This window comes from Microbispora catharanthi, assembly GCF_006334915.2.
Taxonomy (GTDB): Bacteria; Actinomycetota; Actinomycetes; order Streptosporangiales; family Streptosporangiaceae; genus Microbispora; species Microbispora catharanthi.
Genome location: NZ_VDMA02000008.1, coordinates 169,725 through 368,425 on the forward strand (window position 1 = coordinate 169,725; position 198,701 = coordinate 368,425).

Annotated in this window: 193 protein-coding genes, 3 tRNA genes and 1 other RNA gene (1 of these 197 only partly in view); 113 read left to right on the forward strand and 84 right to left on the reverse strand. The window is 71.3% G+C overall.

Features of this window, described 5'->3' with window-relative positions; all coding sequences use genetic code 11:
- The 7 genes from rpsF to FH610_RS17330 form a co-directional block, all read left to right on the forward strand.
- On the forward strand, positions 1 to 130 hold the final stretch of the coding sequence (gene rpsF, locus FH610_RS17300; protein WP_030508619.1) for a 30S ribosomal protein S6. 161 nt of this gene lie to the left of the window's left edge; only the last 130 of its 291 coding nucleotides appear in the window; its start codon lies off the left edge, out of view; its stop codon occupies positions 128 to 130.
- A 102-nt stretch (positions 131 to 232) separates the two neighbouring features.
- Positions 233 to 778 carry a single-stranded DNA-binding protein gene (locus FH610_RS17305; RefSeq protein ID WP_139575487.1) on the forward strand — a complete coding sequence of 182 codons (546 nt, stop codon included), beginning with the start codon at positions 233 to 235 and terminating at the stop codon, positions 776 to 778.
- Between the two features lie 86 nt (positions 779 to 864).
- Positions 865 to 1,101, forward strand: a complete 237-nt coding sequence (gene rpsR / locus FH610_RS17310; protein WP_030508621.1) for a 30S ribosomal protein S18 — start codon at positions 865 to 867, stop codon at positions 1,099 to 1,101.
- Between the two features lie 19 nt (positions 1,102 to 1,120).
- On the forward strand, positions 1,121 to 1,567 hold the full coding sequence (rplI, locus tag FH610_RS17315) for a 50S ribosomal protein L9 (RefSeq protein ID WP_139575488.1): 447 nt from the start codon (positions 1,121 to 1,123) through the stop codon (positions 1,565 to 1,567).
- Between the two features lie 180 nt (positions 1,568 to 1,747).
- Positions 1,748 to 2,626, forward strand: coding sequence for an ABC transporter substrate-binding protein (locus tag FH610_RS17320; RefSeq protein WP_139575489.1), 879 nt, complete (start codon positions 1,748 to 1,750; stop codon positions 2,624 to 2,626).
- Entirely contained in the window at positions 2,623 to 3,525 is a 903-nt protein-coding gene (locus tag FH610_RS17325; RefSeq protein WP_240809023.1) for an amino acid ABC transporter permease, read from the forward strand. Before FH610_RS17320 ends, FH610_RS17325 begins: the two co-directional genes overlap by 4 nt.
- Complete coding sequence (locus FH610_RS17330) at positions 3,522 to 4,265, forward strand: amino acid ABC transporter ATP-binding protein (RefSeq protein WP_139575490.1); 744 nt, start codon at positions 3,522 to 3,524, stop codon at positions 4,263 to 4,265. Before FH610_RS17325 ends, FH610_RS17330 begins: the two co-directional genes overlap by 4 nt.
- Position 4,266: 1 nt before the next feature.
- Here the strand turns inward: FH610_RS17330 and FH610_RS17335 are convergent, their stop codons facing one another.
- On the reverse strand, positions 4,267 to 5,595 hold the full coding sequence (locus FH610_RS17335; RefSeq protein WP_139575491.1) for an MATE family efflux transporter: 1,329 nt from the start codon (positions 5,593 to 5,595) through the stop codon (positions 4,267 to 4,269).
- A 336-nt stretch (positions 5,596 to 5,931) separates the two neighbouring features.
- Here FH610_RS17335 and dnaB point away from each other — a divergent pair, with 336 nt between their 5' ends.
- A complete protein-coding gene (gene dnaB, locus FH610_RS17340; RefSeq protein WP_139575704.1) occupies positions 5,932 to 7,254 on the forward strand; it encodes a replicative DNA helicase in 1,323 nt (440 codons plus the stop codon).
- A 12-nt stretch (positions 7,255 to 7,266) separates the two neighbouring features.
- Here the strand turns inward: dnaB and FH610_RS17345 are convergent, their stop codons facing one another.
- Positions 7,267 to 7,692: an ester cyclase gene (locus tag FH610_RS17345; RefSeq protein WP_139575492.1), complete on the reverse strand. Its 426-nt coding sequence runs from the start codon at positions 7,690 to 7,692 to the stop codon at positions 7,267 to 7,269.
- Positions 7,693 to 7,768: 76 nt separating this feature from the next.
- Between FH610_RS17345 and FH610_RS17350 the strand changes: the two genes are divergently transcribed.
- A complete protein-coding gene (locus tag FH610_RS17350; RefSeq protein WP_167538733.1) occupies positions 7,769 to 8,398 on the forward strand; it encodes a TetR/AcrR family transcriptional regulator C-terminal domain-containing protein in 630 nt (209 codons plus the stop codon).
- Positions 8,399 to 8,427: 29 nt separating this feature from the next.
- Here FH610_RS17350 and FH610_RS17355 read toward each other — a convergent pair whose 3' ends face one another.
- The 3 genes from FH610_RS17355 to FH610_RS17365 all read right to left on the reverse strand — a co-directional run bounded on the left by FH610_RS17355 (position 8,428) and on the right by FH610_RS17365 (position 12,228).
- Positions 8,428 to 9,999 carry a TULIP family P47-like protein gene (locus FH610_RS17355; RefSeq protein ID WP_139575493.1) on the reverse strand — a complete coding sequence of 524 codons (1,572 nt, stop codon included), beginning with the start codon at positions 9,997 to 9,999 and terminating at the stop codon, positions 8,428 to 8,430.
- A gap of 38 nt (positions 10,000 to 10,037) precedes the next feature.
- On the reverse strand, positions 10,038 to 11,333 hold the full coding sequence (locus FH610_RS17360; protein WP_139575494.1) for a TULIP family P47-like protein: 1,296 nt from the start codon (positions 11,331 to 11,333) through the stop codon (positions 10,038 to 10,040).
- Positions 11,334 to 11,655: 322 nt separating this feature from the next.
- Positions 11,656 to 12,228: a PadR family transcriptional regulator gene (locus FH610_RS17365; RefSeq protein ID WP_139575495.1), complete on the reverse strand. Its 573-nt coding sequence runs from the start codon at positions 12,226 to 12,228 to the stop codon at positions 11,656 to 11,658.
- A gap of 94 nt (positions 12,229 to 12,322) precedes the next feature.
- Here FH610_RS17365 and FH610_RS17370 point away from each other — a divergent pair, with 94 nt between their 5' ends.
- Together FH610_RS17370 and FH610_RS17375 are read left to right on the forward strand one after the other, a co-directional pair.
- Positions 12,323 to 12,880 (forward strand): hypothetical protein, encoded by a 558-nt coding sequence (locus tag FH610_RS17370; protein ID WP_139575496.1) that lies wholly within the window; start codon positions 12,323 to 12,325, stop codon positions 12,878 to 12,880.
- Positions 12,881 to 12,894: 14 nt separating this feature from the next.
- Positions 12,895 to 14,214 (forward strand): carotenoid oxygenase family protein, encoded by a 1,320-nt coding sequence (locus FH610_RS17375; RefSeq protein WP_205825840.1) that lies wholly within the window; start codon positions 12,895 to 12,897, stop codon positions 14,212 to 14,214.
- Positions 14,215 to 14,316: 102 nt separating this feature from the next.
- Here the strand turns inward: FH610_RS17375 and FH610_RS17380 are convergent, their stop codons facing one another.
- Positions 14,317 to 14,700, reverse strand: coding sequence for a nuclear transport factor 2 family protein (locus tag FH610_RS17380; protein WP_139575497.1), 384 nt, complete (start codon positions 14,698 to 14,700; stop codon positions 14,317 to 14,319).
- A gap of 56 nt (positions 14,701 to 14,756) precedes the next feature.
- Between FH610_RS17380 and FH610_RS17385 the strand changes: the two genes are divergently transcribed.
- Positions 14,757 to 15,314 carry a TetR/AcrR family transcriptional regulator gene (locus FH610_RS17385; protein ID WP_161628023.1) on the forward strand — a complete coding sequence of 186 codons (558 nt, stop codon included), beginning with the start codon at positions 14,757 to 14,759 and terminating at the stop codon, positions 15,312 to 15,314.
- A 65-nt stretch (positions 15,315 to 15,379) separates the two neighbouring features.
- Here the strand turns inward: FH610_RS17385 and FH610_RS17390 are convergent, their stop codons facing one another.
- The gene (locus FH610_RS17390; RefSeq protein ID WP_139575499.1) at positions 15,380 to 16,114 is read right to left on the reverse strand and encodes a metallophosphoesterase; all 735 of its coding nucleotides are present in this window, start codon (positions 16,112 to 16,114) and stop codon (positions 15,380 to 15,382) included.
- Between the two features lie 78 nt (positions 16,115 to 16,192).
- On the opposite strand from FH610_RS17390, the gene FH610_RS45225 reads away from it, so the two are divergent.
- The gene (locus tag FH610_RS45225; protein ID WP_276607681.1) at positions 16,193 to 16,321 is read left to right on the forward strand and encodes a hypothetical protein; all 129 of its coding nucleotides are present in this window, start codon (positions 16,193 to 16,195) and stop codon (positions 16,319 to 16,321) included.
- Here the strand turns inward: FH610_RS45225 and FH610_RS17395 are convergent.
- The 4 genes from FH610_RS17395 to FH610_RS17410 form a co-directional block, all read right to left on the reverse strand.
- Positions 16,305 to 16,757 (reverse strand): SRPBCC family protein, encoded by a 453-nt coding sequence (locus FH610_RS17395; RefSeq protein WP_139575500.1) that lies wholly within the window; start codon positions 16,755 to 16,757, stop codon positions 16,305 to 16,307. The two genes, FH610_RS45225 and FH610_RS17395, sit on opposite strands and share 17 nt — an antisense overlap.
- 68 nt (positions 16,758 to 16,825) lie before the next feature.
- Positions 16,826 to 17,617 carry a helix-turn-helix domain-containing protein gene (locus FH610_RS17400; protein WP_240809024.1) on the reverse strand — a complete coding sequence of 264 codons (792 nt, stop codon included), beginning with the start codon at positions 17,615 to 17,617 and terminating at the stop codon, positions 16,826 to 16,828.
- Positions 17,618 to 17,695: 78 nt separating this feature from the next.
- On the reverse strand, positions 17,696 to 18,445 hold the full coding sequence (locus FH610_RS17405; protein WP_139575502.1) for an ABC transporter permease: 750 nt from the start codon (positions 18,443 to 18,445) through the stop codon (positions 17,696 to 17,698).
- Entirely contained in the window at positions 18,442 to 19,305 is an 864-nt protein-coding gene (locus tag FH610_RS17410) for an ABC transporter ATP-binding protein (protein ID WP_139575503.1), read from the reverse strand. The genes FH610_RS17405 and FH610_RS17410 overlap by 4 nt, the downstream gene beginning before the upstream one ends.
- A 132-nt stretch (positions 19,306 to 19,437) precedes the next feature.
- Between FH610_RS17410 and FH610_RS17415 the strand changes: the two genes are divergently transcribed.
- From FH610_RS17415 to dnaN, 3 genes are all read left to right on the forward strand, one after another.
- On the forward strand, positions 19,438 to 20,937 hold the full coding sequence (locus FH610_RS17415; RefSeq protein WP_139575504.1) for a sensor histidine kinase: 1,500 nt from the start codon (positions 19,438 to 19,440) through the stop codon (positions 20,935 to 20,937).
- On the forward strand, positions 20,928 to 21,575 hold the full coding sequence (locus FH610_RS17420; protein ID WP_139575505.1) for a response regulator transcription factor: 648 nt from the start codon (positions 20,928 to 20,930) through the stop codon (positions 21,573 to 21,575). The genes FH610_RS17415 and FH610_RS17420 overlap by 10 nt, the downstream gene beginning before the upstream one ends.
- An 87-nt stretch (positions 21,576 to 21,662) precedes the next feature.
- Positions 21,663 to 22,754 carry a DNA polymerase III subunit beta gene (gene dnaN / locus FH610_RS17425; protein ID WP_139575506.1) on the forward strand — a complete coding sequence of 364 codons (1,092 nt, stop codon included), beginning with the start codon at positions 21,663 to 21,665 and terminating at the stop codon, positions 22,752 to 22,754.
- 101 nt (positions 22,755 to 22,855) lie between these two features.
- Here dnaN and FH610_RS17430 read toward each other — a convergent pair whose 3' ends face one another.
- The 6 genes from FH610_RS17430 to upp all read right to left on the reverse strand — a co-directional run bounded on the left by FH610_RS17430 (position 22,856) and on the right by upp (position 26,913).
- Positions 22,856 to 23,545 (reverse strand): FadR/GntR family transcriptional regulator, encoded by a 690-nt coding sequence (locus FH610_RS17430; protein WP_139575507.1) that lies wholly within the window; start codon positions 23,543 to 23,545, stop codon positions 22,856 to 22,858.
- Positions 23,546 to 23,643: 98 nt separating this feature from the next.
- Positions 23,644 to 24,921: a helix-turn-helix domain-containing protein gene (locus FH610_RS17435; RefSeq protein ID WP_240809025.1), complete on the reverse strand. Its 1,278-nt coding sequence runs from the start codon at positions 24,919 to 24,921 to the stop codon at positions 23,644 to 23,646.
- 183 nt (positions 24,922 to 25,104) lie between these two features.
- Positions 25,105 to 25,635 carry a PH domain-containing protein gene (locus FH610_RS17440; RefSeq protein WP_139575509.1) on the reverse strand — a complete coding sequence of 177 codons (531 nt, stop codon included), beginning with the start codon at positions 25,633 to 25,635 and terminating at the stop codon, positions 25,105 to 25,107.
- The gene (locus FH610_RS42880; protein WP_161628024.1) at positions 25,632 to 25,808 is read right to left on the reverse strand and encodes a hypothetical protein; all 177 of its coding nucleotides are present in this window, start codon (positions 25,806 to 25,808) and stop codon (positions 25,632 to 25,634) included. Before FH610_RS42880 ends, FH610_RS17440 begins: the two co-directional genes overlap by 4 nt.
- 74 nt (positions 25,809 to 25,882) lie before the next feature.
- On the reverse strand, positions 25,883 to 26,101 hold the full coding sequence (locus FH610_RS17445; RefSeq protein WP_079314255.1) for a hypothetical protein: 219 nt from the start codon (positions 26,099 to 26,101) through the stop codon (positions 25,883 to 25,885).
- 173 nt (positions 26,102 to 26,274) lie between these two features.
- Complete coding sequence (upp, locus tag FH610_RS17450) at positions 26,275 to 26,913, reverse strand: uracil phosphoribosyltransferase (RefSeq protein WP_139575510.1); 639 nt, start codon at positions 26,911 to 26,913, stop codon at positions 26,275 to 26,277.
- 138 nt (positions 26,914 to 27,051) lie between these two features.
- Between upp and FH610_RS17455 the strand changes: the two genes are divergently transcribed.
- The 4 genes from FH610_RS17455 (at position 27,052) to FH610_RS17470 (ending at position 28,687) form a co-directional block, all read left to right on the forward strand.
- Positions 27,052 to 27,540, forward strand: coding sequence for a tRNA adenosine deaminase-associated protein (locus FH610_RS17455; protein WP_030508646.1), 489 nt, complete (start codon positions 27,052 to 27,054; stop codon positions 27,538 to 27,540).
- A 15-nt stretch (positions 27,541 to 27,555) separates the two neighbouring features.
- Positions 27,556 to 28,038: a tRNA adenosine deaminase-associated protein gene (locus FH610_RS17460; protein ID WP_139575511.1), complete on the forward strand. Its 483-nt coding sequence runs from the start codon at positions 27,556 to 27,558 to the stop codon at positions 28,036 to 28,038.
- Positions 28,039 to 28,070: 32 nt separating this feature from the next.
- The gene (locus FH610_RS17465) at positions 28,071 to 28,541 is read left to right on the forward strand and encodes a nucleoside deaminase (RefSeq protein ID WP_139575707.1); all 471 of its coding nucleotides are present in this window, start codon (positions 28,071 to 28,073) and stop codon (positions 28,539 to 28,541) included.
- Positions 28,542 to 28,602: 61 nt separating this feature from the next.
- Positions 28,603 to 28,687 (forward strand) — tRNA-Ser (locus FH610_RS17470).
- Between the two features lie 182 nt (positions 28,688 to 28,869).
- Here FH610_RS17470 and FH610_RS17475 read toward each other — a convergent pair.
- Together FH610_RS17475 and ypfJ are read right to left on the reverse strand one after the other, a co-directional pair.
- Positions 28,870 to 29,166: a type II toxin-antitoxin system VapB family antitoxin gene (locus tag FH610_RS17475; RefSeq protein ID WP_079320148.1), complete on the reverse strand. Its 297-nt coding sequence runs from the start codon at positions 29,164 to 29,166 to the stop codon at positions 28,870 to 28,872.
- Positions 29,167 to 29,222: 56 nt separating this feature from the next.
- Complete coding sequence (ypfJ, locus tag FH610_RS17480; protein WP_139575512.1) at positions 29,223 to 30,083, reverse strand: KPN_02809 family neutral zinc metallopeptidase; 861 nt, start codon at positions 30,081 to 30,083, stop codon at positions 29,223 to 29,225.
- 135 nt (positions 30,084 to 30,218) lie between these two features.
- Between ypfJ and FH610_RS17485 the strand changes: the two genes are divergently transcribed.
- Positions 30,219 to 31,757, forward strand: coding sequence for a dolichyl-phosphate-mannose--protein mannosyltransferase (locus FH610_RS17485; RefSeq protein ID WP_338104552.1), 1,539 nt, complete (start codon positions 30,219 to 30,221; stop codon positions 31,755 to 31,757).
- 8 nt (positions 31,758 to 31,765) lie between these two features.
- On the opposite strand, the gene FH610_RS17490 is transcribed toward FH610_RS17485, so the two are convergent.
- A complete protein-coding gene (locus tag FH610_RS17490) occupies positions 31,766 to 32,623 on the reverse strand; it encodes an MBL fold metallo-hydrolase (protein ID WP_139575513.1) in 858 nt (285 codons plus the stop codon).
- Between the two features lie 83 nt (positions 32,624 to 32,706).
- Positions 32,707 to 33,555 (reverse strand): LysR family transcriptional regulator, encoded by an 849-nt coding sequence (locus FH610_RS17495; protein WP_139575514.1) that lies wholly within the window; start codon positions 33,553 to 33,555, stop codon positions 32,707 to 32,709.
- A 105-nt stretch (positions 33,556 to 33,660) separates the two neighbouring features.
- On the opposite strand from FH610_RS17495, the gene FH610_RS17500 reads away from it, so the two are divergent.
- Positions 33,661 to 34,386 carry an SDR family oxidoreductase gene (locus tag FH610_RS17500; protein ID WP_139575515.1) on the forward strand — a complete coding sequence of 242 codons (726 nt, stop codon included), beginning with the start codon at positions 33,661 to 33,663 and terminating at the stop codon, positions 34,384 to 34,386.
- Between the two features lie 118 nt (positions 34,387 to 34,504).
- Here FH610_RS17500 and FH610_RS17505 read toward each other — a convergent pair.
- Positions 34,505 to 34,590 (reverse strand) — tRNA-Ser (locus FH610_RS17505).
- 86 nt (positions 34,591 to 34,676) lie between these two features.
- Between FH610_RS17505 and ffs the strand changes: the two genes are divergently transcribed.
- The 7 genes from ffs to FH610_RS17540 all read left to right on the forward strand — a co-directional run bounded on the left by ffs (position 34,677) and on the right by FH610_RS17540 (position 41,156).
- An RNA gene (ffs, locus tag FH610_RS17510) (signal recognition particle sRNA small type) lies at positions 34,677 to 34,772 on the forward strand.
- 42 nt (positions 34,773 to 34,814) lie between these two features.
- Positions 34,815 to 37,064, forward strand: coding sequence for a DNA polymerase III subunit gamma and tau (locus tag FH610_RS17515; protein ID WP_139575516.1), 2,250 nt, complete (start codon positions 34,815 to 34,817; stop codon positions 37,062 to 37,064).
- A 177-nt stretch (positions 37,065 to 37,241) separates the two neighbouring features.
- On the forward strand, positions 37,242 to 37,592 hold the full coding sequence (locus FH610_RS17520; protein WP_139575517.1) for a YbaB/EbfC family nucleoid-associated protein: 351 nt from the start codon (positions 37,242 to 37,244) through the stop codon (positions 37,590 to 37,592).
- A 3-nt stretch (positions 37,593 to 37,595) separates the two neighbouring features.
- Entirely contained in the window at positions 37,596 to 38,195 is a 600-nt protein-coding gene (gene recR / locus FH610_RS17525; protein ID WP_076439806.1) for a recombination mediator RecR, read from the forward strand.
- Positions 38,188 to 38,718, forward strand: coding sequence for a DUF5063 domain-containing protein (locus tag FH610_RS17530; protein ID WP_079320095.1), 531 nt, complete (start codon positions 38,188 to 38,190; stop codon positions 38,716 to 38,718). Before recR ends, FH610_RS17530 begins: the two co-directional genes overlap by 8 nt.
- Positions 38,719 to 38,817: 99 nt before the next feature.
- A complete protein-coding gene (locus FH610_RS17535) occupies positions 38,818 to 40,092 on the forward strand; it encodes an aspartate kinase (RefSeq protein ID WP_030508661.1) in 1,275 nt (424 codons plus the stop codon).
- Positions 40,089 to 41,156: an aspartate-semialdehyde dehydrogenase gene (locus FH610_RS17540; RefSeq protein ID WP_139575518.1), complete on the forward strand. Its 1,068-nt coding sequence runs from the start codon at positions 40,089 to 40,091 to the stop codon at positions 41,154 to 41,156. The genes FH610_RS17535 and FH610_RS17540 overlap by 4 nt, the downstream gene beginning before the upstream one ends.
- Positions 41,157 to 41,159: 3 nt before the next feature.
- Here the strand turns inward: FH610_RS17540 and FH610_RS17545 are convergent, their stop codons facing one another.
- Positions 41,160 to 41,774 (reverse strand): hypothetical protein, encoded by a 615-nt coding sequence (locus tag FH610_RS17545; protein WP_139575519.1) that lies wholly within the window; start codon positions 41,772 to 41,774, stop codon positions 41,160 to 41,162.
- Positions 41,775 to 41,938: 164 nt separating this feature from the next.
- On the opposite strand from FH610_RS17545, the gene FH610_RS17550 reads away from it, so the two are divergent.
- From FH610_RS17550 to FH610_RS17560, 3 genes are all read left to right on the forward strand, one after another.
- Entirely contained in the window at positions 41,939 to 42,586 is a 648-nt protein-coding gene (locus FH610_RS17550) for a TetR/AcrR family transcriptional regulator (protein WP_240809026.1), read from the forward strand.
- A gap of 75 nt (positions 42,587 to 42,661) precedes the next feature.
- Positions 42,662 to 43,603 (forward strand): LLM class F420-dependent oxidoreductase, encoded by a 942-nt coding sequence (locus FH610_RS17555; protein WP_205825861.1) that lies wholly within the window; start codon positions 42,662 to 42,664, stop codon positions 43,601 to 43,603.
- Between the two features lie 96 nt (positions 43,604 to 43,699).
- Complete coding sequence (locus FH610_RS17560) at positions 43,700 to 44,050, forward strand: YkvA family protein (RefSeq protein WP_139575522.1); 351 nt, start codon at positions 43,700 to 43,702, stop codon at positions 44,048 to 44,050.
- On the opposite strand, the gene FH610_RS17565 is transcribed toward FH610_RS17560, so the two are convergent.
- The 3 genes from FH610_RS17565 to FH610_RS17575 all read right to left on the reverse strand — a co-directional run bounded on the left by FH610_RS17565 (position 44,047) and on the right by FH610_RS17575 (position 46,615).
- Positions 44,047 to 45,243 carry an amidohydrolase family protein gene (locus tag FH610_RS17565; RefSeq protein WP_139575523.1) on the reverse strand — a complete coding sequence of 399 codons (1,197 nt, stop codon included), beginning with the start codon at positions 45,241 to 45,243 and terminating at the stop codon, positions 44,047 to 44,049. The two genes, FH610_RS17560 and FH610_RS17565, sit on opposite strands and share 4 nt — an antisense overlap.
- Positions 45,244 to 45,312: 69 nt before the next feature.
- Positions 45,313 to 46,098 (reverse strand): SURF1 family cytochrome oxidase biogenesis protein, encoded by a 786-nt coding sequence (locus FH610_RS17570; RefSeq protein ID WP_139575524.1) that lies wholly within the window; start codon positions 46,096 to 46,098, stop codon positions 45,313 to 45,315.
- A gap of 49 nt (positions 46,099 to 46,147) precedes the next feature.
- Positions 46,148 to 46,615 carry a winged helix-turn-helix transcriptional regulator gene (locus FH610_RS17575; RefSeq protein ID WP_205825841.1) on the reverse strand — a complete coding sequence of 156 codons (468 nt, stop codon included), beginning with the start codon at positions 46,613 to 46,615 and terminating at the stop codon, positions 46,148 to 46,150.
- A 94-nt stretch (positions 46,616 to 46,709) separates the two neighbouring features.
- Here FH610_RS17575 and FH610_RS17580 point away from each other — a divergent pair, with 94 nt between their 5' ends.
- Genes FH610_RS17580 through FH610_RS17590 form a run of 3 tightly spaced genes read left to right on the forward strand, consistent with a single transcriptional unit; the run spans position 46,710 to position 49,290 of the window.
- Positions 46,710 to 47,213, forward strand: a complete 504-nt coding sequence (locus tag FH610_RS17580; protein ID WP_240809027.1) for a GNAT family N-acetyltransferase — start codon at positions 46,710 to 46,712, stop codon at positions 47,211 to 47,213.
- On the forward strand, positions 47,210 to 47,800 hold the full coding sequence (locus FH610_RS17585) for a TetR/AcrR family transcriptional regulator (RefSeq protein WP_139575526.1): 591 nt from the start codon (positions 47,210 to 47,212) through the stop codon (positions 47,798 to 47,800). The genes FH610_RS17580 and FH610_RS17585 overlap by 4 nt, the downstream gene beginning before the upstream one ends.
- A gap of 11 nt (positions 47,801 to 47,811) precedes the next feature.
- The gene (locus tag FH610_RS17590) at positions 47,812 to 49,290 is read left to right on the forward strand and encodes a DUF7059 domain-containing protein (protein WP_420813721.1); all 1,479 of its coding nucleotides are present in this window, start codon (positions 47,812 to 47,814) and stop codon (positions 49,288 to 49,290) included.
- Between the two features lie 256 nt (positions 49,291 to 49,546).
- Here FH610_RS17590 and FH610_RS17595 read toward each other — a convergent pair whose 3' ends face one another.
- Positions 49,547 to 52,558 carry an AfsR/SARP family transcriptional regulator gene (locus FH610_RS17595; RefSeq protein ID WP_139575527.1) on the reverse strand — a complete coding sequence of 1,004 codons (3,012 nt, stop codon included), beginning with the start codon at positions 52,556 to 52,558 and terminating at the stop codon, positions 49,547 to 49,549.
- A gap of 226 nt (positions 52,559 to 52,784) precedes the next feature.
- Between FH610_RS17595 and FH610_RS17600 the strand changes: the two genes are divergently transcribed.
- Positions 52,785 to 53,318, forward strand: a complete 534-nt coding sequence (locus FH610_RS17600; RefSeq protein WP_139575528.1) for a hypothetical protein — start codon at positions 52,785 to 52,787, stop codon at positions 53,316 to 53,318.
- A gap of 77 nt (positions 53,319 to 53,395) precedes the next feature.
- Here the strand turns inward: FH610_RS17600 and FH610_RS17605 are convergent, their stop codons facing one another.
- A complete protein-coding gene (locus FH610_RS17605) occupies positions 53,396 to 54,052 on the reverse strand; it encodes a GNAT family N-acetyltransferase (RefSeq protein ID WP_139575529.1) in 657 nt (218 codons plus the stop codon).
- Between the two features lie 182 nt (positions 54,053 to 54,234).
- Positions 54,235 to 55,800, reverse strand: a complete 1,566-nt coding sequence (locus tag FH610_RS17610; protein WP_139575530.1) for an FAD-dependent oxidoreductase — start codon at positions 55,798 to 55,800, stop codon at positions 54,235 to 54,237.
- A gap of 72 nt (positions 55,801 to 55,872) precedes the next feature.
- Here FH610_RS17610 and FH610_RS17615 point away from each other — a divergent pair, with 72 nt between their 5' ends.
- The gene (locus tag FH610_RS17615; protein ID WP_139575531.1) at positions 55,873 to 56,511 is read left to right on the forward strand and encodes a TetR/AcrR family transcriptional regulator; all 639 of its coding nucleotides are present in this window, start codon (positions 55,873 to 55,875) and stop codon (positions 56,509 to 56,511) included.
- Positions 56,512 to 56,776: 265 nt separating this feature from the next.
- Here the strand turns inward: FH610_RS17615 and FH610_RS44485 are convergent, their stop codons facing one another.
- A complete protein-coding gene (locus tag FH610_RS44485) occupies positions 56,777 to 57,112 on the reverse strand; it encodes a hypothetical protein (protein WP_240809048.1) in 336 nt (111 codons plus the stop codon).
- On the opposite strand from FH610_RS44485, the gene FH610_RS17620 reads away from it, so the two are divergent.
- The 3 genes from FH610_RS17620 (at position 57,074) to FH610_RS17630 (ending at position 60,701) form a co-directional block, all read left to right on the forward strand.
- Positions 57,074 to 58,810, forward strand: coding sequence for an HNH endonuclease signature motif containing protein (locus FH610_RS17620; RefSeq protein ID WP_420813722.1), 1,737 nt, complete (start codon positions 57,074 to 57,076; stop codon positions 58,808 to 58,810). The two genes, FH610_RS44485 and FH610_RS17620, sit on opposite strands and share 39 nt — an antisense overlap.
- 117 nt (positions 58,811 to 58,927) lie before the next feature.
- A complete protein-coding gene (locus FH610_RS17625; RefSeq protein WP_139575533.1) occupies positions 58,928 to 59,686 on the forward strand; it encodes a glucose 1-dehydrogenase in 759 nt (252 codons plus the stop codon).
- A 16-nt stretch (positions 59,687 to 59,702) separates the two neighbouring features.
- Positions 59,703 to 60,701, forward strand: a complete 999-nt coding sequence (locus tag FH610_RS17630; protein WP_139575534.1) for an LLM class flavin-dependent oxidoreductase — start codon at positions 59,703 to 59,705, stop codon at positions 60,699 to 60,701.
- A gap of 48 nt (positions 60,702 to 60,749) precedes the next feature.
- Here the strand turns inward: FH610_RS17630 and FH610_RS17635 are convergent, their stop codons facing one another.
- From FH610_RS17635 to FH610_RS17670, 8 genes are all read right to left on the reverse strand, one after another.
- The gene (locus FH610_RS17635) at positions 60,750 to 61,136 is read right to left on the reverse strand and encodes an SCO5389 family protein (protein WP_079320359.1); all 387 of its coding nucleotides are present in this window, start codon (positions 61,134 to 61,136) and stop codon (positions 60,750 to 60,752) included.
- Between the two features lie 96 nt (positions 61,137 to 61,232).
- Positions 61,233 to 62,189: an ATP-binding protein gene (locus FH610_RS17640; RefSeq protein WP_139575535.1), complete on the reverse strand. Its 957-nt coding sequence runs from the start codon at positions 62,187 to 62,189 to the stop codon at positions 61,233 to 61,235.
- A gap of 83 nt (positions 62,190 to 62,272) precedes the next feature.
- Positions 62,273 to 63,823, reverse strand: coding sequence for a serine/threonine-protein kinase (locus FH610_RS17645; protein ID WP_139575536.1), 1,551 nt, complete (start codon positions 63,821 to 63,823; stop codon positions 62,273 to 62,275).
- A 63-nt stretch (positions 63,824 to 63,886) separates the two neighbouring features.
- Positions 63,887 to 64,279, reverse strand: a complete 393-nt coding sequence (locus FH610_RS17650; protein WP_139575537.1) for an RrF2 family transcriptional regulator — start codon at positions 64,277 to 64,279, stop codon at positions 63,887 to 63,889.
- A 30-nt stretch (positions 64,280 to 64,309) separates the two neighbouring features.
- Positions 64,310 to 65,272, reverse strand: coding sequence for a sulfate/molybdate ABC transporter ATP-binding protein (locus FH610_RS17655; protein ID WP_139575538.1), 963 nt, complete (start codon positions 65,270 to 65,272; stop codon positions 64,310 to 64,312).
- Entirely contained in the window at positions 65,262 to 66,059 is a 798-nt protein-coding gene (locus FH610_RS17660; RefSeq protein ID WP_139575539.1) for a sulfate ABC transporter permease, read from the reverse strand. Before FH610_RS17660 ends, FH610_RS17655 begins: the two co-directional genes overlap by 11 nt.
- Positions 66,052 to 66,876: a sulfate ABC transporter permease subunit CysT gene (cysT, locus tag FH610_RS17665; protein ID WP_139575540.1), complete on the reverse strand. Its 825-nt coding sequence runs from the start codon at positions 66,874 to 66,876 to the stop codon at positions 66,052 to 66,054. The genes FH610_RS17660 and cysT overlap by 8 nt, the downstream gene beginning before the upstream one ends.
- A complete protein-coding gene (locus FH610_RS17670; protein ID WP_167538734.1) occupies positions 66,873 to 67,904 on the reverse strand; it encodes a sulfate ABC transporter substrate-binding protein in 1,032 nt (343 codons plus the stop codon). The genes cysT and FH610_RS17670 overlap by 4 nt, the downstream gene beginning before the upstream one ends.
- A gap of 226 nt (positions 67,905 to 68,130) precedes the next feature.
- Between FH610_RS17670 and FH610_RS17675 the strand changes: the two genes are divergently transcribed.
- Complete coding sequence (locus FH610_RS17675) at positions 68,131 to 69,129, forward strand: hypothetical protein (RefSeq protein ID WP_139575541.1); 999 nt, start codon at positions 68,131 to 68,133, stop codon at positions 69,127 to 69,129.
- Positions 69,130 to 69,139: 10 nt separating this feature from the next.
- Here FH610_RS17675 and FH610_RS17680 read toward each other — a convergent pair whose 3' ends face one another.
- Positions 69,140 to 70,555 (reverse strand): LCP family protein, encoded by a 1,416-nt coding sequence (locus tag FH610_RS17680; protein ID WP_139575542.1) that lies wholly within the window; start codon positions 70,553 to 70,555, stop codon positions 69,140 to 69,142.
- A gap of 233 nt (positions 70,556 to 70,788) precedes the next feature.
- Between FH610_RS17680 and FH610_RS17685 the strand changes: the two genes are divergently transcribed.
- A complete protein-coding gene (locus tag FH610_RS17685; protein WP_139575543.1) occupies positions 70,789 to 71,289 on the forward strand; it encodes a hypothetical protein in 501 nt (166 codons plus the stop codon).
- Between the two features lie 4 nt (positions 71,290 to 71,293).
- Here FH610_RS17685 and FH610_RS17690 read toward each other — a convergent pair whose 3' ends face one another.
- Positions 71,294 to 72,307, reverse strand: coding sequence for a LacI family DNA-binding transcriptional regulator (locus tag FH610_RS17690; protein ID WP_139575544.1), 1,014 nt, complete (start codon positions 72,305 to 72,307; stop codon positions 71,294 to 71,296).
- Between the two features lie 253 nt (positions 72,308 to 72,560).
- Here FH610_RS17690 and FH610_RS17695 point away from each other — a divergent pair, with 253 nt between their 5' ends.
- From FH610_RS17695 to FH610_RS17735, 9 genes are all read left to right on the forward strand, one after another.
- Positions 72,561 to 74,300: an ABC transporter substrate-binding protein gene (locus FH610_RS17695; RefSeq protein ID WP_240809029.1), complete on the forward strand. Its 1,740-nt coding sequence runs from the start codon at positions 72,561 to 72,563 to the stop codon at positions 74,298 to 74,300.
- Positions 74,301 to 74,368: 68 nt separating this feature from the next.
- Positions 74,369 to 75,361, forward strand: coding sequence for an ABC transporter permease (locus FH610_RS17700; protein ID WP_139575546.1), 993 nt, complete (start codon positions 74,369 to 74,371; stop codon positions 75,359 to 75,361).
- A complete protein-coding gene (locus tag FH610_RS17705; RefSeq protein WP_139575547.1) occupies positions 75,358 to 76,218 on the forward strand; it encodes an ABC transporter permease in 861 nt (286 codons plus the stop codon). Before FH610_RS17700 ends, FH610_RS17705 begins: the two co-directional genes overlap by 4 nt.
- 1 nt (position 76,219) lies before the next feature.
- A complete protein-coding gene (locus FH610_RS17710) occupies positions 76,220 to 77,164 on the forward strand; it encodes an ABC transporter ATP-binding protein (RefSeq protein ID WP_139575548.1) in 945 nt (314 codons plus the stop codon).
- Positions 77,165 to 78,094: an ABC transporter ATP-binding protein gene (locus FH610_RS17715; RefSeq protein WP_139575549.1), complete on the forward strand. Its 930-nt coding sequence runs from the start codon at positions 77,165 to 77,167 to the stop codon at positions 78,092 to 78,094.
- On the forward strand, positions 78,091 to 80,487 hold the full coding sequence (locus FH610_RS17720) for a glycoside hydrolase family 2 protein (RefSeq protein ID WP_139575550.1): 2,397 nt from the start codon (positions 78,091 to 78,093) through the stop codon (positions 80,485 to 80,487). The genes FH610_RS17715 and FH610_RS17720 overlap by 4 nt, the downstream gene beginning before the upstream one ends.
- Before the next feature lie 52 nt (positions 80,488 to 80,539).
- The gene (manA, locus tag FH610_RS17725) at positions 80,540 to 81,646 is read left to right on the forward strand and encodes a mannose-6-phosphate isomerase, class I (protein WP_139575551.1); all 1,107 of its coding nucleotides are present in this window, start codon (positions 80,540 to 80,542) and stop codon (positions 81,644 to 81,646) included.
- A 97-nt stretch (positions 81,647 to 81,743) separates the two neighbouring features.
- Positions 81,744 to 82,799, forward strand: coding sequence for a polysaccharide deacetylase family protein (locus FH610_RS17730; RefSeq protein WP_139575552.1), 1,056 nt, complete (start codon positions 81,744 to 81,746; stop codon positions 82,797 to 82,799).
- Between the two features lie 39 nt (positions 82,800 to 82,838).
- Entirely contained in the window at positions 82,839 to 83,624 is a 786-nt protein-coding gene (locus tag FH610_RS17735) for a CPBP family intramembrane glutamic endopeptidase (RefSeq protein ID WP_139575553.1), read from the forward strand.
- Positions 83,625 to 84,213: 589 nt separating this feature from the next.
- Here the strand turns inward: FH610_RS17735 and FH610_RS17740 are convergent.
- Entirely contained in the window at positions 84,214 to 84,930 is a 717-nt protein-coding gene (locus tag FH610_RS17740) for a maleylpyruvate isomerase family mycothiol-dependent enzyme (RefSeq protein ID WP_139575554.1), read from the reverse strand.
- A gap of 236 nt (positions 84,931 to 85,166) precedes the next feature.
- Here FH610_RS17740 and FH610_RS17745 point away from each other — a divergent pair, with 236 nt between their 5' ends.
- A complete protein-coding gene (locus FH610_RS17745) occupies positions 85,167 to 86,102 on the forward strand; it encodes a hypothetical protein (RefSeq protein WP_139575555.1) in 936 nt (311 codons plus the stop codon).
- 4 nt (positions 86,103 to 86,106) lie between these two features.
- Here FH610_RS17745 and FH610_RS17750 read toward each other — a convergent pair whose 3' ends face one another.
- Together FH610_RS17750 and FH610_RS17755 are read right to left on the reverse strand one after the other, a co-directional pair.
- On the reverse strand, positions 86,107 to 86,889 hold the full coding sequence (locus FH610_RS17750; protein ID WP_139575556.1) for an ABC transporter permease: 783 nt from the start codon (positions 86,887 to 86,889) through the stop codon (positions 86,107 to 86,109).
- The gene (locus FH610_RS17755) at positions 86,886 to 87,782 is read right to left on the reverse strand and encodes an ABC transporter ATP-binding protein (protein WP_139575557.1); all 897 of its coding nucleotides are present in this window, start codon (positions 87,780 to 87,782) and stop codon (positions 86,886 to 86,888) included. Before FH610_RS17755 ends, FH610_RS17750 begins: the two co-directional genes overlap by 4 nt.
- 131 nt (positions 87,783 to 87,913) lie before the next feature.
- Here FH610_RS17755 and FH610_RS17760 point away from each other — a divergent pair, with 131 nt between their 5' ends.
- From FH610_RS17760 to FH610_RS17770, 3 genes are read left to right on the forward strand one after another with little or no spacing between them, the layout of a single operon-like run.
- A complete protein-coding gene (locus FH610_RS17760) occupies positions 87,914 to 89,098 on the forward strand; it encodes a sensor histidine kinase (protein WP_139575558.1) in 1,185 nt (394 codons plus the stop codon).
- A complete protein-coding gene (locus FH610_RS17765; RefSeq protein WP_139575559.1) occupies positions 89,095 to 89,793 on the forward strand; it encodes a response regulator in 699 nt (232 codons plus the stop codon). Before FH610_RS17760 ends, FH610_RS17765 begins: the two co-directional genes overlap by 4 nt.
- A 13-nt stretch (positions 89,794 to 89,806) precedes the next feature.
- Positions 89,807 to 91,234, forward strand: coding sequence for a dihydrolipoyl dehydrogenase family protein (locus FH610_RS17770; RefSeq protein ID WP_240809030.1), 1,428 nt, complete (start codon positions 89,807 to 89,809; stop codon positions 91,232 to 91,234).
- 9 nt (positions 91,235 to 91,243) lie between these two features.
- On the opposite strand, the gene FH610_RS17775 is transcribed toward FH610_RS17770, so the two are convergent.
- Positions 91,244 to 91,870, reverse strand: a complete 627-nt coding sequence (locus tag FH610_RS17775; RefSeq protein WP_139575561.1) for a nucleoside/nucleotide kinase family protein — start codon at positions 91,868 to 91,870, stop codon at positions 91,244 to 91,246.
- A 130-nt stretch (positions 91,871 to 92,000) separates the two neighbouring features.
- Between FH610_RS17775 and FH610_RS17780 the strand changes: the two genes are divergently transcribed.
- On the forward strand, positions 92,001 to 93,389 hold the full coding sequence (locus FH610_RS17780) for a cytochrome ubiquinol oxidase subunit I (protein ID WP_139575562.1): 1,389 nt from the start codon (positions 92,001 to 92,003) through the stop codon (positions 93,387 to 93,389).
- An 11-nt stretch (positions 93,390 to 93,400) separates the two neighbouring features.
- The gene (gene cydB, locus FH610_RS17785) at positions 93,401 to 94,375 is read left to right on the forward strand and encodes a cytochrome d ubiquinol oxidase subunit II (protein ID WP_139575563.1); all 975 of its coding nucleotides are present in this window, start codon (positions 93,401 to 93,403) and stop codon (positions 94,373 to 94,375) included.
- Between the two features lie 54 nt (positions 94,376 to 94,429).
- On the opposite strand, the gene FH610_RS17790 is transcribed toward cydB, so the two are convergent.
- From FH610_RS17790 to mads6, 3 genes are all read right to left on the reverse strand, one after another.
- Entirely contained in the window at positions 94,430 to 94,837 is a 408-nt protein-coding gene (locus tag FH610_RS17790) for a pyridoxamine 5'-phosphate oxidase family protein (RefSeq protein ID WP_139575564.1), read from the reverse strand.
- Positions 94,838 to 94,913: 76 nt separating this feature from the next.
- Positions 94,914 to 95,555, reverse strand: a complete 642-nt coding sequence (locus FH610_RS17795) for a response regulator transcription factor (RefSeq protein ID WP_139575565.1) — start codon at positions 95,553 to 95,555, stop codon at positions 94,914 to 94,916.
- Between the two features lie 67 nt (positions 95,556 to 95,622).
- Entirely contained in the window at positions 95,623 to 97,026 is a 1,404-nt protein-coding gene (gene mads6 / locus FH610_RS17800) for a methylation-associated defense system protein kinase MAD6 (protein WP_139575566.1), read from the reverse strand.
- Positions 97,027 to 97,247: 221 nt separating this feature from the next.
- Between mads6 and FH610_RS17805 the strand changes: the two genes are divergently transcribed.
- Both FH610_RS17805 and FH610_RS17810 read left to right on the forward strand, forming a co-directional pair.
- Positions 97,248 to 98,294, forward strand: coding sequence for an NAD-dependent epimerase/dehydratase family protein (locus FH610_RS17805; protein WP_139575567.1), 1,047 nt, complete (start codon positions 97,248 to 97,250; stop codon positions 98,292 to 98,294).
- 30 nt (positions 98,295 to 98,324) lie between these two features.
- On the forward strand, positions 98,325 to 98,573 hold the full coding sequence (locus tag FH610_RS17810; RefSeq protein WP_139575568.1) for a hypothetical protein: 249 nt from the start codon (positions 98,325 to 98,327) through the stop codon (positions 98,571 to 98,573).
- 904 nt (positions 98,574 to 99,477) lie between these two features.
- On the opposite strand, the gene FH610_RS17815 is transcribed toward FH610_RS17810, so the two are convergent.
- Together FH610_RS17815 and FH610_RS17820 are read right to left on the reverse strand one after the other, a co-directional pair.
- Positions 99,478 to 99,915: an ATP-binding protein gene (locus FH610_RS17815; protein WP_139575569.1), complete on the reverse strand. Its 438-nt coding sequence runs from the start codon at positions 99,913 to 99,915 to the stop codon at positions 99,478 to 99,480.
- 72 nt (positions 99,916 to 99,987) lie between these two features.
- The gene (locus tag FH610_RS17820; protein WP_139575570.1) at positions 99,988 to 100,362 is read right to left on the reverse strand and encodes an STAS domain-containing protein; all 375 of its coding nucleotides are present in this window, start codon (positions 100,360 to 100,362) and stop codon (positions 99,988 to 99,990) included.
- A 273-nt stretch (positions 100,363 to 100,635) separates the two neighbouring features.
- Between FH610_RS17820 and FH610_RS17825 the strand changes: the two genes are divergently transcribed.
- A complete protein-coding gene (locus FH610_RS17825) occupies positions 100,636 to 101,865 on the forward strand; it encodes a carboxylate-amine ligase (RefSeq protein WP_167538735.1) in 1,230 nt (409 codons plus the stop codon).
- A gap of 74 nt (positions 101,866 to 101,939) precedes the next feature.
- Here the strand turns inward: FH610_RS17825 and FH610_RS17830 are convergent, their stop codons facing one another.
- Positions 101,940 to 103,388, reverse strand: a complete 1,449-nt coding sequence (locus tag FH610_RS17830) for an aminotransferase class I/II-fold pyridoxal phosphate-dependent enzyme (RefSeq protein ID WP_139575571.1) — start codon at positions 103,386 to 103,388, stop codon at positions 101,940 to 101,942.
- A 167-nt stretch (positions 103,389 to 103,555) separates the two neighbouring features.
- Positions 103,556 to 103,954 carry an STAS domain-containing protein gene (locus FH610_RS17835; protein WP_205825842.1) on the reverse strand — a complete coding sequence of 133 codons (399 nt, stop codon included), beginning with the start codon at positions 103,952 to 103,954 and terminating at the stop codon, positions 103,556 to 103,558.
- 530 nt (positions 103,955 to 104,484) lie between these two features.
- On the opposite strand from FH610_RS17835, the gene FH610_RS17840 reads away from it, so the two are divergent.
- On the forward strand, positions 104,485 to 104,814 hold the full coding sequence (locus FH610_RS17840; protein ID WP_139575572.1) for a hypothetical protein: 330 nt from the start codon (positions 104,485 to 104,487) through the stop codon (positions 104,812 to 104,814).
- Between the two features lie 13 nt (positions 104,815 to 104,827).
- Here FH610_RS17840 and FH610_RS17845 read toward each other — a convergent pair whose 3' ends face one another.
- From FH610_RS17845 to FH610_RS17860, 4 genes are all read right to left on the reverse strand, one after another.
- Positions 104,828 to 106,744, reverse strand: coding sequence for a beta-galactosidase (locus FH610_RS17845; RefSeq protein ID WP_139575573.1), 1,917 nt, complete (start codon positions 106,742 to 106,744; stop codon positions 104,828 to 104,830).
- Between the two features lie 98 nt (positions 106,745 to 106,842).
- Positions 106,843 to 107,754, reverse strand: coding sequence for a carbohydrate ABC transporter permease (locus tag FH610_RS17850; protein ID WP_139575574.1), 912 nt, complete (start codon positions 107,752 to 107,754; stop codon positions 106,843 to 106,845).
- On the reverse strand, positions 107,751 to 108,758 hold the full coding sequence (locus FH610_RS17855) for an ABC transporter permease (RefSeq protein ID WP_240809031.1): 1,008 nt from the start codon (positions 108,756 to 108,758) through the stop codon (positions 107,751 to 107,753). Before FH610_RS17855 ends, FH610_RS17850 begins: the two co-directional genes overlap by 4 nt.
- On the reverse strand, positions 108,755 to 110,419 hold the full coding sequence (locus tag FH610_RS17860; RefSeq protein WP_139575575.1) for an extracellular solute-binding protein: 1,665 nt from the start codon (positions 110,417 to 110,419) through the stop codon (positions 108,755 to 108,757). Before FH610_RS17860 ends, FH610_RS17855 begins: the two co-directional genes overlap by 4 nt.
- Before the next feature lie 241 nt (positions 110,420 to 110,660).
- On the opposite strand from FH610_RS17860, the gene FH610_RS17865 reads away from it, so the two are divergent.
- The 12 genes from FH610_RS17865 (at position 110,661) to FH610_RS17920 (ending at position 122,147) form a co-directional block, all read left to right on the forward strand.
- Positions 110,661 to 111,734 (forward strand): sensor histidine kinase, encoded by a 1,074-nt coding sequence (locus tag FH610_RS17865; RefSeq protein ID WP_240809032.1) that lies wholly within the window; start codon positions 110,661 to 110,663, stop codon positions 111,732 to 111,734.
- An 11-nt stretch (positions 111,735 to 111,745) separates the two neighbouring features.
- Positions 111,746 to 112,393, forward strand: coding sequence for a response regulator (locus tag FH610_RS17870; RefSeq protein ID WP_276607688.1), 648 nt, complete (start codon positions 111,746 to 111,748; stop codon positions 112,391 to 112,393).
- A 113-nt stretch (positions 112,394 to 112,506) separates the two neighbouring features.
- On the forward strand, positions 112,507 to 113,691 hold the full coding sequence (locus FH610_RS17875; RefSeq protein WP_139575577.1) for a serine hydrolase domain-containing protein: 1,185 nt from the start codon (positions 112,507 to 112,509) through the stop codon (positions 113,689 to 113,691).
- 32 nt (positions 113,692 to 113,723) lie between these two features.
- Positions 113,724 to 114,230 (forward strand): NUDIX hydrolase, encoded by a 507-nt coding sequence (locus FH610_RS17880; RefSeq protein WP_205825843.1) that lies wholly within the window; start codon positions 113,724 to 113,726, stop codon positions 114,228 to 114,230.
- A gap of 305 nt (positions 114,231 to 114,535) precedes the next feature.
- Positions 114,536 to 115,246: a hypothetical protein gene (locus FH610_RS17885; protein WP_240809033.1), complete on the forward strand. Its 711-nt coding sequence runs from the start codon at positions 114,536 to 114,538 to the stop codon at positions 115,244 to 115,246.
- Entirely contained in the window at positions 115,243 to 116,016 is a 774-nt protein-coding gene (locus tag FH610_RS17890) for a glycosyltransferase family 2 protein (RefSeq protein WP_139575578.1), read from the forward strand. The genes FH610_RS17885 and FH610_RS17890 overlap by 4 nt, the downstream gene beginning before the upstream one ends.
- Entirely contained in the window at positions 116,013 to 117,239 is a 1,227-nt protein-coding gene (locus FH610_RS17895; RefSeq protein WP_139575579.1) for a 2-phospho-L-lactate transferase CofD family protein, read from the forward strand. The genes FH610_RS17890 and FH610_RS17895 overlap by 4 nt, the downstream gene beginning before the upstream one ends.
- Entirely contained in the window at positions 117,236 to 117,898 is a 663-nt protein-coding gene (locus tag FH610_RS17900; protein WP_139575580.1) for an HAD family hydrolase, read from the forward strand. The genes FH610_RS17895 and FH610_RS17900 overlap by 4 nt, the downstream gene beginning before the upstream one ends.
- The gene (locus tag FH610_RS17905; protein ID WP_240809034.1) at positions 117,888 to 118,643 is read left to right on the forward strand and encodes an NTP transferase domain-containing protein; all 756 of its coding nucleotides are present in this window, start codon (positions 117,888 to 117,890) and stop codon (positions 118,641 to 118,643) included. Before FH610_RS17900 ends, FH610_RS17905 begins: the two co-directional genes overlap by 11 nt.
- Positions 118,631 to 119,893, forward strand: coding sequence for a lipopolysaccharide biosynthesis protein (locus tag FH610_RS17910; RefSeq protein ID WP_205825844.1), 1,263 nt, complete (start codon positions 118,631 to 118,633; stop codon positions 119,891 to 119,893). The genes FH610_RS17905 and FH610_RS17910 overlap by 13 nt, the downstream gene beginning before the upstream one ends.
- Positions 119,890 to 121,146, forward strand: a complete 1,257-nt coding sequence (locus FH610_RS17915; protein WP_139575581.1) for a glycosyltransferase family 4 protein — start codon at positions 119,890 to 119,892, stop codon at positions 121,144 to 121,146. The genes FH610_RS17910 and FH610_RS17915 overlap by 4 nt, the downstream gene beginning before the upstream one ends.
- Entirely contained in the window at positions 121,143 to 122,147 is a 1,005-nt protein-coding gene (locus FH610_RS17920) for a glycosyltransferase family 2 protein (protein WP_139575582.1), read from the forward strand. The genes FH610_RS17915 and FH610_RS17920 overlap by 4 nt, the downstream gene beginning before the upstream one ends.
- 28 nt (positions 122,148 to 122,175) lie before the next feature.
- Here the strand turns inward: FH610_RS17920 and FH610_RS17925 are convergent, their stop codons facing one another.
- Positions 122,176 to 122,982, reverse strand: a complete 807-nt coding sequence (locus FH610_RS17925) for a hypothetical protein (RefSeq protein ID WP_205825845.1) — start codon at positions 122,980 to 122,982, stop codon at positions 122,176 to 122,178.
- A 115-nt stretch (positions 122,983 to 123,097) separates the two neighbouring features.
- On the opposite strand from FH610_RS17925, the gene FH610_RS17930 reads away from it, so the two are divergent.
- From FH610_RS17930 to FH610_RS17945, 4 genes are all read left to right on the forward strand, one after another.
- Positions 123,098 to 125,404, forward strand: coding sequence for a polysaccharide lyase 8 family protein (locus FH610_RS17930; RefSeq protein WP_205825846.1), 2,307 nt, complete (start codon positions 123,098 to 123,100; stop codon positions 125,402 to 125,404).
- Positions 125,405 to 125,428: 24 nt separating this feature from the next.
- The gene (locus tag FH610_RS17935) at positions 125,429 to 126,418 is read left to right on the forward strand and encodes a small ribosomal subunit Rsm22 family protein (RefSeq protein WP_240809035.1); all 990 of its coding nucleotides are present in this window, start codon (positions 125,429 to 125,431) and stop codon (positions 126,416 to 126,418) included.
- Between the two features lie 146 nt (positions 126,419 to 126,564).
- The gene (locus FH610_RS17940; protein ID WP_139575585.1) at positions 126,565 to 127,821 is read left to right on the forward strand and encodes a PP2C family protein-serine/threonine phosphatase; all 1,257 of its coding nucleotides are present in this window, start codon (positions 126,565 to 126,567) and stop codon (positions 127,819 to 127,821) included.
- Positions 127,811 to 128,170, forward strand: coding sequence for an STAS domain-containing protein (locus tag FH610_RS17945; RefSeq protein WP_240809036.1), 360 nt, complete (start codon positions 127,811 to 127,813; stop codon positions 128,168 to 128,170). The genes FH610_RS17940 and FH610_RS17945 overlap by 11 nt, the downstream gene beginning before the upstream one ends.
- Positions 128,171 to 128,190: 20 nt before the next feature.
- On the opposite strand, the gene FH610_RS17950 is transcribed toward FH610_RS17945, so the two are convergent.
- Both FH610_RS17950 and FH610_RS17955 read right to left on the reverse strand, forming a co-directional pair.
- On the reverse strand, positions 128,191 to 128,514 hold the full coding sequence (locus FH610_RS17950) for a hypothetical protein (RefSeq protein ID WP_139575586.1): 324 nt from the start codon (positions 128,512 to 128,514) through the stop codon (positions 128,191 to 128,193).
- 115 nt (positions 128,515 to 128,629) lie between these two features.
- The gene (locus FH610_RS17955; RefSeq protein ID WP_139575587.1) at positions 128,630 to 129,040 is read right to left on the reverse strand and encodes a hypothetical protein; all 411 of its coding nucleotides are present in this window, start codon (positions 129,038 to 129,040) and stop codon (positions 128,630 to 128,632) included.
- Positions 129,041 to 129,268: 228 nt separating this feature from the next.
- Between FH610_RS17955 and FH610_RS17960 the strand changes: the two genes are divergently transcribed.
- On the forward strand, positions 129,269 to 130,108 hold the full coding sequence (locus tag FH610_RS17960) for an SMP-30/gluconolactonase/LRE family protein (RefSeq protein ID WP_139575588.1): 840 nt from the start codon (positions 129,269 to 129,271) through the stop codon (positions 130,106 to 130,108).
- Here the strand turns inward: FH610_RS17960 and FH610_RS17965 are convergent.
- The 3 genes from FH610_RS17965 to FH610_RS17975 form a co-directional block, all read right to left on the reverse strand.
- Complete coding sequence (locus FH610_RS17965) at positions 130,080 to 130,532, reverse strand: hypothetical protein (RefSeq protein WP_139575589.1); 453 nt, start codon at positions 130,530 to 130,532, stop codon at positions 130,080 to 130,082. The two genes, FH610_RS17960 and FH610_RS17965, sit on opposite strands and share 29 nt — an antisense overlap.
- 7 nt (positions 130,533 to 130,539) lie before the next feature.
- Positions 130,540 to 130,908 (reverse strand): hypothetical protein, encoded by a 369-nt coding sequence (locus FH610_RS17970; RefSeq protein WP_139575590.1) that lies wholly within the window; start codon positions 130,906 to 130,908, stop codon positions 130,540 to 130,542.
- Between the two features lie 116 nt (positions 130,909 to 131,024).
- On the reverse strand, positions 131,025 to 133,331 hold the full coding sequence (locus FH610_RS17975) for a glycoside hydrolase family 43 protein (protein WP_205825847.1): 2,307 nt from the start codon (positions 133,329 to 133,331) through the stop codon (positions 131,025 to 131,027).
- A 221-nt stretch (positions 133,332 to 133,552) separates the two neighbouring features.
- On the opposite strand from FH610_RS17975, the gene FH610_RS17980 reads away from it, so the two are divergent.
- The 7 genes from FH610_RS17980 to FH610_RS18010 are packed head-to-tail and all read left to right on the forward strand — an operon-like array spanning position 133,553 to position 141,121.
- A complete protein-coding gene (locus FH610_RS17980; protein WP_205825848.1) occupies positions 133,553 to 134,728 on the forward strand; it encodes an ROK family transcriptional regulator in 1,176 nt (391 codons plus the stop codon).
- The gene (locus FH610_RS17985; protein ID WP_205825849.1) at positions 134,728 to 135,528 is read left to right on the forward strand and encodes an ABC transporter permease; all 801 of its coding nucleotides are present in this window, start codon (positions 134,728 to 134,730) and stop codon (positions 135,526 to 135,528) included. The genes FH610_RS17980 and FH610_RS17985 overlap by 1 nt, the downstream gene beginning before the upstream one ends.
- Positions 135,525 to 136,310 (forward strand): ABC transporter ATP-binding protein, encoded by a 786-nt coding sequence (locus tag FH610_RS17990; protein WP_139575592.1) that lies wholly within the window; start codon positions 135,525 to 135,527, stop codon positions 136,308 to 136,310. The genes FH610_RS17985 and FH610_RS17990 overlap by 4 nt, the downstream gene beginning before the upstream one ends.
- Positions 136,307 to 137,305, forward strand: coding sequence for an aliphatic sulfonate ABC transporter substrate-binding protein (locus tag FH610_RS17995; RefSeq protein WP_139575593.1), 999 nt, complete (start codon positions 136,307 to 136,309; stop codon positions 137,303 to 137,305). The genes FH610_RS17990 and FH610_RS17995 overlap by 4 nt, the downstream gene beginning before the upstream one ends.
- The gene (locus tag FH610_RS18000; protein ID WP_276607683.1) at positions 137,302 to 138,771 is read left to right on the forward strand and encodes a sulfatase family protein; all 1,470 of its coding nucleotides are present in this window, start codon (positions 137,302 to 137,304) and stop codon (positions 138,769 to 138,771) included. Before FH610_RS17995 ends, FH610_RS18000 begins: the two co-directional genes overlap by 4 nt.
- Positions 138,768 to 140,201, forward strand: a complete 1,434-nt coding sequence (locus FH610_RS18005) for a sulfatase family protein (protein ID WP_205825850.1) — start codon at positions 138,768 to 138,770, stop codon at positions 140,199 to 140,201. The genes FH610_RS18000 and FH610_RS18005 overlap by 4 nt, the downstream gene beginning before the upstream one ends.
- Positions 140,202 to 140,203: 2 nt before the next feature.
- Positions 140,204 to 141,121 carry a formylglycine-generating enzyme family protein gene (locus tag FH610_RS18010; RefSeq protein ID WP_139575595.1) on the forward strand — a complete coding sequence of 306 codons (918 nt, stop codon included), beginning with the start codon at positions 140,204 to 140,206 and terminating at the stop codon, positions 141,119 to 141,121.
- Positions 141,122 to 141,135: 14 nt separating this feature from the next.
- On the opposite strand, the gene FH610_RS18015 is transcribed toward FH610_RS18010, so the two are convergent.
- Complete coding sequence (locus FH610_RS18015; RefSeq protein ID WP_139575596.1) at positions 141,136 to 142,692, reverse strand: SMI1/KNR4 family protein; 1,557 nt, start codon at positions 142,690 to 142,692, stop codon at positions 141,136 to 141,138.
- A 278-nt stretch (positions 142,693 to 142,970) separates the two neighbouring features.
- Here FH610_RS18015 and FH610_RS18020 point away from each other — a divergent pair, with 278 nt between their 5' ends.
- Entirely contained in the window at positions 142,971 to 143,189 is a 219-nt protein-coding gene (locus FH610_RS18020) for a hypothetical protein (RefSeq protein WP_139575597.1), read from the forward strand.
- A 48-nt stretch (positions 143,190 to 143,237) separates the two neighbouring features.
- Here FH610_RS18020 and FH610_RS45230 read toward each other — a convergent pair whose 3' ends face one another.
- Entirely contained in the window at positions 143,238 to 144,950 is a 1,713-nt protein-coding gene (locus tag FH610_RS45230) for a fibronectin type III domain-containing protein (RefSeq protein ID WP_139575600.1), read from the reverse strand.
- A gap of 227 nt (positions 144,951 to 145,177) precedes the next feature.
- On the opposite strand from FH610_RS45230, the gene FH610_RS18030 reads away from it, so the two are divergent.
- Positions 145,178 to 146,647 carry an AAA family ATPase gene (locus tag FH610_RS18030; protein WP_139575606.1) on the forward strand — a complete coding sequence of 490 codons (1,470 nt, stop codon included), beginning with the start codon at positions 145,178 to 145,180 and terminating at the stop codon, positions 146,645 to 146,647.
- 10 nt (positions 146,648 to 146,657) lie between these two features.
- Here FH610_RS18030 and FH610_RS18035 read toward each other — a convergent pair whose 3' ends face one another.
- Genes FH610_RS18035 through FH610_RS18045 form a run of 3 tightly spaced genes read right to left on the reverse strand, consistent with a single transcriptional unit; the run spans position 146,658 to position 149,853 of the window.
- Positions 146,658 to 147,563, reverse strand: coding sequence for a carbohydrate ABC transporter permease (locus FH610_RS18035; protein ID WP_420813718.1), 906 nt, complete (start codon positions 147,561 to 147,563; stop codon positions 146,658 to 146,660).
- Positions 147,564 to 147,565: 2 nt separating this feature from the next.
- A complete protein-coding gene (locus FH610_RS18040; RefSeq protein ID WP_139575724.1) occupies positions 147,566 to 148,486 on the reverse strand; it encodes a carbohydrate ABC transporter permease in 921 nt (306 codons plus the stop codon).
- 2 nt (positions 148,487 to 148,488) lie between these two features.
- On the reverse strand, positions 148,489 to 149,853 hold the full coding sequence (locus tag FH610_RS18045) for an extracellular solute-binding protein (protein ID WP_240809037.1): 1,365 nt from the start codon (positions 149,851 to 149,853) through the stop codon (positions 148,489 to 148,491).
- Positions 149,854 to 150,192: 339 nt separating this feature from the next.
- Between FH610_RS18045 and FH610_RS18050 the strand changes: the two genes are divergently transcribed.
- The 4 genes from FH610_RS18050 (at position 150,193) to FH610_RS18065 (ending at position 155,146) form a co-directional block, all read left to right on the forward strand.
- Positions 150,193 to 152,628: a glycoside hydrolase family 3 N-terminal domain-containing protein gene (locus tag FH610_RS18050; protein WP_139575611.1), complete on the forward strand. Its 2,436-nt coding sequence runs from the start codon at positions 150,193 to 150,195 to the stop codon at positions 152,626 to 152,628.
- Positions 152,612 to 153,634: a LacI family DNA-binding transcriptional regulator gene (locus tag FH610_RS18055; RefSeq protein WP_139575616.1), complete on the forward strand. Its 1,023-nt coding sequence runs from the start codon at positions 152,612 to 152,614 to the stop codon at positions 153,632 to 153,634. The genes FH610_RS18050 and FH610_RS18055 overlap by 17 nt, the downstream gene beginning before the upstream one ends.
- Positions 153,635 to 153,735: 101 nt before the next feature.
- A complete protein-coding gene (locus FH610_RS18060) occupies positions 153,736 to 154,053 on the forward strand; it encodes a hypothetical protein (RefSeq protein ID WP_139575621.1) in 318 nt (105 codons plus the stop codon).
- 112 nt (positions 154,054 to 154,165) lie between these two features.
- A complete protein-coding gene (locus FH610_RS18065) occupies positions 154,166 to 155,146 on the forward strand; it encodes an AraC family transcriptional regulator (protein ID WP_139575624.1) in 981 nt (326 codons plus the stop codon).
- An 18-nt stretch (positions 155,147 to 155,164) separates the two neighbouring features.
- Here the strand turns inward: FH610_RS18065 and FH610_RS18070 are convergent, their stop codons facing one another.
- Complete coding sequence (locus tag FH610_RS18070; protein ID WP_205825851.1) at positions 155,165 to 155,626, reverse strand: ATP-binding protein; 462 nt, start codon at positions 155,624 to 155,626, stop codon at positions 155,165 to 155,167.
- A 358-nt stretch (positions 155,627 to 155,984) separates the two neighbouring features.
- On the opposite strand from FH610_RS18070, the gene FH610_RS18075 reads away from it, so the two are divergent.
- Entirely contained in the window at positions 155,985 to 159,266 is a 3,282-nt protein-coding gene (locus tag FH610_RS18075) for an ATP-binding protein (RefSeq protein WP_139575629.1), read from the forward strand.
- Here the strand turns inward: FH610_RS18075 and FH610_RS18080 are convergent, their stop codons facing one another.
- The 4 genes from FH610_RS18080 to FH610_RS18095 all read right to left on the reverse strand — a co-directional run bounded on the left by FH610_RS18080 (position 159,267) and on the right by FH610_RS18095 (position 162,132).
- On the reverse strand, positions 159,267 to 160,277 hold the full coding sequence (locus tag FH610_RS18080; protein ID WP_139575634.1) for a pyridoxamine 5'-phosphate oxidase family protein: 1,011 nt from the start codon (positions 160,275 to 160,277) through the stop codon (positions 159,267 to 159,269). It abuts the gene before it with no gap.
- Positions 160,278 to 160,377: 100 nt separating this feature from the next.
- On the reverse strand, positions 160,378 to 160,776 hold the full coding sequence (locus tag FH610_RS18085; protein ID WP_139575639.1) for a MerR family transcriptional regulator: 399 nt from the start codon (positions 160,774 to 160,776) through the stop codon (positions 160,378 to 160,380).
- 393 nt (positions 160,777 to 161,169) lie between these two features.
- A complete protein-coding gene (locus tag FH610_RS18090; RefSeq protein WP_139575644.1) occupies positions 161,170 to 161,397 on the reverse strand; it encodes a hypothetical protein in 228 nt (75 codons plus the stop codon).
- A gap of 264 nt (positions 161,398 to 161,661) precedes the next feature.
- Entirely contained in the window at positions 161,662 to 162,132 is a 471-nt protein-coding gene (locus tag FH610_RS18095) for a MarR family winged helix-turn-helix transcriptional regulator (protein WP_139575650.1), read from the reverse strand.
- Between the two features lie 54 nt (positions 162,133 to 162,186).
- Between FH610_RS18095 and FH610_RS18100 the strand changes: the two genes are divergently transcribed.
- The gene (locus FH610_RS18100) at positions 162,187 to 162,552 is read left to right on the forward strand and encodes a VOC family protein (protein WP_139575658.1); all 366 of its coding nucleotides are present in this window, start codon (positions 162,187 to 162,189) and stop codon (positions 162,550 to 162,552) included.
- 132 nt (positions 162,553 to 162,684) lie between these two features.
- Here FH610_RS18100 and FH610_RS18105 read toward each other — a convergent pair whose 3' ends face one another.
- Together FH610_RS18105 and FH610_RS18110 are read right to left on the reverse strand one after the other, a co-directional pair.
- Entirely contained in the window at positions 162,685 to 163,098 is a 414-nt protein-coding gene (locus FH610_RS18105; RefSeq protein ID WP_139575659.1) for a hypothetical protein, read from the reverse strand.
- 34 nt (positions 163,099 to 163,132) lie between these two features.
- On the reverse strand, positions 163,133 to 163,822 hold the full coding sequence (locus tag FH610_RS18110) for a TetR/AcrR family transcriptional regulator (RefSeq protein WP_161628025.1): 690 nt from the start codon (positions 163,820 to 163,822) through the stop codon (positions 163,133 to 163,135).
- A gap of 167 nt (positions 163,823 to 163,989) precedes the next feature.
- Here FH610_RS18110 and FH610_RS18115 point away from each other — a divergent pair, with 167 nt between their 5' ends.
- The gene (locus tag FH610_RS18115; RefSeq protein ID WP_139575661.1) at positions 163,990 to 164,484 is read left to right on the forward strand and encodes a DUF1707 domain-containing protein; all 495 of its coding nucleotides are present in this window, start codon (positions 163,990 to 163,992) and stop codon (positions 164,482 to 164,484) included.
- 32 nt (positions 164,485 to 164,516) lie between these two features.
- On the forward strand, positions 164,517 to 165,158 hold the full coding sequence (locus FH610_RS18120) for a TetR/AcrR family transcriptional regulator (RefSeq protein ID WP_139575662.1): 642 nt from the start codon (positions 164,517 to 164,519) through the stop codon (positions 165,156 to 165,158).
- A gap of 3 nt (positions 165,159 to 165,161) precedes the next feature.
- On the opposite strand, the gene FH610_RS18125 is transcribed toward FH610_RS18120, so the two are convergent.
- The 5 genes from FH610_RS18125 to FH610_RS18145 form a co-directional block, all read right to left on the reverse strand.
- A complete protein-coding gene (locus tag FH610_RS18125) occupies positions 165,162 to 165,740 on the reverse strand; it encodes a flippase-like domain-containing protein (protein WP_139575663.1) in 579 nt (192 codons plus the stop codon).
- A 114-nt stretch (positions 165,741 to 165,854) separates the two neighbouring features.
- Positions 165,855 to 166,610, reverse strand: coding sequence for an amino acid ABC transporter ATP-binding protein (locus FH610_RS18130; protein ID WP_139575727.1), 756 nt, complete (start codon positions 166,608 to 166,610; stop codon positions 165,855 to 165,857).
- A 56-nt stretch (positions 166,611 to 166,666) separates the two neighbouring features.
- Positions 166,667 to 167,575, reverse strand: a complete 909-nt coding sequence (locus FH610_RS18135; RefSeq protein WP_139575664.1) for an amino acid ABC transporter permease — start codon at positions 167,573 to 167,575, stop codon at positions 166,667 to 166,669.
- Position 167,576: 1 nt separating this feature from the next.
- A complete protein-coding gene (locus FH610_RS18140) occupies positions 167,577 to 168,539 on the reverse strand; it encodes an ABC transporter substrate-binding protein (protein WP_139575665.1) in 963 nt (320 codons plus the stop codon).
- Positions 168,540 to 168,553: 14 nt separating this feature from the next.
- Positions 168,554 to 170,122, reverse strand: a complete 1,569-nt coding sequence (locus FH610_RS18145; RefSeq protein ID WP_139575666.1) for an amidohydrolase — start codon at positions 170,120 to 170,122, stop codon at positions 168,554 to 168,556.
- A 112-nt stretch (positions 170,123 to 170,234) separates the two neighbouring features.
- Here FH610_RS18145 and FH610_RS18150 point away from each other — a divergent pair, with 112 nt between their 5' ends.
- Entirely contained in the window at positions 170,235 to 171,110 is an 876-nt protein-coding gene (locus FH610_RS18150; RefSeq protein WP_139575667.1) for a LysR family transcriptional regulator, read from the forward strand.
- Positions 171,111 to 171,253: 143 nt separating this feature from the next.
- Positions 171,254 to 172,477: an amidase gene (locus FH610_RS18155; RefSeq protein ID WP_139575668.1), complete on the forward strand. Its 1,224-nt coding sequence runs from the start codon at positions 171,254 to 171,256 to the stop codon at positions 172,475 to 172,477.
- Positions 172,478 to 172,481: 4 nt separating this feature from the next.
- On the opposite strand, the gene FH610_RS18160 is transcribed toward FH610_RS18155, so the two are convergent.
- A complete protein-coding gene (locus tag FH610_RS18160; RefSeq protein ID WP_139575669.1) occupies positions 172,482 to 173,522 on the reverse strand; it encodes an Lrp/AsnC family transcriptional regulator in 1,041 nt (346 codons plus the stop codon).
- A gap of 210 nt (positions 173,523 to 173,732) precedes the next feature.
- Between FH610_RS18160 and cuyB the strand changes: the two genes are divergently transcribed.
- The 4 genes from cuyB to FH610_RS18175 all read left to right on the forward strand — a co-directional run bounded on the left by cuyB (position 173,733) and on the right by FH610_RS18175 (position 176,535).
- Positions 173,733 to 174,425 (forward strand): cysteate racemase, encoded by a 693-nt coding sequence (cuyB, locus tag FH610_RS18165; RefSeq protein ID WP_205825852.1) that lies wholly within the window; start codon positions 173,733 to 173,735, stop codon positions 174,423 to 174,425.
- 20 nt (positions 174,426 to 174,445) lie between these two features.
- A complete protein-coding gene (locus tag FH610_RS45235; RefSeq protein ID WP_276607685.1) occupies positions 174,446 to 174,577 on the forward strand; it encodes a hypothetical protein in 132 nt (43 codons plus the stop codon).
- 420 nt (positions 174,578 to 174,997) lie between these two features.
- Complete coding sequence (locus tag FH610_RS18170; protein ID WP_139575670.1) at positions 174,998 to 175,687, forward strand: hypothetical protein; 690 nt, start codon at positions 174,998 to 175,000, stop codon at positions 175,685 to 175,687.
- A 437-nt stretch (positions 175,688 to 176,124) separates the two neighbouring features.
- Positions 176,125 to 176,535 carry a hypothetical protein gene (locus tag FH610_RS18175; RefSeq protein ID WP_139575671.1) on the forward strand — a complete coding sequence of 137 codons (411 nt, stop codon included), beginning with the start codon at positions 176,125 to 176,127 and terminating at the stop codon, positions 176,533 to 176,535.
- A gap of 74 nt (positions 176,536 to 176,609) precedes the next feature.
- On the opposite strand, the gene FH610_RS18180 is transcribed toward FH610_RS18175, so the two are convergent.
- Both FH610_RS18180 and FH610_RS18185 read right to left on the reverse strand, forming a co-directional pair.
- Positions 176,610 to 177,059, reverse strand: a complete 450-nt coding sequence (locus FH610_RS18180; RefSeq protein WP_338104554.1) for a Scr1 family TA system antitoxin-like transcriptional regulator — start codon at positions 177,057 to 177,059, stop codon at positions 176,610 to 176,612.
- Positions 177,014 to 177,102, reverse strand: a tRNA-Leu gene (locus FH610_RS18185). The genes FH610_RS18180 and FH610_RS18185 overlap by 46 nt, the downstream gene beginning before the upstream one ends.
- Positions 177,103 to 177,312: 210 nt before the next feature.
- On the opposite strand from FH610_RS18185, the gene FH610_RS18190 reads away from it, so the two are divergent.
- From FH610_RS18190 to FH610_RS44495, 3 genes are all read left to right on the forward strand, one after another.
- Positions 177,313 to 178,608, forward strand: a complete 1,296-nt coding sequence (locus tag FH610_RS18190) for a M20/M25/M40 family metallo-hydrolase (RefSeq protein ID WP_139575673.1) — start codon at positions 177,313 to 177,315, stop codon at positions 178,606 to 178,608.
- Between the two features lie 110 nt (positions 178,609 to 178,718).
- The gene (locus tag FH610_RS18195) at positions 178,719 to 179,345 is read left to right on the forward strand and encodes a hypothetical protein (RefSeq protein ID WP_139575674.1); all 627 of its coding nucleotides are present in this window, start codon (positions 178,719 to 178,721) and stop codon (positions 179,343 to 179,345) included.
- A gap of 204 nt (positions 179,346 to 179,549) precedes the next feature.
- On the forward strand, positions 179,550 to 181,640 hold the full coding sequence (locus FH610_RS44495) for a chaplin family protein (RefSeq protein ID WP_139575675.1): 2,091 nt from the start codon (positions 179,550 to 179,552) through the stop codon (positions 181,638 to 181,640).
- A gap of 335 nt (positions 181,641 to 181,975) precedes the next feature.
- Here FH610_RS44495 and FH610_RS18205 read toward each other — a convergent pair whose 3' ends face one another.
- The gene (locus tag FH610_RS18205) at positions 181,976 to 182,167 is read right to left on the reverse strand and encodes a DUF5703 family protein (protein ID WP_220499497.1); all 192 of its coding nucleotides are present in this window, start codon (positions 182,165 to 182,167) and stop codon (positions 181,976 to 181,978) included.
- Between the two features lie 262 nt (positions 182,168 to 182,429).
- Here FH610_RS18205 and topA point away from each other — a divergent pair, with 262 nt between their 5' ends.
- From topA to FH610_RS18240, 7 genes are all read left to right on the forward strand, one after another.
- A complete protein-coding gene (topA, locus tag FH610_RS18210; RefSeq protein WP_240809038.1) occupies positions 182,430 to 185,105 on the forward strand; it encodes a type I DNA topoisomerase in 2,676 nt (891 codons plus the stop codon).
- 270 nt (positions 185,106 to 185,375) lie between these two features.
- Positions 185,376 to 186,698, forward strand: coding sequence for a metallophosphoesterase (locus FH610_RS18215; protein ID WP_240809039.1), 1,323 nt, complete (start codon positions 185,376 to 185,378; stop codon positions 186,696 to 186,698).
- A gap of 155 nt (positions 186,699 to 186,853) precedes the next feature.
- The gene (gene tmk / locus FH610_RS18220; protein ID WP_139575677.1) at positions 186,854 to 188,917 is read left to right on the forward strand and encodes a dTMP kinase; all 2,064 of its coding nucleotides are present in this window, start codon (positions 186,854 to 186,856) and stop codon (positions 188,915 to 188,917) included.
- A gap of 6 nt (positions 188,918 to 188,923) precedes the next feature.
- Positions 188,924 to 190,096, forward strand: coding sequence for a DNA polymerase III subunit delta' (locus FH610_RS18225; protein WP_139575678.1), 1,173 nt, complete (start codon positions 188,924 to 188,926; stop codon positions 190,094 to 190,096).
- 85 nt (positions 190,097 to 190,181) lie between these two features.
- The gene (locus tag FH610_RS18230; protein WP_240809040.1) at positions 190,182 to 190,694 is read left to right on the forward strand and encodes a SigE family RNA polymerase sigma factor; all 513 of its coding nucleotides are present in this window, start codon (positions 190,182 to 190,184) and stop codon (positions 190,692 to 190,694) included.
- On the forward strand, positions 190,691 to 192,250 hold the full coding sequence (locus FH610_RS18235) for a hypothetical protein (protein WP_139575680.1): 1,560 nt from the start codon (positions 190,691 to 190,693) through the stop codon (positions 192,248 to 192,250). The genes FH610_RS18230 and FH610_RS18235 overlap by 4 nt, the downstream gene beginning before the upstream one ends.
- A 146-nt stretch (positions 192,251 to 192,396) precedes the next feature.
- Positions 192,397 to 193,248 (forward strand): PSP1 domain-containing protein, encoded by an 852-nt coding sequence (locus FH610_RS18240; protein WP_139575730.1) that lies wholly within the window; start codon positions 192,397 to 192,399, stop codon positions 193,246 to 193,248.
- Between the two features lie 131 nt (positions 193,249 to 193,379).
- Here FH610_RS18240 and FH610_RS18245 read toward each other — a convergent pair whose 3' ends face one another.
- Entirely contained in the window at positions 193,380 to 194,525 is a 1,146-nt protein-coding gene (locus FH610_RS18245; protein ID WP_139575681.1) for an FAD-dependent oxidoreductase, read from the reverse strand.
- An 86-nt stretch (positions 194,526 to 194,611) separates the two neighbouring features.
- Here FH610_RS18245 and FH610_RS18250 point away from each other — a divergent pair, with 86 nt between their 5' ends.
- Both FH610_RS18250 and FH610_RS18255 read left to right on the forward strand, forming a co-directional pair.
- Complete coding sequence (locus FH610_RS18250) at positions 194,612 to 195,151, forward strand: TetR/AcrR family transcriptional regulator (RefSeq protein ID WP_139575682.1); 540 nt, start codon at positions 194,612 to 194,614, stop codon at positions 195,149 to 195,151.
- 200 nt (positions 195,152 to 195,351) lie between these two features.
- The gene (locus FH610_RS18255; RefSeq protein ID WP_139575683.1) at positions 195,352 to 197,523 is read left to right on the forward strand and encodes a helicase-associated domain-containing protein; all 2,172 of its coding nucleotides are present in this window, start codon (positions 195,352 to 195,354) and stop codon (positions 197,521 to 197,523) included.
- Between the two features lie 195 nt (positions 197,524 to 197,718).
- Here FH610_RS18255 and FH610_RS44500 read toward each other — a convergent pair.
- Positions 197,719 to 198,701, reverse strand: a 983-nt coding sequence (locus FH610_RS44500; RefSeq protein ID WP_240809041.1) for a lectin, incomplete at its 5' end; no start/stop codon positions are given.

Here is a 198,701-nt window from a genome sequence, read left to right on the forward strand (position 1 = left end):
GAAGTCCGAGGGCATCTACGCCGTGGTCGACCTGACCGCCGAGCCCGCCACCGTGAAGGAGCTGGACCGTCAGCTCAACCTGAACGAGGGCATCCTCCGCACCAAGGTCATCCGCCCCGAGCTCCACTGAGCTCCACAGGTAGAACCCGAAGCCCCGGCGATTTGTCGGGGCCGGGCCGTACTCTGAGCCCTTGACGGCTCAGCTGACGGGATAGGAAGGCGAAAGCGACCGATGGCAGCAGGCGACACACAGATCACGATCGTCGGCAATCTTGTTGACGACCCGGAGCTGCGCTTCACCCCGACGGGGCAGGCCGTGGCCCGGTTCCGCATCGCGTCCACTCCGCGGTTCCTCGACAAGCAGACCAACGAGTGGAAGGACGGCGAGGGCCTGTTCCTCACCTGCAACGTCTGGCGGCAGGCGGCGGAGAACGTCGCCGAGAGCCTCCAGCGCGGCATGCGGGTCATCGTGCAGGGACGGCTGCGCCAACGGTCGTACGAGACCAAGGAAGGCGAGAAGCGCACGGTCTACGAGGTCGAGGTCGACGAGGTCGGCCCCTCGCTGCGCAACGCCACGGCGAAGGTCAACAAGACCTCCCGCCAGGGCGGTGGCGGTGGCGGCGGCTTCGGAGGCGGCCCGGCCAACGACCCGTGGGCGACCGCGGCGCCCGCCCCGCAGGGGGGCTACGGCTCCGGCGGCGGTGGCGGCGGCTTCGGCGGCCCGCAGGGCGGCGGCGGCGGCTTCGGCGGCGACTTCAGCGACGAACCGCCCTTCTAGGTCACCGGGCCCTTCCGGTCCCACCACCGTAAACACAACCGAGCGACCATTCCCGCGACATGCGGGGCTCTGAGAGGAGCACCACGATGGCGAAGCCGGCAATCCGCAAGCCTAAAAAGAAGGTTTGCCTTTTCTGCCACGACAAGATCTCCTACGTCGACTACAAGGACACGGGGCTGCTGCGGAAGTTCATCTCCGACCGCGGCAAGATCCGTGCCCGCCGGGTGACGGGCAACTGCACCCAGCACCAGCGCGACGTGGCGACCGCTATCAAGAACGCCCGTGAGATGGCCCTGCTGCCGTACACGAGCACCGCGCGCTGAGAAAGGAGACTCAGGACAAATGAAGCTCATCCTCACCACTGAGGTCTCCGGCCTCGGCGCTCCCGGCGACATCGTCGAGGTCAAGGACGGCTACGGCCGCAACTACCTCATTCCGCGTGGCTTCGCCATCCGCTGGACCCGTGGCGCCGAGTCGCAGATCGCCTCGCTGAAGAAGGCGCGTGCCGCCCGCGAGATCCGCGACCTGGGCTCCGCCAAGGAGGTCGCCGGCCAGCTCGGCGCCCTCAAGGTGCGGCTCAAGACCCGCGCGGGCGACTCGGGCCGGCTGTTCGGCTCGGTCACGACCGGCGACATCGCCGACGCTGTCAAGGCCGCCGGCGGTCCGCAGCTCGACCGCCGCCGCATCGAGATCGGCAACGCGATCAAGAGCGTCGGCACTCACAAGGTGAGCGTCCGGCTGCACCCGGAGGTCGCCGCCACCCTCGATGTCGAGGTGGTAGCGGGCTGACACCCGCCGCAGTTCCGTCGAGGGCCCTTCTCCGTCCGCCGGAGAGGGGCCCTTCGCGGTTCTCCGGGTCGCCCGGCGACGAGGCGATTCCCCTCAGGTAAACGCGGGTTATACGAAACGCTAGTATCTTGCCGTCCGATTTAGCGGATTTCGTGGAAAGACCCTCTGATGGAGGCTGCGATGCGCCGTCCCTCACTCCTGCTGGCGTCCGGCGCCCTCGTGCTGGCGGCCGCCGCCTGCGCTCCGGCGGACGACACCTCCACCACCGCGAGCGCCGCGAGCCCGGCCGGCTCCGCCGCCGCGAACGCCTGCGCGAAGGAGAGCCTGAAGCTCACCACCTCCGGCAAGCTCACGATCGGCACCGACAAGCCGGCGTACGAGCCGTGGTTCAAGGACGACGATCCCTCCAACGGCGAGGGCTTCGAGAGCGCGGTCGCCTACGCGGTGGCGCAGAAGATGGGCTTCACCAAGGAGGAGGTCGCCTGGACGGTGGTGCCGTTCGACTCGTCGTACGCGCCCGGGCCGAAGCAGTTCGACTTCGACGTCAACCAGATCTCCATCACGCCGGGACGGGCCAAGGCCGTCGACTTCAGCCAGGGCTACTACACCGTCAAGCAGGGTGTGGTGGCGCTGGACGGCACGAAGTTCGCCTCCGCCACGACCCTCGCCGAGCTGAAGGACGCCAAGATCGGCGTGCAGGCCGGCACCACCGCGTTGCAGGCGGTGCAGTCGGTCATCCAGCCCACACACGACCCGAGCGTGTTCAACCAGCAGGTCGACGCGATCAACGCGATGAAGAACAAGCAGATCGACGCCATCGTCGTCGACCTGCCGACGGCCTTCTACGTGACCGCCGCCCAGGTGAAGGGCTCGAAGATCGTCGGCCAGTTCGCCGCGAACAGCGGCGAGCCCGAGGAGTTCGGCCTGCTGTTCCAGAAGGGCAGCCCGCTGGTGAGCTGCGTCGACAAGGCGCTCGGCGAGGTCAAGTCGTCCGGTGAGCTGGCCCAGATCGAGAGCCAGTGGCTGACGGCCGCCGCGGGCGCCCCGGAGCTGAAGTGACCGAAGGAGAGGCCGCCGCGCCGCCGGGGATGCCGGAGGGCGCGGGATCGCCCGTCTGGGTGAAGAGCGAGCGGCAGCTCCGCCGGGAGGCGGAGCTGCGTGGCCGGGCGCGGCGGTCGACGTCCGTCGCCACCGCGTCCACGATCGTCGTGGTGGTCGCGCTGGTCGTCGTGATCACCACGTCGCCCGGCTGGCCGCGGGTGCAGGAGACCTTCTTCAGCCCCGAGGCGTTCGTCAAGGCGATGCCCGACGTGCTGCGCGGGTTCCTGCTCAACATCCAGATCTTCCTCATCGCCGAGGTGTTCATCCTGGTGCTGGGGCTCCTCGTCGCGCTGGTGCGCGGCCTGCGCTCGCCGGTGTTCTTCCCGCTGCGTGCGCTGGCCGTGCTCTACACCGACGTCTTCCGCGGCATCCCGACCATCCTGCTCATCTACCTGGTCGGGTTCGGCATTCCCGCGCTCCAGTTGCAGGGCGCGCCGAGCGACCCGGTGACGCTCGGCATCATCGCGCTCGTGCTGTCCTACGGGGCGTACGTCGCCGAGGTGTTCCGGGCGGGGATCGAGTCGGTGCACCCGAGCCAGCGGGCGGCGGCGCGGTCGCTGGCCCTGAGCCACGGTCAGACCATGCGTTATGTGGTGCTGCCGCAGGCCGTCCGGCGAGTGGTCCCGCCGCTGCTCAACGATTTCACCTCGCTGCAGAAGGACACCGCGCTGGTCACCGTGCTCGGTCCGCTGGAGGCGCTGCGGCAAGCCTCGATCCATGCTCAATACGACTTCAACTACACGCCTTATGTGGCCGCCGCGCTGCTGTTCATCGCGCTGACCGTGCCGATGGCGCGGTTCACCGACCATCTCGCCGCGCGGGCCGCCCGGCGCCGTACGGGAGGCGGCACGGCATGAGCCTGCTCAAGGTCGAGGGCGTCTGGAAGCACTATCACGGGCTGAGCGTGCTGCGCGGGATCGACCTGGAGGTCGCCCCGCACGAGGTCGTCTGCCTGATCGGCGCGTCCGGCTCGGGCAAGTCGACACTGCTGCGCTGCGTCAACCTGCTGGAGACGATCGACGACGGCGCGATCCACCTGGACGGCGCCGAGATCACCGACGTGCGGGCCGACGCCGACGACGTGCGCCGCCGCATCGGCATGGTGTTCCAGGCCTACAACCTGTTCCCGCACATGACCGTGCTCGAGAACATCACGCTCGCGCCGTGCAAGGTGCACGGCGTGCGGCCGGAGGAGGCGGAGAAACAGGCCAGGGAGCTGCTCGACCGGTTCGGGCTGGCCGACAAGGCGGGGGAGTACCCCGACCGGCTGTCCGGCGGCCAGCAGCAGCGCGTCGCCGTCATCCGCGCGGTCGCGACCAACCCCCGCCTGCTCCTGCTCGACGAGGTCACCTCCGCGCTCGACCCCACGCTGGTCACCGAGGTGCTCGGCGTGATCCGGGAGCTCAAGGAGACCGGGATGACGATGATCCTGGCCACTCACGAGATGGGCTTCGCCCGCGACATCGCCGACACCGTGTGTTTCCTGGAGGGCGGCGTGCTGCTGGAGAGCGGCCCGCCCGAGCAGATCTTCAGCGCGCCCGAGCATCCCCGCACCCGGGCGTTCCTCCAGCGCGTGCTGGAGGCCCGCCGCATGTGAGTCAGGCGGCTCTCCCCGAGGCGCCCGTGACCATCCAGGCGGTGCCGTACGCGCGGAGGGCGAGCGTGACGAGCCGGGCGGCCATCCAGACGCCGAGCGCGAGCCACAGGGCGACCAGGGTGCCCGCGACGGCGGCGAACGGCAGGTAGGCCAGCGTCGTCCACAGGCCCGCCCAGGCGAGATAACGCTGGTCGCCGGCCCCGATGAGCACCCCGTCGAGCACGAACACGACGCCCGCGACCGGCTGCAGGAGCGCGACCGGCCACAGCACGGCGAGCAGTTCGGCGGCCACCGCGCCCCGCGCGTCGAACAGGGCAGGCACGAGCGGGCGCGCCAGCAGGACGGCCGCACAGAACACGACGCCGCACCCGACGCCCCACATCACCATGCGCCCGGTGGCCGCCCGGGTGCCCGCGGTGTCGCCCGCGCCCAGCGCGCGACCCGTGATGGCCTGCCCCGCGATCGCGATGGCGTCGAGGGCGAAGGCGAGGAACGTCCAGATCCGGGCGGCGATCGTGTGCGCGCCGATCTGGTCGTCGCCCATCCGCGTGGCGATCGAGGTGGCGACGAGGAGCACGGCCTGCAGGCATGCCGTACGGACGACCAGCGCGAACCCTGCGGTGCCGGCGGCCCGCACCCCGGCGAGGTCGGGCAGCAGCGAGGCGCCGTGCGCGCGGGCGGTCCGCACGACCAGCGCGAGGTAGGCCGCGGCGGCCAGGGACTGCGCGGCGACCGTGCCCCAGGCCGATCCGGCGATGCCCCAGCCGAGGCCGAGCACGAACCAGATGTTGAGCAGCGCGTTCAGCGCGAACGACGCGACCGACACGGCCAGCGGCGTGCGGGTGTCCTGCAGCCCGCGCAGGACGCCGGTGCCGGCGAGGACCAGCAGCATGCCGGGGGTGCCCAGGAGGCTGATGCGCAGATAGGTGACGGCCTGCGCGGCGAGCTGGCCCGTCGCTCCGAACAGGTGTACGATAAAAGGCGCAAGAGGCCAGCACGCCACACTGACGGCCAGGCCGATGATCGCGGCCAGCCACAGGCCGTCCATCCCCTGGCGCATCGCCTGCCTGACGTCCCCCGCCCCCAGCCTCCGCGCGACCGCGGCCGTGGTGGCGTACGCGAGGAACACGCACAGCCCGACGAGGGCCGACAGGGCCGCGCTGGCCACGCCGAGAGCGCCGAGCGCAGGATCGGGGAGGTGGCCGACGATGACGGAGTCGGTGAGCAGGAAGAGCGGCTCGGCCACCAGTGCTCCGAACGCCGGGATCGCGAGTCTGAGGATCTCCCTGTCGTGGGCACGGCCGTGTCCCGTTCCGGAGGTAAGTGGCATAAGCCTATTTTGCGGCTTACGGAGCCATGCTCGATCGGTATCGAGAATCTCCGGTGACTTTCTTTCCTCCACAGGCCGTGGATATCGAAATCCCAGGTGGGAGCGGCCTTCGCCGATGTGGTCACATCGCTGTCCACAGGGTCGTCCCCAGGGTTTTCACATGTCAGGGGAGCGGACTGCACACGTTGTCCACAGGGTTGTCCACTGGTCAAGTTGCCGCCCGGCCCTGGGGTTCGGGAGACTTGCGCACCGGGTTGGGGATGCTGTGACCGCTGGGCAGGGGGTGTGAGGGTGAGCGTGCTCGACTTCCCGGGGGGACCGGGAGGCTCCGATTCGATGTTCGAGCGGACGCCGCCGCACAACATCGAGGCCGAGCAGTCGGTGCTGGGCGGCATGCTGCTGTCCAAGGACGCCATCGCCGACGTCATCGAGGTGCTGCGGGCCGACGACTTCTACCGGCCGGCCCACCAGATCGTCTTCGAGGTGATCACCGACCTGTACGGCCGGGGCGAGCCCGCCGACTCGGTGACCGTCTTCGACGAGTTGCAAAAGCGTGGCGAGGTCGCCCGGGTCGGTGGCGGCGCCTACCTGCACACGCTGACCGCGATCGTGCCCACCGCCGCGAACGCCGGCTACTACGCGAAGATCGTCCGCGAGCAGGCAGTCCTGCGCCGCCTCATCGAGGCCGGCACCCGCATCGTCTCCTACGGGTACGGCGGCCAGGGCGAGGAGGTCGACGACCTGGTCGACCGCGCGCAGGCCGAGATCTACAAGGTCACCGAGCGCCGCACGTCCGAGGACTACCTCCCGCTGTCGGAGATCATGCCGTCGGCGCTGGACGAGATCGAGGCCATCGGCAGCCGCGGCGGCCAGATGGTCGGCGTCCCGACCGGCTTCCAGGACCTCGACGCCCTGACCAACGGCCTCCACCCCGGCCAGATGATCGTCGTCGCCGCCCGCCCCGCAATCGGAAAAAGCACCCTAGGTCTGGATTTCGCCCGATCTGCGGCGATCAAGCATGGGATGACCACAGTCGTCTTCTCGCTGGAAATGTCGCGCAACGAGATCACCATGCGTCTGCTCTCGGCGGAGGCGCGGGTGGCGCTGCACACGATGCGCTCGGGCATGATGAGCGACGACGACTGGACGCGGATGGCCCGCCGGATGGGCGAGGTCGCCGAGGCGCCGCTGTTCATCGACGACTCTCCGAACATGTCGATGATGGAGATCCGGGCCAAGTGCCGCCGCCTCAAGCAGCGTCACGACCTGCGCTTCGTGATCGTCGACTATCTCCAGCTCATGAGCTCGCCCAAGAAGACCGAGAGCCGCCAGCAGGAGGTCTCGGAGCTGTCCCGGGCCCTGAAGCTGCTGGCCAAGGAGCTCGAGGTGCCGGTCATCGCGATCTCCCAGCTCAACCGTGGTCCCGAGCAGCGTACGGACAAGCGTCCACAAGTGTCAGACCTACGTGAGTCAGGCTCCATCGAGCAGGACGCCGACATGGTCATCCTGCTCCACCGGGAGGACGCGTACGAGCGGGAGTCGCCGCGCGCGGGCGAGGCGGACCTGATCGTGGCCAAGCACCGAAACGGCCCCACGGCCACGGTCACGGTGGCCTTCCAGGGCCACTACAGCCGCTTCGTGGACATGGCCACTCACTGACGCTCCGATAGGTCAGTCGACCTCGGGCCAGTCCCAGCCGAGCTGGAGGAACAGGCCCAGGCGGTCGCTCACCGCGCGCATCTCGGAGATCTTCCCCTCGCGCAGGGTGAGAATGAAGATCGCCTCGACGGTGAACGAACGGTGGGTGGGCTCCGGCATCCGGGGGTGAGAGCCGGAGTTCACCCCCGACATCGTCAGCCGCACGGCCACCCGGTCGCCCTCGCCGATCACCTCCTCGACCTCCAGGTGAAACGGGTCGAACGCGTCGAGCTGCTGGGCGATCGCGTCGAACGCCGCGCCCGGCTCGTCGGGCTCCCCGTGGATCACCTTGTTGTGGTCGATCACGTCGTCGGTCATATAGCGGCGCAGGTCGCCCAGCCTCCGGTCGTTGACGGCGTCGAACAGCTCCTGGACGACGGTCTTCTCAGTGGTGCTCATGATTGCGTCCCCTTCGTTTCTTACGATGTAAGAGGACGGTATTCTTACGGCGTAAGAGACGTCAAGCGGAGGACCGATGCCGAGAGTGGGACTGTCGCGGGAGAAGGTGCTCGCCGCCGCGCTGGCCCTGGTCGACAGGGAGGGCATCGCGGCGCTGTCGATGCGCAGGCTCGGCGCCGAGCTGGGCGTGGAGGCGATGACGCTCTACTACTACGTGCCGAACAAGGACGCCGTCCTGGACGGGCTGATCGACATGGCGGTCTCGCGGGTCACGGTGGAGCCGGTGGGCCCATGGCGGGAGTGGCTGCGCGCCTTCGCGGTCGCGATCCGGCGGGAGCTGCTCGCGCACCCCGCCCTGCTGCCTCTGGTCGCCACCCGGCCGGTGCTCGCACCCGGCGGCCTGGCGACCGTGGAGCGGATGGCGGCCGCCCTGCGGGCCGAGGGGTTCGGTGCGCTGGAAGGGCTCCAGCTCGTCAACGCGGTGGCCACGTTCGTCGTCGGGCACACGCTCGCCGAGGCCGGACGTACGCCTGGGCACGACGAGCCGGACGTAACCGGCGTGATGGAGAGCCTGGACCCGGGGGAGCACCCCGTCCTGGTCGAGGCGCTGCGCGCCGGGCTCGGCACCCCCGAGGACCATCAGGAGCGCTTCGACCGCGCGCTCGACGCCCTGCTCCACGGCCTGGCGCCCCGCGGAAAGAGCTAGGCGGGGCGCCCGCTTCGTCCCGGCGGTGGTCAGGCGTCGGGGAACCCGGGGTTGATGCTCAGTTGCAGCGCACCGTTGAGGCCGACGGCGGTGAGCGCGAACTCCTTCTTCGCGTTGGGCCAGCGGAACGGGCGGGTGGCGCTCTCCACGAGCGGGTCGATGGGGGGCAGCGCGTCCGGCACGTCACCGGCGATCCACTCCGGGATCTTCTCCAGGACTCCGGCGATGGTCCCGATGAGCCCCGCCGCGACGATCGCGATGACCACCCGGATCACGATCCGTCGGCCGGCGGTCGCCACGTTGGAGACGACGGCGCTCACGACGGCGAGGATCAGGTCGGCGGCGATCTCCGTTCCCTCCACCCAGGGCGCCACGGTGGACCAGCCGTTCTTCTTCGGCTCCCGCGTCTCCACGAACGTGAGGGACTGGGTGCCGTCCGCCTTCGTGCCCAGCTTCAGCGTCGCGTAGTGGGTGATCTCGGCGTAGGCGTCGATGCCTGGGGAGATGTTCGTGTGCACGTACGCGTAGATCTCGATCTCGGTTCCGGACACCGTGACCTGGAAGGTCGTCATCTCCGGGTGATAGTCGACGAGCCCGACCCGCACCGGATCCAGCTTGACGGTATCGGTGGCCTCGATCTGGGTGTTGTGGTTGGTCACCTGGAACGTCTTCGGCGAGGCATTGGGGAAGTGGGATTGGACCCCGGGAAGGACCATCTTCTCCAGGAAGCGCTCCGCCGAGATGCTGAGGCCGGCCCGCGCGCCCTCGGGAAGCGCACCGGACTCGAGACCTTCGACCTTCCCGGCGACGTCGCGGCCGTCCGTCATGCAGAGCACGCCCAGCAGCGCGTCGTCAGGGGTGGGGCCGGCGGCGTACGCGTACCCGGTGTAGGTGGGGGTCAGCCACGAGAAGTCGCCCTCGCCCTCGACCTTGCCGATGTCGACGGTGGCGAACACGTGCTTGAACTCCGCGATGTTGTCCTTGCACCAGACCGCGAGGACGTCCTTGAGCGCGCGGTCCAGGTTCTCGTCGGGTGCCGGGGAGGAGTAGGTCACCGAGGACACCTCGACGACGGGGCTGTCCGGGCCCTGGTCGGTCGTGCGGACGACGAGGTCCTTGGAGCCGGGACCCTGCGTACCGGGATCGGGCAGGTAGATCAGATGGACGAGCACGTAGGCGACACCGCCCTTGACCACGTGGTCCTTTCCGTTCACGGTCACCGTGGCGGTGAACGGCAGGTGCATGCGCAGGTCCGTTCCTGATCCGCCGCCGACGGCTACGGACCAGGTGCCGAAGGTGCCGGTCGCGTCGATCTGGGGGCCGAAGTCCGAGGCCTCGACCCGCGCCCGCCAGGTGGTGGGCGAGACCGCGTTCGCCGCGATGGCGCGGTTGACGTCGCTGATCCGGACGGCGAAGACCGTGTCCCAGCCGCCCGTGCTGAACGTCACCCCCGAAGTGGCAGGGGCGGCCGACGCGAGCCGGGCCTGTCCCTGCTCCTCGCGTGCCTTGCTGAGCTCGGCGTCGGTCAGCTGGAGGTGGAGCAGGCTGCTCTTGTCGAAGTCGAGGGAGCTGAGGGAGCCGAGGGGTAGCTGCATTGTCATGGCATCTCCTGGGATGCTCGATGATCGCGCGCCGGCCGTCAGGCCAGGCGGCCGCTGAGGAGAAAACAGCCGTCGAGCGCCGCGCGCTCGACGGCGACGGTGCGGGCTCCGCGCCACTGCACCGACCTGCTGGTCCACCGGTCGAGCCCGGTCGGTCCCTCCTGGGAGCCGAGCCGTCCGGCCAGGTCCTTGCTGATGATCGTGACGATCAGCTGGGTGACGCCCTCGACCACCGGCCCGCCGAGGATGTACCAGAAGGGAACGTCTGCCTGATAGCCGCTGCGCGGCTCGTGGTCGGAGACGAACGAGATACGGGCGGAGGCGGGGTCGAAGACCATGCGGGACTGGCTCGTCACCCAGTAGGTCATCGAGATACCGGCCTTGAGATCGCAGTCGCCCTCGACCCGGATGGCCAGCTCACCCCCGACGACCCCGACCGTCAGCGACGTGACGCGCGGTGTGTACCAGATCGCCCCTTCATGCAGGGACCTGGTGGAAAAGGCGGACGTGTTGCGTACGGCCCGGAGGGCGGGATCGTAGGCGAGGTCCGCGACAGAGGCGTCGCCGCCGAACACCCCGGGCAGGCCGGGCCGGACCATCTCGGTCAGGAACAGCTCCGGGGACACGGCGAACGTCACCTCCCCGCCGCCGGTGGTCAGCTCCGGGTCGACGATCCTGGGCAGCCCGGAGACGTCACGGCCGTCGGTGACGCTGAGCACCGCGATGTGCCCGGGGTCGTCCGGCGCGAGGCTACGCGAGTAGCAGAACGCCGAACGGACCGGGTTCAGCCGGCCGCCCTGGCCCGGTGCGACCAGGTTGACCTGGGCGAGCGCGTACGACAGCGCGGTGGCGTGCTCGACCAGGTGCTCGGCGACGGCGCCCACGACGATGTCCCGCCCGGTCTCCCCGAGCCGGTCGAGGACCTTCTCCGGGCCGGTGAGCGCCACAGGGGTGACCACGCCGGGCACGGGCACGTCGCCCGGGCGGCCCGCCCTGGTCAGGTCGAACACGAGGTCCCTGGGCCGTCCCACGTCACCCGGCAGGAGGTGGAGGGAGACCGCCACCACCGCGGTGGCGCCGGTGAGGTCGAGCACGGCGCCGGACCCTCCCGCGACGTCTCCCGAGACGATCGGCAGGGCCAGCCGCAGCAGGTCTCCCGGGTCGCCGGGCAGGACGCGCCATGCCCCCAGACGCGCGGAGCCCTTGAACGGCGTGCCGAAGTTCTCTCCCCCGAAGGAGAATTCGTCGGCCGGCGTCCGCGGCCGGACGGCGAGCATCCGATTCACGGACTCCACCGACAGCGTGGTCACCGTGTCCCAGCCGTGCAGATCCATGGGTCGTCCCCGTCCGCCACTGTCATCCCCGTGCCACCTTGCGGCGTCCCGCGTGCTGCGGGACGCCGCGGCCGGGTCACGGGCTCCGCACCGGCCCCCGCCGGCGCCCCCCGGAGCCGTGTCCCCACTTCCCCCGCACCGCGCCCCGATCGCGGCATGGCAGGAGCATGACCCGGCCGGATCGCCATCCGATGTATGCCGAGTTGTCGTGCTCGTCAGGAGCGTGGGCAAGGGTCCCGGTATAGACACGTCGGGCAGGCGGGTCCGCCACTCGGTCGCGGACGGCTCGGGTCGTCAGATGCCGCCGGGCCCCGGGGAGGTGTCACTCCGCCACGGCCTGCCCGGCCTTCTCGTGCTCCAGCGCCTTCTCCTGTTCCAGTGCCGCCACCCGCCCGGCGGCCCACTCGGCCCAGTCGCGCTGCGCGGCGGTCAGGCGCAGGCCCCACTCCAGCGCGATGTCGCCGTACAGCCGCAGCGCGTCGTCGCCCTGGCCGATGACGAACTCGCGGATGCCGAGGAGCTGGTCGTGCTCGTGGACGGCGCGCTCGGCGAGCCGCTCCAGGTAGCCGCGGGCGGCGCCGGTGCCGACCTGGTCGAGGAAGAAGACCCGCAGCAGCATGTCGCTGCGCCGGGTCATGGTGGGCGGCACCTCGACCAGCCAGTGGCGCAGCTCGGCCCGGCCCTCCTCGGTGATCTCGTATTCCTTCCGCCCGCGCGGGCCCTCCGCCGCGACCCGCACCAGCCCTTCCTTGGCCAGCCGGCCGAGCTCGGCGTAGAGCTGGCTCTGGGTCGCGGGCCAGACGTTCTCCAGCGAAAGCTCGAAGGTTTTCAGCAGGTCGTAGCCGCTGGCGGGCCCGGCCGACAGAAGGCCGAGCATGGCATGACGAAGGCTCATGGGTCCGATCGTACATTCCTGTGTTGACATGTCGCTAGCGGAGGTTCTACTTTCGACCTGTCACTAATGGAACGTCGAACCTAAGGAACCCCCCGTGCTCCGTTACGTCCTCACCTTCCTCCCCTGGATCGCCTTCGCCGTCCTCAGCACGAACGGTGAGGCCAGATTCGGAGCCGCGGCCGCGCTCCTCGTCTCGATCGTGCTGCTCGCCGTCGACCGCAGGGCGGGGCGTGGCTGGGACGAGATGGTCATCGAGCTCAGCTCGGGGGTGTTCTTCGCCGGTCTGACGCTCGCCGCGTTCACGGTCACGCCGGCGCCCTTCGGCGAGTACGGCCCGGCCGTCTCGGTGGCCTGGCTGGCGCTCACCGCCTGGGGGTCGCTGGCCATCCGCAAGCCGTTCACGCTGGGCATCGCCCGCCGGACGACCGCTCCCGAGGTGCACGCGACCCCGCTGTTCTACCGCGTCAACGCCGTCATCACCGCCGTGTGGGCGGTGGGCTTCACCCTCAACGCCGTCGGCCTCGCCCTGCTGCTCGCCTTCGCCCCGCACGCCACCGCCGCGATCATCGCGGTGAAGGTCTGCGGCTTCGCGCTCCCGGCCCTGTTCACCATCCGCTACCCCCAGATCGTCCGCGCGCGCTACGCCGCCTGAAGGGAATCACCGACATGACCGCCTCCTATCTGACCGGCCGCCTCGCCCCCGTGCCCGACGAGATCGACGCGATCGACCTGCCGATCGAGGGCACGCTCCCGCCCGAGCTGACCGGCCGCTACTTCCGCAACGGACCCAACCCCCGCCCCGGGGAGGACCCCGGGCACTGGTTCGTCGGTCACGGGATGCTCCACGGCGTCCGGCTGCGCGACGGACGGGCCGAGTGGTACCGCAACCGCTGGGTCCGCACCACCCGCCTCGCCGGCGCGCCGTACGTGCACGAGCGCGGCGTCGACCTCGCGGCCGTCCCCGCCAACACCCACGTGATCCGGCACGCCGACAAGATCCTCGCGCTCGTGGAGAACGGCCTGCCGTACGAGATGACGCCGGAGCTCGACACGGTCGGCCCCTGTGACTTCGGCGGGCGGCTGGCCACGGCGATGACCGCGCACCCGAAGGAGGACCCGATCACCGGGGAGCTGCACTTCTTCGGGTACGGCTGGGCCAAGCCCTACCTCACCTACCACCGCCTGTCCGCCGCCGGCGAGCTGGTGGAGAGCAGGCCGGTGGACGTGCCCGGGCCCACCATGGCCCACGACTTCGCGATCACGAAGCACCACGTGGTGTGGCTCGACCTGCCGGTCGTCTTCGACTTCGGCCTGGTGGGCCGCGGCATGCCCTACCGGTGGGACGACGCGTACGGCGCGCGGCTGGGCGTGATGAGCCGCGGGACCGGCGACGTGCGGTGGTTCGAGATCGACCCCTGCTACGTCTTCCATGTGGGCAACGCGAGCGAGGACGAGCACGGGCGCCTCGTCGTCGACGCGGTGCGCTACTCTCCGGGGGCGTTCTGCGGCTTCTGGCCGACCATCGGCGGCGCGGTCAACCCGGCCGCCCACACCGGGGGCGCGGCCCTGCACCGCTGGACGCTCGACCCCGCCACCGGCGTCGCCAAGGACGAGCCGCTCGACGACCTGGATGTCGAGTTCCCGACGATCAACGAGACGCGCACCGGCCTGACCAGCCGTTACATCTACGCGGTCAGCAAGGGCGCGATCGTGAAGTACGACACCGCGAACGGCACGAGCCGGGCGCACCAGACGGGCGAACGCTCGCCGGGCGAGGCCGTGTTCGTCCCCGCCTCGGGCGCCAAGGCCGAGGACGAGGGCTGGCTGCTGTCGATCGCGGGCACCGAGCACGGCGCCGAGCTGCTCGTGCTCGACGCGTCGGACCTGGCCCAGGTGGCGTCCGTACGGCTGCCGCGCCGGGTGCCGGCCGGATTCCACGGCTCGTGGATTCCCGACGAGGTCCCCGGCGACATCCTCCGCGCGTGAGCCGTACGGACGCGCGCTGGGGTCAGACCCGGTGACCCGGACGGCGTCGTGACACCTCGGGCCTTGATCCCGAGGCCGAGCCGCTCGTGGACGGAGGGAGTGCTAGGCGGTGCGACCGAGCTGGTGGATGCGTCGCACCCGGCCGTCGTCGGCGACGTCGCCGATCAGGATCCAGTCGATCACCACGTGCCCGCGCTTGCGGTGCTCCGTTATGAGGCAGCAGCGTGCGGCGAACTCATGGCCGTTGACGAAGAGGTCGTCGATTCGCATCTCGATGGAGGTGACGTTCTTGCGTGCCGGGGCCGCGTGGCCGACCAGTTGGTCGCGGGTGAGCGTTGTGCCGTCGGTTACCCAGACCGCGTCGGCGGTCATGGTGCGGTCCACGATCCGCTCCGGGTCTTCGTCGGAAAGGGCCATGTCGCGGGTGTAGTCGATCAGAAGACGGCGTGCTGCCTGCTCAGTTATCTCTGACATGGTTGTCAGCATTAGCGTTACCGTTATGATTGTCAACCGTGTCAGATATAAGGCGGCGGCGTCAGCGGGTGGAGGTCGCCCGCAACCGTGACGCGCTGGTGTCGGCGGCAATCCGGGTTCTCGCCCAGCACCCGGAGGCGAGCATGGCGGAGATCGCGTCCATGGCCGGTGTGACGCGGCAGACCGCGTATGTGCACTTCGGGACCCGCGAGGCGCTCCTTGCGGCCGTGCGTGACGAGCTGAGCCGCCGTGCGTTCGCCGTGCTGGACGCCGCTGATCTCGAGGCAGGTACCGCCACCGAAGCTCTCGGCCGTTTTCTCACCGCAGCCGGAACACTGCTGACCGAGCAGGCGGCAGTCGGTCATGGGGATGCCACCCAGGAGGAAGACGAGTCGCATCACCTGCTGGTCGAGGAGAGCTTGGAGAGCCTGATCCGTCGCGGCCGCGACAGCGGCGAGTTCGCGACCGATCTGGAGACCGGCTGGTTGGTCACGGCGACGATCGCGCTCGGCCACGCCGCCGACCGTCACATCCGCGCCGGCCGCTTGGACGCACGCGCGGCGGCCCGGCATTTCCGGGCCTCGGTGATGCGCTTGTGCGGCGCCGACGATCCTGACCCCACGTAACCGCCTGGGCCACGCGCAGCAGGGCCATGATTTGTCAGACACGACCTAACGCCGGGGGCACCTAGCTAGGGCACGGGGCGATAGTGGGTGGTGACCCGGCCGTCGTCGAGCACGTGCAGGGCGATGGCCGGCGGCAGGTCGTAGTCGACCGGGGGGTGCGCCGAGGTCTCGGACGGCAGCAGCGCGGTGCTGACCACTCCCGGCGCGACCAGCAGCGGCAGCCCGGCGAACGTCGTCGCCGCCCCCGTGTGGGCGTGCCCGGCCAGCACCGCGATGGCGTGGGGGTGACGGCCCAGGACCTCCGCCAGCCCCTCCGGCCGCCCGAGCCGGATGCCGTCCACGTACGGGATGCCGAGCGCGACGGGCGGGTGGTGCATGCCGACGAAGGCGGGGACGCCGGGCGTGGCGGCGAGCACGGAGTCGAGCCAGGCCAGGGTGTCGTCGTCCAGCGCGCCCTCGGGCCGGCCGGGGATGCTGGAGTCGCACAGCGCGATCGTCGCGTGGTCGAGGTTGAGCGCCTGGTTGACCGGGTGGTCGCCGTCCTGCTCCAGTAGGACCTTGCGGAGGTTGCCGCGCGCGTCGTGGTTGCCCGGGCACAGCACGAGCGGCACGTCGTCGCCGGCGATCAGCTCGCGGACGGTCTCGTACTCCTCCATCGCGCCGTGGTCCGCCAGGTCGCCGGTGAGCACGATCGCGTCGGGCCGCCGCGCCCGTGCGTAGGTGAGCGCGCGGGCGGCGCGCGAGGTGTTCCGCTCGCTTCCGTCGATGTGGATGTCGCTGACGTGTGCCAGCACGAGCATGTGATACCTCCGGGCGGATGGTGGGAGCTCCAGCTTCTCACGCGCGCGAGCGGCGGTCAGGACGGCGAACACCGCGGTGTGACGCGTATCTCATCGAGACCGGTCACCGCCGAGGCCGCGCCGGCCCGTGAGCTCGCCACCCTCGACCCGGCGCTCGCGACCGCGACGCACGCCGAGTCGCTGGAGTCGTTCACGAACCGCGCGTAGACCGCCCGGACAGCCGTTCGGCGAGGATGCGGGCCCTGGCGAGCTGCACCTTCCGCGCCTGGCCCGCCGCGAATCCCATCACGAGCCACGGTGCGCTCAGGTCCAGCCGGTCGTCTACCCGCGTGCCGCCGGCCTCGGGGGACAGGTCGAAGCGGTAGCCCATCCGAACGCCGCCGGGGCTGCGCACCTGTCCCCGTACGGACAGTCCCTCGGTCAGCAGCGTGACGGCGATGGGGTTGTCGTACTTCAGGCCGACGAAGCGGAACCGCTCGATGGAGGTGTAACGCACCACCCCCGGCTCGGAGCGGTCGACGTCCCGCACGGCGACCACGAGCGGTGACAGGCCGATGTAACTCTCCGGCGTCGTGAGGTGCTCGAACACCTTCTCCGGCGCGGCGTCCACGTGGAACGTGTTGGTCAGCACCCGTGCGGGCACCCGGCCTCCCCTGATCGTGCTTAAAGGGGATTGTGGCAGGACCGGATCGCCGCACGGACGCCGGATGATCACGATGAGGTGTCGCGCAGGAAGGCTGCCGTCGCGGGATCGGCCGGATAGAACGACTCGATGGCCAGCTCGGAGACCGTGATGTCGAGCGGGGTGCCGAAGGTCGCCACGATGCTGAAGAACGACAGCTCCCGCCCGGCCCGCCGCACCCGGAGCGGCACGAGGATGTCCCCGGGGCCGGGCAGCTCCACCTCGGGTTCCGGCTGGTCACAGGGGTAGTCGCGCAGCTCGGCGTACAGCTCGGTGAGCTGTGGGTCGGCGGTGAGCGTGATCTGCCGGCGCAGCCGGCCGAGCAGGTGCGCACGCCACTCGCCCAGGTTCAGGATGTGCGGAGCGAGCCCTTCAGGGTGCAGGCTCGCCCGCAACACGTTGCTCAGCAGGTCGGGGTCCACGCCTTCGGCCAGCAGCGCGATGCCCTCGTTGGCGTCGACGAGGTTCCAGACGCGGTCCACCACCACGGCCGGGTAGGGGTCGTGGGCCGACAGCAGCCGCCGGATCGCCTCGCACACCGCCGCCATCCCCGGCGAGTCGAGCGGCGACTCGGTGTAGACGGGGGCGTACCCCGCGGCCAGCAGCAGGTGGTTGCGCTCGCGGAGGGGCAGGTCGAGGTGCTCGGAGAGGTGGAGCACCATGTCCCGGCTCGGCGTGGCCCGGCCGGTCTCCAGGAAGCTGATGTGCCGGGTGGAGATCTCGGCGCGGTTGGACAGTTCGAGCTGGCTCATCCGCCGGTGCTCGCGCCACTGGCGCAGGAGCTCCCCGAACGGCCGCTGATAGAGCGTTGCGACGGTCACGTTCTGGACGCTATCCGGTCGCCGATCGGCCCGGCGATTACCCCTGAGGTAGGCGCCGGACCGCCCGGGCGGCATCGGCTACTCCCAGCGGAACAGCCGGGCCGCGGCGAGACCGGCGGCCAGCGCCCAGCCCGCCAGTACGGCGAGGTGGAGCGGCTGGGGCGCGTGCCCTCCCAGGGCGTCCATCAGCCCCTGCCCGAAGGCGCCTGTGGGCGTGAAGTCGCTGATCCGGCGCAGGATTTCGGGCATGAGCGGCCGGGGCAGCCACATCCCGGCGAGGAACAGCAGGGGGAACATGAGAGCCGAGCCCACTCCCTGGACGACGCGGGCGTTCGGCGCCACGGCGGCCAGCAACAGGCCGATGGCGAGCATGGTGAGCGAACCGAGGACGAAGACCACGGCGAACGTCCAGGGCGAGCCGGGCAACGGCACCCCGAGGACCAGGCGACCCAGCACCAGCGTCAGCGTGGTGGCGACCACGGACACGACCACGTTGATCACCAGTTGGGCCGCCAGCAGCGCGCCCGGCCGCACCGGCGTGGTGGACAGCCGCCGCAGCACGCCGCGTTCCCGGTAGATCACCAGGCTGCCCGGCAGCACGCTGAGCCCGAGCGTCACGACCGACAGCAGCACCATCATCGCCGTGAAGGGCGCGTCCACGAACCGCTGCCCGCCCAGCGACGGATCCGCGTCGCGGAAGCCGGGGATCGTCGTGCCGAGCCCCAGCAGCAATCCCACCGGCAGCACGATCGCGAAGAACACCGCCATCGGCTCGCGGAGGAAGAGCCGGGCCTCCACGGCCGCGAGTTTTCCGAAGGCTTTCGTCATGACTCCTCCTTGCCGGTGAGAACGAGGAACGCGTCGTCGAGGGTGGTGCGCTCCATGCGCAGGCCACGCGTACGCGACGGGGGCAGCACGGCGGCGACGGCGCTCAGCAGGTCGCCGGTGCCGGTGACGGTGACTTCCCCGCCGTCCCTGGTGACGGACGCCACCTCGGGCAGCGCCCGCAGACCGTCGACGGGATCGTCGGTGTGGAAGATCAGGCGCTGCTCGCCGCCGGCGCGGGCGACCAGCCCGGCGGGGGTGTCCACCGCCCGCACACGCCCCCGGGAGATGACCGCGACCCGGTCGCACAGGCGCTCCACCTCCTCCATGAAGTGGGTCACCAGCAGCACGGTCACGCCGCGTTCCCTGATCCGTGAGACCAGGTCCCACGTGTCGCGGCGGGCCTGCGGATCGAGGCCGGTGGTGAGCTCATCGAGTATCGCGACGCGCGGGCTTCCGACCAGCGCGAGCGCGACTGACAGCCGCTGGCGCTGACCGCCCGACAGCTTGCCGAAGGGCGCGCGGAGGTCGAGCCCGGCCTCCACGGCCAGGGCCCGCCAGTCGGCCGGACGGGAGTAGAACGAGGCGTAGAGCGCCAGCGCCTCTCCAACTCGGATCTTGTCGGGCAGCGAGCACTCCTGGAGCTGCACGCCGACCTGTTCCTTCAGGTCCGCGTCCACGGTGACCGTGCCCGCGGTGGGGGTGCGCAGCCCGGCGACGCACTCGACCGTCGTCGTCTTGCCCGCCCCGTTGCGGCCCACGATGCCGAAGACCTCGCCCTCCTCCACGGAGAACGACACGTCCTCGACCGCCACCTTCTCTCCGTACGCCTTGCGTAGGTGATCCACGGTGATGATTGCCATGGCCAAGACGCTAGGAATCGGGCGGTCCGCGGAGAATGCGGCTGCGGACCCGATGGGGGTGCACTTTCCTCCACCCCCATCGGGCGGATCGGGCCACTGTGCCGGCCCCGTGTCGCCCTCCAGACTGGACCCATGACCTCAGCTCGCCCGACGTTCACCGCCCTGGCCCGGAGCGCCGCCCTCGCCGGCCTCGCCCTGCTGGGCCTGGCCGCCGGCCTGGTGATGCTCGCGGCGGTGCTGCTCACCTTCCTGGTCGGCCTGGTGCCCGTCTTCCCCTCGGCCGTACGGCTCGCGCGGGCCGTGACCCGGCTGCAACGCGGGCTGACCGCCCGATGGTCGGGCATACCGGTGGACGAGCCGTACCGGCCCGCGCCGCCTCCGCCGGTGCCCCAGTCCGACGGGTGGTACCGCGACGGCCGCACGCTGTACAAGCGGCCGACGATCCCGGCCTTCAACCAGCGGTGGAACTGGATGACGAAGGACCCGGCCACCTGGCGCGACCTCGCCTACCTGCTCGCCGCGCCGCTGACGAACGGGCTCGTGGTCGCCGCGCCGCTGCTCGCGACCGCGTACGGCGTCGCGTGGGCGGCCGGAGGCACCCCGGTGATGGGAGCGGTCTGGATCCTGCTCGCGGTGATCGGCGTGCGCTGGTACGCGCCGTGGGCCGTGCGCCTCCACGGTCAGGTCGCCGCCGTGCTGCTGGGCCCCACCGAGAAGGCCAGGCTGGCCCGGCGGGTCAGCCGCCTGGACGCCGCCCGCACCGAGGCGGTCGACTCGCAGGCGGCGGAGCTGCGCCGGATCGAGCGCGATCTGCACGACGGCGCCCAGGCCCGCCTGGTGGCGATCGGCATGACGATCGGCGCGGCCGAGCAACTGCTGGAAAACGACCCGCAGGCCGCCCGGGCGCTGCTCGGCAAGGCGAGAGAGGCCTCGGCGACCGCGTTGCAGGAGATCCGGCGGCTGGTGCGCGGCATCCATCCCCCGGTGCTGGCCGAGCGCGGCCTCGGCGACGCCGTACGCGCCCTCGCCCTGGACAGCCCGCTGCGCACCCACGTCACGGTCGACCTGCCCGAGCGCGCCACCGCCCCCCTGGAGTCCGCGGCCTACTTCGCGGTCAGCGAGCTGCTGGCCAACGCGGCCCGGCACGGTGACGCGACCGAGGCGTGGGTGGACGTGAGCACGCAGGGTCCGGCGCTGCGCGTGACGGTGACCGACGACGGTCACGGCGGCGCGGACCCCGAGCAGGGCACCGGTCTGCGCGGCATCGAGCGCAGGCTCGGGGCGTTCGACGGCGTCCTCGCGGTGAACAGCCCGGTGGGCGGCCCGACCACGGCCGTCATCGAACTGCCCCGGGCGTTTGGGGTGCGGCCGGCGCCGATGACCCCGTGGCGTTACTTCGGCCGCCTCTGCTGGGGACTGTGGCCGATCGCGCTGTTCCCACAGGGGCTGGTCGCGATGGTGCTCAAGTTGGTGGGGTCGCCGGTGAAGTCCTGGTTCCTCGGCCTGTACGTGCCCGGGCCCTTCCAGTGGCCGGTCATCGTGGGCATGATGCTGCTCGGCGGCGGCCTGCTGGCCGTCGCGCTGGCGACGACGGTGCGGACCAGGGAAGCGGAGGGCGGCGCGTGCGGGTAGTGCTGGCGGAGGACCTGCACCTGCTGCGGGAGGGCCTGGTCGCCCTCCTGCGCGCGCACGGCTTCGAGGTGGTCGCGGCGGTCGAGTCCGGCCCGGAACTGCTCGCCGCCCTGGTCGGCGAACGTCCCGACGTGGCCGTCGTGGACGTGCGGCTCCCGCCGACCTTCACCGACGAGGGGCTGCAGGCCGCCCTGGCCGCGCGGCGGCAGGCGCCCGGCCTGCCGGTCCTCGTGCTCTCCCAGCACGTCGAGCAGCTGTACGCCAGGGAGTTGCTGGCCGACGGGTCCGGCGGCGTGGGCTATCTGCTGAAGGACCGGGTGTTCAACGGCGAGCAGTTCGTGGACGCCGTACGCCGGGTCGCGGCCGGCGGGACGGCCATGGACCCCGAGGTGATCGCCCGGCTCCTGGCGAGCAACGCGCGCAACGAACCGCTCGGCCGCCTCACCCCACGGGAGCGCGAGGTGCTGGAACTGATGGCCGAGGGCAGGTCGAACGCCGCGATCGGGCAGCGGCTGTTCCTCAGCGACAGCGCGGTGGGCAAGCACACGGCGAGCATCTTCACCAAGCTCGGCCTGGCGCCCTCCGACGACGACAACCGGCGCGTCCTCGCCGTGCTCGCCTTCCTCAACAGCAAGTAGGGCAGGGAAGGCCACGTAGGGCCGGCCGGGAATGTCGGTGCCGGGCGCTACTTTTGGAGCGAGTCGTGGCACAGGCAGGAGGTCGGGATGAAATTCCAGGTTAACCGCGACGTTCTGGCCGACGCGGTGGCGTGGGCGGCCCGGGTGCTGCCCGCCCGGCCCGCCGTGCCCGTTCTCGCGGGCCTGCTGTTGGAGGCGGGAGACGACCTGCGGGTGTCCGCCTTCGACTACGACGTCTCGGCCCGCGCCGACGTCGAGGCCGACGTCGCCGAGCCGGGGCGGGTGCTGATCCCCGGGAAGGTCCTGGCCGAGATCACCCGGAGCCTGCCCGCCCGGCCCGTCGAGATCGTCAAAAGCGGCTCGGAGGCGGTGCTCACCTGCGGCAGCACGGAGTTCGGGCTGATCACGATGCCGGACGAGGACTTCCCCGCGATGCCGCAGATGCCGCCGAAGGTCGGCGCCGTGGGCGGGGGCGCCTTCGCCACCGCGGTCGGGCAGGTGGCCGCGGCCGCGAGCCGCGACGACACGCTCCCCATGCTGACGGGCATCCGCGTGGACATCGAGGGCGTGCGGATGTCGATGGCCGCCACCGACCGCTACCGCATCGCCGCCGCCGAGTTCCTGTGGCATCCCGAGCGGCAGGACGTGGGGCACGGCGTGGTCGTGCCGGCGCGGGTGCTGGTCGAGGTGGCCCGATCGCTGCGCGGCGGCGAGGTGGCGATCGGCCTGGGCGACAACGTGGCGGGTTTCGAGAGTCAGGGACGCACGACGACCGTGCGGCTGCTGGACGACCAGTTCATCGACTACCGGTCCCGGCTGACCGCGCAGTGGACGATCCACGCGGACGTGGAGGTGGGACCGTTCGTGGAGGCCGTCAAGCGCGTCGTGCTGGTCGCCGAGCGCAACGCCGCGGTCCGGCTGTCGTTCTCCCAGGGACAGGTGCTGATCCAGGCCGGGGGCGCTGACATCGGCAGGGGCGCGGAGGTCGTCGACGCCGAGCTGGAGGGGCCGGACATCCAGATCGCCTTCCAGCCCCACTACCTGCTCGACGGGCTGGCAGGGGTCGAGACCGGGCGGGCGCGCATCCACATGGACTCGCCGACCCGTCCCGCGCTGATCACCGACGAGGGCGAGGACCCCGGCTTCCGCTACCTCGTCATGTCCCTGCGGCTCGGCTGAGCCGTCCTCCCTGACTGTGCTCGCCTGACTGTGCTCGCCTGATGGGCCCCGCGGGTGCCGTTCGCACGGACCCGCCGGGCGGTGGGGTTGAGAAGCAGGGCTCAGGAGGTGAGGGTGGCGGAGTCGGTGAGGGCGATGAGGATGTGCTCCATGCACGCGTGACCGGCCCGCTCGGCCGCGGTGGCGTCGCCGGCGGCGATCGCGCGCACGATCGCGTCGTGGGGGATGTAGTTCTGCTCCAGGGAGCCGCCGGCCGCCGCGATGCTCGCCCGCAGCGCCGCGGAGAAGTCGACATAGAGGTCGATCAGCACCCTGTTGTGCGTGGCCTCGACGACCGCCACGTGGAAGGCGAGGTCGGCCTCGACGAACGCCTCGGGGTCGCCGTCCGACCATGCCTTCTCGCGCGCGGCCAGCGCGGCCTCGATCGACGCGACGTCCTCGTCGGTCCGCCGTGTCGCCGCGAGACGGGCCGCCTCGACCTCCAGGGCGCGCCGGACCTCCAGGATCTCCAGCTGCTCGGCCGCGCGCAGCCGCCTGGCCATCGCACCCGACAGCTCGCTGGTGGCCCGCACGTACGTGCCGTCGCCCTGGCGACACTCCAGCAGCCCGGCGTGGGTCAGCGCGCGGACCGCCTCACGGACCGTGTTCCTGCCGACTCCGAGGTGCTCGGCGAGCACCGTCTCGGTAGGAATCTTGGCATTCATCTGCCAGGAGCCGGAGGTGATCTGCTCCTTGAGCTGGTCGATCACCTGGTCCACGAGAGACGCCCGCTGCGCCGTCCGCAGGCTCACGTCAGCCTCCTTTGGGTTGCCAATCATCCGATGATGGAATGAGTGGTAGACCCTCATTATTCCAGAGGCCTCCAGAACAAGTCCGGAGCCCCAGGAGGCTATCGAGCGAGCACCGTCGTGGTCATGGAGCCCGGTATGTTCACGCGGATTCCGACCGCTTCCAGGGCTCTACGATATGCCCCTGACTGCCGGTCGAGGGCACCGGCCTGGCCCCACAGGTCGCCGAGCATGCGCCAGGCCCGGGCGGTCTCCCGGTCGGGCGCCTCGCCGTCCAGCAGGTCGTGCGCCCGGTCGAGCGTGACAGCCGGATCTTCGGACCGTGCCAACGCGATCTCGGCCAGGACCATGTTCGCGGTCGCCGCGGTGGTCCCCTTGGCGCTGTCCAATAGATCCAGTGCCTGACCGGCGAGTTCGGCTGCGGATTCCGCGTCTCCGGTCCGGAACCGTACGAAACTCAGCACCACGAGGCTCCGCGCGTGCTCCTGCCGCTCGGCCGGGAACCGCGCGAAGACGTCCGCCGCGGACTTCGCGAGATCGTTGGCTCGGTCCAAATCGGCGCCTTCGGGATTCGCCGCGGTGATGCGAGCCCAGTGCATCGCGATACGGGCGCGGCGCACGGCGATCCGGGCCGGACGGCCCGCCGCGAGGGCGTCCTCGGCGAGCTGCACGGCCAGCGCCGAGTCCTCGCCTTCGGCCGCCGTGACGCTGGCCTGCCACAGCGCGAGGATCTCCGCGCTGCGGTCGCTCGCGCGCGCCGGGCCCGCGGTCGACAGCACCCGCTCGACGTACGGCAGGCCGGTCTCGGCCTCCACCAGCGCGAGCGCCAGCTCGACGGCCAGCTGGCCCTCGATCATGCCGAGCCGGTCGATCTGGCCGAGCGCGTGGGCGCCGAGGTCGCGTGCCCGCAGCCGGTCGCCGGCCCGCTGGTAGCAGCGGCACAGCGCGACCGTCAGCGGCAGGTCGGCGAGGCGCTCGGGATGCGCGGAGGCCTCGCGGCGCAGCCGCTCGTACGCCTCGACGGCCCGGCCGACGCGACCCTGGGCCTCCAGCGCCCGCGCCACACCGAGGCGCGCGTGTGCGGCCAGCATCGCGTTGTCCTCACCCGCCGCCTTGACGATCTCGCCGAAGCGGTCGGCCGCCACGGCGGGATCGCCGTGATACAGCTCGAGCTCGGCATGTCGCAAGCCGAGCTCGGTGTCGATGCGCTGCCGGGGTTCTATCCCGTGGAGCAGGAACTCGGTGGTGCAACCGAGCCGCTCTGCGAGCAGCCGGGCGACGACCGGTGTAGGCGTCCGCTTTCCGGACTCAATGAGTGAGACGTAACTGTCGGACAGGTCGGGTCCGGCCAACTGGGCCTGTGACATGCGCCTGCTCAACCGCAATCCGCGGACGCGGTCGCCGATGGTTCCCTGACTCGGCATCTGGTCTCTCAGGGCGGGGGAAGGGTCAATAGTGTCGCCATAATGGCACGAAGCGACCGAATCGTGTAACCCTCCGTCAAGAATCACGACGATGAAGGTTCGATCACGGTGTCGAGATATCGGACGGGGGACCGGCGGTCAGTCGTCGTCCCCGTCCTTGCTGGGGAAGATCATCTGGCAGACCTCGAGGTACAAGGTCTCCGGATAGGGGATGTGGGGGACGGTACGCAGGGCCTGATCCTGGCCGGCCGACTCCATCACGAACTCGCCATAGCCGAGCATGCGGCCGAGGAGCGAGCGTTGGAAGCTCATGTCGGTGACCTTGCTCAGGGGCATCATCGCGACCTTGCGCGTGATGAGGCCGGTGGTGAGAAGCATGCGCTGGGAGGTGACGACGAAGTAGTCGACCGACCACTCCGCGACCTTCCAGACGAATCGAACCAGTAGGAGGAGCCAGGCCCACCAGACGAGGGCGAGGGCCTGGCTCGCACCGTTGTCGCTCAGGAACTTGCTGAGGATTCCGGCGAGGATGAGCCCACCGAAGATCTCGGCGACCGGGCGCAGGAGGACGGCGGGGTGGCGCCGGACCATGATGACTTGGTGTTCGTGGGGGAGGAGGTAACGGTTGACCGACGACGGGGCCGAGTCCCCGTGGGTCACAAGTCTCATGTCAGGGTGGCGAAGAACTGCGCCATCGAGTCGGCCGCGCTGACGATTCCGGTAAAGGCCCCGTGGACCGTGTGGGCCGCGTCAGTCGGTCTCGTGAGCAGGTAGAAGCCCGCCGACACGATGAGCGTCCACTTGATGACTTTCTTCGCCTGCAACGCCGTCACCACTCCCATGACCAATACATTACCCAGACGCCCCGTTTGGTAAAGCGGCTAACCGCCAACGGGTTTCGTGATCGTGACGACGGTCAGCCCCGCTCCGCCGCGGCGGTCGCCAGGACCCGCAGATGCTTGCGGGCGATGCGCTCGACCAGTGCGGGGTGCGCGTGTCCGGTGACCTCGATGGCGCCGTGGTGGGCGGCCTGAACGCACCGGGTCACCGTCGCGGGAGGATGCACCCCCGCGAACTCGTCCCTGAGCAGGGCCTCGAGCTGTTCGTAGTGCTCGCCGGCCGGATGCTGGATCATCGCTCTCCCTGGTGGCGCGCCGCTCGCGAGAGCGCGAGGTGACGTCGTCATCACAGTGAGTACCCTACTGGCCGCACAGTGTAACCAGGGGCGGGATGCGGGACGGACCGCAGGAGAGGAAGGGAAATCAGACCCCTCGGGAAATCAGACCCCGGGGAATCGGGCGAGGGCGATCAGACGACGCCGTAAAGGCGGTCGCCGGCGTCGCCGAGGCCGGGCACGATGTAGCCGTTCTCGTTCAGCCGTTCGTCGAGGGCGGCCGTCACCACCCGGATCGGCCGGTCGCCGCTGCGGAACGCCTCGTCCAGGTATGCGATGCCCTCGGGCGCGGCCAGCAGGCAGATCGCGGTGACGTCCCGGGCGCCGCGGTCGAACAGGAAGTGGATCGCCGCGGCGAGGGTTCCGCCAGTGGCGAGCATCGGGTCGAGCACGTAGCACTGGCGGCCGGACAGGTCCTCCGGCAGCCGCGTGGCGTAGGTCTGGGCCTTGAGCGTCGACTCGTCGCGGATCATTCCGAGGAAGCCCACCTCGGCGGTCGGCAGGAGCCGGGTCATCCCGTCGAGCATCCCCAGCCCCGCGCGCAGGATCGGCACCACGAGCGGCACGGGGCGCGCCAGCCGTACGCCGTGGGCGGGGGCGAGCGGCGTGTCGACCGTCACGTCGGTGACCCGGACGTCCCTGGTGGCCTCGTAGGCGAGCAGCGTGACCAGCTCGTCGGCCAGGCGGCGGAACGTCGGCGAGTCGGTCCGCACGTCGCGGAGAGTGGTGAGCTTGTGGGCGACGAGCGGGTGGTCGACGACGAGGGTCTCCATGGGAAGAGAAGTTACCGTCTCCTGGGCAAACCCTCGACGTCGGCTGAGTCTTTGATCACGATTTGGAGTGAGCACCGTACGGTACGACTCCGATTCTGCGACCATTGCCTGCGTGAAGACCGTGCGGTGGGGAAGACGATGACAGACGTGGACACTCTTGACTTCGCCATCGTCGTCTATCGCGAGGAGGACCGCTGGGAGGCGGAGATGCTCCCGGTGGCGCTGACCTCCGATCTGGACGGACTCATTCACGCCCTCCGCCAGACCCCCAGCATGGGAACCACGATTGGCATGGTCGCCGTAGGGGATGACTTCTTCGTGGCGTTACGGGTCTTCGGCGAGCAGGTGGACGTCTTCCTCTCGGACATCACGGCCGCCTGGGAGTGGCCGCTGGCGCAGCAGGTCCTCGAATACCTCGACGTGCCCGTGCCCGAGGAGGAGGAGCTCGACAGCGTGCTTCCCGCCGGGGACCTGTCCATCTTCGCCGACCTGGGGCTCGACGAGATGGAGCTGGGCGCGCTGTCCGGCGACCTCGATCTGCTGCCCGACGAGGTCCTGTCCAGCATCGCCGCACGGCTGGGTTTCTCCCAGCCATTCGAACGCGCCGTCGACGCCGCCATCGGCTGACCTGGGGAGACGGCAATGCCCTCCAGATCCAACCTTTTCTCCGCCGGTTTCGCCCGCATCGACGGCCACTGGGCCGGCGCCGAGGTCGATCTCGGCGAGGCCGAGATCGCCGACGACCTGAGCGACGCCCTGCAGGAGGCCCTCGGGCTCAGCGGCGACGAGCTCGCGCTGCTGTGCGTGGAGGTCGAGGACGAGTGGTTCGCGATCATCCGCTATGAGGACGATCTCGACCCCCGCGTGTTCATCTCCGACGCGCACGCCGTGCAGAACGACCCCCTGGGCGAGATCTTCGCCGAGCTGGCCGGCGTCGTGGTGGACAAGGACGCGCCCGACCTCGGCATCCGTCCGGTCGGCGACCTGGAGCTGCTCGGCGACTTCTCGCTGAGCGCGGAGGAGCTCGTGGAGCTCAGCATGGAGGAGGGTGTGCTGCCCGCCGACATCCTCTCTCTCATCGCCGAACGGCTCGGCTTCGCCGACGAGCTCGACCGCCTGCGGTGACCGGCTCGCCGCCGGACACGTACGAGGCCGCCATGCGGCTGGCGCTGGCGGAGGCCGTACGGGCGGGCGGGCGCGGCGAGGTGCCGGTCGGCGCCGTCGTGCTCGGCCCGCCCCGATCCGGAGTGTCGCCGCCCGGCTCGCCAGGGCCGGGAAGGGTGCTGGCGGCGGCGGGCAACGACCGCGAGGCGAGCGCCGACCCCACCGCCCACGCCGAGGTGCTCGCCCTGCGCGCCGCGGCGGCGCGGATCGGCGACTGGCGGCTGACGGGCTGCACGCTCGTCGTCACGCTGGAACCCTGCACGATGTGCGCCGGCGCCGCGGTCCTCTCCCGGGTGGACCGCGTCGTGTACGGCGCGGTGGACGAGAAGGCCGGGGCCGCCGGATCGCTGTGGGACGTCCTGCGGGACCGTCGGCTCAACCACCGGCCCGAGGTGGTCATGGGCGTGCTGGCCGGTGAGTGCGCGGCCGTGCTGACCGAGTTCTTCTCGGGCCGCCGCGCCTGACTCGGCGGGCGGAAGGAAACGGATGCACGCGCAGTGGTGTTCGTCCGGTAAGCTGCTGCGCGGTGGAGTCGCCTAGTGGCCGAGGGCGCACGCCTCGAAAGCGTGTGTAGGGCAACCTACCGTGGGTTCAAATCCCACCTCCACCGCTCGACGAAAGAGCCGCCGATCCTGATCACAGGGTCGGCGGCTCTTTCGCGTCCACAGGCACCGGCCCGGCACGGCCGGTCGGAGCGCGTTCGTCACCCGGGTCCCGGCCCGCCGCCGCACGCCCGCCGCCACCCGGATGCCGGCCGGCCCGGCATAGGCGGCGAGCAGCGCCGGAGAGCGTCTAGTCCTGCAGCTCCAGCACGCGGGCGTGCAGCACCGAACGCTGGTGGAGGGCGGCGCGCAGGGCACGATGCAGGCCGTCCTCCAGGTACAGCTCGCCCTTCCACTGCACCACGTGCGGGAACAGGTCGCCGTAGAAGGTCGAGTCCTTGGCGAGCAACGAGTGCAGGTCCAGCACCGCCTTCGTGGTGATCAGCGTGTCGAGCCGGACCTGCCGGGGCGGGATCTGCGCCCACTCGCGGGACGACAGTCCGTGCTCGGGATAGGGCCGTCCGTCACCGACCAACTTAAAGATCACGGTATGTAGTTTAGGAGACGACGCAAAGCTTCGCGCCCGAGGCTCTGCCGGGGGTCTCAGACGCTCCCTGAGAAGGTGTCGCAGCGTGCCGGGTCGCCCGACGAGTAGCCGTTCGTGAACCACTTCTGCCGCTGGGCGGAGGTGCCGTGGGTGAACGCGTCCGGGTTGACCCTGCCCTGGGCCTGCTCCTGGATGTGGTCGTCGCCGACCGCGGCGGCGGCGTCGAGCGCCTCCTGGATGTCGGCGTCGGTGAACGGCTTGGCGTAGAAGCCGGTGTCCACCGCGTTCTTGGCCCACACGCCCGCATAGCAGTCGGCCTGGAGTTCGAGCCGCACCGAGCCGCTCTCCGCGCCCTGGTCCTGGCCGACGCGGTTCATGGTGCCGAGCAGGTCCTGCGCGTGGTGGCCGTACTCGTGGGCGATCACGTACGCCTGGGCGAACGGGCCGCCCTTGGCCCCGAACCGCGACTGCAGCTCGTCGAAGAACGACAGGTCCAGGTAGACGTGCTTGTCATTGGGGCAGTAGAAGGGGCCGACGGAGGAGTCCGCGGCGCCGCAGCCGGTCTGCACCCCGCCGGAGAACAGCGTGGTCTTCGCGCCGGTGTACCCCTGGATCTGCTCGCCCCAGTACTTCTGGATGCTGTTGACGACGCCCACGACCCGGCACTTCTCCGACTGGTCGGCGTCGGCGCCGGTCTTGCACTGCGCGCTCAGGTCGCTGGTCGGCTGCAGGCCGGCGGGCTCGTCGCCGCCGCCCGTGATGTTGCCGGGATTGACACCGAAGATCAGGGCCACGATGAGGGCGATGATGCCGGCGGCTCCGCCGCCGATGGCCAGACCTCCGCCGCGGAACCCGCCCCCACCGCCGACGTCCTCGACCTGCGAGGTGTCGAGTTGCGCTCGGTCATCGAAATCCATCTGCGACGCTCCCGATGGCGTTGCCGGTTGCTTGCCGGGGCTACTGCCCCGGGTGGCGGTGATCATGCCTGACGGTCTGCCATGCCGGATCCGTCTTGCTCTGATCTTCGTGTTTTGCCGGGTTAGGATCACCGCGTGCCCCTGACCGCCTTACCCCGGCTGGTGCCGCCGATGCCGGGCGGGCGGGGGTGGCTCGGCCCGCTGGCCGTGGCCGCTCTCGGGGGGTTCCTCCGGTTCTACCGTCTCGATGTCCCGCACGCGCTCGTCTTCGACGAGCTCTACTACGCCAAGGACGCCTACTCGCTGATCACGTTCGGCGTCGAGCGGCAGTTCGCCGACGGCGCCGACCAGGTGTTCGTACGCGGCGGCACGGACGTGTTCAAGGCGTGCGGGACGTTCGAGGAGTGCGCCGCCTACGTCGCCCACCCCCCGCTCGGCAAATGGCTGATCGGCGCGGGGGAGTGGCTCTTCGGCATCACGCCCTTCGGGTGGCGGTGTGTCGCCGCGCTCGCGGGCACGCTCAGCGTGCTGGTCCTGGCGCGGACCGCCCGCCGGATGACCCGCTCGACCCTCCTCGGCTGCCTCGCCGGTCTGCTGCTGGCCCTGGACGGCCTGCACCTCGTGCTGTCGCGCTCCGCGCTGCTCGACGTCTTCCTCATGTTCTGGGTGCTCGCGGGCTTCGCCTGCCTGGTCGCCGACCGCGACGCGGCCCGCACGCGCCTGACGGAGTGGTATCGCACCTCCGCCCTGCACGGGCCCGCTCCCCGGCTCGGCCCCCGGCCCTGGCGGCTGGCGGCCGGGCTGTGCCTGGGCGCGGCGACGGCGACCAAGTGGACCGGCGTGCTGTTCGTCGTGGCGTTCGGGATCATGACGCTCGTCTGGGACTGCGGGGCCAGGCGCGCCGTCGGCCTGCGCCGGCCATACCGGCAGGCGGCCCGTCTCGACTGGCCGCTGGGCCTCGCCTGGCTCGGCGCCGTACCGGCCGTCGTGTACGTCGCGTCGTTCGCCGGATGGTTCGCCTCGGCCGGCGGGTGGGGCCGCAACTGGGACCGCGCGACCTCGAACGGCTGGGCCTACTTCGTCTTCGACTCGCTTCGCTCGCTGGTGGACTACCAGAGCCAGGTGTTCGGCTTTCACCAGGGGCTGAGCGCGCACCACGACTACCAGTCGGATCCGTGGACCTGGCCGCTGCTGCTGCGGCCGGTTGCGTTCTTCTACCAGTCGCCCCACGGCACCTGCGGCGCCGCATCCTGCTCGCAGGCGATCCTCGGGACCGGCACCCCGGTGATCTGGTACGGCGGGCTGCTCGCGCTGCTCGCGATGGTGGGCTGGTACGCGAGGACCCGCGACTGGCGGGCGGGCGCCGTCCTGCTCGCCTACGCGGCGGGATGGCTGCCGTGGTTCTACTTCGCGCTGGCCGACGACCGCACGATGTACCTGTTCTACGCGATCCCGGCGGTGCCGTTCATGGTTCTCGCGATCGTGCTGGCATGCGGGCTCGTCCTCGGGCCGCCGGGCGCGCCGGCCGCGCGGCGCTCCACGGGGGCGACGGTGGTGGGCGCGTTCACGCTGCTCGCACTGGTGAACTTCTGGTGGCTGTCGCCCGTGCTCACCGCCGTGCCGGTGCCGTACGACGTCTGGCTGAGCCGCATGCTGCTGCGCGGCTGGATCTGATCCGATCGCTAGCTGTAGACGATGAACTCGGGATACACGTGGACGCCGGGCCGGCCCCCGATCTCCGCCACCGCGTCGCGGATCCGCCGCAGGTGCTCGACCGTCATCTGGAGCGGCGGCTCGTCCGGCTGGTAAGTGGTGCGGATCGGGTAGTCCTCGCCCGGCACGTTGGTCATCTCGATGTGGCAGCCGAGAACGTGGGTGACGGGCCGGGCCTCGGCGAGCTTCACCAGGCGGTCGACGGTCTGCTCGAACGCCGGCTGGTCCGCGACGTACAGCCGCCCGGGGTAGACGGTGTCACCGGTCAGGAGCAGGCCGGTGGGTGGGTCGTAGAACGTCACCGCCGACCTGTGGTGCCCGGGGCTCGCCAGCACGTCCAGAACGCGGCCGCCCAGGTCGACGCTCCCGGGAACGTCGAGATCGTCGCCGAGCCCGAAGAACTCGCGCACGTGCTCCACGCCGGGATCGACGACGACCGTGTCCGGGCGGTGGCGGAACTGGCCGTCGCCCGCGATGTGGTCGCCGTGGCCGTGCGTGTGGGCGACGAGGAGCCCGTAGTCCTCGCGGGGGTGATCGGCCAGCCAGCGGTCCACGATCTCGTCCACCGTCCGGCGCAGCGGGAAGTACGCGGGTGACGCCGTCGCGCCTGTGTCGAGCAGCAGGGCCCGGGTGTTCCCGAACATCAGGAACATGAAGGGCGCCTCGTAGTTGATCGCCTTGTTCTGGCGCAGGACGAAGGTGTGCTCGTCGTATCGGTGCACCTGGATGTCGGGGTCGGTGTTGTGCTTGGCCGACTCAGAGCCGTGAATCCACCGGACGTCGAGGTCCCCCGCTCGCGGAGTCGCAGGGAAGTCGATCTGTTCCATTCGGCCCACCCTCCTCTCTCCGTCCGGCGGATGTCCAGCCGACATTGGCCTGGCCCGCCGCGGGAGCCGGGAGGCAAGGACGGCTAGAGGCGGGTCGCGGCCCGGACCAGCCCGGCGACGGCGTGCGACCGGCTGTGCGGCGGCCATGCGATCACCGTCGTCACCGTCGGCGCGTCCAGCACCGGCACCGCGGCGAGATCGGGGCGCAGATAGGCCCGGCACGACTCCGGCAGCACCGCCGAGGCCCGGCCGAGCGCGATGAGCTGGCAGAGCTGCGCATGGTCCCGGGCCTCCGGGCCGGGGCCGTCCGGGTAGGTGCCGTCGGTGCGGGGCCAGCGCGGCGTGGGCAGGTCGGACAGCGCGGTGACGTCGGCCATCCGCAGGTGGGCCCGGCCGGTGAGGGGATGTCCGGCGGGCAGGACCGCGACCTGCCCCTCCGCGCGCAGCTCCTCGGTGTCGAACCCGGCCGTCGAGTCGAACGGCCGGTGCAGCAGCGCCACGTCGGCCCGGCCGTCGCGCAGCAGCCGCTCCTGCTCGCCGATCCCGCACAGGAGCACGTCGACGGCGACCGCGCCGGGCTCGGCGGCGTACGCCTCGAGCAGCTTCGGCAGCAGCTCGCCGGAGGCCCCGGCCTTCGTGACGAGGACCAGGCCGGGCCGGCCGGTCGCGGCGAGGGCGGCACGGCGGGTGCGGCGCTCGGCGGCCTCGACCGCGTCGAGGGCCGCCTGGCCCTCGCGCAGCAGCACCGACCCGGCCTCGGTCAGCGTGACGGTGCGGCTCGTGCGGTCCAGCAGCGTCACCCCGAGCCGCCGTTCGAGCTGCCCGATCGCCCGCGACAGCGGCGGCTGCGCGATCCCGAGCCGCTGCGCGGCCCGCCCGAAGTGCAGCTCCTCGGCGACGGCGACGAAGTACCGCAGCTCACGCGTCTCCATGTCGCCACGGTATCGCCGGAAGAGAGTGATCGATACCCGGCAGGTATCGATGCCTACTCAAACGGTGTTGGAGGTTCCGCAGTGGGCGCGGACAGGATGAGACACATGAGCGAAGCGACGATCGCGCTGGTCACCGGCGCGAACAAGGGGATCGGATATGAGATCGCGGCCGGCCTGGGCGCCCTCGGCTGGAGCGTCGGAGTCGGTGTCCGCGACGAGGGGCGCCGGGAGGGCGCGGTGGAGAAGCTGCGCGCGGCGGGCGTCGACGCGTTCGGCGTGCCGCTCGACGTGACGGACGACGCGAGCGTGGCCGCCGCCGCCGGGCTGATCGAGGAGCGCGCGGGCCGCCTCGACGTGCTCGTGAACAACGCCGGGATAACGGGCGGCATGCCGCAGACGCCCACCACGGTGGAGCCCGCCACGATGCGGGCGGCCGTGGAGACCAACGTGATCGGCGTCATCCGCGTCACCAACGCGATGCTGCCGTTGCTGCGCCGCTCGGCGTCGCCGCGGATCGTGAACATGTCCAGCACCGTGGGCTCGCTCACCCGGCAGACCACTCCCGGCGCGGAAACGGGCCCGATCTCCGCCGCGTACGCGCCGTCGAAGACGTTCCTCAACGCCGTCACCGTGCAGTACGCCAAGGAGTTGCGCGACACGAACATCCTGATCAACGCCGGCTGCCCCGGTTTCTGCGCGACCGACCTCAACGGCTTCCGCGGTGTCCGTACGCCCGAACAGGGCGCGGCGATCGCGATCCGGCTCGCGACCCTGCCCGACGACGGCCCGACCGGTCAGTTCTTCGACGACGCCGGGCCGGTGCCCTGGTGACCCACGGCATCGCACGCGTCCGGCCTGGGTTCCACGAGGACGACGCGTGAGGTCCGGACACACGAAAGGCCCGGTTGGATGGACCGGGCCTTTCGCGTTCTTGCTGCTCAACCAAGCGCGGAGGATAGGAGATTCGAACTCCTGAGGGGTTGCCCCCAACACGCTTTCCAAGCGTGCGCCCTAGGCCAACTAGGCGAATCCTCCGTCGGACAGCTTAGCCCACTTTCCGGCGTGGTTTCGACTGTTGTCTCGACGGCCCGCGCACACCCGTCGAGTGGCTAGACTGTCCAACGGACCCCTCGCGCGGCGTCATCCTGTGAACCTCCCCAGGGCCGGAAGGCAGCAAGGATAAGCGGGCTCTGGCGGGTGTGCGAGGGGTCTCTCAGTTAGCGGGTACGCCGGCCGGGTCGACCCTCCAAGGAGGCGGCATGAGTCTTGCGCTGTACCGCAAGTACAGGCCCGGGACATTCGCCGAGGTCAAGGGGCAGGAGCACGTCACCGACCCGCTGCGCCAGGCGTTGCGCAGCGGCCGCATCCACCACGCCTATCTCTTCAGCGGCCCGCGCGGCTGCGGCAAGACCTCCAGCGCCCGCATCCTCGCCCGGTCTCTCAACTGCGAGAAGGGCCCGACGCCCGACCCCTGCGGGGAGTGCGAGTCCTGCGTCGCGCTGGCCCCCACCGGGCCGGGGCACCTCGACGTCATCGAGATCGACGCGGCGTCGCACGGCGGCGTGGACGACGCCCGCGACCTGCGTGAGCGGGCCTTCTTCGCCCCCGTCTCGGCGCGCTACAAGATCTACATCATCGACGAGGCCCACATGGTCACCCGTGAGGGCTTCAACGCGCTGCTGAAGCTGGTGGAGGAGCCGCCGCCGCACCTCAAGTTCGTCTTCGCCACCACCGAGCCGGAGAAGGTCATCGGGACGATCAAGTCCCGCACCCACCACTACCCCTTCCGGCTGATGCCGCCCGCGACCCTGCGCCGGCTCATGGAGGAGATCCTCGACTCCGAGTCCGTGCCGTACGAGCCGACGGCGTTACCGCTGGTCGTACGGGCGGGCGCGGGATCGGCCCGGGACACGCTGTCGATCCTCGACCAGCTCCTGGCGGGCGCCGACGAGTCCGGCATCACCTACCAGCGGGCGGTTTCCCTGCTCGGCTACACCGACGGCGATCTGCTGGACGAGGTGGTCGACGCGTTCGCCAAGCGGGACGGCGCGGCCGTGTTCCAGGCCGTGCACCGGGTCATCGAGGGCGGTCACGACCCGCGCCGCTTCGCCACGGACCTGCTCGAACGCTTCCGCGACCTGGTGATCCTGTCCAACGTTCCCGAGGCCGCGGGCAGCGGCCTGCTCGACCGGCCGGCCGACGAACTGGAGCGTCTGCAGGCGCAGGCGGCGTCGATGGGCCCCGCCGAGCTGACCCGGGCGGCCGAGGTGTTCAACGCCGGGCTGACCGAGATGCGCGGTGCGACCTCCCCCCGCCTGCTGCTGGAGCTGATGTGCGCCCGCGTGCTGCTGCCCGGGGCCGACCAGGGTGAGGCCGCACTGCTGACCCGGCTCGAACGGCTGGAGCGCGGCGTCGCGGCCGGGACGTACGCCGCCGCGCCGCAGGCTCCCACTGTTCCTCAGGCTCCCACTGTTCCTCAGGCTCCCACTGTTCCCCAGGCTCAAGCAGCTCCGCAGCCCGCGCCGCACCCCGTACCCGCACCCGCCGCTGCGGCCCCGGCTCCGGCTCCGCAGGTTCAGGCCGCCCCGGCGGCCGAGCGGAGCGCCGACGACTGGCCCACTCCCGTGCGGCCCGGCTCCGGGGCGGCGCCGCCGCCTCCCCAGGCGCAGCAGGCCCAGGCGCCCGCCGCGGGCGGGGGGCCGGTGCAGCACGCCTGGCCGCAGGTGCTCGAAGCGATCAAGAACCGCCAGCGGGTGGCCTGGATGATCCTCAACGCCCAGGGCAGGCTGCTCGGCGTCGAGGGCAACGTCGTGACCGTCGGCTTCGAGAAGCCGGGCGACGTCCAGGGCTTCCTCAAGGGCAAGCGCGACGAGGTGGTGGCCGCCGCGCTCGGCGACGTGCTCGGCGGCACCTGGCGCGTCGATGTCGTCGTCGGCGGCTCGGGTCCCGGCCCGGCCGGCCCCGCCACCCGCGGGCCGTCCGGTCCGCAGACGCCCACGCCGCCTCCCGCGTCCCCGGCTCCGCCGGCCGCGCCCGCCACGCCGGCTCCTGCGGCCATGCCGCCCACAGGGGCCTCGCCCGCGCCGGCGCCGGCCGCTCCCAAGGCCGCCCCGGCTCCGGAGCGGAAGGCCGCCGCACCCGCGGCGTCGCCCACGGCGTCGCCCGCGGTGTCGTCTACGGTGTCGTCCGCGGTGTCGTCCGGCGGGACGACCGACGAGTCGTGGCCCGACGCGCCGTCCGACGACTACGACGCGCCGTCCCCGGCCCCGCGATCCACGCCGAGCCCCGGCCTGGCCGCCGCGCGCTCGGCGGCCAGGGCCGCCGCCCAGACCGGCCCCCGGCAGGCCTGGCCGGAGACGGTGCCCGGCCGTACGGGCGGGGCCTCCCGTCCGGACGACGACGTGGACCCGCTCAACGACGACGACGCGGACGTCAGCGAGCTGTCCGGCATGGCCCTGATCCAGCGTGAGCTGGGCGGCCGCGTCATCGAGGAAATTGATCACTCCTGAGCGACTTCCCCGCCCGATGGACGGCCGCCGCATGGACGGAGACTGGTGGGGTAACCGGTGTCCGTCCGGCCGTGACCCGGCGCGGAACACGCACGCCGCGCCGGTGCGGAAACCGGGGCGGACGCCGTAGGCTCGTCGCGACGAACATGTCGCTGGACGCTGAGGAGCGCAACCATCGTGAATCCAGGGGATGTCAACCTCCAGCAGTTGCTGGAGCAGGCTCAGCTGATGCAGCAGCAGCTCGTCACCGCGCAGCAGGAGCTCAGCGACGCCGAGGTCGAGGGCAGTTCCGGAGGCGGCCTGGTCGTCGCCACCGTGAACGGCAGCGGCGAGCTTCTCGAGCTCGAGATCAGCCCGCTGGCCATCGACGCGAGCGACCCGGAGGAGACCGCGCAGACGATCGCGGACCTCGTGCTCGCCGCCGTGCGGGACGCCGTACGCGCCGCAGGGGAGCTGCAGCAGGAGAAGCTGGGCCCGCTCGCGCAGGGACTCGGGGGCGGCCTCGGCGGCCAGCTGCCGGGGTTCTAGAGCATGTACGAAGGGGTCGTCCAGAATCTGATCGACGAGCTCGGGCTGCTGCCCGGCGTCGGTCCCAAAAGCGCGCAGCGGATCGCGTTCCACCTCCTCGCGGCCGACCCGGCCGACGTCAAGCGGCTCGCGCACGCGCTGCTCGAAGTGAAGGAGAAGGTGCGCTTCTGCCGCGTCTGCGGAAACGTGGCCGAAGAGGACCAGTGCCGGATCTGCCGGGACCAGCGGCGTGATCCGCACGTCATCTGCGTGGTCGAGGAGTCGAAGGACGTGGTGGCGATCGAGCGGACCCGTGAGTTCCGCGGTCGCTACCACGTGCTCGGCGGGGCGATCAGCCCGATCGACGGCGTCGGCCCGGACGACCTGAAGATCCGCGAGCTGATGACCCGGCTGGCCGACGGCCAGGTGACCGAGCTGATCCTCGCGACCGACCCGAACCTCGAGGGCGAGGCGACGGCCACCTACCTGGCCAGGCTCGTCAAGCCCCTGGGATTGAAAGTGACCCGACTGGCCAGCGGTCTGCCTGTGGGCGGTGATCTCGAGTACGCCGACGAGGTCACTTTGGGCCGCGCTTTCGAAGGACGGAGGCTGCTGGATGTCTGACGAGTGGAACGACCTGGCCGCACGCGTCGCCGGACACGCGCAGAACTTCATCGACGGCCTCACCCGCCTGGCCGGCGGTGAGGGCGGCGACGCGACGCTGCCGCTTCTCCTGGTGGAGGTGGCCCAGGTCAGCCTCGCGGGCACCCAGCTCGGGGCCGCCCAGGACGTGATCCTGCAGGGCAACGTCGAGCCCGCGCTGAGCGAGGACCCCGACATCGACCCCCTCCGTACGGCTCTCGCCGCCCGCCTCGGCCCGGTGGACGACTACGCCGAGGTGTTCGACCCCTACAAGGACACCGTGGTCACCCCCTACCGGCTGTCGGACGACCTCACGGCGGTGGCGGCCGACCTCATCCACGGCCTGCGGCACTACCAGGCGGGCCGTCCGCTCGAGGCGCTGTGGTGGTGGCAGTACTCCTACTTCAACACCTGGGGCAACCACGCGGGCGCGGCGTTGCGGGCCCTGCAGGCGCTGGTCGCGCACACCCGGCTGGACGTCGTGGAAGAGGGCACCACGGTCTGATCCGGGGGTCTGAGCGTCCACATGCTGGTCGGTGCCGGTCTCGGTTTGGGACGTCCAAGTACACTGTGAGCTCCACGTCCTGATTCGTTGGAGATTCCAGTGGCGCTCGTTGTGCAGAAGTACGGTGGTTCCTCCGTAGCCGACGCGTCCTGCATCAAGCGGGTCGCCCAGCGGATCGTCGCGACGAAAAAAGCGGGCAACGACGTCGTGGTGGTGGTCTCCGCGATGGGCGACACCACCGACGAACTGCTCGACCTGGCCCAGCAGGTGTCGCCGCTGCCGCCCGGCCGCGAGCTCGACATGCTGCTGACCTCGGGTGAGCGGATCTCGATGGCGCTGCTCGCGATGGCGATCGCCAACCTCGGTCACGAGGCGCGCAGCTTCACCGGCTCGCAGGCCGGTGTCATCACCGACTCGACGCACGGCAAGGCGCGCATCATCGACGTGACGCCGAGCCGCATCCAGGAGGCGGTCGACGCCGGTCAGATCGCGATCGTGGCCGGGTTCCAGGGCGTCTCCCAGGACAGCAAGGACATCACGACGCTGGGCCGGGGTGGTTCGGACACCACGGCCGTCGCTCTCGCGGCGGCGCTCGGCGCGGACGTCTGCGAGATCTACACCGACGTGGACGGCATCTACACCGCCGATCCCCGCATCGTCCGTACGGCGCGGCAGATCCCGCGGATCTCCTACGACGAGGCCATGGAGATGGCGGCGTGCGGGGCGAAGATCCTGCACCTGCGCTGCGTGGAGTACGCCCGCAGGTTCGACCTGCCCATCCACGTCAGAAGCTCGTTCAGCACGAGGGAAGGCACCTGGGTCGTCTCCGACCCCTACAGCGAAGGAACCGAAGTGGAGCAGCCCATCATCTCCGGGGTCGCGCACGACCGGAGCGAGGCCAAGATCACTGTGGTCGGGGTGCCCGACAAGGTCGGCGAGGCCGCCGCCATCTTCCGCACGCTGGCGGACGCGGAGATCAACATCGACATGATCGTGCAGAACGTGTCGGCCGCGGCGACCGGTCGCACCGACATCTCCTTCACGCTCCCGGCCAACGACAGCCAGACGGCCCTCACGGCGCTGAAGAAGATCCAGAACCAGGTCGCCTTCGAGTCGCTGCTCTACGACGACCAGATCGGCAAGGTCTCCCTGATCGGCGCGGGCATGCGCTCGCACCCGGGCGTCACCGCCAAGTTCTTCGGCGCGCTGGCCGACGCCGGGGTGAACATCGAGATGATCTCGACCTCGGAGATCCGCATCTCCGTGGTCGTGGGACAGAACGAGGTGGACACCGCGGTCGCCGCCGCCCACCGCGCGTTCGACCTCGACGCCGACCAGGTCGAGGCCGTTGTGTACGGAGGTACCGGACGATGAGCCGCAAGCCCACCCTCGCCGTCGTCGGCGCGACCGGTGCCGTCGGCACCGTCATGCTCGAGATCCTGACCAACCGCACCGACCTGTCCGACGCGTACGGCGAGATCCGGCTGATCGCCTCGCCGCGCTCGGCGGGCAAGGTGCTGAGCGTGTGCGGCGAGGACGTCGTCGTCCAGGCGCTGTCGCCGGAGGCGTTCGACGGCGTCGACATCGCGATGTTCGACGTGCCGGACGAGGTCTCCGCCGAGTGGGCGCCGATCGCCGCCTCGCGCGGCGCGGTGGCCGTGGACAACTCCGGCGCCTTCCGGATGGACCCGGACGTGCCGCTCGTGGTGCCCGAGTGCAACCCCGAGCAGGCCCGCAACCGGCCCAAGGGGATCATCTCGAACCCCAACTGCACCACGCTGTCGATGATGGCCGCGATGGGCGCCCTGCACCGCGAGTGGGGCCTGCGCGAGCTGGTCGTCTCCTCCTACCAGGCGGTGTCCGGCGCCGGGGTGGCCGGCCCCGAGCGGCTGTACGCCGAGATCGAGGCCGTCGCCGGCGACCGGACGATGGGCACCGTGGCGGGTGACGTGCGCAAGGCCGTGCCCGACCTGGCCGACTCGCCGTTCCCGGCTCCGCTGGCGCTCAACGTGGTGCCGCTGGCGGGCTCGCTCAAGGACGGCGGCTGGACGTCGGAGGAGCTGAAGGTCCGCAACGAGTCGCGCAAGATCCTCGGCATCCCCGACCTGAAGGTCTCGGCGACCTGCGTCCGCGTCCCGGTGGTGACCACCCACTCGCTGGCCGTCCACGCGACGTTCGAGCGGGAGGTCACGGTCGAGGGCGCCCGGGCGATCCTGGACGCCGCGCCGACCGTCGTGGTGCTCGACGACCCCGCGAACGGCGTGTTCCCCACGCCGGCGGACGTCGTGGGCACCGACCCGACCTACGTCGGCCGGATCCGCCAGGCGCTCGACTTCCCGAACACGCTCGACCTGTTCGTGTGCGGCGACAACCTGCGCAAGGGCGCCGCGCTCAACACCGCCGAGATCGCCGCCCTGGTCGCGACCGAGTTCGCGTAAGGGTCACCTGAACAGCACGTCCCAATGGGTGGGCTCGTCCGCCCACACGTCGGACGGCGCGGCACGGTACAGTGCCGCGCCGTCCGCGCGCGTGCGCCAGTAGCGGTAGGTCCGAGTGACGTACGCGTCGAGGCACCGGTTGTGCGCGAGGTCCACCTTGTAGCCGGTGCCGTGGCTGTAGCGGCCGTCGGCGTGCCCGGTCTCGGTGCCGCCGGTGACCGTCACCGGGCAGCCGCTGTCCCGCCGCAGGTCGACGGTGCGCATCAGGGTGCCATACCGGATGGCCTCCAGCGACGTGCAGTACGGACGGCGGCGGTCGGCGCAGTCTTCGGTGGACTTCCAGCGCACCCCGGCGTCGAGCAGCAGGCCGGCCGCCCGCGCGTGGCCGATCCGCTCGTCCGCCGCCGTGGTGTCCCAGGTTCTCACCGTGGCGGTGAACGTGCCGGCCAGCAGCGGAGGAAGGGAGACCTCCCCCCTCACCTCGACGCCGACGCCGGGATCGGCCGCGGGCGGCGGGGACGGCGGTGGGACGGGGTTCCTGCCGTGCTGGATGGGCAGGGAGATCAGTACGGCGGTGCCGATGCCGGCCAGCCCCCGCCATGACGGGCGGACGTCCACGTGCCTCGTTTCCTTGGTGTTCCTCGGTCGACGACGGGGGCTGAGGTCTTCAATGCCACACGCGGGGGCCGGTCGGCCCGCTGCCACGAGGCGATTTGCCGCGACCCGTGGATCATCTTGTCGGTTCATGACCGGACGCGGGCCCGAGCCGTACAGTGACGAGCGTGGCCGAGAGTACACGGGAGCAAATCGTCGAGACGGCCCTCCGGTTGTTCAGGGATCGGGGGTACGAGGCGACCACGATGCGTGCCATCGCCGCGGAGGCGGGCGTGTCGGTGGGCAACGCCTACTACTACTTCAGGTCCAAAGAGCAGCTGATCCAGGCGTACTACGACCGGGCGCAGGAGACGCACGAGGCGGCCTGCCGTGAGGTGTTCGCCGCCGAGCGGTCGTTCGCCGGACGGCTCGGGGGCGTGCTGCGGGAATGGGTGCGGATCTCCGAGCCCTACCACGAGTTCGCGGTGAAGTTCTTCAAGCACGCGGCGGAGCCCAGCAACCCCCTGAGCCCGTTCAGCGCCGAGTCGGCGCCCGCCCGCGAGTCGGCCATCGCGCTCTACCGGGAGGTGGTCGAGGGATCGGCCGGGCGGATGGACGACGAGCTGCGCGAGGAGCTTCCCGAGCTGCTGTGGCTGCTGTGGATGGGGGTCGTGTTGTTCTGGGTGCACGACAGCTCGCCCGGCTGCGCGCGCACCTACCGGCTGATCGATCGGGTCGTCCCGCTCGTCGACCGGCTGGTCGGCCTGTCGCACCTGCCCGGCATCAAGGGCGTGGCCAGGGAGGTCATAGAGGTGGTCCACGAACTTCGGGCGTGACCGCGACTCCATACCGTCCGGTTGGTATGGTCAGGGTCCGAGACCTTGGAAGGGGTGGCCGTGGACCGCTGGGGCATGACGATTCCGTTCTTCGGGCAGACGCCGGTCGAGTCGAAGGAGCTCGTCGCCGAGCTGCCCGCGCTCGGCTACACCGACGCGTGGTCGGCCGAGGTGGGCGGCACGGACGGGTTCGTCCCGCTGGCCCTGGCGGCCGAGTGGGCGCCGTCCCTGCGCCTGGGCACCGCGATCGTCCCCGTCTACACCCGCGGCCCGGCCCTGCTGGCCATGTCGGCGGCCACGCTGGCCGACCTCGCGCCCGGCAGGTTCGTGCTGGGCATCGGCGCGTCGTCCCCGGTGATCGTGGGCAACTGGAACGCCGGCGAGTTCGACAAGCCGTACGCGCGGGTCCGCGACACCCTGCGTTTCCTGCGGGCGGCGCTGGCCGGGGAGAAGGTCACCGAGAGCTACGAGACCTTCGCCGTGAAGGGCTTCCGGCTGGAGAAGGCCCCTGCGACGCCGCCGAAGATCGTGCTCGCCGCGCTGCGGCCCGGGATGCTCCGCCTGGCCGCCCGCGAGGCCGACGGCGCCATCACCAACTGGCTGTCGCCCGGGGACGTACGGAAGGTGCGGGGCGAGCTGGGGCCGGAGACCGAGCTGATCGCGCGCCTTTTCGTCGTCGTGACCGAGGACGCGGCGAAGGCGCGCGAGATCGGCCGCCGGCTGCTGGCCGCCTACCTCACCGTGCCGGTGTACGCGGCGTTCCACGAGTGGCTGGGCCGGGGAGAGCTGCTGCGGCCCATGCGGGAGGCGTGGGCGGCCGGGGACCGCAAGGCCGCGCTGAAGGCGATCCCCGACGAGGTGGTGGACGACCTCGTCGTGCACGGCGACGCGGCGACCTGCCGGGCCCGGGTGCGGGAGTACGTGGCCGCCGGGCTGGACACGCCCGTGCTTGCCCCGCTGCCGGGTGGGGACCTGCCGCTCGCCGACACCGTACGGGCGCTCGCGCCCGGCGCCTGACGCCGTTCCGCTGCGCGCCTGACGGAACCGGCGGGGCGCCGCCGTACGTTAACCAGAGGGCAAAGCGGGCAGAGGTGTTCCCCTGGAGGTGTCCTCATGGTGAAGGCAGGACGTGCGGCGGCCACCTGGCGCGCCTACCGCGAGGTCTCCAAGCCCGGCTCGCCGGGATTCGGGGCCCGGCTGCGGGCCGTGCCCCGGATGCTCCGCGCCGCGGTGAAGGGCGACTACCCCGGCCTGACCAAGGGCAAGATCGCCATGCTCGGCATGGCCGTGGCGTACATCGTGTCGCCCATCGACGTGGTCCCCGACTTCCTCCTCGGTATCGGCGTCGTCGACGACTTCGGCGTGTTCCTGTGGCTGGCGAGCGCGCTGCTCGGCGAGAGCGGCCAGTTCGTCGAGTGGGAGCACGGCGGCCGGCCCGCCCAGACCGGCAAGGTCCGGCGTTAGAGCTGCTCCTGCCGCAGCCAGGCCCGCGAGGGCAGCGGGTGGCCGAACAGGCGGGCGGCGTTGCCGTACGAGACCCTGGCGATGTCGGCGGGGGGCAGGCTGCCGAGGTTGCGGGCGACGGCGCGCTGGGTGTCGGGCCAGGTGGACTCCGCGCGCGGGTAACCGGCCTCAAGCAGCACGCGCTCCATGCCCACGGCGAGCCGCACCGAGCTCAGCGCGCTGTCGTCGAGCGTGCCGAAGAAGAAGTTGCGCCGCAGCACCTCGCTGGGCTTGAGGCCGCCCTCCCAGCTCGGCTCGCCGGCCACGGGGTGATCGAGCGCGTAGTCGGCCCGCTCGGCGAGCATCGGCAGCCACCCGACGCCGCCCTCCACGATGAGGACGCGCAGCTTGGGGAAGCGCAGCGCCACCCCCGACCACAGCCAGTCGGCGCAGGCGAACATCGCGCTCGCCGGGATCAGCGTGGTGATCGCCTCGACCGGGGTGTCGGGTGAGGGCACCGGCGCCCAGGAGGACGCGCCGGTGTGCAGGCACACGACCGTCCCGGTCTCCTCGCAGGCGGCGAAGAACGGGTCCCAGTGGCGGCTGTGGATGGACGGCAGCCGCAGCCGGGTGGGGAACTCGGGGAAAACGACGGCCTTGAAACCGCGTGACGCGTTGGCCCTGATCTCCTTCGCCGCGATCTCGGGGTCGGGGAGCCAGGGAAGCTGGAGTGCGATCATGCGCTCGGGGTAGGTGCCGGCCCACACGTCGACGTGCCAGTCGTTCCAGGCGCGCACGAGCGCGAGCCCGAGGTCCTGGTCGCGGGTGCGGCCGAACGCCACCCCCGCCTGGTTCGCCAGCATGCCGGGGAAGCACAGCGCCGCCCAGATCCCGGCCCGGTCCATGTCGCCGATCCGGGCCTCGATGTCGTAGCAGCCCGGCCGCATGTCCTCGAAGCGGACGGGATCGAGCGTCCACTGTTCCTTGGGCAGGCCCGCGCCCACGTCCAGCCCGGCGCAGGGATAGGTGGCGCCGCTGTACCGCCACACCTGGTGGCCCGAGTCGGTCTCCACGACCTTGGGCGCGAGGTCCTTGTACTTCTCCGGGAGGCGGTCCTCGAAGAGGTCGGCCGGCTCGATCAAGTGATCATCGACCGAGATGATCACGTAGTCCCGCCGCCTCGGCTCTGGGTCGGGATGCAGCGGCGTAGTCACGGTAGTAAACGGTAGGGCCAAGGGATAACACCGTACAAGCTGCGAGGTCTCCGGTTGGTATCCGTTCGCTCACCTTGCGGCGCGTACGGTCACGGTTTGTGACACCTGCTCCGTACGGAGATCGCGGGCCTCCCGGCGCACCAGAAGCACCCAGCCGCCCACCGCGATCCCGATGAACAGCCACCACTGCACGGCGTACGCCAGGTTGAGCCCGCCTCCGGCGCCGACGTCGGGCGGGGGCAGGAGTTCGGGCGCGGGAGCGCCCTGCGGCTGCTGCGCGGTGAGCTCCACGAACCCGCCGAAGACCGCGTACGGCAGGCCCTCGGCGATCCGGGGCGTGTCGATCAGCAGGATCTGGCCGGAAGGCAGGCCGGACCGGTTCCTGATGCCGGTGTTGTCCTGCGTCTCCGCAGGGCGGAGCCGTCCGGTGACCGTCACCTCTCCCGTGGGCGGGGCGGGCACCTGCGGCGGAGTCTCGGCGGTCGCTCCGGCCGGGACCCAGCCCCGGTTCACCAGCACGGCGCCCTGCGGCGTGACGAGCGGAGTGACCACGTAGAACCCGACGCGGCTGTTGAGGGTGCGCCTGCGCACCACGAGCTCGTGGGCGGGGTCGTACCGTCCGGTGGCGGTGACGAGGCGATACCTGTCCCGCTCCGGCACCGGCACTCCGGTCCGGTCCAGCCGATCGAGCGGCACGGGCGCGGCGGCGAGGTTGGCGGTGATCCGCGCGCTGTCGGCCGACCGCTCCTCGAACCGTCCCCACTGCCACCTTCCCAGGAAGAAGAAGGCAGGGATCAGCACGAGCACGAGCAGGTGCAGCCCGACCCAGCGGCGCGAGAGGAGGAACCGGTACACGTCACCAGCCTAGGCAGCCACCGGGGTGGTATGGATTTCAGGCCGTGTCTCAGGCTGGGGTGCTGAGGCGGGCGCCGGGGCCGGGGCGGGGGGTCACCTCGCGCGGGCCGCCGACCTCGTGGCCGTCCTCGCACACCAGGTGCAGCGCGACGGGCGCGCCGCACTCACGGTGGGTCACCACGACCGGCGGTCCCTCGGGATCGGCCACATAGCGGTCGCCCCAGTGCATGAGCGCGATCATGATCGGGTAGAGGTCGAGGCCCTTCTGGGTGAGCCGGTACTCGTCGCGCTGGCGCTGGCCTGGCTCCTGGTAGGGCACCTTGCGCAGCAGGCCCTCGTCCACGAGCCGGGACAGCCGCGCGCTCAGCACCTGCCGGGGCGCGCCGGTGCGCGTCTGAAGGTCGGCGAACCGCCGGACGCCGTTGAACGCCTCCCGCAGGACCAGGAACGTCCACTTCTCGCCGAGCACGGCGAGGGTTCGCTCGATGGAGCAGTTGTCCACCCGATAACGCCGCATGTCGCGCATCGTAACCACAACATCCTCCCACATCTAAGTCTACTTGACAGACTCAGCTTGCCCAGGAGAGTCTGAGTCCATGTTGGGAACTCAGGTGAGGCTCCTTGTGGACATCCGCGCGGCGCGTCCTTGCGACGACGAGGAGCGGGTGCGGCACTTCGTGGAGGGCCTGTCGCAGGCCACGCTGACGAACCGCTTCTTCGTCGGCCTGGGCCGGCCGAGCGCGAGCCTGATCCGAGCGATGGTCGCGCGCGACGACAGGCGGGACGCGCTGCTCGCGCTGCACGGCGACGCCGTGATCGGGCACGCCATGAGCCACCTGGCCGAGGGCGAGGCGGAGATCGCGGTCGTGGTGGACGACCGGTGGCAGAGCCTCGGTGTGGGCTCGCGGCTCGTGCGCACCCTCCTGCGGCGGGCGTCCGTACGCGGTGCGGTCGTCGTCGGCATGGACGTCATGACCGAGAACCGGCGGGTTCTGTCCATGGTGCGCAGGGCCTGGCCCTCTGCCACAATCGACACACAGGGCACATCCGTCGAGATCAAAGCCGACCTCGCATTTGCAGAACAAGGTTCTGTTGGTTCACCATTGACTATGTGAAGAACGCGAAGAGCGGGCGAGACGGCAGGGCCAGGATCATCGAGGGCGCCCTGCGCAGGTTCAGCCAGAGCGGGGTGTCGGCCACCACCCTGGCCAGCCTCCGGCAGGAGAGCGGCGTCAGCGTCGGCAGCTTCTATCACCACTTCACGAGCAAGGAACACGTCTTCGGCGTGCTCTACGCCGAGATCCTGGACATGTACCAGGACGCCTTCGTCGGCGAGCTCGTCCGCCACGAGGACGCCCGCGCCGGCATCGAGGCCATCGTCGCGATGCACATGGCCTGGTGCGGCGAGCACCCCGAGCGTGCCCGCCTCCTGATCAGCGAGCGCCCGCCCCGGCGCAACGAGCCCGGCGGGCCGGAGGTCGCCGAATCGAGGCGCGAGTTCTTCCGGCAGGTCGCCGACTGGTGGCGGCCGCACATGAAGGACGGCGTGCTCCGCCCCGTCCCCGCCACCATGTGCTACGTGCTGTGGCTCGGCCCGGCGCAGGAGATGTGCCGGCTGTGGTTCAGCGGCGCCCACCAGCCCACCGAGGAGGAGATCCGCGAGCTGGGCGAGGCCGCCTGGAACAGCCTCAAGATGCCGTAGCCCCGCGATAGATTCGAGGCGTGGACGCCCCTTCTGACCTGGTCCGGCGGCTTCGCGACAGATTCGTGGAGGCCGGTTACACGATCGACGGCGTGCGTGAGCGGCTGGGCGACATGGCCGCCTCCGCCCTGGCCCGTGAGGAGATCGTGCCCGCGCTGCGCGCCACCAGGGACGCCGACCCCCTCGCCACGCTGATCCGACTGTGGTGGCTGGGCGCCCCGGCCAGCATGGCCGCCGCCGACCTCCCGCTGCAGGACCTCATCGAGGCCGGGCTGCTGGTGCGCCTGGGCGACTCCGTGCAGGCCACCGTGCACCTCCAGCCCTGGGACACCGGAACGGGCGACCCGGCGTACGTGGTGTCCGACCGCAAGGTGCGGCCCGGCGACCCCTCCCTGCGGCCCGACCACGTGGTCGGAGCGGGCGGCGCCTCGGCCAACCTCGCCCAGCTCGGCTGGACCGCCCCGGTCGGCCGGGCGCTCGACCTCGGCACCGGCTGCGGCGTGCAGGTGTTGCACCTGGCGCCCAGGGCGGAGCACGTCGTCGCGACCGACGTGAACCGCAGGGCCCTGCGGCTGGCCCGCCTCAGCTGGGGCCTGTCCGGCATGACCGGAGTCGAGGCGCGCGAGGGCTCGATGTACGACCCGGTGGACGGCGAGCGCTTCGACCTCGTGGTGTCCAATCCGCCGTTCGTCATCGCGCCCGAGGCCAGATACACCTACCGGGAGGCCGGGCGGCGCGGCGACGAGTTCTGCCGCGACCTCGTACGGCGCACGCCCCGGCACCTCGCCCAGGGCGGCCAGGCGCGCTTCCTCGCCAACTGGCTGCACGTCAAGGGCGAGGACTGGCAGGACAGGGTGGGCGGCTGGCTTGCCGAGACCGGCTGCGACGGCTGGGCCGTGCAGCGCGACGTGCAGGACCCGGCCGAGTACGTCGAGCTGTGGCTGCGGGACTCCGCGGAGCACGGCACCTCGGCCTACCGGGAGCGTTACGACGAGTGGCTCGGCTGGTTCGAGTCGATGGACGTGACCGGCGTCGGCTTCGGCTGGATCGCCCTGCACGACTCCGGCTCGCTGAGCCCGCTCGTGCGGGTGGAGGAGATGACGCAGCCGGTCGAGCCCCCGTCCGGCGCGCTGGTCGAGGAGGTTCTGCGCGCGGCGCGCGCCGCCCACGAGCTGTCCGACGAGGACCTGCTCGACGCGCGGCTGAAGGTGGCCGAGGGCGTCGTGGAGGAGCGCGTCGGCCCGCCCGGCGCCGACGACCCCTCCCGCATCGCCCTGCGGCAGACCCGGGGCGCGCGCCGTACGGCCGCCGTGGGGACGGTGGAGGCGGCCCTGGCGGGGGTGTGCGATGGCGATCTGCCCACGCGCCCGCTGCTCGCCGCGATCGCCGAGCTGACCGATGAGGACCCCGCCGCGGTGCTCCGCGACGCCCCCGCGGCGCTGCGCCCCCTGATCGCGGACGGTTTCCTGACGGTTGCAAGCCTCCGTTGATCGGAGTTTGAACGGCCCGGGCGACAGTGGTCCTGCGCGGGCTTCGGGGGGGTTCGGAGCCCGCGCGGAAGCCCGGCCGGTCGTCAACGTGAGGCGGCGAGTCGCCTTTGGGCGCACCGGAAGGATCCGGGCCCCTGCGCGCCCAATGGCGACGGGCGGCCGGCCGGGCGGTTCCAGCCCCCGCAAGCGAAGAACGGTGATCGATGTGATCAACCACGTCCGGATGAGCCGGCTCGACGACGACCTGCGACTCGAGTCAGGTCTCGACCTGTTCGCGCAGGAGCGTGCGGATGTCGTCGGCCTCGGGCGAGCCGAGCCGGGTGAAGATGTCGAGGGCCTTGACCAGGGCCTGCCTGCCCCGGCCGGTCTCTCCGAGGCCCGCGAGAGCCTTGCCGAGGGCGGCCAGTGACTGCGCCTCGCCGTACGGGTGGGTGATCTCGCGGCTCACGGTCAGCGCCTGCTCGGCGTGCCGGGCGGCCTCCGCGAACCGTCCGGCGGCGATGAAGGTGGCGGCGAGCCGGTAGCAGACCCGCTGCTCCCAGACCCGCTGGTTGCTCGCGCGGAAGAAGGCCAGGCACTCGGCGTGGTGGACGACGGCCTCGTTGAGCCGCCCGACATAGGACAACACGTTGCCGAGGTGGTAGCGGGCGCGGGCCACCCCCGCGCCGCTGCCGATCTCGGAGAAGACCGCCAGCCCGCGCTCGGCCGCGGCGATGGCGTCGTCCGGCCGCCCGAGGCCCAGGTGGTCGCGGGCGGAGTAACACGACGCCAGCGCCTCGCCCGCGGGGTTGCCCGTCTCCCGGTGGACCGCCGTCGCCCGGTCGAACCATTCGAGCGCCTCGGTGTGGCGGCGCCGCCGGCCGGCGACGACCGCCAGCGCGTTGCACGTCTCGCCCAGCACGATGCGGTCGCCGGTCTCCTCGCCGAGCGTCCGCGCGGCGAGGAAATGGGCCTCGGCCTCGGCCAGCCGGTTCGCGCCGAACAGCACCCGGCCCAGCACGTAGCGGCAGCGCAACTCGCCGCGCCGCTCGCCGGCCCCGCCGGTCGCCGTCAGCAGGGCCGAGGTGCGCTGCTCGAAGTCTCGCTGGTTGGTGCCCGACTCCAGCAGCGGCTCCATCGCCAGCAGCAGGTCGGCCGCCGCGAGCAGGTCCTCGCCCGACGCGTCCTGAATCACGGCCGCCTGGGCCACGGCTCCGAACATGTCCTCGGACTCTGCCGACAACCAGGCCACGGCCTCGTCGGCCGAGGAGAAGGAATGGCCGCGCACGCCCAGGCCGGTGAGATTGTCCGCGATCGCGCTGCCCTCGTACGCCAGCCGGTGGGCCGCGCCCGCCGACGCCAGGTAGAAGCCCAGCAGCCGCCGCAGGGCGAGGGCGCGTGCCGCGGGCTCCTCGGCGTCCTCCGCCTGCCGCCGGGCGAACAGCTTGAGCAGGTCGTGGAAGCGATAGCGGCCCGGGGCGGGCGCCTCCAGCAGGCTGGCGTCGACCAGCGACTCGATTACGTCCTCGGCCTCGGCCGGGGTGAGATCGAGCACGGCCGCCGCCGCGAAGACCGAGATGCCCGAGCCCGCCGGCAGCGACAGCAGCCGGAACGCCCGCGCCTGCCGGGCGTCGAGCTGGCCGTACCCGAGGGCGAACGTGGCCGAGACCGCCAGGTTGCCGATCTTCATCTCGTCGAGGCGGCGGCGCTCGTCGGCGAGCCGGGGGACGAGCGAGGCCACCGTCCACGACGGGCGGGAGGCGAGCCTGGCCGCGACGATCCGCACGGCCAGCGGCAGGAAGCCGCAGGCGGCGACCACGTCCATGGCGGCGGCCCGTTCCGCCGCCACCCTCTCGGGTCCCGCGACCGCCGAGAGCAGAGACAGCGCCTCCTCGGGCTCCATCACGTCGAGGTCGACGAGCCGGGCCGCGGGCAGGTCGGCCAGTTTGCCCCGGCTGGTGATGATCGCGGCGCAGCCGGCCGAACCGGGCAGCAGGTGCTCGACCTGCTCGGCGTCGCGGGCGTTGTCGAGCAGCACCAGCATCCTGCGGTCGGCGAGCAGCGAACGGAACAGCGCGGAGCGCTCGGCCAGGCCGTCGGGGATGACGTCCATCGGGATGCCGAGGGCGCGCAGGAACGCGACCAGCGCCGTCTCGGGCGCGGTGGGCTCGGCGCCGTATCCGCGCAGGTCGGCGTAGAGCTGGCCGTCGGGGAACAGGTCATCGGCGAGGTGGGCCACATGGACGGCCAGGGTCGTCTTGCCCACGCCGCCGATGCCCGACATCGCCGCGATCGGCACGCCCTCTCCCGCCCCTTCCCCGCGGAGCAGCGCGAGCAGCCTCTGAACCAGGCCCGTACGTCCGGTGAAGTCGGGCACGGCCGCCGGGAGCTGCGCCGGTCTCGGCATCTCGATCGACGGGCCGGTCTCGGCCGTCGCGGGGTCATCGTGGACATCCTGCGGCGAGAGCCGTACGGGAGGGGGTGTGGGGGCGAGGGAGGGGTCGGCGGCGAGGATCCGCCGGTGCAGGTCGGCCAGCTCGGCGCCGGGTTCGATGCCGAGCTCCTCGACGAGCGCCTGCCGGGTCTCGGTGAAGACCGACAACGCCTCGGCCTGCCTGCCGCAGCGGTAGTAGGCCAGCATGAGCTGGGCGCGTAACCGCTCGCGCAGCGGGTGTTCCCCGGCGAGCGCGACCAGCTCGGAGACGATCTCCGCGTGCCGGCCCAGCTCCAGGTCGAGCTCCATGAGCGTCTCGACCGCGCTCATCCGGCGCTCGGACAGCCGGTCGCGCTGGTGCTCGGCGTACGGGCCGACCGCGCCGGCCAGCGGCTCGCCCGCCCACAGGCGCAGGGCCCCGCGCAGCCGCCGGGCGGCCTCCCCGGCCCGGCCCGTACGGCGGTCGGACTCGGCGGCGGCGCACTCGCGCTCGAAGACGGCCAGGTCGAAGCGGGCGGGGCCGGAGTGAGCGGAGCCGAGCCGCAGCGCGTATCCCCGGCCCACGGAGGTCAGCAGCCGCGGCGGGGTCCTCGGGGAACGGTCCGGTTCCAGGACGGTGCGCAGGCGGGAGACGTAGGTGCGCAACGCGCCGAGCGCGCGCGGCGGCGCGTCCCCGCCCCACACGCCGTCGATCATCTCGTCCGGCGTGACCGCGTGCCCCTCCCGCAGCAGGAGCATCGCGAGAATGGAGCGTTGCAAGGGCGTGCCGAGGTCGAGTTCGACGCCGTCACGCCAGGCCAGGACGGGTCCGAGCACGGCGAAGCGCAGGCCGTCCGCGGCGGCGTGATCAGGCATGGCACCTGTCTCCCAATGGCAAGATTTCCGACCAAATGATAGATCGTGTGGCGCGGCGGCAGTAGGACCGAGCGCGCCGGTTCAGTGTGCGTTCAGGTGCTTGAAAGCGGCCTGCAAACCACGGTGAGAGCACTGAAAGCAGCTTGCAGGCGGGCGGGCCTATCACTGAGGTGCAACCCCGACAGCACCCCGCATCGGGGGATCGTCCTCGAACAGGAGAACCGAAATGCGACGCTCCATCACCCTCGGTCTCGCCGCAGCCACCGCCGTCGCCGCCCTCGGGCTGCCGGCCCTCGCGACCGCCGCCTCCGCCGCCCCCGCCTCCGCCGCCTCCGCGTCCCACCACGACGACTGGGACTACGACGGCTGGTGGGGCACCTACTGGTCGAACAACCACCTCGCCAAGGCCAAGGGCTACGTCGACGTGAACTACGACGACGAGGAGTCGAACCGGGTCCACGTCACCGGCAAGCTGTACGACAACGACCACCGCACCTACAACCAGGGCGGCAAGTGCGCGTACATCAAGTTCCGCGTGTCGTCCTGGGACGACGAGGAGGACGACTGGTCCTCCAGCATCAAGTCGTACAAGTACTGCGGCGCCGGCGGCTACAAGCAGATCAACTTCTGGCGCTACGACGTCTCTCAGGTCCAGGCGAAGGTCTGCCAGATCGGTCTGCACAGCAGCTACCCCGTCAACTGCGGCTCCTGGCACGACATCTACAACGCCTACGAGGACGACTTCGGCTACGACGCCTGACGACCGTCCGCCTCCCGGCACCCCCCGCATGACGCGGCCCGTCCCTTCCGGGACGGGCCGCTCTTTCTATTGGGTGATCACGCTGCTTCCGATGCCGTTTCCAGGAGGCCCAGCCGCACGCGGAGGCGATCGCGTACGGCGGGCCACTCGGGACTCAGGATCGAGTAGTAGGCGGTATCTCGGACCGTGTCGTCGGCGCCTCGGCTGTCCGCTCGTCGCACACCGTCGAGGTGTGCGCCGAGGGCCTCGATGGCGACCCGGGATCGGGTGTTGCGTACGTCTGCCTTGAGGGTGATCCGGTGAACCTGCCAGGTCTCGAAGGCCAGGGAGAGCATCAGATACTTGCTCTCCCGGTTGACACCGGTGCCCTGGGCCGACGCGGCGAGCCAGGTGTACCCGATGTCCGCGACGGACGGGACCTCGCCCACCGCGCCCTTCGTCCCCGGCGGCCAGGGCATCGGGCCCTGCCAGTACTCCAGGTTCATCAGACGGGTGGCACCGACCACGCGGTCGGTGTGCAGCCACCGGATGGCGAAGGGCATCGTGCGGCCCTCCGCCTGCTCAGCCAAGGCGGCCTCCACGTAGGAGGCCATCTCATCCCGGCCAGCGGGAACGCGAGTGAAGGCGTATGTAGAACGGTCTTCACTCGCCGCGGCGACGAGGTCGTCGAGCGCCGCGAGGCTGAGCGGTTCCAGGCGCACGGAGCGCCCGGACAGGGTGACAAAAGCGGGCATGAGCACATGATGGGGGCTGCTGACCACGGCTGATACCAAATGACACGAGACATCTTGGCGGGGTATTGGTTAAGGGGTGCGCTCGGAGGAGAAACCGCAGGTCAGAGCGTTGATTCGGGTCCCGCTTGGTGGGCGGCCAGGGTAAAGATTTGGCCAAAGATCCACGATGTCCGGGGAACGGTTCAGCGGAGGGCGGCGGAGACGTCCGCGGGCGTGCCGAACCAGGTCTCCAGCGCGTTCGCGAGCCCCTCGGCATCGGTGGTGTCAGGGTCCTCCGCCCACGCGACGACGCCGTCCGGGCGGACGAGCAGCGCGCCGGGAGCGTGCGGGTCGCCTATCGCCGTAGTGACGGTGGCGATCCTGTCTCCGTAACCGTCCACCGCCGTGCCGCCGAGTCCGGATCCGCCCTGGCGGACGAGCAGGCCACGACCGTCGTGGAGGTGGTCGGCGAGCCGTGAGCCGTCCTCGAACTCGTAGTCGGGCACGCTCCGTCCCGCCAACGGGTGCCCGCTGTCGCCGGGCATGTCGTACCGCTGCCAGACGCCGGAGATCTTCTTCACGAAGTAGGTGGTGCCGGTGACCGTCCCGATCAGGTCGGCGACCACCGCCCGCGCCGCCCGCGCGTGGGGGTCGGGACGCATCAGGGCGATCTGGGCACGCGTCCAGTCGAGCACCCAGGCGCCGATCGGATGCCGCTCCCGCGTGTAGGTGTCGAGGAGCCCTTCCGGCGCCTGTCCGCGTACGACCGCCGCGAGCTTCCAGCCGAGGTTCACGGCGTCGCCCAGCCCCAGGTTCAGCCCCTGGCCGCCGAAGGGCGAGTGGACGTGCGCGGCGTCGCCGGCCAGCAGCACCCGGCCGAGCCGGTAGGTCGCCGCCTGCCGCGCGTTGTCCGTGAACCGGGTGACCGATGTGATCTTCTTGACGACCACCTCGGAGCCCGTGACGTACCTGACCGCCTCCTGTAGTTCCTCCGTCGTCACCGGTGTGGTCTTGTCGGCCCTGCCGGGCGCGCCGCCGTCGAAGCGTGCGACGAGGATGCGCCCCGGCACCGGCCCGTGGGAGTAGACCCCGGTGGGAGTGGCCTGCCAGCCCACGCCGAGGTGTTCGGTGCCCTCCATCTCCGCGACGGCCTGGTAGGCGGTGATCTCCGGGTCCGTCCCGGGGAACTCGAAGCCGGCCAGCTTGCGCACCGTGCTCCTGCCGCCGTCGCAGCCCACCAGCCAGCGGCCGTGCACCGGGCCGCCGGTCGTGGTGATCGTGACCTGCTCGCCGTCGTCGGTGAAGCCGGTCACCTCCACACCGCGCCGCACCTCGACTCCCAGCTCGGCAGCGCGTACGGCGAGGATCTGTTCGAGCTGCTGCTGGGGCACCAGGCCGATCTCGGCGGCCGGCCCACGGCCGGACAGCTCAGGGTCGTCGGCGTCCAGCCGTTCGGCGCTCAGCATCATCCCGGCGAAGTGGCCGGCGAACCTGGGCGGCGTCCGGCGCGGCCCTTCCGTGGAGGCCTGTTTGCGCATGAAGGCCTCCACGAGTTCCATCGCCCGCTCCTGCACCTCCTTCAGCGCGGGCAGCAGGCCCCGCCTGTAGAGCGCCTCCACGCTGGGCGTGTTGAGTGAGCCCGCTTTGAGTGTCGGGTCGATCTCGGTCAGCCGCTCGAGTACCACGACCGACGCCCCGCCCAGCCGCAGCTCGCAGGCCAGCATCAGGCCGACCGGCCCTCCGCCGGCCACAACGACGTCGTACGACATTCGTCCTCCCCGTAGTTACCGTTGCTATAAACTTACTGTCACTAAAAGTTTTTAGCAACTAGAGTGAGGTAGGTGACGGAGACCTTGGGGCTGCGGGAGCGGAAGAAGCGGCAGACTCGCCAGCTCATCTCGGACGTGGCCTCGGGCCTGTTCATGCAGCGCGGGTTCGACAACGTCACCGTCGCCGAGGTCGCCGAGGCGGCCGGAGTCTCGACCAAGACCGTCTTCAACTACTTCCCCCGCAAGGAGGACCTGTTCCTCGACCGCTATCCCGAGGCGGTGGAGCTGGTCACACGGGCCGTACGGGAGCGCGCCGAGGGGGAGAGGCCTCTCGCCGCCCTGCGCCGGCTGTTCCTCGGCATGCTCAGGGAAGGCCACCCGCTCGGCGGGATCGCCCCCGGATATGAGGTGTTCTGGCGGGTGGTCCAAGACTCGCCCGCGCTCAGGGCCCGGGCGAGGGAACTGGTCGAGGAGTTCGAGGGCGTGCTCGCCCACCTGTTCGCCGAGGCGGCCGGACGCGACCCGGCCGACCCGGCCGACCCGGCCCCGAGGCTCGCGGCCGCCCTGGTGGTCGCCGCCTATCGCGCCGTGTACGTCACCAGCATCGACAGGATCCGCGCCGGCGATCCCATGCAGGACGTGCTCGCCGACCGCATCACCCTGCTCGACCGCGCCCTGCAAGCCGTCGAGCGCGCCGTCGCCGCTTTCTGAGCAGCGCCTTCGGCGTTTTTCTGCGTAGCGCCTTCGGCGTTATCGCCCCTTTTTTCGGGTTGACCTGCTGCTCCAACTATTCGCTTCTGGCGGTTGCTGAGAGTGATGAGCAGGTGAAAGAATTCATACAGGTTTTCGAATTCGCTGAGGGGGTGTGATGGATCTGCCTGACCAGGATTCTGACCACCCTCGTCGTTCGAATGATGCCGTCGGGGACTGGTGGGATCGGCTGACCGCCGATTCCCCCCTGTGGTCGTCCGAAGGTTCACTCGCCCGCGAGCACTTTCCGATCATCGACCCCGAGCTGCGGCAGGACGCGGGTCGGGACATGGGCGGCGGTGCGTCCGGTGCCGGGAGCACAAGCACGGACAGCCCGGGTGCCGATGCCGCCGGCGCTGGTGATCGCCGAGCTCGGTCGTCGTGGGTGTTGGTGGGTTCTCTGCGTGAGTCGGCGCAGGCGTTGGCGTTGGCGGCGGTGCCGGACGATGTGGATGTCTGTCTTGCCGAGGCTGAGGAGTTGCTGTTCGCGCGGGATCGGATCACGTGTGCTCTTGCTGAACGGGTGGGGCGGGTGCATGGTGCGGGGCAGGCCAAGCAGCATGGGCATGCCTCCACCCGCAGCTGGCTACGCACCGCCGGAGGCATGAGCGTCGCGGGTGCCGGGCGCCTGCTCACGCTGGCGGTGGAGTTGGCGCGTCTGCCCCGAGTGCGGGAGAAGTTCGCCGCCGGGGACTTGGCGGCGGGGGCGGTGGAGGCGATCTGCACAGCCACCGCACAGTTGAGCGATGAGCATGCGGGGTTTGCTGAGCCGATTTTGCTGGAGCTAGCGGGTAAGGCAGGGGCGGCGGAGGTGGCCAAAGCCGGGCGCTATCTGCGTGCGGTGCTGGACCCCGATGGGGAGGAGCGGGATGAGCGGGCGGATTATGGGCGGCGGTTTTTGAGGGTCCGCCCGACCAGGGGTGGGGGCGTGGAGGGGGAGTTCTACCTGCCGCGTGAGGCGGCCGCCCGGCTGCGGGCCCTGCTGGACGCCTACGCCAAGCCGCGCGCGGAGGGGGACGACCGGCCGTTGCGGGTCCGGCAGGCGGATGCGTTCATCGCGTTGCTGGAGCAGAAGATCGCCGCCGAGCTCCTGGTCCTGGTCACCGCCGAATCCCTCCCCACCGACCCTCAACACGCTGACGCCCAACCCGCCGACCCCGGCACCGACCACCCCGGCACCGACCACCCCGAAGACATTGACGACGCCCAGGACGCCCAGGACGCCGAAGGCGCGGAGGGTGTCGAGGCCGACGAGGACGGCCGGGACAGTGAGGGTGCCAGCGCCACCGGCGACATCGGAAGCGCTGACGACCCCGGCGACGTCGACAACACCGTTGCCCCCGGCGATACCGGAAGCGCTGACGATCCCGGCGACGTCGAAGATGCCGGTGGCAGTGCCCTCGGCGAGATGGGCGGCCCCGGCGACGTGGGCAGCACCGGCGCTGCCGCACCTGCCCAGGATGAGGGCCTGTGCCGTCTTGCCGACCCTGCCGACCCTGCCGACCCCGCCGACCCCGCCGACCCCGCCGACCCCGGCGACTGCGGCGACGCCGGGGCAGATGCAGGTTCATCTTCGCAGGCAGCGCGGCCTGATCCTCCTCCCGAGGATGCCGCTGCGCATCACGCCCACGCGGGGCATCAGCCTGCGGGGGACTGCCGGCATGGGCAGGGCACGTGTGAGGGCCACGGCCACGAGCATCGGAGGCAGTGCGAGGGCGGGTGCGGGTGCGGCGGCGACGCGCGGTGCTCGTGTGCGCCGGGGACACCGGGATCGGAGTGGGGCGTGCCAGGGAGGCCACCGGGAACAGCGCCGGGGACACCGGGAACAGCGCCAGGGGCGGTGCTGGGGGCGGCGCCGGGGGTGTTGCTGGCGACCGGGCAGATGCTGCCGGTCTCCAGTGTGCACCGCCTTGCCCGCACCAGCAGCCTGGTCCGCCTGGTGATGGACGCCGAAGGGCAGGTGCTGGACATGGGCCGCAAGGTCCGCCTGGCCACCCCCGCCCAACGCAGGGCGGTGTTCGCCCGTTACGCCACCTGCTGGATCGACGGCTGCCCACTGCCCGCCACCATGTGCCAGATCGACCACGCCGACAACTGGAGCAGCGGCGGGCTCACCGACCTGAAGCTGCTCGGACCGGCCTGCCAGTTCCACAACCGCGACCGCTACCGCCACCCCGACCGCTACACCCGCCGCAGAGCCGGCACCGACCGCTGGGCCTTCACCTACCAGCCGACCCACATCAAGCGGCTACGGATCTAGGCGAGCATGCGCCGACACCTGGCTGTCCTGTGACACGGCTGGCTGTCCTGTGTGACACGGCCGGGAGGATGACTCGGAGTAAGTTGCTGTGATCGAATCGGGGTGAGGAGGCTGGCGATGTCACGGTTCATCGGGAAATTCGCGGTGGTCACCGGCGCGGCGCGGGGGATCGGTGCGGCGATCGCACGCCGGTTGGCTGCGGAGGGTGCGGCGGTGGCCTGCGTGGACCTCACAGCTGACCGGTGCGCCTCGATCGTGGACGAGATCACCGTCACCGGAGGCAGGGCGGTCGCGTTCGGCTGTGACGTCTCCGACGGCGCTCAGGTCGAGGCGCTCGTGCCGGGGGTGTTGAACGAGTTCGGGCGGATCGACGTGCTGGTGAACAATGCGGGGCTGACTCGCGACAACCTGCTGTTCCGTATGTCGGAGGAAGACTGGGACAAGGTCGTCGACGTGAACCTCAAGAGCGTCTTCCTCATGAGCCGGGCCGTCCAGAAGCACATGGTGGAGCAGCGGTCGGGAGCGATCGTCAACCTGTCGAGCCGGTCGGCGCTGGGAAACCGGGGACAGGCCAACTACGCGGCGGCCAAGGCGGGCATCCAGGGGCTCACCGCGACCATGGCGATCGAGCTGGGCCCGTTCGGCGTCCGGGTGAACGCGGTCGCGCCGGGCTACGTCGCGACGCCGATGACCGAGGCGACGGCCGTGCGACTGGGGGTGACGCCGGAGGAGCACCAGGCCACCATGGCGCAGGCCGTGCCGTTGCGGCGGGTCGGCCAGCCGACCGAGGTCGCGTCAGTGGTGGCGTTCTTCGCCTCCGACGACGCGTCGTATGTCACCGGCCAGACGCTTTACGTCAACGGCGGCCCCCGGTAGGGACGCGGCCGCGAGCATGAGGATCGGCGTCTTCCTCGTCGCGGCGGGCTTCCCGGGCATGGCGCCCGGGGACGTGCTGCGCAGCACGGTGGAGGCGATCGAGGCCGCCGAACGGGCCGGGTTCGACGACGCCTGGATCGCCGAGCACCACTTCATGTCGTACGGCGTCTGCCCGTCGGCGGTGACGCTGGCGGCCGTGGCGCTGGGCCGGACCTCGCGGATCACGGTGGGAACGGCGGTCAGCGTGCTGTCCGCCCAGCATCCGGTCGCGTTGGCGGAGCAGGCGGCGATCCTCCACCACGTGTCGGACGGCAGGTTCCGGCTCGGCGTGGGGCGTGGGGGTCCGTGGCTGGAGCTGGAGGTCTTCGGCACCGGGACGGCGAGGTTCGAGCGGGGTTTCCCCGAATCACTCGACCTGCTGTGCACGGCACTGGACGGCGGTCCGGTGGCGGGGGGCGGCGAGTTCTTCCGCTTCCGGGAGGTCACGATGGTCCCGCAGGCCCGGATGTCGCCGGTCGTCGCCTGCACGTCAGACGGCACGGTCCGGCTCGCCGCCGAACGGGGACTGCCCATGCTTCTCGGCATGCACATCGGCGACGAGGAGAAGGCGGAGATGATCGCCGCCTACGAGGCGTACGCGACAGGCCCGGCGGCGCACATCGGCGCCGCGCTCGGTCACGTGGCGGACACCACCGAGCAGGCCATACGGGAGATGCGGGAGTCGCTGCCGCGCTGGCTCGGGCCGGGATTGGCCGGGTACGTCCCCGTGGACGGCCGGCCGCCGCCACGACGGAACATTCCGGAGTACGTGGACCTGCTGTGCCGGATCCATCCGGTGGGCTCGGCGGAGCACTGCGTGGAGAAGATCACCACCACGGCGGCGCGGACCGGGCTGCGGCATCTCATCCTGATGGTCGAGGGCACCGGAGACCGTGCGCGGACGCTGGAGAACATCGCACGCCTCGGCGCGGAGGTGCTTCCGGCCGTGAGACGGCGAGGGCCGGGGGCGGCGTGAACCGGAGCGCCGCCCCCGGCCGAAGCCGGCCCGATCAAGCCGGCATGGTCAGCAGTCGACCAGTTCGGGGCTCTGGTTCAGGATTTGCGCGCGGGGGGTGACGAACTCCCGGTAGGCCTCGGTGGCCTCCGGGCGGAACACCGCGACACGGTGGCAGTTCTGGAAGGCCAGCCGTACGCCGAAATGCCTTTCGAGGGCGCCGCGCATCGCGTCGCTGGCCAGGCAGCGCAGCAACTGACCGCGAGCGGCCTCGTCGGGCGGCGGCACCTGGTTGTCGGCGAAGTCGGCGCCGGACCGGTCCCGCCGCTCGACCAGCGCGGTGATCGTCGCCCAGGCGTACGGCAGTGAGTCGCGGACGCAGGCGACGAACGCCGCGTCGTCCACCTCACCGGCGCGGGCCTGGTCGAGCAGGTCGTTGGACACGGACAGCGACATGAGCTGTTCTCCTCTCGGCGTCTGCTCACAGAGCGGGGACGCAGTTGACGGTAGATCGAACGCCGCGGGCCTCCATCTGGCGCGGAGGCGACACGTTCATGAGGTGGCGACGGCGGGGCCGTACACGAAGCCGGGGTCGATCTGCGCGACCAGGTCCTCTCCCGTCGCCCGGTTGGCCCACGCATGGGCGTTCCTGATGTGGAACTCGGCCGCCTGCCTGCCGAACTTCGGCCAGTCCTTGGGCTGCGCGTCGAGCCGGTCGAGCATGGTGGTGAGTGCCAGGTGGCCGGCGGGCTCCAGATCGTCGAGCGTGAACGGCCGGCCCTGCTCCATGCCGCGGATGGCGGGGGAGTGGCCGAACCAGGTCAGCAGGTCGTCGCCGACGTGCTCGCGGAGGAAGTCGACGTCCTCCGGCGCGTGGACCTTGTTGCCCACGACGGCGATCTCGACGTCGAACCCGGCGGCGTGGTCGCGGTACTGCCGGTAGACGCTCACGCCCTGACGGGTCGGCTCGGCGACCAGGAAGGTGAGGTCGAAGCGGGTGAACAACCCGGAGGCGAAGGAGTCCGCCCCCGCGGTCATGTCCACCACGACGTACTCGCCGGGGCCGTCGACCAGGTGGTTGAGGTAGAGCTCCACCGCGCCCAGCTTGGAGTGGTAGCAGGCGACGCCGAGGTCGTCCTCCTCGAAGGGGCCGGTGACCATGAGCGAGACGCCCTCGACGGAGCACGACGGGAAGAACGGGTCGTCCAGCCGGACCAGCCGCGAGCCGCGCCCGGGTGGGGTGGTCTTGACCATGGACGCCGCGTCGCGGATCAGCGGATTGTCGCCGCGCAGGTAGTCCTTGATCTCGGCCAGCATCCCGCCCAGCGGCGGCGGGTGCTCGGCCGCGTCCACGGCCAGGCCCACAGGCAGGCCCAGGGCCAGGCCGAGGTGCTGGTTGATGTCGGCGTCGATCGCGACGACCGGCCCCCTCCTCGTCGCGTACCTCGCGAACAGCGACGACAGCGTGGTCTTGCCGCTTCCGCCCTTGCCGACGAACGCCACGCGCATCCTTACCCCCGATCAGAAATGAAAACCGTTGTCACTTTCACTGTGCGTCATCATGACACACGCGAGGCGAGCGCGGGTGGATTTCAGGCCGCGGAAGGCGTCGGAACGAGCGGCGGCGGCTGGAAGAGCGAGAGCACCCTGACGAGCGTGGGCCGCAGGGCGTCCCAGTCGGCGGCGGGGGCGGTCCAGGTGAGCACGCTCGTCGTCGTGTCCGTGGAGATCACCCGGCGGTACTGGTGATACTCCACGCCCTTGGCCAGGTGGTCCCGCGCCGACGCCTTGCGTGGGGTCCAGGTGAACTCCCAGTCGGCGGAAGGGCCATGCTCACCGGTCACTGCCCTGAGTCGCAGCTTGCGATAGGTCGTGGCGTCCGGACGGAGAATGTCCTCCGCCTCGCCGAGCGCCGCCAGGGGATCGGTTCCGCGCTGCGCGGTCACCTCGACCGTGAACGCCGCCCCGCCGTCCCGCGAGCGCCAGGAGGTCGAGTACGGCCGGTCCTCGCGGGTCCAGCCGCGGGGCACACCGGCCCGCCAGCCGGCGTCGGACGTGTGCCACTTCAGCTTCAGCCGCGGCGCGGGCTGCCCGGACGCCGACGCCGCGGGGGCCGACGCGGGGGCCGACGCAGGGGAGGAAGCGGGGGAGGACGCGGGGGAAGACACGGACGCCGGTGGGGTGACCTCTCCGGCCCGGCTTTCCCCGCCGCGCCGCAGCACCGCCCACCCCCCGACAGCCCACCCCCCGACAGCCCAGCCCCCCACAACACACGCGACGAGCACGGCCGCCGCGATCCCCGAGATACGACGAGCACGGCCGGGGCGGCGGCGTACGGGCCGAGGCGGGGCGGGCGGCTCGATCTCGGCGAGCAGGCGGTCGGCGGTCTCCGCGTCGATCCGCCGCCTGGGCTCCCGGGCCAGCAGCCCGGTGAGCACCGCGCGCAGTTCCCCGGGCACCTCTTCCAGCGGCCCCTGGCCCGTGGGCGGGCTGCCGGTGACGGCCAGATGGAGGGTGGCGCCCAGCGACCACAGGTCGGCGGCGACCGTGCGCGGCCCGCCGGCGGTCCGTTCGGGGGCGAGGTACGTCTCGGTGCCACGGCCGACGGGAGGGCTGCCTGGCACAGGATCGCGGGCGAACGCCGGATCGGTGGCCGGCACCGTCACGCCGAAGTCGGCGAGCAGCACCCGGCCGTCGTGCGCGAGGAGCACGTTGGCGGGCCGGACGTCGCCGTGCCGTACGCCGGCGGCGTGGGCGTGCGTGAGCGCGGACAGCACGGTGCGGGCGATCCGCGCGGCCTCGGCCGGGGGCATCGGTCCGTCGCCGGAGACCACCCCGTCGAGCGAGCGGGAGGGGACCAGTTCCGTCACGACGAACGGGGTGTCGCCCTCCTCGGCGACGTCGTAGACGGCGGCGATGTGAGGGTGGCTCAGCCGCTCGGCCTGGCGGGCCTCGCGGGAGATCCGCTGGACGAGCCGCAGCCGCGCGGTCTCGCTCAGGTTCGGGGGCAGCAGGACCTCGCGGATCGCGACGGGCCGGTCGAGCAGCGTGTCGCGGCCCTCCCACACCAGCCCGGTGCGGCCGTGGCCGAGGGCGCGGACCAGCCGGTATCGCCTGACGATGAGCTGCCCAGCAGTACCCATCCCGCCTGCCTCTACGCCACGGCACGTTCCAGTTGAATGTGGAGTCTTCCACAACTACCGGGATCAGAGGGGTGGAAGGGAACCGGTCGCGATGTGGGCGAGCGTGACCTCGGTGAGCGTCGCCTGCTCGTGGTCGCGCAGCGCCGTCCAGACGTCGCCGAGGGGCTCCGCGACGCCGTGGAACCCCTCGCTGTCCTGCGGCGCCCCCTCCATGATGAGGACGACGTCGGCGAGCGTGATCTGCTCGGCGGGCCGCGCGAGCCAGTATCCGCCGTCAGGCCCGCGTTGGCTGTGGATGAGGCCGGCCCGCCGCATCTGCAGCAGGATGTTGTCGAGGAATCGCCGGGGAATGCGCTGGGCGGCCGCGATCCGCTCGGCCGGGACCGGCCCCGGCGCGGCCGCGGCCAGTTCGGCGGCGGCGCGCAGGGCGTACTGGGTCCGTACGGAGAGCCGCATGGTCTCACACTGCGTCTGTCGCTGTGTTTGTCACAGCGCGAGGACCAGGGAGCGAGCGCCGGGCGCGGGCCTGAGGTGCACGGTGTCGCCCGGCCCGAGACCGAGCCGGTCGGCCTGCTCCCGCGTCACCTGGACCCACGCCTCGTGCCCGCCGATCTCCACCTCCACGCGCACCTCGAAGCCGAGCCGTACGACGCGGGAGACCACGGCGGGTGAGCCGCCCTCTACGGGATCTGGGCTGATCTCGATGTCGTGCGGGCGGACCAGGCTGCCGCCGATCTCGGTGACCGGGCCCAGGAAGCGCATCACGAACGGGTTGGCCGGGTTGTCGTACACCTCGCCGGGGCTGCCGGCCTGCACGACCTCGCCCCCGGCCAGCACCACGATCGTGTCGGCGACCTCGATGGCCTCCTCCTGGTCGTGGGTGACGAACACGGTGGTGACGTGGACCTCGTCGTGCAGCCGGCGCAGCCACGTGCGCAGCTCCTTGCGCACCTGCGCGTCGAGGGCGCCGAACGGTTCGTCCAGCAGCAGCACCTGGGGCTCCACCGCGAGGGCCCGGGCAAGGGCCATGCGCTGGCGCTGGCCGCCCGACAGCTGGGAAGGGTAGCGGTCGGCCAGTTTCTCCAGGTGGACCAGTTCCAGCAGTTCCATGACGCGTTTGCGGATCTCGTCCTTGGGCCGCTTGCGGATCTCCAACCCGAAGGCCACGTTGCGGAAGACCGTGAGGTGCTTGAAGGCGGCGTAATGCTGGAACACGAAGCCGACGTTGCGCCGCTGCGGGGACAGCCGGGTGGCGTCGACGCCGGAGATCCGCACCGTGCCGGTGTCGGGCCGCTCCAGCCCGGCGATCACCCGCAGCAGCGTCGACTTCCCCCCGCCGCTCGGGCCGAGCAGTGCGGTGAGCGACCCCGCGGCGACGTCCAGCGACACGTCGTGCAGGACGGGGGTCGTCCCGAACGACTTGTTCACGTCGCGTACCTCAATTGCCATCAGACCGATCCTTCGGGCGCAGGAGCTTGGTGAACAGCAGGGTGACCACGGCGATCAGGGCGAGGGCCGTGGCGGCGGCGAACGCGGCCGGCTGGTCGAAGTTCTGGAACCGCTCCTCCACGAACAGCGTCAGCGTCTGGGTCTGGTCCACGAGGCGGCCCGAGACCACCGCGACCGCGCCGTACTCGCCGAGCGAACGGGCCAGGCAGAGCACGACGCCGTAGCCGAGGGCCCAGCGGATGCCGGGGAGCGTGATGCGGACGAACGACTGGAGGCGGCTCGCGCCCAGTGTGTGCGCGGCCTGCTCCTGCTCGTCGCCGAGCTCCTCCAGGACCGGCACGACGGCCCGCACGACGAGCGGCAGCGACACGAACACCGTGGCCAGCACCATGCCGGGGGTGGAGAAGATCACCTGGATTCCCCAGCTCTCCAGCAGGCCGCCGAGGGGGGAGAACCGGCCGTACACGAGGATGAGCGCGAGCCCGACGACGACCGGCGAGACGGCCATCGGCAGGTCGATGAACGCCCCCAGCAGCCGTTTGCCGGGAAACTCGTGGCGGACGAGCAGGAGCGCGGCGCCGACCCCGAAGACCGTGTTGGCCAGGACCGCCCAGCCGGCGACCGTCAGCGTGACCGTGAAGGCGTGCAGGGCCGACGGGGAGGTCAGGGCCTCGGCGAACGGAGCGAGCCCGTCTCCGAAGGTCCGCCAGACGATCAGCGCCACGGGCAGCACCAGCAGGAACAGGACGTAGACGACGGCGACCACGCGCAGGACGTGCTTAGCCACGGCGGCTCCCCCAGCGCTGCAGGACGTCGAGCGTGATCAGCGCGACCAGGGCGACCACGAGCAGGACCGTCGAGATCGCGGCCGCGCCGGTGGTGTTGTCGCCCTCGATCTGGCTGAAGATGTTCACCGCCGCGACCTGCGTCTTGAACGGCAGGTTGCCCGAGATGAGCACGGTCGAGCCGAACTCGGCGATCGCCCGGGTGAAGGCGAGGGCGGTGCCGGACAGCATCGCGGGAATCAGGTTCGGCAGGATGACCCGGCGGAAGGTCTGGAACGGGCTCGCGCCGAGGGAGGCCGCCGCCTGCTCCATCTCCGTGTCGAGCTCCAGCAGGACCGGCTGCACCGTACGGACGACGAACGGCAGCGTGACGAACAGCAGCGCCAGCACGACTCCGGCCCTGCTGTAGGCCAGGTTGACCCCGAGCGGGGACTGCGGGCCGTACAACGCGAGCAGGACGAGACCGGCGACGATGGTCGGCAGCGCGAACGGCAGGTCGATGATCGTGTCGAGCACGGCCCTGCCGGGGAAGCGGTCGCGGACCAGCACCCAGGCGATGACCGTTCCCATGACCAGGTTGACCAGGGCGACGAGCGCCGAGGCGCCGACGGTCAGGGTGAGCGCCGCCCAGGCGTCGGGGGTGGTGACCGAGCGCCAGAAGTATCCGGGCCCCTCGTCGGCCGAGCGCCAGACGACGGCGGCCAGCGGGATCAGCACGATCAGGCTCAGGTACAGCACCGCGGTGCCGAGGCCGGCGGCGGTGCCGCCGGCCAGACGTCGGACAGGGCGTACGGTGATCGCGGTCACTTCACGCGTCATTTCTCCGTCGCCACGCCGAGCTTGCGTTCGATCTCCGCGACCTTGCCGGTCTTCGAGTCGAAGAAGTCAGTCGTGATCTTGTCCCAGCCGCCGAGGTCCTGGATGGTGAACAGCTGCGGCGGGGCGGGCCAGTCGAAGCCGGTCACGCCGTCGGCGACCGGGCGGTAGCCGTTCTTGGCGAAGATCGTCTGGGCCTCGACCGAGTAGAGGTACTTGAGGAAGGCCGCGGCCTCCTTGGGGTGGGCGCTGTTCTTCGTCACGGCCACCGGGTTCTCGATGAGGAGCGTCGAGTCCGGAACCGTGTAGTCGATCTCCTGGTTGTTCTGCTGAGCGAAGATCGCCTCGTTCTCGTACGTGAGGATGGCGTCGCCCTTGCCGCCGGTGAAGGTCTGCAGCGACTTGCGGCCGCTGTCGTCCTGGACCGGCACGTTCTTGAGCAGCGCGTCCAGGTAGGCGAGCCCGGCGGCCTGGTCGGCGCCCTTGTTCGACTTGGCGCCGTAGCCCGCGAGCAGGTTCCAGCGGGCGCCGCCGGAGGTGAAGGGGTTCGGCGTGATGACCTCGACTCCGGGCTTGACGAGGTCGTCCCAGGTCTTGATGCCCTTCGGGTTGCCCTTGCGGGTGCCGATGACGACGACGGACTTGGTGAGGATCCCCTTGCTGGGCCCGGCGGTGGGAGCGGAGTTCCAGTCCGGCGCGACGATGCCGGCCTTCACGAGCCGGGTGATGTCGGTCTCCAGGGAGAACTCGACGATGTCCGCCTTGAGCCCGTTCGCCACGGCGCGGCTCTGGTCGCCGGACGCGCCGAACGACTGGGTGAAGGTGATGTTCTTGCCCTCGGGCGTCTTCTGGAACGCCTTGATGATGTCCTCGAACGCCGCCTGGGGGGTGGAGTAGGCGACCAGCGCCAACTGGACCTTGCCTCCGCCGCCGTTGCCCCCACCGGCGTTGTCGTCTCCCCCGCAGGCGGTGACCAGGGTGGTCGTCGCCATGACGGCGGCTGCGATGGCCCCGAGCCTGCGCACTGTCATGCCTGTCCTCTATTCCGAGAGATTCCTACCAAGTCAGTCGGTTTAGTCGATATTAAAGACCGTTCCAGGAATCCCGTCAAGTCCGATGGGTTTGCAGGGTTTGTTGTGGCGGTGACAAACCTGGTTCCAGTGATTGTTGTGAAATTTCCAGACAGGACGTGTCGACCAGTGCTAGGAACGTTCGCTATTGGGACACGACCTAAAAGCTCACCGAGGAAGGACCTTCATGCGCGACCCGGTCACCGAGGACGCCTACGAGCAGGACGGCACGTTGATCCGTCCGTACATCACGGGCGAAGGCCAGCACGGCGGGGAGGGAGACCGGTTCTGGTCCGAGGAGCAGGACGAACACGTCCTCGGCGGCGGGCCGGACGACAGCGGCGACGTGTTGTCGGAGGACTGGCGGCCGGACCAGCCCGCGCAGACGCCCGCCGACCACGCCGACCAGGATGACTACGCCGCTGGACGCACCGCTCGGCTCCGCTCGGAGAATCCGGTGAGCGACGAGCACCTGGTGGACGACGAGCACCTGGTGAGCGACGGCGACACCGATCCGCGCGGCTTCCTCGGCTCGGGCTGGCGCAACGCCCCCGACCCGGACGAGGACGACGACGAGCGGTCCCGGCGCGGCGGGATGCTGCTGCGGACCGGTCTGATCGCCGTCGGCGTCCTGGGCGCGATCTGGGCGCTGGCGCTGTGGGTCGGGCAACCCTCCGGAGCGGAGTGCGAGGGCGGGGCGGGCTGCGCCGCCAGGGCGGGCACGGCCGCGACGGCGCCGGTCTCGCCGGCCCCCGACGGCGACGCCACGGCCGGGGAGTCCGACGCGGGGCCTACCGACGCGCCCACCGACGCGGTGCCCAGTGACGCCCCCACCGACGCCCCCACGGCCGAACCCACACGGACCCGGCCCGGCACGTCCGGGACCTCGGCGCCGACCGCGTCGTCCGCGCCCACACGCCCGTCCCGGTCCCGCGCGCAGGACCCCGGCTCCCGGCCGGACGCCACCCCACGCCCGTCACGGTCCCGCGTGTCGGTCGACACGCAGCGGTCGTCCGCCGACAAGTCAGACGGGCAGACCTCGGGGACGGACACCGCGGCGTCCGAGGAGCAGGCGGCCACGGCCCCCACCTCCGGGCCGGCCACCGAGCAGCCGACCAGCGCGCCCGCCCCCACCCAGGAATCGTCGGGTCACGGCGGCGGCCTGTTCGGCTGGCTCTTCGGCTAGGACTCTTCTCCTAGGAGGCTGTGCAGCTGTCCTGGGTGGCGTCGAAGCCCTCCACGTCGTCGAGCGTCCTGGGGGGCTTCATCCCCTGCCAGTCGGCCCCGATCCCCAGCACGAGGGTCTGCGTGGCGGCCGTGCGCACCAGGCGGGACCGTGACTTCTTGAGCTCGCGGAACAGCCGGGACGCCCGGCTCTCGCCGTTCTCCGAGTACGCCACGACGGTCTTGGCGTACGGCTTGGGCGCCTGCTCGACCTTGACGATGTGGTAGCCGCGCTGCTCCAGTTCGGCGGCCACCTGGGTGCCGAGCCCCTGCTGCCCGCTGCCGTTGCGCACCAGGATGTGGATCTGCGACTTGGGGATCTTCTGCTCGCCGCTCTTGACGTTCTTGGCGATCTGGTCGGCGGCGACCATCCTGAACAACCGCTGGGCCTGCGGCTGCACCCACTCGACCCGGCCGGGGCTGGTGATCGAGTAGCGCCAGGGGGTGGTGACGAAGCGGATCTGCCCCGCGGTCAGGCCCTGCGCGCTCGTCGCGAGGTCCTTCATCACACCGATCGTGAGGTCGGGGTCGGTGGTGATCGACTTGGTCACCGCGTCGAGGAACCCGAACAGCGTCGTGGGGTTGGTCAGCGTCTCGCCGCTCATGGCCTTCTTGGCCATCGAGGCGAGGAACATCTGCTGGCGCTGGATCCGGCCGATGTCGGAGCCGTCGCCGAGCGAGTAGCGGGCGCGGACGTATCCGAGTGCCTGCTCGCCCTTGAGGATCTGCTTGCCCGCGGGCAGGTCGAGCAGCGCCTTCTTGTCGTGGACGGCCTGCGGCAGGCAGACCTGCACGCCGCCCAGCGCGTTCACCATCGCCTTGAAGCCGGTGAAGTCGACCTTCACGAAGTGGTCGATGTGGATGTCGGTGAGGCCCTCGATCGTCTTCCAGGTGCAGGCGATGCCGCCGGAGTTGAACGACTCGTTGATCATTCCGACGTGGGGCCGCTGGCCCGGCAGGTTGCCCCTGGCCGGGCAGGCGGGGAGGCGGACGAGTGAGTCGCGCGGGAAGCTGATGAGCACCGCGCCGTCCCGGTTCGGGGAGATGTGCGCCACGATGATCGTGTCGGTGCGCTCGCCGGGGAACTTGCCGTATCTGGCGTTGGCGCCGTTGCGCTGGTCCGAGCCCACGATCAGCACGTTGAGCGCCTTGCTGATCTTCTGCGGGCGTGCCTCGCCGCCGAGATCCTTCTGGGTCACCGCCTCGTGCTTGACGTTGCCGCTCAGCTTGACGTAGCCGCCGACGGCGAACGTGGCGGCACCGACGAGCACGCCCAGCGCGCCCGATAACGTCACCCACAGCCATGGCCGCCATTTGGGCGGCGTCCGGGGCGGCGGCGCCGGGAGGTCCTCCGCCGGGGGCGCGGGACGGACGTCGACGTGACCCACTGTCGTGCTCCTGAGGGTCGGACCAGGCGTTTCTCACCAGGTCGAAAGCCAGTAGCGGCAAACGGGGCCAAGTGTAGCGATCTCCCCTGAACGTCACCTTTCAAACGCGGTAACCACCGCGCCAGAGGCGCGCGTAAGCGTCGTTCCCGACGCCCGGTAAGCCCAGTGCAAGCGTCGATCAAGCCCGTCCGCCTATCCCTGTGACGTACGAGGAATCCGAAGGGTTGAGAGCAATGTCGCGTAACGTCTTCGTCGCCGGCGCCGGCGCCGGCATCGTCCTGTTGTTCGCCGGGATCTACGGGATGGGCTCGATCTCCACGATGTCGTGGGGGTTGCCCGCCTTCATCGTCGGGATGTTCCTGCTCGTCGGCGACGTCGTCATCCTGGCCGGCAGGCTGGTCGGCGGCGGCGGCCCGTCCGGCGGCGTCTTCGGCCAGATGAAGAGCTTCCTGGGCACCGGCAACCAGGACCTCGTCGGCACCGGCATGCCGGCCACCGCCCTGGTCGCGAGCATGCGGGACACGGGCACGATGGTGAACGACCAGCTCGTCGTCGCCTTCGACCTGCGGGTGCAGCCCGCCTCCGGTGCGCCGTACGTGGTCGCGCACCGGCAGATCCTCCCCCGGCTGCTGATGGGCGCCGTCCTGCCGGGCCGGACGGTCCAGGTGTGGACCGACCCCGCCGACCCGCAGCGCCTGGTGATCGACTGGTCCGCGCTCCCCACGCAGGTCTGAGCGGCTACGCGGGCGGCGCCGTGCTGCCGCGGGTGGTCAGGCGCGGGGCCTCGTCCTCCAGCGGCCTGGTCTCCACGCCGTCGATCAGCGCGAGCAGCCGCTGGGCCGCGTGCGCGCCGTACGCCGGGATGTCGCGGGTGAGCACGGTCAGCGGCGGTCGGACGACCTGGCAGAGCGGGGAGTCGTCCCAGGCGACGATGGACAGGTCGGCCGGCACGTCGAGCCGCATCTCCTGGGCGACCGACAGGCCGGCCACGGCCATGATGTCGTTGTCGAAGACGATCGCCGTGGGCCGCTCGGGTGAGCTGAGCAGCCGCCGCGTGGCCCGCGCGCCCTCCTCGCCCGTGTAGTCGGTGTGCACGATCGGGCAGGCGTCCAGCCCGAGGCCCGCGCAGACGTCGCCGAACGCCCGGTCGCGGATCGACGTGTGCGACAGCCGGGGCAGCCCGGCGACGCGGGCGATCCGCCGGTGCCCCAGCGCGACGAGATACTCCACCGTCTCGCGTACCGCCGCGCTGTCGTCGGCCCAGACCGGCACGAGCGATCCGGCGGCCGAGGGATGCCCGAGGACGACGACGGGCATGCCCATCTCCTCCACCTGCGGCACGCGGGGGTCGTCGAGGTGGAGGTCGACGAGGATCGCGCCGTCCACCCGGCCCTCCCCCCACCAGCGGCGGTAGACGCCCATTTCGGCCTCGTGGTCGCCGACCACCTGGAGCAGCAGCGCGTAGGAGCGGGCGGAAAGCTCCGCCTCGATGCCGCTGATCAGCTCCATGAAGAACGGCTCGACGCCGAGGAACCGGGCGGGCCGGCACAGGGCGAGGCCCACGGCGTGCGCGCGGGCGCCGTTGAGCGCCCTGGCCGCGATGTTCGGGCGCCAGCCGATCTCGTTCGCGATGGCCAGGATGCGGGCCCTGGTGGCTTCGGACACCCCCGGCTGGCCGTTCAGGGCGTACGAGACCGCGCCCTTGGAGACCCCCGCCTGGCGTGCGATGTCCGCGATGGTCGGTCTTCTCACGTGTCCCCTCGACTGAACCGGTCCAGTGACCCTCACCTTACTACCGTTACTTTGCCTACATCTTCCCCTATTGACACCGGCGACATCCGGATTTTACGGTCTCGGTACTTATCCGGTTCAGCACCTACGGCGCGGCGAGGCGAGCGGTGCGGACCGCTGATCATCGGGGCCTGGCAGGGAGTGCGGACCCCGCGCGGTGTCGCGTGGGGGAAGGAGAGTCACCATGCGAAACCGAACGCGGTTTCTTATACCGGTGCTGGCAGCCGGCCTGTTAAGCGCGGCCTGCTCGGGAGGCGGGGGTTCGTCCACGCCGACCGGCCCGGCGGGAGGCGGTGCGGGAGGCGGCGCGGCCGCCCCTGCGGGTGGCAGCGGGGCGTTCCCCCGCAACGAGACCCTCTACACCAGCGGCACCCAGTGGGGACCGCCCGCGAACTGGAACCCGCTGCGCGAGTGGGACTTCGCCACCGGGACCAAGGGCCTGGTCTACGAGACGCTGTTCATGTACGACCCGAACACCGACAAGTTCACGCCGTGGCTGGCCGAGAGCGGCGACTGGACCGGTGAACTGGAGTACACGCTCAAGCTGCGCAAGGGCATCACCTGGGCGGACGGCAAGCCGTTCACGGCCGACGATGTGATCTTCACCTTCGAGCTCGGCAAGATGGAGACCGTCCCCTACCACCCGCTGTGGGACTGGATGAAGAGCGCCGAGAAGGTCGACGACTACACGGTCAAGTTCACCTTCACCACGGCCAACTACCAGGAGTGGGCCAACCACCTCTACAGCCGGGCCATCGTCCCCAAGCACCTGTGGGAGGGGCGGTCCGAGGACGAGGTGATGAACGGGGTCAACGAGAAGCCCGTCGGCACCGGCCCGTACGCCTACCAGTCGCACGACCAGGACCGCATGGTCTGGGTCAAGCGCGACGGCTGGTGGGCGACGAAGGCGCTGAACAAGGACGTCAAGCCCAAGTACATCGTCGACATCGTCAACTCCAGCAACGAGGTCGCGATGGGCCTGCTGCTGCAGAAGGGCCTCGACCTCAGCAACAACTTCCTGCCGGGCATCGCCAACCTGGTCAAGGGCAACTTCGGCATCGAGACCTACTACGACCAGCCGCCGTACATGCTGTCGGCGAACACCACCTGGATGTGGTTCAACACGGCGAAGAAGCCGATGGACGACAAGGAGTTCCGCAAGGCGGTCGCCTACGCCATCGACACCAAGAAGATCGTCGAGGGCGTCTACGGCAACCTGGTCAAGGCGTCCGACCCGAGCGGCCTGCTGCCGCAGTGGGACAAGTACGTCGACAAGAACGTCACCTCCACGCTCGGCTTCTCCTACAACCCGGACAAGGCCAAGCAGCTGCTCGCCGACGCCGGCTACAAGGACCGCAACGGCGACGGGCTGGTGGAGTCGCCGAGCGGCGGCAAGATCTCGCTGAAGCTGATCGTGCCCGCCGGGTGGACCGACTGGATGGAGGCCGCCCGGGTCATCAGCTCCAGCGCCAAGGCCGCCGGCATCGACATCGAGGCCGACTTCCCCGACTACAACGCGCTCGTCGACGTGCGCAACCAGGGCAAGTTCGACCTCGTCCTCAACAACGACAAGCAGCTCGCGAACACCCCGTGGCTGTACTACGACTACCTGTTCCGCCTGCCGGTGCAGAAGCTGCAGAGCACGACGAACTACGGCCGGTACGAGAACAAGCGGGCGTGGGAGCTCACGCAGCAGCTCGACCAGGTCAAGCCCGAGGACGTCGAGGGCATGAAGAAGGTCACCTCGGAGCTGCAGAAGATCCAGCTCGAGGACATGCCGGTCGTCCCGCTCTGGTACAACGGCCTGTGGTCCCAGACCACCAACTCGGTCTGGAAGAACTGGCCCAGCAGCGCGCCGAACACGCCGAAGTATCCGCCGACGGTGTGGCGCAACTGGCTGGAGATGGGCGGCACGCTCATGCTCACCGAACTCCAGCCGGCCTCCGGAGGCTGATCTTCTCGCGCCCCCCTTCCATCCTGCGTACGGGAGGGGGGCGCCGTTCCGCGACCGGGAGGTCGATCTTGCGCCGCTATTTCGGCAGAAAGCTTCTCATCTACGGCCTGACGTTCTTCGTGGCCGTGACCATCAACTGGATGATCCCGCGGTTCATGCCGGGCGACCCCGTGCAGAGCATGCTGTCGCGGGCCAACGTCGCACAGCCGGCGGCCGTCGAGGCCATGCGGGCGCACTACACCGCGATGTTCGGCTTCGACCTGCCGCTGTGGCAGCAGTACCTCAACTTCTGGGGCTCGCTGCTGAAGGGCGACCTCGGCATCAGCATCTGGCTGTTCCCGACGCCGGTGTCCGACGTGATCATCCGGGCGGTCCCGTACACGCTGGGCCTGCTGATCCCGTCCATCTTGCTGAGCTGGTTCGCGGGCAACCGGTTCGGCGCCTTCGCCGCGCGGCGCAAGTGGCTCGACAACAGCGTGCTCCCCGTCGGCTACGTGCTGACCGCCACGCCGTACATGTGGCTGGCGATCCTGCTGGCCTGGGCGCTCGGCATCCTCGCGGGCGTGTTCCCGGTCGCCGGGGCCTACGGCTTCGACATGCAGCCGTCCCTGTCGTGGGATTTCCTCGGCAGCCTCGCCCAGCACTGGTTCCTCCCGTTCGCCTCGCTGTTCCTGGTCGCGTTCGGCGGCTGGGCCATCGGCATGCGCAACATGATCATCTATGAGCTGGAGGCGGACTACGTCAACTACCTGCGGGCGCTCGGCGCGCCCATGCGGCTGGTGCGGCGCTACGCCTTCAGGAACGCGATCCTGCCCCAGGTGACCGGCCTGGCCCTGCAACTCGGCGTGCTCGTGGCCGGCGCGCTGGTCACCGAAATCGTCTTCAGCTATCCCGGGCTGGGGCACCTGATCCTCCAGGCCATCCAGAACCAGGACTTCTTCCTGCTGCAGGGCACCTTCCTGTTCATCGTCATCGGCGTGCTGATCGCCAATTTCATCATCGACATCGCGTACGTCCTGGTGGACCCGCGCACCAGGACCGGGATGGGAGGAGCGGCATGACGGCCGTGCCCACCGTGCGGCGTGAGGCGCTGCACTTCGCGCTGCGCAACCGCAAGCTGGTCGTCGGCACGGTCATCGTCGCCGTCTTCCTCGTGGCCGGTCTGGCCGGGCCGCTGCTGTTCGACCACGGGCCGAACGACTACGTCGGGCCGCCCATGGCGTCGCCGTCGGGGGAGTTCTGGTTCGGCACCACGACGTTCGGCCAGGACGTCTTCGCCCAGTTCGTGTACGGCCTGCGCTCGACGTTCCTCGTGGGCGTGCTCGGCGGCGTGCTGGCGGCGGTCGTCGGCATGGTCGTGGGGTTCGTCGCGGGCTACCGCGGCGGGTGGGTCGACGAACTGCTCACCATGCTCACCAACATCGTGCTCGTGCTGCCCGCGCTGGTGGTGCTGCTGATCATCAACGCCTACCTGGGCGTGCGCAGCATCGGCGTGCAGGCGCTGTTCATCGGGCTGACCTCGTGGCCGTGGGCTGCGCGGGCGATCAGGGCGCAGACGTTCTCGCTGCGCTCGCGCGAGTTCGTCGACCTCGCCCGGCTGAGCGGCGTGCGCACCCCCAAGATCATCCTTCGGGAGATCGCGCCGAACATGAGCTCGTACCTGTTCCTGACGTTCATCCTGCTGTTCGGCAGCGCGATCCTGATCGCCGCCTCGCTCGACTTCATCGGCCTCGGACCCACCGAGGGGGTCTCCCTCGGCCTGATGCTCAACAACGCCGCGCGGTGGAGCGCGCTCCAGCTCGGCCTGTGGTGGTGGTTCATCCCTCCGGGCGCCGGCATCACGGCGATCGTCGGCGCACTCTACGTCATGAACGTCGGGCTGGACGAGGTGTTCAACCCGAAGCTGAGGGAGATGTGACGTGGCGCTGAATGTCACCGACCTCCGGGTCTACTACCGGACGCTGCGCGGCGAGGTGAAGGCGCTCGACGGCGTCACGTTCTCCGTCGCGGACGGCGAGATCATGGGCCTGGCCGGGGAGTCCGGCTCGGGCAAGTCCACGCTCGCCAAGAGCCTGATCCGCCTGGACGGCCGCATGCGGCACGTCGGCGGCACGGTGGAGCTGGACGGCAGGACGATGCCCCTGTCGGACGACATCGGGATGGACCGGTTCCGCTTCCGCGAGGTGTCGCTCATCCCGCAGTACTCGATGAGCGCGCTCAACCCGACCAGGAAGATCGGCAAGATGGTCGGCGAGCTGCTGGACTCGCGCGGCGAACGGCCGGACAGGGCCGAGCTGGAGCGGCGGCTCGAGCTGGTCGGCCTGTCGAAGGACGTGCTCGACCGCTACCCGATCGAGCTGTCCGGCGGCATGAAGCAGCGGGTGGTCATGGTCGTCTCCACGCTGCTGAACCCCTCGCTGCTGATCGCCGACGAGGTCACCTCCGCGCTCGACGTGTCCAGCCAGAAGGCCGTGGCCACGACGCTGCTCGGGTTCCGCGACCGCGGCCTGGTCACGAGCATGATGGTGGTCACCCACGACATCTCGCTCGTTTACCAGATCGCCGACACGATCATGGTGATGTACGCCGGGCGACTGGCCGAGAAGGCCCCGGCCGACGTGCTCGTCACCGCCCCGAGGCATCCGTACACCAAGCAGCTCATCTCCGCGCTGCCCGAGGTGGGGGTGCGCTACGAGGACCGCCGGCTGACGGGGATCCCCGGCAATCCGCCGTCCCTGCTCAAGCCGCCCGGGGGATGCCGGTTCAGGGAGCGCTGCCCGCTCGCGTTCGACCAGTGCGCCGAGCAGCCGCCGTTCGCCGAGGTGGCCCCCGGACACTTCGTCGCCTGCTGGAAGGCCGAATAGATGCTCAAGCTGGACGGTGTGTCCAAGATCTACCGCGTCGGCGCGTTCGGCGGGCGGGAGCTGAAGGCCGTCTCCGATGTCAGCTTCGAGGTCGGCGAGGGGGAGGTGGTCTCGCTCATCGGCGAGAGCGGCAGCGGCAAGAGCACGCTCGGCCGGATGATCCTGCGCCTCGCCTCTGTCAGCGGCGGCACGATCACGCTGGACGGCAGGGACATCACCTCGCTCAAGGACCGCAAGGGGTATTACCGGCAGGTGCAGGGCGTCTTCCAGGACCCCTTCAGCTGCTACAACCCCGTCTTCCGGGCCGACCGCGTCTTCGCCATGATCAAGGAGCAGTACTTCCCCCAGGCCGGCGCGGACGAGTGGCGCAAGCGCGTGGAGGGCGCGCTGGAGAGCGTGCGGCTCGACCCCGGCAACGTGCTCGGCAAGTATCCCCACCAGCTCAGCGGCGGCCAGCTCCAGCGCATGCTGATCGCCAGGGCCGTGCTCCTCGACATCCGGCTGCTGGTCGCCGACGAGATCATCAGCATGCTCGACGCGTCCACCCGCATCGACGTGCTCAACCTGCTCGCCGACCTGCGGGCGCGCGGCCTCGGCATCCTGTTCGTCACGCACGACCTGTCGCTCGGCAACTACGTCAGCGACCGGACCGTGGTGCTGCGGCACGGGAAGATCGTGGAGATGGGCCGGACGGACCTCGTCTTCGGCGACCCGGCGCATCCCTACACGCGCTCGCTGCTGGCCTCGGTCCCCCGGCTGCACGCCAAGTGGACCGACGCCCTGCCCGAGGACATGGCCGAGGACGTGCCGTGTGCGTACCACGAGGCGCCGCGGGAGAGCCGGACCCGTCCCGGGCTGGCCGAGGTGGAAGGCAACCACTTCGTGGCCTGCTCCGGCTGCGGGGCATCGAAGATTAAGGAGAAAGCGTGAGCTCTCACCGTCCCCTGCACGACGGGTGGACCGTCACCGCCGTGTCGTCGACCGGGCAGCTCCGGCCGGTGGTCGCGGGCCTGCCCGCGGCCGTTCCCGGTTGCGTCCACACCGACCTCCTCGCCGCCGGGCTGATCGAGGACCCCTACCTGGACGACAACGAGGACCGGCTGACCTGGATCGGGCGTACGGCGTGGTCGTACGAGACCACCTTCACGTGGGAGTTCGCGCAGGACGGCACCGACGACGACCGGGCGGACCTGGTCTGCGAGGGACTCGACACGGCCGCCACGCTCGTGCTCAACGGCATCGAGATCGGCACGACGGCCGACATGCATCGGTCGTACCGGTTTTCGGTGCGGCACCTGCTGCGCGCCGGTGAGAACACGCTGAGGATCCTTTTCGACCCGCCGTACGGGTACGCGGAGGCGCAGAAGGCTGCCCTCGGCGACCGCCCCGGCGCGTACACCGAGCCGTACCAGTTCATCAGGAAGATGGCCTGCAACTTCGGCTGGGACTGGGGACCGACGGTGGTCACCGCCGGGATCTGGCGGCCCATCGGCATCGAGACCTGGAGCACCGCCCGGATCGCCGAGGTGCGGCCCTTCGCCTCGGCGGACGGCACCGTCGAGGTGCACGTGGCGGTCGAGCGCGCCACCGAGCGGCCGCTCACGCTCACGGCCTCGGTGGGGGGAGTGACCGAGACCGTCACCGTCGGCGCCGGGCAGCGCCGGGCCGTCGTCACGCTGACCGTGCCGGACCCGGAGCTGTGGTGGCCGCGCGGATACGGCGAGCAGCCGCTGTACGACCTGACCGTGCACCTTGAAGATCAGGAGTGGACCGGCCGGATCGGATTCCGGTCCGTCGAGCTCGACCGGACCGGCGACGCGTTCACCTTCGTGATCAACGGGAAGCCGGTCTTCGTCAAGGGATTCAACTGGATCCCCGACGACTGCTTTCCCAGCCGGATCACCCGGGAGCGGCTGGCCGAGCGGTTCGCCCAGGCGGCCGCCGCGGGCGCCAACTGCCTGCGGGTGTGGGGCGGCGGGATGTACGAGAGCGAGGACTTCTACGACCTCGCCGACGAGATGGGCCTGCTCGTCTGGCAGGACTTCCCGTTCGCCTGCGCGGCCTACCCCGAGGAGGGCCGCTTCACGGCGGAGGTCGAGGCCGAGGCCCGCGAGCACGTCGCCCGCCTGGCCCGCCACGCCAGCCTCGTGCTGTGGTGCGGCAACAACGAGAACATCGAGGGCCACGCCGACTGGGGCTGGCAGGACTCGCTGGAGGGCCGCAGCTGGGGCGGCGGCTTCTACTACGACCTGCTGCCCCGGGTCGTCGCCGAACTCGACCCGACCCGGCCGTACTGGCCGGGCAGCCCCTACTCGGGGGCCCCCGACCTGCCGCCGAACGACCCGTCCAAGGGCACGGTCCACATCTGGACGGTCTGGAACCACCAGGACTACACCCACTACGCGACCTACACGCCGAGGTTCGTGGCCGAGTTCGGCTTCCAGGGCCCGCCGACGTACGCGACGCTGCGCGCCGCGGTCTCCGACGACCCGCTGACGCCGGTCTCCCCCGGGGTGACCCACCACCAGAAGGCCATCGACGGCAACCTCAAGCTGCTGCGCGGCCTCGGGGAGCACCTGCCCCAGCCGGACGGGTTCGACGACTGGCACTACTACACCCAGCTCAACCAGGCCAGGGCGATGGCGTTCGGCATCGAGCGGTTCCGGGCGCTCGCGCCTTACTGCATGGGCACGATCGTGTGGCAGCTCAACGACTGCTGGCCGGTCACCTCGTGGGCCGCGGTGGACGGCGGCGGGCGGCGCAAGCCGCTGTGGTACGCGCTGCGCCGGGCGTACGCCGAACGGTTGCTGACCTTCCAGGGCGACGCGCTGGCGGTCGTCAACGACACCGACGAGCCGTGGTCGGGCGAGCTCGCCGTCGACCGGCTCAGTCTGGCGGGGGAGATCCTGGCCAAGGAGCGTTTCGACGTGTCGGCGCCGGCGCGCGGCACGGCGTCCGTGGAGCTGCCCGAGGGGGTGGCGCGAGCCGGGAACCCGGCGGGCGAGGTGCTGGTGGCCACACTCGGCGACGTACGCGCGCTGCGGTTCCCCGGCGAGGATCCGGCCATGGACTACCCGCCGGCGGAGATGGACACGGTGGTCGAGGAGATCGAGGGCGGGCTGCGGGTGCGGGTGACCGCGCGGACGATCGTGCGCGAGCTGGCGATCTTCCCCGACCGGCTCGACCCCCGCGCGACCGTGGACGACCAGCTCGTCACGCTGCTGCCGGGGGAGACCGCGGTCTTCCACGTAACGGGCGGTGATGTGGACCCCGGCGCGCTCGTCCGTCACCCCGTGCTCCGGTGCGTCAACGAATCCCGTTAGTCTCGGATCGCCCCCGCGCCGACGCGCCGTGCCCGCCAAGCAGAGGACTCACGTGGATCTGCTCACCAACGTCATCAAGGACTACCCCTGGGGCTCCCGGACGGCCATCGCCGAGCTGACCGGGCGGCCCGCCTCGGGGCCGGAGGCCGAGTTGTGGCTGGGTGCCCACCCGGCCGCGTCCTCCCGGCTGACCAGGGACGGGGCCGAGACCACGCTCGCCGACGCGGTCGCGGCCGACCCGGTGGGGACCCTCGGGGAGGCGGTCGCCGGACGGTTCGGGGAGCGGCTGCCGTACCTGATGAAGCTGATCGCGGTGGACGCGCCGCTGTCGCTGCAGGTCCACCCCGACGCCGAGCAGGCCGCCGACGGCCACGCCCGGGGGGACGCGAACTACACCGACCCCTGGCACAAGCCGGAGCTGGTCTGCGCGCTCACGCCGTTCACCGGGCTGGCCGGGTTCCGGCCGCCCGAGCAGTCGGCGATGCTGGTTGAGCGGCTGCACGTCGACGCGCTGCGGCCGGTGGTCGCGGCGCTGCGCGACGGCGACGTGCTCGGCGCGCTGCGGGTGCTGCTGGAGTGGCCGGGCTCCCGGCGTCAGCTGGTCGAGTCGGTGGTGTGGGCGGCCTCCGCCGTCCACATGCCCGACTACGCGCTGGTGGTGCGGCTGGCCCGGCGTTATCCGGAGGACCCGGCCGTGCTTGCGCCGCTGCTGATGCGCCGTCACACGCTGGCCCCCGGTGAGGCGCTGTTCCTCGGGGCCGGGGTGTTGCACTGCTACCTCGACGGCTTCGCCGTGGAGATCATGGCCTGCTCCGACAACGTGCTGCGGGCGGGCCTGACCGGCAAGCACATCGACGTGGAGGAGCTGCTGCGGATCGCCGACGCCGCGGCGCAGCCCGTGGCGGTGGAGCCGGTCGGCGGTGCGTACGTGCCGCCGGTCCCGGAGTTCCTGCTCCGCAGGATCGCATCCGGCGCGAACGAGACGCTCTCGGGGGGCCTGCCGAGGATCGTGCTGTGCACCGAAGGCGTCGTGAACGTGGGCACGGCCGGCTCGGAGGTCAAGCTGCGGCCCGGCGAGTCGGTGTTCGCCGCCGCGTCGGAGGGCTCCGTCGAGATCGGCGGGGACGGCGTCGCCTTCTGTGCCGAGCCCCACCTGTGACTCACTTAGCGTGATGTTTGTCCTACGCCGCGTGATGTGAACACGTCCCGCGGGTAGGAGCCCCTCATCGTCAAGCGCGGCCCGATGAGGGGGATCCATGGGGCGCTTCAGGGTTGCCGGCATCGCCGCGGCGTCGTTGGGGGCGGTTGCGCTCTCCGCCTGCGCCGCCGGTGGGGGCAAACACATCACGCACGCGAGCCCGGCCGGTCACCAGCAGAACAACGCGGCGGCCGGGGCGGCGCTGCGCAAGTCCGAGACGGCCGCCGCCGCCCAGGTGAAGGCCAACGAGCTGGGACAGGTTCCGGTGATCATGTATCACCGGATCGTCAAGAACCCGCCGCCGGGCGACGACCGCAGCCCGAAGGACTTCCGCGACGAGCTGGAACGGCTCGCGGCGGAGGACTACGTGCCGGTCACCGCGGCCGAGTACGTCACCGGAAAGATCGACATTCCGGCGGGCAAGCACCCGGTGGTGCTGACCTTCGACGACTCCTCGCCCTCCCAGCTCACGCTCGACGGCATGGGCAACCCGGCGCCGGACTGCGCGATCGGCATCCTGATGGACGTCGCGAAGAAGCACCCGGGCTTCCGGCCGGTGGCGACCATGTACGTGATCAAGGATCTGTTCGGCAAGGCCCGGCAGGAGGAGCAGATCCAGGTCCTGCAGTGGCTCAAGGACCACAACTTCGACGTCGGCAACCACACCCGCGACCACCTCAACCTGCTCGGCAAGCCGAAGGACCAGGTGGAGAACCAGATCGCGGCCGGGCAGACGCTGATCACCTCGCTGATCAAGACGCCGCCGGTCACGCTCGCCCTGCCGTACGGCAACCAGCCGCACGAGAAGAAGTGGGCGTTGCAGGGGGCGTCCGGCGGCACCCGCTACGACTACAGGGGCGTGTTCCTCGCGGGCTACACCCCGGCGCCGTCGCCGTACACCAAGGACTTCGACCCCGTCGGCATCCCGCGGATCAGGTCGAAGGAGAAGGTCGGCGACTGCAAGAAGTTCTGCTCGATGGCGTGGCTCGACTGGCTCAAGGCGAACCCCACCGACCGCTACACCTCGGACGGCAACCCCAACACGGTCGCCTTTCCGAAGTTCAAGGCGGCGTTCGTCGCACCGTCGTTCACGTCCCGTGCGCTGCCGTACTGACGGGACGGATGACCGTGCGGGGGCGGCTACCCTGCCAGCATGGACGACGCCACCGCCGACGCGACCGCCCTGCGCGGACTTACGCCGCGGCTGATCGGCCCGGAGATCATCGCGGTCTTCGCGGTCTCGCTCGGCGCCAGCGCCCTGCTGTCGCTCATCCGCCTCATCGGCGCACTGACCGCGCCGAAGGACCTGGGCGACCAGCACGCGGTGCTCGTCGGCTCGCTGGCCCCCGGCCGCCCGTGGCTGGATCTCTCGCTGCACCTCGCGGGGATCGCGGTGAACGTGGCGCCGGTGGGGCTCGCCGCCTACCTGCTGGCGCGATCGGGCGAGTCCATGCGCACGATCGGGGCCGACTGGCGCGAGCCGGGCCGCGACACGCTGCGTGGCGCCGTGCTGGCGGCGGTGATCGGCGGCACCGGGCTGCTGTTCTACCTGTTCGCCTTCCGGTCCGGGTTCAACCTGAACGTCGTGCCCGACAGCCTGCCGGACTTCTGGTGGCGGATCCCGGTCCTGGTCGCCGAGGCCGCCCAGAACGGCGTGCTGGAGGAGGTGCTGGTCGCCGGTTATCTGTTGCATCGATTGGGGCAGCGCGGCTGGTCGCCGTGGCGCGCGCTGGGGGCGTCGGCCGTCCTGCGCGGCTCCTACCACCTCTATCAGGGCTTCGGCGGTTTCGTCGGCAACATCGCGATGGGCGTGGTCTTCGGCCGGCTCTACCAGCGCTGGGGGCGGACCATGCCGCTGATCATCGCGCACACGCTGATCGACGTGGTCGCCTTCGTCGGGTACGGCGTGCTGCGCGGTCGCGTCTCCTGGCTGCCCTGATCTCCTGTCTAATCGGGCGGAATGCGTTCTCTCCGGCGCGCCTGATTGATTTGGGCCCGATCCCGGTGCATCGTTGACGGGCCGCCGCACGTCTGGATCCCCCCGGGCAAAACCGGCCTGTCCTGGCCGTATTTATATTCGGGGAATTCGCATGAGGCGTTTATCGATACGCATTCCATATCCGGCGCGCCGTCGCGCCGCCGTCGACCGCAGGCCCGGAGGTCCCACCCGGCCGCCCGGCCGCGAACGTCCGGCCGGCCTGCCGTACCGGTGCCCAGTGGGGGGCCCAGTGAGAGGCCCAGTGGGGGGCATGGTGGGAGGCAGAGTCGCACGCCGGGGCTCCGCCGCGCCCGTCGCCGCGAGTGCCCTCACTTCGAGGGTCGTGACCGTGCGTGCGGCCCTGCCCGTACGGCCCGCTCCCGGGAACACCGGGTCGTGGGCGGCGGTCCCGCCGAGGCGGGAGACGAGCGTCTTATTACCACCGGTGCCGAGGGCGCGGTCCGATCCGTTATGTCCCACACGCCGGGTGCCCGCAGGGGCGCCCGGCGTGTCTCGTCTTGTCGCCGGAGCCGCGTTTCCGGCGCGCGGCTCAGGCGAGGCAGCGCAGCGCGCCCCGGACGCGGGCGTCGAGAGGATGCCCGGCGGGCAGCCGGCCGACCGTCGCCTCGACGAACTCCTCGGGGGAGAGGTCGGCGGTCAGGCCGTCGTCCACCTGCACCTGCACCCGGCCGCAGGCGTGTTCGATCCGCGCCTTGGACCCCTGCTCCTCCAGCACGAACATGCCCACCCGGACCCGCCAGCCGAGGCGGTCGCCGGCCTCGTCGGGCGTCACCGGAGCCCCGACGTCGTCGGCGTGCGTGGCGTACTCCGAGTCGTAGTGGAAGGTCTGGAGACCGGCCGGGTAGGGGCCGGCCGACGTGTGGAGCGTGCCGTCGCGGCCGAGGGCGCGCATCCGCCTTCGCGTCTCCCCGTTCCTGGTCCGCCACTCGTCGAGCACCTGCTCCACCGGCTGGCCGTGCCGCTTGCGCACGCACCACTCGTTGAAACCGTCGAAGCCGCCGCGCACGCCCTCGTGTTCGAGCAGCTCGTAGAACCCGTCGATGTCGTCGTCCAGGCACGCGTGGTTGTACAACTCCTCACCGACCAGGTGTGCGAGCACGTCGCGCACCGTCCAGCCGTCGCACCGGGAGGGGCGGTTCCAGCCGTCCTCGTCGAGGGAGGAGAAGAAGCGGTCCAGCCGCGCCGCCTCGGTGTCGAAGATGTCGAAGGGGTCGAGCCCCGCCAGTTCGTCCCGTGCAGAGGTCATGCCTGAGCCGTACCCTGACCCGCCCCACCCTCACTTCGCGACGGTACGGCGGGCGGCATCGGGCGGTGTCAGGACATTTCTCTCATAAGACGGACATTTAAACCTGCGGCGCTCTCAACAATGCGCAGGGGAAGGGAAAGACCGGGTCTTAGCTCGTTTGTCCGGTGATCTGCGCGGAAACCCCGAGATCGGTAAGCACGGTGGTTCTTCTGCGGTTGTTCTAGGGGGAAAACGAAATGGCAAACAGCACGAGCGTCGCCGGGATCCTCGCGATCGGCGCCGTCCTCGCCGGTGGCGCCGTGATCGCGAGTGTTCCTCTCGTCGCGGCTCAGGCGGGGGCCGCCACGATGTCCGCGCAGCACGGCCTCGTCCGGTTCGGCCATCCGCACTCCCGGGGCCAGCGCAACAGCCAGAAGAACGGGCACCGGCACAATCAGCGACTGCGGGAGCAGCAGCGTCAGCATCAGTTCCTGATGCGTGACCTCACGCTGGTCCTCACGCCGTTCCAGAAGGAGACGACGGGTGCGGCCGCGCTGCCGTACAACTGGCAGAACGGCAGCACGGTCGCCCAGCAGTACGCCGACCAGGACCGGCTGGCCGCGTTGCAGGACACGCCGGAGACGGTCGAGATCAACCGCGACGGCCAGGAGGAGAACGGCAAGACGACGGTCTCCCCGCAGGTGGAAAAGCGCGACGTGGACCTTTCCGCCAACGTGAAGAAGGACGAGAAGAAGGACGGCAAGCAGGACGCATCGGCGCCCCGGCCGCCCGTCGACCCCGGCAAGCGGCCCGCCGACGTCACGCCCACGCCCGCCGTGTCGAAGCCCGACCCGGCACCGCTCGTGAAGCCGGTGGTGAAGCCGGTCGTCAAGCCCGCCCCGGCTCCGGCTCCGGCGCCCCTCGTGAAGCCGGTCGTCAAGCCCGTGGAGAAGCCGGTGCCCGCTCCCGTCGTCAAGCCGGTCGTCAAGCCGGTCGCCAGGCCCGTCGAGAAGCCCGTGCCCGCGCCCGCGACGTGCGCTCCCGCCTGTTCGCCCGGTCTCACCCTGCCCCTGACCCTCTCGCTCACGGCCAAGGTGTCCCTCGCGGCGGACGCGGGTGCGAGCACGGCCGCGAAGCCGGCCACCGCGACCACCGCGGCCCCTGGGGCCTGCGCGCCGCTGAGCGCGAGCTGAGTCGTCAGGCGTCCCTGCGGGCCAGCAGGACGGCGGCCACCGTGTACGGCACCGCCACCCAGGCGACCGTCACCGCGAGCGCGGCGAGCGGCGAAAGGAGCGCGCCGCCGAGCGACTGGGGGTTGCCGGTGCCGGCCAGCTGGCCCGCCAGGGCGCCCGGCAGGATCGAGCCGATGCGCTCGTTCCAGGGCGCCGGGACGTTGTTGACGACGATCGGGAGCACGTACCAGACCGCCACGAGCGCGGCGACGGCGGCGACCGCCGACCGAGTGATCGCGGCCAGGCACAGGCCGAGCAGCGCGAACATCGCGATGGACAGGCTCAACGCGAGGAAGAGCGGCATCTGCCGGCTCAGCTCCTCGGCCGACTGCCCCCGGATGGGCCGATCGCCGATGATGAGCCGCCCGGCGGCGTACGTCGCGAGCACGGCCGCGAGCCCCGTGCAGAAGGCGACGACCGCGACGACGCTTGCCTTGGCGGCCAGCACCCGCCCGCGTGACGGCAGCACGGTGAACGTGGTTCGGATCATGCCGGTGCCGTACTCGCCCGAGAAGGCGAGGACGCCCAGCACGGCCAGGCACAGCGAGGCGAGCCAGTTGGCGAGCTCGGGCAGCGACGACACCTCCAGGCGATCGCGCCGGCCGGGCGGCAGGCCCTCCCACAGGTGGACGGCATACCACGCCAGCAGGGCCATGAGAGCGACGACGACACCGACCACGCCGAGGACGACGAAGGTGGACCGGAGGGTGCGGAGCTTGAGCCATTCGGCGGCGAGGGCGTCGATCACCGGCCGGCACCCCCACCCGTGAGCTCAGCCGTGAGCCGCATGTAGGTCTCCTCCAGCGAGGCGCCGCGCGGGGTGACCTCGTGGAGGGGGATCGCGTGCCGGGCGGCGAGGTCGCCGATCTCCTTCGGATCGAGGCCGCGCACCGACAGGCCCCCGCCGTCCTCGGCGGTGACCGTCCCGCCCGCGGCCGCAAGTGCGGTGGCGAGGTCACCGGCGCGGCTGCTGCGGACGAGGACGTCCCTTACGGCGGTCAGCTCCCGCATCGGGGTGTCCGCGATGAGCCGCCCGCGGCCGATGATGACGAGGTGGTCCGCGGTGAGCTCCATCTCGCTCATCAGGTGGCTCGACAGGAGCACCGTGCGTCCCTCGGCGGCGAGGCCGCGCAGCAGTTCGCGGATCCAGCGCACGCCGTCCGGATCGAGGCCGTTGACCGGCTCGTCGAGCAGCAGCACCGCGGGGTCGCCGAGGAGCGCGGCGGCGATCCCGAGGCGCTGGCGCATGCCGAGCGAGAAGCCGCCGATCCGCTTGCGGGCGGCGCCGGCCAGGCCCACCTGCTCGATGACGGACACGACCCGGTCGCGGCCGATGCGGTTGGCTCGGGCGATCCAGCTCAGGTGGCCGAGGGGCGTACGGCCGCCCTGGACGGCGCCGGCGTCAAGGAGCGCGCCCACCTCCCGCATGGGGTGGCGGATGCGGTCGTAGCGGCGGCCGTTCACCAACGCCTCGCCGCTCGCCGGGTGGTCCAGGCCGAGGATCACCCGCATGGTCGTGGTCTTGCCCGCGCCGTTCGGCCCGAGAAACCCGGTCACGCGGCCTGGTTTCACGTGGAACGTCAGCCCGTCCACGGCGACCGTGCGCCCGAAGCGCTTGGTCAGCTCTCTGACTTCGATCATGTCCCGACGGTCTCGCGGGGCGCCCGTTCTCCGCGTCGGAGCGGAGTGCGATCCGCCGGCCGCGCCTCAGACCGTGGCATGACAGACCAGGGCAGGAGGCGGGCGTGCGCGCGGACGGCTAGCGTGAGCGCGTGGACGATCCGGACGTGCGGCCGTTGTTCCCCCGGCCGCTGCGCCCCCGTGAGCTGGTCGCGCTCGACCTGCCGGCCGCGCTGGGGTACGCGTTGGTGCTGGTCGTCAACTCCCCGGACCTGCATCACCCGGCGGCCTGGGCCCTGATCGCCGCGATGACGCTGCCGCTCGCGGTCAGGCGGCGGTGGCCGCTGCCGGTCTTCTGCGTCGTCGCGGTCGCGTCCGCGGCGGCCATGGCGCTCGGCGTCGCGCGGGAACCGCTTGCCGCCATGGCGTACGCGCTCTACCCGGTCGCGCTCACGACGCGGCGGCGCCGGTGGGAGCCGACGGCGGCGATCGGCGTCCTGACCGTCGGGGCGCTGCTGCTGGCGGCGTTCGGCGGCGTGGCGGCCGAGCCGGAGGTCAGGCGGATCGTGGAGACCGTCGTGCTCGGCTCGCTCGCGCTGGGCGGCGCCTGGACGATCGGCCGGGCGGTGCGGGAGCGCCGGGCGTACGCCGCGCGCCGGGCCGAGCAGGCCGCCGAGCGCGCCGTCACCGAGGAGCGGCTGCGCATCGCCAGGGAGATGCACGACGTGGTCTCCCACACCCTCAGCCTCATCGGGGTCAAGGCCGGGGTCGCCGCGCACGTGGCGGACCGGCGGCCGGAGGAGGCACTGGAGGCGCTGCGGGTCATCGAGACCACGAGCAGGCAGGCGCTGAGCGAGATGCGGCACATGCTCGGCGTGCTGCGTACGGCCCCCGGAGATGGCACTGGCGATGGCACTGGCGATGGCACCGGCGCGCTGTCTCCGGCGCCGGGCATCGAGGCGCTGCCGGACATCGCCGAGCGTGCGGCGGCCGCGGGCGTACGCGTGGACCTGGACGTGCGGGTGACGGACGGCCTGCCCCCGGCGCTGGAGCTGGCGGTCCACCGGATCGTCCAGGAGGCCGTCACCAACGTGGTCAGGCACGCGGCCCCGGCGGCCTGCCGGGTTTCGGTGCACGACGAGGGAGAACAGGTGCGCGTCGAGGTGACCGACGACGGGCCGGGCCGCCGGGTCCTGCCCCCCGGTTCGCCCGGCCACGGCCTGATCGGCATGCGCGAGCGCGTCACGGCGCACGGCGGGGTCTTCACGGCGGGTCCGCTGCCCGGCGGCGGGTTCCGCGTGCTCGCCCGCCTGCCGCTGGGAGGGGAGGGGACGTGAACGAGTCCGAGCCGATCCGGGTGCTGCTCGCCGACGACCAGGAACTGCTGCGCGGCAGCCTGCGCCTGCTGGTCGACAGCACGCCGGGGCTGGTCGCGGTCGGCGAGGCGGGCACCGGGACGCGGGCCGTCGAACTGGCCCGCGCCGAGCGTCCCGACGTCGTGCTGATGGACGTGCGGATGCCCGGCATGGACGGCATCGAGGCGACCCGGCAGATCTGCGCCGAGTCGTGCGGCGCGAAGGTGCTGATCCTCACCACGTTCGACCTCGACGAGTACGTCTACGCGGGGCTGCGGGCCGGGGCGAGCGGGTTCCTGCTGAAGAACACCCCGCCCGCCGACCTGCTCACGGCGATCCGCGTCATCGCCGCGGGAGAGGGGCTGCTGGCGCCGAGCGTGACGCGGCGGCTGATCGCCCAGTTTGCCCAATTCACGCAGTTCGCCAGGACCGCCGCGGACCGGCCTCGATCCGACCCCTTGCTCGACGGCCTCACCGCCCGCGAGCGTGAGGTGCTCACGCTCGTCGCGCGCGGTCTGTCCAACCTGGAGATCGCGGCGAACCTGCATGTGAGCACGGCCACCGTGAAGACCCACATCGGTCACCTGCTCGCCAAGCTCGGCGCGCGCGACCGGGCCCAGCTGGTCATCGCCGCCTATGAAGGGGGGCTCGTCTCCACGTCACGGGGGCACCCGTGACAGGGTGGAGCCCGTGGAAGTCTTCGATGTGATCGTCATTGGCGCGGGTCCGGCGGGCGAGGTCGCGGCGGGACGGATGGCGGCGGCCGGCCTGAGCACCGTCATCGTGGAGAGCGAGCTGGCGGGAGGGGAGTGCTCCTACTGGGCCTGCATGCCGAGCAAGGCGCTCCTGCGGCCGGTGGACCTCGCGGGTGAGGTGGGCCGGGTCACGGGGCTGCGGCTGGACACGTCAGCCGGGGGCGGGCCGATCGACGCCGCCGCGGTGCTGGCCCGGCGCGACGCCGTGGTCTCGAACTACGACGACGCCGGGCAGGCGAGGTGGCTCGACTCGGCGGGCGTGACGCTCGTGCGCGGCACGGGACGGCTCGCCGGCCCCCGGCGGGTCGAGGTCACGACGGCCGACGGCGGCACCCGCACGCTCGTCGCGAACCACGCCGTCATGCTGGCCACCGGGAGCCGCCCGGTGATCCCGCCCGTGGCCGGTCTCGCCGCGGCCGAGCCGTGGACGAACCGTGAGGCGACCGGCGTGCGTGCCGTACCGGACCGGCTCGTGGTGATCGGCGGTGGCGTGGTGGCGTGTGAGATGGCCCAGGCCATGCGCGGGCTCGGGGCCAGGGAGGTCACGATGCTCGTCCGGGGCGGCGAGCTGCTGACGAGGATCGAGCCCTTCGCCGGGGAGATGGTCGCGCGGTCGCTGTCGGACCAGGGCATCGCCATCCGCACGCACGAGAGCGCGGAGAAGGTCGAGCGGCCGGAGCCGGGCGGCGAGGTCACGGTGCGGCTCGCGAGCGGGGGGACGGTCACGGCCGACGAGATCCTGGTCGCCGCCGGCCGCCGGTCCGCCGTCGGCGACCTCGGCCTGGCCTCGGTCGGGCTGCCGGAGTCCGGTCCGGTCGAGGTGGACGAGAGCATGCGGGCCACCGGCGTGGCGGACGGCTGGCTCTACGCGGTGGGGGACGTCAACGGCCTCGCGCTCCTCACGCACATGGGTAAATACCAGGCGCGAGTGGCCTCCGACGTGATCGTCGCCCGGGCCCGGGGCGAGGCTGACGACCGGCCCGGCATGCGCGACCGCGCCGACCGCGCCGGGGCGCCGCAGGTGGTCTTCACCGATCCCCAGGTGTGCGCGGTGGGCCGCACGGAGGCGCAGGCCCGCGCCGAGGGCTTCGACGTGCGAGTCCTGGAGTACGACATGGAGCAGGTGGCCGGTGGCTACCTCCTCGGCGACGGCTATCGGGGCAAGGTCAAGGCGGTGGTCGACGAGCGCCGCCGGGTGCTGCTCGGCGTGACCTTCGTGGCCCCGGGGGCGGCCGAGCTGCTGCACGCCGCGACGATCGCGGTCACCTCCGGGGTGACCCTGGACGACCTGTGGCACGCCGTCCCGGCGTACCCGACCGTCAGCGAGGTGTGGCTGCGCCTGCTGGAGGAGTACGGGCTCTAGAAACCGGCTCTAGAGACTGACTACCGCGGGGTGGCGCGGGTCCTCGACGCGGACGACCACGTCGGCGGCCCGCACCGGGCCGGTCTCGCGCTCGTACCGCTCGTAGGCGGGCAGCGTCCACCGCTCCTCTGGCGGTGTACGGCGGGCCAGCGCGGCGGCCGACATGGACAGGTGGACGGTCAGGTCGAACGGCAGGCCGCGCCCGAGCAGCAGCGCGCCGTCGAGCAGCACCACCCCGCCCGGCTTCAGCGTCACGTAGCCGGCGCGGGTGGCCCGGTCGCGCTCGCTGTCCCACAACGAGGGCAGCACCCGGCCCGTACGGCCAGGTTCGAGTGGCCCGAGCACCTCGCGGACGAGGCCGCCCACGTCCAGCCACTCGTCGTGGAACACGTCGGGGTCGTTCCGGCCGAACTCCAGCCGGAGCGAGGCCGGGCGCAGGAATCCGGCCGCGGGCACCCGCAGGACCTCCCGGCCGCGCAGGCGCAGCGGCTCCACCAGATCGTCGGCCAGCCGTCCCGGTTCGGCGGCGGGGGCGCCGTCCACGGCGACGCGCACCCACGCGTCGCGCGGCCGGTCGGCGATCAGGCCGGCGAGTTCCTCCACGAGCAGGGACGGGGAGACGGGACGCGCACGCACAGGTCCATCATCGCCAACGGTCCCGAGGGATCGTGACCAAGGTCCTCTCCCAGTCGGGTCCGCCAGCCCTGGGGCGGTGATCCGGGCTGGGCCAGGCTTCAGACGTCCCTCATCAGCGTGTGGAGCCCCTATGGACGTCCTGGATCTGTCCCGGTGGCAGTTCGGCATCACGACCGTCTACCACTTCCTGTTCGTGCCGCTCACGATCGGCCTGTCGGTTCTCGTGGCCGGGTTCCAAACGGCCTGGCACCGTACGGGCGACGCGGCGTACCTGCGGATGACGAAGTTCTGGGGCCGCCTCTTCCTGATCAACTTCGCGATGGGCGTGGTCACCGGCATCGTGCAGGAGTTCCAGTTCGGGATGAACTGGAGCGCCTACTCGCGGTTCGTCGGCGACGTGTTCGGCGCGCCGCTCGCGATGGAAGGGCTGATGGCCTTCTTCCTGGAGTCCACCTTCCTGGGCCTGTGGATATTCGGCTGGGACAGGCTGCCGAAGAGGGTCCACCTCGCGACCATCTGGCTGGCCGCGATCGGCACGAACATCTCCGCGTACTTCATCCTCGCGGCCAACTCCTGGATGCAGCACCCGGTCGGCTACCGGCTCAACCCGGCCACCGGGCGCGCCGAGCTCACCGACATCTGGGCGGTGCTGACGAACGTCACCACTCTGGCGACGTTCCCCCACGTCATCTTCGGCGCGTTCGTGACGGCCGGGGCGTTCGTCATCGGGGTGAGCGCCTGGCAGCTCGCGCGCAGGCGCGAGGTGGACCTGTTCCGCGCCTCGGCCCGCGCCGCCCTCGTCGTCACGCTCGTCGCGTCGGCCGGGGTGATGCTGAGCGGCCACTGGCAGGCGCAGATCATGACGGAGCAGCAGCCCATGAAGATGGCCGCCGCCGAGGCCCTGTGGGAGGACGAGACCTCCGCGGGCTTTTCGATCTTCGCGGTCGGCGACGTGGAGAACGGCCGCAACCACATCAACGTCCAGATCCCGTACGGCCTGAGCCTGCTGTCCACCAACACCCTGGACGGGAAGGTCGAGGGCATCAACGACATCCAGGCGCGCTATGAGAAGACATACGGCCCCGGTGACTACCGGCCGGTCGTCGGCCTCGCGTACTGGTCGTTCCGGCTGATGATCGGCTTCGGCGCGCTGGCCGGGCTGCTGGCGCTGGCCGGTCTGTGGTTCACCCGCCGCCGCAGGCTGCCCGGCAACCCCTGGTTCTACCGGATCGGCGTGCTCGGCATCGGGCTGCCGTTCCTGGCCAACACGCTCGGGTGGATCTTCACCGAGATGGGCCGCCAGCCGTGGACCGTGTTCGGCGTCATGCGGACCGCCGCGGCCGTCTCCCCGGGCTCCGACGTCGGTGAGGTCGCCACCACCCTGATCGGCTTCACGCTGGTCTACGCCGTGCTGGCGGTCATCGAGGTCCGCCTGCTGCTGAAGTTCATCCGTCAGGGGCCCGAGCCCGAGGACGCGGTCCATCAGGACGAGCCCGCTCTCCCCGCCCTGTCGTACTGAAGGACGATCCCATGGAGCTCACCACCGTCTGGTTCCTGCTCATCGCCGTCCTGTGGACGGGCTACTTCGTGCTGGAGGGGTTCGACTTCGGCGTCGGCGTCCTGCTGCCGTTCCTCGGCCGCGACGAGGCCGAGCGCGGCACGCTCGTGCGTGCCATCGGCCCGGTCTGGGACGGCAACGAGGTCTGGCTGCTGGTCGCGGGCGGCGCGACGTTCGCCGCCTTCCCCGAGTGGTACGCCACCCTGTTCAGCGGCTTCTACCTGCCGCTCTTCCTGGTCCTGCTGGCCCTGATCGTGCGCGGGGTGGCCCTGGAGTATCGCTCGAAGAGCGACAGCACCCGGGGCTGGGACCGCGCGTTCTTCTGGGGCTCGCTCGGCCCGGCCTTCCTGTGGGGCGTGGCCTTCGCCAACATCGTGCGCGGGGTCCCGCTGGACGCCCGGCACGAGTACACCGGCGGCCTGCTCGACCTGCTCAACCCCTACGCCCTGCTGGGCGGCGCGGCCACGCTGGCGCTGTTCACCCTGCACGGCGCCGTGTTCACCGCGCTCAAGACCACCGGCGAGCTGAGGGAGCGGGCCAGGACGGCCGCCCGGTGGACCGGTCTGGCCGCCCTCGTGCTGGGCGGGGCGTTCCTGCTGGTCACGCAACTCATGACCGGCACCGCGGCCACCTGGGTGAGCGTGGCGGTCGCCGCCGCCGGGATCGCCGGCGCGCTCGTCGCGACGCTGCGCGGCCGGGACGGCTGGGCCTTCGCGGCCAACGCGGCCGCCGTGGTCGCGGTCACCGTCACGCTCTTCGGCGGTCTGTGGCCGGACGTCATGCCCGCGCTCGACCCCGCCAACAGCCTGACCGTCCACAACGCGGCGTCCACGCCGTACACGCTGGGCGTCATGACCTGGGTGGCGGCGATCTTCACTCCGGTCGTCCTCGCCTACCAGGCCTGGACCTACTGGGTGTTCCGCCGCCGTCTGACCGTCACCCGCTGACGCACGGCAAGAACGCCCACCTCGGGAGACGAGGCGGGCGTTCCTGTCGGAGAGCTATCTGTTGAGCCGGCGGCCGGAGATCTGCTCGGGGGCCATCACGATGAAGTGGTCGCGGCTTCCGGGCACCCACGGCGTGAGCGGCAGCGCCGACAGGCGGGCGATCTCCTCCGGTTCCGAGACCGCGCGGGCGTGCCCGACCGCGGTCACCGACCAGCCCGTGCGGAACGCCGCGTCGAAGTCGTCGGCCTCGAAGGCCACGACGGCGTTCCGCGCCGCGGCGGCGAGCTTGGAACCGGGGGCGGTGCGGATGACGATGTTCCCGTCGAGCAGGCAGAAGTTGACCGGCTGGACGGCGGGGAGGGCACGATCGGTGAAGACGATCCTGCCGATGGGGGTGGAGGCCAGCAGGTCCAGGCATTCCCCTCCGCTGAGGATCTCCAGGCCGGCCGAGTCGAGCTTCATGTCTGCAAGCCTGGGGGATCGACCGCCACGCGGGTTAGGGACGAAGGTCCCGTTGTCGACGTCGATCGGCCCCGGCTCAGCTCTCCTGCCCGGCCTTGAGGCGGGCGGCGAGCGCGGCGGCCTGGGTGCGGCGCTGCATGTCGAGCTTGCTCAGCAGGTTGGACACGTAGTTCTTGACCGTCTTCTCGGCCAGGAACATCCGCTCGCCGATCTGGCGGTTGGTCAGGCCCTCGCCGATCAGCTCCAGGATCTGCCGCTCCTGGTCCGACAGCGCGGCCAGCGGGTCCTTCTTCGTGGCCTGGTCGCGCAGCCGGTGCAGCATCGCGGCCGTGGTCTGCGGGTCGAGCAGCGACTGCCCGCCGGCCACCGTGCGCACCGCGCCGACCAGGTCCGAGCCGTGGATCTGCTTGAGCACATAGCCGGCCGCCCCGGCCATGACCGCGTTGAACAGCGCCTCGTCGTCGGCGTAGGAGGTCAACATCAAGCAGGCCAGGCCGGGCAGCTTCGAGCGCACCTCACGGCACACGTCCACCCCGCTGCCGTCGGGCAGGCGCACGTCGAGCACCGCCACATCCGGCTTCAGCGCGGGGATGCGGGCCACGGCCGACTCGGCCGTCCCCGCCTCGCCGACGACCTCGATGTCGTCCTCGGCGTCCAGCAACGCCGCCACACCACGCCGCACGACCTCGTGGTCGTCCACCAGGAACACCCGAATCATGACCTGGACGTTAGCCTTCCTTGGGCCGCCGGAGAAGTGACGAAGGTCCCGCGTGACCGCCTCGGTCTCAGTGGCGGGACAGGCGGCGCAGGGCGCTCCTGATCCTGCCGCCGAACGGCGCGCGCCGCCGGGGCTGGGCGTCGCGGGCCACCCGCAGCTCCACGAGGGCCGTGGCCGCGTCCGGGCGCTTGGCCGGTGTGGGGTCGCGCATCCGCCGTACGAGGTCCATGACCTCGGGGGCGACGCCGCCGGCGTCCGGCTCGGCGTCCACGCCGGGCGCGGGCAGCTCGCCGGTGAGGAGCTGGAAGGCGATCACCCCGGCCGAGTACACGTCGGCGGCGGGGGTCATCCGATCGGGGCGCGCCCGGCATTCGGGGGCGACGTAGTGGACGTCGAGGATGTTGGGCAGCTCGTTGGCCACGGTGTGCTTGCGCGGGCCGGGCTTGGCGTAGTCGAAGCCGGTCAGCATCGCGTTCCCGTCGTCGGTGACGAGCACGCAGGCGGGGGTCAGCGACCGGTGGATGACGTTGTTGGCGTGGACGTGGGCGAGGCCGTCCAGCATGTCCTCCATCACGCCGAGCTTGGCGTCGATGCCCAGCCTCCGCCCGGTCAGGTGCAGGTGCAGGGCCTGCCCGTGGACGTCGTCGAGCACGAGCACGAACCGGCTCTCGTCGTCGATCGCGAAGAAGTCCCGCGAGCGTACGACGCAGGGATGCGGCGGGATCTTGGCGAGCGACTGGTAGGCGTTGGCGATCCGCCGCTGCTCGGCCACCCGCCGCCGCTGCTCGGCCATCGGATCGGCGCGGTAGACCCGCAGCAGCACGGTCCCGCTGGTCGGGGCGGTCGCGTTGACGGCGCGATACTCGGTGACCCGGCTGTCGCCGCCGAGCTGCTCCTCCACCTCCCAGTTGCCGAAACGAGGGGGCGCGGTCGACCGGCGCACGGTGCCGTTCAGCGCCTCGAGGATCGCGGTGCGGTAGGGCTCGGCGTCGCGGCTGCACCCGTGCCGCACCCGGGAAACGTCGCTGAGCATGGGGATGAGCCCGGCGATCGTGGTGACGTGCCGGGCGTCGCGGCCGCTGGGGTCGACGAGGACGGCGCCGGGGGCGGTCAGCACCACCACGTTGTCGACGTACAACCGCTCCAGCTCGCGGTGCTCCTCGATCAGCAGGCCCTTCAGCGCCCGCGCGGTGCCGCGCAGCTTGGCCACCGGCGAGCCGAACGCCTCCCGGTGCTGGGGGAACCACCGGGTGCCCGACACCTCGAACCGGCCCCGGGCTCCCTTCACGTCGATCACCACGAGCGAGTGGCCGGTGAGCACGACCACGTCCACCTCGAACTGGTCGGCCCCGCGCGGGATCTCGATGTTGTGCAGCAGCAGCCAGTCGTCAGGGGCGTTGTCCCGCAGGTGCGCGATGACCCTTCGCTCGGCGTCATTGACGGGGCGTCCGCCACCGACGATCTGAGCCATCTCTGCTGCTCCGCCTCTCTGACCAGATTGAGAACTTAATCCTCCTAGGTAGCGGTATTCCCGCGCCACCACTGATTCCCCCGCATTGTCCCAGGGGAAATCTGGAACCCCATCTTCGGACCCGCTCCAGCCGGGCGACCACGAAGCGCATGATCACCCAATTGTCGGGGATGGGCGCTATCGCGGTTTGTAGCGGCTGATGCCAGGAAACGGAGTATTTCATGCGAGTTGTCGTGGTTGGTGCGAGCGGAAACGTCGGCACGAGCGTGCTCGCCGCCCTCGAGTCCGAGCCGAGCGTGACCTCGATCGTCGGGGTCGCCAGGCGGATGCCGGCCTGGCAACCGGCGAAGACCGAATGGCGTACGGCCGACGTCTTCAGGGACGACCTCGATCCGATCTTCGCCGGCGCCGACGCGGTCGTGCACCTGGCCTGGCTGTTCCAGCCCACGCACGACCCGGTCACTACCTGGAACTCCAACGTGCTCGGCAGCATGCGCGTCTTCGACGCCGCCGTCCGGGCCGGGGTCTCCGTCCTCGTCCACTCGTCGTCCGTCGGGGCGTACTCGCCGGGGCCCAAGGACCCGCCCGTCGACGAGTCCTGGCCGACCCACGGCTGGCCGAACGCCGCGTACGGGCGGGAGAAGGCCTACATCGAGCGCGTGCTCGACATCTTCGAGCGCGACCACCCGGACATCCGCGTGGTGCGGATGCGCCCGGGGTTCATCTTCAAGGAGGAGGCCGCGACCGAGCAGCGGCGGCTGTTCGCCGGGCCGTTCCTGCCGCAGCGGCTGGTGCGGCCGGAGCTGATCCCGTTCGTGCCGGACATGCCGCGCCTGCGGTTCCAGGCGCTCCACTCGCGGGACGCCGGCGAGGCGTTCCGGCTGGCGCTCACCCGTGACGTGCGGGGGGCGTTCAACATCGCCGCCGACCCCGTGATCGACCCCGCCGTGCTGGCGGACCTGCTCGGCGCGCGGCGGGTGCCGGTCCCGGCCGCGGTGGTCCGCACGGCGGTGTCGGCCGGCTGGCACCTGCGGCTGATCCCGGCCTCGCCCGGTCTGGTGGAGATGGTCCTGCAGGTCCCGATCATGGACACCACCCGCGCCCGCGAGGAGCTGGGCTGGCAGCCCCGGCACAGCGCGGTGGACGCGCTGCGCGCCGTGATCGAGGGAATGCGGCGAGGTGCCGGCATGGAGACCCCGCCGCTCGCGCCCGACTCGGGCCGGGAGCGGATCAAGGAGGTCACGACGGGCGTGGGCCTGCGGCCGTAGAAGGCATCGGCGATCGGCGAGGGAGGCACGATGGCGCTGCTGGACCCCGACTGCGTACGGCGGCTGCTGGAGTCGGCCGACCCGGATGTCGCGCTGGTCTTCGTCCGGGGCGAGTGCCGCGTGATGCCGCTCGACGAGATCGACGAGAGGCACCGCAAGCTCGTGGTGGTGCGCCGCGCGGACCTGCCCGAGGCCCACGGCGACGAGCCGGTGACGGAGGAGCGGGTGGAGGCGCTCACGCGGTGCCTCGAGAACACCGTTCGCGACCTCGGGGCCTGAAGCCGCCACCGGACTGTTGATGCGTGACGGAGGCGTCACGTTCGGTAACATCGTCTCGGGCATCCCCCATCCGAGCGCGGTCCCAGCCTCCTGGGGACGTGGCGCGGGCGGCCCGGATATGCCGCCCGATGCCGTCCTCTGAGACAAATGACGGCGTGTCGCGCGCTGACCCAAAATTCCGGAAAGCGCTGCGGACAAATCGGACAGATAACTTCGCATCGGCGGACAAATCAGGATCAAAAGCTATCGCAAGCTGTGATCTGATCGTCACTCTTCGTACGGAACCTCGAATCCCACTCGTCTTCGTTGCGTGCACGGCGGGTCACCTGTGAACATCAGGGAAAGGTCCGGAATCCCTCCTACCGGGTCGGCGGCGCGACGGCGGCGGGGATTCCGCCCATGGCGCGCCCCGGACCGGCCGGGAACGGATTCCTGATCGGGCCGATCGACAGGTCCGAGACGTCGATCTCGGACAGCGCATATGGGGAGGGGGCCCCGATGACTGCTATCAGGCCCCGCGGGAGCGGGGGACGCCGTCACGAAGGGCGGATTCACGACCCGGAGTTCGGCTCGTGGATCGGAGAGGTGGCCAGAGCGGTCCGGGACGTGGTCGACAGCACACCCCGGACCATCCGCCTCTGCGCCCTGATCGCGGTTGCCGCCGCGTCATGGGCATTCCTCAGGTAGCCGTCCAGCAGCCATGAGGAGGTGGTCGCGGACCCAGGTTAAGGCGGCCGGAGAGCCGTGACGGCCCGGTTTACGGGATCGGGACAATAACCAGGGCCAACCAGGGGTCGACCCGGGCGCTGCCTGGGTCCGCGACGGGCCGCCGCTTGCCGACAGAGCCAGGCGACAGAGCCAGGCAGCAGGCGGCAGGGGCCAGGCGATGGGGGCAGGCGCCCGCTCAGACGGGGTGGGCGCTGCGCCCGAGGGAGGCGGCGTCCCCGTCGGCGGCGCCGTCGTCGACCTGCATGGACAGCCGGATCGTCGACTGCCCGGGGACCCGGTCGATGGTCACCGAGTCGCACAGCTCGCCCATGAGCCACAGGCCGAAGCCGCGGTCGCCGCGACCGCTGGGCCGCTCGCTCGGCACCGCGCCGGGCCGCAGGACGCCGACGTGGTCGGCGACGTCGACGGCGAGCACGCCGCCGTCGCAGGAGATCGCCAGAGTGCCGGCTCCCCCTCCGTGTTCGAGCACGTTGATGGCGGCCTCGTTGGCGGCGATGACGAGGTCGTCCAGCCGGGGGCCGGTGAGGCCCGCCTGCACGGCGTACCGCTGGATGTTCTCGCGCAGCGCCGCGAGATCATCCGTTATCGGCCACTGCCGGCGGTGATCCACCACCTGTCCTCCTCGCCGCTTGGGTCTGCCGCCCGATGTCTTCGAGGCTACCGTCTCGTTACTCGTTCCCTGCCTTCACCTGGGGGTCGACCGCGCGCTGACCGCGTCGACGGCCTCCGCCAGGCCCGGCACGACGATAAAGGCGCTGATCAGTCCGGTGACTCTGAAGATCCTCGCCAGCCGGGCGTTCAGGCTCGCCAGCGTCACCGCCCCGTTGCGCTCCTGTATCAGCTTCCGTACGGACAGCAGGATCCGGATGCCCGTGGAGTCGCAGAAGTTCACGCCGCTCAGGTCGAGGACGAGCTCGCGGTGCTCCTCGCCGAGGGCCGCCTCGACGTCCTGGCGCAACCGCTCGGCGTTCGTGTAGTCCAGGGCGCCGTCGAGCGCCACGACCAGCACATGGTCGGCGACTGGGGCGGACACGGGGGTCAGTACGACGGCGGCGGTCACGGAGCACACCTCGGCGGACGCTGCGGGGACGGTCGGGCGGTGGGGGGAAGGGGGACAGGGGGGACAGGGCCTGGCCGGAGTACCGGCCAGGTTCGTCAGTCTAGAGCAGCGACGCCCCTGAACCGGGGCGTACGGCCTGCGGAAGGCCACGAATGGAGGATCAAGCCGGACGGTCGAGCTGGACGGTCAAGAAACGCCATATGTGGTTTTTCGCCCGATGGTCGGGGGGAATGGGGGACTGACCGACTGGACCCCTCCTGAAAAAGACCGCTTATGCCAGACGTGACAAGGGAGGTCCAGTTCGACACCGTGCACGGACCCTCCCTCGTCGCGCAGGCAACCGTGAGTTCGGCGACGCTCACGCTCGGAGTCGAGGAGGAGTTCCTGCTCGCCGACCCGCGAACCGGGCGGGTCGCCCCGGCGGCGCGGGAGATCCGCGAGCGGGCGGCCGGGCCGGGGGCGGACCGGCTGGTGTTCGAACTGACACAGTTCCAACTGGAGAGCAACACCGCCGTGCACACCAGCCTGCGGGACCTGCACGGCGACCTGCTCGAGATGCGCCGCGCGGCCGCCTGCGCCGCCGCGAACGCGGGGCTCGCGCTCGTCGCGTGTGGCACCGCTCTGGACGGCAACAGAGGAGTGCCGCCCCTCTCCTCGTGCCCTCGCTATCAGACCATGCTCCGCGAGTTCGGCGCGATCATGGACGGTCAGGGCGTCTGCGGCTGCCACGTCCACGTCGGGATCGCCGACCGCGAGGAGGCGGTGCGGGTCAGCAACCACCTGCGGCCCTGGCTCCCGGTCCTGCAGGCGCTCGCGACGAATTCGCCGATCTCGGACGGCAGGGACACCGGCTACGCGAGCTGGCGTGCGCTGATGATGGGCAGGTGGCCGAGCGCGGAGCCGCCGCCGTTCTTCCGCTCGGTCGAGCACTACGAGAGCCTGGTCGCCGGCATGCTGGCCGGGGGTACGATCCTCGACCGGAAGATGATCTACTGGCTGGTCCGCCCGTCCGATCATGTGCCGACGCTGGAGATCCGCGCGGCCGACGTGTGCCCGACGGCCGGGGAAGCCGTGCTGCTGGCCGGACTGGTGCGGGGGCTGGCCGAGACGGCGCTGCGCGACGTACGCGCAGGCGTGCCCGCCCCCGATGTCGAGGACACCCTGCTGCGGGCGGCCTACTGGAGGGCCGCCCGCGACGGCGTGGACGGCGAGGCCCTCGATCTGCTCGGCGCCGGGGTTTCGAGGGGCGCCGGGGTTTCCATAGGCGCCGGGGTTTCCATAAGCAGGGTGCCGGCCTGGCGGCTGGTCGACCGCCTGCTCGAGTATGTGCGGCCGGTGCTGGAGGAGAACGGCGACTGGACGCCGCTGACCGACCAGCTCGAGCGCCTACGCCGCAGCGGGTCGGGGGCGGCGCGTCAGCGGGCGGCGTACGCCCGGCGCGGTCGGCTGTGTGACGTGGTCGAGTTGCTCATGGCGCAGACGGCCGCCTCCTGCTGGGCCTGACGTACTGGTCCTGACCGTGCTGGTCCTGATCGTGATCGTGCTGGTCCTGATCGGGCGTTCCCGTCATTCCCCCGTCACTCGGCGACGACGCGCAGCGTCTTCAGACTGGGGTCGCTGACGTCGGGGATGTTCATGCCGCCTTCGAGCCCGCTGGTCAGGTAGCTCAGCACCGGCTGCGTGATGCGCTCGCCCGGGCACAGGGCGGGTGCGCCCGGCGGATACGGCGTCACCATCTCGGCCACGATCCGGCCCACCGCCTGACCGGTTGGCACGATCTCGACCCGGCCGAAGAACGCGTCCCTCGGCAGCATCGCGATGTCCAGCTCCAGCTCCCCCGGCTCGGGCACGTCGATCACGGCCGCGGGCGGCAGGTCGCGGGCCGACGACAGGGTGCGCAGCGCGTCGAGCAGCACGCCGACCGTCTCCTCACTGTCGGCGACGGTGATCTCGGCGCTGACGCGGCGGTGGTCGCTCAGCGAGAGGTTGACGTGGCAGCGCTCGCGCAGCCAGTCTGCGGCGTGATAGCCGTCGACGCCGAGCCCCGACACGTCGACCACGATCTTCAGCGGGTCCATGTCGAAGGCGCGGGTGTTCTCCTTGCTCAGCACCCACAGGCCGTGCATCTTGTCGATCTCCCTGCGGACCGACTCCGCGAGCTCCAGCGTACGGTCGAGCAGGTCCTTGCCGTGCTCCACCATCTGCCTGCGCCAGCCGTCGAGCGCCGCGTAGATCAGAGTCGAGGGGCTGGTCGTGCCGAGCAGGTCCTCGCGGGCCTTGAGCACGGCCGGGTCCACCCGGTTGCCCTGCAGGTGGAACACCGAGCTCTGCTCCAGCCCGTTGCCCATCTTGTGGACGCTCGTCACGCACAGGTCCGCCCCGGCGTTCATGCCCCACGTGGGCAGGTCCTCGTGGAACGGCAGGTGGGCGCCCCAGGCCTCGTCCACGATGAACGTCCGGTCATACCTGCGGCACACCTCGTCGATGCCCTCCAGGTCGCCGCAGGTTCCGTAGTCCACCGGGCTGGCGACGATGACGCCCTTGGCGTCGGGGGCCGCCTTGAACGCCTCCTCCACCGCCTCCGGCGTGGGCGGATACGACATGTGCAGATCGCCGTCCCAGTCCCCGTGCACCCAGACCGGCTCGACGCCGCTGAGGATCAGTGCCGAGATGACCGACTTGTGGGCGTTGCGAGCGACCAGCAGTTTCTCCCCGGGACCGGCCACGGAGAGCATGGCGCTCTTGATGGACAGGGAACTGCCGCAGGTGGAGAAGAACGCCTGCTCGGCGTTGACCGCCTCCGCCATGAGCTGCTGCGCCTCTTCGAGTACACCGTTGCTCTGCAACCGGTCGTCCAGGCCGTTCATGATCATCACGTCGTCCCTGAAAAGGTCCTCGCCCAGGACTTCCAGGACCCGCGGATCCACCCCCCGCCCCTGCTTGTGGCCCGGAGGCGTGAAGCTGAGGTCTCCCCGCCGGCGATAGGCGGTGAGCGCCTCCAGCACGGGTGCGCGGGACTGATCCATGTCCGTGTTCCTCCCCTGAACGACGTGGGCCGTTCCCCCTCGTCCGCGCGTACCCGGACCTGACCGGCACAAACGACCGCGGCGGGCGGTCAGAAGCCCCCGCCCTCGGCGAGAGGGCGGGGGCGGCGGTCAAACGGCCGGACCGTGAACGTTCAGGCAGTGAACCTTCAGACCATGGACACGTCATGCGAGGCCGACAGCACCATGGCGGCGACGGCCTCGACGGGCGTGCCGTCGATGGTGAACGTGTCGCGCAGCCGGGTCGCCTCAAGGACGATCTTCAAGATGCCGTGAACTCCGGTGAGCCGCATCGAACCGGCGGCCTTCTCGATGTCGTCCCGGGCGTCCAGCAGCGCTTCCAAGCCGCAGGAGTCGCAGAACCGCAGACCGGACGCATCCACCACGATCTTGATGCGACCCTGGCGGACAAGATGTCTGATCGCCCTCCGGAGCGTGTCCCCGCTGGCGATGTCGAGTTCACCTCGCAGCGCGACCACGACGGCCGGCTGGTGATCGCTCACAGTAATCTCGAGCTGCTGCGTTGTCATATACGCGCCTTCATCCATATTTTTCGGGCGTACTGTCTTGAACGACGCTACCCGGCGGAGTGTCAGGTCCCGGTAATGCGCGACGGTCGATGGTATGCGGGTCAGTCCGGCAATCCCACCTGTACGCCAGAATGTGGCAAATAGGTAAAGAAGTCGGGCTCTGGGGGGATCTTTGGTGGTGTGTCCCGAACCTCCCGGGATCACGGGAAACCCCTGTCCCATAGGGGCTCGCGGCCTTCGGATGATCGCCGGAGGCGGGTGCCCGGACGCGGTGACCGCTGCGCGTCGCCCGGTCTCGCGGGGGTGGAGACTGGAGCACTTCAAACATACCAGCTAGCCAGACAAATGAGGCGTATCCCGCCTTTCTCGAAAAATGCTTACTCTCCCCATTCCTTCTTGATGAGCGCATTACCGACCATGCCGAGCCCATGGCCCGAACCTGACCGGTGCATCCGGAAGGTCACGGGAACGCCAGGATCCGGCGCTTGACCCGTCCGCGCGCGGGTAGAGGGCCGGTTCCCGGAAGTACGGCGAACGGGAGGATCGGCATGGCGGACGAGATCACCGCGGGCAGGAACGCGGCGCGGGCACTGGCGGCCAGGACGCCAGGCTGGATGGTCTGGTACGGCGAGCGCACCGGAAACTTCTGGGCCGTCCCCCGGGCCGGGACCGCGATCGTGCCCCGCATGCTGGAGGCGCCGACGGCGGACGACCTGGAGAACGAGATCCGGCAGGCCGAGGGCCGCCCCGCGCGGGAACAGGCGCAGGAGAAGCCGCAGCCCGGACAGCCGGAGAGGGCGCGGCAGGGGACGGCGGAGGCCGCCCGGCACCGCCGGTCGGCCGAGGCGCCGGATCCCCGGATCCCCGTAGGACGCTGACCGCGCGTCGCACCTATAGGGGCACGACGACGTACCCGCCGGGGTCGAGCCTGCCGTCGACGGGCTTGCCGGTGATCAGGTCGGTGCCGTCGACCGGCACGGGCTGCTCGTCCTCCGTGTGGTTGATGGCGAAGATACGGTCCCGCTGCCGCACGACCTCGACGCCGGGGGTGCCGCTCCCGGCCAGCCCGGCGTGCGCGAGGACGCGGGCGTAGCCGGGGTCGTCGAGCCGCGTCGAGACGTACCATGCCGTGCCGCCGCCGAGGCGGTGGCACGTGACGGCGGGCCCGCCGCCGGGGTAGCGGGCGACCGTTTCGGCCCCGTCCAGGTGGACGACCTCGCTCCACACCGTCGCGCGGCCGAATTCCGGCAGTTCGATCGCGTCGGCGAGCGGGCGGAACTCCTCCACGCGGATGCCGAGGATCTCGCGCAACGCCCCCGGGTAGCCGCCCAGCCTGATCCGGGGGTGCTCGTCGGCGATCCCGCTGAAGAACGACACGACGAGCGTGCCGCCGCCCTCCACGTACGCCGCGAGGTTCCGGGCGGCCTCGTCGGAGATCAGGTAGAGGCTCGGCACGAGGACGGCCCGGTACGCCGACAGGTCGTGCGACGGATGGGCGAAGCAGGCGGCGAGGCCCTGCCGCCACAGCACCCGGTGGGCCTGCTCGGCGGCCGCGAGGTAGTCGATCTCGGCGGACGGCAGGCCGGGCCCCTGGACGGCCCACCACGCCTCCTCGTCCCACAGGATCGCGACCTCCGCCTCGACGACCGGCGGCCCGTCGAGTGGCCCGTCGAGCGGCGCGGGGACGCGCTTCAGCGCCTCGCCCAGGGCGCAGATCTCACGGAAGACGCGGGAGTCGGGGCCGGTGTGCGGGACCATGCCGGGATGCCACTGCTCGGCACCGCCGCGGGAGGCTCGCCACTGGAAGAACATCGCGCCCTTCGAGCCCCGGGCGACGTGTTGCAGGCTGTGCCGGGCGATCTCGCCGGGCTCCTTGGGCGACGTGCGCGGGCCCAGAACATACCCCGTGGCCTGCTCCATCAGCAGCCAGGGCCGCCCGCCCGCCCACGATCGGGCCAGGTCGGCGGCGAAGGCGGTCTGCTCGGCCGCCGCCATGCCCTGCCCCGAGGGATAGTCGTCGATGGCGACCAGGTCCACCTCGCGCGACCACTTCCAATGGTCGACGCAGGCCCAGCCGGCCAGCACGTAGTTGGTGGTGACGGGCACCCCGGGGGTCGCTTCGCGAAGCAGGTCGCGCTGTTCGGCGAAGTGGGCGAGCATCTCGTCGGAGACGAACCGGCGGAAGTCGAGCGCCTGCGCCGGGTTGGGGAGGTACTGAGTCGCCCGGGGCGGGGTGATCTGCGCCCAGTCGGAGTAGTGCTGGCCCCAGAACGCGGTCGTCCAGGCGTCGTTCAGCGCGTCGAGGCCGCCATACCGCTTCCGCAGCCAGGCCCGGAACGCCGCGGCGGCGTGGTCGCAGTGGCAGGGCGTGCCGTACTCGTTGTGCACGTGCCACATGGCCAGCGCGGGGTGGTCGCGGTAGCGCTCGCTCAGGGCGCGGGTGATCCGCGACGACGCCTCGCGGTACGCCGGGGCGCTCACGCAGTAGGTGTCGCGGCTGCCGTGCGTGAGCCGTACGCCGTCCCGGGTGACGGTGAGCGCGTCGGGGTGCGCCAGGGAGAACCACGGCGGGGGAGAGGCGGTCGGGACGGCCAGGTCCACGCCGATCCCGCCGTCGGCGAGCAGGTCGAGCACCCGGTCGAGCCAGCCGAAGGTGTAGCGGCCCTCGGACGGCTCCAGCCGCGACCAGGAGAAGACGCCGACGGTGACGAGGGTGACCCCGGCCCGGCGCATGAGCGCGACGTCCTCGGCCCAGACCTCCTCGGACCACTGCTCCGGGTTGTAGTCCCCTCCGTACCACAGCCGCATGCACGTGCCCTTCTTTCGGATGGAGGCCGGCGACGCCCCGCCGGTGGGAGGTGCGGCGGGGCGTCGGTCCGTGGGGTGGAGCGTCCGGGGGAAGGGGGTCAGCCCTTGATGGCGCCGATGATGACGCCCTTGGTGAAGTGACGCTGCACGAACGGATAGATGATCAGGGCGGGCAGCACGGCGATGGCGACGATGGCCATCTTGATCGCAAGGGTCGGCGGCGCGACGTGGCCGAAGCCGTTGACGCCGACGGTGGCCGTGGGCAGGGGGTTGGAGTCCACGACGTACGACCGCAGGATCAGCGCGAGCGGCCACTTGCGGGTGTCGTCGATGAACAGCATGGCGTTGAACCACGCGTTCCAGTAGCCGACCGCGTAGAACAGGCCGATGACCGCCGTGACCGCCTTCGACAGCGGCAGCACGATCCGCCACAGGATGCGGAACTCCCCGGCGCCGTCGATGCGGGCGCTGTCGAGCAGCTCGCGCGGGATGTTCATGAAGAACGCGCGCAGCACGACGACGTTGAACGCCGACACGGCCGACGGCAGGATCAGCGACCAGTACGAGTCCTTCAGCCCGAGCGAGGCCACCATCAGGTAGGTCGGGATCAGGCCGGGGAAGAACACGAACATCAGCAGCACGCAGAACAGGATCGGCCGGTGGAACAGCGTCCCCGGCCGCGACAGCGCGTACGCCCCGAGGACGCTCACGCCGAGGCTGACCGCGGTGCCCGCGACGGTGACGCCGGTGCTGACCAGCACCGCGCGGCTGACCACGCTGTCGGAGAAGATCTGGCGGTACGCGTCGAACGTGATGCCGTCCGGCACCAGCACCAGGCCGCCGGCCCGGTTCACCGTGTCGGCGGACGACAGGCTGGTCAGCACGATCGTGTAGAGCGGCAGCAGCACGGCGAGCGCGATGAGCGCCAGCACGCCGCCCTTGCCGATCCGGCCCGCGGCCGATCCCGGCTCCTCCCAGGGCGCGAGCCCGGACACCTTCGTCTTGCTCATGATCGCGAATACACCCCCCGCTCGCCCAGGGCGTGCGCCACCCGGTTGGCCACCAGGATGAGCGCGAGCCCGACCAGGCCCTTGAACAGCCCGGCCGCCGCGCCATACCCGAAGTCGCCCGTGCGCAGGCCGGACCAGTAGACGAAGGTGTCGAAGACCTCCGACACCTTGCTGCCGACCGCGCCGCGCTGCAGCATGAACTGCTCGAAGCCGACGTTGAGCGCGTCGCCGAGCCGCAGGATCAGCAGCAGCACGATGACCGGCCGCAGGCCCGGCAGCGTGATGTGCCACATCCGGCGCCACCGGCGGGCCCCGTCGACCGCGGCGGCCTCGTACAGGTTGGGGTCGATCGTGCTGAGCGCGGCGAGGAACACGATCGTGCCCCAGCCGGCGTCCTTCCAGACCGTCTCCGCGGTCACGAGCAGGATGAACGTGTCGGAGTTGGTCATCCAGTCGATGCCCGCGTGCCCGTGGTCGCGCAGGATCTGCGCGATGAGGCCGGCGCCGCCGAACATCTGCTGGAAGATCGCGACCACCAGCACCCACGAGAAGAAGTGGGGCAGGTAGACGACGCCCTGGATGAAGGCCCGCAGCCGCCCGGAGACCACGCTGTTGAGCAGCAGCGCGAGCGCGATCGGCACCGGGAAGTAGAAGACGAGCTGGAACGCGGTGATACCGACCGTGTTCACCACCGCCCGGATGAACTGCGGGTCGCCGAACAGCTGGGCGAAGTTGGTGAAACCGATGATCGGGCTGCCCAGGATGCCGCCGCTGAACGGGTTGTAGTCCTGGAAGGCGATGACGTTCCCCAGCGCGGGGACCCACCAGAAGGCGGTGACGATCACCAGCATCGGCATGGCCATGACCAGCAGCGGCCAGTCCCGGCGCAGCCGCGCCGCGAAGGAGTCCCGCCGCGTGTCCTTCTGCGCGCCGACGGCCGGTCCGGCCTGGGTCGCCCCGGGCCGGACCTCCGTCGCGCTCCTCGTGTCCGCGTCGGCACTCACAGCCGCCCGTTCTCCCTGGCGACCTTCATGTAGAACTCGCGGGCCTCGTTGCCGCCCTGCTCCTGCCAGTCCTTGACGATCTGTGCCCACTCCGAGACCGGCCGCTTGCCGCGGAAGATCTCGTTCATCTTGTCCTCGGTCGGCTGGGTCAGCCCGGCCATCTTGGACGGTCTTTCGACCCGGACGCCGACGAACGGGTCGTTCTCCAGGTATCGCGAGGCCGTCTGCTCCCAGCCGTGGTAGGCCTCGACGTAGCCGGGATACTGGTTCTCGGTGATCGCGCCGGGCCGTCCGGACAGGAACAGGTACGTCGGGGCGACCTCCTTGCGGCCGAGCGCGGTCTGCTGGACCTGCCCGTCCTTCAGCGTGAAGTGCTTGCCCTCGACGCCGTTGTTGATCAGGTCGTACTCCTGCGTGCCGTACGGCGCGGAGCACCAGTTGGCGATGCCGAGCAACTCGCGGGTGCGGGCGTCGCCGAGGCCCTTCCTGATGAAGCAGAACATGCCGGCGGGCTCGTTGCGCCACACGATGACCTTGCCGCCCGGATGGGCCGGGTAGGGGTCCACGGCCCGCACGTCGATCTTCGGGGTGCTGGGCAGGTAGCGGCCGAGGATTTCGTGGATCGCGCCGAGCCCGTCCTTGTACATGACGAGCTGCCCGGTGCCGAAGGGCTCCTTGTGGTCGGCGAACTGGTTCGCCACGACGTCGGGGTGGACGTATCCGGCGTCGAACAGCTTGGTCATGAGCTCGATGGACTGCAGGAACTCCGGCGTCTCGTACTTGTAGATGAGCGTGCCGTCGGGCTGCTTGCGCCACTCGCGCGGGGCGCCGAACGCCCGCTGGACCTCCTGGTCCATGCCGCCGAACGCCCAGCGCTTCTTCTTCGGGTTGGTCAGCTCCTTGCCCAGCGCGAGCAGGTCGTCGGCGCTCTTGGGCGCGGACAGGCCGAGCTCGTCGATGATGTCCTGGCGGGCGATCGTGGCGAACGGGTAGGGCGCGTTCTGCCACGGGATGCCCTGGAGCACGCCGCCGAACACGCCGTACGTCCACGCGGCGGTGTCGTAGTTGGCCAGCAGCGGGAACTCCTTGGCCTTGTCGCCGGCCAGATAGGGCGACAGGTCGGCGAAGAGCTTGTTGGCCGCCTCGGTGAAGTGGGCGATGGAGTCGATGTTCCAGCCCGGGATCTGGATCATCTCGGGGACGTCGCCGCTGGCGAGCAGGGTGTTCAGCTTGTCGACGTAGGTGTTGCCGTCGGAGATGTTGAACCGGACGACCCCGCCGAGCCGCTCGTTGACGGCGTCGTAGTAGGAGTTCTCGCCGAGGCCGGGAGGGACGGTGCCCCACAGCGGGGTCATCGCCTTCACCTCCGTGCCGCTGGTGATCGGCTTGGCGGTGACGGCCTGGACCATCGTGCCCGGCCTGGTCAGGAAGCCGGGTTCGACGAATTCGCTGCCCGGCAGGTCGGGCGTCAGGCCGGTCACCTGGAACGGCACGCGGGTGGGCACGAGGCCCTTGAGCTTGTCGGCGGCGACGGCGGTGCCCTTGGACACTTCCTTCTTGGCCGCGCAGCCGGTGAGGCCGGCGGCGGCGAGCGCGCCCGCGCCGACCATCCCGAGGAATCCGCGGCGGCTGGTCAGGGGGCCGCCGGGGGGTTGGCTCATTGGTGCGATCCTCCCGGAAACGAGTTTCCATTTAGTTCGTCAATTGACCAAACAAATTAACCGGTTAACGGGTCGGCGACAAGATTCGATGAAACGTTCATCGCCGTCGCGGGATCGCTCGTACGGGCGATCCGCCGATCCCCCGGGCTGGCGATACTGAGGCGTTGTGTCACTCTCGTCCCTGAAGACCCGATTGCAGAGCCGATTGCGGCGCCGGTTACGGAGCCTGCCCCCGCCCGTCGTGGACGCGGCCCTCGTGCTGGCGGTGCTCGCCGGGCAGTCCGCGCCCTTCCTCTTCACCCAGCCCGGTCCGGGCCGCCCGCCCTGGACCGTCGCCGAGTATCTGCCGGTGCTCGGGGCCTCGATCCCCCTGTTGTGGCGGCGCCTCGCGCCCGTCACCTGCCACGTCGTCGTCGCCGCCTCCATGGGCTGGTACGCGTTGTACGACCCGGTCCAGCCCGCGCAGCCCATCTGGTACGGCTCGCTCGTCGCGATGTACACGGTCGCGGAGAAGAGCCCGCCCGTGCGCCGTTACCTGTCGGGGGCGTTCGTCGGCCTGGGCTTCCTCATCCAGACCGGGCCCGTCACCACGGCGCGCGGCGTGGTCCTGTGGGCCGGCGCGTACGCCGTCGGCCGGGCCGCCGCGATCCGGCAGGCGTACGCCGCCGAGCTGGAGGCCCGGGCGGCGGAGCGGGAGCGGGCCAGGATCGCCCGCGACATGCACGACATCCTCGCGCACGCGGTCAGCCTGATGGTCGTGCAGGCCGAAGCGGGCCCGGTGGTCGTGCGCAGCGACCCCGACCGGGCCGAGAAGACCTTCGACGCGATCGCGGCGGCGGGCCGGGACGCGATGGCGCAGCTCAGGCGGATGCTCGGAGTCCTCAAGGAGACCGAGGCGTCCCGGGACCCGCAGCCGACCCTCGGCAGGCTGCCCAACCTGGTCGCCGCGGTCTCCGCGACCGGGCCGCGCACGACGCTCACCGTGCGGGGGCGGCCGCGGCCGGTCCCTCCAGACCTCGACGTCGCGGCCTACCGGGTCGTCCAGGAATCGCTCACCAACATCGTCAAGCACGCCCGGGCCGCGTCGGCGACCGTGGCGGTCGACTGGGAGGACGACGCTCTCGTGATCACTGTCACCGACGACGGACGCGGACCGGGAACGCCGAACCCGGCGGGCGGAGGCAATGGACTGATCGGCATCAGGGAACGGGCCGCCGCCTGCGGCGGTCAGGCCGCCTTCGGCCCGGGGCCGGACGGCACCGGCTTCCGGGTCCGCGTACGGCTCCCGCTGGTGGCGACGGCGGTGGCCCGGTGATCAAACCGAGGATCAGGGTAGTGGTGGCCGACGACCAGGAACTCGTCCGCGGCGGGTTCGCGATGATCCTCGACGCGCAGCCGGACATCGAGGTCGTCGGCGAGGCGGGCGACGGCCGGGCCGCCGTCGAGGCCGTGCTGGCGCTGCGGCCCGACGTCGTGCTCCTCGACATCCGGATGCCGCACATGGACGGCATCGAGGCCGCGGGCGTCATCGCGGCCGAGACCGGCTGCAAGGTGGTCATGCTGACCACGTTCGACCAGGACGACTACGTCTACGACGCCCTGCACGCGGGGGCCAGTGGCTTCCTACTGAAGGACGTGCGACGCGACGACCTCGTGCACGCCGTACGCGTCGTCGCGGCGGGGGAGTCGCTGCTCGCGCCCTCGGTCACCCGCCGCCTGATCAGCGACATGGTGAGCAGGGGGACGCGTCGCCTGGAGCCGACCGGCCTCGACGCGCTGACCGCCCGCGAGCGGGAGACGCTGGAACTACTCGGCCGGGGGCTGTCAAACGCGGAGATCGCCGAACGCCTCGTCGTCAGCGAGCACACGGTGAAGACGCACGTCAGCAACGTGCTGTCCAAGCTGGGCCTGCGCGACCGGGTGCAGGCGGTGATCCGCGCCTACGAGTCGGGGCTCATCCTTCCCGGGAGCTGAATCCCCCGCGCGGGGGAGAAGGAAGATCGCCGATGTCGGCGATCTCCGCGAGGGGTCCGTCCAGAAACGATGGGGTCGTCCCCAAACGAGATCCCCGTCAAGGAGCATGAGATATGTTCACCCGGATCGCCGCCCTCGCCCTCGCCGCCGCGCTGCCCACCTGGGCTCTGGCCGCCCCCGCTCTGGCCGCCGCGGCTCCCGCCGCGAAGTGCTCGGCCGCCACCCGGCCGTCGGAGCGGACGTCGCTGCCCGCGCTCAACGCCGCGGCGCTGTGTGAATCCATCTCCGGCCTGCCGAACGGCCAGGCGACCTACTCCCTGGTCCGGGTGCGGGGCGAGGCGGGCTCCTGGACCGGCTCGTCCGGCGTGCGCGACGTCGACAAGGGCGGCCGGGTGCCGGACGACGCCCGGTTCCGGATCGGCAGCGTGACCAAGATGTTCACCGCCACCGTGGCGCTCCAGCTCGTGGGCGAGGGGAAGCTCGACCTCGACGGCACGGTGCAGCACTACCTGCCCGGTCTGCTGCCCGCGAGCTACCCGCCGGTGACGGTCGCCCAGTTGCTGAACCACACGAGCGGCCTGCCCAGCCCGACCCTGCCCCACGACGACCAGTGGATCCTCGACCACCGGTTCGACAAGTGGACGCCCCAGCGATGGATGGACGGGGTGGGGAAGAACCCGATGGAGTTCACGCCGGGGACGAAGCAGCACTACCTCAACACCAACACCATCGTCCTCGGCATGCTGATCGAGAAGGTCACCGGGCGGCCGTACGGCGACGCGGTGCGCGCGCGGATCATCCGCCCGCTCGGCCTGCGGCACACCACGATCCCGGGCGAGGACGTGCGGATCCCCGGCCCGCACGCCCAGGGCTACATGGCGGTCGACGGCAAGCTGGTGAACGTCACGGAGATGAGCCAGACGATGCCCTGGGCGGCCGGAGAGATGATCTCGACCACCGAAAACCTCGACCGGTTCATGGTCGCGCTGTACGGCGGCAGGCTGCTGAAGCCCGCGCTGCTGGACAAGATGTTCACGCTGCCCGAGGGCGTGCCGATGTACGACGGGAACGACGACCCGTCCGACGACAAGCCGGCGACGTACACGATGGGCCTGTCGGCGACGACCCTGCCTGGCGGCGTGACGATCTACGGCAAGACCGGCGGCCGGTATGGCTACAGCACCGGCGTGTTCGCCACCCGTGACCTCAAGCGCAGGCTCGTCGTCTCGGTGGGCTCGACCACCAAGGGCGACTCGGCCATGCTGCAGACCATAGGACTGGCCGCCTTCGCCTCCTGAGGGCGCCGTCTCCCCCGGCGTGAGGAGTGGCCGTGACCGGCGCGATGGCGGCGGACGAGGCGGGCAACGAGCTGACCGCGTTCCACCGGGTGGCGGAGCAGGCGGTGTTCTCCGACGCCCCGACGCCGCTCGCGCTGGTCGCGGCCTGGCACCGGCTCGCGCACCTGGACCGGTTGCTCCTGGTCTTCAACCGCTACCGGCAGTGCTGGGAGCTGCCGGGCGGCCTGATCGATCCCGGGGAGACGCCCCGCCAGGCGGCCGTACGGGAGCTGCGCGAGGAGTCCGGGCTGCGGGCGGAAGACCTGACCTTCGCCGGATACGCCCGGTTCGTGCTGGGAGCCGAGCGGCGGATGGAGTACGCAGCCGTGTACGCCCTCCGCGTCCCCGGACCGCACGGCGGGTTCGTGCCCAACGCCGAGATCGCCGCGATCGGCTGGTGGGACGGCACGACCCCGTTGCCGGGCCGGGTGCAGCACCTCGACGTCCTTCTGGGCCGGCTGGCCCGGGAAACGATTTCCGATTGCGGCTGGGCGAAATAGGACCGGTCCAAAATTGACATGGGCCCGCAAACGCGATTGACATTGTCCGTAATGCAATGAAATGGCGGCGATAGCGCGAGATTCAACTACCCGCCAGTACAATTTTCCTGCCTGGGACCACTGCTGACCTGCGCATATGCCCCTAATGTCGATGCCTGATGCCCAATATCTGATATTGCGGACGGATTTCCGGATCAGAATGACATAATGCGTGGGAGCGCTCCCGCGCTCCCGGCTGCATTCTCCGCAGCGCCATCCGGCACGCCTGCCCGCAGGGCACGTTGGAAGGAAGGTGCCGCGTCTTCATGACGGCATTCGGCAAAAGTCCTCCGTCCCGGCCGCATCTCGACGGAGATGTTCCGGCGGACGTCGTCCGCGCCGGCTCCCGCCCCTGGGCGCCCCACCTGTGGTGGATGGCCCTGGCCGTCGGGGCGCTCGGTTTCGCCTTCGTGTGGCTGGCCACGCCGCACGCCAGGGAGATCGGCTCACCCTGGGAGCTGGTGGCCAAGCTGGTCGCGTTCGCCTGCCTGTGCGTGGCGATCGCGGTCTTCCCCTGGGTGTCGCCGCGGTTGAACTGGCTGCTCTACGTCCCGTTCGTCTTCTTCACCGGCTATCTCATCCCGCGGATCAGCTGGTTCTACTACGGCGACGGCGCGCGGGCCCAGGGCGACAGCTTCTATACGCACCTCTATCTCCTGCTCTATCCGGGCATCGTGCTCACGGTCGCCGCCGCGTACCGCATCGGCGGGGGCACCCCGGGACGCTGCCTGAAGATCATGTTGAGCGGGATCCTCATCGTGTTCTCCGGTTTCCTCGACCTCATGTGGTTCGTGGTCAACCCGGTCGAGATCCCCGAGGTCATCGACGCGCCGCACATCAACCTGTTCACCGGGGGACCGATCTCGTACGGCGCGACGATCGTGTTCGCGCTCGTACACATCCCGATCATCGTCGGGGTCAACCTGCTTCCCCTCGACCGCTGGATCGGCCGCCTGCTGGGGGCGGGTGACCCGTGAGCGTCGCCGTGAACATCTCCGTGGCCGCGCCCGCGTACAACGAGGCGGACACCATCGCGGCGGTGGTGGGCGAATGGCAGGACTACCTGGAGAACGCCCCGGCCGTGGGCGACTGGGAGATCGTCGTCTGCGACGACGGGAGCGGTGACGCGACCGGCGAGATCCTGGCCGGCCTGCGGGCCCGGTGCCCGCGGCTCGTCGTCGTCACGTTCGAGCGCAACCGGGGCGCGGGCGCTGCCATCGCCGCCGCGATCGCCCACACCCGGCTCGACTGGGTGGTGCTGCTCGATTCGGACGGCCAGTTCCCGATCGCCAACCTCGACCGCGTCCTGCCGCGCGTTCAGGCCGGGGAGGCCCTGGCGTTCTCCGGCGCCCGGATCAGGAAGGCCGACGGCGTGGCCTACCGGTGGGGGTCGGCGGCCAGCGGCGCGGTCAGCAACCTGCTCCATCGCACGCGCTACCGCGACTTCAACTCGATCTTCAAGGTGGTGCACGGCCCGCTCTTCCGGTCGCTGCCGCTGGAGTCGGGCGGGATGAACTGCTCGACCGAGATCACCGCGCGGGTCGCCGAGATGGGCCACGCGTGGGTGGAGGTCCCGATCGAGCACCGGGAGCGCGGCGGCGGCGGTCGCGGCTGGCGATACTGGCGCGGCGCCCGCGACCGGGCCCTGTTCGTCGCCTATCTCGGCTACCGCCACTGGCTGCTGCGCCGGGGCGTCCTGCGCCGGCCGGCCGCTCGTGAGGAGATCTCGCGTGAGGGGATCCGATGAACGTCGCGGTGACGATGTTCAGCGGCGGGCGCGGGGCGGCCGGCATCGCGAGGGGCATGCTGGGCACTCCGGGCGTCGGCCTGTCGCTGGTCGTCAACGGCTACGACAACGGCCTGTCCACCGGCGCGCTGCGACGCTATCTGCCCGGGATGCTCGGACCGTCGGACTTCCGCAAGAACCTCCTGCTCCACCTCGACCCCGCCGATCCGGCGCAGGCCGCGGCGGCGGCCGTACTCGAACAGCGCCTGCCGGGCGGGACGACGCCCGCGGGGCTCACCGCCGTCATCGAGGCGATCGCCGCGCGGCGCGGCCCGTTCGCCGCGCTGCCCGAGGCGGCCCGCGAGGCCGTCACGGCGGACCTGCGCGTGTTCGCCCGGCGGCTCGCCGCGTACCCGCACGGGCTCGACCTCGCCGACTGCGCGCTCGGCAACCTCGTGTTCGCCGGGGCCTACCTGCGGCTCGGCCGGGACTTCAACGCCGCCGTCGACGCCTGCGCGCGCACGTTCGGCTCGCCCGTACGGCTGCTCAACGTGACCAACGGGGAGAACGCCTTCCTGGCCGCGCTCAGGCGGGACGGCAGTCTGCTGGCCGACGAGGCCGACATCGTCGCGCCGCAGGGCCCCGGAGTGATCACTGATCTGTTTCTGCTGCGCGAACCGCTCGGCGCGCGGCGGCGGGCCGAACTGGAGGCGCTGCCGCCCGCATGGACCAGGGAGGTCCTGGGTCGCGAGCGCGCCGAGGTGACGCCGAGCCCGCGGGCGCTTGAGGCGATCCGCGACGCCGACCTCATCGTCTACGGTCCCGGCACCCCGCACTCCTCGCTCCTGCCCAGTTATCTCACGCCGGGCGTTGCCGACGCCGTCGCGCGGAGCCGGGCGGCGGCCAAGGTGTTCGTCGTCAACACCCGGAGCGACCACGACATCCGGGGGCTGAGCGCGCCCGACCTGGTGGACCGCACGCTGGCCTACCTCGGCGACCCCCGCAACGGGCGGCGGCTGGTGACCCACGTGCTGAGCCATCGCACGTCCGCGCCGGACGCCCCCGCGGTGCCTCACGGCGTGCTCGACCGGGGAGAGTGGGCGGGGGCCCGCTGGGTCACCGCCGACCTGGAACACCCTGCCGACCCGAAACACCCTGGCCGCCCGGGCCTGCACCACCCGGAGCGTACGGCCGAGGCCCTGCTCGCGATCAGGGACGAGGCGGCCTTGGCGCGGGCCCAATGACGGCGTTCCTGGCGGAGGCGTGTGCCCGCCGCGTCTGGCTCTTCGACCTCGACGGCACGCTCGTGGACTCCTGCCCGGCCCACGAGGCGGCCTTCCTGCAGGCCATCGACGAGGTCGCGCCCGACCTGCGCGCGTCCTTCCGGTACGCCGACCACGCCGGCGCGAGCACCCGCGAGGTGGCGGTGCGCCTGCTGGGCGACACCGGGGACGCGGACCGGCTGGCCCGGTTGAAGCAGCGGCTGTACCGCGAGCGGGCCGGTGCGGTGGCCGTGTTCCCCGGCGCGCGGCGGCTGCTCGGCCGCCTGGTCGCGGGGGGCCGCGACGCCTACCTCGTCACCAGCGGCAGCCGGGCGTCGGTCGCGCGGGTGCTGGCGGCCTGCTCGCTGGGCGCGTACTTCCGTGGCGTGCTCACCAGCGACGACGTCCCGGCGAGCAAGCCCGATCCGGCCTTCTACGCGTACGCGTGCGAGCACTGGGGGCTCGATCCCGGCGCGGCCGTGGTGCTGGAGGACTCCGCGCACGGGGTGGCGTCGGCGGTGGGCGCGGGCCTGGCGACCCTGCACGTCCACGTGGCCGAGCCCGCTCCCGGGGCGGTGGCCGTGGGCGACCTGGAACAGATCGTGTCTCTCCTGTTGGCGGAGGTGGGCGGTGCCGGCTGAACGGTTGTGCGCGGTGATCCCGGCGGCCGGGCGGGGCACCCGCCTCGGCCTGGGCATCCCCAAGATCATGGTGGAGATCGCCGACGGCGTCACCGTGTGGCACGTGCTCCACCAGCGGCTGCGGCCGTACGTCGAGCACGTCCACGTGGTGATGTCTCCCGAGGGGGAGGGGCCGTTCCGCGCGCTGGCGGCGGACCGGATCGCGACCGGCGCGGTCTCGGTGAGCGTGCAGGACACGCCTACCGGGATGGGTGGCGCGATCTTCGGTGCCGCACCGCACTGGGAGGCCTACGGCGCGATCCTCGTGGTCTGGGGCGACCAGGCGGGCCTGTCCCCCGACACGGTCGGCCGTGTCGCCGGAGCGCACGAGAAGGGGTTCACGCTCCCGCTGGTGCCGATGGCCGACCCGTACGTGGAGTACGAACTGGACGACGACGGGACGCTGCTGCGGGTGCGCCAGTCGCGGGAGGGCGACGAGTGCCGCCCCGGCGGGCTCAGCGACGTCGGCGTCTTCTGCCTGGACACCGAAGGGCTCCGTGAGGAGTGGACGCGTTACCTGGGCGAGGCGGCCGCGGGCGCCCGCACCGGAGAGGTCAACTTCCTGCCGTTCCTGCCCTATCTGTCGGCAGAGCGGAACTGGCCGCTGACGGTGGTGCCGGTGACCGACCCCGATGAGGCGCGCGGCGTCAACACGGCCGACGACCTCGAGTTCGCCCGGCGGGCACACCTGCGGTGGGCGCGCTGACGGACCGGGCGGCCGGGCTCCTGGCCGCCCACCGCTGGGCCGCCGGACCCACGCTGGTGAGCACCGTGGCCAGCGGCACGGCCGCCGCGACCACGCTCGTCATCGCACGAGGGGTGGGCGCCGCCGCGTTCGGCCACTTCACTGTCGTCCTGTCGATCGCGCTGATCGTCACCGTCGGCATGCTGACGAGCCTCAACTACGTCATGTTCCAGGAGCTGCCGCGGGCCGAGCCGGGTGCGCGGCCCGCCCTCGTGACGACGGCGCTGCTGGCCACGCTCGTGCTGGGCGCGGTGGTGTTCATCGCGGGTCTCGCGGCCGCTCCGCTGCTGACCGCCGCGCTCGGTGTGGACACCCGCACGCTCGCCTTCGCGCTGGCGCTGGCGCTGTCGATGACGCTCAACCAGCTCACCGAGAGCTTCCTGCGCGGGCTGAAGAGGTTCCGCCTGGTCGCCGGGCTCAAGCTCGCCGTGGCCGTCGTCTACCTGGGCGCCGCCGCGTGCTGCCTGCTGGTCTTCGGCGTGCGGGACGCCGAGCCCTACCTGGTCGCGCTGATCGGCACCAACCTGGTCTTCGCCCTGGTCTCCGTCGCCGGGTTCGAGGTCGTGCCCCGGTCCTGGTCGTGGGCGCTGGCCCGCTCGCTCTACCGGCACGGCGCGTACGTCACCGCGATCGCCGCGCTCACGGCGGTGGTGTTCGGGGTGGACGTGATCTTCCTCAACCACTGGGCGCCCCGGGCCGACGTCGGCGTCTACTCCGTCTACAACGGCTTTCCCAAGCGGCTGCTCGGCGTGGTGTTCACCGACGGCGTCGGCCTGGTGCTGCTGCCCACCCTGGCGACGTCGGACAAGCCCGCCGTGATGCGGCGGATCGCCCGGCTCGCCCCGGTGGTGTTCGCGGCGACCGTCGTGTTCTCGTTCGCGGCGAGCACGGTGTTCTTCCTGCTCATGGGGGGCGAGTATCCGTACTCGCTGGGCCTGATGGCGCTGTCGGCGCTCGGGATCGGCGCGCACACGGTCTTCAACCTCCAGCAGGTCGCCCTGACCATGGACGGGGTGCGGGGGGCGAAGGTGCTCATCGGCTGCCTGCTGGCCGGGACGCCGCTCGCGCTCGCCTGCCAGGCGGCGCTCATCGCCTGGCAGGGGCTGGCCGGCGGGCTGGTGGCCTTCGCCCTGAGCAATGTCGTCCTCGTGGCCGTCGTGACGGCCGTCTCCGCCCGGCTCTACCGGCCTGCAATGGAGGTGCGCGGGTGAGGATCGCCCACGTCATCAACCAGTTCCCGCCCAATATCACGGCGGGGCTCGGCCGGTATGCCGAGCTGATCGCGCCGCATCTGGCCCGCGATCACGAGATGGCGGTCTTCACGCTGAACGACGGCCGCCTGCCCGTGTGGGAGCGGATCGGTGATGTCACCGTGTATCGGCCGCGCGGGCGCGTGCTCGGCGCGATCGCGCGCCGCCGGCGGCTCAACCGCACGCGGGGCCTGGAGTTCCTCCTGCTCGCACTGACCGTCGTGGTGAGCAACTGGCGTTACTTCCTGCTCCTGCGGCGGCTGCGCCCCGACCGGCGGCCCGGCCTCGTCGCCGTGCACGACTCGACGAACTTCCTGTGCGGCCTGCTGTGCCACTACGTGCTGCGGCTCCCGGTCGTGTTCCACGTCCACACCACCGAGTACGGCGTCGCCCCGCAGCGCAGCATCACCGACCCGCTCAACCTCTTCGCCGCGCTGGAGCGGTGGCTGGCGCGGATCTCCCGGCGGGTGGTGGTCGCCACGCCGGAGGTGCGCGAGCAACTGCTGGAGGCGGGCTGGGACCGCTCGCCGATCGACGTCGTCCGCCTCGGCGGCACGTACGAGCGGGTGGTCGCCGATCCCGCGTTCGACCGCGACAAGCTGCGCCTCGGCGCGGCGGACCTGCGCGCCAGGCTCGGCATCGCCGAGGAGGACCCGGTGCTGCTGTTCGTCGGCCGCCTCGAACGGCAGAAGGGGATCTACCCGCTCCTCGAGGCCATGCGCGACATCGCGCCCGCCGTGCCGGGGCTGCGTCTGGTGCTCGTGGGGGAGGGCGACGAGGCGGGCGTCGCGCGGATCGTCACCGAGACGGGGCTCGACGGCCGGGTGCTGACCTCCGGCGGTTTCGTGGACGGGCGGGCGCTGCTGGAGTACTACGCGATGGCCGACGCCTGCGTGTTCCCCTCGCTCTTCGAGCCGTTCGGGCTGGTGGCGACCGAGGCGATGGCCCTGGCCCGGCCGGTGATCCTGGGCGACGGCTTCTCCCGGATCTTCCTCGGCGACCCCGCGCGCCCCGCCGTACGGTTCGTGCGGGCGGCCGATCCCCGCGACATCGCCGACGGGGTGATCGAGGTCATGACCGATCCCGGGCTGCGCCGCGCCCTGGCCGAGCGGGGCGAGCGGCTGGTGCGGGAGACGCTGAGCTGGAGCCGCGCCGCCGGGGAGACGCTCGCCGTCTACGCGCGGGTGCTCTCGGCGGAGGGGACGGGGCGATGATCTCGCTGGTCGTGCCGTGCTACAACGCGGCCAGGACGCTGCGGCTGTGCCTGGAGTCGGTGCTGGCGCAGACCCGCGTGCCCGGCGAGATCGTCGTGGTCGACGACGCGAGCACCGACGGCTCGGCGGAGATCGCCGAGGAGCTGGGCTGCCGGGTCGTGCGCCTGCCGGAGAACCGGGGCGTGTCCGCCGCCAGGAACGCCGGGATCGACGCCACCACGGGCGAGGTCGTCTTCTTCCTCGACTCCGACGTGGCGCTGCGGCCCGACGCCGTCGCGAACGCGATGGAGATCCTTGAGCACGATCCCGAGGTGGGCTGCGTCCACGGGGTCTACGACACCGTGCCGCTGATCGACGACGGGCCGGTCGAGTGGTATCGCATCCTCCACGCGGTGCACTGGCGCCGCCGCCACCTGGGGGAGGTCAACAGCGTCGTGTTCGCCCTCGCCGCCGTCCGCCGCGACGTGCTGCTCGCTGTGGGCAGGCTCGACGAGCGGCTGCGCGACTGTGAGGACGTCGAATACAGCAGCAGGCTCGCCGTACGCAGCCGGATCGTGCTGACGGACACGGTCGTGGGCCGTCACGACGACGGCAGCCGCCTGCTGCCGATCCTGACCGAGCAGTGGCGGCGGGCCCTGCCGCTGATCCCGCTCGCGCTGACCACCACCCGGCGCGGTGCGGCCAAGCCGGAGCACGCCAACAGCCCGGCCGGCATCCTGTCCTGCGCGCTCGCCCTGGCCGGCCTGGGGCTGGTGGTGCTGAGCCTGCCGTTCGGGCTGTTCCACCCCCTTCTGCTCGCCCTTCCCGCCGTGTTCGTCGCCGGGTTCGTCCTCGCCGATCCGGAGCTGGTCGGGTTCGTCCGCCGGCAGCGGGGGCCGGTCTTCGCCGCCTACTTCATGGCCGTCCACCTGGTCGTCCACGTGGTGCTCGTCACCGGTCTGGCCGTCGGCTCGCTGCGCCTGCTGACCGGTCCGCGGGACAGCCGCGCCGAGGCCGCTTGAGAGGCCGCTCTGGAGGCCGCGTGAGACGTCAGGCGCAGCCGACGCGCTGGGTGCTCAGGGCGATGTCGTCCACCCAGAGGTCGTACGCCGCGGGGGAGGGGTTCGGCTGGTAGAGCTGCCAGCCGATCTTGACGGTGTCGAAGCGGGGGAACACGAAGTCGACGTCGTTGCCGCCGTGGCCGCGGGTGGACACGGTGAGGTCGGGCTTGGGCACGCCGTCGAACCAGAGCGAGATCGTGTTGTCGGCGGGGTCCATCCGCCACTCGACGCACTGCCACACGTCCGCCAGCGACGGGGCCGACTCGCGCCAGTTGGTCCAGTCGCCGGTCGGGCCGCCGTCCGCGCCGACGCCCCAGAGGTCTTTGCCCAGCGTGGGGACGTACTGACCGCCGAGCGGCCGGACGATCTCCGGACCCGCGCCGGTGGCCTCGACCAGTGTGTAGTGGGCCCAGTCGGGGGCGGTGGGGAACGCCTTGACGCGCAGCCGCAGGCGCCCGTAGAAGCCGTTGCCGGGCGGGGCGAAGTCGTCCACCTTGAGGAACGCCCGGCCGTTGCCCTCGGTGTGGACGTGCAGCATCTTCTGTCCGCGGGCGCCGCGCTCCACCGTCAGCGTGCCGTGCTTGGTGTCGACGCCCCATTTGAGGCTCGCCGCGCCGCCGACCGGCAGTGACTGGAAGTCCTCGCAGAACAGCGTGCCGCCCTTCGCGCAGGTCCCCGGCCCGTGCGACGCGGACTCCGACTTCGACGCCGCATTGGACGCGGAGGCGGCCGGCGCGGCCGTCAGCGGCAGCAGCAGGGTCAGGCAGGACGACACCACGGGTAACAGTCGTCGCACGACGCGCTCCTTTTCCCGATGACAACGGCAGAAGTAAGGTACGTCATTTGGGAGCGCTCCCATAGAGGCGCGTGGAAGATCGATGAAAGGGAGGGATCGCGCGGATAATCTACGCGTGAAAGGACCTTCCCGGCGATTATTTCTCCAGCTCGGCGGGCTCGCCGCGCTGGCCGCGGCCTGTGCACCCCGCCGTCCGGCCGACACCGGGACCTTCACCCCGCTCCGCCGCCGATGGCGGGAGGTCACCCTCGGCTACCCGGGGACGTTCGACCCGGAGCGGGAGCCGTACCGGACCCGGCTGGCGCGGCTGGGCGCGAAGGCCGCGCGGCACCGCGACGCCATGACGCCCGCGCGCCGGTCGCTCTGGCCCGACCTGCCCTTCCCCTCTCTCGACGCGACGCCGGCCCGGCTGCGGGCGATGGCCAGGGCGTACGCGCTGCCGGGCACCGGGCTGACGGCCGAGCCGGGCCTCGGCACCGCCGTCGGCGAGGGCGTCGAGCACTTCGTGCGGCACGTGTACGCCGCGGACGCCGAGCAGACCGGCAACTGGTGGGACTGGCAGATCGGGACGCCGAGGGCGCTGCTCGACGCGGCCGTGCTGGCCGCTCCGCACCTGACGGACACGCAGGTCGCGGCGCTGTGCGAGGCGGTGGACACCTTCGTCCCGGAAAGCCGCCTCGACGACTACGAGGGCAACAGCACCGGGGCGAACCGGGTCGATCTGTGCACGGTGACGCTGCTGCGGGCGATCGCCGGCAGCGACCCCGGTCGTGCCGCGCTCGCGGCCTCCGCGCTCTCCCCGGTGTTCCTCCACGTCACCGAGGGCGACGGCTTCTACCGCGACGGCTCGTTCATCCAGCACGGTTCCGTCCCCTACCAGGGCGGGTACGGCGCGGTGCTGCTGAGCGGCCTCGCGACGCTGTTCGCCGTGCTGCGCGGCACGCCGTGGGAGATCACCGACCCGGCGGCGCGCACCGTCCTCGACGCGGTGGACCGGGCGTTCGCGCCCTTCGTCCATGACGGCGCCTGCATGGACCTCGTCCGCGGACGGGGCATCGACAGGCGGCCGTACGGCGACCACAGGAGGGGCAGGGAGATCGCCGCGGCGGTCCTGCTGCTGGCCGAGACCGCTCCGGACCCGGACCGGGCCCGCTGGCGGGCCATGGTCAAGGGCTGGGCCGTGCGCGACACCGCGAAGCCGATGCTCCGAGCGGCTGAGGGGGCGGCCGAGGGAGGCGACCTGGCGTTCCACGCGCGCCTGTCGGCCGTGCTGGGCGACGCGACCGTCCCGGCCGCCGCCGAGCCCATCGGGCACCGCCTGTTCCCCATGAGCGCCCGCGCCGTGCACCGCAGACCCGGCTGGTGCGCGGCGGTCAGCATGGCCTCCTCCCGCGTCGCGCACTACGAGTACGGCAACGGCGAGAACCTGCGCGGCTGGCACACCGGCTCAGGAATGCTCTACTGGTGGACCACCGGCCCATCAGCGCAGGAACAGGGCGAGCAGTACTCCGACGCCTTCTGGCCCACCGTGGATCCCTACCGGCTGCCGGGCACGACGGTCTCCACCCGGCGGCTTCCGGACGGCGCGGGCGGCGAGTGGGGCGACACCCGCCCGCCGGCCGAATGGGTGGGCGGCGCGACCGACGGCGTGTACGCCACCGTGGGCCAGCACCTCTACGGCCTGGAGAGCACGCTGGAGGCGTTCAAGTCGTGGTTCTTCCTCGACGACGCCGTGGTCTGCCTCGGCGCCGGCATCACCTGCCGCGACGGCGTGCCGGTCGAGACCGTCGTGGACAACCGCAGGACCGGCGCCCGGCTCACCGTGGACACCGGATGGGCTCACCTGGACGGCCACGGCGGTTACGTCGTGCCGGCCGGGCAGCCGCTGCGCACGCTGTGCGAGGACCGCACGGCCGCGGGGGTCACCCGGGCCTACGCGACACTGTGGCTGGACCACGGCGTGGACCCGGACGCGGCCGGTTACGTCTACCACCTGATGCCGGGGTCGGGCCCGGTGGAGACCGCCGCCCGCGCCGCCGATCCGGGCTGGGCCCGGGTGCTCGCCAACACCTCCGCGCAGCAGGGGATCGAGGTCCCGTCGCTGGGCGTGACCGCGGTCAACTTCTGGACGGGCGGACGGGCCGGGGGACGGGCGGGCGGCCTGACGGCCTCCGATCCGTGCGCGGTCCTCGTGCGCGACCTCGGCGACGGCACGGCCACGGTGACGGTGGCCGACCCCCGGCGCGCCCTCGACGGGCTGACGGTGACGTGGGACCGCCCGGTGGCCGGGGTCACGCGCGGCCACCCGCTCCTGCACCGCGCGGAGACCGGCGCCCGGCTCACGCTCACGTTCGGCGGGCCGGCCGGTCACGAGGGCGCCTCCTGCACGGTGACCGTGCGGTTCGGCGCTTCGACAGCCTGAGCGGAGCCGGGCATCATGAACGCCGTGTCCACCCTGCCTGATGACCTGGACGACGCGCTGGAAGCGTCGCTCGGCGGCTTCCCGACGGCCGAGCTGACGCGGAGCGTGCAGACGCTCATCCGGCAGTATCGGGAGGGCTTCGACCGGAGCGTGCCCGCGCTGAGCTCGGAGGTCGCGGTCGCCGCGTACGCCGGATATCGCATGCCGGCGACCTACAGCGCCGTGCGCGCGGCGCTGCGCCAGGTCGCCCTGCTGGCCCCCGGTTTCGCGCCGGAGACGCAGGTGGACGTGGGCGGCGGCACGGGCAGCGCGCTGTGGGCCTCGAGCGCGGTCTGGCCGTCGCTGCGCACGGTCACCGTCCTGGAGCAGTCCCCCTCCGCCATCGCCTTCGGGCGGCGGCTGGCCGGTCACGCGCCCGCGGCGGCCGTACGGGAGGCGCGCTGGCAGCAGGCGTTCGTCGACCGGAGCGCGCCCGCGCCGGTGGCCGACCTGGTCACGATGTCCTACGTGCTCGGCGAGCTGTCGCCCGCCGTCCAGGAGGACGTGGTCGGGTCTCTGGCCCGCAGCGCGGCCATGCTGGTGATCGTCGAGCCCGGCACGCCCGCCGGCTACGCCCGGATCGCGGCGGCCCGGCGGCTGCTGGCGGAGTCGGGCCTGCACCTGGTCGCCCCCTGTCCGCACGACGGCGAGTGCCCGATCCGCCCGGACCAGGACTGGTGTCACTTCGCGGTCCGCCTCAACCGGACCGCCCTGCACCGGCGGATCAAGGACGGCACGCTGAGCTTCGAGGACGAGAAGTTCTCCTATGTCGCGGCGTCGGCCCGGCCATGGCCGCGAGCGGAGAGCCGGATCCTGCGCCACCCCCTCAAGCGCAAGGGGCTGGTGACGCTGCGCCTGTGCACGGCCGAGGACGGGCTGGCCGACCGTGCGGTCTCCAAGCGCCAGGGTGAGACCTACCGCGAGGCGCGCGACGTCGTCTGGGGCGACGCCTGGCCGCAGTTCAACGATACGTAGGATAGGGCAAATCGTTCACCAGGCAGGCGGGCTTCAGGGCCCCGGTCCGGTGAGAGCGGAAGGAGCCCGAGGTCAGCACCGTCGACGAAGCGCCCGGCAGGCCGACGCCGCTCGCCTCCGCCACGGAGGCCGGCCGTCTCGCGGCCGTGCGCCGCTACGCGGCCCTGGAGACCGCCTCCGGCGCCGCGTTCGACCGGGTGGCGGCCCTGGCCGCGCGGATCTTTCGCGCTCCCTTCGCCACGGTGACGATCGTCGGCGACGACACGGTCCGCGTCGTCGCCGCGCACGGGCTGCCACCGCGCCATGGGCTCGTCGAGAGCCTGTGCGCCGCGGCCGTACGGCACGGCGGCCCCTACGTCGTCCGCGACGCGCTGCTGGACCCTCGAGCGGCCGGCGACCCGGCGGTGCGCGGTGAGCCGGGCATCCGTTTCTACGCCTCCGCGCTGATCACGACGCCCGACGGCGAGGCACTGGGCAGCGTCAACGTCATGGACGTCCGCCCCCGTGAGGCCGGCGACGAGGAGCTGGCCTGCCTGCGGGACCTGGCCGGCCTCGTCATGGACGAACTCGAGGTGCGACTGGCCACGCACCGTACGGTCGAGGTCGAAAGGGAGCTGCGCGCGGGCGCGGAGCGGCTGGCCCGCACCCTGCAGCGCACCCTGCTCCCGCCGGCGCTGCCCCGGGTGCCCGGACTGTGCGCGGCCGCCGCCTATCACCCCGTCTCGGCCGACGAGGTGGGTGGCGACTTCTACGACCTGTTCCCCCTCGACGACGACCGGTGGGGCTTCTTCCTCGGCGATGTCTGCGGCAAGGGCGCCGACGCCGCCGCGCTGACGTCACTGGTCCGCTACACCCTGCGCGCCGCGGCCGTCTACGACGCCGACCCGCACGCGGTGCTGGCCAATCTCGACGCGGTCCTGCAACAGGAGCACGCGGGCGGCGAGGCCCCGGTGCCGTACTGCACGGCGGTCTTCGGCGTCCTGGAGCCCGACGGTGACGGGTTCGGCGTCACGCTCGCCACCGGGGGCCATCCCCCTGCGCTGGCGGTGCGGGCGAACGGCGCCGTCGAGCCCATCCACCCGGCGGGCGGTCAGCTGATCGGCATCCTGCGCGATCCCCACTTCGCCCAGGTGAGCGCGCGCCTGAACGCCGGTGACGCGCTGCTGCTCTACACCGACGGCCTCACCGAGGCGCGGACGCCGTCCGGCTCGATGCTCGACGAAGACGGACTGACCGCGCATCTCGCCGCCACCGGGCCCACGAGCGCCGACGCCCTCCTCACCACCGTGCACGACCTGATCACGGCCCTGGGCAAGGGGGTGTCAGACGACACCGCGGTCCTCGCCCTGTCCGTCCCGCCCGCCACTCGAACGCCGTCCTCCGGGAGCCTCGGTGCAGCATGACAACGGTCTGACCGTCAGCCTCCAGCCGCACACCTCCGGGCCGCACCTGCTGGTCGTGGCCGGTGACCTGGATCATCACACGACTCCACGCCTACGGGCGGCCCTGGAGGAGGTGAAGTTCGCCCCGGACGCCGATCTGGTGATCGACCTGTCCGGCCTGACCTTCTGCGACTCCACCGGCATCGCCATACTGGTCGCGGCCCACCAGCGCGCCGCCGACGCGGGCGCCGCCCTGCTCCTGGCGGGCCTGGACCCCGACATCGCCCGCGTCTTCCAGATCATGGGCCTGGACCGGCTGCTCTCCTTCTACGACAGCCCGGAAGAGGCCGTACGCGCGCTGAGTAAGTGAGCAGAGGCAGGTGAGGAGGGCTACAGGGGCGCGGCGACGGCGACCGCGATGTTCTGCCTGATGTCGCAGTTCCTGGCCCGGCGGCAGAAACCGTCCGCCACGCTGGTCGCCCCGCCCGCGGTGCTGGCCGCGGTGTGCTGGTGACCGCGATTGCGCGTGGGGCTGTCCAGATAGACGATGTTGCGGTTGCGGGTGCCGTTGCCGACGGAGGCCGGGCCGTCCCCGTCCCCCCGCCCGGCCCGCGCGTTCGCGGGAGCGGTGAGAAGGACCTGCGCGGCGGTGGCCGCGACGAGGACGACGGCGAACAGCGGGACACGCCGAGATGCGCCGCAGGAATGAAGCATCCGCCACCGCCCGTCCGCCGATTCGAAGCCTGGTCACACCGTAGCTTCCGCAGCGGTCCTGCCGGTGATCCCCGGCGCGCGTGTCCCGCCATGTTCCCGGCAGTTTCGCGGCGCGTCAGCGTCCGTTGATCACGGTGCCGTTCGTCCTGGGCGAGCTCTGGTTGCGGCCCCGGAGGTTCTGGGAGCCCCTGCAGCCGGGCCGGTGCAGGCAGTTGGAGGCCTGCGTGTTCACCGACGCGTCCACGCCCGTGATGACCTGCTGAGCGCCCGTCGTGTTCCGCTGGCTGCCGACGAGCAGGGAGTTCAGGTTGTTCTGACCGTTGTTGATCACATACCTGGAGTTGGCGCCGTTCCCGTCGCCGCCGCCCCATCCCCGGCTCGTCGCCGCGTCCGCGCTCACGGGGGAGAACGCGAGGCCGGCGCTCGTGAAGGTCAGCGCGGTCAGCGCCAGCAGTCGCGCCGCCGGGCCGGTGAGCGAGTGCCGCCCCCTGTTGTGAGCCCAGTGACGAGCCCTGTGACGAGCCATGTTCTCCCGCGCCTTCCCCGTCGTCCGTCAAGGAGATCCGTTCGCACGGACCTGCCGGGCATCTACCCCGGGGTGGCGCGCTCGTCACGGTCGCTGAACGAGGATTAGGACCTCCCAGCGGAACGATCTCCGTTGTGCTCTGATCCCTCGCGGCGCCGGTGAGAAGCACGCGGAAACTGTCGTAGCGGCCGCGTACTGTCCGATCGAACGCGGCGATGGGAGTCTTCGATGACGGAATTGCGCACGTGGCTCACCGGTCTCGGGCTGGTCGAGTCGCCGCGCTGGCACGACGGCCGCCTGTACTTCTCGGACTGGACGGCGCACGAGGTGATCGCGCTCGGCCTGGACGGCACGCACGAAGTGGTGGCCCGGGTGGACTCGCTTCCGCTCTGCACGGCGTGGCAGGCCGACGGACGGCTGGTGATCGTCGATTCCGCGCGGGGGCTGCTGCAGCGGCTGGAACCCGACGGCTCGTCGACGACCCTGGCCGACCTCACCGGTCTCGGGCGCGGCTGGAACGACATCGTCATCGACGGCCGCGGCAACATCTACGTCAACCGGATCGGCTTCGACATGCTCAGCGGTGCGGCGTTCGACCCCGGATACGTCGTGCACGTCGGCCCCGACGGCTCGGCGCGCCAGGTGGCCGACGACATCGCCTTTCCCAACGGCATGGCCGTGACGCGGGACAACTCGACGCTGATCGTGGCCGACTCGTACGGCAACAGGCTCCTCGCCTTCGACATCGAGGCGGACGGCGGCCTGTCCCATCGCCGGGTCTGGGCCGGGACCGGCGAGGACCACCCCGACGGCATCTGCGTCGACGCCGAGGGCGCCGTCTGGTACGCCGACGTCGGCAACAGGCGCTGCGTCCGGATCCGGGAGGGCGGCGAGGTCCTCCAGACCGTCGAAGTCGACCGGGGATGCTTCGCCTGCACGCTCGGGGGCCAGGACGGGAAGACGCTGTTCATCGTGGCGGCCGAGTGGCGCATGCCCGAGATGGTGCCACCCGGAACCGGGCAGGTGCTCTCGACCCGGGTCACGGTGCCCGGCGCGGGCTGGCCGTAGAAGCCCGGCGCAAGGGCGACGACCCGATGCCCCGCCGGGTTCGCGTCTCCGGAAGGCGGACCACGTCGTTCTGCCGGTCCGACGCCCGCACCCGCTGCGTCAGGTCGCAGAGGCGGGACCACCGGCGGCACATGATGCTCTGCGCGTTCGCCAGGCCGCCGACGCCGACCGTCCTCTGCTGGATGCCGGTCGCGCTTCGCGCGCTGCCCACCGTCAGCTGACTGACGTTGCGGATCCCGTTGCCGAGGCGGACGGTGGCGCTGTTGCCGTTGCGGTCGCCGTTCCCGGCCGCATGGGTGACCGCCGCCTGTGCGGCGGCGGCAGGGGGCAACGCGGCGGCAGGGGGCGACGCGGCGGCAGGGGGCGACGCGGCGAGCGCCGCCGTCGCGATCGTGACCGCCGCCAGGGCGAGACCGCAGCGCATCAGCGGGTCACCGCCGGGTGGCCCTGGCTCTGGTGGCGCGGATGTCCTGCGACAGCGCGCAGAGCCGGCCGCGCGGCCTGCACAGGCCGCCCTGCACGCTGCTGAGCCCGCCCACTCCCGCCGAGAACTGGTGCAGGGCGCCGCGCAGGTGCGTGCTGCCCATCGCCACCAGGTTGCGGTTGGCCGAGCCGTTGCCCACGCGTACGGCGGAGCCGTTCCCGTTGCCGTCACCGGCCGCCGCCGCGCCCGCGGCCACCGGCGCCACCAGGGCCAGAGCCAGGGCCAGGGCCGGCGCGAGGGCGAGCGTCGCCGCCGTCGTCGCGGGCCGTCGCGGAAGGGAGTCAGGAAATCCCGTGAGGGTGTGGATGATCGGCATCGGAATGCCTCTACCCCGCCCGCGGGCCCGCGCCCCGGCCCCGGCGCAAACCGCAGCGGATCATTCCCCGCGCATTGAGCGGCCGCCCCTTGGGTGAAGGGGCGGCCGGTCGCCGGTTATCGGCTGGTCACCTCGTACGTCCGCAAGTAGTCGAACGTCGCGGTGGCGCCCGCCGTGTTCATCGAGACCAGGCCGATCTTCACCGGCCCGGTGCGCGGGAGCGACCAGGTGCCGCCCCAGATCCAGTGGGTGCCGTCGGTGCTCGACGCCATCCGGACGTCGTGCTCGCCGTTCTCCTGGTCGTAGTGATACAGCAGCCGCAGCCAGGTGGTCTCCGCGGCCGGGCCGCCGAACATGGGCGCGTTGGCGACCGCGGTGGGAGGGGTGGTGCCCGGACGCGGGCCCTCCTTGCCGAACTCGGTCTGGTGGAGCACCGCGCCGTTGCCCTGGTTGAGCGGCAGGATCGAGTGGGTCAGCTTCAGCCACCGGTCGTCGTTCTCGTACAGCAGCAGACCGGCCTGCTGGTTGCCCTTCGTGCCGTTGAAGGTGAGCTTCGTCTCCACGGCGAAGTCACCCTGCGGTGCGTCGCGGAGCAGGATCGACGCGCTGTTGTTGCCCAGGTACAGCTCGGCGTTCTGGGTCGGCCAGACCAGGGAGCCGTTCGACAGGGTGGCCGACGGGTTGCGGACCTTGGTCCAGCCGGTGGGCGAGCCGGTGCCGTCGAACTCGTCGGAGTACGCCGGGAGCCGCGTGCCCAGGACGGGGTCGGGCACTCGCTCGGTCACCGGCTGGTACAGCGGAGCGGCGCCCACGTTGTCGGCGTCGGCAGCGCCGCGCGTGGTCACGCCGATGGCACCCGAGGTGGGCGCGCCGTCGGGCAGCGTCATGGAGACCGTCGCCAGCGGGTCCCCGAGCCGGTCGGCCGACACCGACACGACCAGCGCGTTCCCGCGCCGCTCGGCGGCGACGTTGTGCCAGGAGCCGTAGTCGAACGAGGCCGGCAGCGGGCTGGAGGCCGTCGTCGTCTTCCCGTTCACCTTGGCCGTCACCACGAGCGCGCCCTGCTCCCGGTCGAGCCACGCGGTGATGTTCCGCGCGCCGTTCTCGCGGGTCACGAAGAGCCCGGCGGCGTCGCCGTCCGCGCCGAGGCGCAGGTCGGCCTCCACACGCACGTCGCCCTGGACCCGGTCGTCGCTGAGTTCGCTGGTCACGCCCTTGCCGCTGAGGTAGCCGAGCGAGTCGGGGTCGGAGGCGAGCTTCCACGGCCCGGTCCACCCGTCCTTGCCCTCGTTGAACGTGCCGCCCACGGTCCACGTGGTGACCGGCGCCGGCTGCTCGCCGGTGGACGGCCCGGCCCCGGCCCGTACGACCGGCCAGCCGTCGATCCAGTCGAGCCGGTCGATCATGAGGGGACGTCGGCTCAGGTTGCCGATGGTCGTGCCCCAGGTCGTCGTGACCGGCCCGAACTCGGGGGCCGACGAGGGGATCGCGTGGTAGACCAGCCAGTCCTGCCCGCTGAGGTCGGTCTGGACGGCGTTGTGGCCCGGGCCGGCCCAGCCGTTGCCGTTGGCCGCGAGGACGATGCCGTCCTTGCTGGTCAGGTCCATCAGGTCGACGCCGGTCGGCGTGGTGAACGGCCCGAGCGGGCCGTCGGAACGGCCGACCTTGACCGTGTAGCCGCTGAACGCGCCGTCGCAGCACCCCGCGTCGGAGAAGAACAGGTAGTACTTGTCGTCGCGCCGGACGACGAAGCCGCCCTCCATGCGGCGCCCGCGGGCGATCTGCGTGACCGGGCCGGTGACCTCGGTCGCCTCGGCGTTCATCTTCGCGCCGCAGATCGTGTCGTAGCTGCCCCAGTAGAGGTAGTTGTCACCGTTCACGTCGGTGTACATGGCCTGGTCGATGTTGCCCGTGGGGCAGCCGCTGCCGCCCGCCCGGACGATCATGCCGTGGTCGGTCCAGGGGCCGGTCGGGTGCGGGCTGGTCGCGAGCCCGACGCCGCCGGTGGAGAGCGCGTACGTCAGGTGGTAGGTCCCGTCCACATACCGGATGTCCGGTGCCCAGGGGCGCGTGCCGTTCGGCCACCACGAGGGGTGGTCGTCTCCGGTGTAGACGTCTCCCGCGTACGTCCAGTGCACCATGTCGGGGGACGTGAGCATCGGCAGGATGTGCTCGTTCTTCCCGTCGATCGGGTTCGTGGTGCCGTAGGCGTACCAGAGGCCGTCTTTGCCGCGGATCATCGTCGGGTCGGGGAAGGTCTGCACCGCCCCGCCGCTCACCGGGTTGGCGTAGGTGGGGCCGGACGCCGCCTGCACTGTCGATGACTGCGCTGTCGATGCCTGCGCTGTCGATGCTTGGGCGGGCAGCGTCGCCGGGACCACGGAGGACGCGAGGAGTAAGGCTCCGATCACCAGTTGTCTCACGGCGAGCACCGTAGACAGGTGAAATTTTTCCGTCGAGACGCCGTCAGAATCCCGTGTCCCAGGGGCCTCAGCGGCCTCCGGCGGGTGCGGCAGGATGCCTGGGAGCTTGTCGGGGAGGTGTCCGTGCTGGTCAGAGGCTTTCGTCAAGATTCCGGACATATTTATCGAATCTTTTTGTCGGATGGTTGACGTAAAAAACAGACGAACCTTAGGTTTCCAGCGTGTCAACGACCCCCAACGGCGTGCATGCCCTCGTGCGCCGCTCCCATGAGGAGCGGGTGTTGCGCGTGCTCCGCCAGAACGGCGCGCAGAGCCGCAACGAGATCGCGGCCCGGGTCGGCCTGTCACGCACCACGGTCTCCGAGATCACCAGCGATCTCCTCGGCCGCGGTGCCATCCGCGTCGTCGACACAGACGCCGTGGAGCGCGTGGGCAGCGGCCGGCCGGCTGAGCGGCTCGCGCTGGACCCGGCCTCCGGGCAGTACATGGGCGTCGACTTCGGCCACCGCCGCGTGAACGTCCTGGTGGCCGACGCCGCGCACGACATCATCGCGTCCGGGACCGCCCGCTACGAGGAGTCGGCACAGTGGCCCGAGCGTCTCGACGCCGGGCTCGCGCTGATCGACAGGCTGAGCGCCGAGACCGGCGTCCACTACGGGGCGCTTCAGGCGATCGCCATCGGCGTGCCGGGCTGGGGCGACCGTTCGAGCGCCGACGGCGTGGCCGAGGTGTTCGCCACCCGCTTCCACGCCGGCGTGATCGTCGACAACAACGTGCGCTTCGCCGGGCTGGCCGAGGCCCTGCACGCTCAGTCCGACTCCGTACGCGACCTCATCTACCTGCGCCTGTCCGACGGCGTCGGCGGAGGTCTGGTGGTGGGAGGGCAGCTCGTCAAGGGCTCCAACGGGTACGCGGGGGAGCTCGGCCACGTGACCGCCGTCCCGGGCGGCGCGCGGTGCCGCTGCGGCAAGAGCGGGTGCGTGGAGACCGTCGCGTCGGTCCCGGCGATCCTCGGGCGGTGCCGCGAGCTCGGCGTGCCCGTGGACACGCTGGACGACCTCAAGGCCGCGGTGGAGATCGCCCACCCGACCGTGGACCAGGTGCTCCGCGAGGCGGGCACGGCGGTCGGCCGGGTGCTCGGCACAGCGGCCATGACACTCAATCCGGACGAGATCGTGCTCGGCGGCGAGATCATCCAGGTCGCCCCGGCCCTGCTGCGCCAGGTCGCGGACACGGTCACCTACGAGCTGTCGTGGCGCATCGACGCGGCGCCCGTGATCCGCCCCGCCCTGCTCTCGGACGACGGCGGAGCGCGCGGGGCCATCGCGGCCCTGTTCCACGAGTCCCCCCTGCTCGCCGGATACGAAGCGAACGTCACGACGGACGGAGGCCGATAGTGGCCGTGACCAGTGCGGGCGCCACGAGGGCCGACAACGCCCCCGCCCGGCCGCGCAAGAACCGGACCTTCCTGGTCCTCAACATCATCTCGATCGTGGCCGGAATCGCGATCTGGTGGGGGCTGTCCCTGGCCGGACTCCAGTTCCCCACTCCGGCCGAGGTCGTCTCGGCCGCCTGGAAGATGATCCAGGACGGCACGCTGGCCACCGACGTCGGCGCCTCACTCGGGCGCGTGCTGGCCGGGTTCGCCCTCGGCTCGGTCGCGGCGGTGATCGTCGGCTTCGTGATGGGGTGGTACACGGTGGCCCGCGGCCTGTTCGAGCCGTGGATCCAGTTCTTCCGCACCATCCCGCCGCTGGCGATGCTGCCCCTGGTGCTCGTCCTGATGGGCATCGGGGAGAGCCCGAAGATCTTCGTCATCTTCCTGGCGGCGTTCCTGTCCTGCGTCATCTCCACCTATCAGGGCGTGGTGAACGTGGACAAGACGCTCATCAACGCCGCGCGGGTGCTCGGCGCGAGCGACGGGACCATCTTCGGCCGCGTGGTGGTGCCGGCCTCGACGCCGTTCATCCTCGTGGGCATGCGGGTCGGGCTCGGCTCGGCCTGGGGGACGCTGGTGGCCGCCGAACTCCTGGCCGCGCAGGCCGGGCTCGGTCACCGGATGCAGAGCGCGCAGCTCTACTACGACCTTCCGACGATCTTCGTCGGCATCATCGCGATCGGGGTCCTCGGCCTGATCATGGACCGGCTGCTCATGATCGCCGGCAACAAGCTGACGGCCTGGCAGGAGAACCGATGAGCACTCCCAAGATCTCCGTACGCGACGTCCAGAAAATCTTCCCGGTGGGGAAGGAGCCGTTCGTCGCGCTCGGCGGCGTCTCGCTGGACATCGGCGACAACGAGTTCGTGACCGTGGTCGGCCCCTCCGGCTGCGGCAAGAGCACGCTGCTCAACATCCTCGCCGGGCTGGAGCAGCCCACCGGCGGCACCGCGCTGGTGGACGGCAAGCCGGTCACCGGCCCCGGCCCCGAGCGCGGCGTCATCTTCCAGCAGTACGCGTTGTTCCCGTGGCTGACCGTCCGCGAGAACGTCGAGTTCGGCATGCGCACCGCGAAGGTCCCCAAGGGGGAGCGGCGGGAGCGGGCCGAGCACTTCATCCGCCTGGTCGGCCTTGAGCAGTTCGCCGACGCGCTGCCCAAGACGCTGTCGGGCGGCATGAAGCAGCGGTGCGCGATCGCCCGCGCGTACGCGGTGAACCCGTCGATCCTGCTCATGGACGAGCCCTTCGGCGCCCTGGACGCGCTGACCCGGGTGCGGCTCCAGGAGCAGCTCCTGGAGACCTGGAGCAAGGAACGGCGGACGGTCATGTTCATCACCCACGACGTCGACGAGGCGGTGTTCCTCGCCAACCGGGTGGTCGTCATGGCCGCCCGGCCGGGCCGCATCGCCGAGATCATCGACGTCGACCTCCCCTACCCGCGCGACGAGGACATGAGGCTGAGCCCCGAGTTCGGGGCCCTGCGCAACCGCGTCTGGCACGCGGTGTACCACCAGCGGCAGATCAAGGAGCCCGCGAAATGAAGAAGACACTCCTGGCCGCCGCGGCGGTCGTCGTGGCACTGTCGGCGGCGGCCTGCGGATCGGACGACTCCGGCGCCGCGGGCGGCTCGGACGGCGGCACCACCCACGTGGACTTCGGCTACATCGCCGACTTCAACGGCGCGAGCCTGCTCGCCGTGGCCGACAAGCAGGGCCTGTGGAAGAAGCACGGCCTCGACGCCAAGGTCAGCGTGTTCACCAACGGCCCGCTGCAGATCCAGGCGCTGGGCACCGGCGACCTCGACTTCGGCTACATCGGCCCCGGCGCCATGTGGCTGCCCGCCTCCGGCAAGGCCAAGGTCGTCGCGTTGAACACGCTCGGCAACGCCGACCGCGTCATCGCCCAGGCCGGCATCACGTCCCTGGCGGGCCTGAAGGGCAAGACGATCGGTGTGCCCGAGGGCACCTCCGGCGACATGATCCTCACCCTCGCGCTGAAGAAGGCCGGGCTGACCAAGGACGACGTGAAGATCGTCCCAATGGACGCCTCCACCATCGTGTCGGCGTTCACCTCCAAGCAGATCGACGCGGCCGGCTTCTGGTATCCGGCCATCTCCACGATCAAGAAGAGCGTCCCCGACCTGGTCGAGCTGGCCAAGAACGAGGACTTCGCCGACACCGTGTCGTTCCCGACCGCGTTCGTCGCCGGCAACGACGTCGTCGCCAAGGAGAAGGACAAGACCGAGAAGGTCATCGGCGTGCTGCGCGACGCCATCCAGTACCGCAGCGAGCACCTCGACGAGACCGTGGCCGCGACCGCCGAGATGCTGAAGCTGTCGGCCGACCAGGTCAAGGCCGACGCCGCCAACTCCAAGGTGCTGTCGCTCTCCGACCTGGACGGCTACAGCAAGGACGGGACGATCGAGAAGTGGCTGAGCGGGATGGGTGACTACTTCGTCGGCGCGGGCAAGCTGCCCTCGGCCGTGGACCCGAAGACGTACTACACCGGCGATCTGTTCACGGGCGCGGCCAAGTGAATGTTCTGTTCCTGATGACCGACCAGCACCGGGCCGACACCCTGGGGACGTACGGCAACCGTCTCGCCGCGACCCCGGTGCTGGACGAGCTGGCCCGGACCGGGACACGGTTCGACCGCTGGTACACGCCCACCGCGATCTGCACCCCGGCGCGGGCGAGCCTGCTCACCGGGCAGGCGCCGTTCCGGCACAAGCTGCTCGCCAACCACGAGAGGAACGTCGGCTACATCGAGGACCTGCCCGACGACCAGTGGGCCTTCTCCACGGCCCTGCGGGACGCCGGGTACAACTGCGGGCTCATCGGCAAGTGGCACGTCGGGCACCACCGCAGGGCCGCCGACTTCGGGTTCGACGGGCCGGACCTGCCGGGGTGGCACAACCCCGTGGACCACCCCGACTACCTCGACTATCTCAAGGCGAACGACCTGCCGCCTTACGAGATCCACGACCGCATCCGCGGGACGCTGCCGAACGGCGGGCCGGGCAACCTGCTCGCCGCGCGGCTGCGCCAGCCGGTCGAGGCGACGTTCGAGCACTACCTCGCCACCCGGGCGATCGAGATGCTGGAGCGGTACGCCGCCGAGCCGAAGCCGTTCTTCCTGCAGCTCAACTTCTTCGGCCCGCACCTGCCGTACATCGTGCCGGACGAGTACTTCGACATGTTCGACCCCGAGCTGGTCGAGCTGCCCAAGTCGATCGCCGAGACCTTCGCCGGCAAGCCGCGGGTGCAGGCCAACTACAGCGCGCACTGGACGTTCGACACCATGCCGCTGGAGGTGACGCGCAAGCTCATCGCGGTCTACTGGGGCTACGTCGCGCTCATCGACATGGAGATCGGCCGGGTCATGGACGCCATGCGGCGCCTCGGCCTGAACGACGACACGGCCGTGTTCTTCACCTGCGACCACGGTGAGTTCACCGGCGCCCACCGCCTGCACGACAAGGGCCCGGCGATGTACGAGGACATCTACCGCACACCCGGCCTGCTGCGGATCCCCGGCCAGCAGCCCGGGGTCGTCCGGACGGAGTTCGTCAGCCTGCTGGACTGCACGGCGACCATCCTGGAGCTGGCCGGGATCGACCCCGCCCCCGCGGTCGACTCGCGCAGCCTCGTGCCGCTCGCCTCCACCCGCGAGGTGCCGTGGGAGCAGGACATCGTCTGCGAGTTCCACGGGCACCACTTCCCGTACCCGCAGCGGATGATCAGGACGGACCGCTACAAGCTGGTCGTCAACCCCGACTCGACCAACGAGCTGTACGACCTGTTCACCGACCCGGACGAACTGCTCAACGTCTACGACCACCCCGAGATGGCGGAGGTGCGCGGACGGCTGATGCGGCGCCTCTACCAGGTGCTGCGCGACCGGGGTGACAACTTCTACCACTGGATGACCTCGATGTACGACGTCGGCGACGTCTCCTACGACCCGACGCTGAGCGGACTGGACGAGGCGACCTACCGGTGAGCAGGCGTCCGAACATCGTCATGATCCTGACCGACGACCACGCGTCGCACGCGGTCAGCGCGTACGGATCGGTCGTCAACCGGACGCCGCGGATCGACGAGATCGCGGACCTCGGCGTCCGGTTCGACAACTGCTTCGCCACCAACGCGCTGTGCTCGCCGAGCCGGGCCAGCATCCTGACCGGGACCTACTCGCACGTGAACGGCGTCTCGACGCTGGTCACGCCGATCGACGCGGCGCAGCCGACGTTCGTGAGCCAGTTGAAGGCGGCCGGATATCGCACCGCGATCGTCGGCAAGTGGCACATGGGGGACGGCCCGGGGCACAACCCTCAGGGGTTCGACTACTGGGACGTGCTGATCGAGCAGGGGGAGTACTTCGACCCGTCGTTCCTGTCGGAGGAGGGCCTTCGGACCGTCCCCGGCTATGCCACCGACCTCATCACGGACATGGCGCTGAACTGGGCCGACTCGCTCGACGGCGACGATCCCTACTGCCTGCTGATCTACCACAAGGCGCCGCACCGCCCGTGGGAGCCGGACGACAAGCACGCGGGGATGTACACCGACCCCATCCCGGTGCCCTCGACGTTCGACGACGACTACGCGACGCGCTCGTCGTCGGCCCGGCGGGCCGCCATGCGGATCGCCGAGCACCTCAACGCCGAGGACCTCAAGCAGGACCCGCCGGAGGGGCTGTCCTACGAGGAACTGGCGCTGTGGAAGTACCAGCGCTACATGGAGGACTACCTGGCCGTCGTCGCGTCGGTGGACGACAACGTCGGCCGGGTGGTCGACTGGCTGCGCGAGCGCGGTGACCTCGACGACACGCTGCTGATGTACTGCTCCGACCAGGGCTTCTTCCTGGGCGACCACGGCTGGTTCGACAAGCGGTTCATGTACGAGGAGTCGCTGCGGATGCCGCTCGTGCTGAGCTATCCGCGGCGCATCCCGGGCGGCCAGGTGCACACCGGGATCGTCACGAACGTCGACTTCGCGCAGACCGTGCTGGACGCGGCCGGGGTGGCGCACCACCCCCGGATGCAGGGCCGCAGCTTCCTCGCCGACCTGACCGGCGAGCCGGGCCCGCCGCCCGCGGAGGGCATGTACTACCGCTACTGGGAGCACGACGACGTCTTCCACAAGGCGCCGGCCCATTACGGCTACCGGACGTCCCGCTACAAGATCATTTACTTCTACAACGACGGCATGGGCATCCCCGGCACGGGCGCGTTCAGCTACCCGGGTGAGTGGGAGCTGTACGACCTGGAGGCCGACCCGGAGGAACTGCGCAACGTCTACGACGACCCGGCCTACCGGGAGGTCCGCGAGGAGATGAAGGTCCGCATGTGGCACGCGCAGGCGGCCCTCGGCGACGAGCCGCACCCGAGCCAGCCGGTGCCCCGATCGCTGCAATACACGGGGGCCTGACCATGTCGGGGAGCTGCTGCACGCCCGCGACGCCGGGACAGCCCCGTGAGCCGGTTCGCTTCACCGCGGGGGGCCGGCACGGGATCGAGCAGGCGCGCCTGCCCGGCGGCGGGTTCCGGATGGGCGACGCCACCGGCGACGGCAACCCCGGCGACGGCGAGGGGCCCGTGCACGCGGTCACCGTGGCGCCGTTCTCGATCGACGCCACGACGGTGACGGTCGCGGACTTCGCCGCCTTCGCCGAGGCGACCGGCTACCGCACCGAGGCGGAGGAGTACGGCTTCTCCGCCGTCTTCCACCTGGCGATGCGCGCCCACCCCGACGACGTGATGGGCCCCGTGCCCGGCACCCCCTGGTGGGTGGGCGTGCGCGGCGCCGACTGGCGTCACCCCGCCGGGCGGCTGTCGCAGGCCGAGCCCGACCACCCGGTGGTCCACGTGAGCTGGAACGACGCGATGGCGTACTGCTCGTGGGCGGGCCGTCGGCTGCCCACAGAGGCCGAGTGGGAGTACGCCTCCCGGGGCGGCCTCGACGGCGCCCGCTACCCCTGGGGAGACGACCTACCTCAGGACGAGTGGCGGGTGAACATCTGGCAGGGCGTCTTCCCTACCGAAAACACCCTGGACGACGGTTATCTCACGACCGCTCCGGTTCGTACGTTCACGCCCAACGCGTACGGGCTGTGGCAGACGGTGGGGAACGTCTGGGAGTGGTGCGCGGACTGGTACGCGCCCGACTACTACGTCTACTCGCCCTCGGACAACCCACGCGGTCCGCTACGCGGCAGGGCCCGGGTGCTGCGCGGCGGTTCGTTCCTGTGCCACGACTCCTACTGCAACCGCTACCGCAACTCGGCGCGGTCGTCGAACACCCCCGACTCCTCCATGGCCAACGCCGGATTCCGCACCGTCGCTCTCTGAAGAAACGGCCTGCGTCAGAGGGGGAGGCTGCCGGCGGTGCGGAGCGCGTCCCCGGTGTCCAGGCCGAGCCGGGCCGCCCAGGTCAGCGCCTCGACGAGGGAGGCGTCGTCGTCCGTCAGGCGGGCGGCCGCGAGAGTGTGCGGTGCCTTGCCCTCGTCGAGCAGGGCGGTCCACTGCCGTGCGGTGAGGGCCAGGTAGCGCAGGTCGGGCAGGTCGGCCAGGACGGTCAGGTCGCGGACGACGGCCCGGGAGAGGTCCAGGCCGCGCAGGTTGGGGACGGTGCGCAACGCGACGATGTCGATCGGGGTGGTGCTTCCCAGTTCCAGGGAGGTCAGGTGGCGGTGGCCTTCGAGCGGGGTCAGGTCGCCGCCGTCCAGGGTGACGCGCAGAGATTCGACAGGCAGCGTGCGAACCGGTGCCAAATCGGTGGTTGCGCAGCGATTGAGGTGCAGCAGCCGCAGGTTCGCGGCGCCGGTGAGCGGGGCCAGATCGACCGGGCTCGCGGCGTCGTTGACGTGGACGGCCTGAAGGCCGGGCGGGACCTCGCCGGGGATCTCGCCGACGATCCTCTCGGGACCCCGCCTCGGCTCGGGCTCCACCAGCTCGATGTGGTCGTCGTGCTTCTCGTAGGCGCCCAGTTCCAGCAGTTCCAGGTGGCGGCCGAGCAGCGAGGTCACGGAGTCGGCGACGTATACCGGACACTCGTCGTAGTCGCGGCCGACGCGGATGACCTGGCCCGGGCGGCCGTTCCCGGCCGGGGCCAGGTCCACCGCCAGGTAGTTGCCGTCCTCGCCGGTGGCGAAGGGCACCCAGGCCGGGTGTCCGCCGGCCCGCCGGACGGTGCCGGGCGGATCGGCGTCGAAGACGACCGAGTTCCACCCCAGTTCCCAGCCGTACCAGACCGGCTCGCACAGGTCGGCGTGGACGGCGACCAGGTCCTCCAGCGCCAGCCAGCCGTTGTCGTGGAGCAGGTAGCGGTGCTCGTAGTCGATGCCATCGCCGTCCGCGATCAGATACAGCGCACGCAGGTCGGCGGGCAGCGGCCGGCCGATGCGGCGCTCTGCCCGGTCGAGTGCGGCGGCTGACGCGGGCGGCGGCAGTTGTTCGGGCCGCCCCAAGATCGCGGCCCGCCGCTCCATGTACGCGTGGAACCGTGCCACCGCCAGTTCCGGATCGCCCGCCGGAGGGGCCGTGCTCTCCTCCTGACCCGAATCGGACGGAGGCAGCCGGTAGCTCGGGTCCAGGACGGCTTGAAAGCCGCCGCCCACTCCACGCAGGCTGGTGATCACGTCCGCGAACGCGACCAGCTCGTACTCCCCGGACGGCCGGCACACGATCTCAACAGTCATGGGATCCCAGCCCCGGACCTTCCGCACCGCCTCCGCGAGGCTGCCCAGCTCCGCGAAGACGCTGGGCACCGGGTGCCGGCGGGACGTGCCGGGGACGGTGTAGCCGCCGGACAGCGAGATGCCGCCCCTGCCCGCCTTGGCTGCCATCACCACCCGCGTCCAGCCGGCCGGCGCGCTTGCCACGATCTTCTCGGCGACCCGCTGCGCGGCCTGCTCCACCATGTATCGCTCCCGTCCCTCGTACTGCCGCCGATCATGGCACCAGACGACGACATAACGGGCCCTTCGACCTGGAGTACTGCGTGGAGGCCGGTGGGGTGGTCATACGAGGACCCTCCGCCGGACGCGCCGGAAGTCGGGGGTTCGTGAATCTTTCAGCGCCGCCGCGGCGGCCGGGCAGGTGGGGCCCATGCCCTCCGGCGCTCTCTGGCCGCCCATGATCAGCGATGCGATAGTGCGGGTGCCGCTCGCCTTGCGGGCGTCTATCCCGGGAGGATCGCATGCGTACGGTACGGGCTCTACTCGTCTCCGCCGTCCTGACCGCCGGCCTGGTGTCCGTCGCCACGGCGCCGGCACACGCGGACAGCATCCGGTACGCCTACTACTACCAGTCGGACTGCTACAACGGCGGCAACCTCGGCATCCAGTGGGGTTGGTGGACCTCCTTCCGCTGCGAATGGGGAACCGGCGGGGGCAACTTCTGGTTCCTCTACGCCTGACGCTTCGACTGGACGCCCCGCACCCGCGAGTGCGGGGCGTCCGGTGGCTCAGGGCAAGGTGGCGAGGAAGGGCTTGACGGTCCTGGAGAAGTTCCAGTTGTTCGCGGCGTCCCAGTTGATCGACCAGGTCATCGCGCCCCGGATGTCGGGGTAGGTCCGCGAGGGGACGAACGACCCGCAGTTGGTGCGCCGCGCCAGGCAGTTGAGCGCGCTGGTGACCGTGCCGGGGGAGACGACGCCGCCGCCGGCCGCGCCGGGACCGGCCGGCAAGCCGAGCGCGACCTGGTCGGGACGCAGGCCGTTCTCCAGCTGGATGCAGGCCAGCGCGGTCATGAAGTCCACCGACCCCTGGCCGTAGACCTTCTGGTCGCAGCCGAGCATCGCCCCGGAGTTGTAGTACTGCATGTCGACGACGGTGAGGATGTCCTTGACGCTCAGCGCGAGCTTGAAGTACTCCATGCCGGTCGACTGCATGTCGATGGTCTGCGGGGCCATCATGATGATCAGCCCGGAGCCCGCCTTCGTCCGCAGCTCGCGCAGCGCCTGGGCCATGTAGGTGGCGTTGAGGCCGTTCTCCAGGTCGATGTCGACGCCGTCGAACCCGTAGGTCTGCATGATCGAGTAGACCGAGTTCGCGAACGCCGTCGCCGCTCCGGAACTCGCCACCTGCACGTGGCCCGCCTCGCCGCCGACGCTGAGGATGACCTTCTGACCGCGCTGCCTGAGCGCCTGCACGTCGGCCTTGAACTGGGCCTCGGTGTATCCGCCGAGGGCGGTGGACAGACCGGGGTCGAGGGCGAACGTCACCTGCCCCGGCGTGGTGGTCGCCTCTCCGAACGCGATCGCGACCACGTCGTAGTCCTGCGGCACCTGCGACAGCTTGAGCTCGACGGCGGGGTTGACGAAGTTGTGCCAGTAGCCGGTGAGGATGTGCTTGGGCAGCCCTCCGCCGGAGGAGCATCCGGTGGTCGTGCCGGTGACGGCGGCGCTCGCCGCGGACTCGCCGGCGGAGTTGTACGCCCTGACGGTGTAGGCGTGGGTGGTGCAGGCGCCGAGCGACCCGATCGTCGCGGTGGTGCCGGTGACCTGGGCCCGCTGGGTCGTGCCCTCGTAGACGCGGTAGCCGGTCACGGTGCCGCTTGAGGCGGCCCACGACAGCGAGATCGACGTGTCGGTGCTGCCGGCTACCATGGGGGCGCCCGGCTGCCCCGGCGTGCCGGTGCCCGCGCCGGTCGTGGCCGAGACGGCGGTGCTCGCCGCCGACACGTTGCCCGCCGCGTCCCGCGCCCTGACCGTGTAGCTGTACGTGGTGCCCGAGGCCAGGCCGCCGTCGGTGTACGTCGTCCCCGTCACGGTGGTGACGAGCTGCGAGCCGCGGTAGACCTGGTAGCCGGTCACGCCGACGTCGTCGGTGGAGGCGTTCCACGCGAGCGACACGCCGCTCGACGTGGTGCCCGTCACCCGCAGGCCGGCCGGGACGCTGGGGGCCGTCGTGTCGCCGCCCCCGCTCCCGAGCGCCTTCCACAGCGCGGGGACGTTGGGCGGCTCCCAGCCCGTCAGCGACGTGTGCGCCTGGATGCACTCGTAGTCGGCGCCGTTGTAGGTCACCCGCGTGCCCGTGGCGTAATAGGTGTTGGGCGCCCAGGCCGCGTACGCGAGCACGGCGCTGGACGCCGCCGACGCGGGGGCGGGGCCTGCCCCGACCCCTGCAAGACAGAGGCCCGACGCGAGCAACAACGCGCTGAGCAGCCGTTTCTTCATCAATGCCGTCCTTCCGGGGGTGCCGATCGGCGTCCGCGAGGAGGCGTCGGGTGACACGACGACCGGTCGCGTGGCCTTCCTTTCCTTAGGAAAGTTTCCTAATAGTTTTGGCGTGAGCGTAGCCCCGGAAAGACGGCCGTACAAGACCTGAAAGCGGCAGGGTGAGCGAGCAAATGATAGCTGCAACTATGATAGGTGGAGCTATTACCTCGTGTAAGGAGCAGCCGTTGCTGGAGAAGCCGGAACGCTTGTTCGGCCGGGACACCGAGTGGGAGAACCTCGCCGACTTCGTCGGGTCCCCCATGTCCGGGGCGACGCTCGGGCTGGTCTACGGCCGCCGCCGTCAGGGCAAGACCCTCATGCTCGAACTGTTGGCCCAGCAGACCGGCGGGTTCCTGTTCGGCGCGACACAGCAGACCGAGACGCAGAACCTCACCGACCTCGGGGCGGCCTATGCCGCTCATCGTGGACTGCGTCAGCCCGTCGCCTTCCGTACGTGGCGTGAAGCCATCGACGAGTTGCTCCGGCTCGGGGAGGACCAGGCCACCCCCCTGATCATCGATGAGTTCCCCTATCTCGTCTCGGCGACGCCCGCGCTGCCCTCCTACCTCCAGCAGGCCCTCAGCCCGTTGAGCTACGCGAAGCAACACACCCGGGCCCGGATGATCCTGTGTGGCAGCGCGTTGACGACTATGGCACAGTTGCTCTCCGGTGGTGCGCCCCTGCGTGGCCGTGCCGGTATGGAGCTGGTGGTCCGCCCGTTCAGGTTCCGTGAGGCCGCGGCGTTCTGGGGGGTCGATCACAATCCGGAGCTGGCGTTCCGGCTGCACGCCCTGCTCGGTGGAACCCCTGCCTATCTGGAGATGAGCGGGGGATCGGGGCCCGCCGGAGTCCCCGAGTTCGACCGCTGGGTTCAGCGGCGCCTGCTGAACCCGGCCTCCGCGATGTTCCGCGAAGGCGGCCTGCTGCTCCGGGAGGAGCCCTCAATCGCCGATCCGACCTCGTACTCGGCCACGTTGAGCGCGATCAGCGCCGGCAACCGTCGGCGCTCGGAGATAGCGGCGGCGCTGGGGCGCCCCAGCAGTGCCCTCGCCCATCTGCTGGGCGGCCTCGAGGACATCGGACTGATCGAGCACATCGACGACGCCCTGCGGGGTAAGCGCAGCGTTTACCGCATCGCCGAGCCCGTCGTGCGGTTGCACCAGCTCGTCATCCAACGCCACGAGGCCGAGCTGGTCGCCGGGCGTGCCGAGCGTGTCTGGAAGACCAACGCGGACACCGTCGCCTCGCAGATCTACGGCGCGCACTTCGAGGACCTCGCGCGGCAGTGGTGCTTCGAGCACGCCTCACCGGACACGCTCGGCGGGGTCGCGAGCGCGGTGCGTCCGACGGAACTGCCGTGCCGGGAGCACCGCCGGGGGCACGAGCTCGACGTCGTCGTCATGGAGTCCGCCTCGTTCGCCGCCGACCGGATCACCGCGATCGGCGAGGCCAAGAGCACCGAGGCCCCTGTCGACGTCCCTCAGCTGGAACGCCTGGAGCACCTGCGCGGGCTGCTGCCCGCCGGCAAGGTCGGCGCCCTGCCCAAGTTGCTCCTGTTCGCGCGCTCGGGGTTCTCCCGCGCGCTGGTCCGCCTCGCCGACAGACGGCCCGACGTGGAACTCGTCGACCTGGGCCGTCTGTACGGCGGAGCGTGAGATCCTCCGTCTACTTGCCGAAACCGGCGGTCAGGCCGCTGAGCAGCTGACGACGGCCGACCGTGTAGAGGATCAGCATCGGCAGGATGGTCAGCACGACGGAGGCCAGTACGGCGGGCACGTTCACGCCGTACGGTCCGCCCTGGAACGCCGCCAGCGCCAGCGGCAGCGTGCGCTTGTCGGGGCTCTGGGTGAGGATCAGCGGCAGCAGGAACCCGTTCCAGACCTGCAGCGCGTTGTAGATCGACACCGTCACCACGGCCGGCCGCGTGAGCGGGAAGGCCAGGCCCCACAGCGTCTTCCACTCGGTCGCGCCGTCCATCCGCATCGACTCGAACAGTTCCTTGGGCACGTCCCTGATGAAGTTGGCCAGCACCAGCACCGACAGCGGGATCGCGAAGGCGACCGACGGCAGGATCAGCGCCGTCAGCGAGTCGTAGAGCTGCAACTTGATGATCAGCAGGTAGACCGGGATGACGGTCGCCTGCAGCGGGATGGCCAGGCCCATGAGGAACAGCGAGTTCACCCCGCGGAGGAAGCGGCTGGCGCCGGCGCTCCGGACGATCGCGTACGCCGCCATGAACGCGAACAGGACCGACGGGACGACCGTGCCGATGGCGACGAGGAGGCTGTTGAGGAAGTACAGCGGGAAGTCCAGGTCGAGCACGAGCCGGTAGTTGTCCAGCGTCGGATCGCCGGGCGGCACCAGCGGGTTGGTGATGTAGTAGTTGGACTGCGTCTTGAAGCTGGTGATCACGATCCAGTAGATCGGAATGATCACCACCGCCAGCCACAGCCAGCCCATCAGCCCGGCCAGCCAGTTGGGGCGCTGGGAGGCCGGTTTGTGCCGGCGGCGTCCGTGCGCCCCTGGGGCCGCGGTGCGCTGGGCTGCCCTCGAGGTGTGGGTCGCGGTCACGGTCAGGCCCCTTCCAGCTGGCTGGCGTTGGGGTTGCGGCCGCCCAGCCGGCGCAGCAGCAGCGCCAGGGCGAGACCCACGAGAACGAGGATGACACCGATCACACAGGCCTGACCCATGAGGTTGGCCTGGATGCCGCGCTTGTACATGTCCAGGGCGAGCGCGCGGGTGGCGTCACCAGGGCCGCCCTCGGTCAGCACGAAGATCAGGTCGAAGAAGGTCAGGGAGCCGACGATCATCAGAGTGGAGGACGTGATCGCGGTGTACTTGAGCTGGGGCAGGGTGATGTTGAAGAACATGCGGACCCGCCCCGCGCCGTCCAGCTCCGCGGCCTCGTAGAGCGAACGCGGGATCTGCCGTACGCCGCCCTGGTAGAGCAGCGCGTGGAACGGGATGAACTGCCAGGACACGATGAAGATCACGACGCCCATGGCGAGGCTGGGCGTGCCGAGCCAGTCCTGGTTGAGCAGGTCGATGTGCAGCCCCGCGCCGAGCCCGAAGTTCGGGTCGAGCAGCGCCTTGAAGGTGATCGCGATGGCCGCCGAGCTGAGCAGCAGCGGGATGAAGTACAGCACCGCGAGCAGTTCGCGGTAGCGCTGACGGCCCGCCAGGAACACGCCGATCAGGATGCTGGCCGGTGTCTGGACCGCCCAGGAGAGCGCTGTGATCAGGAACGTCACCCACAGCGCGTGCGGCAGACCGGGATCGCTGAGCACGGCCCGCCAGCTTTCGAGCCCCGTCAGCTTGATCTCGCCCAGCGTGTCCCAGGAGGTGAAGCTGAGCAGCAGGACCCCGACCAGCGGAATCAGCGCGAAGGCGGCGAAGACCACCAGCGCCGGCGTGGCCAGCCACGGCAGGATGACGCCGCCGCGCGCCTTGGGCGCGACGGCGGACGACGTCCTTCTTGCGTTGATAGCGGACATGCTCACTTACCGATGACCGCGTTCATGTTCGTGGCGAACTGCTGCGGCGTGATCGACAGCTGGAACAGCTTGGCGATGTTGTCCAGCAGCACCTCGGCCGCGGTCGGGCTGAGCGCCTGGTCCCACGACTGGGCGAACACCTTGGCGTTGCTGGCGACGCCGTAGATGAAGTTCAGGAACTCGGCGTCCTTGGAGCCGGCGAACAGCTTGTCGGAGCCCTTGACGATCGGCACGCCGCCGGTGCCGACCCAGTCCTTCTGCTCCTGGTCGTCGAGGACGCCGGTGGCGAAGAACTTCTTGGCGATCTCCTTCTGCTCGGGCGTCGCCTTGGAGGAGATCGACAGGTACTGGCCGGGGTTGCCGACGGTGTTGGTCGGGTCGCCCTTGCCGCCGTCGACCCCCGGGAAGTTCATCCAGCCGAGGCCGCCGCTGGGGACGATGTCGCCGCCCTGCGCCTGCTGGATGCCGTACGACCAGCTGCCGTGCAGCATCATCGCGGCCTTGCCGGTGTACAGCAGCGCCTGGTCGGCGTTGGAGTCGGCGGTGACCGAGGAGAAGCCCTTGATGAACGCGTTGGCCTTGATGAGCTCCTGCATCTTGGTCAGGGCCTCGATCGAGGCGGGGTTGTTCCAGGCGTCCTTCTCACCGTCGAAGACGGCCTGGAACACCTCGGGGCCGCCGATGCGGTCGAAGAGGAACTCCAGCCACATCATGTTCGTCCAGCGCGACTGGCCGGCCAGGGAGAACGGCGCGATTCCCGCCGCGTTGAACTTCTTCACCAGGTCGAGGATGTCGCCGTACGACTGCGGCGGCTGGGCGCCGACCTTCTCGAAGACCTTCTTGTTGTAGAACAGGACGATCGGCTGCACGGTCTCACACGGCATCGCGTAGATCTTGCCGTCGATCGTCGCGGCGCCGAAGGCGCCGGGGAACAGCCGGTCCTTCACGGCGGCGTTCTCGCCGAACCACGAGGTGAGGTCCTCGACCTGGCCGGCCTGCACGTAGCTGCGCAGACCGCCGCCGCCCCAGCCCCAGATGATGGTGGGCGCCTGGTTCGCGCCGATCGCCGTCTTGATCTTCGTCTTGTACGCGTCGTTCTGGATCGTGGTGATCGCGATCTGGCCGCTGGCGTTGGCCTTGTTGAACCGCTGGACGGACGCGGTGCGGGGGGCCTCACCGGGCGGGCCCTGGAGGAACCAGTAGGTGGCCTTGCCCCCGCCGCCACCGTTGCCCCCGGCGGCGCCGCCACCCGTGCCTCCGCCGGACGGGGCGGGGCCGGACGTGCCGCAGGCCGCCAACGCGGCACCGAGGGGGAGGCCCATGGAGAGGGTGAGGAAGGTGCGGCGGGATGATGTCCTGGACTCCACGCTGATCTCCGTACGTCGAACGCCGAGGCTGGCCGCGGCTCGTTGAAAAGTAACTCGGACGCGGCGGGGGCGACGTGGATCGGCACCCCGGTGCCACTGTCCACTCCTTCTTGAAGTCAGCTCGTTTCGAAATATTTCGACACAAGCCGCGTGGCACGCCAATCTAGATTTGCGATACCTGACTGTCAAGAGCGCTCTCACGAGCTCTCCAGCTCAACGTGATGCGTGTGTAAAGTACCGACGAACAGGCGTCACACCTTGTGATCATGGTCGGCCGAAAATTGACGACAGAACTGACCGCGACGCCGAAATGTTTCGAAACTTTTTTGAGGAGAGCAGATGACGGCCCCAGATCGGACGCACGCGGCGGACGGGACGCTCCGGGCGTGGCAGGACCCGGCACTTCCCGTGGCCGACCGGGTCGAGGCCCTCCTCGCCGAGATGACCCTTGAGGAGAAGGTCGGCCAGCTCGGCAGCCGGTGGATCGGCAACGACATGCAGGCGCCCGAGGAGGTCGAGCCCGACAACGCGCACAACGTGGCCCCTATGCAGGACGTCTTCGCCGCCTCGGGGACGGTGCCCATCGAGGAGGCCGTACGCCATGGGCTCGGCCACCTGACGCGGGTGTTCGGCAGTGTTCCGGTGACGGCGGTGGCGGGCGCGGCGGAGGTGGTGCGGCTGCAGCGCGAGGTGGTGAAGCACTCCCGGCTCGGCATTCCGGCGCTGGTCCATGAGGAGTGCCTGACCGGTTTCACCACCTACGGCGCGACCGTCTACCCGGCGGCCATCGCCTGTGGCGCGACCTTCGACCCCGAGCTGGTGGAGCGGATGGCCGCCGCCATCGGCGGGGACATGCGGGCCGTGGGCGCCCACCAGGGCCTGTCGCCGGTGCTGGACGTGGTGCGCGACTACCGCTGGGGCCGGGTCGAGGAGACCCTGGGCGAGGATCCGTACCTCGTCGCGATGCTCGGCGCGGCCTACGTGCGCGGCCTCGAGAAGGCCGGGGTCATCGCCACGCTCAAGCACTTCGCCGGCTACTCCGCCTCGCGGGCTGCCCGCAACCACGGTCCGGTCCCCATGGGCCGCCGTGAGCTGATGGACATGATCCTGCCGACGTTCGAGACCGCCATCGCCGAGGGCGGTGCGCGCTCGGTCATGAACTCCTACTCGGACGTGGACGGCGTGCCCGCCGCCGCCGACCCCTGGCTGCTGACCGAGGTGCTGCGCGACGAGTGGGGGTTCACCGGCACGGTCGTGTCGGACTACTGGGCGATCGCGTTCCTCGCGAAGATGCACCAGGTCGCCGCGGACCACGAAGAGGCCGGGGTCCTCGCGCTGACCGCGGGCATCGACGTCGAGCTGCCCGACACGCTCGGCTTCGGCCGGCACCTGGTCGAGCGGGTGCGGCGGGGCGAGCTGCCCGAGGAACTGGTGGACCGGGCCGCGCGCCGTCTGCTCACCCAGAAGGTGCAGCTCGGGCTGCTCGACCCGGACTGGACGCCGGAGGGGTCGGTGGCCGGCGCGGACGCCGTGGACCTCGACTCGCCGGACAACCGGGCGCTGGCCCGGGAGCTGGCCGAGCGGTCGATCGTGCTGCTCGACGCGGGCGACGCGCTGCCGCTGCTCGGGGAGGGGCGCCCGGGGCCGCGCCGGGTGGCCGTGGTCGGGCCCTGCGCCGACGACCCGCGCACGTTCATGGGCTGCTACGCCTTCCCCAACCACGTGCTGCCCCGGCACCCGAAGCTCGGGCTCGGCGTGGAGGCGCCCAGCCTGCTCGACGCGCTGCGGGCCGAGCTGCCGGACACCGAGATCGTCCACGAGCGGGGCTGCGACTGGCGGGGCGAGGACCGGTCCGGCTTCGCCGCCGCGCTCGCGGCCGCCCGCGAGTCCGACCTGTGCGTGGCCGTCGTCGGCGACCTCGCCGGGCTGTTCGGGCAGGGCACGTCGGGCGAGGGCTGCGACGCCGAGGACCTGCGGCTGCCGGGGACGCAGGAGGACCTGCTGGTCGAGCTGGCCGCCACCGGCACGCCGGTCGTGGTGGTCGTGGTGTCGGGCCGGCCGTACGCGCTGGGGCGGGTGCGCGAGGGGGCCGCCGCGCTCGTCCAGGCGTTCATGCCGGGCGAGGAGGGCGGGGCGGCCATCGCGGGCGTCCTGTCCGGCCGGGTGCAGCCCAGCGGGAAGCTGCCGGTGCAGATCCCGCGGTCCCCGGGCGGGCAGCCGGGCACCTACCTGCAGCCGCCGCTGGGCTCCGACAGCCACGGGATCAGCAACCTCGACCCGACACCGCTGTTCCCGTTCGGCTACGGCGCGTCCTACACCGCCTTCGAGGTCGGCGACCTGGAGATCAGCGACTCCGAGGTCTCCACCGACGGGGAGTTCACCGTGTCGGTGCGCGTGCGCAACACCGGCGGCCGGGCGGGCGAGGAGGTCGTCCAGCTCTACCTGCACGACGTGCTGGCGCAGGTGACCAGGCCGGTGCGGCAGCTCGCCGGGTTCGCCCAGGTGCGGCTGGAGCCCGGCGAGAGCGCGCGGGCGACCTTCACCGTGCACGCGGACAGGACCGCTTTCACCGGCCGCGACCTGCGGCGCATCGTCGAGCCCGGGGACATCGACGTCTTCGTCGGCACCTCCGCGTCGGACCTGCCGTGCCGGGGCCGCGTACGGCTGACCGGCCCGCTGCGCCACGTCGGCCACGACCGGCGGCTGGTCACTCCCGTGGAGGTGCGACCGGCGGCGGGCCCCGATCAGGGAGGAACAGATGCCGCCCAGTCGTAGGCGGGCCACTCTCGCCACGGTCGCGGCCTCGGCGGGGGTATCGGTCGCGACCGTGTCGAAGGTGCTCAACGGCCGCAGCGACGTCGCGCCGGAGACCCGTTCCCTGGTGCTGTCGCTGCTGGAGCAGCACGACTACGTCGCGCCGCCGCAGCGCCGGGGTGAGGCGGCGCCCGACACGATCGAGGTGGAGTTCGACGCCGACCTCAACGCGTACTCCACGGAGATCGTCCAGGGTGCGGTGCAGGCAGGCGCCGATCTCGACGTGGCCGTGGTGGTGAGCATCCGGCGTGACGCCGACCGCACGGGAGGGTGGGCGCGCGACCTGGTCGCGGCCGGGCGGCGGGCGCTGGTCGCCGTCACCGGCGAACTGACCGCCGGGCAGCTCACCGCCCTGGCCCGGGCACGGCTGCCCCTGGTCGTGATCGACCCGCTGAACCTGCCGAGGGCCCGGGTGACCAGCGTCGGCTCGACGAACTTCGCCGGTGGCATGGCCGCGACGGAGCACCTGCTCGCGCTCGGCCACCGGCGCGTCGCCTACCTCGGCGGCCCGGCCACCGCGGCCTGCAACCAGGCCCGGCTGCACGGCTACCGGGCCGCCATGGAGTCCGGAGAGGCTCCCGTCCTGCCCGGTTACGTGCGGACCGGGCACTTCCACTACCACGACGGCATGGCGGGCGGAGCGGCCCTGCTCGGCCTGCCCGAGGCGCCCACAGCGATCTTCGCGGGCTGCGACGACATCGCGCTCGGCGTGCTGGAGGCGGCCAGGGCGCGGGGGCTGCGCGTGCCCGAGGACCTCAGCATCGTGGGCTTCGACGACACGCAGATCGCCCGGATGGCCTCGCCGCCCCTGACCACCGTGCGGCAGCCGCTGCGAGAGATGGGCGCCGTCGCGGTGCGTACGGCGCTGCGCCTGGCGGCCGGGGAACAGGTCGAGTCCCACCACGTCGAACTCGCGACGGAACTCGTGGTGCGCGGCTCGACCGCCCCCGCGGCGCACACTGGATAGTGGGGATTGGGGAAGCAATCGGCCGGGGCGAACGTTGCACTGTGCAATAGTCATTGGGCAATAGTCACCGGGCAATAGTCGCGTGAAAGTTGGTGGTCTCGATGACCGTCCAGGCAAAGGCACTCATCACGCTCCTGCCCTCCGACCAGGGCGGTCTGCCGCACGAACTGCCCTCCCGCACGCAGTCGCTGGTGATCTGCGCCTGCGCCGGGGAGGAGGGCATGCGGTTCAGCCGTCCGTTCCAGGTCGCGATCACCGCGGACGACGAGGAGCCGCTGAGCCCGGGAGACTGGCTGCACGTGGTGACCATCGCGACGACCGACGACGACGCGGTCGAGTATCTGCGCCCCGGGGAGCGTTTCCGCCTGTGGTGCGGCCACGACGTCGGCAGCGGGATCGTCTCCCGCCGCCTGATCTGACCGTCCGGCCGGTCCTCACCGCGGCCGTGTCCCGCCGGAGCGGGCCGCGCGTAGGCTTGTGTCGCGCCCGCCACCTGCGGGAACGGGGGGCCTGCCCGCTTGGGGAGGCGAAATGGCCGAACAATCGCTACCACTCGCCGCGCATTCGCGGCTGTACACACACGACGTCGACGAGGCCCGTACGCGGGTCGGAAACGACCTCGGCGACCACGGGCTGCGCCCGGTGAATTCGGAGATCCGGTTCGACGCCCGCTTGAACGGGATGACGTTCGACGGAGTCGGGCTGTACTCGCTCGGCTACGGCACGGAGGTGCTGATCACGCCGCAGCCGCTGGACAGCTACCTGCTCGTCGAGATCCCGCTGACCGGCGTGGCGGAGGTGTCCCACGGCCGTGAACGGATCGTGTCGACGCCCGAGCTCGCCTCCGTACTGTCGCTGACGCGGCCCATGTCCATGCGATGGGCCCCCGGGCACGAGTCGCTGATCGTCCGCTTCGACCGCGCCGCGCTCGAAGCCCACCTCGGCAAGCTCATGGGGCGCACGCCCCGCAGGCCGCTCACCTTCTCCCTCGGCATGGACCTGACCCGGCCCCCCGCCCGATCGTGGCTCTCGGTCGTCGAGCTGCTCAGGCGAGAGGCGGAGACAGGCGGCGCCATGCTGGAGCAGCCCGTCGCGCTCAGGCAGCTGGAGGGGCTGTTGATGACGCAGTTGCTGCTGGCCCAGCCCAGCAACTACAGCGAGGAGCTGTCGGGCGGGCAGCCCCGCGTCGCGCCGACGGCGGTGGAACGGGCCGTGGACGTGATCGAGGCGCGGGCGGCGGAACCTCTCACCGTGGAGGAGATCGCCGAGGCGGTGGGCGTCGGCGCGCGGGCGCTTCAGGAGGGGTTCCGGCGTCAGCTGGAGACGACGCCCATGAGCTACTTGAGGGAGGTGCGCCTCGAGCGGGTGCGTGCCGAACTCTCGGTCCACGATCCGGGCGCCACCACGGTCACCGACGTCGCCTACCGCTGGGGGTTCGTCCATCTGGGGCGGTTCGCCCTCGCCTACCGCCGGCGTTTCGGGGAGTCTCCGTCGGAGACCCTGCGCCGCTGAGCGCGGGCGTACGGCCGCTCAGCGGGCCGGCAGGTCCGCCCACCACGTGGTGGTGCCGGAGGGACGGCTGACAGAGCCGTGCCGGATGGCGAGGGCGTCGACGACGACGCCGCCGCGCCCGCTCTCGTCCGGGGACGGGGCGGTTCCCGGCCACACCGGCGCCGCCCCGCCGTCGGTGATCTCGACCCGGATGACCGGGCGATCGCCGTCGGCGTAGACGAAGAGCCGGAGCTCGGCCGGCGGCAGGGCGTGGAGTACGGCGTTGGTCACCATCTCGGAGATCACCAGCACGACCTCCTGCGCGGTGGTCCCGGGCGTTCCCCAGGCCGCCAGGACACCGAGCGCATGACGTCGCACGCCGCTGACCTCCTGAGGAGAGTGCGGCACCGGACACGTGTATACGGAACTGACAACCTCGGCGGCGGAGACGTCGGCCCGGTCCATGGTCTGCGAGTTCATCGTGTCGTGCTCCTTGGTCACCAGCGGGCACCTCCCGTGGCGAAGCACCCCGGCGCTCCGTGCGCGGCGCCTCATATGGTCGGGAAGAGCATCACTTATCGCAGATTAGGCAGGCCATACGAAGGCGCGCTATCCCCAAGGCGAGGGCGGGTATCCGCATAACGAACCATTACCCGCAGGCCCGGGCGGACGGCGGGCCGCCGTCCGGATCAGGTTCGCCAGAGCGCTGAGATCGGGCAGGTCGGCAATGCGCCGCGCCTCACGCCGGTCGAGCCCGTCGAACGCACCCAGGAATTCGAGCACGGAATCAAGCGGGAATCGAGCGCTCACCCCAACGAGCTGTCACCGTAAAAGGAAACAGACCTATGCTTTTCCCGCTATGGTGCGCGTTCTGGTATTGGGTCACATCGGCGCGGAGGTGGCGGGCCGTCCTGTCGAGTTCGGCACGTCACTCCACCGGGCCGTGATGGCCCGGCTGGTCTGCGCACAGGGGCACATCGTGTCCACCGACCGGTTCATCGACGACCTGTGGAAGGGCCAGCCGCCGCCGAAGGCGCTCGGCGCCCTGCAGGTGTACGTCTCGAACCTGCGCCGTGTCCTGGAGCCCGAGCGGGCGCCACGGGCCGCCGCCCGCGTGCTGGTGAGCGCGCCGCCCGGATATCGCCTCGCCCTCGACACCGAGGACGTGGACGCCTGGCTCTTCCCCAAGCTGGTCGACGCCGCGGCCGGCCTCCTCGCCCGGCGCGAACCCGCCGGCGCCTTCGACACGATCAGTGAGGCGCTGTCGCTATGGACCGGCCAGGCGTACGCGGAGTTCGCCGACCAGGAGTGGGCCGTGCCCGAGGTGGGCCACCTGCTGGAGCTGCGGGCGGTCGCGGTCGAATACCGCGCCGAGGCGGGCCTGGCGCTCGGCCGCCACGCCGAACTGGTCCCCGAGCTGGAACGGCATGTCGCCGCCCACGCGCTGCGGGAGAACGCGGTCCGGTTGCTGGCGCTCTCCTACTACCGGGCAGGCCGTCAGGGGGAGGCCCTCGCGGTCCTGCGCCGCACCCGGGCCCTGCTGGCGGATGAGCTCGGCGTGGACCCCGGGCCCGCCCTGCGGAGCCTGGAGGCGGACATCCTCGCCCAGGCCCCCTCCCTCGACCTGATCATCCGGGAGCCCGCGCCGGCGCCGCTGGTCGTTCCGCCCGACCGGCCGCGCCCGCCGTCCCCCGGCAGGATGGTCGGCCGTACGAGGGAGTTGTCCCGCCTGACCGCCGCCGCGGAGCAGGCCGGGGACGGCTTCCGGGTCGCGTGGCTCGGCGGGGAGGCCGGGCTGGGCAAGAGCACCCTGGCCGACGCCCTGGTGGGGCACCTGTCGTCGCGGCGCTGGCGGACCGTCGTCGGCCGCTGCCCGGAGACGACGGGCGGGGTGCCGCCCGCGTGGGCGTGGAGCGAGGTGCTGCGCGATCTCGCCGCGACCACGCCGCCCCCGCCGGAGACCGCCGCGCGGCTGGCGCCGCTGCTGACCGACGACGCCGCACCGGTCGGCCAGTTCTGGCTGGCCAGGGCCGTGGGTGACTACGTGGACGGGGTGCCGGGGCCGCTGCTGATCGTGCTGGAGGACGTCCACAGGGCCGACGAGGAGACCCTTCAGCTGCTGCGCCATTTGGCCGTACGGCTGGCCGCGACACCCGTCCTCGTCCTGCTCACGCACCGGCCCGGGGAGTCGAGCGCCGACCTGATGGCGACCGCCGCCGCCCTCGCCGTCCAGACCGTGGAGAACCTGGAGCTGAGCGGTCTCGCACCGGACGAGGTCGCCCGGCTGCTCACCGAGCGCTCCGGCATGGAGGTGGATCGGGCGACCGCGCGGAAGGTCAGCGAGCGCACCGGCGGAAACCCGTTGTTCGTGAGCGAGACGGCGCGGCTGCTCGCGATCGACGGCCCCTCCGCGGTGAACGTGCTGCCGCCCGGGGTGCGGGACCTGATCCGGCGGCGGGTGGCCCACCTCCCCGGCGCGGTCCAGGTGACGTTGCGCAACGCGGCGGTGCTCGGCAGGGAGGTCGACGCCGACGTGCTCATCGCGATGCCGGGAGCCGACGAGGAGACCGTGCTCGACGGGCTGGAGGCGGGGGTGCTGGCCGGGCTGCTGGAGGAACCCCGGCCGGGCCGGGTCCGCTTCGCCCACGTGCTGGTCCGCGAGACCCTCTATGAGGACATTCCCCGGCTGCGGCGCGCCCGGATGCACCGCAAGGTCGTGACGGCCCTGGAGACCGTGCGGCCCGGGGACGTCGGGGCGCTTGGGCATCACGCCCTCGCCGCCGCGACCACCGCGACCGCGCCGGCCGCGGCGGAATACGCGTCGCGCGCGGCGGCTCAGGCGTCCGCACTGTACGCCCACCGGGACGCGGCGGCCTTCCTGGACGGCGCGCTGAGTGCGCTCGATCTCGCGCCTGACCCGTCCGAGGCGCTGCGACTCGACCTGATGTGCCGTCTGGTGTCCGCGCTGGCGCACGCCGGCGAGGTGGAAAGGGCGCTCGACGCCCGGGCGAAGGCGCTGGCCGTCGCCAGGAGAACCGCCGATCCGAAGGCCGTCGCCCGGGCGGCGGTGGCCTTCGACGCGCCCGTCATCTGGACCATCCAGCCGGAGCGAAGGCTCGATCGCGATCTGGTGCGCGCCATCGAGGACGCGATTCCCCGGGAGACGGGCGAGCCGCGCTGCCTTCTGCTGGTCACGCTGTGCCACGCCGTCGAGGGACACGACGCCGCCCGGGTGGAGACGGCGAGCACGGAGGCGGTGGCCATCGCCCGCGACATCGGCGACCCCCACCTGCTGTGCATGGCGCTGAACGCCCGATACTGGGCCTGTCAGGCCCCGGACAGGCGCGAGGAGCTCGAAGGACTGGGGCACGAGTTGCTGCGGATCTCCTCGTCGGCCGGGCTGCTCGGCTACCAGACGCTCGGCCACGCGGCGCTCTGCATGGTCGCGCTGAGCCGAAACGACTGGGCCGGCGCCCGGCACCACGCCGACCAGGCGGCGGAGCACTCGACGAGCGGCCAGCTCGGCCACGCCCTCGGCATCCTCGCGTTCCTCGACGCCCTTCATCTGCTCTTGCGGGGAGAGTTCGAGCAGGCCGAGGAGGCGTACACGACGCTGGGCAAGCGGATGGCGGAGTCGGGGGCGTCGATATCGTCCCTCATGGGCGCTGTGGGCTGTTTCGCGGTCCGTCTCGCGGCCGGACGCTTCGACGAGTGCGTGGAGGCGATCACCCCGGTGTGGGAGCGGATCCCGCAGGAGGTCGAAGAGCTGTACGCCCGCGCTCTCGTGGCGGCCGGCCGCCTGGAGGAGGCCAGGGCCGTGTGGCCGGCGGCCCTCCCGCGCCGCGACTTCTCCTGGGTGGGCATGATGGCGGCGCGATCGGTGACCGCGATCGCGTTGGCGGACCGCGAGGCGGCCGGAGAGTGCTACCACCAGCTCCTCCCCGTGGAGGGGGAGATGGCCGGGATGAGCACCGCGTCGGTCACCTTCGGTCCGGTGGCCCACACGCTCGGCGACCTCGCCGTCTTCCTCGGCGGGTCCGAGGCCGCGGCGGGACACTACGCCCGTGCGGTGGAGGTGGCCCGGCAGGTGGGCTCCCCCCACTGGGAGAAGGCGGCCCGTGACGCGCTCGCGCGCCTGTGATCAGCGAAGACGCCGGAGCGCGGGAACGGGCTGCCCGCGTCGCGCGGCCTCCCGTTCGAGTCGCGGTGCCAGGGCGCGGGCGGTCCGCATCATCTTCCGCACCTGCCCGAGACGGCTCCCGCTGAGGCTGAAGTCGGCCAGGGCACGTTCGACCCGCACGTGGACCCCGTCGGGCAGGGGCGTGGCCTCGCCGACCAGCACGACGTTCTCCTGTCCGCTCATGTCGGTGCCATGGGTGTGGAAGGTCAGGCAGGCCCGTCCGCGCGCCAGGACGCCGGGCGGGCCGGTCCGCACGAGGAAGCCGTCGTCCACACGGGTCGCGCCGAGCGAACGCAGCGGCAGGGGCCAGCCGTCCTCGCCGATCACGGTCAGCACGGGATCACCGAGGCGGACGGCGTGGTCGGCGCGAAGGCGCCAGTCGGCGGGCGGCTCCAGCCATCCCGGAGCGCCGGCTCCGGTGGGGGCGGGGTCCGACGGCGGCGCGGTCGCTTCCGGGGCCGCCTCCCACCGCTGAGGCGGCGCGTCGAGCCGCCCGTGCGGCCACCACAACATGCGCAGCGGAGTGACCTCGATCCATATGCGCGCCCAATACCAGGCCTGGCGTCGCACGAGGAACCACGGCTGCCGGGCGACCGCCTGCGGATACTTCGCCAGCGTCCGCCGCAGGTAGAGATCGGTGTTGGCCTGCAGATCCGCGTCGCGTACGGTGGCCAGGCCCTGGACGAGCACGACGGGAGGGCCGGAGACGGGCGACCCCGTGGGGTCGGAGAACAGCAGCGCGACCCGGGGGTCGCGTCTGGCCCGCTCGGCCTTGGACGGATAGGTCAGTCCGGTCGAGACGTCGACCGTACGACCGTCCTCGGCGACGTAGGGCCCCACTGGCCAGGTAATCGGCGCGCCGGTGCGGGTGAGCGAGGCGTACTCGCACGTCAGCGCGTTTTCGAGCACCGGCAGAATCTCGGCGGGCCAGTTCGTGCGCCCGGCCGTGCCGGACGCGGGCGACAGGGACATCCCATGCTCCCTCGCAGCGGAATTCCTCACGCCGGTGAACTTAGGCGGCAGGGCTTAGGCCGCACTTGGGACGGACTTAGGCAGGCACGAGGGAGACGGATCAGCGGGCGGAGGCGGTTTTCGGGACGTTCAACCGCTGACGCCGGAGCTGCTCGGCGAACTCCCTGGCCATCGCGAGCTGCTCGCGCAGTTTGTCGGCGCGTTCCGCGACCGCCTTCTCGAACAGCTGCAGCCGGGAGAGCAGGCCGGGGTCGTCGTCGCCGCGGGTGAGCCGGTCGCTGATCTCCAGCAGGTCGCGCATCTCCTCCAGCGTGAACCCCAGCGGCTTCATCCGCCTGATCAGCGCCAGGCGCTGCACGTGCTCCTCGCTGTAGAGCCGGAAACCCCCCTGCGTGCGGGCGGGCACGACCAGGCCGACCTCCTCGTAATGGCGGATGGTGCGCAGGGACAGCCCGAGCCGCTCGGCGACCTCGCCGATCTGCGCCAGACCTTCAGGCATCGCTCCGCTCACCTTTCCTACCCCCGTGGTCGCCGCTCCCGTGCGGGTACCGTCGCCACTCACGGCCTACCCTCACGTATGGGTAGGGTTTCGCAGAACAGCTCTCTGGAACTCGTCGGTGACGATACCTCTCGTCCGGGAGTCCGGCTGGAGGGGAGGACAAGCATAAGGCCCCGGGCCCGCCCTGGTGGAGCCCGCGGCAGCGCCGACCCCCACCGCGACGGCGCGCCCGGCGAGGGGGAAGGGCCAGGCGGGCCGTGCGGTGGCGTTGACGCCTGCGATGGGCGAGCACGCGGCGAAGCGGAGTCCCACCGCAAGCGGGGCAGACTCTACTCTCACGGAAGGTTATAGAGCAATAACCCCCCGACGCCCGGCGGGAGCGAGCGTGCGCGATCAGTAGGTGCTGGGCTCAGGCTCCTCGACGTTCCACGTCACCCTGCCGTCCGGCTGGACGCACCGCCGGCGGACCCGGGTGACCAGTTGCGTCGGCAGTTGGAGCGCCGCCACCCAGGATCCGTTCCTGCTCCGCTCGAAACAGACGTTGTCGCCGTTGACGACGACGCGGTCGGCGGTGAGGGTGCGCTGAAAGCCGCTGTACATCCTGACGCGGTAGACGGACATCGTCCTCCTCTCCACGTGCGGTCTTTTGTGTGGCCGGACCCACCGCGGAGGAGGCTCCCGCGCGGGCCGGCCCCCGCGGGCGGCGGGGCCGCCCGGATCCCTGGCCTCCCGGCGGTCACGACACGGCGCGGGGACGTCGCGGGACGGCTGCGCGTCGGCCGGGAGAACCACGTGACCCGCATCACCCTACTCTGACGTCAGAGTAGGCAAATCCCGAGGGTGGACGGGGGCATGTCTTCCCGGCCCGGCGGGGTGGCGGCTCCGCTACCGCTGTCGGCGAACCGGGGACGGGCGGTCCTCCAGGGCGTCCGTCATCCGCTCCAGGTGACCCAGCAGCAGGTCGGCCTGCTCCGCGTCCAGGTGGGCGGTCATCCGCTGTTCGATCGTGAGCACGTCACCGCGCGCGGCGGCGAGCCGGGCCCTGCCCTCCGCCGTCAGGGTGGTGGGCAGGGCTCTGCCCTGCGGCGCGGACGCCGGCCGCTCGACCAGTCCGGCGTCCTCCAGGTTGCGGAGCAACACGTTCATCGACTGCCGGGTGACGAAGGCGCCCCTGGCCAGCTCGGCGTTGGACAGCCCCGGCCGCTGGTCGAGCAGTTCCAGGCAGGCGTACTGCGGAGTGGTCAGGTCGTGGCGGCGCAGCGCGGCGTCCATGGCCGAGCGCAGGGCCGCCTGGACCCTCTTCAACTGGTAGCCCACCAGGCGGCCGGGGTCGACGCCGCTGCTCACTTGCCTCATGTCAACATCCTGACATATGGTCCCTATGTCAAAGCTCTGACATAGGAGGAAGCCGTGACCGTCACCGGAGTGGACTTCGTGGCGTTGCAAGTGCGCGACCTGGAGGCAGCGGCCACGTTCTACGAGAAGCGCCTCGGGCTGCGACGAGACCCGGCGGGGCCGCCGCACGCCGTGGTGTTCGCCACCGCGCCCATCCCGTTCGCGGTGCGCGAGCCGCTGCCCGGCGTCGACCTGGAGGCGGCCCCGCGTCCGGGCCTCGGGGTGGCGCTGTGGTTCAAGGCCGACGACGCCCAGCGGCTCCACGACGAGCTCGCCGCGGCGGGGGTGCCGATCCTGTCCGAGCCGGTCGACGGGCCGTTCGGCCGGACGTTCTCCTTCAGCGACCCCGACGGGTACGCGGTCACCGTCCACGACAGGTGAGCGAGGCCCGCACGGGACGTGACGGATGACCTGTCCGCCGCCGTCCCGCGCGGGCCCCGTATGCGCACTCTCCCGCTCTCGCTTACCCCCGGAATCCGGTCTCATGCACATCCCGTGGATCTGGCGCCCCGGTCACGTCAGCAGGCCGATGCCGAGGGTCAGCACGCCTGCCGCCAGGCAGAGCGCGCCGAGCCAGAGCAGGATGATCAGCCGATTCGGCCGGGTCGCATCCCGTCCGAGGGACGACAGGAAGAATCCGGCGGACATCAGCGCGGCGGCGGCCGGCACGCCGAGCCGGGCGGTCCACAGGGCGACGCCGTCGAGGCCGGTGGCGTCGACGAAGAGGAGGCACACCAGTCCGAGGGTGACCAGCACCCCCGCGTGCGCGTGCCCGGCGCGGGCGAACGTCTGCTGGAAGGGCGTCATCGGCACCGCGCCGCGGACGATCCGGGTGAGGAACCATCCGCCGAACTCGATGGTCACGACGGTCAGCAGGACGGCGCCGGCGATCACCTGGGTCGGCTGGCTGAGCTGCAGGGGGGTCATTGGGCACTCCTGTGAGGACGATGGTGGGGGGACGTCAGCGAGCGGCGCCCAGGGCGGCCTCGGGAAGGCCGAGGGTCCGCGCGAGGTCGGCCAGCTCCGCCTCGAACAGATCGCCCGCCTCGTCGCCGATGGCCCGCGGAAGGCCGAGCGACTCCAGGCAGACCATCCCGTAGAGCCGCGTCCAGCAGCGGGTGAAGGCGGCCGCGGCGGCGGTGGAGGGCATCGTGATCTCCAGGATCTGGACGAGCCGCTCGGCCAGCGGCTCGATCCGGGGCTCGCGGGGCCAGGGAGCGGGGGAGGCGCCGCCGTAGTCCCGCCATGCTCCGGCGAAGATCTCCCCGAACAGCTTGCCCACCTGGGCTCGCGCACGGCCGACCGCCTGGTTCTCCTCCTCCGGCGGGGACACGACCAGGGAGAGGTGGAACTCCCGGGGGTGCTCGACCCCCCAGCGCCGCAACGCCCTGCTGGCGACGACGAGCCTGCCCGCCGTGTCCGCCTCGTCCACCTCGCCGACCCGGGTGGCGACGAACTCGGTGAGCTCGTCCAGGATCGCCACGATGACCGCGTCGAGGAGGGCGCGGTGGCCGTCGAAGTAGCGGTAGACCCCGGGCGGGGTCATCCCCATCTCCCGGGCGACCGCCCGGATCGTCAGCGCTTCGACGCCTTGGGTCGTCAGGATCTCGCGGCTCACCGAGATCAGCTCACGCAGCGTCGCGTCACGCACCCTCTGGCGTCGTGAAGGACTGGTCGTCGTGGACCCCTCCATCGGCCTGTCTCCCCTCTTCTGTTGACACATGTTAACTATAGCGTATTGCGTTAGCTGACGCGTTCGTGCGATGCTCGGGTTATCCACATTCGCGGTCATCGCCCGCCCGCCCCCTGGAGGCTCCCTTGGACATCGACTCCGGCACAGCGTTGCGCTCCAGGCCCGCCGCCGCCCCGGCCACCGCGCCCCGGGTCGGCGCCGCCGAACGCAACCGTGCCGTCGAACTGCTCGGCGACGCGTTCGGCGCCGGCTACCTGACCAAGGAGGAGTTCGACGAGCGCCTCGACGTCGCCACGCGAGCGCGGCACCGCACCGAGCTCGACGCCCTCCTCGCCGACCTGCCGGCCAAGCTGCGTACGTCGAGGGACCGGGCGCTGCGCCGGGCCCGCAAGGCCAGGGCGGCCAGGCTCGGCGTGCGCATCCACGCCGGCGTCTACGCCGGCACATCGCTTCTCATGGTGGTCGTCTGGCTCGCCGTCGGGCGGGCGACGGACTTCTGGTATCCGTGGCCGATCTGGCCCATCCTGGGCTGGGGCGTCGGAGTGCTGGGCCACGCCGTGCCCGTGACCCTGGCGGTCCGCGCCCGCGAGCGCCGGAAGACGTTTGATTCAATTGCTTGACTTACCGCATCGATTCCGGTGCGCTGGTGAGGATGACCGGTAAGTTACGAGCCGAACGGGCCGGCGTGACCCGCGAGCGGATTCTGTCGGCGGCGGAGCGGCTGTTCGCCGAGCACGGCGTGTTCGCCGTGTCCAACCGCCAGGTCAGCGAGGCCGCGGGGCAGGGCAACAACGCCGCGGTCGGCTACCACTTCGGCACCAAGGCGGATCTCGTACGCGCGATCGCCCGCAGACACGCCGAGCCGGTCGATCGGATACGCGAGCGGATGCTGGCCGACATCGGCGACTCCGCCGACGTACGCGACTGGGTGGCCTGCCTGGTCCGCCCGGTCACCGAGCATCTGGCCGCGCAGGGCAACCCGACCTGGTACGCCCGCTTCCTCGCCCAGGTGGCGACCGATCCCGCGCTGCGTGCGATCCTCGCCGAGGAGACGCACGCCTCGCTGCGACAGGCGTTGGACGGGTTCATCCGCTGCCTGCCCGAACTGCCCGCCGAAGTGCGGGCGGAGCGCGGCGACATGGCGCGGCAGCTGATCACACACGTGTGCGCCGAACGCGAGCGCGCCCTCGCCGAAGGCGCCCCCACGCCCAGATCCAGCTGGCACGGCACGGCGACCGGGCTGATCGACGCGCTCGTCGGGCTGTGGCTGGCACCCGTTTCCCGGGATTCGTGAGCTTCACCCCACCGGACGCACGCCCGCCTCGTCCTCATGGCGGCCGGCGACGCCGAGCAGCCACCGTCCGGCCGCGGCCAACCGGGCCCGGACCCCGTCGCGGAGCAGCAGCCAGGCGACCCAGCCGACGGCGAGCACGGCCCAGTACGAGATCAGCCGGTAGAGCGCGACGACGGCCGCCGCCATGCTGCCGGTGACTCCCGCTCCGATGAACGTCGCGGCCATGCCGAGCTCGGTGACGCCGAGCCCGCCGGGGATGACCGCGACCGTCGCCGCGATCTTGCCCGCCACGTAGCCGAGCAGCACGGTATGCGGCCCCAGCCCGACCCCCGCGGCCGCGCACACGGCGGCCCCGCCGCTCCTGAGCAGGCGGCGCAGCAGTCCCGCGAAGAGCCTCATCGAGAGGCCCTCGGCGACCACGGCGACGGCCAGCCAGCCCGGGTTCACCCTTCGAACCGACGCCCAGACCACGTCCGGGTCGGGAATCCTGTCCCTGAGGGCGAACAGCGCCACTCCGGCCACGCCGACGGCGGCGGCGCCTCTGAGCCGGCGCGCCGCGTGGACGACGGAGGCAGGGGACATGCGCGGGTTCTCCGGTGCGCGGTCGGGGTGTGACGCGCCTTTAAATCAAGTGACTGACTTAGGTTAGCATCGCGGTTTTCCCCGGCCGGGAGAGGATCCTCCGGCAGCCGGCGCTCACCTCTCGAACGGGCCCTCCTGGGCGCCGAGGACGCTGGACAGGAACGCGCGGGTGCGCTCGTGCTCCGGGGCGGCGAGAAGCTCGCGGGGGCGGCCCTCTTCGACGACCACGCCGTCGGCGAAGAAGGCCAGCCGGTCGCCGACCTCACGGGCGAAGGCGATCTCGTGGGTCACCACGACCATCGTCATCCCCTCGGCGGCCAGGCTCTTCATGACCTCCAGCACCTCGTCCACCAGCTCGGGGTCGAGGGCGGAGGTCGGCTCGTCGAAAAGCATCAGCGCCGGGTTCATCGCCAGCGCCCGGGCGATGGCCACCCGCTGCTGCTGGCCGCCCGAGAGCTGGTGGGGCCGCTTGTGCGCGTGGTCGGCCAGGCCCACGCGGTCCAGGTGCTCCATCGCCAGTGTCCGCGCCCGATCCGGCGGCGTGCCCAGCACATGGACGGGACCGCAGGCCACGTTCTCCAGCGCGCTCTGGTGGGCGAACAGGTTGAATCGCTGGAACACCATGCCGATGTTCCTGCGGAAGGCGGCGAACCTCTTGGGCGTCCAGGGGTGATACCTGCCGTCCCGCAGCGTGTGGCCGACCTCCTCCCCGAGCACGCGCAGGCTGCCGCCCAGCACCGGCTCCAGCCCGTTGAGGCACCGCAGGAACGTGGACTTGCCCGAGCCCGACGGCCCGATGACGCAGCTCACCTCGCCGGAGGCCACGGTGAAGTCCACCCCGTTGAGCACCTGCACGCCGCCGTAGCCCATCCGGACGCCCGTCGCCACCACCACGGGGGCCACCGCCGCGGGGGCCGCCCCGGCGTTCACGCGGCCACCTTCGGCAGGACCCGGGCCGCGACCCCGCCGCCGCGGACCAGCCGTACGGCGTCGGAGCCGAAGCGGCGCTCCAGCCGCCCCTGCAGGAAGGTCGCGACGGCGGTCATGACCATGTACCAGACGCTCGCCACGATCAGCAGCTCCATGATCCGGTTGTTCGCCTTGTAGATCTGGCTGGCGTTGGTCATCAGGTCGTGCCCGGCGACGACGTACACCAGGGAGGTGGTCTTCAGCATGGAGATGAACTCGTTGCCGGTCGGCGGGATGATGATGCGCAGCGCCTGCGGCAGCACGATGACCCGCATCCGCCTGGCCGGCGTCATGCCCAGCGCGTACGCCGCCTCGGTCTGGCCCCGGTCCACCGCCTGGATCCCGGCGCGCACGGTCTCGGCGAAGTACGCCGCCAGGTTCAGCCCCAGCCCCAGCATGGCCGAGGTGAAGCCGGTCATCACCTGGTTGGTGTCCCACTTGAGGCCGATCATCGTGAACGGGACCTTGAGCACCAGCTCGGGGAACAGGAACGCCAGGTTGTACCAGAAGATGAGCTGCACCAGCACCGGCGTGCCGCGGAAGAACCAGATGTAGAACGCGGCCAGCCCGCTCAGCACCGGGTTGTGCGCGAGGCGCATGACCGCGACCAGGACGCCGAGCACCAGCCCGAGGGCCGTCGCCAGCACGGAGATCTCGATGGTGACCCAGACCCCGGACAGGATCCGCTCGTTGAACAGATACTCGGCGACCTTGCCCCAGTCGAGGTGCGGGTTGACCACCACCAGGTAGGCCAGCCAGCCGGCGACCGCGAGCGCGACGGCCGCGGCGAGCCAGCGGCCCCAGTGCCAGGTGCGCGCGACGGGGACCGGCGTGCCGGACCCGTCGGCGATCGGTTCGGTGCGCACGTCACTTACCGCCGTTGACCACGGCCGACTCGACGGCCAGCGCGTCGAGGTTCCACGCCTTGAGCAGCCCGCCGTACTCCCCGCTCTTGATGAGGGAGTCGAGCGCGCCCTTGACGGAGTCGACGAGCTGCTTGTTGTCCGGCTTCATCCCGATCCCCCAGGGGCTCGCGGTGCCGTCGAGGCTGATCGCCTCCATGTCGAGCTTGGGGTCGGCCGCCTTGTACGCGGCGACCACGTAGTCGGTGACGCTCGCCTGCGCGCGGCCGTTGCTCACCTGGAGCATGGCTTCCGTGTCGCCGGGGAACTTCAGGATGTCCGCGGCGGGCTTGCCGCCCTTCTTGCAGTCGGCGTCATAGCTCTCGGCCAGCTCCATCGAGGAGCCGTTGTCGACGACGGAGACCGTCTTGCCGCAGAGGTCCCCGGGCCCGGTGATGCCCGCCGAGTTGCCCTTCTTGACCAGCAGCGCGGCGCCCGCCTGCACGTAGTCGACGAACGTGACCTGGCCCTGCCGTTCCGGCGTGTCGCTCATCGAGGAGATGACGAAGTCGTAGCGGCCGGTGAGCACACCGGGGATCTGCGAGTTGAACTCCTCGTCGGTGATGGTCACCTTGACGCCGAGCTTCCTCGCGATGGCGCGCGCCAGAGCGGGGTCGAAACCGATCGGCGTCTTGCCGTCGCTCGCGTACAGCTCCATGGGCGGATAGCCGATGGAGGAGACGACCTTGAGGCCGCCGGACTTCAGGCTCGCCGGCGCCTTGGCCGCGAGCTCCTGGTCGGGGGTGATGGCGTTGATGACGTCGGCCGCCTTCTCCTCGGCGGGGGCCTGGTCGAGGACGACGGCCGGCGCCGAGGCCGCCGCGCCGGAGTCGCCGGAGTCGCCGGCGTCCAGGGACTGGGCGCCGCAGGCGGCGGTCGCGGTGAGCAGCCCGCCGACGGCGAGCGTGGTGAGGATCCGGGTGTTCAAAGGGGGGTGCTCCTTCAGATGCGCCGCCAGCGGACCTCGCCGCCGACGACGGTGGTCAGAACCTTGGTGCGCAGCACCGCCTCGGGCGACTCCAGGTAGGGGTCGGTGTCCACCGCGATGAAGTCGGCGAGTCTGCCGGGCGTCAGGACGCCCTTGCGCTCCTCCTCGCCTGCGGCGTAGGCCGCGCCCAGGGTGTGGGCGGTGACGGCCTCTGCCATGCTCAGCCGCTGCTCCGGCTGCCACCCGCCGGCGGGGGTGCCGTCGGTCCGGGTGCGGGTCACCGCGGCGTACAGCGCGGCGAAGGGGTTGGGGTGCTCGACGGGGGCGTCGGAGCCGAAGGCCAGCGCCACGCCGACGTTCAGCATCCCCCGCCAGGCGTAGGAGGCCAGCTCGTGGCCGGCCAGCAGGTGGTCCACCAGGTCGATGTCGCTGGTGCAGTGCACTGGCTGCATCGAGGCGACGATGCCCAGCCGCGCCATCCGCGCCAGGTCGCCGGGCCGCAGGTGCTGGGCGTGCTCGATGCGGTGCCGCAGCCCCGGCGTGGGACCGACCGCCTCGTAGGCGTCGATGACCAGGTGGTTGGCCCGGTCGCCGATCGCGTGCGTCGCCACGGCGATGCCGGCTCCGGCCGCCCGGGAGAACAGCGCGACCAGCTCCGCGTACGGAGTGACCGCGATGCCGGTGTTGCCGTGATCGTCGGCGAAGGACTCGCTCATGTGGCAGGTGTGCGAGCCCAGCGCCCCGTCGCTGAAGATCTTCACCGGGCCGGTGCGGAACCAGTCGTCGCCCTGCCCGGTGCGGCGGCCCTCGGCGATCGCCGTCTCCAGGTGGACCATCGGGATCGCCTTGTGGACGCGCAGCCTCAGCTCGCCCGCGTCGCGCAGCTCCAGGTAGGCGGCCCGGCAGTCCTCGCCGTCGATGTCGTGCACGCTGGTCAGGCCGAGCGCGAGCAGCTCCTCCTGCGCCGCGCGGAGCAGGTCGCGCAGGTCGGGGGAGACCATGAGGTCGCGCAGCGGGTAGGAGGCCGCCTCGCGCAGGATGCCGGTGGGCTCCCCGCTCGCGTCCCTGACGATCTCGCCGCCCACGGGGTCCGGCGTGCCCGCGTCGATGCCGGCCAGCCGCAGCGCGGCCGAGTTGGCCCACACGGTGTGGCCGTCCACGCTGGGCAGCGCGACGGGCAGGTCGGGGCAGACGGAGTCGAGCGCGTACCGGTCCGGCTGGGCGGGCGGATCCCAGGTGTTGCTGTTCCACCGGCCGCCGAACAGCCAGGCGCCCGGCCGCAGCCGCGCCGCGTGCGCCGCCACCATGGCGAGGGCCTCGTCCAGGGAGCGCACGTCGCGCAGGTCCACCGCGCCGAGGCTCTGGGCGTACTGCGCGGTGTGGATGTGCGCGTCGTAGAAGCCGGGGAGCACCGCGGCGCCGTCCAGGTCGATCAGCTCCGCTCCCGGGCCTGCGGCCTCGCGCACCTCCGCCTCCGTGCCGACGGCGAGCAGCGTCTCGCCGTCCACGGCCATGGCCTGTGCGGGCGGGGTGCCGCCGGCTCTCGTGTGGATGGCGGCGTTGCGGTACACGCGGATGCTCATGTGACTCTCAAACGGGTTCGGGAGACGGTGGTCCATCACTGTAGGAGTGGCGAAAAAAAGGCGGAAGCGCTATAAACACGACATTTAGCAACCCTGAGGGCAAGGAACGCTGATGCTGAAGCCGGAACACCTCCGCACTCTGCGCGAGGTGGTCCAGCTCGGCTCCTTCGCCGCCGCGGCGAACCGGCTGGGGTACACCTCGTCGGCCGTCTCCCAGCAGATGGCCGCGCTGGAACGGCAGATCGGCGTGCGGCTGTTCGAGCGGTCCGCGCACAGCGTGCTGCCCACCGGCGCCGCCGAGGTGCTGGCCAGGCACGCGGCGACCGTGCTCAGCGACATGGAACGCATGATCGCCACCGTCCAGGCCGTGCACCGGAACAGCGAGCGGCGCATCCACCTGGGCATCTTCCCCAGCTTCGCCGACGTGCTGACCGGCGTGCTCGGGCGGATGGAGGACAGGGACCGGGCCGGCGTGAGGGTCACCGTCGGTGAGTCCTCCCAGCTCATCCCGCGTCTCGGCGCCGGAGGCGAGATGGACGCGGCGATCGTCTACCAGGTGGGGAACTCGGGCCTCTCGTGGCCGTCCGCGCTGGGCCGCCGCTGGATCGCCGAGGACCGCTACAAGGTCGTCCTTCCCGCGCAGTGGGGCGACCTGGCGCCGCACCGGGCCGAGCAGCTCGTCGACCTGCCGTGGATCATGCACCACCCGGGCAGCAGTGACGCCTCCTTCTTCGAGGGCGTGTTCGCCCGCTGGAGCCTGCACCCCCGGGTGGCCGGCTACTCCGACGACTTCAAGATCACACTGGCGATGATCGAGGCGGGGATGGGCGCCGCGCTCGTTCCCGGCCTCGCGCTGCGCGGGCACGGCCCGGGCGTCGTGGTCGCCGACGTGCCGTGGCTGAACACCAGCCGCAGCATCTTCGCCCTCGCCCGCCCCGAGCGGGAGACCGCCCGCCTGCTGTCCCTGCTGGACGCGCTGGCGGTCTGACCGTACGGTCCGCGCGGGGCTCGACGAGGAACGGGGGATATGTCAGCATTTGCCGGGTCGCGGGCGCGGCCGGCGGCGACCCGCCGCGCCGTCCCCACCGGACGGCCCCCGCCGCCGGAGCAGGCGTGAGGAGGCCCTCGACCATGGAACGCGAGGCGGCGATCATCGGATCGACCGAGGCGGTCGCGGCACGCGAGGCGGCGATCGCGCGGTCCGCCGAGGCGATCGGCCTGCACAGCGGGCACGCCATCCTCATCGAGACCGGCGCCGAGCCGGTCATCGAGCGGCTCGCCCGCCACGAGCGCCCCGCCCCCGACATCCCGCCGGAGCTGTGGGCGTGGACGTTCGTCGTCAAGGACATGATCGACGTCGCCGGACTTCCCACGACCCGCGGCTCCGCCCTGTACGGAAGCGAGGAGGCGCTGACCACCGCCCCCTGCGTGAAGGCGCTGGAACGCGCGGGGGCGCTGCTGGTCGGCAAGGCGAACCAGCACGAGTTCGCCTGGGGCGTCACCAGCGAGAACCCACACTGGGGCGACGTGCGCAACCCGCGCCACCCGCACCTGTCTCCCGGCGGATCGAGCGGCGGCACGGCGGCCGCGCTCGCCGCGGGCATCGCCCGATTCGGCCTCGGCACCGATACCGGCGGCTCCGTACGGATCCCGGCCGCCTGCTGCGGCGTGGTCGGCCTGCGCCCCGGAGCCGGCGCCGTCCCGTCCGAGGGCGTCGCGCCGCTCGCCCCCATGTTCGACGTCGTCGGGCCCATGACCACCTCGGTCGCCGACTGCGCCCGCGTGTGGCGGGTGCTCTCCGGCGAGGCGGTCGAGCCGCCGGACTCGCTGTCGGGGCTGGTCGTCGGCGTCGCCGAGGGGTGCGCGCAGGCCGGGGAGTTCGCCGGCCTCGGCGCCGAGGTCCGCGAGATCGCCCTGCCGTACGACATCCTCCCGCCCTACTGGACGATCGTGGGCGCGCAGGCCCGCCGCACCCACGAGGCCACCTATCCGAGGGCGGCCGAGAGCTACAGCGAGGGGGTGCGGCGCAAGCTGGAGGGCGCCGCGGGGATCGGCCACCGGGAGTATCGCCGGGCGATCGAGGAGCTCGCCGCGGTCCGGGCCCGGTTCTCCGCGGAGATGTCCGGGGTCGATCTCCTGATCATGCCGACGCTCGGCGGCCCCGCGCCCCGGTTCGGGTGCGACGAGGCCGCCGTACGCGGCGAGGTCGGCCGCCTCACCGCCGTCGTGTCTGCGCTCGGCCTGCCCGCGCTGGCGGTCGGCGACCTGCAGATGGTGGGACGCCGCGAGGCGGACGTCCTGCGCGCCGGGCTCTGCCGGGAGGCGCGGGGCGGCGGCGTCCCCGAGCCCCGCTGACCCTTCAGGCGTGCCGCGGCAGGGTCCACGGGTCCACCGGGACGACGGCCGTGCAGCGGCCGAGCCGGTCGAGGACCCGGCCGTACAGCTTGGCCTGCCGCAGCACGATCTGCCGGTCGGCGACGCTGACGTGGGGGAACCGCTCCTCCAGGCGGACCACCAGCGGGTGCAGGTCCGAGACCCCGTGCAGACCCACGGTGAGGAGCATGTTGCGGGTGCCCGCGAGCGCCGCGCAGGTGCGCGTCTCGGGCCAGCCGAGCAGCGCCCGGCCCGTCTCCTCAAGCAGGCCGTCCGGCATCCGCAGCCACAGGATGGCCGAGGAGTGCCAGCCCGCCTGCGAGCGCGCGAGATCGCAGCGGAAGTCGATGTCGCCCGTCGCGACCAGCCGGGACAGCCTGCGCTGCACCGTGCGCTCGGATGCGCCGACGGTCCGGGCCAGCTCGGAGTAACCGGCCCGGCCGTCGGCGAGCAGGGCCTTGAACAGCAGGCGGTCGAGTGCGTCCATCCGCCTCGTCGACTCCGGCGGGCCGGGCGGCCGCGCCAGCGCGGCCGCCGCACGAGTGGGCAGCACGCGCAGCCGCCAGCGGCACGAGGCCTCGAAGACGCGCGTCGCGACGTGGGTGCGCACCTTCGCCACGCCCGGCACCCGCGGCAGGTCCGTGAGCAGGTAGTCCGCCAGCGCCGGCATCGACGCGGCCACGGCGATCACGAACAGGTCGTGGCCCGCGGCGACGTGCTGCACGGTGATGAGGTGCCCGGCCGTGGCGAGCCGGTCCGCCACGTCGACCGCGGCTCCGGCCTCGCAGTCGATCTCCAGGAACGCCATGCTCATCGCGTGCATCTGGCGCTGCCCGAGGGCGACGGTGGTCCACGCCTCGCCCGACGCGTTCAGCCGCTGCCAGCGCCGCGCGGCCGTCACCGGATCGGCGCCGATCGCCGCCCCGATGTCCACCCAGCTCGCGCGCGGGTTGATCTGGAGCGCGTCGATCAGTTCGAGGTCGGCCTCCGACAGCAACCGAGGCGACTCTGTGCCGGAATCCTGCACGATCACCCCTCCAATAGCTGTTTGCTGCGTTTCTAGGCCGAAATCACCTTATAGATCGATCCTTGTGCGGGTAGCCGTCGCGGCTCCCGGACGTACGGCGCTGACGCTTCCGCGACCGTGCGGGGAACCGTGCGGCTCGGGGAGAGGACGAATCTCGGTGACTCGGTTCTGCGGCCCCCGGCGGGTCCGCGGCCCGGCCGGAGGCGGCCGGTGAGCGGACCCCGTCTGGTCGGCGTCCTGGGCGGCATGGGACCGGCGGCCACGGTCGACTTCTACGGCAAGCTCGTGGAGGAGACGCCGGCGACCTGCGACCAGGGGCACGTGCCCGTCGTCATCTGGGGCGACCCCCGCGTCCCCGACCGCTCCCTGAGCCTGGTCGGCGACGGCGAGGACCCGACCCCATACCTGCGACGCGGCATCGAGGGCCTGAAACGGGCCGGGTGCCAGGTGCTCGCCGTGCCGTGCAACACCGCTCACGCGTTCGTCCCCCGCCTCGCGGACGAGGCCGGGCTGGAGCTGGCGAGCATCATCGAGGTCACCGCCGACGCCCTCGCCGCCGACGGCGTGCGCGCGGCGGGCGTGCTCGCCACGTCGGGCACCCTGCGCGCGGGCCTGTACGCGGAGGCGCTGCGGCGGCGCGGCGTCGCGGTGATCGAGCCGGGCGAGGCCGACCAGCGGCGGGTCATGGCGGCCATCGGCGCGGTCAAGAGCGGCGCCGTCGGCCCGGCCCACCGGCACGTGCTCGAGGAGGTCTCCCGCGCCCTCGCGGGCCGCGGCGCAGAGCGCGTCGTCGCCGCGTGCACCGAGATCGTCCTGGCCTTGGACGGTTCCCGCGTCCCCGTCCCCGTCGTCGATCCCGCTCGCCTGCTGGCCCGCCGGGTCGCCGAGCTGGCGCTCGGCTGAGGCGGCGCATCAGGAAGAACGTGCGGCTCGTCGCCGCGCGGGCGCGACTGCGTCAGACGGTCGACAAGGCCGACATCTACGCGCAGGCAGGGCTCGGCCTGCCGGTTCGGGACGGCCGGCGGGCCGAGACGGTGGCCCTGCCGCGCACCTGAGGGGTACGGCGGCGAGGCCACGTCGGGACGGTGCGGCGCCACACGCACCGCGCGGCGTCCTCGACCCGTTCCCGACATTCCCCCCGTTCCGTGCGGTCCCGGGCGGTGTTCAACGAGGCTTTACAACGTTCCAATCTCGGCCGCCAACCCTCCCCGTCGAGACCACGTCCCTCTACCGCACAGAGCAACCCGAGCCTCTGGAGTAACGGCATGCATCAGCAGCCCAGCCCCCCGAACGGTCCCTACGGACCACCCGCTGGCCAGCACCCATACGGCGGACATCCCCAACGGCCTCCGTACGGCGGTCCTGCTCAGCAGCCGCCCGCCTGGCAACCACCGCCCCCTCACCGGAAGAAGGGCAAGGGGCCCGTCTTCTGGCTGCTGGTGATCGGGCTGCCGTTCGTCCTCCTCTTCGGTTGCATGGCCACCATCGGCTCCCTCGCCTCCAACACGTCGAGCACGACGAGCCCCGTCGCGAAGGCCCGCAAGCCGAGCGCGCCGGCCGACCCCAACGCCACGGCGGCCGAGGAGACCAGCGCGAGCGAGGAGCCATCCTCGACGCCAAGCCCGCAGCCCAAGCCGCGCACCTACAGCGGCGCCGGGGCGAAGGTCCTCAAGCTGCGCAAGAGCGACTGGTCGGCCGTGTGGCTGGTCACCCTCACTCATCGCGGAGGCTCGAACTTCATCGTCTCCCCGCTCGACCCCGGCGGCGCAGAGCAAGGCGCGATCGTCAACGAGATCGGCAACTACAAGGGGAGCGTCCTGCTCAACGAGGACGACGGCAAGGAGACGGCCGCGCTGAAGATCCAAGCCGATGGGGCGTGGACGATCACGTTGAAGCCGTTGTCGAGCGCCCGCGTCTGGTCTGGCGACTCGCTCACGGGTCGTGGCGACGAGGTGGCCCTCGTCTCGCCGCAGAGCTCCGGCCTCACGACGGTGAACGCGCGGCACTCGGGGAGCGAGAACTTCATCGTGGAGGCCTGGACCGAGTCGAGCAGGGAACTGCTCATCAACGAGATCGGCAGTTGGCACGGTGAAGTCCCGCTCCCCGATGGAACGATCCTCGTCACGATCAAGGCTGATGGCGTCTGGTCCCTCAAGAAGAGCTGACGAGCGTACGGCTCGCGCCTGGCGGGGTGGCGCGAGCCGTACGGACCTCAGCTCTTCATCGTCTCCTCGGAGACGAAGGGCACGACATCGCCGGTCGGGTGGGCGGGCCATTTCTCCCCGTCGTGGAGACTGCTCGTAGGGCCGTAGACGTAGAACCGGACCTGGACCGGCTGTGCGGAGGAAGGGCCATGCGGCTACACCCGCAACCGCCGTGAGCTGCTGCGGAGCACTCTCCGATCTCTGGTGTGCACACCGGAAAGCATCCGGATCATAGGCGGCGGTATCACGCGAAGTATCAGGTGCGGCCCCGGATTCCGCTCCTCGTTGCCCCGAGCGGACGCGATCAACCGTCTCAAAGAAATGGGACTATTGGTACGGCGAGCCGTCCGCGCGGACGCCTCCGCCGCGCTTCCGAGAACTGAGAGTCGATCCCCAGTATGCCCCTGTCTGTAAGGGTCGTCCGGAACCTCATCTGGTTCCAGGCGACACTCGCCCTGATCAGCGTCGTTCTGCTCATCCTGGGGATGGTTCTCGACCCGAACGACTTCCTTGAGGACCTGCTCTACGCCCTCGTCTACCTCCCGCCACTCGCTGCCGGCTGGTTGGCGAATCAGTGGCACACCCGACGCCCGCGGGTCCGTCTCGCCACCATCGCCGTCCAGCTCGCCATCCCCTTGCTCGACTTCATCCACTTTCTGATTGAGGACACCCTTGACTGGGTCCTCACCGCACCCTGGTCAGCGCTCATCGTGACTCTGCTCCTGCTTTCTCCAGCGAGAACCTGGTTCGCCCCTACGCTCCAGACCCCATGGAGCCCGTCGCAGCCGGCACCGCCCGCCGCCACCTGACAGTCCTCGACCGCCAGCAGCTTCACCCCCGAAACCGCCGCCCTACGCCCCTGGGCCATGCGGAACCTCGAAGATCACCGGCGCCCCTGCTGATGGTGGGGCGCGTTTGCTGCGTCGCTTGAGCCCCTCCCTTGATCGACAGGCCACATGGTGGACCGGTCGGCGTCGAGGGGGACAATGCCGAGCGATATCGAGGGCAGGGCGCTCACAGTGAGCAGGTGGCCGAGTTGCCCCGCCATGACGTCGGCTCCTCCGATCGGCGCGCGTAGAACGCTCTCCTCCAGAACCACGGCGAACCGATGGTCGCCCTGGTGGATGACGTGCTGCTTGTCCACGCGCACCTGAACCGCCTCTTCGACATCATCTCGGAGACCGCGACGTCGCATGAGTGCGGAGAGGACGGCGGCGATGTAGGCGCGGGTTTGCACAGAAAAGCAAAAGCCCCGAGCCGATGACCTACATCTTCTCGGGGCCTCTCTGGTGTCCGAGGGGGGACTTGAACCCCCATGCCCATCACTGGGCACTAGCACCTCAAGCTAGCGCGTCTGCCTATTCCGCCACCCGGACGTGGTGCCTCACGCAGGATCGTCATCCCGCGTCGGCTGATACAGGTTAGCACTCTCTCGCCCCTGCTTCATACCGGGAAACGGCCCTCGCGCAGATCGCCGGAGCCCGGGGGTGAACGTCACGCCTGTACGGCGGCAGGATGGAGGCGCGAGCCGTACGACGGGAAAGGCGGGGGGCCGCTGATCGGCCCACCCGGCAGGAGGAGGCGTAATGACCCCACGCTACGGGGAGGACGAGGTCGCCGAGCTGTGCCGCGACTTGATCCGCATCGACTCGGTCAACGCTGGGGACAACGCGGGGCCCGGGGAACGCGAGGCCGCGGAGTACGTGGCCGGCAAGCTGTCGGAGGTCGGCCTGGAGCCGACGATCCTCGAGTCCGATCCCGGACGGGCGAACGTGGTCGCCCGGGTCGAGGGCGCCGACCCGAGCAGGGACGCCCTGGTCCTCCACGGCCATCTGGACGTCGTGCCGTTCGACGCCGCCGACTGGACCCACCACCCGCTGAGCGGCGAGATCGCCGACGGCTGCGTCTGGGGCCGCGGGGCGGTCGACATGAAGGACATGGACGCGATGATCCTCGCCGTCGTGCGGCGGCGGCTGAGCGAGGGACGCAGGCCGCCCAGGGACGTCGTCCTCGTCTTCACCGCGGACGAGGAGGCCGGGGGCCACTACGGCGCCCAGTGGCTGGCCGAGCGGCATCCGGAGGTCTTCGAGGGCTGCACCGAGGCCATCGGCGAGGTCGGCGGCTTCAGCGTGACCACCGAGAAGGGCCGGCTGTATCTGATCGAGGCGGCGGAGAAGGGCATCGCCTGGATGCGCCTGACCGCCAAGGGCAGGGCCGGGCACGGCTCGATGCTCAACGACGACAACGCCGTGACCGAGCTCGCCGAGGCGGTCGGCAGGCTCGGCCGTCACAAGTGGCCGGTGCGGCTCACGCCCACCGTGCAGGCGTTCTTCGAGGAGGTCTTCGCCACGGAGGTCAAGGCGGAGGACGCGGAGGCGGCGGTGGCCACCCTCGGGCCGCTCGCCCGGATGATCGGCGCCACTCTCCGCAACACGACCAACCCGACCATGCTCCAGGCGGGTTACAAGGCGAACGTCATCCCCCAGATCGCGACCGCGCACGTGGACGGCAGGTTCCTGCCGGGCTACGAGGACGAGTTCTTCCAGACCGTGGACGAGCTGCTCGGGCCGAACGTGACCAGGGAGTTCGTCTATCACGACGTGGCGGTCGAGACCCCCTTCAAGGGCCCGCTGGTCAAGGCGATGGCGGACGCGCTGCACGAGGAGGACCCGGGCTCGCGGGCCGTGCCGTACACGCTGAGCGGCGGCACCGACCTCAAGGCGTTCAGCCGCCTCGGCATCAGCGGCTACGGCTTCGCGCCGCTGCGGCTTCCCGAAGACTTGGACTTCTCCGGGATGTTCCATGGCGTCGACGAGCGGGTTCCGGTTGATTCGCTCCGGTTCGGCGTCCGGGTCCTTGACCGTTTCCTCGAATACTGCTGAGAAAGCCCTTGCGATCACGTGCCGTGCCGCTACAGTAACTCTCCGTTGGGGGTTGGATCCGCACCGGGCTGACCCAGCGGACTGTTGACTCAGCGGTTTGGGGAGGTCGCGTGACGCGCACGTCGCAGGAACAGTGGAGGGCGAGTTCGCCCTCCGCCGTTCCCGGCGTGCGCGTCACGTCTCCCGGCTCTGCGGAGCGGAGCCGGATGGCGCGGTTCGCGGCCGGCTCCCGTCTGGGCCGCCTGCTGGTCATCGGCGGGCTGATCGCCGCCGGATGGCTGTTCGGCGTGATCTTCGGTGTCTTCGGCACGGCGACGTCCGTGGCCGGGACCGCACCCTCACATGACGTCGCCGGGTCGGTTCTTCCCGATCATCTCTCAGGTCCGGACCTCGGTCTGCCGCCCTCGCCGGGCGCGGTCGAGTCCCACGGGAAGAGCACCGACGGTTTCCCCACGGCGGCGGACGACGTCTCGGTGAACGCCGAGGCGATGGCGGGGCGCACGGTCGACGGGCTCACCAGCCAGTCGAAGCCTCTGCTCCCTCCGCCCTCCACCGCGGACCACGCGCCCGCAGACCAGGGCCTGGTCCCGCAGTCGAGCGGTGGAAACATCCTGTTCGGGGATGTCGCGCGGGATGTGTTCGAACCGCGCTTCACCAAGCTGCCCGCCCCACTGGCGGCGGTTGTTCCCCCGGTGGTCCGCACAGCGGCGGACGACCCGTCTTTCTCTCCTGACTGATCCCGCCTTCGTGCCGGTCCCCGTCGTACGGCGACCGGTGCCACCGCCTGCCCTCGCTCGTGGTGCCCGAGCGGCAGGCTCCCGCGGGTGACGCGGAATTTCCCATCCTCGTGACGTCCACGGCTCCGCTGTGCTCATGCGGCCTGGACATGCGTCGCGAGCTGTCAGGTAACCCCCCTAGAAGAACCACTAGGAGCATTCATCATGCGAACGTGGGCGAAGGGCTCGGCCTCCGCGGCGTTTCTGGCCGCCGGCGTCATGGCCCTTGGCAGCGGTACGGCTTTCGCCGACACCGACGGCAGTCACTCGGTGCTCGGCGGCAACCAGGTCGACATCCCGGTAACCCTGCCGATCGACATCAGCGGCAACGCGGTGGCGGTCGCCGGCGACTCCCGGGCCTCCTCCCTGGGCGGCGCGACCGCACAGGGCGCGGGCGTGGGCGCCGGACACAACAGGACCTCCGGTGAGGGCAGCATCCTCGGCGGCAACCAGGTGGTCGCGCCGATCAACGCGCCGATCAACGCCTGCGGCAACGCGGTGTCCGTCTTCGGCCGGTCCGACGCGGGCTGCCGGGGCGGCGCGGCGGTCAAGGGCTCGGGGCGGCGCGCGAACGCGGGCGGCAACCGCACCAGCGGGGTGCACAGCATCGGGGGCGGCAACCAGGTGGTCGCGCCGATCACCGCGCCGATCAACCTGTGCGGCAACTCGATCGCCGTCTTCGGCGACGCCACCGCCGGGTGCCGTGGCGGCGCCTTCGTCGGTGGCGGCCGTGACGGTGTCCGCGCAGGTGGCAACCGCACCAGCGGCCGTGGCTCGATCCTGGGCGGCAACCAGGTGGTCGCGCCGATCACCGCGCCCGTCAACGTCTGCGGCAACTCCGTCGCGGTCCTCGGCGACGCGTTCTCGGGCTGCCGCGGCGGTTCGTCCGTGGGCGGCTCCGGCGGCCACGGCGGCCACGGCCACGGGGGTCACGGTGGTCACGGTGGTCACGGCGGGTACGGCGGCCACCACGGAGGCGGTCACTGGCACCGTCCCGGCTCGACCGGCCACGACACCGACGGCCGCTACTCGGCCGGCAGCGGCACCCAGGTGGTCGCGCCGATCATCACACCGGCCGACGTGTGCGGCAACGGCTCGGGCAGCTGCCACGGCGGCTCCACGCCCGGTCACGGCGGTCACGGCGGTCACGGCGGGCATGGTGGTCACGGCGGCTGGTCCGGCGGTTGGTCCGGCGGCGCGGGCGGCAACCGCACCAGCGGGGTGCACAGCGTCGGCGGCGGCAACCAGGTGGTCGCGCCGATCACCGCGCCGATCAACGTCTGCGGCAACGCCGTCGCGGTCGTCGGTCACGCCTTCGCGGGCTGCCGCGGCGGCGCGACCGTGATCGGCGGCTGGAGCAGGCGCGGCGGCCACTGGGGCGCGGGCGGGAACGTCACGTCCGGCCGCGGCTCGATCCTCGGCGGCAACCAGGTGGTCGCCCCGATCACGGCCCCGATCAACGTCTGCGGCAACGCGGTGAGCGTCATCGGCCGGTCCCACGCGGGCTGCCGGGGCGGCGCCTCGGTCCTCGGCGGCGGTGCCGGTGCGGGCGGCAACATCACCTCGGGCAGGCACGGGATCCTCGCGGGCAACCAGATCGTCGCCCCGATCACCGCGCCGATCAACGTCTGCGGCAACTCCGTCGCCGTGCTCGGCGACGCCGCCGCGGGGTGCCTGGGCGGCGCCCAGGTGGGCGGCGGCTGGAAGGGCCACGGCTACTGGGCCCACCCGCAGCACAAGGCCGCCCGCGGCGGGGTCATGCCCGCCATGCCGGGCGCGTCGGTGCTGTCGGGCAAGCACACGGTGCAGCCGATGAGCGCCGCCGCCACTCCTTCCGCTCCGGTCGTCGGGGACCTGCCGAACATGCTCGGCCTGCCGGAGACGCCGAGCCTGCCCGCCGTCCCCGCCGGGAAGGGCACGAAGGGCGGCAGCACCCCCGCGGCCGTCTCCAAGGCCGGCGGCACGCTCGACGACGCGACTCGTTCGCTGCCCACGAACCAGACGCTGGAGGACGCGACCGCCTCGCTGCCCGTCTCCGACACGGCGCGCAACCTCCCGACGGGCGACCTCGGGAAGAGCGCCGACGTGCTGCCGCTGGGCAAGCTGAGCCCCCTCAAGCTGATGAGCGCCGAGCAGCCCGTCGGCCTGACCGGGATGAACCCGGCGTCGTTCCTCGCCCTGGCCATCGGCGCCATGTTCGCCGCCTCGGCGAGCCTGTTCGCCGTCACCCGCCGCTTCCGGTTCGGCCGCAAGTAGTCGTACGGCCGCGCGTGACGGCACGGGAACGCCTCCGGCGGCGACGGCCGTACGGAAGTGATCCGGCGGCGCGCGGCTGACGGAGGCGAGGGATATCACTCGCCCGCGCCAGGGAGTGTCCGACAGATGCTCCCGGCGCGGGCGACCAGGACGCCCCCCCACCGCCAGTGGAGGGAGGCACGAACGCTTTGCCCGTTCCGGGGGCGCGGCCCGGGGCGGGCAAAGCCCTTTTGTCGGGTACTGTTTCGGGACGGATGGAGCACTTACGGTCATGGCGCCGACGACATTGCGGATGGGCAAAGCCCTTTTGACCGTGGCGTCCGCGCCCCCGAGGCTCACATGGTCCGGGCGGCCCGTATGATCTTCCGACGCAGCCGGACGCGCCTGCTGCCGTCGGGATAAAGGCGTAGCCGCTCCAGTTCCCAGTCTCCGTGCTCGGCATGCTCTGTGAGCATCTGCCTCGCCACCTCACGAGGGGTGCCCCGAGGGAGATACAGGTCCAGATAGGAGTAGTCGAGCACAGCCATTGGTCTCCGGGGCGTGCTAGGGAACTCGATGGGCTCTATTCTGCGTCTCCGTGGATAACAGCGCCAGGCGGGTTACATTCCCGGACATAACCGGGTAGCCCGAGGGGGAGGAACGTGCGGCGGCAGGTACCGTCAAAGCGGCGCCTCGTCGGCGCCCCACGGGGGTAAGCGCCCCCGGCCCGGACGACGAGGGTGTCATGAGCCGGGAGTACGAAGCCCGGCAGCACGGGGAATGACAGCGGACAGCGAGGTAGGAAGCAGCGTGCCAGCCAACAACGGCAACGCCGGCGGAACCCGCCTGGTGATCGTGGAATCGCCCGCGAAGGCGAAGACGATCGCCGGGTACCTCGGGCGCGGCTACATCGTCGAGTCGAGCATCGGCCACATCCGCGATCTTCCGGAGAAGGCCGATGACATCCCGGAGAAGTACAAGAGCGAGGCATGGGCCCGCCTCGGGGTGAACGTCGACCACGAGTTCGAGCCGCTTTACGTCGTGAACCCGGACAAGAAATCGCAGGTGTCCAAGCTCAAGCAGCTTCTCAAGGAAGCCGACGAGCTCTACCTGGCCACCGACGAGGACCGGGAGGGCGAGGCCATCGCCTGGCACCTGCGCGAGGTGCTCAAGCCCAAGATCCCGGTGCACCGCATGGTGTTCCACGAGATCACCCCCCACGCGATCAGGGACGCGGTCTCCAACCCCCGCGACCTCAACCTCCGCCTGGTGGACGCCCAGGAGACCCGGCGCATCCTCGACCGCCTCTACGGCTACGAGGTCAGCCCGGTCCTGTGGAAGAAGGTCAAGCCGCGGCTTTCCGCCGGTCGTGTCCAGTCGGTCGCCACCAGGCTGGTGGTGGAGCGCGAGCGGGAGCGCATGGCGTTCACCGCCGCCAACTACTGGGACCTGCAGGCGCTGTTCGACACCGGCCGGGCGGGTGACGACACCCGGACGTTCTCCGCCACGCTGACCGGTGTGGACGGCAGGCGCGTGGCCCAGGGCCGCGACTTCGCCTCCACCGGCAGGCTGAAGGGCTCCGACGTCCTCCACCTCGACGAGGCCGCCGCGACGGCCCTCGCCGGCCGTCTGGAGGGCGTGTCCTACGCGGTGCGGTCGGTCGAGCGCAAGCCGTACACACGCAAGCCGTACGCGCCGTTCCGGACCACGACGCTGCAGCAGGAGGCGAGCCGCAAGCTGGGCTTCTCCGCCAAGTACACGATGCAGGTGGCCCAGCGGCTGTACGAGAACGGCTACATCACCTACATGCGTACCGACAGCATCACGCTGTCGGAGACCGCCGTCGCCGCCGCCCGCAGCCAGGCGATCAAGCTGTACGGCTCGGCGTACGTGCCGGACAAGCCGCGCGTCTACACCAGCAAGGTGAAGAACGCCCAGGAGGCGCACGAGGCCATCCGGCCGTCCGGCGAGGAGTTCCGGACGCCGGGCGAGACCGGCCTGTCCGGGGACATGTTCCGGCTGTACGAGCTGATCTGGCAGCGTACGGTCGCCTCCCAGATGAAGGACGCGGTCGGCGAGTCGGTGTCGGTCAAGGTCGGCGGCACGTCCAGCGCCGGAGAGAACGTGGAGTTCAGCGCCACCGGCCGGACGATCACCTTCTACGGCTTCCTCAAGGCGTACGTGGAGGGCGCGGACGACCCCTCGACCGACCGGGACGACTCGGAGAAGCGCCTGCCCACGCTGACCGAGGGCGACCGGCTCACGGCGGCCGAGCTGACCGCGCTCGGGCACTCGACCAAGCCGCCCGCGCGCTACACCGAGGCGTCGCTGGTCAAGGAGCTGGAGGACCGGGAGATCGGGCGGCCGTCGACGTACGCGTCGATCATCGGAACGATCCTCGACCGGGGCTACGTGTTCAAGAAGGGCACCGCCCTGGTGCCGTCGTTCCTCGCGTTCGCCGTGGTCAACCTGCTCGAACAGCACTTCGGCAACCTGGTCGACTACGACTTCACGGCCGAGATGGAGAAGGTCCTCGACGACATCGCCAACGACCGCGCCGAGCGGGTGCCCGAGCTGCACCGGTTCTACTTCGGCGGCGGCGACGGCGACGAGGGCCTGAAGGAGATGGTCACCGACCTCGGCGAGATCGACGCCAAGGAGATCAGCTCGTTCCCGATCAGGGGGACGGACATCGTGATCAGGGTCGGCCGCTACGGGCCCTACCTCGACCGCGACGGCGCCCGGGTGAACATTCCCGAGGACATGGCGCCGGACGAGCTGACCGCCGAGAAGGCCGAGGAACTGTTCTCGCGCCCGAGCGGCGACCGGGAGCTGGGCGTCGACCCGGCGACCGGCCGGAGGATCGTGGCCAAGGACGGTCGTTTCGGTCCGTACGTCACGGAGATCCTGCCCGAGGAGCCCGCGCCGGCCGACGGAAAGAAGCGGACGAAGAAGGCCGACGCGCCCAAGCCGCGGACCAGCTCGCTGTTCAAGACGATGTCCCTCGACACGATCACCTTGGAGCAGGCGCTGAAGCTGCTCCAGCTGCCCAGGGTCGTCGGCGAGATCGACGGCGAGGAGGTGACCGCGCAGAACGGCAAGTTCGGGCCCTACATCAAGAAGGGCACCGACTCGCGCTCGCTGACCTCGGAGGAGGACCTGCTCACGGTCACGATCGAGCAGGCCAAGGAGCTGTTCGCGCAGCCGAAGGCCCGTGGACGCGGCCGTGCCGCCGCGGCGCCGCCCCTTCGTGAGCTGGGCGAGGACCCGAACTCCAAGAAGCCGATAGTGGTGAAGGAGGGCCGCTTCGGTCCCTACGTCACCGACGGCGAGACGAACGCGTCCCTGCGCAAGGGCGACACGGTCGAGGACATCACGCTGGAGCGGGCGGCGGAACTGCTGGCCGAGCGGCGGGAGCGGGCTCCCGCCCCCAAGCGCACGACTCGGGCCAGGACCGCCGCGAAGAAGCCCGCCGGGAAGTCCTGACCCCCGATCCCCGCGTCTCGCGGTCCCGCCGGGGCGCGGTGGCCGGTGTGATGGCCGGTGCGGTGACAGGTGCGGTGACAGGTGCGGTGGCGTGCCCGGGCGCGGCTGCGCATCGCGTCGCCGCGCCTGTGGACACCCGGCCTGGCTGTGGACACCCGGCCTGGCTTGGACACCCGGCCTGGCTGTGGACAACGGACGCGGCTGTCGGCGTGAGCTCGTAGCATCGTCGTCAGCCGGCCCTTGATCGCCAGCCGGTCGAGGGGAGTTCTCGTGGGGTTCGTCGGCATGATTTTGACGGCCGTCGTCGTTGTGCACGTCTATCTGTGGCGGCGGCTCGTCAGGGCGTCGACGACGCCGGGATCGCGTCCGCGCCGGGCGCTGACGTGGGCGCTCGTGATCCTCGCCGCCCTGATGGTGGTGACCTTCGCCGGGAGCCGGCTCGGCCTCGGCATGGACGTCGAGCGGGTCGTGGCCTGGCCCGGTTACCTGTGGCTGGCCGTGATGTTCTACCTGTTCGTGTTCGGCCTGGTCATGGAGGTGCCCCGGGCGGTCGCGACGTTCGTCGTGTCCAGACGCCGCCGTACGGCCGAAACCGCGGCCCCGGCCGAGCGGGCCGAGGAGGAGACGGCGCCGGTGGACGAGGTGGTCCTCGCCGGAGCGGCGGCCGGGGGAGGCGCCACCGCTCACGGCACGGCCACGACAGGCAGGCCGGCGGTGGAGGGGGCCGCGGCGGACGCCCCGGCGATCGACCGCCGGTTGTTCATCTCCCGTACGGCCTCCGCGGTCGTGGCCGCGGGAGCGCTCGCGACCGTGGGGTATGGCGTGAGCCGGGCCCTCGGCGATCCGGTGATCGAGCGGGTGCCGATTCGCCTGCCCCGGCTCGACCCCCGGATGAGCGGGCTGCGCATCGCGGTCGTCAGCGACATCCACCTCGGCCCGCTGAGCGGCCGGGGGCACACCGAGCGGATCGTCCGGATGATCAATGGCCTGGAGGCCGACGCGGTGACGATCGTGGGCGACCTGGTGGACGGCACGGTCGCCGAGCTCGGCCGTCTCGCCACGCCCCTCAGGTCCCTCGAATCCCGCTACGGCGCGTATTTCGTGACCGGCAACCACGAGTACTACACCGCCGCGGGCCCCCAGGAATGGATCGAGGAGTTGCGCTCGCTGGGCGTCCGGTCGCTGCGCAACGAGCGGGTCGAGATCCGGCACGCGGGAGCCGCACTGGACCTCGCGGGCGTCAACGACCTCAACGGCGTGCCGTCGGGCGACGGCCCGGACCTCGACAAGGCGCTCGGGGGCCGCGACGCGAACCGCCCCGTCGTGCTCATGGCCCACCAGCCCGTCCAGGTGACGCAGGCCGCCGCGCACGGCGTCGATCTCCAGCTGTCCGGGCACACCCACGGTGGGCAGATGGCGCCGTTCAACCTGCTCGTGCCGCTGCAGCAGCCCGTGGTGGCGGGGCTGGCGAGCGTGCCGCGCACGGGCGGCGGCGACACCCAGGTCTACGTGACACGAGGTGCGGGCTTCTGGGGGCCGCCGGTCCGGGTGGGCGCGCCGCCCGAGATCACCCTCATCGAGCTGCGCACCTGACCGCGCCGGGTCCCCGGAAGCGGAATCGGGCAGAGCATTGGCGCCATCTCGACAGCGAGGACGAGGCGGACGTAATACCCTCAGGCGACGGGCAGGCCCCAGCGGCCCGCTCGTCCGTCTCCCAAGCCCAGCGAGCACCTGGATACGCTGACATCATGAGCACCACTGGCCGGGCCGCCGCGCGCCGCAAGCAGCCGCACGTGCTGGCGAACGCGCCGTTCCGCAGGCTGTGGACGGCGATGGCGACGTGCAGCCTCGGCGACTGGCTCAACATCATCGCGCTGACCGCCCTGGCCGGTAACCTGACCGCGGGGTCCGGCTTCCAGGCGCAGAGCCTCGCCATCGGCGGCGTCTTCGTCGCCAAGATGCTGCCCGCGATCCTGCTCGGCCCGCTCGCTGGAGCGGTGGCCGACCGGTTCGACCGCAGGCTGACGATGGTCGTCGCCGACCTCGCCAGGTTCGCGGTGGTGTTGTCGATCCCGCTGGTCGGCAACTACCAGTGGGTGATCATCGCGACGTTCCTGGTCGAGTGCGTCAACCTCTTCTGGGTGCCGGCCAAGGACGCCACCGTGCCCAACCTCGTGCCCAAGGAGCGGCTCGAGGAGGCCAACCAGCTCAACCTCCTCGTCACGTACGGCACCGCCCCCGTGGCCGCGGCGCTGTTCGCGATCGTGTCGGGCGTGGTCACGACGATCTCGGCGGCCGCCCCGTCGTTCGACGTCGCGGCCACCAGCGTCGCGCTGTACGCCAACGCGCTGGCCTACCTCGCCTCCGCCGTGATGGTCTTCACACTGCGGGCCATTCCGAAGAACCACATCAGCCACGTGTCCACGCCCTCGGTGCTCCGGCAGATCACCGAGGGATGGCGGTTCGTCGGCGGCAATCGCATCGTGCGCGGCCTGATCATCGGCATGCTCGGGGCGTTCGCCGCCGGGGGCGCCGTCGTCGGCGTCGCCAAGGCGTACGTGCAGGCCCTGGGCGGCGGTGACGCGGGGTACGGCACCGTGTTCTGCGCCGTCTTCCTCGGCATGGCGTTCGGCATGTTCTTCGGCCTGCGGCTGCTGAAGGGCCTGTCCAGGCGGCGGCTGTTCGGGCTGTCGATCGTGCTCGCGGGGCTGACGCTGGCCGCCGTCGCGCTCATCCAGAACCTGGTCGTCGTGGTCGTGCTGACCGTGCTGCTGGGCGCCTGCGCCGGCATCGCCTGGATCATCGGCTACACGGTGATCGGCCTGGAGGTGGAGGACGGGCTGCGCGGCCGCACGTTCTCCTTCCTGCAGTCGCTGGCCCGGGTGGTGCTGCTGCTGGTCGTGGCGGTGGCCTCGACGCTGGCCGCGCTGTTCGGCACGCACGCCCTCGGGGTCGCCGGCATCAGCTACCGCTTCGACGGCACGAACCTCGTGCTGCTCCTGGGCGCGTTGCTGGCGATCGCCGTCGGGGTGGTCGCGCTGCGGCACATGGACGACCGGCCGGGGGTTCCCATCGCGGTCGACCTGCTGACCGCTCTGCGCGGGCGGCGGTTCGTGCCGGAGGAGGCGGACCCCGAGCGCGGTCTGTTCATCGCCTTCGAGGGCGGCGAGGGCTCGGGCAAGACCACCCAGTCGCGGCTGCTCGCGATCTGGCTGCGCGACCAGGGCTTCGACGTCGTGCAGACCCGCGAGCCGGGCTCGACGAAGGTCGGCATGCGGCTGCGGGCGATCCTGCTCGACGCCGCCCACCAGGGCCTGTCCCCGCGGGCCGAGGCCATGCTGTACGCCGCCGACCGGGCCGAGCACGTGGAGAAGGTCATCAGGCCCGCCCTGCAGCGCGGCTCGACGGTGATCTCCGACAGGTACGTGGACTCGTCCCTGGCCTACCAGGGCGCCGGGCGGTCGCTCGACCAGGAGGACGTCGCGCGGATCAACAGGTGGGCGACGGGCGGGCTCGTCCCCGACCTGACCGTGCTCATCGACGTGCCGCCCGCGGTCGGGCTGCGGCGGATGGCCTCGCCCGCCGACCGCATCGAAGCCGAGCCGCTGGAGTTCCACGAGCGGGTGCGGCGGGAGTTCCGGGCGCTGGCCGCGGCCGATCCCGACCGCTACCTCATGGTGGACGGCACGCTTGACCAGCGGGAGGTGACGCGCCTGATCCAGGACCGGGTGCGTGAGATCCTGCCCGACCCGGTGCCGCAGGAGGCCGAGGAGGCCACCGGCACGATGCCCGCCATCCGCGACTTCGGGTAGCCGCACATGACCGTTTTCGGGGATCTGATCGGGCAGGACCGGGCGATCGACGTGATGCGGCGGGCCGCGTCGGCCGCCGCGGAGGCCATCGCCGGAGGCCGCGGCACGGGCATGACCCACGCCTGGCTGTTCACCGGGCCGGCCCTGCGGTCCGCGGCCGCCACGGCGTTCGCGGCCTCGCTGCTCTGCCCCGACCAGGGGTGCGGCCACTGCGACGACTGCCATCAGGTCGAGGTCGGCTCGCACCCGGACGTCACGTTCGTCCGGCCCGAGGGCCTGTCGTACAGCGTGCGCCAGACGCGCGAACTCGTGCTCAAGGCGGCGGGGGCGCCCACACTCGGCCGGTGGCGGATCGTGCTGTTCGATGACGCCGACCGGGTGACGGAGGCGGCGGCCAACGCGCTGCTCAAGGCCATCGAGGAGCCGCCGCCGCGGACCGTGTGGCTGCTGTGCGCGCCCTCCCCGGACGACATGATCATCACGATCCGCTCGCGCTGCCGGGTCGTGACGCTGGGCACGCCCTCCACCGAGGCGGTCGCGAACGTGCTGGTGACCCGCGACGGGGTGCCCCACGACGTGGCGCTCGACGCCGCGCGGGCGGCCCAGGGGGACATCGGCCGGGCGCGGCGGCTCGCGCTGGACGAGGAGGCGCGGCGCCGGCGCGACGACGTGCTGTCGATCCCCCGGTCGCTGACCGGTGTGGCGGAGTGCATCACCGCCGCCGAGCGGCTGGTGAAGACCTCCACCGAGGACGCGGACGCGGCCACGACCGCGTTGAACGAGGTCGAGACCGCCGAGCTGCGCAAGGTCTACGGCGAGGGCTCCTCCGGCAAGGGGCTCAACAAGGGCCTCGTGCGGGGCGGCGCGGGAGCGCTCAAGGAACTCGAGACGATGCAGAAGTCGCGGGCGACCCGCATCAAGCGGGACTCCCTCGACCTCGCGCTGCTCGAACTCGTGGCGTTCTACCGCGACGTGCTGGCCGTGCAGTTCGGGGCCCCGGTCGAGCTGGCCAACGAGGACCGCAGGCACGAGGTGGAGGCGGTCGCGCGCGCGTCCACCGCCGAGCAGACGCTCCGCCGTACGGATGCGATCATGAAGTGCCGGGAGCGGCTGGCGGCCAATGTGAACCCGCAGATCGCGGTCGAGGCCATGACCCTCGCTCTCCGCTCGCCCGCATAGGACGCGAGCAACCCCGGCGGGCGTACGGCGTCTCTGGTACATGAAGGCCGAAACGCTCGATCTCGATCAGCAATCCGGGGGGCCCGTGAGTGTCCCGCCCCTGTCGGCGGGCGCCGACGACACGATCAGCGGGCTCTACGCCGAGCACGCCCTCGGCCTCACCCGGCTGGCCCTGATCATGGTCGGCGACCGGGAGAGCGCCGAGGATGTGGTGCAGGAGGCGTTCCTCGGCCTGCACCGGCGCTTCGACGGCCTGCGTGACCGGGACAAGGCGCTCGTCTACGTGCGTGCCGCGGTGCTGAACAACGCCCGCTCCGTGCTGCGCAGGCGGCGGCTGCCGTCCTGGTTCGCCGGCACGTACGACCCGCCCGTCTGGTCGGCCGAGTCGGCCGCGATCCTCGGCGCGGAGCGGCGGGAGGTCATGGAGGCCCTCCACCGCCTGCCCCCGCGCCAGCGGGAGGCCCTGGTCCTGCGCTACTACGCCGAGCTGTCCGAAGAGGAGACGGCCCGGGTCATGAAGATCAGCCGGGGCACCGTGAAGTCCACCACCTCCCGGGCGCTCGACGCGCTCGGCCGCCTCCTGGGAGAGACCCGATGAACGACGACGTCATCCGCCGGTTGCAGGACGCCGCCCACGCGGTGGGGGAGACGGTCGAGGCCGTCCCGCCGTTCGACCCGGCCGCCGCGCCCGCCCGCCGTACGCCTGCGGGCTCCAGGCGGACGAGGTCCTGGTTGATTCCGGTCGCGGCGGCGGCCGCCGTGACGGTCGCGGTCGCGGGCGGGGCGGTCGTCGCGCGCCACGGCGGCGGGACCATGGACACGGCCGCCGGCACGACGGCGGGCCCCGCCGCCCAGCCGTCCTTTCTCGTGCAGATCCGCTCCGGGGACATGGCGGTCAGGAGCGTCGCCGACGGCCACGTGACGGCCACGGTGCCGGGACCGGGGGGCGAGCGGTTCACCCAGGTGCAGGCCACCCGGGACAACCGGCTCTTCTACGCCGTGACCGAGCAGGACACGTGCCGGTCCCGCTTCTACCGGTTCAGTCTCAGCGACAGCGGGGAGGTCGCCTCCATCGGCGCGCTCCCGTTCACGCCGCCGGAGGGCACCGCCGTCACCTCGCTCGCGGTGAACGGGGACGGCTCCACGCTGGCCTACGGGCTGTCTTCCTGTGCTCCGGGCGGTAAGGGCGCCTCTCTGGTCGTCACGGATACGGCGACCGGTGACAGCCGCACCTGGACGTCCGCGCACACGTCGGCCGTCCGGGACGTCTCGATGAGCGAGGACGGGCGCACCCTCGTGTTTCGCCGGGCTGCTGCGGTCTGGGGCACGTCGACGGAGGCGATCACGGAGTCGGCCGTCCCGACGGAAGCGCCCCCGAAGCCGGAAGCCGCCGCGGAGCCGGAAGCCACGCCGGAGACGACCTCCGGATCCCCCGCCGCCGTGGAATCGGCTCTCCCACAGGACGACGGCGACGTCCTGCCGGAGTCGCGCGTGACCCCGGAAGAACCGGGGACGGCGCCGTTCCCGGCTGCTTCGGCGGAACCGGAGGCGGGGGCCGCGCCGCGAGAGCAGCCTGTGACGGAGTCGGCTGAGCCCTCCGCTCCGCCGCTGCCCAAGGGGTGGACCTGCCTGATACCGGCCAGCACGGTGGAGAATCCGACGGAGAATCCGGCCTCGGGCACGACGCCTTCCTCCGCTAGCCCGGCGACGGGGGTCGCCTGGGAGTGCTCGATGTCCCGCACCGTGTGGGTGCTCGACACGGGCACCTCCGAGGGCCTCGACGACGTGCGTGCGATCACGCTGGGGGGATCGTCCGCCCCGACGACGGGCGGGGTCCATGACGTCGCCCTCACGCCGGACGGAGGACGCGTCCTGGCTACGGTGGGCTGGAGCAGGCTGGCGCAGGTGCAGGGTGTGACCAAGCTCGCGGGGGCCGTCGCCGAGGTCGTGGCGTACGACGTCGGCACCGGGCAGGCCGTACAGACCCTCTATCGCGATGAGGAAAGACGGCCTCTCTTCGAGCGTGTCGACGTGGACGGCACCGGGCGGTTCGTGCTGGTGGTCGGGCCGGACGAGACGGGACAGGTGACGGAATCCGGATATCGCACGCTGTTCACGGACGACGGCGGCGTCGCGCGGACGGCGGCCTGGTAGGCGGCCTGTAGGCGGAGTCCTCCGGCGGGCCGGGTCTCCCGGTCCGCCGGAGGTTGTCCACAGGCGATGATTGCCGGTGCCGTACGGCACGTATGGTGGGTTCGGACGCGTTAGCCGTACGGATCGAGGAGGGCCGGCGCTTGGGCATGATGATGGCGGTGAGCTTCACCCGCTATGGACGGCTCTACTACCTCGATCCGGGCGGCCACTCTCCCAAGGTGGGCGACAAGGTCCTCGTGCCGACCGACTCCGGGCCCGAGGTCGCCGAGTGCGTGTGGGCGCCGCAGTACGTGAGCGAGGACGTCGAGGGCCTGCCCGTCTGCCAGGGCGTCGCGGCCGAGGAGCACCTGGCCCGTGACGAGACCAACCGCCGCCGCAGGGCGGAGGCCCGCAGCGTGTCCAAGCGCCTGATCAAACGGCACGAGCTGCCGATGAAGGTGGTCGGCGTCGACTACCTGGACGCCGACAACGTCTACACCGTGTACTTCTCCGCGCCTCACCGGGTCGACTTCCGGGCGCTCGTGCGCGATCTGGCCCGCAACCTGCGTGCCCGGGTCGAGCTGCGGCAGATCGGCCCGCGTGACGAGGCCAGGCTCCAGGGTGGCATCGGCCCCTGCGGACGCGACCTGTGCTGCGCGACGTTTCTCAAGGACTTCGAGCCGGTCTCGGTGCGGATGGCCAAGGACCAGGACCTGCCGGTCAACCCGCTCAGGATCGCGGGCGCCTGCGGCCGGCTGATGTGCTGCCTGAAGTACGAGCACCCGCTCTACCAGGAGTTCCGGGCGTCGGCGCCGCGCACGGGCCTCGCGGTGGACACCCCGCAGGGTCCGGGCACGGTGGTGGGGCACAACGTGCCGTCCGACTCCGTCATCGTCCGCCTCAACGAGGGCGGCCGCCGCTGCGCCTGCTCCAAGGCCAGCGTCTGCGCCCCACGCAAGCAGCATGACGCGATGTACGGCGACGCGCAGGCGGTGGCCGTGAGCGATCCCGAGGAGTAGCGGGCGGAGGCGACGCCGCGGGCGGCGCGAACAGCAGGTAGCCGCGGTCGTTCGGGTCGAGAAGGCGGGCCTTGACGGCCTGCCGATCGTTGACGAGCTTCACGAGGCGTCCCTTCCGGTGGGGTGGGCGTTCACACGGCGTGCCGTCTGTTCAGGCCGGACAACTGCCAGGCCAGCCGGGTGCGGACGGCGGGGATGTGGCCGGCCAGGGCGAGGATGAGGTTGCGCAGCACGCGGCGGCCGGCGGCGGCGGTGGCCAGCTTGGTGAGCCGCCCGGCGAGGGCGACCACCTGCTCGGCCTGCGCGCGGCGGGTGGCAGCGTAGGAGTCGAGCAGGCTGTCCGGTTCGCCGTCGAGCACCCGGGCCAGCGCCTCGCCCAGGTGTACGGCGTCGTCGATGCCCAGGTTCATGCCCTGGCCGCCGGCGGGCGAGTGCACGTGGGCGGCGTCGCCGGCCAGCAGGAGGCGGCCCTGGCGGTAGGTGTCGGCGATGCGGTGGTGGATCCGGAAGCGCGAGCTCCAGATCAGCTCCTGCACCCGCGCGGGCTCGGCCTCGGGGCCGCGGGTGTCGAGCAGGTGCTGCACGAAGGTAATGCCGGGTTCTTTGGGGGCCTCGTCCACGGTGGCGACGATGCGGTGCAGGCCGCCGGGCAGCGGGGCGACGACGACCAGTCCGGCGGGTGAGAAGTACAGGATGACCTCGTTCCGCGGCACCCCGCCGGACAGGCGGACGTCGGTCAGGACGAACGACTCGGCGTAGGTGCCGCCGGTGAAGCCGATCCCGGCGCTCTGGCGGACGGTGCTGTTCAGGCCGTCGGCGCCGATCAGGTAGGCGGCCCGGATCTGCTGCCCGTCGTCCAGAGCGGCGGTGACGCCGTCGGCGTCGTGCTCGACGCGGCTCACCCGGGCGGGCCTGATCACCTTGCCGCCGAGCTCCTCCAAACGGGCCAGCAGGTGGGCCTCCGTGTCGGCCTGGGAGAGCATCAGGGTGTAGGGGTAGGCGGTGGGCAGGCCGCCGAAGGGCACCGGCATCAGCACCTTGTCGCGGTCGCGGATGGTGAAGACCGGAGTGTGGATGCCCTGCGCGGCCAGCCGGTCCGCCACGCCGTACGGCTCCAGGACCTCCAGGGTGCGTGCGTGCACGACGGCGGCGCGAGAGGTGTTGGCGCCCTCCGCCTGCTCGTCCACGATCATGACCTGCCGGCCGTGCTGCGCCAGGACGATCGCGGCGGTGAGCCCGGCGGGCCCGGCTCCGATGATGAGCACTTCGGCGTTCATGGCGCCTCCTTGGTCAACGGCTGTTGGCATGAACGTAAGCCCGTCGCGAGTGGATAGTCAACACCTGTTGGCCTACAATCGTTGACATGAGGAGATCCTCGGTCGAGACCAAGGCCGTGATCCTGGCCGCGGCCCGCGAACGCTTCGCCGCCGACGGCTACGACAAGGCCACCATCAGGGCCATCGCCGCCGACGCACGGATCGACCCGGCCATGGTCATGCGCTACTTCGGCACCAAGGAGAAGCTGTTCGCCGCCGCGGCCGAATTCGACCTGGAACTGCCCGACTTGGCGCCGGAGCAGGCCGGCGCAGGCCTGGTCCGCCACTTCCTGCGCACGTGGGAGGCCGACGAAGGGCTGCAGGTCCTGCTCCGCACCGGCGTGACGAACGAGGCCGCCGCCGAACGCATGCGGACGATTTTCGGCGGCCAGGTCATGCCGCTCGTGATCGACCTGACCGGCGATCCGGAGCGCGCTCCCCTGCGGGCTTCCCTGGTCGCCTCGCAACTCCTGGGCCTGGCCCTGTCCCGCTACATCCTGAAATTCCCGCCGATGGTGGCGGCAACGGAGGAAGAGCTCGTCGCCTGGCTGAGTCCCACGGTCCAGCGCTATCTCACCGGGCCATGACGCGGCGGGGGTGCGCCGCCACGCCCGCACGGGAAACCCTGCGCGCCGAGGGCCTCGGCGCGCAGGGATCGTATCGCCTGCCGGAGCTTGCGGGTCCGGCAGTCCATGTCGCGGAGAAGCGACTCCACCCGGCGGCTCGCATCGGGGCCGTGAACCGGCGACAGCTCTGGCCACCGGACGCGGCGTAATACGCTGCGGTGGTGAGCACCCGGCGCCGCCTGGCGACATGGCTGAAGACGAAGTCGCCAGAGGCCCGGCGGCTGATCCTCGCCCGGGTCGGGTTCACCTCCGATGACGACATCACCCCGCAGGACCTCGCCCGGCTGCTGCTCCAGCCGCGTGCGGCGCTCTCGCTCGCGCGGTTCTGCACCCTTCCTCAGCACCAGGCGCTGTCGGCCGTCGCGTGGCTGGCGGCGCAGCGGCACGGGCCGCTGCTCAACCTCTGGCATGACGCGGACCCGGCCACAAGGGCAGTGCCCCGCGCCGACGTGCTCGACCTGCTGGCCGGGAGCGATCCGGCCCTGCGTGCGCGCGCCGCCGCCACTCTGGACGCGCTCGCCGACACGGCGTTGGTGCTTCCGCCGCATGACGACCAGGTGATCGTGTCCACAGGCCTCCACGCGCACCTAGCCGAGGCAGCGGGATTGGGCCGCCCGGCGGCCGAGCTCATCAGGCTCCACTTCAACGCTCCGGAGGTCCACGCGATCGCCGAGTCCCTGGGATTCTCGAAGGCCAGGGCGCGGGAGGGCGCGGAGCGGAACGTGCTCGGCCTGCTCACCGACCAGGAGCGGGTGCGGGCCCTGCTCGGACAGGCCCCCGCGGACGCCCGGGAGTGGCTGCTCGACATCATCGGGCACGGATCGCAGGTGCTCACCCACGCCTATCAGGCGCGCGGCGGCTTCGGTTACCAGCAGGCGCCGAAGTACGCCTTCCGGCCCGGAGGTTCCGGCGACCCGAACACCGACTGGCTGGCCGCGCGCGGTCTCCTCCTGCCCGCCGGGCCGTACGACACGGCGGAGGTGCCGATCGAGGTCGCCGTGGCCGCCCTCGGCGAGCTGCGCGTTCCGTTCGCCCCGGAGCCGCCACGGCCCCCGGCCGGCCTGCCCGACGCCGCCGGGGCCGACGGTTGCGCCCAGGCGGCCGCCACCGCCGCGCTGTCCCAGATCGAGCGCGTGCTCGCCGCGTGCGCCGACCAGCCTCCCCTCCTGCGCAAGGCCGGCGGTCTGGCGGTCCGCGACACCAAGCGGATCGCCAAGGCGGCCGGTGTGGCCGATGACGTCACCCGGCTCTGGCTCGACCTGGCCACGCAGGCCGGACTGCTCGGCCTGCATGCCGAGCCGGTGCAGCGGCCGAAGGGCCATCGCGGCAGGCTGCCTGAGCCGGTCGTGAGCCTGCTGCCCAAGACGGAGTACGACGACTGGCTGAAGCGGTCTCCCGTCGAGCGGCTGGTGACGATCATCGCCACCTGGGCGACCATACCGGCCGTCTACACGTTCTGGCCGGAGGAGGCCGGGACGCCGGTCGCCCTCACCGAGCCCGACGATCCGAACGCGGTCGGCATCAGGATCGCCGTCCTCGAGGCGCTCGCCGCGCTTCCTCCGGGCAAGGGCGTCTCCGCCGACGGCCTGCCGTACGTGACGGAACGGGCGGCCTGGCACCGCCCGCACCACTTCGCCGAGTCGGGGGCGGGCGACGATCTGGTCGGCGCCGTCGTGCGTGAGGCCGAGTCGCTCGGCCTGGTCGCCGGGGGCGCCCTCACCGGCGTCGGCCGTGTCGTACGCGATCTGTTGCTGAGCGGTGAGGCGTGGACGTCGCCGGAGCCCGCGCTGACCGCTGCCCTGGCGGTCATGCTCCCGCCCGCGCAGGCCAGCGCCTTCTTCCAGGCCGACCTGACGGCCGTGGTCCGCGGGATGCCCGGCCCGGAGCTCGCCGAACTGCTCGACGACGTCGCCGACCGCGAGTCGGAGGGGCACGCCGTGGTCTGGCGCTTCTCCGGTTCGACCGTGCGCCGGGCCTTCGATCGGGGGCACGAGGCCGGCGCCCTTCTCGCTCGGCTCACCGAGGTGGCCGAGGCACCCCTGCCGCAACCGCTGGAATATCTGATCAAGGACACCGCCCGTACGCACGGGCGCGTCCGGGTGGTGCGCTCCGGGTGCTGCCTCCGTTCCGACGACGAAGCGCTCGTCGAGGAACTCGCCCGCTCTCAGGCGCTGCGCACGCTGGGCCTGCGCAAGATCGCCCCGACCGTGCTGATCAGTGCGGTGGGCGAGGAGGAGACGCTGACCCGGCTGCGCGCCGCCGGCTACACCCCGGCGCTGGAGTCCGAGACCGGGGTGGCGATCATCGAGAGAGCCGCTCGCCGACGCGCGTGACGTGTGGCTGGGCCGGTCCGAGACGGCGAAGGCGGCGAACCCGCTCGTCGCGCGGCGCCCGGCGCTCGCTCGGGTTCCGTGGGTTCGCCGCTCATCCTTCAGGGTTGTGCTGTCGCCCGCACGTCAGGGACGGCGCTCAGCGCGCCGCCCCTGATCTGGTCGATCCTCTGGCAGCCAGGGTGACTGGGGACAGCGTCAGATGCGGGTCCATTGCTGGTTGGTGCCGCCGTGGCAGGTCCAGATGTGCACCTTGCTGCCGTTGGCGGTGCCGTAGTTCGACACGTCCAGGCACTTGTTCGCCCCGACCGCGGTGATGGTGCCGTCGGAGTTGAAGCGCCACTTCTGGTTGTTCTGCCCGTTGCAGTCCCAGATGATCACCGCCGTGCCGTCCGCCGTGCCCGCGCCGTTCACGTCCAGGCACTTGTTGCCGTAGACGCGCAGCTCACTCGCACTCGTGGAGGCCCACTGCTGATTGGACTGCCCGTTGCAATCCCAGATCTGCACCTGCGCCCCGTTGGCCTGTGAGGCCTCGGTGACATCCAGGCACCGGCCCGAGCCCGTGCCCCGGATCGCGTTCGTCGCCTGCGGAGTGCCCGTCGGCGAGGGAGACGGCGAGGGAGACGGCGAGGGAGACGGTGAGGGGGAGGTCGGAGGCGTGGGTGAGGGGCTGGTGGTCGGCCCGTCGCCGGTGAACTGCCACCAGTTCAGGTTGAACAGGTAGCCGCTGCCGCCGGTGAACCTGAGGTACAGGTCGTGGGTGCCGGTCGCGCCGGTGACGGGGCAGGAGACGGTTGTCCAGGTCTGCCAGCCGCCGGTGCCGGGGACGTCGCAGGTGCCCATGAGGGTGCCGGTGGCGCTGTCGCGGCGCAGTTCGATCTTTCCGCCGCCGGCGCCGGAGGCGACCCGTGCGGAGAACGAGGTCGCGCCGGTGCCGAAGCCGACGCCCTTGACCTTGATGTAGTCGCCGTTGTCGATGAAGCCGACGTTCATCCCGCCTTCGTTGGAGGCCTCGGTTTCGACGCCGGACTCCCAGGCGATGGTCTCGGCCTCCTGGCGGGTGTAGGGGTTCAGCGTGCCGATCTGGGGTGCCCCGGTGGTGGTCATGTTGATCGTCGGGATGGTGCCGTCGGCGTTGTAGGTGAACTTCTCCACCGCGACCGAGCGGGTGTAGCCGCCGC

What these genes read in the sequence shown, in the direction of transcription:
- FH610_RS17305 (WP_139575487.1), top strand. Translation starts at nt 233, where the DNA reads ATGGCAGCAGGCGACACACAGATCACGATCGTCGGCAATCTTGTTGAC.
- rpsR (WP_030508621.1), top strand. Translation starts at nt 865, where the DNA reads ATGGCGAAGCCGGCAATCCGCAAGCCTAAAAAGAAGGTTTGCCTTTTC.
- rplI (WP_139575488.1), top strand. Translation starts at nt 1,121, where the DNA reads ATGAAGCTCATCCTCACCACTGAGGTCTCCGGCCTCGGCGCTCCCGGC.
- FH610_RS17320 (WP_139575489.1), top strand. Translation starts at nt 1,748, where the DNA reads ATGCGCCGTCCCTCACTCCTGCTGGCGTCCGGCGCCCTCGTGCTGGCG.
- FH610_RS17330 (WP_139575490.1), top strand. Translation starts at nt 3,522, where the DNA reads ATGAGCCTGCTCAAGGTCGAGGGCGTCTGGAAGCACTATCACGGGCTG.
- FH610_RS17335 (WP_139575491.1), bottom strand. Translation starts at nt 5,595, where the DNA reads ATGCCACTTACCTCCGGAACGGGACACGGCCGTGCCCACGACAGGGAG.
- dnaB (WP_139575704.1), top strand. Translation starts at nt 5,932, where the DNA reads ATGTTCGAGCGGACGCCGCCGCACAACATCGAGGCCGAGCAGTCGGTG.
- FH610_RS17345 (WP_139575492.1), bottom strand. Translation starts at nt 7,692, where the DNA reads ATGAGCACCACTGAGAAGACCGTCGTCCAGGAGCTGTTCGACGCCGTC.
- FH610_RS17350 (WP_167538733.1), top strand. Translation starts at nt 7,769, where the DNA reads ATGCCGAGAGTGGGACTGTCGCGGGAGAAGGTGCTCGCCGCCGCGCTG.
- FH610_RS17355 (WP_139575493.1), bottom strand. Translation starts at nt 9,999, where the DNA reads ATGACAATGCAGCTACCCCTCGGCTCCCTCAGCTCCCTCGACTTCGAC.
- FH610_RS17360 (WP_139575494.1), bottom strand. Translation starts at nt 11,333, where the DNA reads ATGGATCTGCACGGCTGGGACACGGTGACCACGCTGTCGGTGGAGTCC.
- FH610_RS17365 (WP_139575495.1), bottom strand. Translation starts at nt 12,228, where the DNA reads ATGAGCCTTCGTCATGCCATGCTCGGCCTTCTGTCGGCCGGGCCCGCC.
- FH610_RS17375 (WP_205825840.1), top strand. Translation starts at nt 12,895, where the DNA reads ATGACCGCCTCCTATCTGACCGGCCGCCTCGCCCCCGTGCCCGACGAG.
- FH610_RS17380 (WP_139575497.1), bottom strand. Translation starts at nt 14,700, where the DNA reads ATGCTGACAACCATGTCAGAGATAACTGAGCAGGCAGCACGCCGTCTT.
- FH610_RS17390 (WP_139575499.1), bottom strand. Translation starts at nt 16,114, where the DNA reads ATGCTCGTGCTGGCACACGTCAGCGACATCCACATCGACGGAAGCGAG.
- FH610_RS17405 (WP_139575502.1), bottom strand. Translation starts at nt 18,445, where the DNA reads ATGACGAAAGCCTTCGGAAAACTCGCGGCCGTGGAGGCCCGGCTCTTC.
- FH610_RS17410 (WP_139575503.1), bottom strand. Translation starts at nt 19,305, where the DNA reads ATGGCAATCATCACCGTGGATCACCTACGCAAGGCGTACGGAGAGAAG.
- FH610_RS17415 (WP_139575504.1), top strand. Translation starts at nt 19,438, where the DNA reads ATGACCTCAGCTCGCCCGACGTTCACCGCCCTGGCCCGGAGCGCCGCC.
- dnaN (WP_139575506.1), top strand. Translation starts at nt 21,663, where the DNA reads ATGAAATTCCAGGTTAACCGCGACGTTCTGGCCGACGCGGTGGCGTGG.
- FH610_RS17440 (WP_139575509.1), bottom strand. Translation starts at nt 25,635, where the DNA reads ATGAGACTTGTGACCCACGGGGACTCGGCCCCGTCGTCGGTCAACCGT.
- FH610_RS42880 (WP_161628024.1), bottom strand. Translation starts at nt 25,808, where the DNA reads ATGGGAGTGGTGACGGCGTTGCAGGCGAAGAAAGTCATCAAGTGGACG.
- FH610_RS17445 (WP_079314255.1), bottom strand. Translation starts at nt 26,101, where the DNA reads ATGATCCAGCATCCGGCCGGCGAGCACTACGAACAGCTCGAGGCCCTG.
- upp (WP_139575510.1), bottom strand. Translation starts at nt 26,913, where the DNA reads ATGGAGACCCTCGTCGTCGACCACCCGCTCGTCGCCCACAAGCTCACC.
- FH610_RS17455 (WP_030508646.1), top strand. Translation starts at nt 27,052, where the DNA reads ATGACAGACGTGGACACTCTTGACTTCGCCATCGTCGTCTATCGCGAG.
- FH610_RS17460 (WP_139575511.1), top strand. Translation starts at nt 27,556, where the DNA reads ATGCCCTCCAGATCCAACCTTTTCTCCGCCGGTTTCGCCCGCATCGAC.
- FH610_RS17465 (WP_139575707.1), top strand. Translation starts at nt 28,071, where the DNA reads ATGCGGCTGGCGCTGGCGGAGGCCGTACGGGCGGGCGGGCGCGGCGAG.
- ypfJ (WP_139575512.1), bottom strand. Translation starts at nt 30,083, where the DNA reads ATGGATTTCGATGACCGAGCGCAACTCGACACCTCGCAGGTCGAGGAC.
- FH610_RS17490 (WP_139575513.1), bottom strand. Translation starts at nt 32,623, where the DNA reads ATGGAACAGATCGACTTCCCTGCGACTCCGCGAGCGGGGGACCTCGAC.
- FH610_RS17495 (WP_139575514.1), bottom strand. Translation starts at nt 33,555, where the DNA reads ATGGAGACGCGTGAGCTGCGGTACTTCGTCGCCGTCGCCGAGGAGCTG.
- FH610_RS17500 (WP_139575515.1), top strand. Translation starts at nt 33,661, where the DNA reads ATGAGCGAAGCGACGATCGCGCTGGTCACCGGCGCGAACAAGGGGATC.
- FH610_RS17515 (WP_139575516.1), top strand. Translation starts at nt 34,815, where the DNA reads ATGAGTCTTGCGCTGTACCGCAAGTACAGGCCCGGGACATTCGCCGAG.
- recR (WP_076439806.1), top strand. Translation starts at nt 37,596, where the DNA reads ATGTACGAAGGGGTCGTCCAGAATCTGATCGACGAGCTCGGGCTGCTG.
- FH610_RS17530 (WP_079320095.1), top strand. Translation starts at nt 38,188, where the DNA reads ATGTCTGACGAGTGGAACGACCTGGCCGCACGCGTCGCCGGACACGCG.
- FH610_RS17540 (WP_139575518.1), top strand. Translation starts at nt 40,089, where the DNA reads ATGAGCCGCAAGCCCACCCTCGCCGTCGTCGGCGCGACCGGTGCCGTC.
- FH610_RS17555 (WP_205825861.1), top strand. Translation starts at nt 42,662, where the DNA reads ATGACGATTCCGTTCTTCGGGCAGACGCCGGTCGAGTCGAAGGAGCTC.
- FH610_RS17560 (WP_139575522.1), top strand. Translation starts at nt 43,700, where the DNA reads ATGGTGAAGGCAGGACGTGCGGCGGCCACCTGGCGCGCCTACCGCGAG.
- FH610_RS17575 (WP_205825841.1), bottom strand. Translation starts at nt 46,615, where the DNA reads ATGCGGCGTTATCGGGTGGACAACTGCTCCATCGAGCGAACCCTCGCC.
- FH610_RS17595 (WP_139575527.1), bottom strand. Translation starts at nt 52,558, where the DNA reads ATGCCTGATCACGCCGCCGCGGACGGCCTGCGCTTCGCCGTGCTCGGA.
- FH610_RS17600 (WP_139575528.1), top strand. Translation starts at nt 52,785, where the DNA reads ATGCGACGCTCCATCACCCTCGGTCTCGCCGCAGCCACCGCCGTCGCC.
- FH610_RS17605 (WP_139575529.1), bottom strand. Translation starts at nt 54,052, where the DNA reads ATGCCCGCTTTTGTCACCCTGTCCGGGCGCTCCGTGCGCCTGGAACCG.
- FH610_RS17610 (WP_139575530.1), bottom strand. Translation starts at nt 55,800, where the DNA reads ATGTCGTACGACGTCGTTGTGGCCGGCGGAGGGCCGGTCGGCCTGATG.
- FH610_RS44485 (WP_240809048.1), bottom strand. Translation starts at nt 57,112, where the DNA reads ATGCTGCTTGGCCTGCCCCGCACCATGCACCCGCCCCACCCGTTCAGC.
- FH610_RS17625 (WP_139575533.1), top strand. Translation starts at nt 58,928, where the DNA reads ATGTCACGGTTCATCGGGAAATTCGCGGTGGTCACCGGCGCGGCGCGG.
- FH610_RS17630 (WP_139575534.1), top strand. Translation starts at nt 59,703, where the DNA reads ATGAGGATCGGCGTCTTCCTCGTCGCGGCGGGCTTCCCGGGCATGGCG.
- FH610_RS17635 (WP_079320359.1), bottom strand. Translation starts at nt 61,136, where the DNA reads ATGTCGCTGTCCGTGTCCAACGACCTGCTCGACCAGGCCCGCGCCGGT.
- FH610_RS17640 (WP_139575535.1), bottom strand. Translation starts at nt 62,189, where the DNA reads ATGCGCGTGGCGTTCGTCGGCAAGGGCGGAAGCGGCAAGACCACGCTG.
- FH610_RS17645 (WP_139575536.1), bottom strand. Translation starts at nt 63,823, where the DNA reads ATGGGTACTGCTGGGCAGCTCATCGTCAGGCGATACCGGCTGGTCCGC.
- FH610_RS17650 (WP_139575537.1), bottom strand. Translation starts at nt 64,279, where the DNA reads ATGCGGCTCTCCGTACGGACCCAGTACGCCCTGCGCGCCGCCGCCGAA.
- FH610_RS17655 (WP_139575538.1), bottom strand. Translation starts at nt 65,272, where the DNA reads ATGGCAATTGAGGTACGCGACGTGAACAAGTCGTTCGGGACGACCCCC.
- cysT (WP_139575540.1), bottom strand. Translation starts at nt 66,876, where the DNA reads ATGACGCGTGAAGTGACCGCGATCACCGTACGCCCTGTCCGACGTCTG.
- FH610_RS17670 (WP_167538734.1), bottom strand. Translation starts at nt 67,904, where the DNA reads ATGACAGTGCGCAGGCTCGGGGCCATCGCAGCCGCCGTCATGGCGACG.
- FH610_RS17675 (WP_139575541.1), top strand. Translation starts at nt 68,131, where the DNA reads ATGCGCGACCCGGTCACCGAGGACGCCTACGAGCAGGACGGCACGTTG.
- FH610_RS17685 (WP_139575543.1), top strand. Translation starts at nt 70,789, where the DNA reads ATGTCGCGTAACGTCTTCGTCGCCGGCGCCGGCGCCGGCATCGTCCTG.
- FH610_RS17705 (WP_139575547.1), top strand. Translation starts at nt 75,358, where the DNA reads ATGACGGCCGTGCCCACCGTGCGGCGTGAGGCGCTGCACTTCGCGCTG.
- FH610_RS17715 (WP_139575549.1), top strand. Translation starts at nt 77,165, where the DNA reads ATGCTCAAGCTGGACGGTGTGTCCAAGATCTACCGCGTCGGCGCGTTC.
- FH610_RS17730 (WP_139575552.1), top strand. Translation starts at nt 81,744, where the DNA reads ATGGGGCGCTTCAGGGTTGCCGGCATCGCCGCGGCGTCGTTGGGGGCG.
- FH610_RS17735 (WP_139575553.1), top strand. Translation starts at nt 82,839, where the DNA reads ATGGACGACGCCACCGCCGACGCGACCGCCCTGCGCGGACTTACGCCG.
- FH610_RS17740 (WP_139575554.1), bottom strand. Translation starts at nt 84,930, where the DNA reads ATGACCTCTGCACGGGACGAACTGGCGGGGCTCGACCCCTTCGACATC.
- FH610_RS17745 (WP_139575555.1), top strand. Translation starts at nt 85,167, where the DNA reads ATGGCAAACAGCACGAGCGTCGCCGGGATCCTCGCGATCGGCGCCGTC.
- FH610_RS17755 (WP_139575557.1), bottom strand. Translation starts at nt 87,782, where the DNA reads ATGATCGAAGTCAGAGAGCTGACCAAGCGCTTCGGGCGCACGGTCGCC.
- FH610_RS17780 (WP_139575562.1), top strand. Translation starts at nt 92,001, where the DNA reads ATGGACGTCCTGGATCTGTCCCGGTGGCAGTTCGGCATCACGACCGTC.
- cydB (WP_139575563.1), top strand. Translation starts at nt 93,401, where the DNA reads ATGGAGCTCACCACCGTCTGGTTCCTGCTCATCGCCGTCCTGTGGACG.
- FH610_RS17790 (WP_139575564.1), bottom strand. Translation starts at nt 94,837, where the DNA reads ATGAAGCTCGACTCGGCCGGCCTGGAGATCCTCAGCGGAGGGGAATGC.
- FH610_RS17795 (WP_139575565.1), bottom strand. Translation starts at nt 95,555, where the DNA reads ATGATTCGGGTGTTCCTGGTGGACGACCACGAGGTCGTGCGGCGTGGT.
- mads6 (WP_139575566.1), bottom strand. Translation starts at nt 97,026, where the DNA reads ATGGCTCAGATCGTCGGTGGCGGACGCCCCGTCAATGACGCCGAGCGA.
- FH610_RS17805 (WP_139575567.1), top strand. Translation starts at nt 97,248, where the DNA reads ATGCGAGTTGTCGTGGTTGGTGCGAGCGGAAACGTCGGCACGAGCGTG.
- FH610_RS17810 (WP_139575568.1), top strand. Translation starts at nt 98,325, where the DNA reads ATGGCGCTGCTGGACCCCGACTGCGTACGGCGGCTGCTGGAGTCGGCC.
- FH610_RS17825 (WP_167538735.1), top strand. Translation starts at nt 100,636, where the DNA reads ATGCCAGACGTGACAAGGGAGGTCCAGTTCGACACCGTGCACGGACCC.
- FH610_RS17830 (WP_139575571.1), bottom strand. Translation starts at nt 103,388, where the DNA reads ATGGATCAGTCCCGCGCACCCGTGCTGGAGGCGCTCACCGCCTATCGC.
- FH610_RS17835 (WP_205825842.1), bottom strand. Translation starts at nt 103,954, where the DNA reads ATGGATGAAGGCGCGTATATGACAACGCAGCAGCTCGAGATTACTGTG.
- FH610_RS17840 (WP_139575572.1), top strand. Translation starts at nt 104,485, where the DNA reads ATGGCGGACGAGATCACCGCGGGCAGGAACGCGGCGCGGGCACTGGCG.
- FH610_RS17845 (WP_139575573.1), bottom strand. Translation starts at nt 106,744, where the DNA reads ATGCGGCTGTGGTACGGAGGGGACTACAACCCGGAGCAGTGGTCCGAG.
- FH610_RS17850 (WP_139575574.1), bottom strand. Translation starts at nt 107,754, where the DNA reads ATGAGCAAGACGAAGGTGTCCGGGCTCGCGCCCTGGGAGGAGCCGGGA.
- FH610_RS17860 (WP_139575575.1), bottom strand. Translation starts at nt 110,419, where the DNA reads ATGAGCCAACCCCCCGGCGGCCCCCTGACCAGCCGCCGCGGATTCCTC.
- FH610_RS17875 (WP_139575577.1), top strand. Translation starts at nt 112,507, where the DNA reads ATGTTCACCCGGATCGCCGCCCTCGCCCTCGCCGCCGCGCTGCCCACC.
- FH610_RS17885 (WP_240809033.1), top strand. Translation starts at nt 114,536, where the DNA reads ATGACGGCATTCGGCAAAAGTCCTCCGTCCCGGCCGCATCTCGACGGA.
- FH610_RS17895 (WP_139575579.1), top strand. Translation starts at nt 116,013, where the DNA reads ATGAACGTCGCGGTGACGATGTTCAGCGGCGGGCGCGGGGCGGCCGGC.
- FH610_RS17900 (WP_139575580.1), top strand. Translation starts at nt 117,236, where the DNA reads ATGACGGCGTTCCTGGCGGAGGCGTGTGCCCGCCGCGTCTGGCTCTTC.
- FH610_RS17920 (WP_139575582.1), top strand. Translation starts at nt 121,143, where the DNA reads ATGATCTCGCTGGTCGTGCCGTGCTACAACGCGGCCAGGACGCTGCGG.
- FH610_RS17950 (WP_139575586.1), bottom strand. Translation starts at nt 128,514, where the DNA reads ATGCTTCATTCCTGCGGCGCATCTCGGCGTGTCCCGCTGTTCGCCGTC.
- FH610_RS17955 (WP_139575587.1), bottom strand. Translation starts at nt 129,040, where the DNA reads ATGGCTCGTCACAGGGCTCGTCACTGGGCTCACAACAGGGGGCGGCAC.
- FH610_RS17960 (WP_139575588.1), top strand. Translation starts at nt 129,269, where the DNA reads ATGACGGAATTGCGCACGTGGCTCACCGGTCTCGGGCTGGTCGAGTCG.
- FH610_RS17965 (WP_139575589.1), bottom strand. Translation starts at nt 130,532, where the DNA reads ATGCGCTGCGGTCTCGCCCTGGCGGCGGTCACGATCGCGACGGCGGCG.
- FH610_RS17970 (WP_139575590.1), bottom strand. Translation starts at nt 130,908, where the DNA reads ATGCCGATCATCCACACCCTCACGGGATTTCCTGACTCCCTTCCGCGA.
- FH610_RS17990 (WP_139575592.1), top strand. Translation starts at nt 135,525, where the DNA reads ATGAGCACTCCCAAGATCTCCGTACGCGACGTCCAGAAAATCTTCCCG.
- FH610_RS17995 (WP_139575593.1), top strand. Translation starts at nt 136,307, where the DNA reads ATGAAGAAGACACTCCTGGCCGCCGCGGCGGTCGTCGTGGCACTGTCG.
- FH610_RS18010 (WP_139575595.1), top strand. Translation starts at nt 140,204, where the DNA reads ATGTCGGGGAGCTGCTGCACGCCCGCGACGCCGGGACAGCCCCGTGAG.
- FH610_RS18015 (WP_139575596.1), bottom strand. Translation starts at nt 142,692, where the DNA reads ATGGTGGAGCAGGCCGCGCAGCGGGTCGCCGAGAAGATCGTGGCAAGC.
- FH610_RS18020 (WP_139575597.1), top strand. Translation starts at nt 142,971, where the DNA reads ATGCGTACGGTACGGGCTCTACTCGTCTCCGCCGTCCTGACCGCCGGC.
- FH610_RS45230 (WP_139575600.1), bottom strand. Translation starts at nt 144,950, where the DNA reads ATGAAGAAACGGCTGCTCAGCGCGTTGTTGCTCGCGTCGGGCCTCTGT.
- FH610_RS18040 (WP_139575724.1), bottom strand. Translation starts at nt 148,486, where the DNA reads ATGTCCGCTATCAACGCAAGAAGGACGTCGTCCGCCGTCGCGCCCAAG.
- FH610_RS18050 (WP_139575611.1), top strand. Translation starts at nt 150,193, where the DNA reads ATGACGGCCCCAGATCGGACGCACGCGGCGGACGGGACGCTCCGGGCG.
- FH610_RS18055 (WP_139575616.1), top strand. Translation starts at nt 152,612, where the DNA reads ATGCCGCCCAGTCGTAGGCGGGCCACTCTCGCCACGGTCGCGGCCTCG.
- FH610_RS18060 (WP_139575621.1), top strand. Translation starts at nt 153,736, where the DNA reads ATGACCGTCCAGGCAAAGGCACTCATCACGCTCCTGCCCTCCGACCAG.
- FH610_RS18065 (WP_139575624.1), top strand. Translation starts at nt 154,166, where the DNA reads ATGGCCGAACAATCGCTACCACTCGCCGCGCATTCGCGGCTGTACACA.
- FH610_RS18075 (WP_139575629.1), top strand. Translation starts at nt 155,985, where the DNA reads ATGGTGCGCGTTCTGGTATTGGGTCACATCGGCGCGGAGGTGGCGGGC.
- FH610_RS18080 (WP_139575634.1), bottom strand. Translation starts at nt 160,277, where the DNA reads ATGTCCCTGTCGCCCGCGTCCGGCACGGCCGGGCGCACGAACTGGCCC.
- FH610_RS18085 (WP_139575639.1), bottom strand. Translation starts at nt 160,776, where the DNA reads ATGCCTGAAGGTCTGGCGCAGATCGGCGAGGTCGCCGAGCGGCTCGGG.
- FH610_RS18090 (WP_139575644.1), bottom strand. Translation starts at nt 161,397, where the DNA reads ATGTCCGTCTACCGCGTCAGGATGTACAGCGGCTTTCAGCGCACCCTC.
- FH610_RS18095 (WP_139575650.1), bottom strand. Translation starts at nt 162,132, where the DNA reads ATGAGGCAAGTGAGCAGCGGCGTCGACCCCGGCCGCCTGGTGGGCTAC.
- FH610_RS18105 (WP_139575659.1), bottom strand. Translation starts at nt 163,098, where the DNA reads ATGACCCCCCTGCAGCTCAGCCAGCCGACCCAGGTGATCGCCGGCGCC.
- FH610_RS18120 (WP_139575662.1), top strand. Translation starts at nt 164,517, where the DNA reads ATGACCGGTAAGTTACGAGCCGAACGGGCCGGCGTGACCCGCGAGCGG.
- FH610_RS18125 (WP_139575663.1), bottom strand. Translation starts at nt 165,740, where the DNA reads ATGTCCCCTGCCTCCGTCGTCCACGCGGCGCGCCGGCTCAGAGGCGCC.
- FH610_RS18130 (WP_139575727.1), bottom strand. Translation starts at nt 166,610, where the DNA reads ATGGGCTACGGCGGCGTGCAGGTGCTCAACGGGGTGGACTTCACCGTG.
- FH610_RS18145 (WP_139575666.1), bottom strand. Translation starts at nt 170,122, where the DNA reads ATGAGCATCCGCGTGTACCGCAACGCCGCCATCCACACGAGAGCCGGC.
- FH610_RS18150 (WP_139575667.1), top strand. Translation starts at nt 170,235, where the DNA reads ATGCTGAAGCCGGAACACCTCCGCACTCTGCGCGAGGTGGTCCAGCTC.
- FH610_RS18155 (WP_139575668.1), top strand. Translation starts at nt 171,254, where the DNA reads ATGGAACGCGAGGCGGCGATCATCGGATCGACCGAGGCGGTCGCGGCA.
- FH610_RS18170 (WP_139575670.1), top strand. Translation starts at nt 174,998, where the DNA reads ATGGCCACCATCGGCTCCCTCGCCTCCAACACGTCGAGCACGACGAGC.
- FH610_RS18175 (WP_139575671.1), top strand. Translation starts at nt 176,125, where the DNA reads ATGCCCCTGTCTGTAAGGGTCGTCCGGAACCTCATCTGGTTCCAGGCG.
- FH610_RS18190 (WP_139575673.1), top strand. Translation starts at nt 177,313, where the DNA reads ATGACCCCACGCTACGGGGAGGACGAGGTCGCCGAGCTGTGCCGCGAC.
- FH610_RS44495 (WP_139575675.1), top strand. Translation starts at nt 179,550, where the DNA reads ATGCGAACGTGGGCGAAGGGCTCGGCCTCCGCGGCGTTTCTGGCCGCC.
- FH610_RS18205 (WP_220499497.1), bottom strand. Translation starts at nt 182,167, where the DNA reads ATGGCTGTGCTCGACTACTCCTATCTGGACCTGTATCTCCCTCGGGGC.
- tmk (WP_139575677.1), top strand. Translation starts at nt 186,854, where the DNA reads ATGAGCACCACTGGCCGGGCCGCCGCGCGCCGCAAGCAGCCGCACGTG.
- FH610_RS18225 (WP_139575678.1), top strand. Translation starts at nt 188,924, where the DNA reads ATGACCGTTTTCGGGGATCTGATCGGGCAGGACCGGGCGATCGACGTG.
- FH610_RS18235 (WP_139575680.1), top strand. Translation starts at nt 190,691, where the DNA reads ATGAACGACGACGTCATCCGCCGGTTGCAGGACGCCGCCCACGCGGTG.
- FH610_RS18240 (WP_139575730.1), top strand. Translation starts at nt 192,397, where the DNA reads ATGATGATGGCGGTGAGCTTCACCCGCTATGGACGGCTCTACTACCTC.
- FH610_RS18245 (WP_139575681.1), bottom strand. Translation starts at nt 194,525, where the DNA reads ATGAACGCCGAAGTGCTCATCATCGGAGCCGGGCCCGCCGGGCTCACC.
- FH610_RS18250 (WP_139575682.1), top strand. Translation starts at nt 194,612, where the DNA reads ATGAGGAGATCCTCGGTCGAGACCAAGGCCGTGATCCTGGCCGCGGCC.